Raw genomic sequence first — 230,686 nt, forward strand, 5'->3', positions numbered from 1 at the left:
GATAATGAAACTCAAGTCTTAAGTGCGATGGTCAAAGAACCCATATTAATGCAACGTCCCATTGTCACTTACAAAAACAAAGCAGTTATTGGTCGCCCTCCTGAGAAAGTCCTGGAATTACTTGATTAATATTTAATCATCAGCCTGAATTTATGCCTGCTCGCTATAAGGAAGGTGCACAACAAGGACTATGAGGAAATTACACTCAACTCCCAAGTGGGTCCCGTTATAGCCTGGAAGAATAAGAATATTGTCACACTGGATGTCATTGCTGCTAAGGCAGCAATGACATCCAGTTTTTCAAAAGCATCACCAATGAGCTAGGCGATTATTGATGAGGGTCAGTGTTTTGAGCATCCTGCTAATTGGAAGTCAATTGATTAGGGCAGCCCGATTGATGGTAAGAAACTAATGCACTATATATTCCCTGATAATCTGCAAATGCATTCCTATTCTCTTTAACATCGTCAAAAACTGAATTGGTTCGCCCACAAGAGCCGAATTCGGTGAGATTTAAATGATCACCATTTGCTTTTTTGTAGGCAATAAAGGTTTCACCGCAATGTAAATGGGGTCGTTTGTTCCCTGCATTCCCTACATATTCCACATTACCACAATAGGTTTTCTTAAAGTTAATCTTGAAATTGGGTATCTGTGCAAAAGAGTTGATAGAAATAAACGCGATAACGCTGGCTGTTGCAATTGAAATTTTATTCATCATAGAGCATTATAAAAAGTGTTAAAAAGCAAATTTAGCACACTCCATTCCAACAACCAAGACCTGTTTGCAAGTTTTTGATGTGACTTTATTTTTGCAGCACATAAGTTCCTGGTGCGGAGGGCAACGAAGAATCAAGTTCAGGAGGTGAAACAAGCCTTTTCGAACTGTTGTTAACCAACCATTGATGCCATGCAATCCACCAAGAACCCTCTCTTCTTTTTGCTTTACTGAGCCATTTTTTTGGTCCTATATAAGGCATTTTCTTTTTGCTTTCCAGAATAGAATAATAACGTCCCGGATGATTGGGTTCACTGACAATTCCTGCGTTGTGACCGCCGCTGGTCAATACAAAGGTAATATCCGAATGCATCATCAGGTGGATTTTGTATACCGATTCCCAAGGAGCAATATGGTCATGTTCTGTGCTTACTGCAAAAATAGGTAAATGAACATTTTTGGGCGCTACTACTTCATCTTCGACCTTAAAATGTCCCTCAGCAAAATCATTTTGCAGAAATAATTTTTCAAGATATTCCGTATGCATTTTATAGGGCATTCGAGTTGAATCGGCATTCCAGGCAAGTAAATCAATCATACCCCGTTTTTTGCCCGTCATGTAATCATCAATCATTTTTGACCAAATGAGATCATAAGTCCTTAACATTTGAAAAGAACCGGCCATATGTTTGGGATCTAGATAACCTTTTTCCCACATCATATTTTTGAGAAATGCTATTTCACTCTCGGTAATGAACAGCATCAACTCGCCTGCTTTGGTAAAATCCCTTGGGCAGCCAAAAGCGAAAGGGTTTTAAGGCGATAATCTTTATTTCGTGCCATCGCGGCAGCAGTAATCATCGCTAAAGTTCCTCCCAGGCAATATCCCATTAAATGAATTTTAGTATTAGGTAAAATAGTACTCACTGCATCGATTGCTGCCATTGCACCTAGACGATAATAATCATCCATTCCTAAATCCCGATCCTTCTCATCTGGATTACGCCATGAAACGATAAATACCGTATGTCCTTGCTTCACAAGCCATTTAACTAAAGAATTTCCTGGAGATAAATCTAAAATATAATATTTCATTATCCATGCTGGTAATATCAGTATTGGCTCTTTAAAAACCGTTTCTGTTGTGGTTCATATTGAATTAATTCAATCAAATGGTTAGTAAACACGATTTTACCAGGGGTAATTGCAACATTTTTTCCGGGTTTGAACTTCCCTGCCCCCGGGGGAGGCAAACCGGCTAATCTTCTTAAACTATGTTCAATCGCAAGCTCTGTACCCTGAATCAAATTGGCACCACCGGAGCGAATCGTTTCATAAAAAAGATCCGGATTGGTCATTACAAAATTGGAAGGCGATAAGGCATCATGTAACTGACGAATATAAAATGAAACGGTGCGCTCTGCTCGACCTGAAAGACCAGGAACTTTTCGCGTTGCAAATCGCCACCACTCCTCACTCTGAAGAAAAACTTCTGCATAAAATCGCCAAGGCATCAATTGCCAATTCTCTTTATGAAAACGAACGTCAGTTCCTTGTGCTGGTTGCTTATCACACAGCAGATGCGTAAGAAATTCATCGGAATGGATGATGTGAAAAAAAGCCAGTGCCAACAAATGCCCAGGTGATTGGGCTAATTGTAAAAGCCAAGCACAATGAGAAGTTCCGATTACTGCGGGACTCATTCCCATAGTAAACTTGCCAAGATTCGCCTGATATAATTTATTAATATAATAAAAAAAATCATCCAACTGATTCTTAAATATTTCGTACTGAGGTTTAGCCCCACTCTCGGCTGGAGAAGTAGATTGAATCTTTAGGTGTCGAGTCGAAGCGTTTGTTTTCTCAGTTCCTTTCATAGTCAATATCCTTGGGGACTTTCCAGCATTGATTGGGTGAAAAATAAGGTTTTGATATAAATTATAGTATTATTTTAAAATAGCGTGCGTGAATTACAAAAATAGAAAAAGGAAACAAGGAAATCTTGAGTAGTTGCGATATTAGAGTATGCTTTAAGGAATGAACCAAATAAGGAAAAAAATGAAAAAACTATGGATTATTTTATTGTATGCCATTCATACTGCGTCATTTGCTGAAGATTTGGGTAAAACAACTTATCAGATATCATGTCAAAATTGTCATGCAGCTCAATTTGCAGTTGGAATGAAAGCCCCTGCCGCCTTTGATAAAAAAGCATGGAGTGTACGTTTTAAAAACGCAGAGCTGGAAGCGAAACAAAATCCTACAGAATATAAAACCGCTATGGATTATTTATTATACAGCATGAAGCGGGGTAAAGGGCTAATGCCTCATAGTGGTTTATGTAAGGAAGTGGATGCACCCCAGAAAAATTGTTCTGATGAAGCATTCATTCAGGCCATTCAGTATATGTCACAAAACAAAATATAGATTCTAAAAATGCCAGGGATCTGTCTACAATTCGCTAGATTGAGCTAAGGGGCATGATTTTATAACGTATTCAATTATGACAAATGACGCACATAATAAAGGCATTAGTTTGCTGTTTCTGATTTTATTTACCGTAATGGGTGGAGCCGTCCTCGTACTTTCAGGAGGTGGAGTGGGATTTATGCTAGCTCCTATGGCTTGCGATACTCCATCTTCGTGTAATGGCATACTAAGCTCTCTAGCCGTATTGATGCTCATGCTGTTTCCAATTGAACTGATAGTCAGTTTAATTGCCGGATGGGTATGTTTCTTTACTCAAAGATATAATCGATCCATGTGGTTAACTTGGGGTTGTACTCTTGCATGGGTGTCATTTCTTTTCATTAATATCTAATCGTCGATCTGACTCTAATTCCAACTGAACTATCCTTAAAACCATCCCCGATCAACACATTAACAAGTTGGGTCTTCCCGCTCCCTACCTCCCCAAAAAATCCAACTGTAACTTCTTTCTTTTGTTGTAATCTTTGTGTAGTCATAATTATTCTCACCATTATTTCGCTCTATGTGATTTGATATATATTGGTCTTTTTGTGCGTACAATGAATTTATTGACTTGATATTAAACTAATAAATTGAGATGAAAAATCTCTCTTCTGTAACTATAACCTAGGAGTGATATGCAAAGATTGCCGAATAGGGTGTGTTGGTCAGGACTACAAAAACACCTAGGTTACAATTGGAAGTTCATTTTTAACAGCCATGATCATGGCTTATCATGATATAAAACAATCAACTCCTTACTGGAAGAACAACCTAATAATTCCATTGTCTTAGCTAAAGTCCCTTCTACAGTTCGGTAAGAGATATTCATATCCCGGGCGATTTCTTTGGAGCTTTTTCCCTGAGCCAGTAATCGAAGACAGACTGCTTGTTGTTCAGATAACCGAATAGGTAAATGGGACGATTTATGAAACAGCACCATATCCTTTTCATTTAATGAGACCGGTTTGGCTTTTTCTGTTTCGTTTTCAGCAACACACTTAAGAGTATTAAATACATGTTCTTCCAAGGCATTATCATCCGTATCAAGAGAGATACTCGCTACATTTTCGAATAGGTGATCACGCTCGCTATGCAGCGAATCAAAAAAAGTTTTGAGGTCAGTCGTTAATAATGGCATAGGATTTCGTGAAATTCGTCCTATTTGTACGGCAGTACTGACTTGCAAAAATACGACAAACTCTGAGGACAACAATTCTCGAATTGCATCATCACAAATAATGCTGGCATCTGTGGTTGCTACTATATTTTCTTTAGCGTGTAACCCCATCAGTACTTCTTTTTGGCATTGGTAAAAATTTTTTTGTCCCTCTGCGCCCAAAATCTCATGCAAAGTACGCCCCACATGATATTCGATTCCAAGATCCGCATCGATAAACTCCCAGCCCAGTTTTTCAGCCAGAAGCTTTGCGAATAAGCTTTTGCCAGCACCAGGTAGACCGACAATAAAAATACGTTTAGGTTGATTCATCATTTTTCTCCTATGCGTGGCTTCCAATAAGCTTTGAATCTACTCATAGTATAAAAACGTATTCAAATTACATCAATACGTAAAAATACGTACCAAATATTGAATTTTTTATACAAATTATTTTAACCCTGCTGTTTTATTAACAGGTGTTTTACAGTTAATAAATCAAGATATGCTTTTTTCTTATCGGCTGGATTTCGTAAAAGATAAGCAGGATGATAGCTGACGATAAAAGGAATATTATTGTAATGATGGAGTGTATTTCGCAATTGTTTCAGCGGCAGTGATTGATTAAGTAAAAATTGACCAGCAAAGCGTCCTAAAGCCAAGATCAAATGCGGCTGAATCAGCTCAATTTGCTGTGCGAGATAAGAACTGCATTGAGTAATTTCCTCCATCTGAGGATCTCTATTATTAGGTGGCCTACATTTCAAAACATTGGCGATGTACACATCTTGTTCTTGCATTTCAATGCTCTGTAACATTTGATTCAATAAACTTCCTGCTTTACCTACAAAAGGTAATCCTTGCTGATCCTCATAAAAGCCTGGAGCTTCACCAATAATCATTAATTTTGCGTTCGGACTGCCACGGAAAAAAACAGTTTGCGTGCGAGTTTTATGTAAAGGACATCGAGTGCATGCAGCCACTTCTTTAGCCAAGGTAGATAATCCTTGTTCACAGGAAGGATGCGAGCTACGTAGCTCCCAGAGATCGATTCCCATAGCCTGTAGATAATAACGATTTAAAGGGTCTGACATAGAAGACTCATTTCACACAATAATTGCTCGAGAAAAGTTGGATGGTTATTTTCGTTTTTAATTTTTGATAAATCAATGCTTCCATAATTAAAAAAATCCCCTCATTCCGAGCCTGGCGAGGGATCTTCATATCGTAGAAGAGTGCTATTGGATGGGAGATCCCTTGCTACGCTCGGGATGACGTTGGAAATAATTTAGCCGATTCTATAAGTATCATTTTGCGAGTATTTATAAATTGCGTCTCATTCCAAATGTTTTCTACGAGTAATGTTCCCTTATCGAGACCTTCTTGATAAGCAGCTAATCCAATTAATAAATGGGAGAATTTAATTTTTCTAAATTTGCTCAACGCCTCAAATAAAGTCAATCGCTCAATTTCAGATCCAGATAGATCATCCCCGCATTCTCCATCAAAGCCTTTAAATTTTGCCGCAAACCAATCCTCTAAAGGCTTTCCTCTCAGAATAAAGCTATGGGAGATTTGTGAACCGCCAAGTACTCGAGTATCTAAATATTGCTGAATATCAACACAAATTGAGTTTTTCTTTATGTATTCCAATGCTTCAGTAAATAATGGACTTAATTCGAAAGTTTTCACCTGAACCATAGCACGTAATTCCATCAATGATTTAAGTCTATTTTGTTGTTTTACTTGATTTTCTGCAGTCTTATTTCGCGAAGTATGTGCCTCTTTTTTCATCGCCTCCATTTGATTATCGAGTTCAACTACAATGTTGTGCAGACGAACAGAATTTTTTCCTTTCGTAACCATTTGATCTTGCAACCAACTGCATAACTCTGGAGATAAAGATTGAGTTTGTTTGCTCGAAAATACTTTGGTTAATGCAGCATTGAAATCATCTGGGGTTAATCGATCATAGAGTTCAGCTGCTTTTAAATAAAGATTCGCATGCTCTTCCTCCAGATGCTCCTCCAACATTTTTTGCTCCCAATCATCCATTTTGGCGGCGTTGCTTAATTCAATCATCCCGCCCCCAGGTAAAAGATAATAACCGTGATGTTTTGCAAAACGAATTCGCCCCTGTGCATCGACATGAATTCTATCCACCGCTTCATTTTTAAGCGAACTACCCATTTGAATCTGAATTGGATAGAGTTGATTCGCGGGGGGATGAGCAATATTAAGCTGATCCAAATTAAAAAGATGAGCTTTATTCGTTTTCCTTAAGTGGGCTTTTTGAGCTTCACGAAATTTTTCCCAAATTTCTGGCGTATACTCAGGGATTGGTAGTTTCAATCTCATCTGCCCCGGGGTACTACCAAACTCAAACCAGGCGTTTAATTCGTCATCCATCTCCATATTATAAAAATCGAATAAAATTTCAAAATAGTTCTGATTTTCCATGCGTTGCAAAACATCAGCATAATTAATGAATGTTGCAGCATATGCTAACTCTTTATAATGTGCCTTCACTTGGCTCTTATCAGTCACTTTACCCACAAGTTTTTTGATGTCTGCCATTTTATCCAACATTATGGCTTGTCGACTTTGGATGTTCGCTTCTTTATATCGAATCAACATGGGGACAATATCAGTAAATAACTGCACGATGACTTTTCCTTATCAGATGTTCATCCAAGTCAATTTATAATAAAAATGAAAAATCTTAATACATCTTGTAAGAATTAAATTATAATACAATCTGGACATATTTATTCCTTTATTATGCCTCTTGTTATCGATTTGCAAAATATTGCACAAAATAAATGGATTTGGGATTTTCTGGAAAACCAACGTCTCCACGGGAAGGAGGTTTGGAAGCCGAATGAAGTATATACCTATAACGGCTCTTCTTTTACATTTCAGCAACCTGTTTTTGCAAGAAAAAGAAAAAATCCTGCTCAGGGGTACGCTTATGAAATGCCATCCTCAAAACGTCTCGGCTTAGGAAAATATGGAGCAGTATACCGCATTTCCTGCACAATCAGTCGGGGTAAAACAGATACCTTCCAGGTTCAAGACAAACATCGAGTTGTAAAGTTTCTAGATCCTAATGATGCCTTGCGCGAGTATAACGTCGGACATTATACCGAACATTTACATATGAAAGCGCCAACCCAGTCTTACCTGGTAATGAGGGAAATGCAGGGGCAAACGTTCACAAGTTTTTTACATCAATATTATCGAACTCTAAGCCGAAAGAAAAAATTAGAATTAACTAAAGCAATAATCCATGCAATCAAAGAACAGCTTATTGATAGAAAACTCATTCATAAGGATCTTCATGGAAGAAACATTTTAATACATTATGATCCCTTGTCATCACAAAACCATTTTACCGTAAATGTTATTGACTACGGTATGGCATATTATTCCCCGGGATTAAATATCGGTTTGCTCAATTCTGATGTTGGGTCATTGTGGAATTTCCTCTACGCGATATGGTCGAATGAACCGGATAGACCTGAAGTCATCAATGCATTAATCAATATGCGATCTTTTCGTTTCAGCGATTACTTACTGCTTGATGAAGTAGTTATGGCCCCCACACTAAAATCCCAAAAACCATTGGATCGCATGCTTGCCTACCTAAGGCAATTGGCAGAAACACACGACGGATTAGCAAAAGAATTGCGACATGATTTATTGCGTGCAGTAAAACAATCTGATGCGAGTAATTTGACGCCAATGAAACTGGCTGTCGAACAATGCAAAGAGTCTCTAATCAAACACAATATTGATCTTTGCAGTTTTCCTTATCCAGTTTTTACGGAAAACGCAGAGAAACAAAAACAGTTAAATGAAATTTATGCCTATCTCAGGCATCTCGAAAATAAAGGAAAATTCCTGATATTCTATGACCAGGAAAATGAAGGAAATGAACTTTGTGAGCTGGCACACAACTTAAGACAAAAAACGTATCAAGCGGCTATGATGTCTCCTCTACAACAAAGAGACGCTTTCGCTGCATGCAGCATACAGTGCAAGGAAATCTTAGACAAAAATCGAGAATTACTTAATATTCATCGAGACTCCAATTACATTTGGGCTGAAATTGGGGTAGTCCTGTGTTCTCTTATTGTTTTCTACCCCATAGTCGGCTTTATTCATTATCTTGCAACGGATCGGTTTAGATTTTTTAATCAAACAGAATCAGCTGCAGGAGCCTCCAAAATGGAAAAGAATTTTAATCAATTATGTGATATTTAATGCCTAGTGACAGTTTTTTTACAATTTACTTTAATCTCAATGTCTTAAACCAATACCTATAAATTTTTTCTCATAATAGTTAATGATTCAAAATTATTTTGCTAATATAGCTGCCGTTGTCATTATAAGAAGAATAATTTATGACATTAGCAAAAAATTCAAATCCCTATTCAGCAGATACTGCATTTCAAGATGGCCGATTACGCCAAGCGCAGCTAAAAATGCTTACTATGCTGGAAGTCGTAGACTCTATCTGCAGAAAACATGGTTTGGATTATTGGCTTGATGCGGGTACTCTTTTAGGTGCTGTCCGCCATCAAGGATTTATTCCCTGGGATGATGATGTGGATATTGCCATGCCCCGCTCCAGCTATGAACAATTTCTACGTGTTGCTCCATCAGAAATTCCAAACTGGATGTGGTTGCAAACAATCCATAGTGACCCAGGCTATTTTAATATGGCTACTCCCTTAAAAATCAGAGATCGTGCCAGTCGTTTTATTGAAAAACACGAAAAAGGGAATGAGCCGTACGTTCAAGGTATCTTTATTGATGTATTTGTCTATGACAGGATGCCCGTAGACCCAAAACAACGAAAGCGTTACAAATTCTATGCTAAAAAGCTCTCCCGTTTATTATGCACTAAATACAGTAAAGTAAAAATAGGACACTATCCTACCTTCTATAAATTGATCGCCTCATTTTTTCCTAAACCTCTACTTGAATGGGGTTTGCAAAAAATCATCCATCAAGCAAATGCCAGTCATAGCCCATATATAGGACGAGGATATAATTGCGTAGGCAAAAATTTAATTAAAAATGAAGAAATTTATCCTTTGCAACGCGTCTCTTTTGAAACCAAAGAATTTAATATCCCTCGTAACGCAGAAGCCTTCCTGATTCAACAATATGGTGATTATTTGCAGTTACCTCCAGAAGAACAACGAGTCATGAGACATTGTAAGGAACTGATTCCCCATCTGGAAGAAACAATATAGCCTCCTTCTCCTGAGGATTGACAGATAATCATGCAATCGGATACAATTGTACCCAATATCTAAAAAGCACATCTCTAAGAGGCTTAAACTATCATGGACATTATTTCTTAAGTACGCCCTTTATTTCGGGCGATGACGGAAGCAGTAAAAATCACTGCCCATTTAGAATACTTAAGAGAGTTACATGATGCATAAGCCTATTCGATTTCAAGATCTTAGTCTTTCTTTCCCCCACAAAACATGTTTTGTGGACTTCAGTGGCCAAGTTTCCAACGGCAGTCGAATTGCAATTATTGGACGCAATGGCACTGGAAAATCAACCCTGCTCAAAATACTTGCAGGAGTACTTCAACCAACCGAGGGTGACATCCATTTTCCTCAAGCATTGAATAGAGGTTATGTCCCCCAAGTCATTGAAGAATATAACTCATTAAGTGGAGGACAACGTTTTCAAAAATTATTGACGCAGGCATTGGCTTCGGATCCAAATCTTTTAATGCTCGATGAGCCTAGTAATCACCTGGATCGTAAAAATCGACATTCTTTAATGAGAATGCTTTCTGATTATCGAGGAACCTTAATTATGGTGACCCATGATATCGAATTATTGCAATCCACTGTGGATACGATTTGGCATATTGATCAAGGTAAGGTCAATGTTTTTACTGGATGTTATGAGGATTACTTGCGAGAAATCACGATTCAGCGCCATGCGATTGAAGGTGAACTTGCGGAACTGATACGTCAGAAAAAGCAACTTCATGTCGACATGATGAAAGAACAAGTACGAGCCAAGAGCAGTAGAGCTCAAGGTGAAAAACACATTCAGCAGCGGAAGTGGCCAACCATTGTTTCACAGAGTAAAGCGAGGAATGCACAAGAGACTTCTGGACGTAGAAAAAGCGCAATCTGTCATAAGAAACAAGAGTTAAGCCAACGTTTATCAGAACTCTACTTGCCCGAAACGATTCAACCCAAATTTGCTGTTCCTGGGGTTGTAACAAGCCAGACCTTAGTAACAATCAGCGAAGGAACTGTTGGTTATGTGGAAAATAAGTCTATTTTGCGTGAGTTGAGCTTTTCAATAAAAGCACGAGATCGGATTGCGATTTGTGGCGATAACGGTTCAGGTAAATCCACTTTACTCAGAGCCATTTTAGGTAGTCCGTCTGTAATAAAAACAGGAAATTGGACTGTCCCGCAAGCGTATGAGATTGGCTACCTTGATCAACATTATACGACGCTGCCAGCAGAGAAAACCGTATGGGAGGCGATAAGCTGTTGCTTAATCTATAAATCCTATACCGAAATTAGGGAGCATCTAAATGATTTTTTATTTCGAAAAAATGAAGAAGTTAATGCCTTGGTTTCAACCTTATCTGGTGGAGAAAAGGCTAGACTCTCTTTGGCACAAATTGCGGCGATTACACCCAAAATGCTGATTTTGGATGAAATGACAAACAACTTGGATAGAGAAACACGTGCTCACGTAATTCAGGTACTCAAAGTTTATCCTGGGGCCATGATTGTTATTTCCCATGATGCTGATTTTTTGAATGCTATCCAAGTAACTGATCGGTATGAAATTAAGGATGGGCTATTAAGCGCCTTATAGTTGTACCCAAAACTGAGTAAAGATTATGAATAAAAAAAATAGTTCGCTAAACAATTTTTTCCTGAATCTGATAAAACCATACAGTTGGTATGTTATTGGATTGTTGCTCACTGCTGCTTATTGGGGGATTAATAATGCCCTTTCTCCTTATGTGTTAAAACTCATTATTGATAAGGTTGCAGCATTTTCGGGCAATAAATCAGCCCTATTTGATGCAATAAAACCCTATATCATCGTATACATTACGTTGTGGGTGTTAATTGCTATGGATATGCGTTTTTCAGATTGGCTCCGGTTGAAGTTATTTCCCTACTTACGATATGACCTGGTTAATAACATGTTTGCCTATTTGAATCAGCATTCACATCGTTATTTCCAAAATAACTTTGCAGGCAGTTTATCCAATAAAATCTCTGATATGACCGCGGGCACCATCTCCATTTTTACAACAATCGATGATGCTGCCGCGCAAATTGTCGGTATTATTATTGCGATTATCAGCATGCTGCTTGTGCAGCCGATATTTGCTTTGATTTTATTTGTTTGGGCCATTACTTTTTTGGGAGTCGCAATCGTTTATTTCAAGCCGGTGCAAGATCTTTCTAATATTTTTGCGACCAGTAAAACCACTTTAGTTGGAAAAATTGTTGATAGCATAAGCAATATCACGAACCTGCGCTTGTTTTCCAGAGCAGACTTTGAGAATCAAGTGATTCGAAATGCAACCCAGGATACTACAGATAAGGATCAGACCATGCAATGGACTATCTTGAAAATGCGTATCTATTGGGATGTGAGTATTATCGTTTTGATTGCTGCTAATTTATCTATGCTGGTCGTAATGTACAGTAAGGGTCAAGTATCAATAGGTGATTTTAGTTTCGTTATCTCATTGTCACTCAGTATTTTCTATAATTTATGGTACCTGGCGAGCCAATTCGTACATTTTGCTGAAGAACTGGGAAAGTGCAGACAAGCCCTAACCTTGATTTCAGAACCCCATGAGATCACGGATCAACCCGATGCTCAGCCACTTACAGTCTCTCAAGGTCGTATTGAATTTCAAAACGTGAGCTTTCACTATGATGAAGGAGCCCACCTTTTTAAAAATAAATCCGTTGTGATTGAACCCGGACAAAAAATTGGTCTGGTAGGTTTATCTGGCTCTGGAAAAAGTACTTTTGTCAATTTGATTCTTCGCCTGTTTGATGTGGAGTCAGGTAAGATTTTGATTGATGGACAAAATATTCGCGAGGTAACTCAAGAATCACTACGAGAAAATATTGCAATGATTCCTCAGGATGTAACCTTATTTCATCGCACTTTAATCGAAAACATTCGTTATGGCCGTATTGATGCAACAGATGCAGAAGTAGTTGCTGCATCAAAGAAAGCACATTGCCATGAATTCATTTCCAAACTTCCTGAGCAATATGATGCGTTAGTTGGTGAGCGTGGAATTAAATTATCGGGTGGACAACGACAAAGAATTGCCATCGCACGAGCTATGTTGAAAAATGCACCGATTCTAATCCTAGATGAAGCAACCTCAGCCCTGGATTCGTTGACTGAAAAATTGATTCAGGATGGCTTACATGTGTTAATGCAAAACAGAACAACCATTGTAATTGCGCACCGACTCTCCACCTTATCTGAAATGGATCGCATCTTGGTTTTTGAAAAAGGCCGTATCATTGAAGATGGTTCTCACGAGGAACTGCTCAAAATACCGAGTCATTACAGTCGTATGTGGAAAATGCAAGCCGGGGGATTTTTACCTGATGCGTTGTAACGATCATTAGTGCGGCGAAAATTGGGATTTTTTGTAACTATACCCTCACCCTATCCCTCTCCCCAAAGGGGCGAGGGATAAAAAACAGTCCATAAAAAAACCTCTCGCGCTTCAGGAGAGGGTAAGAGTGTTACAATAGCTTTTTCCTTAGATCAGATACTTTTTCACCCTGAGATATACACAAACCGATTACGCTATGCTCATCAGAACCACTGAAACAATGAAACAACTATTGTGTTAATTCAGTGGCCGCTTTTTTACTCTGCTCATACTGAATGATCATTTCAGAAAGTGCTTCTGGTGAGGCGTCCATTTTGGGGTCAATTGCTTGCTCACTCCATTTAGGAATTCGTACTGGCTTAAAATAATGACCTTCGGCTGGTTCAGAGCGTTTATCATAGTCAACTGTATAAAGCGTTCCAAATCCTGTGATTTTTCCCTCATCATCTGCCTCTAATTCTACAATAGCCTTTTGGATTGCAGTTTTGGCATCTATTTTTTTACCCTTTATTCCATCCTCCAGGATTTTCTTAGCATCTTCTATCGTTTCATAAAACAAGACTTCATGGCCTAATGAATACCCACAAACTTGCTCAAAGGCTAATGTATAAAGAGGGGAAACGAAATAAGAAGCCAAATCAGAAAAACTATCACCAATTTTGGTATATGGAGGTTTCACTATTGCGTATATTTTTTTCATTTTATTCCCTAAAAATTTAAAATATATAAAAAGACAGTTCTTGAATAGGAACTAATCACAAGTCTCCGTTGCGCTTTAACCTAAAAAAAGCAGTGAATCAACCTATAAGTGTTTCTTATATCCAGTACAGTAAACACGTGCAGTAGCATTGCAACCATTTTTTTCAGGTTAAATATTATCACACTTGTTCTATTTGTATATAAGTTTCTGCCCCCACTTTTTATGATGAATCCATGGCATTTATTTTGCGCCAGAGTAAAAAAGTTCGGTAAAAATTTCGGTACAGATTTGATGCAAACTCCTTTAGACAATCTCCTCTGAATATAAATGAACAAGGAGAATAATTTTCACCCACTCAACTATACTCAAAATAACCCAGTCGAAAAATTGAGAACTTGCAAGATGCAATACTGGGCTGACTAAAAAGGAGTTTTTTTATGAAAGTTAATTATTTGCTCGCCCCTTTTATTTTAATGCCGCTATGTGTTTTCAGTCAGACTCATGATGATGTGACCACCTTAACGATTTCACAAAACCCGGAGAATAAAAACAGCCAAACCCTCACTTATTCAAATGAAATGGATAACTTAAAAAAAAACAAATCACTTAACCGCAATCTTGATTATCCAACTCAAATCATTCGTATGGATCAAAAAATAGAAAGTCAACAACTCACCTGTGATGAGGTAAATAACCAAATTGATAAAATCTTAGTGCAAAAAATAGTGAATGAACAATTTACTTATGCAATCTATATTAGTTGTATCTATAACCCAGAAACTAAATTAGCAACTCAATTTATTATTAGCAGTTATTTTGATCCTTTAAGCGATGAAGCAGTGACCTACTTGGAATCCTATCTCAGCGAATACAATGGCACTGATTTATTTGGAACGAAATATAAAATTGAGTCTGCCAAAGGTCTCATCATTTCATTAGAAGTTGCTGCGGGAATGAAAAAAAAGCCGAATAGACCTCCTTTTGTCGAGTATCACAAAGACCGTAGTAATTTCTACTTCAAAAGCAACTATGAAATGAAAAATAAGTTATTCACTGATATCTATCAAAATTTCTTTACTCCTGATCCTAATAAAATACTCCCCTTCCTCGATAAATGGGTTTCATCTCATGCAAGCTCCATTTATAAAGCGGTCTTAAGAGATTCTAATTATGTTGAGTTACAGCCGGAAAAAATTTTTCTTATGGAGAATGAAGAACTATTTGTATCTAACTTTAAACAGTATTTTGCGCATTATTGCGAGCCTTATGAAAACCATCGATGCTTGAATCCTGGTGGCAAAATAGATAATGAAGAAAATCTTTCGAAAGTAGCTTTGTAATTTATGAAATGAGTCATGCAACAAAACTCCCCCTCATCCCTCTTTATACACAGGATGAAGGGGATTCTATTTAACCCAATTCGGCTTCATAGGAAGGTATTTTTGTCGGTTTTAATTCGCCTTGCTCCTCGGCAATTGCTTTATCATTGACGATCTTAGTGACACAAGCATCAGACCATACATTTAAAGCAGTTTCTAACATATCAATTAAACCATAGAAAGGTAAAATAACCCCCATGAGCACGATAGGAACGTTCATACTGGATAATAGGCTAATGCTCAGGAAGAAACATCCCATAGGTACCCCAGCATTGCCAATAGCAGCAACTGTAGCAACGAATATCCACAAAACCATGGTACCGTAGGAAATGGGCATGCCATGATTCTGCATTAAATAAATTACCGTAGCAAAAATAAAGGCGGCACAACCATTCATGTTAATGCTGGTGCATAAAGGTAAAACAAAACGGCTTACTGCTGGCTTTACCTGCAAATTCTTTTCTATAGTATTCATGGTGACCGGTAAAGTCCCTACGGAAGACTTAGAAAAAAAAGCGACTGATAAAGCAGGAAGCATAGAACGCATTGCGGCAAAGGGTTGAATATTATTCTTTTTTAGCCATAAAGGTAAGACGACAAAACCTTGGACTAAATTGGCTAAAACAACGATCAGTAAATACTCACCAATCCCTTTGATATCCATACCGGAACGCAACTGAACTACTGTTGAGGTAATAAAGCCGAACAAGCCTAAAGGAATTACTGCGATAATCCAACGCGTCATCACTAAAAACATACCGTGCGCGCCTCGGAAAAAGCGCGTGATGGTATCACGTGCTTCTTCATCAGGTATTTGACGCACCGCAATACCGATAATAATACTTAAGAACAATACCCCCATAACTTGTTGTTCAAGAAAAGGAGATAATAGATTAGTGGGTATAATATTCGCCAGATATCCCAAATAACCTAAACTGCTCGTTGATGTGGTTGTTTGCGCATCCAAATTGACTTGCACCGAACTGGGTTGAATGATGAGATAAAGCAAACAACTGATCACCGCAGCCACTACCGTAGTAGAAAAAGTATACTTTATTGTACGTTGCCATATTTTTTTCATATACCCATCAGTTTTGTAGTTTGCTAAAGTGACGATGATGGATAAAGAAATAATGGGTAAACTGATGCACTTAAAAAGTTTAATAAATAAATCAGAAATCAATAGACCTGTTTCTTTCAAAACAGCAACATTAGACATTCCACTGGCAATACCCAAACCAATCATTAAAGCATAAATCACAGGGGTGCTGAAAATGAGTTTTTTCTGTTGTTGATGTGCTGCACACATGTTGGGGATCCTTAAAAAATCAAAAAAATGAACATAAAGAGATTAAGTTAGCAGCAACAACAAGAAACAAGTTTAAAATGAGCGAGGGTTGAACGGTGCATTGTTTGGTTCGAGTGAGTTAACATAAAAACCTTATACTCTGTCTGATTAAAATATGTACAATGAGAAATATTCTAACACATCTAGCCTGTTCGTCAAGAGATTTTAAAACCTTAACCCCTATAATTTATCAATAAATCTGGGTCAAAAAACTGTAATCTCTTTAGGTGAACGTATGCGTACCAGGAGAAGTGTTATGAGTTCTTAATCAACTAACTCAATGGATTTGATTTGGTGCTTTAAACGCATGATTCGACGGTAGGCATCTTCGATACGTTGTTGCTCTATTTTTTGCTCAAAAACAAGTCGCTCAATCACTTCAATCACTTCTGGAGCGGTAATTTTTGCTAATTGATTCGCGAAAATGAGCATATCAGCCCCTGCGTTGATTGTCATACATAGGGCATCCTCAAGTGAGTAATGATCGGTAATTGCCTGCATTTGTAAATCATCAGCGATGATGACTCCATCATAGCCAATAGTCTCACGCAATAAGCCTGTTAAGATAGCATGGGATAAAGTGGCAGGTAAGCCTTGCTTATCCAACTGTTTATTCACCACATGCGCGGTCATAATCAAAGTAGGTTTATAAGCCTCTTTTGCTAATTGATAATAAGGAATCAACTCTTCCTTATGAAATGTATTCGTAACATCCACAAATCCTTTATGAGTATCACCCAATGCACTACCATGACCTGGGAAATGTTTATAACAACACGCGATACCATAATGAGAAAAGACATCAACAAATTTTCTGGCCAAATGAACTACATCATCAGGATTGGTTGAAAAACTACGTTGTAAACTGCCAATAATTCCTTGCTCTTCTTGGAGATGCAAATCAACAACTGGGCTGAAATTAAGATTAAACCCTAAAGACTTTAGGGTAAATGCCATTTGTGTCAGTTCAGCCTGTAACGCTTCAGGAGATAATTGTGCCATAGTGTAGGCACTCATAGTGGGCATACATCCTTCAATTCGTGACAAACGATCTATGGCTCCCCCTTCATAATCTAGCGCAATTAATAAAGGCAATTCATTGTTTTTATAATTTATTTCAGAAGAATAATAATTAAGTTGATGTGTTAAGCGTTTGATTTGTGCCTGATTTTTTAAATTTCTACCATATAAATCTGTAGAAATATCGTAATCGAATAACAGAACGCCACCTAATCCATCTGACGATAGCCATTCAGCAACAGGGCTTTTGTTGTGAATATCACAGCCATCAAACCCCATGACTAACATCTGACCAATTTTATTTCTAAGAGTAATCATCAGTCGCTCCGTCAACAAATTAGGAAAAAATCCTTCCTAAAAAATTAGTTTATGTTGTGACGAGAATCATACACAAAGATAAAAATTAATGCCATTTATATCTTTTTTGGTGGTATCGCCGGGATATCATTAAAACTGCAACTGCAATTTCCTGATGCATCGGGAGGCAGCGGGACCAGTGAAAAATCACTCGGATAACAAACAGTGACATTCCAAGCTGAATCTCCAGGATTTACGCTATTGGGCAAAGACCAATAATTTTTAGCAATATAAGTTTTCCCTTTATCACTTTCCCAAAAAACTGGTGAAAACTGAGCTCGATACATGAGTTTTTGCCCAGGTTCGCAAGGGAAAGTCTGACGCATCCAAGATTTTCCAGAAGGGACTGCTACCGTTGTTAGAGTTTTACCTGATGCAGCATCCATGATTTCGACAGATACATCATATTTAGTCCAACAATTATCCTTAACTAAAGTGTAATAACAGGTAATAGCCGCCCAAAGAGAACTTGATGAAATAAGGCTTAAAATAATAATAAAAATTCTTGCTAACATAATTTAATCCTTTTTAAAGGGTGCGTGTTAACAATTTGCTTGGTCTAAAAAAAAAACAATTAAAATGAATTGTTAACAGGCTTTAGAGCCATTATTTATAGTATATACAATATCAATTATAAATTATGTAGATAAGTTATCAATTTAGGCCCGTACAGGGTTGATTTTATTATCCGACCTGTATAAGCTTGCCCGAATTGGAGAGATGGCCGAGCGGTCGAAGGCGCACGCCTGGAAAGTGTGTATACGGCAACGTATCGAGGGTTCGAATCCCTCTCTCTCCGCCAAATTCAATAAAAAAGCGGTTGTATTATGCTCAAAGTGCCTACCGTTTTTTTATGTTTACTATTCCCATAGGTACTTTTGCAGTGATGGAACTAGGGGCTAAAAAATTCAAATTATTGGCATGCAAAAGTATGATTATGAACAATTCATTTAGGGATATGGCATATGAAATTAACTATAATAGGAATTTTATTATCATTTAATGCAATCGCTGGTGATTATTTCCCTAAACTAACATCACAAGATCAACCATGGTCTGTTTCTGCGAGTGCAGGTACAGGCAATTACCAAATCGCTTCCAGAGACAAAAATGCTCCAATAGGACGATTAGCCCTCGCTAATGAAATGATGCTTGCAGGAAATATTGCATTAGGCTTGGAATTAGGACTGCAAACTGGGACTCGGATAAAATTAAACATGACCCGAGAAACACTCCATGCACTTAAAAAATGGATACCCATGCAAACTACTCTTGCTCCTACGCTGGATTTATTAATTACCACCAAAAGCGATCCCCTGGGAAATAGTTCTTTTTTTGCTCAATTAAAAGGGGGGCTGGCTTATCGGCATTGGCGTGATGATCGTGTTCCTCTTAATGACATCTCTCAATTAGCAGGCGAAATACAAGCAGGTTTTGGCTATCCAATTACTGCCTTGGCTAGCCTAAATTTATTGTATCAAGGAATATTTAGTGGCAATGGGCCAAATTTTCATTTGGAAACTTATTCTAAAAAAGAGCAGTTATCTAACATTCCTACATTACACGCTGTGCTCCTAGGTTTATCGGTTAACCTTTAAAAATCCCCGTCATCCCGGGAGATCTCTCGATGCGTTCGGGTTGACGGCAAAAAATTACCGATAAAAGTCAGATGGTGTGCAGATTGAGAGTCCTTTTCACGCAAGATGGGCCAAATGTGGCTTTTCGTAGACTATAATGTAAGCAAATAGGTCCTCTTCTCCATTGATTTTCAGGGAGTATTATCATGAAAGAACAACATTATGCCTATAAAATAACGCACGGCGCATCAGGTCTTAATTGCCCACATTCTGCATTGGAAAATGATAAAATGGTGGACTTGCTAAAAGAAATAGAAAACCAGCATAGCGATGGAGTATTTTGGGTATTTAAACAATTTGGCGATCAACCCCAAGAACCACTTTGCATCATAGACTGTTCAAAAAAACGTATTTACTTTCATTATTCCGGTGAGGTTGAAGATTTAAAGGATGCAATAGCCAATTTAAGCCATTAACTTTATGTTCTCAAATAATTGCTTTTTTAAATCAAAATGAATTTTATTTTTTTATTTTGACTTTATTTAGCCCACACCAAGTCTAGACAAATGGATTTTTTTTAGTCACCATTCCCTTCCTTTATTCCAGTTGAAGAGAATACCTATGTCTTTAAAAACCAAAATAATGATTTTAAGCGCGCTTTTTTTTAATTTATTTACTTGTGCTTATGCAACCTCTGCAGCAAAGCCTGTCGAAAATGATACCGCCATTCAAAACGCTGTTTTATTCTATATTAACCAATACCGGCAGCAACACGGCTTATCTAAGCTTACAATGGATAATAAGATTGTAATCCAAGCCAAACAACACTCTCAGGATATGGCCAACCATCGTATGCCTTTTGGCCATCAGGACTTTGGAAAGCGTATTGCCAAACTGCGTTCACAAATTAAAAATACTGGCGGCGGCGCCGAGAATGTCGCATACAACTACAAAACGGCTCAAATCGTAGTCAGCCAATGGGTTCGTAGCCCAGGACATCGAAGAAATATCATGGGTAATTATAACATCACTGGGGTCGGTGTTGCTCGTGACAAACAAGGCAAACTTTATTATACCCAAATTTTTCTACAAACCAGCAAGAATCCACCGCAAAGACACGCAGCAAGAAGAACTTACGTTGGTGTCCCCTTTTTTGGTATTCAGCGTCGTAGTTAAAGATTGGGTAGCCTGGGTGCAGCGCAGCGAAAATCCAGGCTAAATTTTCTTCATTAATTCAACACATTAACAAATACCTGTTCAATTTTAACGAAATCTTTGCAAAAAACCAGCAAAATCAAGTGGCAATAGAACTTATATTGGCCTATCATAGAATCATAGACAGTACACATTGTTCAGCCAACATTATTACTTTGGGAGCCAGAGTGAGAGTGTGGTGTGCAAGCTTAGCATGTACTAAGAAGCCTGAAACACTCCAGAGGAGTCCACCTTGGTAAAAAGGACTGTACTCAATCTTACTGTCTATCCCAAATTTCATAAAAGGGCGTTTTAAAATACGCCCTTTTTTATTTCTATGTCCTTGTGTCCATTATGATTATGAATTTTGGTGCAGTCCAGCAGCTTCCTATTATCCCTCGCTGCGCGGGTCATAAAGAGGTTCTGAGGGTACTACACCCAGAATATTAGACCACTCATTGTGTTCGATTGTTTTTTTTAATGTATAACCACTATAATCAAACAGTTAAAACCTGAGTTAGAATTATAATTAAATACATACTTTCTATTATGGACACTCGAGCAAATGGATATTTTATTAATTTTTCTTATCCTATTCTTTTTTAGTTTATCCTTTGGGCTAATCCGATTCTTTGATTATCTAGCAAGGAGTGAATCATGAGTTTGTATTTAAGCTGCGGAATAATTGCTTTATGTTTGTTAATTTATTTGCTAATTGTGTTATTCAAACCTGAGTTATTCTAGGCTAACCGATTTAATTTAAAATGGGAATGGACCCCTTATGACAAAAGTTGGTTTTCTGCAAATTGCATTTTATTTGATCTTCCTATTACTGCTAGTAAAACCATTAGGTTGGTATATGGCCCAAGTCTATCAAGGACGTCGCTGTTTACTCGATGCTGTTTTAAGACCGTTTGAACAATTCATCTACAGGATTTGTGGAATTCATACTCAAGAAGAAATGGGATGGAAAACCTATTTATCAACCATGCTCTTCGTTAATTTGGTTGGATTACTGTTCGTTTACCTCATACAACGTATTCAATTTTATCTTCCACTGAATCCTCAGGAGTTTACTGCTCCATCGCCTGATCTTGCATTTAATACTGCGGCAAGCTTTGCCACCAATTCCAATTGGCAAGCCTATAGTGGTGAAACCACGATGAGTTATTTTACACAAATGGTTGCACTAACCGTACAAAATTTTATCTCGGCAGCGACAGGCATGTCGTTACTCATTGCACTAATACGAGGTATCGTAAAAAATGAAAGGAACACCCTGGGAAATTTCTGGGTAGATACAGTACGTGGAATACTTTATATCTTATTGCCGTTATCTTTGATTTTTGCACTTATTCTGTGTTCTCAGGGAGTCATTCAGAATTTTAAACCCTATCAAAAAATCAGCTTACCGTACGCCTTTACCTACAAACAGCCAATAACAGATGCGACAGGTACAACGGTATTAGATAACCAGGGCAACCCTGAAACAACACCCGTAAAAATAACCGAACAAATCATTCCCATGGGGCCGGTAGCGTCACAAGTTGCCATTAAACAACTGGGTACAAATGGTGGTGGTTTTTTTAATACTAACTCTGCTCACCCATTTGAAAATCCTACTCCGTTGACCAATTTTCTGGAAATGGTAGCAATCTTGCTCATTCCTGCCGCTTTTTGTTTTACGTTTGGCGCTATGGCTCGCGATAAAAGGCAAGGCTGGGCGATATTAATTGCCATGTCCATTCTTTTTGTACCATGGGTGATATTCGAAGTTGCAGTCGAGCAAGCAGGAAATCCCTCATTTCAACAAATGGGGATCGACCCTATCGTCCAATCTGAAGTTTATCCTGCCGGTAATATGGAGGGTAAGGAAACACGTTTTGGTATTGTCAACTCAGCAATTTGGACAACAGCTACAACAGCAGCCTCTAACGGTTCAGTAAACTCCATGCTCGATTCATTTACTCCTCTCGGAGGATTAGTTCCTTTATGGATGATGCATTTAGGAGAAGTCAGCTTTGGCGGCGTTGGTTCCGGGCTATATGGAATGTTAATGCTGGTTATTCTCACTGTATTTATTGCAGGACTTATGGTTGGCAGAACCCCTGAGTATCTAGGTAAAAAAATTGAGCCTTTTGAGATGAAAATGGCCTCCATCGCTGTTTTAATTATGCCTTTAATTGTCCTCATTACAACAGCCTATGCTTCAGTAACCTCTGCTGGAAAAAGCTCCATCGCAAATCCTGGGGCACATGGCTTTACAGAAATACTTTATGCATTTACATCTATGGGAAATAATAATGGGAGTGCTTTTGCGGGTTTGGATGCCAATACCCCTTTTTATAATATTATCGGTGGCATGCTGATGTTGATCAGTCGATATTGGCTCGCTATTCCTGCACTCGCAATTGCAGGTTCGCTCGTTAGAAAGAAAAGAATTCCTAGCAGTTTGGGCACTTTAGCCACTCATACCCCCCTTTTTGTTACTTTACTGGTTTGTATTGTCATTGTTATTGGCGCATTGTCCTTTTTACCAGCGCTTGCTCTTGGTCCTATTGTGGAGCATTTGATGCTTTGGGGGAAATATGGCTACTAAATCACATTCTATTTGGGATTTTAGTATTATTAGAGGCGCCCTACTGGATTCATTTTTAAAATTAGCCCCTCACAACCAAATAAAAAACCCGGTCATGTTTACCGTTTACGTGAGTTCAATTATCACCACTTTTCTTTTTATACAAGCACTGATAGGGCATGGAGAAGCTGCGCCGTGGTTTATTCTAGCTATTAGTTTATGGCTTTGGTTTACACTCCTGTTTGCTAATTTTGCAGAGGCTATGGCAGAGGGTCGAGGTAAGGCGCAGGCAGAAGAGTTACGTCGCGCACGACAAGAAATTCAAGCTAAAAAATTAGCAAAAGCATCTAAAAGTGCAAAGTTCACGATAATTCCGTCTGTGCAATTACGTTCAGGGGATTTGGTTTTGGTTGAAGCAGGTGATTTTATTCCCAGTGACGGAGAGATTATTGAAGGAATTGCTTCAGTTAATGAGAGTGCCATCACCGGTGAGAGCGCCCCGGTAATTCGTGAAAGCGGCGGGGATCGCAGTGCTGTAACTGGAGGTACTCAAATTATCTCAGATTGGCTTATCATCCGCATTACATCCAATCCGGGTGAAACCTTCTTGGATCGAATGATAGTTCTAGTAGAAGGCGCTAAAAGGCAAAAAACACCGAATGAACTGGCATTAACGATCTTACTGGCTGCATTAACTATCGTGTTCTTGGTCGTTTGTAGTACCCTGCTCTCTTTTTCAATGTTTAGTGTGTCTGTCACTAAAGCAGGTTCAGCAATTTCAATCACAGTGCTTGTTGCCCTCTTTGTTTGTTTGGCACCAACAACGATTGGCGGGCTCCTCTCAGCAATTGGTATTTCCGGCATGGATCGCATGATTCAAGCCAATGTCATTGCCCTATCTGGACGCGCGGTTGAAGCGGCTGGAGATATTGACGTTTTATTGCTGGATAAAACCGGAACGATTACTTTAGGGAACCGACAGGCAACGGAATTTATTCCCGCAGAAGGCGTTGATGTCAAGGATTTAGCTGACGCGGCTCAACTCGCTTCTCTTGCGGATGAAACACCCGAAGGTCGAAGTATTGTTATTCTTGCCAAAAGAAAATATAAGTTACGCGGGAGAGCACTTTCCCAACTGGATGCAACGTTTATTCCCTTTACAGCACAAACCCGTATGAGTGGCGCGAATCTTGGATCCCGGCAAATTCGTAAAGGTTCCTCCGAAGCCATCGAAGAATACATCAAGGAGCTGGGAGGTAACGTTCCTGAGAATGTGAAAACTAATGTGGAAATTATTTCACGCCAAGGAGGCACAGCGCTGGTTGTCGCAGAAGGAAAAAACGTCTTAGGAATTGTTCGCCTTAAAGACATCATTAAGGGGGGAATTCATGAACGATTTGCCCAACTAAGACAAATGGGGATTAAAACCATCATGGTAACCGGCGATAATCCTCTAACGGCTGCCTCAATCGCCGGTGAAGCGGGCGTAGATGATTTTCTAGCCAATGCAAAACCCGAAGATAAACTTAAATTGATTCGTGACTTACAAGCTCAAGGCCATTTAGTGGCAATGACCGGTGATGGGACCAACGATGCACCAGCACTGGCACAAGCTGACGTTGCGGTAGCCATGAATTCAGGAACACAAGCCGCAAAAGAAGCCGGTAATTTGGTTGATCTGGATTCAAATCCTACCAAGTTAATTGAGGTAGTTGAAATAGGTAAGCAGTTACTCATGACCCGCGGCGCCCTAACGACTTTTAGCATTGCGAATGACATTGCCAAATATTTTGCCATCTTACCCGCTGCATTTGCCAGTACTTATCCCGCACTGAGTGTACTTAATATCATGCATCTTGAAACACCACAAACTGCAGTGCTTTCCACAGTAATTTTTAATGCGCTTATCATTATTTTCCTCATCCCTTTAGCTTTACATGGAGTAAAATACCGTCGACTTCCTGCGGCACAACTCCTTAGAAATAATGTCATTATCTATGGGTTAGGTGGATTAATCGTCCCTTTTATCGGTATTAAATTGATTGATTTGCTCTTAACAGTGTTGGGTTTAACAGGATAAAAAAATGGTTCTAGAAGCTCTAAAACGAATAAAAACTGCCTTAATATTTCTACTTCTCTTTTCAATTCTGACTGGCTTAATTTACCCAGCACTGGTTACCGCATTAGCTCAGCTATTTTTCCCTTATCAAGCAAATGGCAGTTTGTTATGGAACAATGGCCATCCGATTGGTTCGGCACTCATTGGACAATATTTTGATGCACCCCATTATTTTTGGGGACACCCTTCCGCCACTACCCCATTTCCCTATAATGCAACGAATTCTTCCGGTTCAAATATGGGACCTTCTAACCCCGAATTTTTGGATACGGTAAAAAAACGAATCGCTGCACTTCGGCAATATACTTTGACAGATCAAAATGAGACCAGACAATTAGTGCCAGTAGATTTAGTTACTGCATCTGCTAGTGGATTGGATCCTGAAATTAGTCCGCTTGCAGCCTTATACCAGATTCCTCGTATTGCCAAAGCACGCCATATTTCAGAACAAGAAATTCAAAAATTAGTAAATCAGTTAATAAAAAAACGTACCCTGCATCTTTTAGGAGAGCCACGAATCAATGTATTGGAGCTTAATTTAGCTCTGGATCATCTAAGGACAACAAAATGACCGACAAACGCCCTGATCCTAATGCATTACTACAACAAGTATTAGAAGAAGAACAACAAAAACAACGTGGTAAACTCAAAATTTATCTTGGTGCCGCACCAGGAGTTGGAAAAACACATTCCATGCTTCATGAAGCAATGCAAGAACAAGCTAAGGGTTTAGATATCGTAGTCGGTATTGTCGAATCTCATGGACGGATTGAAATTGAGGAAATACTTAAAAATTTCGTCATCTTACCTAAAGTAACCATTGATTATCACGGAAAAAGATTACAAGAATTTGATTTGGATGCCGCCCTGAAAAGAAATCCAGGATTAATTCTCATGGATGAAATGGCACATACCAATGTTAGTGGGGTACGGCATAAAAAACGTTGGCAAGATATTAAAGAACTTTTAGACCGTGGAATTGATGTGTGTACTACCCTCAATGTTCAACACATAGAAAGCCTCAATGATGATGTCTCGCAAATCATTCATGCCCCTGTTCAAGAGACAGTCCCGGACGCAATGATAGAAAGGGCGAATACGATTGAGTTAGTTGACTTAGCCCCAGAAGATTTATTAAAACGCCTGTCCGAAGGTAAAGTCTACGTCCCCAAACAAGCCCGTCTCGCTGCAGAGTTTTATTTTCGCAAAGGTAATCTAATGGCTTTACGCGAATTGGCATTACGTACTCTGGCAAAGCGGGTGAATACGCAGGTGCTTTTATACAGACAAGGTCAAGGTATTAAACACATTTGGCCCATTATGGAAAAAATACTCGTTTGCGTGGGACCAGGTCCTGAGTCACATAAATTGATTCGAGCAGCCAAAAGAATGGCGACCAGTCTGCAAGCAGATTGGATTGCCGTATATGTAGATTCCACGCGAATTCAATTATCTAGAACACAACGTAATCAAGCCATAAAGAATTTATTTTTTGCAGAACAATTAGGTGCTGAAACGCATATTTTAATGGCTTATGACCTTGTTAAAGAAGTCATCAATTTTTCCCGTGATCAAAATGTCACCCTCATTATGATCTGCAAACAAATTCGTACTCGATGGAGAAATTTTTTCTTTCGCAGTTTGGCCGATGAAATTTTACGCTATAGTGGTGAAATTGATGTCTATACCATGACCATAGCATCAAAGAAATCAAAGGGAAAAAACCTTCTCAAACCAAAGACTCCATGGTTCTATTACCTTTTATCCACCAGCATTGTCGCAGTCACGACACTGATTAATTATTTAATTTATCCTCTGGTCAACGAAACCAGTTTAACTCTAGTTTATTTAATAGGAATGATTTGCATTGCCTTATTAGGACGTACAGGACCTGCGATTTCAGGAATTATTCTCAGCATTTTAATCTATGATTATGTGTTTATCCCACCCTATTACAGCTTTTCCATCGCACAATCTGATTATTTCTTCACTTTGATTATGATGTTCATTATGGCGCTCATTATTTGCCAGTTAACTTTAGTCACCCGCCGTCAAACAGAAATTGCACGGCTTGCAGAATACCAAACCTCTGCCTTATATACCCTAAGTCGGCGATTATCGAGAACACGGGGGATAGTCAGATTACTGAGAACCGGGGTTAATTATATTTCAGAAATTTTTCATTGCGAGATTATCGCGTTGTTACCAAAAAATGGAAAACTCGTTATTCAGGCGAGAGCCAAATCACATCAAGAATTGGATGAAAAAGAGTACAGCATTGCTCAATGGGTGTTTGAATTAGGACAAAAAGCAGGATGGGGAACTGATACCCTCTCCTTTTCTAATGCCTTATTTATTCCGTTACTTGGTGCACGCGGTACCATGGGAGTTCTAAGAGTCCAACCCACCAAGAATAATGATTGTACAACACCTGAAAAAATACAGCTTCTGGAATCATGCGCCAATCAAATTGCACTGGCTATAGAAGTAGATAGTTTGCAAGAAGAACCCAATAAGTCAGGTCATACTTCTGTTTAACTACTTAGATTGCCTAGCCTGCTGAACACACCGTCATCCCGACCGTAACGAGTGAACTCCATGATCTGGCACAATGTTGCGATTGGGAGATCCCTCGTTACGGTCGGGATGCCCCAATCTCCTCTTATCAGATTTTGCCAAATTCTGATCCTTACTATGGAAAATTATTCTAAATTACAATAGGATAATTAATATTTAGGTAAAAAGGATTTACCCATGATGATCGCAACCTTACTAGCACCAGGTAATGAAACCCGAGTTGCCATTACCCCTAACTCAGCGAAGCACTTTATTAAATCAGGCTTTGAAGTCGCTATAGAAAAAAATGCTGGAGTCGCCTCACGTTTTAGAGATCAGGATTACGAACAAGTTGGCGTATCGATTCAGAGTAAAAAAAGCATATTAGAAAAAACCAACATTCTTCTTTGCATTAATGAACCAGATCCCAAAGAGCTGGAGGGTTTATCCGCAGGCGCCCTAATCATCGGACATATCGATAATGAACCAGAAAGTAAATTAATCACCTGGTGCAAGGAAAAACAAATTACCTTATTTTCAATGAACCTGATACCACGCATCAGTCGCGCCCAAAGCATGGATAGTCTCTCCTCACAAGCAAATTTAGCAGGCTATAGGGCGGTCTTAGAGGCATGTACCCAGTTTCATCGTGCAATTCCCATGATGATGACGGCTGCAGGAATGATTCAGCCGGCTAAAGTACTCATTCTGGGCGCAGGAGTCGCAGGCTTACAGGCAATAGCAACAGCCAAACGTTTGGGTGCGGTAGTTTATGCGTTTGACGTTCGGCGTGCAGCAAAGGAACAAGTTGAAAGTTTAGGCGCAGAATTTATTGAAGTAAGCCAGGATCAAGACAGTGAAACCAAGGGAGGATATGCTTCCGAAATGAGTGAAGAATATAAAAAACTTCAAGCAGAACTGATTGATCAATACGCGAAATTAGCAGATATCATTATTTCCACAGCCTTAATCCCCGGTAGAAAAGCGCCTATTTTATTGTATAAAAAAACGATAGAACAGATGAAACCCGGTTCGGTTGTCGTTGATCTTGCAACCTCACGAGGTGGTAATTGTGAGGTGAGTGTTCCTGATAAAACAATAAAGCATGGAGAAGTAACTGTCATTGGTTTAAGTAACATGGCCGGCTTGGTTCCAGCCACTGCAAGTGAGCTTTATGCCAATAATCTGGTACATTTAATCAACCTCCTAGCACAAAACCCACCCGAAATTACGTTAAATCCTAATGATGAAATCATTCAGCAAGCAGTACTTTGTCATCAGAATCAATATCTACCCTTCCAGGTAACCAAGGAGACACAAAATGCATGAGATGAACTCCCTAGGAAATCCATACATTGCCATACTGACCATTTTTGTTTTGGCCTGCTTTGTCGGATATTATGTGGTTTGGAAAGTCACCCCAGCCCTTCATACACCATTAATGTCAGTAACCAACGCCATATCCAGTATTATTGTTTTAGGAGCTCTCATTGCTGCAGGTACTCAGCTAACAGGGAAAATCACATGGATAGGCGGCCTAGCAATATTTATCACCTCAATTAACATTTTTGGTGGATTTGTTGTAACCCAACGCATGTTGCGTATGTATAAAAAATAATGACATGCATTAAAACCATTCACCACTCGTTTAAAACCGTGGGGAAAAGTCATATTTTAATCCTAGATGGAACCCATATGGCTTTTCGATGAACCGTAGTGAATCGTTACAAAAATAAGGATGATTTCTCATGACAACCCTGGTCCCGTTATTTTATCTATTATCTGCCGTGTGTTTTATATTGGCGCTAAAAGGCTTAGCCAGTCCCGCCTCGGCAAGAAGAGGAAATCTTTTGGGTATTGCCGGCATGATCCTTGCGGTAGGTTCTACCTTGATGATGCCAACAACATTCCATCAACCCCTACTCATTAGTTTAATCATCGCAGGCGGCATAATAGGTACTTTCATTGCCTTCAAAATCAATATGACGGCTATACCGCAGCTCGTCGCAGCATTCCACTCATTGGTAGGTATGGCCGCCGTTTTAGTTGCTTTCTGCGCTTTCTTATCCCCTACCTCTTTTCATATTGGCGTTCCAGGAGCAATTGCCAAAGCAAGCCTTATCGAAATGAGTCTTGGTTTAATTATAGGTGCCATCACTTTTTCAGGTTCAGTCATTGCTTTTCTCAAATTGCAGGGCATTATGTCGGGTGTCCCGATTAAACTCTCAGGTCATAACACGATTAATCTGATTACCGCGCTAGTCATCCTTGTTTTATTTGCCTTGTTTTTAATTAATCAAACACTGACGCTGTTTAGTGTCATGGCAGGACTCGCATTTTTACTGGGCGTATTACTCATCATCCCTATTGGTGGTGCAGACATGCCCGTCGTCATTTCTATGCTTAACTCTTACTCAGGATGGGCAGCCGCAGGTATTGGATTTACACTAAGCAACCATTTGCTTGTCATTACTGGAGCTTTGGTCGGTGCGAGCGGAGCCATTCTCAGCTATATCATGTGTGTTGGCATGAACCGATCCATTTTTAATGTCATTTTTGGAGGTATCCAGTCATCCGGGAGTCACTCACAAGCGAATGCAACAAATGAATCACGCACAGTACGTCAAGGTAATGGCGAAGATGCAGCATTTCTATTAAGTAATGCTAAAGATGTAATTATTGTTCCTGGATATGGTATGGCCGTAGCGCATGCGCAACATGCAGTGAAAGAATTAGTTGATGCCCTAGAACGTCGCAATATCAAAGTTCGCTTTGCAATCCACCCGGTTGCTGGTCGTATGCCTGGGCATATGAATGTATTACTTGCTGAAGCCAATATTCCTTATGATAGAGTATTTGAACAAAGTGAAATTAACCGTGATTTTACAAGTTGTGATGTAGCTTATGTTATTGGAGCAAATGACATCACCAATCCGGCAGCAAAAACAGATCCGGGCTCGCCAATTTATGGCATGCCAGTCTTGGAAGTGGAGAAAGCTAGAAATGTATTATTTGTCAAAAGAAGTTTGGCCCCAGGCTATGCCGGTGTCGAAAACGATTTATTTTATCATGATAATACCTACATGCTTTTTGGAGATGCTAAAGCGATGACTGAGTCGATTGCTAAGGCTTTGGAAGCATTATAAAAAAGCCCACAAAATCTTCTGCACATCGCCTGAAAAGCCCCGAGAAATTCTCAAAAATTACAATCAATTTTCCTACGTACCGCGCTTGATGCGCGGTATCCATGAGACTTTGTAGCGCTTTTACAATTTTTATCCTTTATGGAGCTATGGATACTGCGTAGGTATTTTTGAAAAAAATTTTAGCAGTTAGTTGTCAATAATTTATCCAACGTTTGCCATGCATACAAAATACGGGTATCTTAGGTCGTTTACAATTATGGAGTTATATAATGCTACAAAAATTTGGACTTGGCTTACTGTGTGTCGCCGCGTCTTTAAGTACAAGCGCGAATGCAGTGGAAAGTTTGCCGGCTAAGACTATGGGAGCCACAATTGAATACATATTGCAAAGCAATGTTCCCGAACCAGTGGCTAATTTTTTTATGTGGACGATAGAAGCTGAATGTAAAATTGTGTCTGAAGATCCAAGTAATGATATTTTATTTGTAGCTCTAGCAAAAAAAGGAAAAGTTAATAACATGGATTTAATTGCTGGACAATCTTTACGGATTACTGTTCACCCGAATGACATTGTGAAATTAAGCGCAGACTCAGGTGCGCGAGTTGATATCACTAATTTTGGGCCACATACAGTTAAAGCAATTTGTACTGCTTAATAGAAATTTTTAATTCTAATACAGAGTCGCAACGCTCGGGATGGCGAGGGAAGCGCCCTTCCCTAATGTTCCCGAGTTGCATGAAATTTAATTTTAGGATACCGTTCCTCAGCCATTGTTAAATTAACACGGGTTGGAGCAAGATACATCAATGCATCGCTTCCGTCCAAAGCCAAATAATCATGCGCTTTTGTTCGAAATTCACTCATTGCTTTATCATCATCAGAATAAACCCAGCGAGCGCAGGCAACATTCACAGTTTCATAAATACAATCTACTTTATATTCATGTTTTAAACGATGCGCTACTACGTCAAACTGCAACACCCCCACAGCTCCCAGAATTAACTGATTACTATTTAATGGTCGAAATACTTGGGTTGCACCCTCTTCCGATAACTCGATTAAACCTTTTAATAAAGCCTTACTCTTTAAAGGGTCTTTTAAACGCACTAACCGAAACAATTCAGGAGCAAAATTGGGAATACCAGTGAATTTGAGTTGCTCCCCTTGAGTAAAGGTATCACCTATGCGAATTGTTCCATGATTATGCAGACCAATAATATCACCAGGCAAAGCAACTTCTGTGTGTGAACGATCACCTGCCATAAAAGTTAAAGCATTAGCAATTTGCACTTCTTTGCCAATACGCAGGTGATTGATTTTCATTCCTTTTCGATAAGCTCCAGAGCAAATTCGTAAAAAAGCAATTCTATCCCGATGTTTTGGATCCATATTAGCCTGGATTTTAAACACAAATCCGGTAAAAGCATCTTCATTAGCAGATACAATACGCTCTTGGGCTGTCCGAGGTTGTGGACCTGGAGCATAACGTACGTAATCATCCAATAACTCTTTGATACCAAAATTATTAATTGCAGAACCAAAATAAACTGGCGTCATTTTACCCGCTAAATAATCCTCCAAATTGAATTCATGTGAAGCCCCCTTCACTAAATCAATTTCCTCACGTAATTCCTGGGCGCTTTCCCCCAAGAGCTCATCCAGTTGAGGGTTGTCCAAACCTTTAATTTGCATTGCCTCTTGCTTTTGGGCGTTCTTACCGGGTTGATAGAGATAAACAATGTCTTCATAACGATGATAGATGCCTTTAAATCGTTTACCCATACCTACAGGCCAGGTCACTGGTGCACATTGAATACCTAAAACAGATTCAACTTCATCCAACAAATCAATAGGATCACGACCCTCGCGATCCAGTTTATTAATAAATGTCATAATCGGTGTATCACGCAAACGACACACTTCCATTAATTTAACCGTTCGCTCCTCGACCCCTTTAGCGACGTCAATAACCATCAGCGCTGAATCTACTGCGGTCAGAGTACGGTAGGTATCTTCAGAAAAGTCCTCATGCCCTGGGGTATCTAACAAGTTCATGACATGCTGATTATGTACAAACTGCATCACTGAGGTAGTAATAGAAATACCACGCTCTTTTTCCATCTCCATCCAATCTGAGGTCGCATGCCGATCGGCTTTACGTCCTTTTACAGTTCCTGCCAATTGAATTGCACCTCCGAACAACAGTAATTTCTCGGTTACTGTTGTTTTACCTGCATCAGGGTGAGAGATAATTGCAAAGGTTCGTCGTGTATTAAAATCCTGATAAAAATCGGACATGAAGTTCTCTAAATAAATATAATGTTAACGTATGTAGTGAATTTTAAGACATTCCTGAACAAATACAAGACGAAGCCGTTGTTTCTAGGTAAACACCGCTCGAAAAAGGGAGATTACACTGATAAAACGGGATTTGAATAGTCTTTAGCTCATAAAAACGCTATGATTAAAAAGGATTATGAAATCGGTGAACTGTATATCTGCTTTCACTCATCAATGCAGCACAGAACTACATCATCCCGAGCGCTGTGCCCTGAATGACGGCACAATAGCCACCTAAAATCACTCAATAAAATTTATAGGAGATAAGTGTTCATTATGAAACGTTGCCCTTGGGTTGGTACTGGCAAACCTTATTATGAAGAGTACCATGATAAGGAATGGGGTGTTCCCGTACATGATGATCAAAAACACTTTGAAATGCTTATTCTTGAAGGAGCACAGGCAGGTTTGAGCTGGGAAACAATACTCAAACGGCGGGAAGCATACCGAAAAGCATTCAAACAGTTTGACCCTCATGCTGTAGCAAAGATGAGCGATGAGGAATTAAATAACTTGCTTGATGATTCGGGGATTATCCGTAATCGTCTTAAAATTTTTTCGGCGCGCAAAAATGCGATCGTGTTTCTTAAGATCGCGCAAGAATTTAGATCTTTTGACAACTATATTTGGCAATTTGTGAATGGAAGTCCCAAAATAAATTACCCCAAAACACTTCAAGAAGTCCCTGCCCGTACTGCTGAATCTGACGCGTTATCCAAAGATTTGAAAAAAAGAGGCATGAGTTTTGTCGGTTCAACGATTATGTATGCCCACATGCAAGCAGTAGGCCTGGTGGATGATCATCTTGTCGATTGTTTTTGCAAAAATCGAAACCATGGTGCATAGAATCTGTTATTTTAAGCCTAAATGAAAGGTAGAAAACCCGGGTTTCAATGCTTTTTGAGCGAGCGATTTCAAAATTTAACCAGTAACGATTCAGTAGTGACTGTAACCCTTCGGCCCGAGGAGGGGACAAAAGCCCCTTCTTGAAGGCTCTGCGCCAAGAATTCGAGGACAGCGCCGCGCTTTTTGACCACGGGTTGAAAAGAATTTTGAAATATGCCTCAGCACTTCATTTCACCCAGATTAAGATGCAATTTTTTTCAAAATTTCCTCAATAGGTAAACCCATGACATTATAATAAGAACCTTTTATTTCTTTAACAAACGTGTCATAAACATTTTGAATACCATACCCTCCCGCTTTATCAAAGGGATCCCCTGAATCAACATAATTTTGAATTTGTTGCTCTGTAAGCGAGTGGAATGTAATGCGGGTTGTTACGCAATCAACCCACCACTTTTGTTCGGGTAGAAAAATTAGCGCATAACCGGTATAGACCTCATGGGAGCTGCCGCTGAGCATACGCAGCATTCTATAAGCATCTTCAGGGTCGCGAGGTTTTTCTAAAATATGGTTCTGATAAGCCACGGTAGTATCGGCCGCCAGAATGAAATCTGCTGCACCTACTTCAACCTGAGACAAAATTGTTTGCGCTTTTTCTCTGGCCAGTCGAGTCACATATATTTTGGCTTGCTCATCTTTTTGCAGAACTTCTTCAATATTGGCAGGCATAACAACAGCAGCCAATCCGTGCTCTTGCAATATTTGCAATCGTCTTGGAGAGGCGCTGGCCAAGATGAGTTTTAATGGATGCTTAGGATTCATGAGTTTTGTTTCTGAAAATAGGATTAGATGAATTATCCGCCCCTATTTAATTCCATGCAATATTGACGCGTGATACATTAAATGATCTTCGATAAAACTAGTGATAAAATAATAGCTGTGATCATAATCCTCATGCATTCGTAGTTTTAGTTCGACTCCAGCCTTCAAGCATGCTGCCTGAAATAATTCGGGTTTGAGTTGCTCCTTTAAATAAGGATCCTGTGAACCCTGATCAATGAGAATGTGTTGATGTGGCCATCCTTTAGCTAAGATGAGTTCGCAAGCATCATATTCTTTCCACTGCTCTTTATCGTCCCCCAGATATCCTGTGAATGCTTTTTGACCCCATGGACATTGTGATGGGGCACAAATGGGTGCGAATGCAGAAACCGAACGATACTGCTTGGGATAAGTCAATGCCAAAATAAGCGCACCATGCCCTCCCATTGAATGGCCAAAGATACCACATGCTTGATGATCAAGCGGGAAATGGTATTGCAGTAGATGGGGTAATTCTTCATGGACATAAGTGAACATTTTATAATATTTTGACCACGGAGATTGTTTGGCATCCACATATAATCCGGCACCCATACCAAAATCATAACTCTCCTGAGCGCCTGGCAAATTATCTCCGCGAGGACTTGTATCCGGAACAACTAATGCTAAACCTAATTGGGCAGCAATCCGTTGCGCCCCCGCTTTCGTAATAAAATTTTGCTCCGTACAGGTTAGTCCGGAAAGCCAATACACTAGAGGTACGCTCTGTTTCCTTGCCTGAGGTGGTAAAAAAAGACCAAAGCGCATAGTACAATGGGTTGAATCGGCTTGATGGGCATAAACCCGTTGAATCCCTCCAAAACAGTAATGTTCTTCAATGAGTTCGATGACCATTTAAATTCACTCCCTGAAACAGGCTTTTAAAAAGTGAGCACCGTGCGGATTGATTGACCAAGGTGCATTAAATCAAAGGCTTGATTAATCTGCTCAACCGGGAGAACTTGGGTAATTAAATCATCCACATTGATTTTACCATCCATGTACCAATCAACAATTTTAGGTACATCAGAACGTCCACGTGCACCTCCAAATGCAGATCCCTTCCATACTCTGCCCGTGATCAACTGGAAAGGTCTAGCAGAAATCTCTTGACCTGCTCCTGCAACCCCAACCACAGTACAAACGCCCCACCCTTTATGGCAACACTCCAATGCCTGACGCATCAGTTTTACATTCCCTACGCACTCAAAACTGTAATCAGCGCCCCCCTTAGTCAGCTCTACAAGATAGGCAACCAGATCGTCACTGATTTCCGAAGGATTAACAAAATCGGTCATTCCCATTTTTTCTGCCAAAACCCTCCGTTGAGGATTAATGTCCACCCCGACAATCTGTTCGGCACCCACCATACGAGCACCCTGGATCACATTAAGCCCGATACCTCCTAAACCAAAGACAACAACTCGAGATCCTGGCGTCACTTTTGCAGTATAAATCACGGCTCCCAGGCCTGTAGTTACGCCACAACCGATGTAACAGACTTTGTCAAAAGGTGCATCTTTACGAATTGCCGCAACAGCGATTTCAGGCAATACAATATAATTAGCAAACGTGGATGTCCCCATGTAATGGAATATTTTTTTTCCATTAAGGCTGAAACGACTTGTCCCATCAGGCATAACCCCTTGACCTTGCGTTGTTCGAATGGCCTGACACAGGTTGGTTTTTTGGGAAAGACAGTATTCACATTGACGGCATTCAGGGGTATATAAGGGGATCACATGATCGCCTGGCTTAACGGAAGTCACTCCCGCGCCTACATCCACAATAATACCGGCACCCTCATGTCCTAAAATGACTGGGAAAAGGCCTTCAGGATCATCACCAGATAAAGTAAATGCATCCGTATGGCAAACACCTGTAGCCTTAATTTCAACAAGCACCTCCCCCTTTTTGGGGCCTTCCAATTCAACCGTTTCAATGACTAATGGCTTCCCAGCCTCATAAGCTACTGCTGCCTTTACTTGCATCAAACCTCCGGTAATGAAAAAAACATCAACTTAAGCAATCCCTTCATTTAATTGAAAAAAGATCTATCTAAATAGGATAATGTAAATGCAGATGATCGCTTTAGCAATGAAAAGTGTAGCTTAACTACAACTTATCAATTCGCATTTTTTTCTATTTAGTATTATTTTATACTTAGAGACTAAAGTAGCACTAAAAAGCTTAAATAAATCTCAATTCATGGGGTACTAGAGTATGATCATTCATAGCGAATTTAAGCCTGCCTGGTGGTTAACCAATGCGCATGGACAAACTCTGTATCGAACGTTAACTCATCGCATGAATGTCTTTGTTGACTCTTATGAGCGGCTTGAATTGCCTGATGGCGATTTTATAGATTTAGCCTGGAGAGTGAATGGATTAAACGAGGATGCTCCTTTAATTATTTTGTTGCATGGATTGGGGGGCAATGAGAATTCAGCTTATGTTTCGACCTTATTCAATGCATTCAATCAATCAGGTTATCGAGCGGTTTTGATGAACTTCCGGGGTGCAAGTGGCCAACCAAACCGTTTACCCCGCTTTTATCATGGTGGCGATACTGCAGACTTGGCCTTTTTGCTCCAGGTAATAAAACTGCGAGAGCCCACAACAAAAATAGGGGTAGTGGGTATTTCCTTAGGTGGCAATGTGCTCCTTAAATGGTTAGGAGAAACAGGGTCCCAATCTCTAATTGATGTTGCTGTTGCAGTTTCTGTACCCTTTCAATCGCAAAACGTGGTTGAAAAAATAAATAAAGGATTTTCTCGTGTGTATCAGAAACATTTGTTAAAAAAATTGCGTAGGGTTTTCCTCCAAAAATTGGATATTATTAATGACCAATTGCCGCTGTCTCAACAAAAACTTTATTCAATAAAATCTCTCTATGAATTTGATGAACAAATAACTGCTCCATTACACGGATTTACTAGTGCAAGTGAATATTATCAAAAATCCAGTTCGCGGCAGTATCTATCTCAAATCAAAACCCCTACTTTAATTATTCATGCTTTAGATGATCCTTTTATGACATCAGACATTCTTCCAACCTCCAGGGAGTTATCTTCCGATATTCTCTTGGAATTAAGTCAACATGGAGGCCATGTAGGATTTATCGCTGCGAGAGGACACCATTGGTTGGAGCAACGCATCCCTAATTTTTTAAAGGATTACTTTCCGCACCCTTCTTATCTACATGAATTTGCAAAGATTAATTAATTACGCACTGATTACAAAGCGAACACCCAGCACTCTCGACTCAAAACCAACACGCTTTGTTCCGCATATTTATTTGATGAAGTTGACACTTATCCAGTTCGACTTTAGATTAAATGGCTAAAATTAAACCATTATGTTCTATAATTAAAAATAGAGTTTTTTTAGAGCCTAGATAATGATTAGAACAAAAATAATTAGGAGTGAGAGCTTACTTAAAATCTATGCAAGCAATTACTCGTCTTTGGCCCATAATCGCGCTGATCTGGAATACTTTAAAGAATCTAAAGTGCGAATATTTTTTAGAGAATCAGAGGAAAAAATGCTGGCAGGTTTTTGCATCAATTCAGGTCCTAACTATCGTACATTTCTTCCTTTAAATCCATCTCAATTACAGAAACTATATCATGATCATCGCTTTGATCGAAAGAAACCTCATGAAATTACATGCCTTTGGATTGAAAAAAAGTCACAGCATGCCACATGGATCATATTTCTTTATTTTATATTATTTCTAGATGTGCTGTGCCTGCATCCAGGCCCCCTTATTTTTGGAACGCATGGAAAAAATATTAGTACCTTTTTTTCCATACCGTTTCCTAAAACTATTTTCAATGAAAAGTTATTTGTACCTACAAAAGGAGAGGAATGCGATTTTTGGATTAGAAAAGGTTCAAAATTGCAATTTCTAAAAGGTTTTATGGTCCTTGCAACCATCAGATTTTTTGGGGGGAATAAAACTTTAGCTCGCTTTCGCTTGTGGCTTGATAAAAAAAAGGCAAGTTAAACTAAATTCCTGAGCAATAGCATGGAGAGTTGTATGAGTAGTATGAAAAGAGAATATTCTTCTTTGAGTCAATTGGCGTTATATGGAGGGTCTCCCATTCGCCAAAAACCATGGCCTACCTATGACAAAGGAAATGTGATCATTGATGAGGAGGACACTGAACTTATCTTGGATGTAATTAAAAGTAAACGATTGTTTCGCTATGATAATCGTGAAATCAAAGATACTAAAGTAGGACAATTCGAGGAAGGACTGAAGGAATACTTTAAGTGTGAATTTGCACTGGCTGTAAGTTCAGGTACTGCCGCAATTTCACTACCCCTTATGGCTCTTGATCTACCTGACGATTCATTAGTGGGATGTCCGGCCTATTCATTTACAGCAACACCGAGTGCCATTATTCAAGCAAAATTAAAACCATTCCTTATCGAAGTCGATCGCGATCTTCATATGGATCTTGGGGATCTTGATAAAAAAATTAGTCGCCTGAAAGCATTAGTGGTGGTTCATATGAGAGGATTTCCCGCCCCGCTCCCCCAAATTATGGCAATCGCCAATAAACATGGCGTGCCTATTATTGAAGATGCGGTTCCTAGTCTTGGCTGTAAATTAAAAAATAAATATTTGGGTACCTATGGTTTAGCTGGGGCATTTAGCACTCAATCAGATAAATCATTGAACACTGGAGAAGGGGGCTTTATCTTAACCAACAACAAAGACCTCTATCTAAAATGTGTGATTTTATCAGGAGCTTATGAGCGTCTTTATGAAAAGCATTTTTCCGACCAACCTTGTACCATTGATTTCACCAGGTTGCCGTTATTTAATTTTCGCTTGGATGAAATCCGTGGTGCACTTGGAGTATCCCAATTAAAAAAATTAAATAAGCGACTTGACTTGTTGTCACAAAATTATGCTTACGTCATTCAAGGCATTAGCCCTTTAAAATATTTACGCCCACGTGCTAGCTGGGATAAAACCGCATTGCCTCTGGGTGATAATCTGCTTTTGGAGTTAGAGGGATCGAGCGAAGACTGTTGTTGGTTTGCCGAAGCACTTACTGCAGAGGGGATCGACACGAAAGCGCTTGGTGATCTCAATAAAATCAATGTGCGAAGATTTTGGGACTGGGCCTATTTATTCAAGGATGTATCGAAACAAAAAATTCCCAAGCTTTATCCTAACAGTTTTAGATACATTAGTTCTTATATTGATATTGCGCTATCACCCACATTGGGAAAAGAAGATCTGGATGAACTTATAACTGCTATCAAAAAGGTGCATGACCATTATGAACTCAAAAAATGATTTGAATCATTGTGTTGCTTTAGTAACAGGGGGAAATGGAGGATTAGGACTAGCCATGGCATGTGCTTTGCAACAAGCAGGCGCACAAGTTATCATTTGTGGCCGAGATCAGGAAAAATTAAAACAAGCCCAAAAACACCACTTAATTCCTCTAACAATGGATGTGAGTTCGGAGGAAAGCATTCATGCTGGCTTTAAATCCATTGAAGACCAATTTAAAAGATTGGATATCCTGATTAACAATGCAGGTATCTATGAGGACCAGCATCTTTCAGCTCTTTCACTGAAACATTGGGAACATCTCATCCGTACCAATCTTACTTCAGTATTTCTTTGTTCTCAAAGTGCAGCTCGTTTCATGAAACCACACCATCGTGGAAAAATTATTAATGTGGGTTCTATGTATTCACTATTTGGACATCCTAATTCGATTGGATATGCCACAACAAAAACAGGAATTTTAGGTCTCACTCGATCGCTTGCATTGGAACTTGGTCCCTGGAATATTCAGGTAAATGCTATTTTGCCGGGTTGGTTTGAAACTGCAATTAATGGCTCCTTGCCGCAAACAACTCGCGGCGAAGAAATTAGGAAGAAAACACCACTCGGTAAATGGGGAAAACCCCAGGATATTGGGCCTTTGGCCGTTTTTCTCTCTTCAAGCGGCTCAGATTTTATCACCGGAGCCATGATCCCCATTGATGGTGGATACTCGGTTTCTGATCGAACAATTTGGTGATGCAGTCACGGAGGTGCGTCAATCCCGAACGCCGTGAAGATCTCCAATACCATCAATATTTGAGCTCAAATCAGGAGATCCTTCGCGTACACCACTCTGAATAATAAGTAAGACATTACCTTGATAAATTACTTGGAGTTGGCTTAGAGTCTAATTCAGAAATTGTTGCAATCACTGAGTCCATTAACTTTTGTTCACTCATCCTTGTTTTTTCTGGCTTAAAGTTCACATACGTATTATCTATCACTACGTCATAGTGGCCGTCTTCACAGCACTTTATCTTAATATGGATTGATGAGTAGTTCTCTGGGAGTTGTATTCCAGCATTTTTGATAAATTTTTCCACATTCTGTTTTGATTTATTAATCTTATTAAAACATTTAATAAAAAAAAGCTCCTTATTCTTTGATGCAAGCAATTCATGAAGTTCTATAGGTAACTTTTCGCTAAACTTTTCTCTATTTACTTCCCATATAAAATGCTTCATTACTGCAGTAGCACTGATGTTCTTTAATGAGGTTGGTTGATCTGGCATAAGTATCTTCTCTATCTATTTTTTGACCAAAATAAAAAAGCAATTATTCCATAAAATTACATTCTGTTAATAAATAACGCACATTGTCATGAAAAATGTGTGCCGACAGGTTCATCGGGTAATTTATTTATTATTATTATTAATCACTTACATGGAGAATATAACAATTCAGGCTCCAGTATAGGCTGCTCATGTTTATCTTGATGATAAGAAAATAACCTTGGTGAATTCTTACTATCAGTAGATGGTGATTCTTGAAATAAATAATCAAATCGTTGATGTGAAAAATCAATGCCTCTCACATTGGTCTTTAATGATTTGAAAATATTGAGATCAGCTACATCACTTTCTGTTTTTCTCTTTGGAAGTAGTGCATTGTATTTCTCCAATAATGCCAAAACAATTTCGTTCTCCGTAGCATGTTCCATCTTTAATTTTTCGCATCGATACCTGCCATTACCCTTATAAATGCATTCTACACTTGCCCATTCGCGCTCGGGACAATCAATATGTCCACATATCACTACGCTATCCCCAGGGGCTATATCTTGCTCATTAGCATCAAGTCCCATTGTTTCACTATCTATGCTTTCCTCTTTAAGATCTATAGGCTCAGCAAGAAAGTCTTCATTGTAAACTTCTAAAAACTCATGTTTTATTTCACTTTCTGTCATTGCTTTAGGTAAACCAAAGCCTCGATATTTATGATCCCCCATCACCATAGAGTGCAGTCCACTTCCATTTTTAGATGCATCAAATAAGGTAGCCGTCCTATATTCAGGGAAATTGTTGAGATAGAGCCAATCCCCGGGAATTAACTCCTCTTGCGTTAAATCAAATTTATAAGGAAGTATTTCTTTTAAATCGTCTGCAAAATTTCTGGATAAAAACAGACCATCTGCAATGATGAGTGGCTTTCGTGCAAAAAGAAGATCAAAATTCTTCGCACCCACGGTGTCTAATAACGCTTTATATTGAATAGAGAGCATCCAACTATGACATTCAAGTACCACAAGATGAGAACCAGCAAAAATTGAGTTGATAGCTTCAGAGGGACGCTGTCCATTTTTTAATATAAAAAAACCATTTTGCTTATTCGGCATATGCCAATAATGTTCATTGAGCTGCAAATAATTTTCTTTTTGTGTTGGATATCTATAATGTTCTGCTTCTAAATGAAATTTATCCGTATCCATGAGCTTTATTGCATTATATCGAAACAATAATTCCGCATTAAATCGTTTATACGATTTAAAATAACGAAGACTATTAACCATTTTTAAGAGGATCTCTCTTTTTAAAGGATCCCCCTCTTCCCTTGTTAAAGCTAATCTTCTGATTTCCAATTCTGAGGCCATTTTTTCAGGGGAAGACCCAAATTTTGTGAGATTGGTTACACACAGTTGCGTTAGAAAACTACTGTCGTTAAAAAACTTTTCATAGCTTTGAATTATCTGGAATCGTTTAAAATCCTCAATGAGTTCCTGAAGATTACTAAAAACAATTTTCTTCTTATGGTTCAATATCATATCAAATCGACGTTCATTGCCTGCGATTGCAGATCTTAATTCGTCAGATTTAAAATCGTGAGTGATCTCAACATACTTTTTATTTTGGTAAAAAAGGAACACGAGCATGAGTTAAAAGCATATCGTTGCTAGGTCACATATTGTTACACTTACCCCCTAAGTTGTAAATATTAGTTACACCAGGGATTATTAATTCACTATTTGAGAAGAGTAAGAACAACTTTTTTAAACGAATTAAGCAAAGCGAATGTCCCGACATCAACAAGTTGTTGCCCTATTTTGCCACTCCAATGCTTTCGTTCCAGTTTCCAACCTATAAAAAAAGCAGAAACAAGCAGTAACAAAGTAGGTACATGAAAACGAGTTAGTTTACTTTGGGCAAAATACTCTTGATGTTCAGCTACTTTGTTGCTCTGGAATCGCAACTTCTTGTCCATCAGTGCAATTTGTGCCCGAATCTGTCTTCTCGAGTTGCTCATGCTCTTCGCTCTTTTGAGAAAAATATGCTCTTGTTTTAGGAAAACTCATACTTTTTAAGTTATAGGATAAATACTGAAGCAATCCAAGTAAGAATCCCACATTCAACAGTAAAACAAGGGAGATAGATAACAGAAAACGATTAGATGCCAAAAATAAAAAATACCCTATTAAAAACATGGCACTTAGCCACACCGTAATCAGCACCACAAACAGCATGCATATATTCAGTAACAAAGGAAAAACGCTAAGCCCCGCCAACTTTGCTTCAAGACGAATTAAAGACCATACTGTTTTAATAACGGATATTTTTGCAGTAACTAGAGCTTCTAACTGTTTAAAAACTTCCATTACTTTTTCATTAACCGAGATAATAAAAAGCCAATTCCTCCTGCGATTAAAACAGAAGTTAATGGATTGTCTTGTACTTTCTTTATTAAATGATCAGAATATTCTTTGACATTTTCTTCCACTTCATTAGCCTTGGATAATCCTTCTTCATACAGTTGATTTACCTTTTTTTTCCCTTCATTTAATAATTGGCTTGCAGCTGCCTCAAGATGGTCTTTAGGAGTATATGTCGGTTTCTCACTGGAACTTTTCATGTTATTACTCTCCTTAGTTAACAACGTTTTCTTCATGCATTTCGTGAAACATAATATATAAATATAGTTATTGCTGGAGATAAATCAATAAATACTTTCCTTTTTTATTGAGCGTTTGACTCTTTTTGGGACGTCTAGGAGTCAATTAAATCGTGCGTCATTCCAGCCCCTTTGGAAAAATCAAAAAAGATAAAAATCTATTTTCTTATGATGGGGGTTTTAAAAATATCTCAAAAATCATTTTTATCATTAATGATTATTAATTAAGTGTCATCTCCTAATCGTATCTATAAGTGAGCTGAAGCATGGAAAATTACACAACTTGATTAAATTAAAAAATTATGTACGATACATGGGCATTATAAACGGAGTAAACATTATGCCCTACCCCTTTCTTCTAAGGAATTTACAGCAACTCGAAGAGGATGTAACCTTTTATTCTCGCAGCAAAACCCAATATTTTACCCCAAAAGTTACTTTTAACTTTTCTTTTTTTACAGAAGTTTATCACTCGATTCAATCCATGCCGTTAGACTACGATAAAATTGAGTTGATGGAACGCCTTCAACAAAAAGTAATTGCACCAATCACTGGTTTTCATCCTAAAATTTTTTACACTTTTAATTTTGCTCCTTATATTGCTCAATATAAGCCTTTGCTTGAGCAATTAAACGCATTACAAACACAAGCATCACATCTCTTCAAACATTATTTTGATGCAGAAAGACCCAGTTTTGATTGGCAAAAATTTCATGATGTTCGAAGCCGAATCGAAAATTTGCCTAACTCTGCAGATAAAATACAACTCATGCAGTTATTCGAGTTTAATGTATTAAATACAATCTCGTTAGTAGAGCCGAAAGCGTTCACCAACTTTACTTTCTCATCCCAATTAACACCAAAGGAATTGCCTCTATCCAACCATTCTTTTCACTGAATAAAATGATTATGGGGAGCTTGTTGTGTCAGTACAATCAAAATAGGATTCAGTGTTCTCAGAAAATAAGGATTTGCACAATAAGTAAAAATAACAAGCTTGTGGATCGCGGGTAATAAACTATATTTTAGTTAAGCTATTATTATTGTATTGGAAAGCATATTAAATAAGGAGATAAATATGTTGAATCTCGATACAGAAACAATTCGTGATCTTCTGGATAAAGCGCGACAATTTCAGGTTAAGGAAGAAGTTAGTTTTCCAGAGGTCACTGAGGACATGGATGCCTTCTATGTATTAGCTGATTATCAAAATGATCCAGTTTATCAAGAAACCGTTGAATACATAGATAATTTACGTCCTGATCAGCAAGCAACCTTAGTGGCGCTCATGTATTTAGGCCGGGGCGATTATACTCGAGAGGAATGGAAAGATGCGCTACAGTTTGCCCAAGAAGAAATAACCGACCATACCGGTGAGTATTTACTATCCAGACCAACAGTAGCTGATGATGTTGAACGTGGTTTAAACATGCTTGGTATTTCCTATCAAGAATAGCGTCTAAGGAATAGGACTATGCCATTCGTCAATATCGGTACCTCTGGATGGGTCTATAAAGGTTGGAAAGAAATTTTTTACCCGAAGTCTGTTGCAGAGAAAGATGAATTGGCGTATTACGCGAACGTCTTTAACACAGTAGAGCTCAATAGTAGTTTTTATCACGTTCCCTCTCCAAAATCCATTGCAAAGTGGAGAGAAACTACTCCAGAACAGTTTATTTTTTCGTGTAAAGCCAGTCGCTATTTAACCCATGTAAAAATGCTGAAAGACGTTCAAGAGAGCGTTCTGTATTTGCTTCAGGTCATCGAAGGATTGGAAGACAAACTCGGGCCGGTTTTATTTCAACTCCCACCTTATTGGCCTTTTAATCTAGAGCGTTTGGAGCAGTTTGTTAAAGCATTACCTGAATCATTTCATTACACATTTGAATTTAGAAATAAAACCTGGTTACGTCAGGAAGTTTATGATTTGCTCGCTAAATACAATATAGCGCTTTGTTTTTATGATTTTAAGGGATATCAGTGTCCAGAAATTATAACCAGTGATTTCATCTACTTACGATTGCATGGACCGCATCTCGATCCTTATTTGGGTCATTATGAGCAAAAAACGCTTTTAAGTTATGCCCATAAATTTGCCAAATGGCAGCAGGAAGTGAAACAAATTTTTTGTTATTTAGATAACGATCAAAAAGCAGTTGCACCCTCCGATGCTCAAGAATTGCAACGATTAGTACAATTGACATTTAATAGCCCTGATCAATAATTTAAAGTTGATATGGAACTCTTTTGATTTATTAGGATGATGAATGAACTTTGATAAGCAATATCAACATAAATTATGTTCTGCAGATGAAGCAGTCAATCGGATTCCTCCATCTGCAGTGATTTCTATAGGCATGCGTGCCGCTACTCCTCCAGCCTTATGCCATGCACTTGCTGCGCGCGCTAAAGCAGGTGATCTAAAAGAATTAAAGGTTTACTATCTTCGTTGTGGTCCCATCGCTCTGGAAACTATTTTTCAAGAAGAATTATTGCATATTATTCGACCCTACACTTCTATGATGTCCAAAGGAGAAGTTGAATTAGCGGAACGCGGGTATCGTCTAGGTAAAAAATACATCAATTTTGTCCCCATAAGCTTTAGTCGTTATCCTGGCACCATTATGTCCATTACCCAACTGGATGCGTTCATGGTTACAGTCTCCCCTATGGACCAGTTTGGTTTTTTTAATTTAGGCACTAACGGCGATTATGCTATTGAATTAGGGCGTTATGCGAATCAATTAATCGTTGAAGTCAATGAGAACATGCCCAGAACTTCGGGCTCTACATTAATTCATATCAGTGAAGTGGATGCCATAGTCGAAAATACCACCGCTTTGATTGAGGAACATTCAAAGCCTGCTAGTGACTTGGATCGTCAAATTGGCCAATACATCACCTCCCTTATCCCCAATGGAGCAACCATTCAAATGGGAATAGGTGGTGTACCTAACGCAGTATGCGAACAATTAATCGATCATAAAAATCTTGGCATACACACTGAGGTGATTACGTCAGGAATGGTGGAGCTTATCAAGAAAGGAGTAATTACAAATACCAATAAAAAATTAAATCCTTACGTCAATGTATTTACCTTTGCAATCGGTGATCGACCTTTATATGATTTTATAAATAATAATCCTTCTATGTTTTGTCTTCCGGTCTCCTATGTCAATGAACCTAAAGTGATTGGGAAAAATAACCTAATGACCTCTGTTAATGCCTTCATCGAGATTGATTTTAGTGGCCAAGTCAATGCCGAGTTTATTGGTCATCAATTTTCAGGTGTAGGCGGACAATTGGATTTTATTCGTGGCGTTCAGTATTCTGAAGGTGGAAAGACTATTATTGCCAGTAGTTCTACAGCAAAAAATGGAACTCTATCCCGGATAGTTCCCCGGCTCTCCTCAATCGCTACAGATACCCGACTTGATATTGATTATGTGGTTACTGAATACGGGGTAGCCCAATTAAAGGGACGCTCTACCACTGAAAGAACGCACCAATTAATTCAAATTGCCCATCCAGACTTTCGTGAGCAATTAAAACAACAAGCAAAAACACAAGGATTTATTTAGAATGGATTTATCACGATCACCCGCCCTGCTCTTTACACCCGGCAATAAACCGGAGCTTTTCACAAAAGCACTGACTTCAGGTGCAAATGGCGTTATTTTAGAACTGGAAGACGCTATCTCAGCAGCAGAGAAAGACAAAGCTCGAAATCATGTGGTTCAATTTTTAAAGAAAAAACATCCAGAACTGCTCACTATAGTTCGCATCAACCATATCACTACTGATGCAGGTCTTCCTGATTTGCTCGCCTTAAGACAAGATGATATTTATTGTGATGCCATTTTATACCCCAAAACAGAAAGTGCTGAAGAGTTAAATATTGTTTATAAAATACTCCATTTAGAAGCGCGAAATATTAAACTTTTAGCATTGATTGAAACAGCAAAAGGGTTGCTGAACTTACATTCAATTGTTACTCATTCCCCAGTCGCCGGTTTAGTCTTCGGGGCTGCAGATTTTGCCATCGATATAGGGTGCCAGATGAACTGGGATGTTCTTTTGAATGCACGCCATCACATTGTCCAGGCAGCTGCACTTACTCACATTCCAGCAATTGATTCTCCTTTTTTCGATTTTACAAATGAGGAGCAATTAATTTCTGAAGTGATTCGGGCCAAGGAACTTGGTTTTAAAGGAAAATTAGCCATTCATCCAAGACAAATCATTCCCATAAAACAAAATTTTGCACCAAATCAAGCAGAGGTAAAACGAGCAAAAGAAATTGTAGCGCTTTTCGAACAATCTGGAGGCAAGGCATGTCAATACAAGGGACAAATGATAGATGTCCCCATATACCAACAAGCTCAAGAAGTACTTAAATTATCAAACAATTAAAAGGTAATGAATATGTCACATCAAAGCTATAAATCTATAGGAAACAAGCGCTTGCGGGAAGATTTTGGTTTTTACTTTGAAGATTTTGAAGTGGGACAAATTATTGAACATAGGCCCGGAAGAACCATTACCCAAAATGATAATATATGGTTTACCTTGCTGACAATGAATACCGCTCAATTACATTTTGATGCACATTATGCTGAACACACCGAGTGGAAAAAACCTTTAGTTGATAGCACATTTACGCTGGCGATTATTACAGGAATGACCGTTAATACGATCTCCAAGAAGGTAGTCGCGAATCTGGAGTGGGATAAAGTTAAATTATTAAAACCTGTATTTGAAGGAGATACGATTTACGCTGAAAGCGAAATAAAAGCGAAACGAGAATCAAAATCAAGACCAAATCAAGGAATAGTTACTGTAGAAACGCGGGGAATTAACCAACATAAAGAACTATTTATGTCTTTTGAGCGAACTGTTTTGGTATATAAGAAAGGAGGTGCGCCAGAATATAACATTTAAATTATTTTATTTGTAACCTGTGAGCTTGCAACCGCCCATCTACTCTGCTTTGTATGCTTTTAGACATGGCCCGGGTGTCTCGAGGTACCGCAGCTTGTCTGCAGAATTTAGGGAAAAAAGCAAACGATAAAATTTGGTGGCTCCCCTAATGGGGTACGCCGTATTCAGATATTTATTAAAAAAATACTCAAGTACTGCAAATTAGAGTGAGTAGATTCAGGGGAAACCTTAGCTGAAAAAAATGAATAAGCTCTAGCAAAGTCTTAAGAAGATAAACTAAAATGGAGCAGTTTAACTGCTGATAAATAATAATTTTTTACACAGGCGTCCATTACATGAACATTCATACTGTTGTCAAAGAGCAGAGACTTTTTTCAGCTGGTGGAGCGGCGAAAGCTATCGATTTTCGTAAACAGCAACTGCAGAAATTAAAAACTGTTCTCAAACAAAATGAGCAACTGCTCTCGGAAGCCCTCTACGCAGATATAAAAAAATCACAATTCGAAACGTATTTAACTGAACTTGCCTTAATTTATCATGAACTCGATAAAGCGATTAAATTCGTGAACAAATGGGCTAAACCCAAAGCAACACGAACTGAACTGGTGAACCAACCAGGAAAAAGTTTTATCTTGCCCGAACCTTATGGGACAACCTTGATTATTGGAGCATGGAATTACCCTTATCAGCTTACATTAATTCCTTTAATTGCCGCTATAGCGGCAGGGAATACCAGTATCATTAAGCCAAGTGAATTGCCGCAAAATACCTCCTCTGCGCTCGCCAAAATAATCAATCAAAATTTTGATCCAGCTTATCTTTATGTTGCAGAGGGCGGAGCTGATGTCACGCAAGAGCTTCTGAGTATGCGTTTTGATAAACTTTTCTTTACGGGCAGTACCACAATAGGCAAAATCGTGGCTAAGGCTGCTGCAGAACACTTAACACCCATTACTCTGGAATTAGGGGGCAAAAGCCCTTGCCTTGTTTTTGCCGATGCCGATCTGAAAATTTCAGCACAACGAATTGTATGGGGTAAGTTTTTAAATGCCGGACAGACCTGCATTGCCCCCGATTATCTTTTAGTTGAAGAACAGATTTATCAACCCTTATTGGAAGAGCTCAAAAACCAAATCGGCAAAGTAATTGGCCCCAATCCCCTTGAAAGCGAAAGTTACACCCGTATTATTAATCAACACCACGTACAACGCTTAAAAAAGCTCATTGATCCGCAAAAACTATTCACGGGTGGACAAGTCATTGAGACTGAAAACTATATTGAGCCAACCATTCTTAAGGATGTACGCTTTACAGATGAAATCATGAAAGAGGAAATTTTCGGTCCCATTTTACCCGTTATTCCTTTTAACGATCTAGAACCTGTCCTCCAAGAAATCAAATCACGCCCACGACCTTTGTCTCTCTATATTTTTGGGAAAAATTCAAAAGTGCACACCCGAATTTTAAATGAGATTTCTTTTGGTGGTGGATGTATTAATGATGTGATCATGCATATTTGCAATTCCCACCTTCCATTTGGCGGTGTAGGCGACAGTGGCATGGGAAGTTACCATGGTGAAGCCGGTTTTAAAGCATTCAGCCATTTCAAAAGCATTTTAAAAAAACCATTTTGGTTTGAACTTCCCTTGAAATACCTGCCCTATACCCAATTGAAATTAAAAATAATTCGGGCAATTTTAGGGTAAATCAGCATACATAAACCTTAAGGGCGCACGTTCATCTGGAATCGATTAAGAGTTTTTTTGCTGAAAACCGATTCTTTTTGGGCATAGAACGACACATTTCAAAAGCTGCATCATTTTGATTTTGGGTATATAGAGCAAACGAAATTTCAAAGACAAAACCGAAACTTATTATCCCACGGCTTATACATGAAAATTACCATAACTCGATAATTATCCATTCCTGATTAAACTCAAAATCCAGGAGTTTTTATCAATACTAGCCTAACTCAGGTTTTCCCCAAGTCCCAGATTCTTTTTCTGCCATACGTTGCGCTCTTTTAGCAACAGCTTCTTGTAGCTCAAGAAAAAAAAGAGAAGGCCCTAGAGATGTATTGGCTTCTGATTCAAGTTGTTTACCCCATGAGGCATCCAGTTCAGATTGAATATTTAATTCGGCATCCAGCATTGAATCTAAAGCATGGGTCGTTTCTTGAAAGGCGATTAAAAATGATCTGCATTCCTGAGCAAAAGATGGATTTTCCTGCAAAATCAATGCAGAAGAGCTAAGAAAACCAATAAGCCGTTCGTCTTTATGTTCTTTTCTATGCTGGAGCACGAGAAACAAAAACTCTTTTAATAAAGGATAAATTAATAAGTAATCTTTATCTTTCTTTCCATATTGTTCATAGTGATCCACTAATTTTTGCAACAGCTGAATGCATTCTTTACTCACTGGCATTTTGCGCTCCATGCAAATACTATACGTTTGTTTATTAAAGACCTTGATCGCTCATTAAGCAAGAAATGACACTATTTGATTTTCTAGAAACATTTAAACCCACTTTGATGCATTTCATGAAAATATGAATTGTTTCTCTTGTAGGCGTTGAATAATAGGTCTATAACTTTAAAAATAAAGAGAGCAACTTATGTCAGAAAATAAACGTAATAAACCAAAAACCTATCATTGCAAGGAACCCCCTACTTCAGCTTTATCTGCAGAAAACTCATCGCTTACATTAAGCATCATCAAAGCATTACCAGGAAGCATCTATTGGAAAGACAAAAATGGAGTTTATTTAGGTTGCAATGACGCCATGTTGGAAATGACTGGGATGAAATCCATCATTGGAAAAACTGATTTTGAAATGCCTTGGGCTGCATCTGCAACAACGATTCGCAACAACGATTTAAAAGTAATGAACCTGAATTCCTCATTGGAATTGGAAGAAATCGGAACCATAGCAAATGGAGAACAAGTAGTCGTATTAACCCGTAAAACTCCTTTACATGATGAACACGGCAATGTCACCGGAATTATTGGCATCTCCTTAAATATAACCAATCGAAAAAAGCAAGAGGCTGCTCTCTGTTCAAGCCAAGAAAAAACACAATCCACCTTGGAAAATATTTTGGCCAATATGCCAGGACATGTTTATTGGAAAGACAAAAACGGGGTTTATTTAGGATGCAACAATCGCCAAGCTCAAAGTGTAGGGTTTCAATTTGGCTATGAAATCGTAGGAAAAACTGATTTTGACCTACCTTGGGGCAAAAACCAGGCTGAGTTATTTCGACAAAATGACCTTCATATAATGCAAACAGGCGAAACTGAAATCATAGAAGAAAAAGCGCAAGTAGGTGGTAAAGATGCCATTTTTTTAAGCCATAAATCACCAATGCGCAATAAAAAAGGGGAAATTACAGGGGTACTAGGGATTTCCATTGACATCACAGACCGAAAAAAAATTGAAGCAGAGCTCAAAATTGCTAAAGAAAAAGCAGAAGCAGCAAGTCTGGCAAAAACAGAATTTCTGGAAAATATGCGTCACGACATTCGTACCCCCCTTACCGGGATCGTAGGATTTGCAGACCTTATCCAATCTGAAGCAGAAAGTCCTAGAATTAAAGAATATTCAGAGAACCTAGTGGCATCCAGTCATGCTCTGCTTGATTTTATGGATGATGTACTTGAAGCAATTCATGTAAGTTCTGGTGAAATTCCCAAAGTGAGGAAAAAATTCGTATTACAAAAAATAGCCCAACATGTGATTGACCTGAATAGAGCCAAAGCATCTTCTAAACGACTGACATTATCTCTAGAATTTGATCCCGATATTCCCAGATTTCTTATTGGAGATCCGGTTCGTATCCATAGAATTTTACTCGAACTGATATCGAATTCATTGAATTTTACCGATGCCGGGTTTGTGAAAGTAACAGCCAAGCTGGCAAAGCAAGAAAACCGTGAGGTGATCATCCAATTTGTCGTGGAAGATAGTGGCATGGGGATTCCGAAAGACAAGCAACAAGAAATTTTTCTCCAATTCAAACGTTTAACCCCTTCCTATAAAGGAATTTATAAAGGAGCAGGTTTAGGGCTTGCTGTAATCAAACAGTTTATTGATGAGTTAGACGGAGAAATATATGTCGAGAGTACTGTGGCCAAAGGAACAAAATTTACTTGTATCATTCCCTTAAAAACAGCACTTTTGGAAGATGAAACAGGTATTGATAAAGATTTTGACTTCAATATATCAAGTCTTAAACAAGACAATGCCATAAACACTCCCTCTTCAAATCCATCAACTCATTCATTCAAACATCGTATCTTGCTCGTTGAAGACAATACTGTGGCGCAAACCATAGCTAAAGCCATGTTAAATCACTATTACTGCCAAGTAGATATAGCAGTTGATGGACAATCTGCATTACAACTTTGGAAGAAAAATAGGTATGACTTAATTTTTATGGATATCGGTCTGCCTGATATGGATGGTTATCAAGTCACCCACCACATTCGTGTGCAAGAAGTTTCAAAAAAATATCACACCCCCATCATTGCGCTTACCGCCCATGTTGGTGAGGAAAATAAACAGCGATGTATCGAATCGGGCATCAATGCGGTGATCAGTAAGCCATTAACGCAAAAAAAATGTGGTGATATTTTAAGCTCATTTATTCCTTCCATACTAAAAGAAAGGACAAATTCTCCTGAAAATTGTATTTTTGAGAGACCTGCAACACAAGAACAACTCTTTGATCTTTCTAAATTTCCACTACTTGATGTTGAGGAAGGAATTAAAACTACGGGTACAGAAAATACACTTCGCGACATGCTCAACCTAATGCTCGATCACTCTTTTGTCGAAGATATTGCTCTGCTAAAAAAAGCACATGATCAAGGTGATTGGGAACAAACCCAAAAAATCACTCATAAAATTAAGGGAGGGGTAGTATATGTTGGTGCCACTCGAATAAAAATGGCTTGCCAATATTTTGAAGATTATTGGAAATCAGGACAACGTGATTTATTGGAGCAATTGTATCAACAAATTATACTGGTTATTGATAAAACAGCCTCTGAAATTAAAAAATGGATCGCATCAAAAACACCTCTCTAAAATCTCTAGAACCAATCCCCTCTCCCACAAATGAGCATTATTTCATGTCCTTCCTGCCTTCGCAGGAATGGCATAAATTCACTTTGATCATGTTCTTATTCTTCTGTTTATAATGCCCACCCGTGGGAGAATGAGGAGCGTTTCCTCCAGTATTTAAGCGAGGAGATCCCTCGTCTCACTCGGGATGACGGGGGGCGGAGAAAGGGGATTTGCAGGATATTTTTTAAATCGAAGTGCAACAGGTCTTAAATAGTTTGGATAATGAGGTTTGATTAAATAATCATAGGTAGCAGCCATCGCTTTGTTTCTGCCACTGGGATAAACTTCGAAATCGTATGCCTTTTCTGTCCACAGACACATTACAGAACATTCTTCAATCAAATAATCAAGACATAGTCGAAACGCCCTTTCAGAGTCAACGTTTTCAGTAGAAAATCGACTCAGGTATCGGCTTAAAAATTCATCGATATTGGCATGAATTGCCTGACGGAATGATTCATTAAGCTCATATTCTTTTTGGACGCGCAGATGACTGCTAATGAAATTCTGACTGTTGTACCAATCATCCCAGCGCATGATCTCATAAGGGATGGTTAGCTGATTGTAAGCCATTTCATTTCGCTTTAGCCAATCATCGCCTTCTTTCACCGCAAGTTGATATAATTCATCCGCAGTTGCATGATTCATAATACCCATTGTATGACGTTGCACACTATCATCAACAAGGATGGTACATTGTTTAAAAGAGGCATTAATCAATTTAATAACTGCCGCAAATTTTTCGCCTTCATGAATAGGTTGTCCTACACTAATGGGCATAAGGCACGAGGATTGAGGAAACAGTTTTCTTTCCTCTACTGGGTTTTCTCTAAAGGAGGCTTTCACTATCCTGTTATCAACTAAGCTCATCGTCCTAACCTCCTTCTGTCTAAATCACCACTATTTTTGCGTAAAAAGAGATCATATTTTATTTTATTAAAATCATCCTGTCTATTAATAAATCATTGACATAATAATTAATTAAGGTTTTTATTATATAATGTAAGTAATAGAACCAATACGAGTGTGAAATGCCTTATAGAATCAATAATCCTGGCGGTGGCGATTGTGGATTTTTTGCGTTTGCAATTGGCGCCATAAAAGACATTCAAGATGAATACGCACTCTATGGAAAAAGCGCAACCTATGACCAGTGGATCAGAAAAGGCCTTCTTGGCGTTAGCTTGCAAGAGCTCATCGACTTTGATTTAAATCGGTTGTATGAGTCTCCTTATCATTATAAAAATGAGCTTTTGTCTACATTACAAATGTCTTTAAGAAACATTGCCGCTGATGCTTACACGATCGATCTTTTAAATAGAATACGAACTGAAGCAGTGTCGAAAGATGAGGAAACCTTGATTGAAGGTTCACCTGTTTATCACAAATTTATGGAATTGGTACGCTTTTATTTAGGTAAGGAAAAGAATAATCTCGCTGAGATAAGTAAATTTAATGAGCTCGCTTTATCTCCCCAAGTCACGACCCTAGCAGAAAATACGGCACGATCACTGCAACCCAAGCTTACAGCGAAACCCCTTTCTGAAGCAGAAACAAATACAATAGAAAATGCCCATGTCAAAGAAGCATTATTAAAAGACGTCATGCAGGGTGATCGAGTCAATCCAGGTTCTGTTATTTTAAAAGGCGTTGAAAAGATTAAGGAACAAGGACGATGGGCAACACACGGTGATTTGAAAGAAATTGCCGTGCAACTGAATAAAAATCTCTACGTGGAAGGCCAACTTAACGGAGACCCTGATCCTCGTTTGCGTACTATAGTCTTAAATAACGAAGATAATGCGCATTGGACAACCCAAATAGAGCAATTACCTCCTAAACGTCAAGAATTAAAGAAAGAGGAAGCTCCCTCAGTAGCAAAAGAAGAGGAAGTGATTTCTGCATCCGTAAGCAAACCAATTAATGCAGAAAAAGCAGACGGTTATCAGCAGCATGTAAATGATTTGATTCATGCTGTATCAACCCAAGGCTTGTTTTCTCAAGTTAAAAATAAGATTAATGTTGAGGATATTGACACAGCTGAAGCATTAAAAGGCGAATCGGATGAAGATTTTGCGAAACGCTTGCAAGAAGCGGAATACAGACGTGCTTTTAAATAAAAAACTAAGATAGAAAAATGAAAGTATTCGGGGAAAAACGGCTCTTTACTTTTTAAACTAATTCACAGCATCTCCGTGGTCCACTGGCTGTACCTTAACTCTTTATAATGCTATAAAAATCTTAAGGAGTCTAAATTTAGGTACTTACTAATGAGCACCATTCATCGCTTTATCGAAGCCCAACAAGGCCAAAATTCATCGGCCTCATTCGAACAAGCTTATAATGAACTCAAAGCAGGCGGCAAACAAAGCCATTGGATATGGTATGTCTTCCCTCAGCTCAAACAACTTGGATTCAGTTCAACAGCCCAATATTTCGGGATTGTTGATTTCAATGAGGCCTGTGCCTATTTACAAAAACGGGGAGCTTTTTCAAAATTATCTCAAAGTCACCCAATTAGTAGAGCAACAACTAAAAAGCAAGATTCCTGTTTTGACCCTTATGAATGGAGAAATTGATACTCAGAAGCTGGTCTCAAGTCTCACCTTATTTCGTGCTGCGGCTTCATTTCTTTTGCATCAAGGAGATACTTCTCAGGATTTTGCCGCACTGGTAAAGTGCTGTGATCAGATTCTTGCAGAGACTTCGAAACAAGGTTATTTTCCCTGTACGAGAACCCTTGAAGCGTTGACTTCAAAAAAATGAATGCATTAATGTTTTCTCTTGTTTAAAGCAGTGTATGATTGCTTTCATGACAATAAAGTGAATATTGGAAAAAAAATGAGAAAGCTTGTCTGTGTATTTTTTCTCTGCTTCTATCAAATGGCAAATGCAGATAACCTCACTACAGTAGAAAAACATATCGCTCAGTACATTACTGCCAATTCCCAAAAGCAACTTTCATTATTGGAACAATTAGTGAATAGAAACAGTGGGACTACCCACATTGAGGGGGTTCAGCGGGTAGGAAACATGGTACGCAAACAATTAGATCAACTTGGATTTAAGACTTATTGGGTCAATGAACCACCTGCACAGCATCGCGCAGGCTCTTTGGTTGCTGAACACTATGGAAATAAAGGCAAAAAACTGCTTTTAATTGGACATCTTGATACGGTGTTTCCTGAAAATAGCCCGTTTCAACATTTTGAACAGAAAGGAGATGTTGCAACTGGACCAGGAGTCATTGATGATAAAGGTGGAGTAGTTGTCATCCTTTATGCCCTAAAAGCGCTGCAAGAAGCAAAAGCGCTTGAGAATGCAAATATCACGGTTATCTTAACCGGTGATGAAGAAGACTCCGGGAAACCCATCTCGATTTCCAGAAAACCTTTAATCGACGCTGCAAAAAAGTCCGATATTGCCTTGGATTTTGAATGGGCGATTACCCCAGATACGGCAACCGTTGCTCGTAGAGGAATAACACACTGGACATTGGAGGCTCATGGCAATGAAGCACACTCGTCAGAAATTTTTCAAAAAAAAGCAGGTTATGGTGCTGTTTTTGAGTTAGCACGAATCTTAAATACGATGCGTACCCAGCTGAGTAGAGAACGCTTTTTATCATTTAGCCCCGGCCTTATTTTAGGGGGCACAACGACGAACAATAAAAATAATTTTCAGGGGGACGCCTTTGGCAAAGGAAATGTAATCGCAAAAATTGCTTTAGCAAATGGGGACTTACGCTTTATCTCTGAAGATCAAAAGAACGATGCAGAGAAAAGAATAACCGATATTGTTGCCGATCATCTGCCTGGAACTACAGCCTCCATTAAGTTTCAAGATGGGATTCCCAGCATGCCACCTACTGCTGCTAATGAAGCTTTATTAAGACAATACAGCCAAGTGAGTGAAGATTTAGGGCAAGGGATGATACTTCCTCTTGATCCAGGAACACGAGGTGCAGGTGATATTTCACACATTTCATCCCTGGTGGATGGTGCATTAGCAGGTTTAGGCCCTGTAGGTACCGGAGCACATTCTGCCGAAGAAACTTTAAACATTCCTTCTCTTACCACACAAACTCAACGCGCCGCTTTATTGCTTTATCGGTTAAGCAATTAATTAAAATGAAGTCATCTTGTCAAGCCCTAAAATGATTCCTGATGATATATACTTATAAAAATAACACTCCCTCTTGGAGTACTTTATGAAATCAAAGATAGAAGAAGAAAAAGAGGCTGCAAAACAACGGTACCAAGAACTGTTAGAGGCATTGGCTGTGACGAATAGAGCACACCAAAACGTGTTATTTGAAATTCGACCCAATCAGACTTTTTTTGAGGAAATGTATGATAAGGGTAAGGTGACTCCGCTCCATGTTGATTTTGTATCTAAAAACTCAGGCGCCAAATTTACCATAGAGAATAAATTTTATCCGAATAGCTGGGTCATTAAAATACCAGATAATGCAACCAAGGAAGAAAAAGAATGTATCAGGGATATAACTCTTGAAGTCATTGCTCATCCTAAAAATGCGGCTCCAGGTTATCAACCTAAAATGATAGCGTTTTTTCCTGATAATACTCCAGAAGAAGAAATTGTTGATTTTGTTAAAGCAGCTAAAGAAAAAGGAATAGAAGTTAATCTATTTATTGGAAAAAAAGAAGAATATGACAAAATCCAAGAGGTTCATGAAAAAAAGACAAAAGAGATTATTGCATCAGAAAACTTGGATAGACTTCCAGGTTGGGATGGTTTTGTAAAATCCGTTCAGCGAAGTGAGGGAGGAAGAAAAGGTGAAGAATTTCTCAGCAAGTTTAACTCGGAACATACTAGCTCCTTAACTCATAATTAAAATTTATTTTTTTTATTCCTTCAATTTTAGCAATGGTTGCTTACAGAAACGTTATAATATTATTAAGAGGCTCCCTTTAATTTAGTAATGGCTCTCCACCAAAGGAAAACAAGCGATTTAATTTGTTTCAAGTTATAGCTATTTAAATCAAGGGATTTTATTAAACATTCAAGAATATAATTTTTATGGATTGTCCCAATTTGATTCCATCTATTTATCGCAGTTCTTACTTAAAGCTGCCTTCTAATTTTTATGAGGTGATCGCTCCAACACCGATTGAACATCCTTATTTCGTTAAATACAACCATGAATTAGCTGCGTACCTTTGTACCCCGAATTCCACCTCAGCTGATGAACAGGAGCTCTTATCTTTTTATGCTGGGAACTCAGTCCCCTCGCACCTTACAAGTATTGCCTTAGCTTATGCAGGCCATCAATTTGGGTACTATGTTCCTCTTTTGGGAGATGGTCGCGCGGTATTGCTTGGCGAAATACGAAGTCATGATGGAAAACTATGGGACATTCAGCTTAAAGGTTCTGGAAAAACAATGTTTTCACGAATGGGTGATGGTAGAGCACCGCTTTCTGCGGTATTAAGGGAATATCTGATCAGCGAAGCAATGCATGGGTTAAACATTCCAACCACCCGTTGTTTGGCGGCCATTGCAAGCAAAGAAAAAATTCATCGTCAAAACGGCCCCGTCCCTTCAGGTGTATTAACTCGCGTTGCCTCCAGTAGTTTACGCGTTGGTTCTTTTGAATATGCTGCAGCTCAAAAAGATAACCACTTGCTAAAAGCCCTCGCGAATTATGCCCTTGAAAGGCACTATCCTGAGATTTTATCCTGTGAAAGCCCTTATCTCGAATTATTTAAAAAGGTTGTAGATCGCCAGGCACATCTTATTGCTGAATGGATGGGGGTAGGCTTTATTCATGGCGTCATGAATACGGATAATATGACGATTTCCGGCGAAACAATTGATTATGGACCTTGTGCATTTATGGATGAATTTGACTTTGGTACCGTATTCAGCTCCATTGATGTTACTGGTCGTTATGCATTTGGAAATCAAGCCACCATAGCAAAATGGAATTTAGCACAGTTTGGTAAAACCTTATTGCCTTTATTTGAAGCAGATAATGCACCACAACAAGTGCAAGAAGTTCTCGATTCGTTTAATACGCTTTTTTCTCAATATTGGAATAAAAAAATAAGAGAAAAATTGGGTTTGTCCGATGATAATACGAATCCCGCAGATCTTATTAAAAATTTCTTAGGATTATTACAAGAATATAAACCTGATTTTACCAATACCTTTCGTCTCCTCAATCAAGCAATTGAGAGTGAAAGCCATCAGAACGAGTTAATCAAGGCTTTAGGAAATCAGCCGCATAGTAAGCAGTGGGTTTCTGACTGGTTAAATTGTATTAAACAGCAACATGTTGATCTTGCGGCAATAAAAACTAAGATGCATCAGGTAAATCCAGCATATATCCCAAGAAATCATTTAGTTGAAAATGCAATTAATGCGTTTATTGAAGACAATGACAGTACTTTAATGGATACGCTGTTAGGGGTATTGAAAAATCCTTTTCAACAACAAGAAAATACCGAAAACCTGCAGTGTTTGCCTTCGCCACATGAACGAGTATATCAAACGTTTTGCGGAACCTAAAAAATAATGAACCCTGTGGCCTGGCTGAAGCGCAGCGGAACCCGGGGTTTCTGGATTAAACCTCTAAACCCTGTTCTACTGCGCTTCACCCAGGTTACGAATAAACAACTTAAATTACTTTCTGATACAAAACCTCTTTTAATAAAGCTCCGCCCTCATAAAACTCTTCTAATTTAGTTGCGCTTGTGGCTTCAAAACCTAAAGCATCATAAAATTTACGTGCTTGAATATTGTCTTCAAATACCCATAAAAGTATCTTTTTATATCCTTGATTCGCAAGTTCAGAAATTGCAGCCGTACATAATTTAGTGCCCAATCCTATTCGCCAATAGTCTGGGTGCAAATAAATCGCACTGATTTCTCCCATGGTGTTGTCTGCTCTAAAATCACGAAAAGGACAAATACTTGCAAAGCCTATGAGTTGATTGTTTATTTCCATGACTAATATTTTAACATCCTGTTTTATCAAATCATGCCATTGTTGAGTTCGCTCTTTTAAGGATAAGTTTTGTAATATAATTTCTGGGATAAAATCTCGATACATCTTTTGCCAGGAGGAGATATGAATCTGTGCTATCGCTTCAGCATCCTCTAATGTAGCGGTTCTGATATTAGGCGTTGAATAATTTTTAATCATAATAAAAAGCCTTCAAGACGCAATTAATTTTTAGTAGCCAAAAATTATTCACGTTTTTAAATTCAATATTTAAGTAATGTATTGGTAATATGCTATGTTAGAATAGAAAAATTGTCACTAAAAAGGATTTATCCATGAAGAAAAACAAACAAAAAGAACAAATGATCATGGGGGCTTTGCTCTTATTTATTGCGTCCATAGCTACTGCAGATACTGTAACGAGTGATATTGCTAACACCGATGGAACTGCAATAGGAACAGTGGTTTTTGAAGACAGTCAATACGGTTTGCTGATTAAACCTCAATTGACTGGACTTCCCGCAGGCACTCATGGTTTTCACATCCATCAACATCCTGACTGTGGAGATCATGCTAAAAATGCTGGCGCCCATTTAGACCCATCGAACACCAATAAACATCTTGGCCCATATGGCGAGGGGCATTTAGGTGATTTGCCAGTGTTAATTGTTGATAATAATGGAACAGCTAATACACCCACATTGGCACCGCGTTTAAAAACCAAAGATATTAAGGGACATGCCATTATGGTCCATGCAGGTGGGGATAACTATAGTGATAATCCTCCCTTGGGTGGCGGTGGCGATCGTATTGCTTGTGGAAAAATTGCAGGCTAAAAACTGAAGCGAAGCGTTTAGATAAGTGCCTGTCATTCCCGCCCGCGCGGGAATGACACAATAAATAATGGGTCCTTTATCCTATATAAAGACCGATAAATGACTCAAAAAAATGATATTCAGTACTTGCGTCATCCACATGATTCCCATCTCATCTAAAAGCCAACTAATTTTTAAAACAAAGTATTTTCTTTTTTTTTATTACTTGGCATCATACGCCCCTCAAAAATAATAAAGAGGGATAAAGTATCATGGCTGGTTTTTTTTCAAAGTGGAATGAATATTCTAGTCTAAGAAATAAATATGCTGAATTAATTCCTATTCCAAATCCATCCTATTTTAAACCGATTCATCATCTTGATGAATTTACTGACCTTCTTGTTCGCCCAATCCATTGTCCTATCTGGTTAGGAGTGAACGCCTTATTGTTCTTTTTGAAAAGTTTTATTTACTTGGCAGCGACTATGCTATTAGTTATACCTGCTTTGTTATTGGCAATTTTTGCTCCGAGAGAGAAGATGAGCGCCAATGCATGTTCTTCATTTAAATCGTGTTTAGCACAAACATTTGTTGATGCAGCCATGGGGATTATCGCAACCTGTGCAGCGATTGCTTCTCTTATTTTTAATCCTATCTATCTTCTTACCCGATGTCTGGGTACCGTTGTTGAACATCTCAATGATGTAACCGAAGGATGTTGCAATTTACAGATTGCCCGATTTTGATTTCTTGTAGGCTGAGATAGGGGTGAAGATCTTAATTTGCGATTAAACACCCTAATCCGACTTGGCGGGCACCTTCTCCCTATGGGGGGAAGGGATTCACTCCAAACCCTCACTTTCATTTTAAGGGGATTGACTGTATCTCCCAATTAATTCAGTCTGCTCTATAATATGATTTTGCATGGCTGTTTCTATCTCTTTTTTCGTCGCATGCTCACCTAAATTTAAAAAGGTATCTAAAGCATACAGCTTGAAAAAATAACGATGAGTACCACTTGGTGGACAAGGCCCACCATAGCCTGTTTTTCCCCAACTATTTCGTGCACTAATTGTTTGTGATGGAATGCCAGCTCCTGTTTTAAGTTCATGACATTCAGCAGGTAGATTAAATAAAATCCAATGGACCCATAGTCCCATTGGGGCATCAGGATCATCCATAATCAAAACAAAAGATTGGGTATTCTTTGGTGCATCATTCCACACTAATGGAGGTGAATGATTGACGCCATTACAGGTATATTCTTGAGGAATAAGGGCATTATGGGTAAATGCAGGACTCTCAAGTATCATAGCACACTCCTTATGCGAAAGCTTTATTTGCAATTTAGACTAATTTTGCTCAAAAATACAGGGAGGAAATTTTGTCCTCCTGAATTAAAATTTTAATTTCCCACTCAAAATCTGCCAGAGCATGACAAAATCGCCCATTAAACTGTATAGAGGATAATGAAATGTTGCCGGTTTATTTTTTTCATAGACATAATGTCCAATCCAAGCAAATCCATAGCCTGTCACTAGCATCAGAATAAGCCATAGCCAATACCAGGAAATAAGAAAAAAAAGGAAACACAAGCAGGCCAAAGAAGTTCCAATAACATGCAAACGTCGGCACATCATTGTTTTATGTTCATTGAGATAAAAAGGATAGAACTCATTAAAATTCACAAATTTCTTTTCGTTCATCACCGTATATAAAATAACCCTAATTTTATAAAGTATAGTTTAAAATCTCATTCCGATGTTATGATTAAATAAAGATGCTTTTTTATTCATCAACGTGGCGCATTGCAAATAATGAACGAAATTAACCCAGAGCAATTAAAAAATTTACTTAACGAAGCAACTCAAAGTATTGAGTCATCCAAAAATCTTCTTCAGGAAATACTCAACTCTCCTAAAGAAGAAGACTCTTCCATGGAAGATACAATTTGCTCAATCCAATTAGTTCTTCAATATCGTTTAAATAGTCAGGATGCTCTTGCTATTCTGTTAAGCATTGATCAAAACGTGCTTTTTCTCCTAGGCATTCAACCTCGACATTCCCCTAAAATGAACCTTGATCGCCTTGCCTATGCTTTGGGGAATGAAGATTTGAAGCAACTACTCCATGCGCTTTCTCTACTCGTTAATTCCTTATTAAAGATCGCAAACCGATATCAAAAAAATCATTTAAGTTTTGAATTAAGTCATCAAAGAAAACCCAGCCGACAGAATATGCTAATTAAAGGGATGCAAAAACTGATTTCACAACAAAATCATTTTTTAAATTTGATTAAGAAACTTGAAGAAAACGTCACTCTGCTTTTAGAGTATCAGTCCGTCGGGCCACTTTTTGATCATATAGCTGCACTTAGAGGACCAATTTCACAATATTACCAGGCCATATTAAATGGTCTTGATGAAACAAAACAACTTTACGAAAAAATAAATAAGCCCGAATTGTTGGAGCACAAAGTAGAGCTTCTTTTAAAACAAGCAGAAGAAGTACTCAACATCATGCCGTCCCTATACAAACCTCGCCCCTCGTACAGCCCCCAACCAAGCAAGCTGTCTTCGGAACAACTGGAACAACGTGCGACTGCAAAACGTTTACGCCCTTTTTTCTAGAATATATCTTTCTTTCATTAAGCTATCTGTCGATCACATTTTCTATCGTCCTCGCAAAGGATCATACCTCCGCTAGGAAGAAAGTGTATGGAAGCTTCCGAAGAGTTCATTCAGTAAGATCTGCCAAATTCAGCTGCTCAGGGAGTAAAGTGGAAAGCCAGATTTGAGCTCAGGTCGAGCCAAACAAGGCTTTCCAGTGAACGCTTATAAATAACAACCCACCCCATCATAACCGATCACATGGCATGACTTGTAAGCACTTTGATCCAATCGATAACTTACAGAACCATAATAAGCAATAATGTTTCCGTTTTTATCTTGTTCTATATAAGGCTTTTGGAAACTCTCCGCAATATCACAATTCGTATGATTTTGTATCCAAACCCCATCTCCTGAAACAATGCGCTTTTTGCTAGGAGTTAAGGCGTTCTTTCCACAATCCTTCATTGCTAAATGCTCTGCTTTAGGAGCAGAAAAGATAAGATCATAACCTGCCGCAGCTGCTTTAACTGCATTTTCAGCATCTAGAATGCCATGTCCGCAAGGCTTTTTACCCACACACGATTTATTGGGGTCAGTACTTACCCCAAAATCATGGGTTGTGGTATACAGTAGTTGTTCCACTTGTTCTGGGCTCAGTCCCTTTTCACTCGCAGCTAAAATCAATCCAGCAACACCAGCGACATGTGGCGTAGCCATGCTCGTTCCTTGATAAAAATCAAACCCTGATCCATTATAACCACCACCTGGGTTCACTGTAGATAAAATTCCTCCCCAAATGCCATAACGCTTGTCTCCGCCTGGAGCAGCTAAGGTGACACTTGGACCATAGTTGGAAAAATAGGATCTAAGGCCTTCAGGGCCGGTAGAAGCGACTTTAATGGTTCCATTACAAATTGCCGGCGCATTAAAATGCTCCCAAACATTGTCATTTCCCGCTGCAACAGCCAATACCGCACCCTTCTTGCGTGCAAAAAAGACTGCTTCTTGTAAGGCTTGGTCACAATAATCAATTTCGTCTTTAGGGCCTCTATCCACACCAAAGCTCATATTCAATATCTTTGCTGGATGAATATTAGTCGGAACTCCAGGAACCTCGCCACCTACAGCCCAATAAATCGCGTTAATCACTGAACTTTCATAAAACATGCCATTAGCAGCAGGGATTTTCAAAGGAAGAATTTTTAAATCCTCACCCATACCGCTCATGATACTCCCATAGCCTGCAATGGTTCCTGCAACATGAGTACCATGATAAGAGCGGGTTTCATCGATCAAGTTATTATTATTTCCTGCAAAATTCCAACCCCATAAATTACCGACACTGTCCTTGACCAAGTTGTTGATCAGACTATCATTTAAAGCAATTCCCGTATCGAGGACGGCAACTACTATTGGCTTTTTAGAAAGCCCTGTCGTATAGGCCCAAGCACCATCTCTAAATCCAGGTTTCGATTCCAACATAATTCCGGCAGGACGAGTAAACTCATCCCATTGGCTTTCATGAGATAATAAATCTCCAGTGCCTAGAATTTCAGGATCAGGAACCGGTTTAAAGTAACTTATTCTGTCTTTAACCGCATATAAAACTTGAGGGTTTTTACGCAAACGCTCCAAAATCGAAGAAGTTTCATCCTGATCGTTTCCTTTAGCCAAAGGACTGTTTGTGGTGTCTAAAATCAATAAAAAAGCACCATTCGCCATAGGATTAAATTCTTTTACAGGCAGTTGGGTTACTTGTTTTATCTGTGACTTTAAAGAAGAAACGCTGGTTATTTGTTCTTTATATTTGATAATTACTCGAACTGCATTTTGCTCCGGTGCAGCGAAAACGCCATGAGCTATTGATAAAAGACCTAGACCTAAAATCCCTGATTTAAACATGCAAAAATCTCCTTATAATATACATCGCAATTCAGTATGCTATAAGACACAGGGCAAAACAAGGGCAAACTTGTCCAAAAATGTTACTCTGCTATGCCTCATGTATTAAAATAAAAACCGCATTGAAATTCCTGGGATGCTCGATATACTGTATTTATCTCCTTGTTTGTATTAAAGAATGTCATGGGCTTGCGATCGCTTTTTTTTAAATCAGCCACACGCTTGATAAGAAAATTACAATCATGGTTTGGCTTCATAACCCTTGGTTCGCGGGCTATTATTTTAAATCGTGATCATCAGATCCTTTTAGTAAAACACACCTATCAACCGCATTGGTATTTACCTGGTGGTGGCGTCAAAAGAGGCGAGTCGGCTCAAGAAGCTCTAATACGTGAATTAAAAGAAGAAGTCGGAATAATTCCTACCGAGGAACCGCAATTATTTGGTATTTATTTCCATACGTACATGGGGGTCAACGACTATCCGGTCATCTTTATCGTTAATAACTTTACCTCTGTAAACGCCAATTCTCACGAAATTGAACAGATGGCATGGTATGATTACGACCATTTACCTGAGATGGTAAGCCCAGGAACGAAACGTAGGCTTGATGAATATTTTGCTAAAAACGCACGTTGCGACAGGTGGTGACTCACTGTATTTGTAATAGGTTGGGCTAACGCCCAACCCTCAACTAATATCGATATTGCTCAGGTTTATAAGGACCATCAATCGCCACACCTAGATAGTCTGCTTGTTCCCTAGTGAGTTGAGTCAATTTTGCTCCGATTCTTCCCAAATGCAAACGAGCTACTTTTTCATCTAATAATTTGGGAAGGACATAAACATCTCGGCCATATTGAGCCGCATTTTTAAATAATTCGATTTGCGCCAAAATTTGGTTGGAAAAAGAGGCCGACATCACAAAGCTTGGATGACCTGTAGCACATCCTAAATTAACCAAGCGTCCCTCAGCCAAAACAATTAATCGCTTACCGTCAGGAAATATTACATGATCAACCTGTGGTTTAATATTTTCCCATTGGTATTTCTTTAAACTCTGAACATCAATTTCAGAATCAAAATGACCGATGTTGCATAAAATAGCCTGATTACGCATCCGCTTCATATGCTCATGAGTCACCACATGGTAATTACCGGTAGCGGTAACAACGATATCTACCTGCTCGGCAACATCATCCAGAGTCACAACGCGATACCCTTCCATTGCCGCTTGAAGCGCACAAATAGGATCAATTTCGGCGATTAAAACAATCGCACCCTGGCCACGTAATGCCTGCGCACAACCCTTACCTACATCTCCATAACCTAAAATTAGAGCAACCTTGCCGGCAATCATCACATCAGTGGCTCGCTTTATTCCATCCAATAAAGATTCACGACAACCGTACATGTTATCAAATTTGGATTTGGTAACTGAATCATTCACATTAATTGCAGGAATTTTTAAGGTACCGTTTCTGGCCATTTCATACAATCGGGCGACACCAGTGGTTGTTTCTTCAGAAACTCCTTTAATTCCCGATAATAACTGCGGAAATTTTTGGTGTACGATTTGAGTCAAATCACCCCCATCATCCAGCAATAAATTAGGAGTCCAATGATTCGGCCCAGCAAGAGTTTGCTCAACACACCACCAATACTCTTCCTCAGTTTCACCTTTCCAAGCAAAGACCGGGATACCCTTGGCTGCTATAGCTGCGGCAGCATGATCTTGAGTAGAAAATATATTACAAGACGACCAACGAACCTCAGCACCTAAAGCAATTAATGTTTCGATCAGTACGGCTGTTTGAATTGTCATATGCAAACAACCTGCTATACGGGCGCCTTTCAAAGGCATTTTTGCAGCAAATTCCTCACGCAAAGCCATTAATCCGGGCATTTCAGTTTCAGCAATCGCTATTTCCTTACGCCCCCAAGAAGCCAGCGACATATCTGCTACTTTATAATCGTTTACCATAGTGCTTCCTGCTCCTGCTTTATTGGCTAATTCCATTAGAGTCTCCTTTATAGGGCTTTACGTAACTCCGTCACTTTATCCAATCGTTCCCATGGAAAATTTTCACGTCCATAATGGCCGTAAGTTGCGGTTTGTTTGTAGATTGGGCGAAGTAAATCGTGATGTTCAATAATGCCTTGTGGCGTTAAATCAAAATGGGTATGTATTAATTCAATGATTTCACTGTCTTTTAAACGACCTGTACCAAAAGTTTCAACAAAAATAGAGGTAGGTTCAGCCACACCAATTGCATAAGAAATCTGTAACTCGCACTTATCAGCCAATCCTGCTGCAACGATGTTTTTTGCCACATGTCGTGCTGCATAAGCTGCAGATCGGTCGACTTTAGAAGGATCCTTACCCGAAAAACATCCGCCTCCATGTCGCGCCATACCGCCATACGTATCTACAATGATTTTGCGGCCAGTAAGTCCACAGTCTCCCAAAGGACCACCTATAACAAAACGGCCTGTTGGGTTGATAAAATAGCGGGTCTTATGAGTTAACCATTCGGCGGGTAACGTTGTTTTAATAATTTCCTCTCGTACCGCCTCGATTAAATCACTGTATCCAATTTCAGCCGCATGTTGTGTGGAAAATACTACCGTATCCACTTCAACAGGTATTCCCCTTTCATATTTTAAAGTTAATTGACATTTCGCATCAGGCCGTAACCAGGGTAATGCGCCTGATTTACGTAAATGAGCTTGTTTTTCCATCAAACGATGTGCGTAAGCAATAGGAGCAGGCATGTAGACATCAGTTTCACGACTGGCATAACCAAACATTAAACCTTGATCCCCAGCGCCAAGAATTCGTGTTTCTTTATTATCCACACCCTGGGCAATATCAGGAGATTGTTTACCTATAGCAGAAAGTACGGCACAAGATTCCCAGTCAAACCCCATTTGTGAGCTGTTATAACCTATGTCTTTGACTACTTGCCGCGTTACTGCTTCCACGTCCACCCAAGCTTTGGTAGTAATTTCTCCACCAACTAACACCATTCCTGTTTTAACGAACACCTCACAAGCGACACGCGCAGCGGGGTCTTGCATTAAAATAGCATCTAGAATTGCATCAGAAATCTGATCCGCGATTTTGTCAGGATGCCCTTCAGAAACTGACTCTGAAGTAAAAACGTGACTGTCATTCATTAGTTAATCCTCTTTAAATTTTTATATATCCTATTTCATCAACTGTATAAATTCATTAAATATTATTTCTATATCATGGGGTCCAGGGCTGGCCTCAGGATGTCCTTGAAAGCCGAATGCTGGCTTTTCCTTATGTTTGATACCTTGCAGGGTATTATCAAATAACGAACGATGCGTAATCGCGAGGCAGTCAGGCAAACTCTCTTCATCCACTGCAAATCCATGGTTTTGGCTGGTTATAAAAACACGTTTTTGCCCTTCAGTTTCAATGACAGGATGATTTGCTCCGTGATGACCAAATTTCATTTTTTTTGTCACTCCCCCACAGGCTAAAGCCAAAATCTGAAAACCCAAGCAAATGCCAAATAAAGGAATATCACGAGCCAAAAATTCTTGAGTTGCACGAATGGCATAATCACAAGCTTGTGGATCTCCTGGGCCATTTGATAAAAATACCCCATCAGGATTCATTGCTAAAACTTCTGCGGCAGGGGTTTTTGCTGGAACTAAAGTTAAATGACACCCTTTGTCATGCAAAATACGTAAAATATTGTGCTTTACTCCAAAATCATAAGCAACCACGTGGAATTGTTGAGGCTGAGAGCCTTTACCCCATTCGCCTTGTCCCTCATGCCAGCGCTCTATGGTTTTTCTAGAAACTTCTAAAGCCAAATCAACTCCCTGTAGACCAGCGAAGGAACGTGCTTTTGCCAAGACCAACTCGGGATTTTCTACATGAGTACTGATGCATGCACCGACCGCACCATGCTCTCGTAAACGAAGAGTCAAATCGCGAGTATCGATGCCTGCAATGGCAACTACATTATTTTTTTTGAGCCAATCAGGAAGAGATAGTTCGGCACGATAGTTACTATGGATTATAGACGAATTACGAATCACCAAGCCCGCAGCCCAAATTTTATTAGATTCCATATCCTCATGAGTGCATCCTGTATTGCCTACATGGGCTGTAGTCAAAGTAATGATTTGGCGTGCATAGGAAGGATCCGTAAGCATTTCCTGATAACCGGTTAGAGACGTATTAAAAACCAACTCTCCGACAGAATCGCCTGTTGCTCCTATCGAAATTCCTTCGTAAATGGTGCCATCGGCTAACACTAAAATTGCTGGTTGGTTCATCATGGTCTACTCTGTTAGTTATTCAAAGTGTCTTTGAGCGGCCTTGGCGAATCCGTAGCTTAGGTAATCGAAGCGCAACTCCTGTCATCCCTCATTGCATGTGGCATGAGGTCTAAAAGATTCCGATTTCGTTTCGCTTCAACCTGGACCACAATCAATTACGATTAAAAATCCCGCAGCCAGAAAGCTCAAAAAATACACATTTAGACAAATGTGTGCAATTGTAACTTACTTGCTTCAAAATTTCATGTCTTCAAAGAATTTTTTCACACCTGCGAACCAAGAATTAGAACGTGGAGAGTGTTTTCCTTTAGCATTTTCCAGTGATTCTTGAAATTGAGTTAATAAATCTTTTTGCTCGCGTGATAAATTCACTGGGGTTTCTACAACTACCTTACATAATAAATCGCCTTGACCATGCCCGCGTACGGATTTCATCCCCTTTCCTCTTAAACGAAACACTTTACCGGTTTGTGTTTCTTCAGGAATCTTTAAAGTAACGCGTCCTTCAAGGGTTGGTACTTCTATAGAGCCACCCATGGCAGCGATAATGAAACTTATGGGTACTTCGCAATGCAAATCATTTTCGTGACGTTCGAATATAGTGTGTTTTTTACACTGACTTGTACATAAAGATCGCCTGGCCCTCCTCCATGCATACCGGCTTCGCCCTCTCCGCTTAAACGAACGCGGTCTCCATTATCCACCCCGGCGGGAATTTTAACCGTAAGCTTTTTGCTTTCACGGATTCGACCCTGACCATGACAATCGGAACAAGGATCAGAAATAATGGTTCCTTCACCATGACAGCTTGGACAGGTTTGCTGAATGGAGAAAAAGCCTTGCTGAATTCTGACTTGCCCCATACCATTACAGGTTTCACAGGTCTTTGGCTGGGTGCCTTTTTTAGCACCACTTCCACTGCACGTAGTACAAGTACCATGTCGAGGAACAGTAATTTGCACTTCTTTACCCAGCGCAGCCTCTTCAAGGGTTAATTGGACGTTGAATTGTAAATCAGCACCTCGTTGGCCACGAGATTGTCGTCCTCCACTGCGTCCGCCTGAAAAGATATTTTCAAAAATATCCTCAAAGACATCGCCAAAACCACCAAAACCGCCAAAACCTCCAGGACCACCTCTCATGGAAGGATCAACACCCGCATGACCGTATTGATCATAGGCTGCACGCTTTTGTGGATCAGAAAGAATGCTGTAAGCGTATTGGATTTCTTTAAATTTTTCTTCAGCAGCAGAATCGTCAGGATTACGATCTGGGTGATACTTCATTGCCAATCTACGATATGCCTTTTTAATTTCGGCATCACTTGCAGTTCGACTTACCTCTAAAAGTTCATAATAATCCCGCTGTTCCATAACTACTCACATATTAAAAATTAAAATGGACAATGTAGCAGGGTACGTACAATGTCACTGCCTTAAACTAAGAATCCCTTCTCCCAGCGGGGAGAAGGGAAATTCATTAACTTAATGGCAGTGACATTATGGGCACCCAGGCTACATTCCTAGACGACTAAGACACGATATAACAGATTATTTCTTATCGTCTTTAACTTCCTCGAACTCAGCATCAACAACCCCTTCATCCGCCTTGGTTGATTCTTGAGCTGATGCTTGCTCTTGCTGTGCTTGACCTTGTCCTGCCTGACCTTCAGATGCCTTTTTAGCATAAACTCGTTCAGCCATTTTTGCAGAAGCATCGCTTAACACTTTTAATTTATCTTCAATTTGTGGTTTATCGCTGCCTTGGATTGCTTCTTTTAATTCAGCAATGGCTTTTTCTATACCTTGTTTCTCATCCTCAGAGAGCTCAGCAGCCAAATCTTTCATGGATTTTTCACAGCTGTGAATCAAACTATCAGCCTGATTGCGTAGCTCTGCCATTTCCTTAAATTTCTTGTCCTCTTCAGCATGAGACTTGGCATCTTTAATCATTGCTTCTACTTCTTCATCACTCAAACCACTAGATGCTTTAATCACAATCGATTGTGCCTTGCCAGTAGCTTTATCTTTAGCAGAAACATTAAGGATACCATTCGCATCAATATCAAAAGTCACTTCAATTTGTGGTACACCACGTGGTGCGGGAGGAATATCACCTAAGTCAAATCGACCCAACGATTTATTTGCTGATGCTTGCTCTCTTTCACCTTGCAATACATGTACAGTCACTGCTGTTTGATTATCATCAGCAGTCGAAAATACTTGATTGGCTTTGGTAGGAATTGTGGTATTTTTCTCGATGAGCTTTGTCATCACCCCACCCATAGTTTCGATACCTAAAGATAAAGGAGTTACGTCAAGAAGCAGAATATCTTTGACTTCTCCAGATAAAACTGCTGCTTGAATCGCAGCACCCACAGCAACTGCTTCATCAGGGTTAACGTCTTTGCGTGGTTCTTTACCAAAAAATTCTTCTACTGTTTTTTGTACCAAAGGCATACGGGTTTGACCGCCTACCAAAATCACTTCGTTAATTTGGGATACATTCAATCCAGCATCTTTCAATGCGATTTTACAAGGCTCAACAGTACGCTCAACCAATTTCTCAACCAAAGACTCCAACTTAGCGCGAGTCAATTTGATGTTTAAGTGTTTTGGTCCTGTAGCATCAGCCGTAATGTAAGGCAAGTTAACATCTGTTTGTTGGGCTGAAGAAAGTTCAATTTTCGCTTTTTCAGCTGCATCTTTCAGACGTTGTAATGCCAATGGATCATTATGTAAATCAATGCCAGTATCTTTTTTGAATTCAGAAGCAAGATAATCAATTAAAGCCAAGTCAAAGTCTTCACCTCCCAAGAAGGTATCACCATTCGTTGCGAGTACTTCAAATTGGTGTTCTCCATCAACTTCTGCAATTTCAATAATTGAAATATCAAAAGTACCACCACCAAGGTCATATACAGCAATGATTGAATCACCACGTTTTTTGTCCATACCGTAGGCAAGAGCTGCCGCAGTAGGTTCGTTAATAATACGTTTGACTTCAAGACCAGCAATCCGTCCTGCATCTTTGGTGGCCTGACGTTGGGAGTCATTGAAATAAGCAGGTACGGTAATTACCGCTTCTTTCACTTCTTCGCCGAGATAATCTTCTGCGGTTTTTTTCATCTTACGCAATACTTCAGCTGAAATTTGTGGTGGCGCTTTGTCTTGGCTTTTCACACGAACCCAAGCATCACCATTATCCGCTTTAATGATTTTGTAAGGTACCATTTTGATATCTTTTTGCACTACTGCATCTTCAAAACGACGACCGATCAATCGCTTAATTGCAAATAAAGTATTATCAGGGTTGGTTACAGCTTGGCGTTTTGCAGATTGCCCAACCAATACCTCACCATCATCAGTATAAGCCACGATGGAAGGAGTGGTGCGGTGGCCTTCACTGTTTTCAATTACCTTAGGTTTATCACCTTCCATTACCGCAACACATGAGTTGGTGGTACCTAAGTCGATTCCTATAATTTTAGCCATTCTATTCATGCTCCAAATAAAGTAATTTCTATTGCGATGAATCTTATATGGGGCATAACCTGTCGATTTCAACCCATATAATTCACATTTTTATTTTTTTGCTACGACAACACGCGCCGGTCTAATCACTCGGTCGCTCAATTTATATCCTTTTTGGAATACCGCGAGGACTGTATTGGGTTCAGCGCCAGGTGCATCTTGCATCGACATCGCTTCGTGAAGCTGTGGATCAAAAGGCATACCTACAGGATCGATTTGTTGCACCTCAAATTTCTTCAATACATCCGTAAAAAGCTTTAAAGTTAATTCTAAACCTTCCTTCATTGATGAGTCTTCCGCTTTAACAGCCAATTGTAACGCCTGCTCTAGACTGTCAATTACAGGTAACAAATCAGAGATCAACTTTTCAACGCCATAGCGATGCGCATTAGCTACTTCACGCTCGGCACGGCGACGGACATTATCGAGCTCAGCTTGAGCACGCACTGCTTTTTCCCAATTTTCATGAGCCTGTTGTTCAGCAAGCGTCAGTTTTTCACTCAACTCGATATAGCTTGGATGATCTAACGAAGGTTCAGGATGTGTTATTTCTTCGGTTAATTCCAAAGTATCCTCATGATCACTGTGTTCCGATTCTTTAGATTGATGTTCTTCATTTTGATGTTGTTCTTTAAATTGATGCCAATTTTTTTTGTCTTGTTTACTCATGCAAATTACTCCTCTCCACAGCCTAGCAACGTGAAAACCACAGATGGGGGCAGCCAATAAGATTTCAAGCCCTTAATCATTTTTATTTTATCGTAGCCTGGTGAAACGCTAAGCCATAACCCTGTTTTTTTTTTCGTCATCCCGAATGCTACGAGGGATGAGGAGAACCTAAGCAGCTGGGTCCAAGCTACCAATCTTAGAGAATAATCACCAGAATAATAATCCGTTCGCTTGCAGTATGTGTTCATTTATTCCATACTTAGACTCAAAAAAGTTACATGGGTTTTTTATGCTAAAATGGTCGCCTAACTCTTGGCTCCAATATTCTTATTTACAAGCTGCAAATTACGCGGATGAAGAACAGTTAAATAAAATTGTAGAGCAACTGAGCCTTTTACCTCCACTAGTTACCAGTAGTGAAGTAAGAAATTTGAAAAAAGAAATTGCACGCGCCGGGCGTGGAGAGGCGTTTATTCTTCAAGGTGGCGACTGTGCTGAATCGTTTAATGATTGCCGCTCAGAAATCATCAGCAATAAATTAAAAATCATCTTACAAATGAGTTTGATTCTATTGCATGGCTTACGAAAACCTATTATTCGTGTTGGACGAATCGCAGGCCAATATGCAAAACCTCGGTCTTCAGATTATGAAACAATTGAGGGTATTACTTTGCCTAGCTACCGGGGTGATCTCGTAAACTCCCCGGAATTCTCTCAAGAAGCACGTGAGCCTAACCCTAAACTATTGTTGCAAGCCTACAGCTGTTCGGCCATTACTTTAAACTTTATTCGTGGCCTACTCGACAGTGGTTTTGCCAGCCTCAATCATCCTCAACAATGGAACTTAGGCTTTGTGGAACATTCCAAACAAAAAGAAGAGTACCAAACGCTGGTTAAATCAATCGCTGATGCTTTAGATTTTTTGGATACCATTGATGGAATACAGTCCAGTAATTTATCCAAGGTGGATTTTTATACTTCTCATGAGGCTCTGCATTTGCACTATGAGCAGGCATTGACGCGTCAGATGGAAGATGGCTTATGGTATAACCTCTCTACACACCTGCCATGGATTGGGATGCGTACAGCACAGATCGATAGCGCCCATTTGGAATTTTTACGTGGTGTAGAGAACCCTATTGGGATCAAGGTTGGACCAGGAGCAACTCCAGAATGGTTGGAAGAAGTATTGCAAAGAGCTAATCCTAAACGTGAAGAAGGACGTCTTTTGTTATTCACTCGTCTAGGAGCAAAGCACATAGATAGGTTGCTGCCCCCTCTTATCGAAACAGTAAGGAAAACAGGAGTTCCAGTTACCTGGTCTTGTGATCCTATGCATGGCAATACAGAGACTACATTGGATGGCATTAAAACCCGTCACTTTGACAACATTCTTTTAGAGCTGAAACAAGCTCTGGAAATTCATCGCAATATGGGCAGTTATCTTGGTGGCGTTCATTTTGAACTAACAGGCGATAACGTCACAGAGTGTATTGGCGGCGCTCGCGGGTTAGCCGCTGACGATCTAAAAAAGGCATATCATAGCCTCGTTGATCCTCGGTTAAACTATGAACAATCAATAGAAATGGCCATTCAATTGAGTCGACAATTTAGGAACGAATAGCTCTCTATGAGTCGTAGAACCTTTCGTTCCTAAATATGACATCGTTATTGTCACTAATTATAATTTGGTTTAGCCCACTCATCTTCATCACAAGTAGTGCTTACTTTAGTCCTATAAATATAAGAAGTATCAATCGCTTTCGTATAAAGATGTTCTTCAAATAAGTTCTCAGACGCACTTAGAATAAGATCATTTAGCACATCTGCTTGTGATGTTATATGATTTGAATTTAAAAAATTTGCTGCAAATTCCGGGTAAAGAGTACAGAGCTCCGATAGGCTTTTATTAAAAGGGTTTTCACTACCACCGAATTGATTATAAAACGCTAAATACGCTTCAGTATAAGCGCGTAAGGCACGCTTCTCTTCTTTCTTATCTACATCCTGAGTGTATTTTTTTCTTAACAGTGACACTAATTGGCAATAAAGTGAATCAAACGCGATTATTGCTTCCTGATTATCGGCAGATAGGTTGAGATAAAAAGGGTTAAGAAACTCTTTATTGTGAATCGTTATTTTCTTTATACTACAAAACGGTACAGCTAAGGCGATATGCTCCTTTTCTCGTTCCATTCGAGCAGGTAAAGTGCGGTTATTTTCACGATAACTTGCATGGACATCAACGATATAATCAGAGAATAAAGTAGGGTCGATAGTAATAACGCTTTCCCTTCCCCACTTCGATGCAATCTGAACATCTTCTGACATACTCACCATATGAAAATCATTAGATAAGTTAGTTAATTTATGCAGTCTTATTTGCTCCATATCAATTACTTCAGGGAAACATTGACAAAAAACCCCGGTAATTAGGGTAGGCATGAGAAAAATTATTTCGGGAAGATGCTCATCACCTCGATATAATGTTTTGATTGCAGGAGAAGTTTTTTCAACATGTGAAAACTCCACACATGAAAAAGATTTCATCTTGTTACTAGGAAAAAATGCTGGATATTTACTTTGCATAAGCTCTTTAATGGCAGGATAGAATTGCGCAATAATATATCATATTGATCACAATAGTTAAATAATGTCAGCGCACAATACTCTTGGTACATAGATATGTTGGACACCGAACCTTAAAGGACTTCTGTATGTATCTGTAAATGATGCATTGTACACTTTTTTTAAGCCCATCATTTTTTCCCTAGCATTATTTTTATTTCTCATAGAAAATCATTCCACCATTCACGCGCCCTTCCTTGACATGTAACCATTTGGTTACATATAATATGAATATGGACAACGATCTTATTTTTAAAGCACTGGCAGATAAAAGTCGACGTACCTTGCTTGACGCATTATGTGCTCGCAATGGCCAAAACCTTAATGAGCTGTGCGAACATTTGAGCATGAGCCGGCAGGCGGTTATGAAACATCTTCATATTCTGGAAGATGCGAACTTGGTTGTTGTTCATTGGGAAGGCCGAGAAAAGTTGCACTATCTCAATCCAGTACCATTGCAAGAAACGTTTGGGCGCTGGATCGCAAAGTACGAACGTAATCGACTACTCGCTTTAGATAACTTGAAAAATATTTTAGAACACGACAAGTCATCATCGTCACCTAAAAAAAGGAAATGAAAATGAACATGAGCAAACCACAATTCGTTTATACAACTTACATTCAAACTACCGCTGAAAAACTGTGGGAAGCCTTAACGAAGGGCGAATTTACTAAAGAATACTGGGGTGGTTTTCGCATAGAAAGTGATTGGACTGTAGGATCATCTATGAAGTTTTATGCACCCGACGGCAGTCTGATCCATTCAGATAAGGTACTACGTGCAGATAAACCGAGGGTACTTTCATACAGTTGGAAGCCGTTAATGGAATCGATGCCTGACGAACCCGCATCTACTGTTATTTTTGAACTTGAACCCGAAGGTAATCTGGTGAAATTAACCGTCACACACAGCGGCTTCCCAGAACAGTCTGAGATATTACCCAAAATCAGTTACGGCTGGCCACTTGTTCTTAGCAGTCTTAAGAGCTTCTTGGAAACAGGCACAGCGTTGGCTTATTCGTTTAAGTCTGATTGCAGCAAGAAATAAAGTGACAAAGGCGCAATACCCAAGATCTTGCGCACTATAACTCTTGAACCGCACTGGGTCAGGTGAAGGAAAAAGCTAATTTAACCTCCTCACCCTAGCCCTCTCCCGAAATCGGGAGAGGGGATGATAGTAAATTTTAGTTTTTTATCGACTCACCCCTCTGGCAAAAGGTGATTTAGTAAATCTTCTTTTTTCTATCCCATTACCCCTCTGAGGAGAGGGTTAGGGTGAGGGGTATTGAGCCCTCTCCTCAAATTCATCAGCTGTCGTAGCTCTTTCGCGAATAAGTTGAACATTCACAATACGGCCCACTGCAACAGAAGCACCTTCACCGACTGATTCCCAGGGATTCCCATGAATTAAACTCCCTCAAGTAACACATCGAGGTTCAGTGATGAACTTTTTCCAAGGTTTTTCCCATGCTCAGTGAGAAACGCTTCAGCAGCACGGCGTCCTTCATCTCGCAACATGAGCAAAAAGTCCCATTCGGCATTGAGCTTGGAGGAATAACTGAGTTCGAGCATCATGTCACTGCTTACTCGGTGTATTCGCATGCCCGCCCATTTAGCCCCTTCGGAATTACCTGGATGGGCCAATTGCCGTAATAAAGCAATCATGCGAAGCTCTTTAAGTAATACCGTGTTAAATGACACTTCATTCAGGCGGTTTAGGATATCTCGTGCGGACCGAGGAAAACCTGGTCGTGTTACGGGATTAATTTGTACTAAAATCGTATCTTGTGATTTACATTCTCGAACAAGCGGTGTAATGGTAGGATTTCCTGAATATCCTCCATCCCAGTAATGCTCCCCATCGATCTCTACAGCCTTGAAAATAGTGGGTAGGCATGCCGAGGCAAGAAGCACATCAGGGGTAATTTCGTTGTTGCGAAATACTCTCCCTCTACCGGTACTCACGTTGGTTGCAGTCACAAATAATTTGATTGAGCTTTGTGATAACCTATTGAAATCAATGAGTTCTGCTAAAATATTGTGGAGTGGATTAACCCCAAATGGGTCCAGATCATATGGAGAAAACAGTCGAGACAATACATCCATGGTGATGAAAAAAGGAGAATGATCCAAAGACCATTGCCCCAGCATCATATCAAGAGGACTGCGTTGTAGGGGACTAAAGCGCGCGGCATCAGAAACATTCTTCCAGAACAATTCGAGCGCATCGCGTGCCCCTTGAGGACCATCTTTGAGATATCCGTCAGCAAGAACCACCGCATTCATGGCTCCTGCAGATGTACCCGAAATACCATCAATTCGGAGCTTCTTTTCTTGTAATAAACGATCCAGTACGCCCCAGGTAAACGCACCATGAGCGCCACCGCCTTGTAGCGCTAAATCAATAAGAATTTCATCAGCTATTTTTTGAGAGTGAGCCATAATGTAAGACATCCATTTCTTTGATTATATTATTGAAGAATCCATCTCTTCATAAGCAACAATTTATTGCCCTAAATGAAATTTCCCTTTCCCCCTTGGGGAGAAGGTGTTCCATGGGGCGGATGAGGGTTTTGATGATGGCTAAAGAACCCTATCCGATCCTGCCCTCTCCTACAAGCGGGAGAGGAATTTCTTCATTGGATTGTATCAAGTATTGCAATCCATCATCACATAATCTATTCGATTTAACCTAGACAAAGGCCCAAAAAATCCAGCTCAAAAAAGAGCTACCGCATCGCCATTAGTCCACCCCATGTTTCTTTGATTATAGCCTGATTACCGCAAAAAGCAGGCTATAAACGATCTTAATTTTGGTGATAATAAGGACTCAATTCTTGAACTGCTTCGATCATAGCGGCAACATGTTCAGGAGGGACGTCAGGAGTAACCCCATGGCCTAGATTAAACACATGTCCTGAGCCCGCTCCGTAAGATGCTAAAACCTTTTTTACTTGCTCTCGAATACATTGCTTTGAGGTTAATAATACCGAAGGGTCAAGGTTCCCTTGTAATGCAACGCGATCCCCAACTCTGCGTCGTGCTTCACCTAGATCACACGTCCAATCGAGTCCTAGTGCATCACATCCGGTAACAAGCATTTTTTCTAACCATTGCCCTCCCCCTTTAGTAAATAAAATAACGGGGATGTCAGGGAAATTGGTTTTAATTTGGTGTACGATTTTCTGCATGTACTGAAGAGAAAAATTTTGATAATTCTCTGGGGTCAAAATCCCCCCCCAAGTATCAAAAAGCATGACTGAATTAACTCCCGCTTTGATTTGCTCCATCAGATAATCTGCAACTGATGCTGCCAATTTACTTAGTAAAATATGGGCAGCCTCACTTTCAGTGTAGATCAGAGGTAAAATGCGTTTAAACTCTCTCGTGCTTTTCCCTTCAACCATATAACATGCTAAAGTCCATGGACTGCCTGCAAAACCGATTAGCGGAAGCTCTTTAGGCATTTCTTTGCGGATCAAACGCACCGCATTCATCACGTACGCCAAAGAATCAGGCTCCGGGATTCGTAAGTTGGCGATTGCTTGGGTATCTCGTATCGGATGTTGAAAACACGGTCCTTCGCCTTCAACGAAATATAAACCGAGCCCCATCGCATCAGGAATAGTCAAAATATCAGAAAATAAAATGGCTGCATCCAGTGCGTAACGACGCAACGGCTGTAAGGTGACCTCACAAGCCAGTTCAGGATTCTTACAAAGACTTAAAAAATCACCGGCCTGTTCTCTGGTCTTGCGGTATTCAGGTAAATAACGCCCTGCTTGACGCATCATCCATACTGGAGTTCGCTCTACCGGTTGTCGTCTTAAAGCACGTAGGAACAAAGAGTGATCCAAATCATACATCATAGTATCTCAACAGAATCAAAAGGCCTTAATGCTATCATAAATAATGCCAGAATTGTTTCTGAATTTGACTCGGATCAGACTTGCACACATAATCAGTAACTATTTATCAGTTAGGGTTTATTATGGGATTAATTAAAAATTCTTCGCAATCGATTGGAGCAGGATACCCTAAGAACACTGGCAGATTAAAACACGTGGTGGGAAGTTCTGAAAAACTCCCCAAAAGAGTTGCTTTAACAGGCGATTCTACAATAGACAACGGAAACTGGGTAAATAAAAAACAATCTTATGCAGATAAATCAGATACAGTCACCCATCAAACTGCAGTAGCACTTTCTCATGCTTCAGATTCTTACGATATAGGAAATTTTGCCGTTGATGGCGCAACTACCGATGATTTATTGTCTTATTGTGCGTTGGATAAAGTACTCCCCAGAGATGAAGATCATAACGGCTCTAAAGTACACCAACTGAATGCAGTTACGGCATGGAAACCTGATGTTGTGGTGATAAGCGTAGGGGGGAATAATTATCGAGAAGCCCTGGCAAACACATTAATGGAGGAAATGACTTATCCCCAACTCCTTTTAAGAATCACTCCTGAGCATGCAAAACCAACCATTCACTTAGCGTTTGAACAAGTCAAAGCAAAAATATTAAAAGATTATAAAAAAATAATTGATGAATTAATTGAGAATAATCCACAAATGAACCGTATTGTTCTATTGTCTCAATATTATCCTTCAATTACGCAATTAACTCCTTATTTTATTTATACTGGATTTTCGCATTTGGCACGTGCTGAAGGAAAAGGACGCGCTCCTTTTACTGTAGTTGAAGAAACTATGAATGAACTCTATAGGCAAATCCTAGACTATGCAGCGACTAAAGATAAAGAGATTGTTTTTGTTGATACAACTTCTTCATTAAACCCTTTAGGCGGAAAGCATACGCTGCAGATTGAGCCAAATGAACAAGGTTCTGAGATCATGGGGCGATTAATTGCCGGCGCGATTGAATATAAATTTCCAGAAAGTCTAATGGAACACGATGAAAAATCCATCCCTAGAATTTATTTGAGTGCTGATGAACGACAGATTCAAACACAGGTTTTAAATAAAAAAGAGATAGAAACCTTTAGTGTCAAAAGTATAGGACAATTCATCAGTGAAAACCGATATCGCCATTTAGGTTTATTATTTTCCCCCAAATCCAGTTTAGCTGTGCGTCTTGAAAGCGCTTATCACACGATTACAGGCAAGCAATTTGATGATGAGTATACCGGCTTGCCTGCTTTTGGTTTATTGGATATAACTTTAGTGCCCATAATAGCTTCTTATTTATGGCGGGTTGCAGTTAATGAACACGTTCATTTCTCCTTAAGAGTAATCGCAGGTAGCGTTGCTTCCCCAATTCTATTAGGGAAAACGGTTCTTGGTCTATCATCCATGCTCACACTTTCCCTACCCATACTTGGATACGATAAAGCAGCGCACGTGCTTGCAAACCCGAATACGGATCAAAAAGAGGACTCAGAGACTAAAGGACTGCAAGTATAGGTAATTCGTTGTCCTGAAATGCATCAGGGTACATTGTCTCTCTATACAGCATGCTAACTATTTAGATAAAATTACCCGTAAATCAACTTTTGGATCAGCAGGAATCAGATTGGATACCTTAAATATCAAAGCCCTTAATGTGAGCACCAAAATTGGTGTTTATGCATGGGAACAACGTATTCTTCAACAATTATTAATTGATATCAGTATTGATACCGATTTCAGTGACTGTCAGGAAGATTTAGGTAAGACCGTAGACTACGAAGCACTTTGTAAGAATGTCACTCTTTATGTAGAATCAAAATCCTTTCAACTCATTGAAACAGTGGCCAATGAAGTCGCAGAGTTAATTAAAAAACAATTCAATGTTTCTCAAGTTACAGTGGGAGTCAGCAAACCTCATGCAATCAAAAATGCAGGAACCATTCAGGTCGTTGTACGGCGCTGAAATATCTTGGGCTCCTTCATGTGTAGCCTGGGTTAGTCGAAGTCGCAACCCAGGTTTCAGATAAAATCATGCCTCCGGAAACCGGTTACCGCTTTTCCTACCCCAGGCAATGTACTTTATGCACCTCGTGTAACCATACCGTTTAGACGTTCATTTCTAGCCAAAGTCACCTGAGCTTGTTGTGCAAGAGCTCGATTAGAATATGGACCTACCACTACACGGAACCAATTCCCTTTTACAGGATGGCTTACAGGAATTATGTATGCGCCAAAACCCTTAAGAATCAGAGAGCCCTTCATTTGCTCCGCATCTTTACGTGCTTTAAAAGAGGCCACTTGAACTAAAAACTTTCCTTTCTCAGTTGAAGAAGCATTTGATTGCACTGGTGCTTTAGCCACATTCTGTTTCTCTGCTGGGGTTACTGAGGGTGTTGTATTTGAAATACTAGCGGATACAGTTTTTTGGGTTGCTGGAGATACTGAAGCTGTCGCCGTTACGGTAGTAGTAGGGGTATTTGTTGCCGTAGGCTGAGCCGAAGCTGTTGGGTTAGCATTGGGTTGTGAGCTAGGGACTTTTTCATTTGTGAGGAGCGTGTAAAACTCAAATTTTGGTTTAGGCGGAATCGCAGCGTGTTGCGCTTCTGGTTTGGATGCTTCTTTTTTCATTTCATGATGAGCTAAAACCTGAGTATTTACCCAATTGCTTAGCATTTCAAAATCAAAAAAAGAAGCGGTCAAATAACCTAATAAAAAGGTAAAAGTAATCACTAGAAGCTGGTGCGGTGCATTACCGCGCGAGCGTGAAGAACGCCTATTACCATATTCTCTTGTCATCACATACTCTCAGGAGCTGATACGCCCAATAAGTCCAAACCATTTTTTAATACCTGACGCACTGCCTCGAGCAAACAAAGACGAGCGCATCGTAATTGCTCATGCTCACACAAAAGTGGAACAGCATTATAATAACTATGCAAGCCATTGGCTACTTCACGTAAATAATAAGCTACTTGATGTGGTTCACAATGTACAGCTGCTAATTCTACAATCTCGGGATAACGGCCAATTAAAGAAATCAAATGAGTTTCATGCGATTGTTCTAACAAATCGATATGTTTTAGACCAAGTGCCTTATCCCAAGATAAGCCTCGTTCCTTCAATTGTCTTAACACAGAGCATATTCTTGCGTGAGCATACTGAATATAATAAACCGGATTATCACTGGACTCTGACTTAGCTAAATCCAAATCGAAATCCATATGTTGTTCTGACTTACGCGCCACATAAAAGAAACGCGCTGCATCATTGCCCACCTCATGACGCAACTCTCTTAAAGTGACAAAAGAACCACTACGTGTGGACATTTGTACCCGCTCAGAACCACGATATAAAATAGCGAATTGCACCAGTAATACATCCAGTGCACTTTCATCATGTCCTAAAGCCTTAACCACGGCACGTAAGCGAGTGATATACCCATGATGATCTGCACCAAAAATATCAATTACCCGATCATAACCTCTATCATATTTATTCCAATGGTACGCTACATCAGAGGCAAAATAAGTAGTGTGACCATTAGCACGCACCAGTACGCGATCTTTTTCATCGCCAAAATCAGTTGCTCTAAACCAAAGAGCACCTTCCTTTTCAAAAGTATGACCACTGTCCTTAAGCGCTTGAATCCCTTTTTGGATGGAACCATCTTCAAAAAGAGACTGTTCGGAAAACCAACTATTATAGTTCACACCAAATTCGGCGAGATCATCTTTGATATCATCAAGAACCGTATTTAATGCATGTTGATGAAACAGAGCAAAAACATCCGTACCTAATAATTGTTTTGCACGGACTACCAAAGCATCGATATAAACTTCTTTGTCTCCACCATGAGGTTCATCAAGAGGCAAGCCTTCAATGACAGTAGCCCATGGATGCACATATTCCTTACCGTGCTCGGCTAAAAATTCCTGTGCTATTTCAGAAACATAATCCCCTTTATACGCATTGGCAGGAATAACCACAGGTTCGCCAGCAAGTTCCAGGTAGCGCAACCACACACTGGCAGCAAGAATGTTCATTTGCCGTCCAGCATCATTCACATAGTATTCTAAAGTAACATCATAACCGGCTGCCTTTAAAACATTTCCTAAAGTAGCGCCAAAAGCGGCCCCCCGTCCATGTCCTACATGCAAGGGACCTGTTGGATTCGCGGAAACAAATTCAACCAATACTTTTTGGTTTTGACCAATAGTACTTCGTCCAAAATGCTCCCCCTTTTCCAATATTTCACCAATAATTTGGGAACGAGAACTATTACGTATGAAAAAATTGATAAACCCTGCCCCAGCAATTTCTACTTTTTCCACGGCAGAGTCAGCAGGCAAAGCTTGAACTAAAAGCTCGGCTATTTTGCGTGGTGCCTGGCGACATGGCTTTGCTAATATTAAAGCCAAATTACTGGCAAAATCACCATGAGCAGAATCTTTTGTACGGTCAACCTTAATCTCAATATCTAAATCAGCAGGTATTTCACCCGATTTTTGTAAGGACATTAAAGCGTGTTTTAAAAGCTGCTCTACAGTATGTTTCATGCTACTCAGTTATCCATCAAAAAATGATGCTATTATGCGCTTTTTTGCACCATATGAAAAGGCTTAATATCTTCTCATCGTGGTACCCTGTGCTATCGAGCTAAAAAGCATCAAATTGTTACTGTACAGACGAAATAGGACGCAATAAATAACGATGCGATTATTCGCAAAGATGATGTACAGATTTTAATTTTGTGATTGAGTCAAGTGGTGCGCGTGTTCATTTCAAGGTAAGCATTTTTTGATGGAACAAAAATCAAAAGGTGGGTGTAAAACAGGATGAAGAAATTTCTAGATATTTATTGAGTCCTGCTTCTGAGTTACACTTAAAACATTAACTCTTTCAATATTAATAATAGCGTGTTATCTAACCCATGTGAATCGCTAACCGGAATCGGACCAACGCTTGCAGCAAAACTTGCTAAATGCGGTATCCATATTGTGCGTGATTTGCTGTTCCACCTACCTTATCGCTATCAAGACAGAACTCGAGTAACACCCATTCAAGATTTAAGACCCAATGATTGGAGTGTCATTGCAGGACGTGTGTGTAAAACAGAAATTAAACCCGGTAAGCGGGCAATGCTGCATTGTTATGTGGAGGATAAAACAGGAATAATAAAGCTTCAGTTTTTTCATTTTAATAAAACTCAAATCAATAACCTAAAGAACAGCACAATGATTCACGCCTTTGGTGAAGTACGTGAATTCAATAATACCCTGACAATGACCCACCCTGAATATCAATTACTTGATCATGAAGAAGAATGCCAGGTCAATGAAACGCTGACTCCAATTTATCCAAGCACACAAGGGTTAACACAAACACGATTAAGACAACTGGTGAATGTCGCCTTGAAACGTTGTGAACAGGAACTTCAGCAATTGGAATGGATGAGTGAAGAACAATTGCGAACTTATAATTTTTTCTCGGTGGGAGAGTCAATTCAATTACTGCATAATCCCCCCCCAGATATCTCCATACAAGCTCTTGAACAAGGGCAACATCCTGCACTGAAACGATTAGTTTTTGATGAGTTGCTAGCACAACGCCTTAGCATGCAGTTTGCGAGGAAATCACGAAATGCACTCCGTGCTGTCGCGTTGCCTGCTGATCAAAACTTAAAGCAACGTTTTTTAAACTCGCTTCCGTTTAAACTCACCAATGCTCAGCAAAGAGTTGCTGAGGAAATCAGCCAAGATTTAATACAAACAAAACCCATGCTGCGCTTAGTACAGGGCGATGTGGGCGCCGGGAAAACTGTCATTGCTGCTCTTGCAGCTTTACAAGCGATTGCAAATGGACAACAAGTTGCATTTATGGCACCAACAGATTTACTGAGTGAACAACACACCAACAATCTAATCCATTGGTTAGAACCTTTAGGTATAAGAATATTAAGATTAAGTGGAAAAATGAAGCTGAGCGAGCGTCGCATGGCCTTTGCTGCACTTGCAGATCACAGTTGCCAACTGATTATTGGGACCCATGCCTTATTTCAGGAAGCCGTTAATTTTGCTCGTTTAGGGTTAGTGATTATCGATGAACAGCATCGATTTGGTGTAGAACAAAGATTGCTTTTGCAACAAAAAGGGCAACAAGAACAACTTATTCCTCATCAGTTGTTAATGACCGCTACCCCTATCCCAAGAACCTTATCTATGACCCACTTAGCCCATTTGGATATCTCGATTATTGATGAGTTACCTCCTGGACGAATACCCATTGCCACAGCCGTATTGAACCAAAATAAACGAGAATCAGTTATTGAGCGATTGGAGGTTGCTATAGCGAGTGGACGACAAATCTATTGGGTTTGTACCCTTATTGAAGAATCAGAAAAATTGCAATGTATGGCAGCTACTGAAACAGCACGGGCGTTACAAGAGCAACTGCCTGCTGCTCGGGTAGGCCTGGTCCATGGTCGAATGAAACCCATAGAAAAAGAAGCAACTATGGCCGCATTTAAAAGTGGTGAAATTAACTTACTAGTGGCTACAACAGTAATCGAAGTTGGCGTAGATGTCCCCAATGCCAGCCTAATGATTATAGAAAATGCCGAACGTTTGGGATTATCGCAACTGCATCAATTACGTGGTCGTGTGGGAAGAGGCAGTGCACAATCTCATTGCATTTTGCTCTACCAATCCCCTCTCTCGCAACACGGTGCGGAACGATTAAAAATTATGCGTGCAACCAATGATGGATTTATTATTGCAGAGAAAGACATGGAGTTAAGAGGTGCCGGCGAAGTACTGGGAATCCGGCAAACAGGCTATCGCCAATTTAAAATTGCTGACCTACAGCGCGATCGCGACCTGCTCCCTCTTTTGCCCTCGATAGCAAAACAACTCATAGAGGACTCACCTCAAACTGCTTACGATTTGACCCAACGATGGTTGGGTGATTTTGAACAATTTTTGCAAGGATAAAAATATTTTTAAAAATACTCAAGTCAAGACTGTTTTTTATTTTTTTCTTTGTTAATATGTTCGGGCAGATTATCTAATACTCCAAAACACCAATTGTGGATAACTTCATTTAATCCAATTTACACTCCCAATCAACTTCTTATATCAGATTCCTAAAAATCCTTATTTTAAAAGACTTATCGACAATTCTATATCCTTTTGTCAATAAATTATTTATCCACAAAATCTGTGGATAATCCTGTGAACATGATGTAAAACACCATATAAAATCAGTCTAATTGAAGCGTGATTCAGAACTTTCCAAATTGCTTCTAAAATTTGACCTTTAAAAATTCTTATCATTTCTCGTTGCAACCGGGATAATGAATGACTTAGCCAACTGTTCAAAATCAAGTCATCACCAATTGAAATGAGCAGCACAATTTTTTTTAAAAATACTCCAAGTCAAGACTGTTTTTTATTTTTTTCTTTGTTAAGATAGCCGGGTAGTTTCCTTATTCTTTCAAAGCACATCCTGTGGATAACTTTCCTGGTCATATCGGTTAATAACAACTCAAATTTCCTTCTGGCGCCAAAAAACCCTTATTCCATAAGGATTAGCACTTATTTACTCTTTTATTGTCCAAAATGCATTTATCCACAAAATCTGTGGATAATCCTGTGAACATGATGTAAAACACCATATAAAATCAGCCTGTTTTGCCTCTGCTTCTGAACTTTCCAAAGTGCTTCTAAAATTTTGCATAGATAAAAACTTTTAATTTTTTATTCTTCTTTAGTTTTTTATTCAGTAATTTTTTTAAATATCATAAAGAATCAATTTTATTGAGAATAAAATTTTTTAAAAAATACCAAGTCAAGACTGTTTTTAATTTTTTTCTTTGTTAAGATAGCCGGGTAGTTTCCTTATTCTTTCAAAGCACATCCTGTGGATAACTTTCCTGGTCATATCGGTTAATAACAACTCAAATTTCCTTCTGGCGCCAAAAAAACCCTTATTCCATAAGGATTAGCACTTATTTACTCTTTTATTGTCCAAAATGCATTTATCCACAAAATCTGTGGATAATCCTGTGAACATGATGTAAAACACCATATAAAATCAGCCTGTTTCGTACCGAGCATAAAATGTACTAGATAATTATCCTTTTCATCATTGGACCTTGGCCTAACCTATGCTCTCAAGAGCCAAACAACTCAATATAATCTAAGTATTAATCTATAAAAAAATTCATAACCATGTTTAAATAGAGCCGATAGACAAAATGGACTTGGAATGTTCACTATAAAACTCAAATTCATATTTTGTCTTACCTGATTCCATTAATTAAAAACAACATGACCCAACACGACAGATATTGGCAGGCAAAAAAAGTAACCCTTTTGGGAGCTGTTTCAAATGCACTTTTAGGCATTATAAAACTGATTGGCGGCTACTTTTTTCATTCTCATGCACTTGTCGCAGACGGAGTTCACTCCCTCTCTGATCTCATAACAGACGCCATGGTATTATTTGCTTCTAAATACGGAAGCCTTGATGCTGATGCCAGTCATCCTTATGGACATCAGCGTATCGAAACGGCAGCAACCTTATTATTGTCGCTTTTACTCATTTTTGCAGGTGTTGGTATCGCGTGGGATTCAATCTATGACTTGCTCCACTCTAATTATCTCATGCCAAATTGGTTAACCCTGCCAATCATTTGCATTTCCATCTTGAGCAATGAGGTTTTATTTCACTACACCCTATATATTGGAAAACGAATTAGTTCTAAATTGATTACTGCCAACGCATGGCATCATCGCTCAGATGCAGCCTCTTCGCTTGTTGTATTCGTCGGTTTAATTGGCAGTATCGCTGGTTACAGTTATCTTGATGCTGCTGCTGCAATTATAGTTGGATTGATGATTGTTAAGATGGGTTGGGATTATGCATGGAATAGTGTTAAAGAATTGGTAGACACTGCGGTCAGTCCAGAACTATTAACACGTATTGAAGAAGTAATCCAAAATGTGGACGGGGTTGAAAAAATTCATCAATTACGAACTCGTTCCATGGGAGAAAATGTATTAATCGATGTACATATTTTAGTTTCGCCTAAAATATCGGTGTCTGAAGGCCATTACATTGCGCAACACGTACACCATGCGCTCACGGATCAAATAGAAAGCGTCAATGATGTGATTGTACATGTTGACCCCGAAGATGATGAGAGCTCCTGTCCCTCATTACACCTACCCAACCGCAAGGTCTTACAAGAACTGCTATCCAATGAAGTCCGTATTGATTTCCCTCAGATTTTATTTTGGAATTTACATTACCTGGATGGAACAATAGGGATTGATATAGTCTGTGATGAACGATTTAACCAATGGCAAGAATTGCATGAACGAGTGATTTTAGCATTGAAGCTACAGTCGGATATTGTAGAAGTTCGCTTATTTAGCTTGCATGAGACCATGCATCACAACTAAACTATGTGGTTTGGGTTAGACCGAAGCTACCTTTAAGTTATAAAAATCTAGAATAAATAACAGGATAAACAATGGTATCAGCTACCAGTTTAAAAATATTTTTTGCAATTTCTATTTTTATTGTCATTTTAATCGCGGGCTGGTATCCCTTTAGAAAACGTATTAAAGACGATCAACATATTGATTTTCCTGTCGGTGAAACCCTGGCAACGGGTGTCTTTTTGGGAGCAGGCCTTTTGCATATGCTTCCAGAGGCAAATTCTTTATTTAAAAAAATGGGCTACAACTACCCTTTTGCCTTTATTATTACTGGTGCAGTATTCCTGATTTTTCTCTGGTTTGAACATTTGGGTAAGGAACTGTATCACCATCATAATACAAAACATCCTGCTTTTGCCCTTTTAGCTTGGGGAATGCTCTCTGTTCACTCGATAATGCTGGGTGCCGCCTTAGGGTTGGCGCACTATAACTCAATGATTATTATGATTTTTCTTGCCATTATCACCCATAAATGGGCAGAAAGTTTTGCCATTGCAGTTCAATTAAATAAAAGTACGATGAGTATGAACAGCAGTCTGTTCTTTTTCATTTTATTCAGCTTTATGACCCCACTTGGAATCTACTTAGGCTGGTATTTTGGTCATAGTGTAGAAACAAAATCTCTTTTTGATCCCATTTTAATGTCCGCCTCCGCAGGAACATTCCTTTATTTGGGAACCCTTCATGGTTTAGAACGCTGCGTTATGGTGGAGCGTTGTTGCAATCTCAAAGATTTTAGTTTTGTCATAATAGGTTTTTCACTTATGGCTTTGGTCGCGGCGTATGTCTAAGTTTTTACAACAAAAACCTATCATTCTTGCTTCAAGCTCGGCCATAAGATTACAATTGCTCCAATCGCTTGGGATTGAATTTTCCGTAGTTCCTTCACAGTGTGATGAAGACGCAATTAAAGCCTCCTTCAAATCAGAGAGCACTCTTGACTTAGGTTACGCACTTGCTGCCAGCAAGGCTTTAGAGGTGAGCCAACATCATCCAGACCATTTTATTATCGCTGCAGATCAACTGTGCTTGTTTGGCCAAACAGTGTTGAATAAGCCCTTGAACCATCCAACTGCCGTAGAACAGTTAAGTTTACTAAGTGGCAAAGAACACCTGCAAATTGCCTGCATTTGCATTGCCAAAAATAATGAAGTACTTTGGCAACATCATGAAACAGCCTACTTAACGCTGCATCATTTAAGTAAGAAAACAATCGAAGCCTATTTGCAAAGTGAAAAACCCTATCAGAGTTGCGGTAGTTACCAATATGAACACCAGGGAAAATGGTTATTTAAAGAAGTTCAAGGAAATGAAGATACCATTTGGGTTTGCCTTTGTTTTCTTTAACCCAAGCCTTAATGAAGCTTGGCGCGGTTAGTTTCTAATTATTTTCTGTATTTAGACAGTTCCCGTCCCCAAAATAGGTTCCGTTTCGCTACTACCAGGCTACCCGTCCATCAGAAAACCAAACATCTGCTGAATGATTTTTTTTATTTATTACGGGCATTTTGTTATGATTCTTTACCCAATCCATTGAGGAAATGAAATGGAAGCTAAAACAGAACACCCTATAGTCCCAACGCAGAATGCACTAAGTTTGTTTGAATTTAAAACTAAATTCGCAAACACCATGAAAGAATGTGCCATTTCAAAATTAACTTTTTCAATGCAAATTGACTCATCAGAATTAAAAAATAATCATGGTGCTCTTATCAAGCTACATGAACAGATGATTGAAACGATTAAAAAATATGTTGCAGTTTATCAAGGGCTATATAAAGATGCAGAGCATTATGATGAATATGAAAAGGAAGGATTACAGTCCCGCATTAGTGGAGAAATTGCTCGACAAACCAGCTACCAGGAAAAACTACAATTACAATTACCTCGGCTAAATTCCTTAAAATTTTTATTCTCTTTACCTCCAAATGAATTATTTCAAGAAGCAGTTAAAAATAAGTCTTCTGCTTTGCTCATTACTCAAACCCCTGAATTAATTGCTCAGATTGCTCATGATCAACTAGAACATATTACCCATGAAGACAGTGAAATTGTTCAATCTCTAGCATCTATTGTAGCGACTCGCGAGTACACTTTTGAAACACCTACTATTTTTGCTGCCTTGAATCAACACGCTCAGGCCGAGTCGGACACACAATTTATTGCAGCAAAGGAAGATGCAGCAACCCGTAATTTGTTACTCAAAATTAATCATTATCTGGATAAAAAAATAGAGCAGGCCTTAAAAGGAAACTCTAATCCCTGGGCTCTGGGATATTTTGGTTCACGTCATAAAATAGACAGTGATGGCAAAAAAGTATCTGTACCCCAAGGGGTCTATGAGCTAAAAACACAATTACTACAACTCGGTACACGTCCTCCAAAGGAAATCTTGACCAAAATGCAGGATATACTGCAGAACAAAAACCTGGAAAGAAAGGATGAGTCGGTATTGATGCAGTTTAAACGTTTGATCAGTTATCTTTTTGGATACTCTCAATCCCAAGAGACTGCTGATGAATATGAATATCTTGAGCAAGTCACCACAGGGAAACAATCTATCCCTTGACAAAGTCGGTGCGGATCAAAAACAATATTCAAATTTTTAAGTGGTGAAAATCCATCGCTTGTTCAGATTGAAAAATTTTAATCGTAATCAGGACCCAACATGCAAATTACAAAAATTCAAGCCCGTGAAATTTTAGACTCTCGCGGTAATCCTACTGTAGAAGCAGACGTTATTTTAAAAAATGGAACGCACGGAAGAGCGAGTGTTCCCTCCGGGGCATCTACCGGGAGTCGTGAAGCGTGTGAATTACGCGATAATGATGCAAACCGTTATAATGGTAAAGGGGTACAACAGGCTGTTGCTCATGTTAATCATGAAATTAATCAAGCACTACACCTTTTTTCTGTTGAAGATCAGGATGCTTTGGATTATCAATTGTGCCAATTAGACGGTACAGAAAATAAATCGCGTCTTGGAGCCAATGCGATTCTTGCTGTCTCGCTTGCCGCTGCTCGAGCTCGGGCAAATGAACATAACTTACCCCTGTATGCCGCATTAAATCAGGGTGAAAAAATGAGCATGCCTGTACCCATGATGAATATCCTAAATGGCGGGGCACATGCTGATAATAATGTTGATATTCAGGAATTCATGATTATGCCTGTAGGTGCTGCTGATTTTCCAACTGCATTGCAAATGGGTGCTGAGATTTTTCATGGATTAAAATCCGTTTTAAAAAAACAAGGATTAAATACTGCAGTGGGAGATGAAGGGGGTTTTGCGCCCAATATTAAATCGAACCGTCAAGCGTTGGATCTCCTCTGTGAGGCAATTGAAAAAGTTGGATATAAGTTGGGTGATGAAATAGTACTTGCCCTAGATGTTGCAGCCTCCGAGTTGTATGATCAAGGCATGTATCATATGGTGTCCGAAAATCAAAAATTCACTGCAATTCAACTTATTGATTATTATGACAATCTTGTTAAAAGTTATCCAATTGTCAGCATCGAAGATGGTTTGGATGAAAAAGATTGGAGTGGATGGAAACAATTGACTACCCAATTAGGAGGGACAATCCAATTGGTAGGTGATGATGTATTCGTTACCAATCCAAAAATTCTGCAAGAAGGCATCACCCAAAAAGTGGCGAATGCCATACTCATTAAAGTCAATCAAATCGGTACCTTAAGTGAAACCCGCCAAACGATTCAGTTAGCCCATCGAAACGGATATCGTTGCGTCATGTCACATCGCTCTGGTGAAACAGAAGATACCTTTATCGCAGACCTTGCAGTGGCTACTGGCTGTGGGCAAATTAAAACCGGTTCGCTATGCCGTACCGATCGCATCGCCAAATACAATCAACTGTTACGAATCAATGAAATGGCCGCATTGCCTTATGCAGGAAAAGCGGTATTGAAAAAGTAAATGTAAAATCATTGGTAGCTGGAATACAGCGTCGAAGCGATCCACTAAAATCCTTCTCTTCTCCCCGTGGGGAGAAGGTATCCGAAGAGAAGAACGGATAAGGGTATTAATAACCCCTCAACCCCAACCCCTCTCCCACAAGTGGGAGAGGGGATTCTTAAGGCAGCGCCGCGTTTGCTGCTTCAATTCGACAATATTTTAATCCTCAGAAAAATGGATATTCGTATTGTACTTGGTGCGATTAAGGCAAAAACTGCTGCGAAATACTTTAATATTTGCTTCATTTGCGAACACTCTACGCGCAAACTCATTGTAATGATTCATATCTGCAACATGAATTATGAGCAAATAATCGGTCTCACCAGAAACAAAATAGCATTGTTTTACTTCTTCTTGTTCGGCCATTTTACGTTCAAAATGAGCGAGTAAGTCCTCTCTTTGTTTTTCCAAAGTAATATTTGCAAAGACAATAAGCCCCCGCCCAGCTTTAAAAGGATCGACCAGGGCAACATCATTCACAATGATGCCTTCATCACGCAATCGTTTAACACGACGAAAACAAGGAGGAGCAGAAATCCCTACTTTTTCAGCAAGAGCCAGATTGGTAATTTGATTGTCTTTTTGCAATAAATTTAAAATTTTTCTATCAATTTTATCTAAATATACTGGTTCTGCTCTATTTTCTTGCGAATATCTGTCTCCGTATTTTTTCATATATTACCCTAAAGTCAAAATTGGGCATTATAAAATGAAATAAAACATCATTAAATTAAAAATTTATTTATTTTTATTTCATGATAGATTCATCACCCCGTTAGTAAAGACCAAAAAGGAAACTATTATGATAAGAACAGCACAGATTGATGAGATTAATATCTTAAACCAACTCATTGAGCATTCAGCACGTGGGTTAAGCCAGGAAGACTATACAAATCTAGAAATTGAAGGTGCGATTCACTCCATATTTGGTGTGGATCAAGAGCTCATTACCGATCAAACCTACTATGTAATAGAAAAGGAAGGGAGCATTGTGGCCTGTGGTGGATGGAGTAAACGGAAAACTCTTTTTGGAGGGGATCAATGCAAAACCAGGGAGGAAGGATTTTTAAATCCACACACAGATTATGCCAAAATTAGAGCTTTTTTTGTCCATCCAAACCATGCCCGACAAGGACATGGAAAAATGCTCCTGCACTATTGTGAACAACAAGCTTTATCCCATGGATTTACAAAAATGGAAATGATGGCAACTTTACCCGGGGTAAAGTTGTATCAGGTATGTGGTTATCAAATGATTAAGGCAAAATATTTTGCTCTCCCAGGCGGTAAAAAATTTAAAATGCTAAAAATGATAAAACATTTCTAACATAGAACAACCTCAGCCCTACCCTGGTAGAGAGCCATGGGATCTTTTATCCTCATCCCGAGCGAAGCGAGGGAGCCCCCTCGCTTCGCTCGGGATGAGGAAAGGTTACGATACACTGCACCCAGCCTACAAATTACCGGGGTTACAATCGATAAAACCAATTACTTCTTAGAGTGATACTCTGGGATTTCCTTTGGATAACACCCTTTTATAGTTCTAAAGAACTCGAGAATTTTGGGCAAATCCTTATCGATGTCGCCCGTAGGTTGGAACTTCTCATGAATTCGGAGTTCCTTAGATGCATAATCGGGTCCGACCATTACTATGGGCAGCCCTGCTTGACACGCAATATGATAAAACCCTTCTTTCCAACGTGTAACAGGACCACGTGTCCCTTCTGGGGTAATGGCCAGTTTAAACTCATCACGAGAACGGAATATTTCTACTACTTGCTCCACAGTCTTACTTTTTTTGGAGCGATCAACGGGGGCCCCTCCTAACGCTTTTAAAAATAGTCCTAGAGGAAAAAAGAACAATTGATTTTTTGCTAAAAAGTTAATTTTAACACCTATCGAAAAACGAGCAAATAAACCCACTGCAAAATCCCAATTGCTTGTATGAGGAGCAACAACAACCAGATATTTTTTATCTTGCGGTAGTTCACCGACAACTTTCCAGCCAAACAGTTTTAAAATAAAGCGTCCAAATTTCTTCATAATCAAAGTCAATAATTATTTGTTTTAGTATATACAAATTATTGGGTTGATTCACCTCCATTGCTGATGAATCTAATTCATTGAGATAGCTCTAAAGTAATAATAATAAAAAAAATGGAGCAATCTCTCTGTAGCCCCATATTTTATACTAAAATGATACATATACAGGTGGAGCTATGGAGTGCCAAATGAATAAACAAGATCCTGCACTTAACTTTTCCAATTCGCGTTTACTTGCAGCCCTTTATTATGGATTACTGTCCGTTGTCGGAACGATACTTATCGATGGTTTTCTCACAACAATTGGCATAGAGGAACTTGTGCCTCTTTATAAAGCAATTATTCTCGGAATGATTGTCGCTTCTATAACTGGAGCTCTTTTTGGAAAAAATATCATCCACTGCCCCAGGCCCTACAAACGTAAAACTTTTTTATTAGGTTTTATTATGGTACTGGTTTCCTTACCATTTTTTGATCTTGGGCTGGTGCTATCGATGGAGACATCAGGCAACCAAGTGCTGCCAGTAAACAATTTCAATGATTTTGTTTATGCGTATCTAATCGTCCTTGGTTACAGCTACATCCTTTTTGGTGTTTGGCTCGCCATTGCATCAGGTTTCGCCTCAATCTTTTTACGTGGCAGATTTGTTTATCAAGTCCTGCGAACCGATAGACGAGATAGTCATAGTTTACCACGCTATGTAGGTGCCTCTGACAGAACCAAACCTAAACCCGCCCGCAAAAAACCAGCAGCCAAACCCCAGGCTTTGCAGCGCAAAAAAACTTAAGTAAAATCCTTATCGCCTAGGTGCAATAAAAAGAACACTGAGATTAAGTTAAGTAATTTTCCTTCTCTCGTAGGGAGAAGAGACCTAATGAACCCTCGCCCCACCCTCCCGCACGACTGGAGAGGATATTTCTAATGACTGCACCTAAGGCTACAATTAATTACCTTTGCTCTGGATTTTTATGCCCATACACACTTTCACGGATAAAGAACACCTTTTTCTTCTTTTGGCACAAAAAGCCACGGTTCTCACCCCCAATAATCGACTCAGCGATATCATACTTCAGCATTACTTTGCCCAGTGTAGGAAACAAACTATAGAGAAACCGATATGCATGCCTTTTCGAGTTGCCCTGATTAAAGCTTATGAACAACTCAATTTTAACAGCGCACATCTTGACCATCCCACCTTATTAAACGACGCTCAATGTCAGTATTTATGGCGTAGAATAATCCAAGCAGAATCTCATATTATTTACAGCGACGGACTTCTTCAGGCAGTTATTAGTGCTTGGGAACGTTGCCAACAGTGGCAAGTTAATTTGGAAGATCCAGCCTTTCATCACACAGCACAAACGCAACAGTTCCAACGCTGGTGGCATTTATTTGATACGCAATTAAAACAACAAAATTTAATTACCGAATATGAACTAATACCCTATTTACTCGATGCAAACAGCTCTTTGTTTTCCCAAAAAGTTGTTTGGGTTTGTTTTGATGATTTCACTCCCCAACAAGCACTCTTGCAGAATATTTTAGCTCAAAAAGGTGTCCTTCAATATCAATACGACTTAAAGGAAAAATCATCAAAAATCGAAGTCTTAGCCGCTCAAGATAATAAAGAAGAATATCAACAGCTCATGGCATGGTTGCATATAAAAATAAAGGAAGGAAAGCAAAACATAGGTGTCGTTGTACCGAATTTAGAACAAGAATTTCATTCATTACAAAGAACCTTAGCCCATCATTTTGAGACTTCAGATTTTAATATTTCCTTAGGACAGCCTTTGATTCATTTCCCGTTGGTGGCCCATGCCTTATGTTGGCTAAACTTGGATGACACCCATCTGAATCCGCATCAAGCAAACTTGCTGCTGCAATCGCCTTACCTAGGGCACTCCAAAGAAGAATTCATCGCACGATCTGACTATTTGCAAGAAGGAACATTACTCGCAAATCATTCGATTCCCTTAAATCATTTAATCGAAGAACTGAGTACTCATGCCCCAAAACTTGCTGATTTATTAAACCATCTTACTCCATATCCTGAAGAGGCTACGGTACAAGAATGGATACACTTATTTCAAAAACGTCTCAATAATATAGGCTTTCCCGGCGATTATACTCTTAACTCCGAAAGTTATCAGTGTCTTAATCGTTTTATCACGGTTTTTGATGAGCTGAGACAATTTGCTTTGATTCGTCCCATTTTCACAAAATCGGAGGTACTTGAAGTAGTGCACCATCTTGTCGCAAACACTATTTTCCAAGCACAAAAAACCAGTGCACCAATTCAAATTTGTGGTTTACTGGAGGCATCAGGATGTGAGTTCGACAGTTTATGGATCACGGGTTTAACGGATCAATGTTTGCCGCAAAAGGTACATTTATCTGCTTTTATTCCGCCCCAGTTACAACGTGATTTATGTATGCCTCATAGCTTGCCAGCTCGCGAACTGCAATTTGCTCGTCAGATTCTGCAACGATTTCAAAAAAGTGCTGATTCCATTGTATTTAGCTATGCACAGCTGCAGGCGGATACGCCCAATTTACCCTGTTCATTAATCACTGATTTACCTGCTTTTGAACGATTACCAACAGATTACCTTTCAAAAACAACACCTGATTTAATGTTTCTGGATGAGTGTTTTAATGTGCCTATACACCCCGATGAGCGCATTTATGGAGGCACAGCAATTCTTTCAAATCAAGCCAAATGTCCCTTCAAAGCATTCGCGGAACATAGACTCCGTGCAAAGGCATCCATACAAACAACTGATGGTTTGGACAATAAAAAAAGAGGACAAATAATTCATAAGGTAATGGAGTTGTTATGGCAAAAATTGGAAACTCAGCATAAGTTACTTCATTTAGCACCTCAAATTTTGGAACAGTACATTGAAGAAGCCATTCATACTGCTTTAAGCCCACTTCAAAAACAGTTTTGCGAATTATTCTTCGATTCCATTCAAGACGTGGAGTACACTCGCTTGAAACGACTGGTGCAAACGTGTCTTGAATGGGAAAAACAACGCCCTCCTTTTGCCGTCGCCGCCCTGGAACAATCTTATACGATTCATTTAGCGGGTCTTGATTTTCAAGTCCGCGTCGATCGCTTGGATCAAGTAGAAGATAAAAAATGGGTTATTGATTATAAAAGCAGCCTTCCCGCCAGCAAACCATGGAATGAAGAACGGCCTAAAGAGTCGCAATTATTACTTTATGCGCTATTAGATGAACAGATTAATACCTTATTACTCCTGCAAGTGAAAGCTGGAAGAATAAACTCAATGGGACTTAGTGAAGAAAAACTAAGTATGAGTGGAATGACCCCTTTAAAAAAAGAAGAGACATGGGCTGGGTATCGGGAAGTTTGGCAAAGACAACTCACTGATTTAGTTAAAGAATTTCAAGAAGGTTATTGTGCACCGCAACCAGCTCATTTAACCATTTGCCAACATTGTGATTTTCAAAATTTATGTCGATTTCAAGTGGAAGAATAACCCTACGTCATCCCCTGGCCATCACGTGAAGGAAAAAATTCCCCCCAATCCCTCACCCCTGCCCTCTCCAGCGATGTACCCTTTATTTTTTTACTCAAATTCCTTGCGCGGGCGAGGGGATTTTCAGTGCTCTCAGAATAGCATTGGATCAGAATCCCCTTACCCCTTAGGGCAGAGGGCCAGGGTGAGGGGGATTTGCACGCTATAGCACCGTGTTACGACAGCAGATCCCTCGCTGCGCTCGGATGACGTGTAGTAGTCTAGCCAAGATAATCGACACGGAAACAGCCCTTAAAAAATAAGGGCACTTATTGATGTCGAACTCAGGTTAATTATGATATAAGACACTAAGACCATTCAACTCAATTGAAATGGTTAAACCATGGTTTCCCGACAATAATAATAAAGAGACGAATCATGCCAGTTAATCATAGTAAATTTGAACCACGTTTAAACACCTGTGACCAAGAGTTACAAGCTCTATTTAATGATGCTGAAATTAGTAAAAAAATGCAGCAAAAAATAGACGCCGTAAAAAATTATTATAACCTTTCTTATACCAAAGCAATTTCGCCCCAAAAAGTCGAAGCGATTGTAAGCAGTTATGAAACCTTTATACAACAATTAGATCAGGTAAAAAAAGGGAATCTGACCCCAAAAAAGGCATTAGAGACAGTGGCAAGTGCCTGTGAATCAAGAAAAATTGGTGTTTTATTTCATAATCTCGCCAAAGCATGTGAGTTAATGTTCTATGCAGCAACCGCATTTTCCTTGTACGCAGGAATTTTTGGGATCGCACTTCCGGTGCTGATTGTCCAACCTGTTTTAGGGGTTGCAGTAGGAATAACCATTGTTGGAGGTATGCTTGCAGCGGCATACAAAGCATTATCGTGCTTTTCCGAATTTAGATCATTTAGCCGCCATGATGCTGAATATACCAATGAGTCAGGTTTAATTCGTTTCTTTAAACCAGAACCACAAATAGATAAACTTAATCCAATTGCAGTGAATGATGATTTAGAACTTTCTTGTTGCTAATCATGTTCTAGCCTAGGTACAGTATGTACCCCGGATTAACTTAGGAGAATCCGGGCTACAAAACCTTTCAAAATATCATTCCATTGTTACAATTCTGAATCCATAGGCTCTAAGTATTAAGTCATTACAATTGCGAAATTTAAGTAGATGTTTAATAATGACAAAACCACTGGACTAGGGAGTGAACATGTCACTCAAACGAACTAAAACACGAATTCTCTGCTTTGGCTTAATCACCTGTTTACTGAGTAGTTGTTTTCATCCGCCTTATAATAATTTTAAACCCGTACATCCCATGCCCAAAAGAGTGGTTACCGGAGCAGTTGTGGGAACTGCCGTAGGTGCAGCGGCAACTGGACATGTGGCTGGCGCACTGGCAGGCACTGTTGTCGGTGGTACTGTGGGTGCCATTGTAGGCCTTAATAAAGCCAGTCGACGCAGTATCATTAAAGAATTAAACAAAGAAAACATTGAATACGTACAGTACGGCGATACGATGACCTTAATCGTACCTGTTGATAAATACTTTATGTTTGAAAGCCCCCGCCTTAATGAAATTTGTTATCCCGGTTTGGAAAATATTATCAGGTTATTGAAGTTTTACCCATTGAGTCCTGTTTATGTTGCGGGATTCACAGATAATGTAGGTTCAGATCACCATAAAAAATTATTGTCCCAAGCACAGGCTGAAACGATGATGACCTTTTTATGGGCTAATAATATTCCAGCTCAACTTCTTAAAGCAGAAGGTTATGGCGATAAAAATGATGTAGGTGATAATAAGTTGATTCATGGCAGCGCATTTAATCGACGCATTGAGATTCAATGGTTCAATAGTTATGGTACTAAGACTTGTGCAAACTGCCCAGCTCCAGTACCATCACCTGTAGTTTATGCAACCAAGTAAGGCAAAATTAATGCGTTCAAGATTTATCGGTGGAATTCTTTTAATCGTTGGTACTTCAATCGGCGGGGGATGCTTGCCCTGCCTGTTGCCAATGCAGCTACTGGGTTTTGGCAATCTTCAATTGTTTTATTTCTATGCTGGGTATTCATGACTTTAGGGGCATTTTTTATTCTTGAAGCAAATCTTTATTTACCTAGAGGCAAGCATATGGTTTCTATGGCTCAAGCTACTTTAGGTAATTATGGTTTGCTTGCTGCCTGGGTAAGCTATCTTTTTTTGCTTTATACCCTCCTGTCTGCCTATATTTCTGGCGGAGCAGATGTCTTAAATAGCCTTCTTTTTAAAATGGGCTTGCATTTGACTGATTGGCAGGCAAGTTTAGTCTTTACGCTTATTTTTGGTATGGTTGTGTATGGCGGGATTCGGTATGTCGATTATGTCAATCGAGGACTGATGTTTGGGAAATTAGCGGTTTATTTTTTGTTAGTAGTCCTTATCGCTCCGCATATAGAAATGCAACATTTGCATCATGGCGATATGCGATATATTGGCAGCGCGATTATGATTTTAATTACCTCTTTTGGATTTGCCATCATTGTACCCAATCTAAGAGACTATTTTGATGATGATGTGAAAAAGCTGAAAAAAGTTATTTTTATTGGCTCGTTAATTCCTTTATTCTGTTATTTAGCTTGGGATGCTGTGATTATGGGTGCCCTTCCTTCTGAAGGAAGTCAAAACCTTGAGAGCCTCATGCATAATCCGCACACCACCAGCGCGTTGGCAAGCATGCTCTCCAATAAAGTACAAAATACAACAATTAGTGCTCTATTTAATTTCTTCACGTCCATTTGTATGCTCACTGCATTCCTGGGTGTTTCATTATGCTTATACAGTTTTCTTGCTGATGGATTAAAACTACGCGAGCGAGGAGGCCATGGTCTTGGGTTGTTTTTACTTACTTTTGCCCCCCCTCTACTTATCGTCGTTTATTATCCAGGTGCATACATCCATGCTTTAGGCTACGCAGGTATCTTTTGTATCATTCTGCTACTACTTTTACCTGCGCTAATGTGTTATTTTGGCAGAAGAAAACATCACTCTGTTTTTATAGTTCCCGGCGGCAAATGGACTCAAGTCGCTGTCATTGCTGTTTCGGTCGGACTATTAATACATGAATTTTGGAATTTGATGTAGGTACCCTTAAGGAAGCGCCCTCATCCGCCCTGACGGGCACCTTCTCCCTAGGAGGGAGAAGGTATATTTTCTTAACTCAGGAGAGAATCCCCTCTCCCACTTGTGGGAAAGGGGTTAGGGTTGAGGGGAAATTTCGTACATCAACTCTAAATGTCAAAGGCCATGATACGATTGACTTAAAATGAATAACAAAGTATCATATTGAATTATTTTTACACTATTTTGGATTATATCTTATGATCAATTCAAAACTAATAGGTGGGATATTACTGATAGTAGGAACTTCAATAGGTGGAGGAATGCTTGCCTTGCCTGTCTCTACAGCGGAAGTAGGCTTTAGCAATTCAATTTTCTTCCTATTTTTTTGCTGGCTGATCATGACTGCAGGAGCATTATTAATGCTAGAGGTCAATTTACGTCTCCCAGCAGGCAGTAATATGATTTCGATGGCAAAATCCACGTTAGGTTTACCAGGACAAATTATTGCTTGGATCACTTATTTGTTTTTACTATACACCCTCCTCTCAGCTTATATTTCAGGGGGTAGCGACGTATTCAATAGCTTATTGCATAAAATGAATATTGATTTACCCAACAGTATCACTGCAATCTTGTTTACCCTTTTATTCAGCTTGATTGTGTATAAAGGAATACGCTCTGTAGATTATGTTAATCGTGGTTTAATGTTTGGGAAATTAGGGATTTACATTTTATTAGTCGCAATTATTAGCCCCCATGCATCAACACTGGGTTTAACTGATGGTTCTGCACGCGCTTTTACAGGCACTTTAATGATTTTAATCACTTCATTCGGTTATGCATCAATAATACCCAGCTTACGAGACTATTTTGGCGATGATATAAGAAACCTGAGACGAGTTATTTTATTAGGTTCGCTTATCCCTCTTGCTTGCTACATTGTATGGGATGCGGTAATTATGGGTGTTGTCTCTCGTGAAGGAGAAAATGGACTGCTTGCACTCATGAATTCAGACCATGCTACCAGTGGATTAACCGAGGCGTTAAGCCAAGCCGTTCAAAATCAATGGATTAGCGGATTCTTTGGCTTTTTCACTTCCATATGTATGCTCACTGCTTTTTTAGGGGTTTCATTAGGATTATTTGATTTTCTGGCAGATGGATTAAAACTGCAGAAATCGGGTAATCAAGGAAAATATATTTTAGTCTTGACTTTTCTTCCTCCGCTAGCCGTAGTTTTACTCAATCCGGGGATTTATCTGCATGCATTAAGCTATGCCGGCATATGTTGTGTTATTTTATTGTTATTATTGCCTGCGATCATGGCTTGGCGAGGGCGCCGCACCTTAGTCACAACTGAAAGTCACTTGGTTCCTGGAGGTAATTCCAGTCTCGCATTAATTGGTTGTATTGCTACTGGTTTACTCATCATCGCGATCATGTATTAAGCCAATAAAAATCGTGATGCCTGGATACTGCAGCACTGCCATTAAGATATCCCTTTGAGCCGCAGAAGGTGTTAATTGCGGCTCATATACCCTCCCTATCCTATCTTCTTTTCTCTTGAGTGGAATAAGTATTTTTTCAAGTTATCTCATACGGGCTATAATTTAAATGAACAACTTGTTCAATATGCATACAAGGAGGTTATTATGTTATATTGGGCCCTCATATTTTTTATCATTGCAATCATTGCTGCAGCATTTGGATTTGGTGGAATTGCAGTTGCAGCTGCAGGAATTGCAAAAATTTTATTCTTCTTATTTCTTGTTATCTTTGTCGTATTTCTTGTAATGGGGCTACTTGCTCGACGCCCGCCACCCCCATTATAAAATAAGACAACAAACAAGTAATGAGATTTACTATCATCCCGATTGCAACGAGGGAGCTTCCCTCGTTCATCACGACCCCATTGGATTATCTATTCAGTGGACCTACTTGTATCGATATGGATTTGAGCACCAAATGCGCGAACATGCTGTTGATGAAACGTGGCATTCATCAGTATGTGAGGCTTCCTGAGCGTCCTCTTCGCACAAGAGATGCCAAATACTTGTTCGGTACATGGAACGTAAACAGGTACCCAAAGATACCTCGGAATGTCAAAGAGTTTTATTTCATTGCTTCCAAATTAATCAAATAATTTAATTTGCATTGCTTGAGAGGAACTTTGCCAAGCTCTTTTCATGATTTCTGTATTAAAAGAAATTCCAAAATCACCATTTCGATTCAGGGCAATGACTCCCATTTCGCCATTTAACAGCTTATTGCGTTCATGAATCACATGATCGCACGCCTCTTGTAAAGGCATATCAAATTCCATCATCATAGAAATCGTATGAGCAACCACGCCCCGAATTAAATATTCACCTTCCCCTGTTCCAGATACCGCGCAGGTTGCATTATTGGCATAACATCCAGCGCCAATCACGCAACTGTCACCAATTCTCCCTGGAAGGCAATTGCTGATTCCACCTGTTGAAGTTGCTGCTGCAAGATTTCCTTGTACATCTAAAGCCACAGCACCCACGGTTCCTTTCATTTTCTTGTTCTGAATTTCTTCCATGGTTTCTATTTTATTGAGATTTTGATACGCCTCATACTGATTTGGGGTTATAAAATAAGACTCTTCTTCAAGTTCCAGACCATATTTTTTTGCTATTTCCAAAGCGCCATATCCTGAAAGAAAGACATGTCTTGTTTTCTCCATCACCAACCTTGCCAAACGAATTGGATTTTTTACGGTGCGAACCATAGACACAGCCCCGGCTTGTAAATCCTTACCACTCATAATCGAAGCATCCATTTCCACTTCACCCCGAGAATTTAATGCGGAACCTTTTCCTGCATTAAATAGTGGATTATCCTCCAGGATTCGAACTGCCTCTTGCACTGCATCTAAAGCGGAGCCACCTTTATCGAGTACTAAATAACCCATTTCGACCGCTTTAGCCAAACCCTGTTTAAATTCCTTTTGATGTTCTTGTAAAAAGGAATAGTTTTCACTAGCACCACCGTGTACTGCGATTGCAATTTTTTTCATCACGTTATTCCATCATTTAGATTGTTTATTGATAGGGATTGCAGGGTTCGCTAGAGTTCTATCCGCAATTGAAAATTGACAGCCTTTTACCAAAAGGTGAACAATTAAATTTTCAACGAATACGGGCTCCCCCTCTTCAACATCAGTGATATTCGTTTGATCAATATTCCTGCCGTCAATAATAACTACCATACCTGATCCATAACACTCGGCCTCAGATCCATTGCGAATGACAAGAGCAGTATCCTCGCCTAAACCAATACCCAATTGTTCTGGGTTCATAATAATTGCGTGTGCAAGACGACTAAATCGTCCTCTTTTGATGAAATGAGTATCAATAATACAAGACAGTAAAATTCCTAATCCGGAGGAAGTTAACAAGTTTCGATACCTTAAAGCTTCGGATAAACCGCCGCCAGTAATCATCACTGTACCCATAACCATGGCTCCAGCGCTGGTTCCAGCAATAATAAAATCACTGTCTTTCAAATATCGCTCTTTAATAATATCAACAATAGGAGTGCCCCCTAATATTGTTGATAAACGAAATTGATCTCCTCCTGTAAAAAAAATAGCGCCAGCATCTGCTGCTCTTTTTAAATATTCGTTAGTGCGCGCTTCGCTTCTTTTTTTTATAGGAAGAAATCCTATGTTGTTGTAGCCCATATTATGAAAAACTTTTTGATAAATTTTTTTTACTTCATCCTGAATTTCCGAACCTGTGGTAATAATTTCTATTTTCTTATTCGATGGAGGCAATAATTCACTCAAAATTTCATAGCGAGTAAATTCTCTTTTTTGCTCCGAAATATCCATTGGTTCATCGTGCCCTTTATCCTCGGCACCACCGATAATCAATAACTTAGCTTTGGGTGTCATTATAAACCTCATTCACCATCATCAATTGTTTTTCCCTTTTCTTGAGAAAATTAGTTGTTTCAAATACATCTTCAACGGCACAAAAGATAAAAGTATTGGGTTCTGCTATTCCCATCATATGTTCAATCGCCTCAATCTCGTCTGAAATAATATTGATAGTGGGCTTAAAATCAGAACGAAGAATTCCGGCAACCAGAAGACGGTTAATTTCATGATGAGTTCGCCCTCGCCCGTCCTTATCATGGCGAATAACAATTTCATCAAACATAGAGGCAGCATGATAGCCCAACTTTTCTATGTCCTCATCACGTCGATCACCTGCTACGCCTATAATTCCGATTTTTTTGGCGCAATGAATCGAACCAAGATAATTTTTTAGCTCACAAAATGCACCCTCGTTATGCGCATAATCAACCATAATTTGGCAATGAGGAAATTGAAAAAGATTCATTCTGCCTGGAAGATTTTCAACTGTGGGATAGAAAATTTGGAGTGCTTCTTTTATTTTCTCTAAGGAGAACTGACTAATCACTCCAGCTAATGTTGCCGCTAAGATATTTTGGATCATGCTGGTTGCAGTACCTTGAAAACTGAGCGGAATCGATTTTATATCGGCCAGAACGATTCGTTCAGACCCTCTTTGAACGACAATATTCCCTTGATCAAGAAAAGCTGCTAATCCGCCTAAGCTGCAATGTTTTCTAATCCGCGGACCATCAAACATACTAAACAAAGCAATATTGCACTGCAAATCATTCCTTAAATTATAAGTTAGCGAGTCATCTGCATTTAAAATGCTATATCCGGTTTTTTTGGTGCTTCGCGCAACAACTGCTTTGACCTGTGCCATGTCCTCAAGCGTATGAATATCATTTAACCCCAGATGATCCCCAGTAATATTCGTTATCACACTAATATCACATTCATCAAATCCTAAGCCTGAACGCAGAATGCCACCTCGAGCACATTCTAATACAGCATAATCGACCTCAGGATCATACAAAACAGCTTGTGCACTTGCAGGGCCGCTGCAATCGCCGCTGTAGATTAATTTATTATTGATATAAATACCTTCTGTGGTTGTATAACCCGTATAATGATTTGCAAAACGTGCAAGATGGGCAATCAACCTAACTACAGTTGTTTTTCCATTAGTGCCTGTAACGGCGACTATTGGAATTCTTGAAGTTAAATGTTCAGGATAAAGCATTTTTAAAATAGGTTCAGCTACATTACGAGGCGTACCTTCATTGGGCGATAGATGCATTCTTAATCCTGGCCCAGCATTTACCTCAATAATAGCGCCATGGTTCTCATTCAGAGGGCAACTAATGTCTTTTGAAATCACATCAATTCCACAAATATCCAAATTCACCAGTCTTGCTACACGTTCTGCAAGAATGATATTAAAAGGATGAACTGCATCTGTGACGTCTTTAGCTGTCCCACCAGAACTTAAATTTGCCGTTTCTTTTAAATTTAGGATATGACCTTTGGGTAAAATACTCTCCAGCGTCAGATTATTGTGTCTTAAAATAGAGAAAGTGGATTCATCTACGTTGATCTTGGTCAGTATCTTTTCATGGGATTCACCTCGGTTGGGATCCTCATTTGCCTGTTTGATTAATTGATTAATTGTACGTTCTCCATCCCCTACAATTTGAGCCGGAGTACGTTTAGCTACCGCAACCACCTTATAGTTAACGACTAAAAATCGATAGTCATTCCCGGGTATGGAGCGCTCTATAATCAATTCATTGGAAATTTTTTTTGCGAACTCATAACCGAATCTTGCTTTATTAAGATCGGTGATATTCGTCGTTACTCCCTTTCCATGATTGGCATTAAGTGGCTTAATCACTAAAGGGAATCCTAACTGTTCTACCGCCGCTTTCAGTTCTTCCTCAGAAGTAATAATCAATCCTGATGGCGTTGGAATAAAATTTGAATTAAGAATACTCTTGGTCAGCTCTTTATTAGAAGCGATATCAACACCAATTGAACTTGTTTTCGAAGACACTGAGGCCCATATTTTTTTTTGATTTCGACCGTATCCTAAGGTAATTAGGGAACTGTGATCATGGCGTTTCCAAGGAATATTTCTTTTTTTGGCTTCATCCACTAGAGCCTGAGTGCTTGGACCCAAACCCTGTTTTTTAAAAATCTCTTTTAAATGATTGATTGCTTCATCAAGAGGATATTTGTTGCCTTCAGCTATGGAATTTATAAAATCGACAGCTGTCTTTCCGGCATACAAACCAGCTTCTTCAATCTGATAGGCAAAGATGACATCATAGACCCCATAGTCCTTAGTTCCATAAGTTCTACCAAAACCACAATCCATCCCTGCGAGATACTGCAACTCCAAAGCCACATGTTCAATCACATGACCTAACCAAGTGCCTTCTTCTATTCTTTTTAAAAATCCACCTTCGATGCCTAAAGAACAACGATGACTCTGTAAACTGGGTAACTCCTGAATCAACCTCTCTTTGAATCCAGCTAAATGGCTTGTAGGAAGCTCTTCATATTTCCCTATATCGAGCTTGATGACAATGAGTTCCCTTCTGAAATTTGACCAATAATTAGGCCCATTCAAGACTTGGGTTTTTAAAATGTTCATTCGCATTCCTTGGCATAAAATGAATTACTAAAAACTCCTTTTAGCATAGGAAGAATTATTAAATTCTTCAAACGTAAATTTAAAAATAATTGATTCATGAGCCATGGTGAACTGTGGAAAATACTTAATTGTTAAAAAAAAATGTTTTTTAAGGAAAGTTACCTGTATTCCTGATCAGGGAACACAGGTAGTTTGATTATTTTTTAACACTGCATGTGATTTGTGTGCAGTCTCGACAATGCTTTTGTGCAAAAGCAAATGATTTGGCAGCAGAAGCAGCCTTTTCTGACATTATTTTATCGGCATCCTGATCCGCTCTTTTTTCACTAGAACTTGCATTAGTTGTACAAACCCAATTTGATCCCATTGATGTCTTACTATTAGCATTTGAACTGGAGCTCATAGTGCTATTAGAAGAACCACTTGGATTTGAACTCATAGAATCATCATGAGCAAATGAGGTTGCAGAGATCAAAACGAAACCGCTGAATAATATACTTGATAAAATATTCATAATTTTTTACCTCCAGTATAAAATCCGGTTATTGTCGTTTTGAATTCAGGTGCTGAAAAATTTGGCCAATGATTTTTGTCAAAGCCAGGGGCATCTTTCAAATTTTGCTTTTCAACATTGAGAATAAAGCAATCATCTTTATTATCATACAAAAAAAGATTCCAGGGCACTGCAAAATATTTATTTCCGAATCCCAGAAAACCACCAAAATCTAATACTAGATAGTTTACTTTTCCGGATTGTTTATCGATAACAACTTCTGCAATCTCACCTAGATTTTCATGTGCTGTATTCATGACCTTGGAGCCTGTCAGCTCTCCAGATTTAACAATTCCTCTGTTTTCCATAATTAAACTCCCTTTATTAAAACAAATACCTTTTAATTAATGATGTATTTTTCTTTGGAAATCATGCACTGCTTTTTTAGCTTGTTCTTCGGTGTAACCATAATACTTTTGGAGTTTTCCAAAAATTTCTTGTTGATTCCCTTCTATTTGTTTGAGGTCATCATCTGTGAGTTTTCCCCAAAATTGCTTCATTTCACCTTTGATTTCCATCCATTTGCCTTGAAAAATATTTCGATTCATTATTTTCTCCCTAAAATGATAAACCTATATAGAATTTTTATAGGCAAATAAATCCTAGACAAGAATTTTTAAAAATGCAAAATAATTGAACTAAATATTTAAAATATGGGCAAAATTATAAGGGCAGGTGAGGTAATTACTTTGGAATGATTCGGTTTTTTTATATTATAATTTCCATTACGGTAACAGGATGTCCTTTGAAATGGTCTGTATCTATGATTTTCCACCCTAAGGATTGGTAGTAATTGGGTATCGTGCGATCAAAAGCAAAAAGATAAAGTATTTCATACCCCATTCTTTTGGCTTGTTCTTTAGTTACTTCCACAAGTCGTTTGCCAAGTCCTTGGTTTTGATATTCGGGTGTTACAGTTAAAGAACCTAACCAGGGCATCAAGTCAGGACGAATTCCATCATTTTCACGTAAACTGCACATACCTATCGGTTTTTCTTTATCGAAAGCGACAAACGTGAGAGGCATCGTGTCGTGGTTTGCATGGTTACGAAAACGTTGTTCTACAACTTCAAGCGGCACATCAGGTAACCAAATTTTTCCAAGACCTTCTCGCCACATGCGGGCAAGTTCAGGAATCACATTAAGATTATTTTTCAATAGATCAATTTTAATATTCATGCCGTGTTCGAGCCTTTAGAACAAGATTTACCCCACTTTATATTTCATCTGCTGCAGAATGTAAACAACACCACTTCAAATAAGAATTTATTTGCATTATTTTATCTGTTTATCTAAAAATTATCATTTATTTTGCTAAAATATCTCCTTTAAAAACAATTAATTAAATAGATTTTTAAAATAATGAAAAAATGGTTAAACAGTTTATTGATACCTCGCGCACGTTTGAATCCCTATCAATTAGCAGGATGGACGCCTCATCGGGTTGCTGAATCAGGTCTTGGTTGTAAGCTTTTTGCAGATGTAATGATTCCGATGCCCGATGGAGTGCATCTTTCTGCCGATGTATACGTACCTAAAAAATCGGGAAGATATCCAGTCATTCTCCAATTTTCTGCCTACAATCGCGATTTGCATACCACAGGACTTCCAACTGGAAATAATGAAATTGGCTCCCCACCTGTCATTACTGATAGAGGTTATGTGCAGGTAATTGTCACTGCAAGAGCTATTGGACGTTCTGAAGGTGATTTTCAATCTTGGCAAAATGAGCAAGAAACACAAGATCATTATCATTGTATCGAATGGGCAGCACAGCAATCATGGTCCAATGGGGATGTCTGTTTATTTGGCACTTCGTACTACGGTATGAATCAAGCCAGCGTGGCAGTACTTAACCCGCCTTCCTTACGTGCTTTTTTTGCTAATGAAATTTGTACTGATTTTTACAGACATGTTTTCCATTATGGGGGTGTTTTTAATGCTGATTTTTTAAATTTATGGTTGGGGGCTAATTTTAATCCGCCTACAGTCCGTCGTTACCTGGCGCCCTGGAAAAGAGCTTTACTCAGCTATGCCATCAGTTACCCTTGGTTATGGAAAAAGCTCATAAAGCCCAACTTAGATAAAATTATTAGTGGATTTAAAAAAAATCAGGTAATTCCTGAGGCACTCCGCTGGTACATTCATCTTATGGTGGATAGTAATTCAAGAGAAGAGACTCAAATTGCACAAGGACCATTTCAAAAATTAAACCAGATTCATGTTCCTTTTGTTGTTGTGCAAAATTTAGGCAATATCGCATTACACCAATTTGGCTGTTACGACCTGTTTGAACATGCTAGTACCTCGACAAATAAAAAATGGATGATTCTTGGTCCGGCTGAATATGAGTTACCCGTTTATTCATGGCAATTAGAGGCTCTTGCTTTTTTTGATCATATTGTCAAAGGGGTTGATAATGGTTATGCCAGTTTGCCTCCCGTACGATATTGGGTTGAAGGGAAAAATCAGTTTGAATCAGCCACAAATTTCCCTAGTCCAGAGACCCAGGTATGCAAGCTTTATCTTCAAAAGAAATCCAAGGAATCAGAGCTTAGGGTTTTGCAACATCAAATACCCGATGAAAAACATGATTCCTGGATCTCTACACCTCCAGGAATTGAAGTATTACCTGGAATAGAGCAATTCGAAAAACAAAAACTGGCTTATGAATTACTGTTTCAGCAAGAAACAACAATTGCTGGCCCAATTACCATCCAGCTTCGATACAGTTGTAATGAAATTGACTCCTATGTAATCGCCAGATTAGGGAAAATCGATAGTGAGGGAATCTACCATCCTTTGTCTATGGGACACCTTCGACCGGCTACACGTACCATAGACCAAACCAGTGGTTCTCAATGTGAATTAGCAATTAATACCTCTATAGTAACTCCTCTTGAACCTAATATTGCTGTTTTATTGCGCTTTAGTATGACACCAGTGGCTGCATCCTATAAAAAGGGGGAACGTTTAGTTTTAGAAATTGCCAGCCGCTGTGATCAATTGTATGTCAGCATGAAAGAAGGTTTCATTGTTCCATATACAGCAGTTCCACCTTATTTTTGTCGTAACACGATTCACTATGGAGCAGATTCATTTATAGAACTCTACTGCACGCAGGAAATGCAAACGGATTAACAAGAGGAATCAAGGGATTGGCAATAGGATTCTCTGGTTCCATTTCATCTCACACCAAAGGCAATCCATCCATACTCATCTATACTAAAAATAGTTGTTTGTGAGCAATATAAGGAATAATAATGAGCATTCATTCGGGTAGCGGTCGTGGCGATTTCCATACTCTTTATCGAGGACAATCTGTAGATGACCTGATTATTGAGTACATGGAAGAAAATCATATTCCTGGAATGTCGCTGGCAATTGTTCAAGCGCCCTATATCACCCGGGTAGTCGGTTATGGATTTGCTGATACAGCAAAAAAACTTTTGGTTTCGACACGCACGCTCTTCCACGTGGGGCAATTAACCCATGCCTATACCGCAGTAGCCATAATGCAGTTACACGAAGAGGGAAAACTGCAGTTAGATAACTCTGTTTCGGATTATTTATACTTACTCCCGCAAACATGGGAAAAAATTACCATTCGACAATTATTAACCCACTGTTCAGGAATACCCGATTATACCAAATGTGATAATTTTTCGTTCCACCAAGACTATAAACCTGAGGAGATTTTTAGCTTATTTAAGAATCCAAACTTAGATTTTCCTGCAGGTACCCAAATGCAAGTCAGTGCCACAAACTATTACTTATTGGGCCTTCTTATTGAAAAAATCAGTGGCATGAGTTATGAGAACTACGTAACAAAAAATCAAATTAATCGAGTGGGTTTAAAACGAACTTTTTTTGTCAAAAATAAATCTTCGATTGATAATGAATTGAACAAAGACATCCTACCCTTTAAACACAGCGATTTTTTGCATAATCCCAGCTACATAGACCCTATAGAAGTGGCTCAAGGTTACAATGCCGAGCATGAGGCAGTCCCGGACGTCACCTGGACAACTACCTTTTCACACGGTGGTGTTATTGCTTCTGCGGAGGATATTAGCCTATGGGATATCAGCCTGGCTGGTTCTATCTTAGTCAAAGAAAAGGAGAACAGAGATTTTCTTTATCAATGCATTACCTTAGATAATAAAACAATCATTCCTGGGAATGCGGGATGGCTATTCCCTGGACATCCCGGATTAATGGAAATCAAAGGAAATATTCCAGGATTTTCGGCATTCCTAAGTCGCTTTACCGCAGCAAACGAACTCTTATGTGTCACCCTGTTGGCCAACAAAGAAAATTTAACTGATTTAGATATACTTGCCCGAAAAATCGCTGCGGCATTTGACATGAAGCTAGGCGCTCCTGAAGGCTCGGGATCACAAACACTACAAAGTCCTTATCCTGTCTCAAAAACGATAGAACGTCTGGTTAATATAATTACTCAACAAGGTGGAAAAATATTTGCTCATATTGATCACAGTAGTGAAGCGCAAAAGGTGAATCAAAAACTACTTCCAACTGAGGTTCTTATCATCGGTAATCCCGCGAAAGGAACTCCATTAATGCAAGAAAATGCCGCAATCGCACTTGATTTACCTTTGCGGATAATGGCTACAGAAGACACCAATGGCCAGGTATGGTTAAGTTTCACCGATCCAATTCAATTGGGTAAGGAATATCATTTACACAATAAAGAATTAAAACAAATCGCAACCGCTTTGCGCATGCTTTGTGAGAAGGCAGTATCGGCACAAAGTATCATTTAAGATTCGTACATGATTCTATTTAGCCTGGGTAAAGCGAAGCGTACCCAGGTTTATTTCTAAGGCACTCCTCTACGCAAACCCCTGCTGCCCGGTAAAGTTTTGTCTCGCAGCCAAGGTCCATAGTGGTTTTCAGCTAAAGATAAAATCAAAAAATAAAATCCAAAGTAGCAACTGCCTTGAAAAAGACAGTTGCTACTTTGGAAGAGGCAAAACAACAATGTCAACGGGACTAAACTTTTTCTTCTATTTCATAATCCTGAATTAATGCAGGATTTTCGGGTGATAAAGTAAAACTCACTTTAAGATTCGCTTTTTCACCTTTAAGAATAAAATATCCTCGTAATTGATTCTGTGGAATTACCGTACCAACATTGAGAATTTTTCCTGCCTTCGCAAAAAGTTCTTGGGTTTTCTTTTGCAACGATGCAATGGATGAATCCAAAAAGAAATTCTCTGCAAATACGCCACTGGCTTTTGCATCCTTCCATGCAGGCAGTAATTTCACCAATGCTTTTTGTCGCTCATTCAATATTTGTGAAGGTGGTAACTCTCTTGCTTTAAGATGTGCCTCATTAATAAGCTTATTAACCACTTGAACGTTAATTGTCTCTGCAGAAGCGTAGGTCACGTTGGTTAATAAAACCACGCCCATACCGTATTCGGGCAATAGAAGCCAATTACTTCCAAAACCTGGTAATCCACCGCTATGTCCCACTGCTACCTTAGCATTACAGTCCCTTGACCATCTTAATCCATAGCCGTAAGCACTTATTGTTGGGCACGCTCTGCCATATACTTCATCTTTTGAATCTAATGCATAAAATCGCCAAGGTTGATGCATTTCACGTATAGAACTTCTTTTTATTGGTCCTGTTTCTGCATCATCTCGCGCAGGCCAGGCAGCCTGATGCAGTGTAACGTAATGACTAAACGATTCGATGGAAGCAATCATTCCCCCCATGGAAGCATAACTACCATCATGTAAGATAGGCTCTTCCTGCCAATATCCATTCACCCACTGATAACCATGTGCTAACTGATTGGGTGGAACCCGAGCATACTCCCAAGCCACCTGTTTCATATTCAGAGGCTGCCAAATGTTTGCCGCAATATATTCTTGGTAGGGAACTCCTGATACCCTTTTAACAATCAATCCCAGGAGGGCAAATCCCAAGTTACTGTATTCAAATGATGTCCCAGGAACATTGGATAGTGAAATTCCTTGCTTAACCAAAGCGATAAGTTCTTCATCAGTTTTATTCAGATTTCTATCTCCCCAGGGATTATCTTCCGGGAATCCTGCGGAATGAGTTAATAAATCACGAATTGTAATCTCTGGTGCGTCTTGAGTTAATTTTTGATCCTTTAATTCAGGAATATAAAGAGAGGCAGGATCATCTAACCTTAATTTACCCTCATCACGAAGTTTTAAAATTGCCATGGCGGTGAAACTTTTAGTCATCGATGCGATACGAAACATCGACTGCGGGGTAGCAGGAATTTTTTTTGCAATATTCGTGTAACCACCACTTCCTGTATGGACCAAACGACCATCTATAATAATCCCGAATGCATAACCAGGGACATGATTTTTTTCCGCATACTGCTGATACATCTTATCAATGATTGGGAATGTTGCCTGAATTGCTGCAAGTCGATTATTCTGAGTAAAAACGGGAGGAAGATAGGAGTTGTTTTCACTGTTGGCAATCAGGGGAAATAGAGTAGCGAGAACAAAAAATTTTCTTGCGATAAAATGATGCATCATGGAACCTAATTAATCGGTTAGGAAAAGCGAAGAGTATATAATATTTGTTGACTGAAATAGACTTAAAATGAAAAATAAGATCTGTAAATAGCTACCATGCTACTGGGATAATCGAATGAAATTCTCAACATTATTAAGAATGATGCGCTTTTGGCCACCGTTTTGGGGCGCTGGAATTAGTGTAAAAAACTTTCATCCTGATGGTACTCATATTGTTGTTCAGATGAAAATGCGCTTTTGGAATAAAAATTATGTGGGAACGCATTATGGTGGTTCTATGTACTCCATGACCGATCCATTTTATATGTTGATGCTCATGCATTTATTAGGAAAAGGATACATTGTTTGGGATAAATCAGCTTCTATACGTTATAAAATACCTGCTAAGGGAACTATTTATGCACGATTTGAATTATCCCGAGAACAAGTCGAAAAAATTCGACTTGAAGTAAACGAAAGGAAAAAAATTGAGTCAGAATTTATTGTTCCTATAACCGACAAAGAAGGAAAAGTCGTTGCAGAAGTAAAAAAGATTCTCTCGATTATCAAAAAATAAATGGTTATGTTATGAAATAATCATTGCTTAAAAGGAAATAACATGCCAATTGACTCTTTTTCAGAAGAAGAACAGACCCCGCTATTAAAAATCTATAACGAGACTCAAACGGAGAAAAATAAAATACCTGGGTTATTACGCAATTACCACTCTGGCTGGCCCCTTTTGCAAGTAAGCCTCTTCAGTGTAACTAAAGATATGGCCGATCCTATAAAGTATATACCTGTATTAGGCGGGGGAAATTGTCATTTTTTTTATATTGGTGCATTTAATTTTGCAAGCCTTTTAACAAAAATCCCGGGAAGTATGGAAATAAGTATCCCTTTTCCTCCAAACCCCAAAAGAGAATTCGTTAAAGCGGATAATATCCATTCATTTTTAAAATCCTACACTATTCGCCACAAAAAATGGGGAATTACAATTTCCAGTAATTCAGGATTTTACGGTAAAAATTTAAATGTTGTACTTCCTGAGGGAAATGCAAAAGAATTTCGCGATGCATTGACTCATAGCTTCTCATTTGCATTAAAAAAAGGGGCTTTGCTCAAAGCGATTGATGGATGGTCTGATTCCGAATATACACAAAAGGAAATTGAAGAAGCAATTAACCCTGAGGTTGCTGTTTTTCACAATGGTCAAATTTTTATTGATTTAGGAATGTTTTTAGAACAAAAAGTAAAAGATGCAGAAGTAATCGCATTATTTAAAAATCTATTCAAAATTGAACCTTTTTTGGAGCTGCGAAAGCAATACCCGGAACTCAAACCTAATGCGCTCGCAGCGGTAGAAGTAATTCAAGAGGCCCCTGCAAAAACCCCTGAACTCACCAGGTTCAAAACAACCTCTTTCTTCCAGGAGAAAAAAAAGGAACCCTCCCTCATTGATGGCCAAGCCGCTCGTGAGTCTTGTCTGAGATAAAAACGAATGTGTTCATAGAAAACTGATGGTCTGGAAATCAAAGATCAACTTCCAAAGGTAAAAGTGTATACTTTGACTCCAGGCTCATTCGCAATAATCTGTAGATATCCGCTGGTGAATTTCTCCTGGGAAACCAGCTCATAAAGGGAGTATTTATCGATTAGTATCCTTTTTTCTTGGAGCTTTTTACCGGACTGTCCATCAGTTAAAATGACTCTAACCTTAATAGGTTTTGCAGAACTATTTCCCATAACGGCATAGACTTTGCGTGCATTAAACTGTATTTTTATCGCTGCATTGACGTCTTCTGCGAGAAGATACTCTGCATTGACTTGCCATAATCCCTCTAAGCCCCATGCATTAGTCGATAATTTATCAGCAAAATGATATTGAGTCGTCTTATCTTTAATCAGTTCTGGACTGTAATTAGAGTCAGCCTTTGCATATCCTAAATAGGTTTCTGGTGTTTGGGTGAGATTGAAAGAGGCGTTTTGCAAAGATTTTAAGGTGCTTAAGTCCTTAATTCCCAATAAAAAGCGAATATTGTTCTCCATAACATCGTAATCACCTTCACCAAAATGTCTGTAAACCACTTCGCCTTTTTTATTTATTAAATAATGTGCAGGCCAATAATGATTCTGATAGTTGCGCCAGGTAACGAACTGACTATCAAGTGCTACAGGATATAAAATCCCATATCGACTCACTGCCGCTTTGACGTTATCCAGATTTTTTTCGAAATCAAATTCTGGGGTGTGAATTCCAATAATAACCAATCCTTTATCATGATAGCGAGTATACCAGTCTTTAATATAGGGCAAAGTGCGCAAACAGTTAATACACGAATAAGTCCAGAAATCGATTAAAACGACTTTTCCATGCAAATCGACTAAACGTAATGGAGGTGAATTAATCCAAGCATCAATACCTTGTATCGATGGTGCCGGATAAGGAATCCATAAACCATTAATGAGGGAGTTGGACGTTTTAATTCCTGTTTGAGGAGTAACGGAAGAAGAAACAACCTCTTCTTCAAAGTAGATCATATAAACAACACTGGCAATAATCACCCCGCCTAAAAATTTACGGAAAAGGGTGGCGCGTTTTTTAAAAAAGTCGAACGTATTTATTAGTTTTTTCCCATAAAGGGAAATAATAAACATAGGAATGGCAGCTCCTAAGGCAAAAGCCATTAAAGTAAAGAAACTGAAAAGGGTTGTTTTTTGTAATGCGGTTTGTACGATAATTGCAGCCAAAATCGGTCCTGCGCAAGGAGTCCAAATAATAGCAATGATTCCTCCTAATAAAAGGCCATTCCAAAACCCTCCTTCCGATTTATTGGCTACTGAAAAAAAATTGCCTATGCGGGTAAACCCTTGAGTTAGTTTGCCAAATTGCTCTGTTAAATAATTGGAGAGCATAGTGGCCCCTAAAAGAAGCAAAATGCCATAACCGATATGACGCACTAAATTAAAATCAATATTTAAGTAATGGACCAATTGATGCGAAAAAAATACAAAAAAAGAAAAAAACAAAGTAAAACCAATAATGATTCCAATAGGTCTTTTTTTGGATCCACTCAGTGAGCTCGCTAAAAAAATGGGTAAAATGGGTAGAATACAAGGAGAAATAATAAGGCCAAATCCTTCAATAAATCCCAAAATAATATTAAGAAAATTTGCTTCCATTTACATTTCCGGAAATCAATACTCTCTGTCATTAATTTAGAAATTTTCCCCTCTCCCCTAGCCCCGGATCAAGGTTAGAGTGAGGGGAAAATTTATCATATGTCTACCTAATGAACTATGTACTTATAAACGTACATGTGCCCCACTTTCTTGTAACCGTTTCGCAACAACTAATTGAATATTGTCTCTGGCTCGCGCAGGAAAGTATTGATAAACCGCTAAAAAATCTCGAGCGTTAATCGTAAGGAATTGACAAGCAGTTATTGTACTAATGCGCGCTGTTCTGCGAATATTGCGTAAAATAGCAATTTCCCCGAACACATCGCCTGGGCCTAAAGTGTTAATACGCTTCCAACCCATAGATTGCGTTTTTATGGAAACTTGCACAGTGCCTCGAATAATAATATAAAGCATATCACCTATTTCACCTTGCTCTATAACGATTTCTTCAGGCCTATAGTTTGCAATAACACATTTATCGGCTAGCATTTTTTGTTCAATAAGACCAATACCTGTAAAAATAGTCGCGCGAGAAAGTATGGGAATTATATCTGCTTGAGGTAGATTATGACTCAGTTCCATAGTACTTTCTCCTTTGTATGTTCTATAAGACTCTAATTACAGTATAGATTGATTTATCTCAAATTATTAAACTTTAAAGGAATTAAGTAAGGGGGACTGAATGCATTAAGTGTTACAATTCGTATTAATTTGCCTGATTTCTGGATAATCAAATTTCGTCGCTACAAAAAATTTGACTTACGACGGAGATAATCCGAGTTGAGTTAATTGCTTACCCATTGTTTTTTAACGGCTCTTTTCGGTGATGGTGAATCCTTTGCAGCAAAATAATTGTTTAAATTAAGCACAGATCCAGTCAACTTTTTTATCTAATTGATGGCGCGGGTAATAATTTCTCAGCTGTTGGCAAAATAATTGACTAAGAAACAATAAAAGACCAATCAAATCGGCTACCCCGCCTGGACTAATCCCAGACTCGGAAAAAAGTCGATGGATTTCCAAGGCCTTCTGTCGCTGTGCTGGCAAACTATCGATAACTGATAGCTCTCTGATTTTGGATTTTGCATAATCTAAGCCAGGTTTTCCTTTTTTATAAAGAATATTTGTATCATCCATATTCTGTAAAAGTGCTACATAAGCAAATAAGCACGCAGTATCCAGAGATTGAGTATCAACAAAAAGTGCAATGAAATCAGGAAGTAAATGAAAAATTAAATCATAACCACGTATTGCCATTTGCCTGGCATCAATCACTTTGTATTGTCGACGTACAATAGCCCCATGACTTTCTGGATTTCCTTCATGATTTTGTAAATGCTTTGGCCAATCATTCAGTAACTGTTGGTGCACATCAGCCGGTGTAAAACATTTCTTTTCTTGAGCTAAACGAATCACTGAGACACAGGTAATACCCAAAGCAAAAATAGCACCACGATGTGTGTTCACTCCCCAAGTTTTTTTGAGCATGCGCTCTTCTGCTTCAATCGCAATGTGTTTTAATTCTTCAAAAGAACGGGTGACTAATCCCTTTTTTGTAATGTGATAAAAATAATGACGCAAGGTAAAAAGACTGCGATAAAACGTATCGCCGTTCATATCGTGATGAGCACCGGCATCCACAAAACTGACTAATCCTGGTTTTGGATATGCTTTCACTTCAAAATAAAGTGCTCTAACCGCCATTTTGGCGAGTGCTCTTTCACAGCATGGTGTAGTATTCATAAAGTTCGGTTCTTGATAATAAGGCAACTTGGTCCTTACTCTTACACAACAGTTTTTTTGCAGATAAATCGAGTAGTTCTTTAATTGGAATATCACCAAAATGAGGAAAACGTACCTCGCCATCTATCGTTCGATTAAATTTTTTGGTTAATGCCTGAATTGTTTCATGTAAATCAGTCCAAGAATATCCTTGATAATAGATAAGTAAATCAAGATCTGAAGTCTGGTTAACAAAAGAGTATCCAGACAAATAATGAAATAAAAATGAGCCATAAACAGCAATATCTGAAACGGGATATAAATTAGTAATACGCTGTAAATCCGTAATCTGATAACACCGTGAGAAAAATTCATGCATCTCGATAAGTTGAGGAAGGAACTTTTGTGTTTGCACAAACGATGGGGCAACTTGCAAACCAACCCGATGCTTTTGATTATCATGCAACAGAGTTAATCCCAAATTAATTGTTTCTTGACCGGCAAATTGTTTGGCATAAATACAAGGCAGCCCTTGTGCAAGCCAAAGAGCAGTTTTTTCGGCAATCATTTTCTGATCCTCATGACAAGAGGTAATCACAAAATCAGCATGAGGCTTAAGATAAATTAAATGATGCCGCTGTGCATTCATAAATGATTAGCCACTTTATTGATAATCGAGAAAGCAAGTTTTCTGCCCCCCCGCTCACTACCCAAGAGTGCCCGCTCGTCCTTTGTATTATTTTTTTGGATCGCTAAATTAATTTTTTCAGCCAATTCAGATGGATTTACTATCTCATGTATCCCACCCAATTCATAAAAATTTTGCACTCCTGGAGCGAAAACGGGGAATGTTTTACTGAGCTCCTTGAGAGTACCCAATTCTATTTTGGTTACTTTTGCAATGCCTTCCAACCACATCACCGCTAAGGCTGCATCCGGTAAGGCTAAAATGGTATCTGCAGTCAAACCATACGCAATAAAAGCTCCTCCTAATGCCTGGTTATAAACCAGAGATATCAACGCATTTCCTTGCTGGCGTAGACACTCCAAACATGCAAGTAAATGACCAAAATATTGTTGCATGCCCAGCCATTCATCGCGCATGGTTAACTCCTGTCCAGCAACATCAACTAAAAGCAAAACAGGATCTTTTGATTGACTCTCAAGAATATCAATGACATGCTGAGCCATAATCAAGGCTTGCTCTGCACCCAAAAATGTTGATTCCTTGACTCCAAGAATATGAAGCGGCTGATTCTTCAACGTCGCATGCCCATAAATAACGGATTGGTTTTCTGTCAACTTAATATCCTGAGAAAATATCTGTTTGAGAAGGCCGTTTAATGCGATCATTTCTTTTTCCTTTTGTATTATCGCAGACTAAATACCCTTGCAGCTAATCCGGGCGACAAGTCATCTGACTACGATTTTATATCTTTTGCTGCCTGTAAAAAGGTTTGCTCGTCCATATCAAAAAGCGTTGCAGCATACTTTGGCGCAACGTGGCTCAGATAAGCCCCCTCTTCTTGATATCCTTGCGTTTCTTGAAAGCGTTTTTTTAACAGAGCCTGTTTTTGTTTCAGAGAGTTAAGATTCAGCGGCACTTGCTTATCAAGAGCAGCAAGCAATTGAGCCCGTATCGCTGCAACATCTGAACCTACATAGCTTTGAGCAATATCCTGTAAATAGCGGGTTTTTCCACCGTATACACGCCAAACCAAAGCTCTATCCTGTGAATTAAAGGCATTGACACCTGCTACAGCTTGAATCACCTCGGGGCCAGATACGCCAATCCGCCCTATTTCATTTGTAATGAGATAATCCAGACAGGCAGAAATAATTCCCATGCCGCCAAAGGCACCGTTTCTACCACAAATAACCCCTATTGTGGTTATTCCATGAAGTCTTGCCTCAAAAATAGAGCGAATTGTTTCTGAAATTGCAATTTCCCCAGCATTCGCTTCGTGCAATCGTACACCACCACTATCAATGAGCAGGATCACAGCCTTAGTCTCAGTTGCAATTGCTGCTTTGAATAAACCAGTAAGCTTCGCCCCATGAATTACGCCCACAGCACCGCCCATAAAATCTTTTTGTTGGGCAGCAACAAGCACTTTATTTTTTTGTAACAGAGCAGATCCTATAACGATGCCGTCGTCTGATTCACCAGGTAAATTAAAAGCGGCCAAATAGGGACTGTATAGCTTTTCATCAGCAAGCCACTCCGTGAACGAATCTTCATCAAATAGAACCTGGATTCGTTCTCGAGCATCGAGCTCTTCATAATTTGTTCCTATTTTGTAATTGCCTTGAAACTCTTCCAACGCTTGCCCTAAACGTAATAAAACAACAGCTGGAGTTGCTCCATTATCATTGATGGTAAATTGCAAACCAACAGGCTGGTATTGATTCACAAAATCCCCAATAACCATTTTCCAAACGGGTTTATAATGTTCAATTGCCGTCTGGATAGTAAAAATTGTTTCTGACGTCGTATTGGTTTCAATGATAACTTCTAAATTACCTGAGCCAACTACGCCACAAACTGTTTTTTTACCTTGAAGACGTTCACCCGAAAGTGTAAAACGAAATTCCATCTGTTCCATATCTTTGCCCTACCAGTTTCTAAATTTTACAGGCGGCTCATATAAACCTTTAGAGCAAACAACAAGCTCACGAATTGATTTGGCAGCCAATAAATCTCGAGTTGCATCGGAAACTTTAATCCCCAAATCTTCCGGGCGTTTTATTACTCCTCGATGTCGTAATTCTTCGACTTTCATCCGATCGCGCATTACTCCAACTTCGGTATATCCGGCAATACCGCGAATGGCCTGTTCGCGCTCCTCAAGAGTTTGGCACATCAGGAGATTAGCAATTCCCTCTTCCGTCACTACATGACTTACATCGTCCCCATAAATCATTACTGCAGGCAAATCAGCATTCATCGATTTTTGTAAAGCCCAAGCATCCAATTTTTCCACAAAGGTGGGTTGTGTTGCACTCTGAAACGTTTCTACCATTTGAACCACCAATTTTCTTCCTCGAGGCATTTTAGTTCCCAGTGCTTGGCTGCGTTCTTGCCCTGCCTTCAACCAAGCATATGAAGAGTGGCGCCGACCAGGAGCATCACAGCCCATATTAGGCGCGCCACCAAAACCTGCTATACGCCCCTCAACTGCTGTAGAACTATTTCCCTCAAGATCCATCTGCAATGTTGCACCGATAAAAACATCACACGCATAATGCCCAGCTAACTGGCCTAACATCCGATTCGAACGGAGCTCCCCTTCTTTACCGGTGAAAAAAATATCGGGGCGAGCCGCAGCATAGCGGTTCATGCCGACTTCTCCTCCAAACGGATAGATTGTTTTCACAAATCCCGCTTCAATGGCAGGGATCAAAGTGGGTAAAGGATTAACCACCCAGTGCTGGCATATTTTTCCCTTTAAGCCCAAGGATTCACCATAGGTGGGTAAAAGCAATTCAATAGCACAGGTATTAAATCCTACCCCATGATTTAAGATATTCACTTGATAAGGAGCGTATATTCCTTTGATGACCATCATCGCCATCAATATTTTGACTTCATCAATTTGCGCAGGATCACGGGTAAACAGTGGTTCGATATAAGCTATTTCCGGACCTTGAACAATCACATCAACCCAATCTCCAGGGATATCGACGCGGGGTAGGTGCTCAACAAGTTCATTGACTTGCACCACAACCACACCGTTTTTAAAATTAGTCGCTTCAATAAGCGCTGGTGTTTCCTCGGTATTCGCCCCGGTAAATAAATTCCCCTGTCTGTCTGCCTTATCAGCCATCAACAAACACACATTAGGTGTCAAATCTGCAACTAATCGCCCAAACAGTTCATTGTAGGTATGAATATTACCTATCTCAATTTTTTTATCGTACACCATTTTAGCAAGTCGCACCGATTGTGGACCTGAATAAGAAAAATCAATTCGATTGGCGATCCCTTTTTCAAAAACATCAAGGTGTTCTGGCAAGGCAATTGCTGATTGGATCATATGTAAGTGATTGATTTCTTGAGGATTTAGCTGAGCCATTGCCGTAGCCAAAAAACTCGCTTGTTTTTGGTTATCACCTTCAATGCATACTCGGTCACCTGAGCGTATGAGCAAAGAAAGCACGGAGACTAAATCATGCGCCTCAACAAATTTGTTGTTTTTAAGATAAGATTTAATCTTTGACAGACGCTTTATGTATTCTTTTTTATTCTGGTCCCACATTGTTGCTTCCTGCGTTATTATACTTTGAATAGATGCCTTAGGAACTTCTAAAGGTTAGGTTTCAGAGGCTCTTGGGTATAGTTAGTGCAACTTGAGTCGCGGCTTCACTCTGCGACTTAACAAATTCGAAAAGGTCAGCAAAAAAACTCGCCACCCGCCATATAATGCCATTTGATGTTGCTTATATAAAGATAAATAAAATAAGCGTGCTAACTTGCCTTCTATCATGAATCGCTTAGTTATTTTACCCATTAAATTACCAATAACATGATGGCTTAAAGTCACTAAAGAACCATGATCACGATAATGATAAACAGGTAAAGGCTTCCCTTCTAAATATTTATCCAAAATTTTATATAAAAATAATGCTTGTTGATGGGCTGCCTGCGCACGTGGTGGAACCGTTTTATCTAAATTGGTTTGAGGGCAGCTCGCACAATCACCAAGAACAAAAATAGAATCATCTAGGGTGGTTTGTAAGGTTTGCTTCACTAAAAGCTGATTCATATGATTGACCTCCAAACCATCCATGTGCTGCAAAAAATCCGGGGCTTTAATACCAGCAGTCCAAACCACCAGATCGGCGGGAATAAATTGAGTTGACTTAGTATGCAAACCACGTTCTGTCACTTTATCAACTTGTTCGTTGACACAAATTTTTACTCCCATGCGCGTTAATTCCGCAGATACTTTTTCTGAGAGTTCTTCTGGAAGCGCGGTCAATAATCTGCTTGCCGCCTCAATTAGGGTAAACGAAACAACGTCAGGCTGAATGCCGATGCCATAATTTATAATTTCATGGATTGTGTTATTTAATTCTGCGATTAGTTCAATTCCAGTAGCACCACCGCCCACCACCACAAGATGAAATGGACCTTGATTTGGCTGCTGGGAAAGACGCATGAAACGGTTTAATAATTCGCGATGAAAATAGGCTGCCTGGTCTATGTTATCTAAAAACAAACAATGTTCGCGAACCCCAGGAATATTGAAATCATTAGCGACACTTCCCACCGCAATAAATAAAATATCGTATGAAACAGCTCGTTTAGGCAGAACTTCTTGCTCGTGACTGTAAAAAGGGGACAAATAAATCTCTTTTTTGCTTCGATTTAGACCCTCAAGAGCTCCTAAAACAAAATGAAAATGATGAGTCGCTGCATAAGCAAGATAATCAATTTCGTTTTCATTGGTAAACAAGCTACCTGCGGCAACCTCATGCAATAACGGTTTCCAAATATGAGTGGGTGAGCAATCAACTAAAGTAATGGACGCGTTACCTGCTTTTCCGAATTTATTCCCCAATAAAGCAGCTAATTCCATACCTCCTGCACCACCACCAACAATAACAATGTTTGGTATTTTATTTGCCATAAGAATTCTTCCATGAAATAAATTATTATTATAGTAAGCTTTAAACAACTCCTCTTTCAATTTCCGTAAACGTATGTGTTCCTGGAGCAAGCTGTTGCCAACCTACGTCAATCACTTGTATCACCGAGCATGACCATTTTTCCTGTTTACTCACAGTGAAACTGACACTCATGCAAAGGGATGATTTTAGTTTTTTTAATCCATTTATGTCCAATCCAGATCATGATAAAAAGTGGCAAACCAATGTAAGAAATAAGCAAACCATACCAATCAATAGGGGTCGCCATTAACGCAGTATAATTCTGTCCGCCAATCACAATGAGGCATACGCCAAAAGCAAACAAGGGCCCAAAAGGATATCCCTTGGCTAAATAAGGAAGCTGGGCAGGATCTTTGCCTTGATGCAAATAAGCTTTGCGAAAGCGATAATGACTTATTGCTATTCCCATCCACGCAATAAAACCGGAAAGGCTTGTTGCATTGAGTAGCCAAAAATAAACGGTGCCATTACCAAAAATGGAAGATAAAAAAGCCAACATGGCTACCGCGCTTGTTAAGGCTAAAGCATAAATCGGTATTCCTCTTCGGTTGACCACAGAAAAAACTCGGGGAACATGTCCCTCCTTGGCTAAATACCAAAGCATTCGACTACCCACATACATACTTGAATTAGCGGTCGATATAATGGCAAGAAGAATCACCGCATTCATAATCATTGCTGCAAATGCTTTATTGTATTGTTGGAACACTAGGGTAAAAGGGCTCATTACCACATCAGAACTGATCAACTGTGAGGAAGTGTAGGGAATTAAAAGACTAATCACAAAAAGTGATAAAACGAAGAAAATCAGTATCCGCCAAAAGACCATTTTTATCGCTTTGGGAATCGTTTTGTCAGGATCTACACTCTCCCCTGCAGCGACCCCGATAAGTTCCGTTCCTTGAAAAGAAAAACCCGCTGCCACAAAAGCACCAAGAATACCGATCCATCCGCTATGAAATGGGGCATCACCAATGCGCCAATTTTGAAAACCACCTGCTTGATACTCTGTAAAACCGAAAACCAGGAAAAATCCAGTGATGATGAACAAGATAACGACTGAAATTTTAATCAATGAAAGCCAATATTCCATCTCGCCGAATGCTTTAGTTGAGATTGCATTAAATCCCATAATCAATAAGAGAAAAATAGAACACCAAAGCAAAGATGAACTCTCAGGAAACCAAAAATGCATGATTAATGCGGAAGCAGAAATTTCTGATGCAATATAAACAGCGCAGCTATACCAATAATTCCATCCCAGTGCATACCCTAAAGAAGGATCAAAAAAACGGGCTGCATACACATAAAATGATCCACTAGTAGGTATAAATGCTGCCATTTCACCGAGGCTGGTCATCAGGAAATAGACCATAACCCCCATAATCAAATAGGCAAGCAAGGTACCACCAGGCCCCGCCAAGGATAAAGCATTACCACTCGCTAAGAAAATACCCGTTCCGATAGAACCACCCAAGGTGATCATTCCCAATACACGCGCATTGAGCTTTCGCTGGAGCGACGGTTCGGAAGTTAAATCATGCATCATTCAATCCTTGAATCTGGAAAAAGAGAAGGTTCTCACGCTACCATTAATTCGCTTTACGTCCTGCGAAACATTTATACTTAATGGTTTTATTCATCAATCATTAAGAAACTCACAAAGTAAACGTTGAAAATGGTGGGTTCCTTGTTCTTTTGTGGGTGAGAATCGACCGGATTCGTAAAAACGCGAACGGATCCCTTGTTGCACCGACTCGACGACGGCTTCATCTTCACGTTCCACTTTATCCAAATCGCCCCCTGCTCCTTTACCTAACTTGGATTCATCAAGAACGTACGTTAAGAATGACACCTTAGTGAGTTCAGGTCCTAAGGGCTTTACTACATTTACAGAGCATCCCCATGGATAGAAGTTAAGCATCGTATTTGGGAAAATCCAATAATAATAAGCCGCTACTTGTTTCCCGTAATCAGGGGAATCTTTAGGCAAATCAAAACTTTCTTCACCGTGACTGGCTAGGGCCAATTGCAAGTTGCAGTAACGATAAAGCTCTGTGGTATAAGTAGTGCAATCAATCACTTTTCTTAATGAATGATGGACAAAGGGGATATGTAGTGCTTCAAGATAATTCTCGCAATACAAAGCCCAATGCGCTTTAACCAGATAATCACGGGAACGATTGCTATCGAGACGCATTTTTTCCATGGGTAACCAAAAAAGACGTTCTTTAATCTCTGCAAATACATCCCTAAACGACATGTGTGGCGCCAATGAAGCAAAAAGAAAGGGCTCAAGACAATCCAATGGAATTTGCGGCAAATTGTCCTTTTGAGTTGGAAAGTTGCAGGTCTTCTCAAACTCAGGCATATGCAAAAGGTCACCACTAAGGTTAAACCTGCGGCCATGATAGGAGCATTTAATTTTCTCGGCAGAACAGGGCGCCTCAATCAGGATATTACCTCTATGAGTACATACATTACTCAAACAACGGAACCGGTCTTGTTCATCATGTACCAATAACAAAGGCTCATCCAACAATCCTGGCAATAAAGTAAAAGGTAGCAGCTGTCCCTCTAATCGCAAATTTTCAGTGCTGCAACAAAACTGCCAAGTCCTGGCAAATATTTTTTCTTTTGCTTGTTCGAAACAGTCTAAAGACGTATAAAAATGTGCAGGTAAAGTAGAGGCTTGTGCAATATCAGGATCGACGTAAAACTTATTCATGATCAAACTTCCTTATAAATATTCCTATCTTGATACTTATTATTGAAAAATGGTTTGGATCGATACGATAAGTACAAACAGCCTCTTTCTCATTCCCGTACCGATACGAGATAACCTATGATTTTCAATAAAGCCTTACTGATTGGCAAGGCACTTTGGCGATATTAAAACACCAATCACTTTGGTTATCCATATCTTGCATTATCGCAACCAATCACTGCTGACAAAAACTGTCAGCACTATCTTTTAAACTCATTTCTCCGTTAAATCAAAAGGAGTTTATTATGCATCTTGATCCCAATTTGGTAATTTTTTACGTCGATAATCCTTTAGTCAGTGCACCTTTTTATGAGAGGATCCTTAGGAGTCAACCGATTCAATCATCCCCTACTTTTGTCATGTTTGTATTGAAAGCAGGCATGCGTTTTGGCTTATGGTCGAAACACGCGGTTGAACCCCATGCCACCCTTTTTGGAGGTGGAAATGAGCTTTCACTGCAAGTGGACGATGATGGTGCAATTGATGCGCTTTATTCAGTCTGGAAAACGCAAGGAATCCAGATTGCTCAAACCCCAACAATGATGGATTTCGGTTATACTTTCGTAGCACTTGATCCAGATAATCATCGGATTCGGATTGTCTCTTTGAAACCTCAGCTCAAAGCTGCTTAATTACTAAAATCTTTTCTCCCCCACGGGGAGAAGGGAAATTTACTTCCCCGTCCAATCATGCTCCAGCTGAAAAAAAACCTCAAATAAATTATGATTAGGTTATTTAATAAAGAACTGAGGGCCTACAATGAATGTATTGGTTACTGGTGCATCGGGTTTTATTGCCTCTCACATTGTAACGGATCTCATTGCGGCTGGACATGCAGTCACGTGTTGTGTACGCGATGTGGCGTTCACCCAAAAATTGTTTCCCACGGCACGGGTCATAGCTTGTGATTTTATCCATGATCAATCCATCAGTCTCTGGGTCGAACGTTTGCAGCAAATTGATCTCGTGATTAATTGTGTAGGAATTCTCTACCATCCAAATAACAAAATAATATGGTCAATTCATTATGAGACACCGAAAATCTTATTTGATGCATGCGTCCAGGTCGGAGTCAAAAAGATTATTCAAATCTCTGCTCTTGGCATTGAGACATCTGACGTCTCCTATGCTCAAAGTAAAAAAGCAGCTGATGACTATTTACTCTCTCTTCCTATTCCATCAATTATTCTACGTCCATCCTTAGTTTATGGACGTGGTTCTTATGGCGGCTCCTCTTTATTCCGTGGTCTTTGCGGATTACCTTGGATTACCCCTGTGCCCGGACAAGGAAGGCAGGAGTTTCAACCCATTCATGTTGAAGACTTATCTAAAGCCACCATCAAACTCATAGAGCTCCCTGCAGGACCAAATTTGCTATTACACGCTGTAAGCACAAAACGGATTAGCTTAAGTAATATTCTGTATCACCTGCGTGCATGGCTAGGTTTTGCAACATCAAAATTGTTTTTTGTCCCTGAAAAATTTATCCAGCTTGGATCATTGATTGGCGATTTAATCCCCTATTCCATTTTAAATACTAACTCTTATAAGCTTCTTGTGCAAAATAGCATCACAAGCCCTGAAGAGGCCCAAACATTTCAAGATAAAATTGGTTTTACTCCTCAAGAATTCCCTGAGGGAATGTATCGCCATCCTAGTTCTATTCAAGATCGTTGGCATGCACGACTTTATTTTCTTAAACCAATATTACGGTTGAGTATTGCGTTTATTTGGTTATTTACTGCCATTAGTTGCCTTTTTTTCTACCCCAAAGCGGCTTCGTATGGACTTTTGGCCCAAATTGGAGTGAAGCCGTTCTGGCAACCTATTTTATTTTATGGTGCCTGCATCCTGGATGCAGTTATCGGCTTGGCTGTATTGAGTAGCAATCGCTTAAAAAAAATCACTCTGGTACAAATGGTAATTATTTTAGGTTATAGTGCTTTATTAACTTGGAAACTTCCTAATCTATGGTTTGAACCGTTTGCGCCTTTAGCGAAAAATATTCCACTTTTGGCTGCGATCTTGGTTTATTTAGCCCTGGAGTCTGATCGATAATGCTCTATTTTTGGCTCAAATTTATTCATGTTATTAGCTCGACTATTCTTTTTGGAACGGGTATCGGAACTGCCTGTACTATGTTGTATGGACATCAAACAGGAAAAACCGAAGTGATTGCTGCTACAACCCGCTATGTCGTGCTTGCAGATTGGATTTTTACTGGAACCTCTGGTTTTATTCAACCGCTTACTGGGTTTTGGATGGTCTATTTAGCAGGTTATGCATGGACCTCATTATGGGTGATGGGATCAATTATTGGTTATTTAGTTGCTGCTTTTTGTTGGTTTCCTGTAGTCTATCTTCAGATTAAGATGCGCGATTTTGCTAGGGAGTCGGCACAAAACAAGATGCCTTTACCTGCTATCTACTTCCGTTATTTTAAATATTGGTTTTGCTTAGGTTGGCCAGCCTTTATTAGTTTGATTATTGTTTTTTACCTGATGACCAACAAACCTGCCAGTTTTTAATAGGTATTCTATCATCCCGAGTGCTCCAGGAATCTCCCTGGTTACAGCGTGCTACAAAATTGGAGATCCCACATGGAACTCGGAATGACAGTAAATGACACTGCGTTAACTGGCTCTATAAAGTTAAAGATGAACCTGGATGCAGCGAAGCCTAACTCGGATTTCGCTTTCACCCAGACTACAATTACAATGCTCCGGGCTTTGTCGCCTCATTACTCCTCTACAGTAATATCAATTTTTTTCTCAACCGCCATTTCCTTTTTAGGAATTGAAATTTCCAAAACGCCTTGTTTGTATTTAGCACTTATTTTTGCGTCATCAGCAGTTTGCGGTAAGCTAAAGCGACGGTAAAAATGACCTTGAGAACGCTCCATACGTGTATAGTCATCTTTGTTTTCTGTTTTCTCAAAGTAACGCTCTCCACGGAGGGTTAAGATATTATGCTCTAAAGATATTTGTATGTCCTCTTTATTCACTCCAGGAATGTCTGCAAGTACTAAGAACCGATCTTTTTCTTCTTTAATATCTACAGGAGGCGCCCATGTACTGGTATCAACAATTGAAGAGTCTGATTGGTGCCCTCTGAAAAAATTGTCTAATAAGGAGCCAATTTCATTGTATACAGGAAAATAATCACGTCTTACGATACTCATCACTTTCTCCTAATTGTTATTTGACATATCCAAAAAATTGAGGCGTTTTATCAAATTTCAAGGGGTATTGAATGGTTATTTTTACAAACACGTGTACTCGATGCGAGATTAAGTTTATTATCCATAAAAGGACGATTTCTAATTAAAAACGGAGGATGACGATGCAGTATCTGATACGAATTTTAATACTGGGTTTTATTGGTGTTTCCACAAGCTTTGCCAATTCATCAGAAACACCTATTTTAGGTAAAACAATAACTCAAGCAAAACAACAACAGATGACACCGAAACAAGCCCTGCAACGCTTGAAAGACGGAAACCAACGCTTTTTAACCAACACCCAAGTAACGAGAGATTATTTAAAGCAAGCACATCAATCCTCTTATGGTCAATACCCATTTGCAGTAGTGCTCAATTGCATGGATTCACGCAGTGTTCCCGAATTATTTTTTGATCAAGGATTGGCTGATTTATTTACTTTACGCGTCGCTGGAAACGTACTCAATGACGATATTCTTGGCAGTATGGAGTTTGCAACTAAAGTAACGGGTTCTCGCCTCATTGTAGTCTTGGCGCATACTTCATGTGGCGCGGTGGCTGGTGCATGTAGTGGAGTGCAACTAGGACATCTCACTGATGTTTTAGACAAAATTAAGCCCGTTGTGCAAGAAAGTATGGACGAACAAAAAACAAAAAATTGTGCTGATCCCAAATTAATCGATGCAATCGCGAAAGCCAATGCTTTAAGGATCGTTAGGGAAATTCAAAATAGAAGTCCAATAATCAACGATTTAATTAGTAAAAAACAAATTGGAATTGTAGCTGGTGTGCATGATATCAAGACAGGTAAAGTAGAATTTTTTGAAGAAGAACGTTCTGTTCCTCATTAAGAACTGTTTTGTAACCGGGGTGAAGCTTAGCAAGCCCTGGATTTTTTACTGTCATTCCGAGGCCACGAGGGATCTCCTCTCTTGACTCTGTGTCAGGTCATGGAGATCCTCGCGATGCCCGGATCATGGAGTTACGCTGCACACCACATTAGGACATTTTCTTCTTTAATGTATCCATTAAAATATCTTCAAAGAGTTGTTGATTGATTGAAGTACAGACTCGCACCGTATTACCCTTTTTATCCACTACAGTAGTCCCCGAGCGCTCCTCTGGACTTAATACCACACGCAATTTTTTATAATGGGATTGAACGATTGAATTATCATAGGCTACTACTGCAGAAAGTACATCCCAAAAATACCACTTATGCTCAAAGATTTCCGCTTCATTATGATGAAAAAGTTCATAGAAAAAATGATTGGCCAGATTCGTTTGGTTTTGTTTCAATTTTTCATAAAAAGCCTTTGTCACAGGAACCTGATTAGTCACATCCAGGCCAACCAGGGTAATAGGGATGCCTGACCGAAATACTTTATCTGCAGCATAAGGATCAATATAAATATTCCATTCTGCAGTGGTATTTTTAATTGAGTGATCCACTTCCACCAAATTGCCTGGACTATCTACTGCTCCCCCCATAATATAAATCATTTTAATTTTATTTTTTAATTCTGGCTTTTTGGCCACAAGCTCGCCCAGATTGGTTAACGGACCAATTGCTAAAATCTCAACAGGCTCTTTTGCGTTTTTTAAAGTAGTTTCCAGCAATTGTATTGCATTCTGCGTGGGCATCACCTTAACTTTAGGCAGTAAATCTGCAGCACCTACTAAATTATCAGCGAGTTTCCGTAACCAATCTGGAAATTGATGCGTTCCAGTCATTGGGTTATTACGCCCACAGGCTAGTGGAATTTTTTCATGATGCATTAAGGCAAGCAATCCAGCAACATTGCTTAATCCTGCCGCACAATGAGCCTCGCCAGTGCCCACTACGGTTATCGCCTTAATATCGATATCTTTTTGTGCTAACAAATAAAGAATTGCCAATTCATCATCCACCCCCACATCCGTATCAATAATAAAAGGCCTCATTGCATTTGCTAAAGGCAACAAACAAAATAAACTGAAAAAGACAAACGCTTTTACTGCCAAATTCACAATGAAACCTCCGTTTCTGCATCAAGTTTTTTAATAGTTAATAGGGCGATACAACACAGAATTGCACTCACCATCAAATAAAAGCTGGGGGCAAGATTCGTGTTCAATTTTTCGATTAAATAAGTAGCAATAAACGGGGTTAAACCTCCGAAAAAAGCAAATGCAAGATTATAAGAAATAGCAATCCCGGTATATCGAATAGAGACTGGGAATAATTCAACCAGCAAGCTGGGATAAACCATAATAGAACTACTCAAAATAGCAAAAATAGCTAAAGCAATGGTCAGTGATAAAGTGGTTTGCTTGGCTAAAATAATAAATAAGAGATGACTTAATAAAATAAAACCTATCGCACCAACTAAAAGAACTAACTTACGCCCCACTCGAGCACTATACCAGCAAAAAAATACCAGTAGCAAAGAAAAGAAACCCAAGTTAATCGTATTAAATAAGGTCGCTTGCTGTTTCTGATAAGCAAGGATTGTTGAAAGATATGTGGGCATATATAAGAATAATAAATTAATCATTACGGAACCCAAGCAGGTTAAACCGATACCTTGTAAAATCTTTCGCCAGTATAAGGTAATTGCTTCAATAAAAGGAATTCGCTTATTCTCTGTTGAATTCTTAAATGCGAGGAATAAGGGACTTTCGGCCAACCGTTTACGAATGAAGAAACTGAATATGCCAAGCAGGCCTCCCAATATAAATGGGAGGCGCCAACCGAAGTTTAGCAATTGGTCATTTGAAAGTTGATTCGTGAGGATTAAACTAATCAGAGCCCCTAGAAAAATACCTAAATTAAGAAAAGAAAAAATCACACCGCAGGCCAGTGCTCGAGAACGAGGATTCACATGTTCACAAGCAAAAGTTAATGCCCCAGGAATTTCACCTCCAATTGATAATCCTTGCAATAAACGCAAAAAAATCAAAAGAATACTCGAAAATATTCCTATGTGCTGATAAGTGGGTAAAAAGCCAATAAGGACCGTTGGGACAGCCATCAGGATAACTGAGAAAATAAAAGTTTTCTTACGACCGTATTTGTCTCCAAAATGGCTAAAGGCAATTCCTCCTAGGGGACGGATTAAATAACCAATTGCAAAAACGGCATACACACTCATCAGAGAAGCCAATGGGTCGGTTTCTGGGAAAAAAATTTGGCTGATTATTGGTGCAAAAATAACGTAAATGACGAAGTCATAAAATTCCAAAGCACCACCCAAAGAAGCAAGGAAAATAATTTTTCGTTCACTGGAACTTAATCTCAACTGAGGCACTTACAAATCCTTTTTTTTAGCAAAGCTGTAAAATATCATAACTTTGCATTACGCTCATGAATTATTTAAATTAAGTAGTTGTTCCCATTTTATTTTTCTGCAGCTTTGTTGAAAAAAACATGTATAGCTTAGGAAGTTTGCCCCCTTATAGTAAATTCCTCTAGAAATAGTTCTTTTTCGTAAAGTTTAGTATTATCAATGCAAGTAGCACATTTTTGCTGATTACCCATGAAAAACCATTCCATTTCTCAACAAGTTATCCAGCGTGTTGAGGCGGCTGTTACTCAGGCGCAGATTGATGCTTATCAAAAGGATGGGGCCGTTTGCATTCGCCAAATTTTAAGCTCTGAAGAAATAGAATTACTTCGTGAAGGTATTGAACTCAACCTAAAATCACCTAGCCCTAGGGTTAAAATTGCAAGTAACAGTGATGATCCAGGACTATTCATTGAGGATTTTTGCACTTGGCAAACCAATCCTCATTACCAGCAATTTATTTTTGCATCACCGATTAGTCTTATTGCAAAGAAACTCATGGGGAGTAAACAAGCTCGACTTTATCATGACCATCTTTTAGTCAAAGAACCAGGTACTCGGCAAAGAACTCCCTGGCACCAAGATCAGCCTTATTACAACATTGAAGGAAGACAAAATTGCAGTTTATGGATACCTGTTGATCCAGTGCCACACACTTCCACTTTAGAGTTCGTTGCGGGTTCTCATTTGGGACCTTGGCTTATGCCTCGCTCTTTTATGGATAATCAAGCAAAATGGTTTCCTGAGGGAAGCCTCGCTGAGCTGCCTGATATTGATGCAACACGTGAAGATTACCCTATTATCGGTTGGGCAATAAGTCCTGGTGATGTGGTTTGCTTCCATATGCTCACGCTTCATTCTGCGAATGGAGTGAATTATAATCAACGACGAAGAGTATTTTCGGTACGTTTTCTCGGTGATGATATAACGCATGACCCAAGAAAATGGGTTACCTCGCCTGATTTCCCAGGTTTATTCGAACAACTTCCAGCAGGAGCCCCCATGGATCACCCTTTATTTCCTATAATTTTGGAATAGTGATCAGCGATCATGGAAACAGTTCCTAATCTTTCAACAAAAAAAAATTCTGTTTTTTTTCTTAAAAATAAGCAATACTTCTTTCTGAATAAATCGTGGTAAAACCTATGGTGAAAATAAGACCTTTTCTTAAATGGGCAGGTAGTAAATACAACTGCCTGGAAAAGATTATTCCCTTTCTTCCTCAGGGTAAACGTTTAATTGAGCCCTTTGCTGGTTCAGGCGTTGTTTTTATGAATGCGAATTATTCGTCCTATCTGTTGGCAGAAAGTAATCCTGATTTAATTCATCTTTATACCACTTTGCAACAACAAGGAGATGCGTTTATTCAGTTCTGCGAAACCTATTTCACACCTGAATTCAATCAGAAAGAAAAATATTATCAAATCAGAGCTGATTTTAATGACTCAGCTCATTCACCACAAAAATCCGCACTTTTTCTTTACCTGAACCGGCATGGTTATAATGGATTATGTCGCTATAATTCCAAGGGCTTTTATAATGTACCATTTGGGCTGTACAGTAAACCTTATTTCCCACATAAGGAAATGCAGCTTTTTCACCGAAAAAGCCAACACGCCGAATTCATCCATAATGACTTTAGAAAAACATTCGAATATGCAGAGCGGGGTGATGTTATCTATTGCGACCCTCCTTACGTACTCCTTTCAGAGAAATCACACCATTTACCCTACACTAAAAAACTATTTACCACAGAAGATCAAATAGAACTAACTGAGTTGGCTAAAGAAACAGCAGCAAAAGGTATCCCAGTTATTTTGTCCAATCACGACACCGAATTTACTCGATACCACTATAGGAAAGCAGAAATCAAGAGTTTTCCCGTATCACGTTTTATTAATTGTCAGGGTGCATTACGCCGACCGGTAAAAGAATTAATCGCTATATTTAATTAATCTCTAGATGATATAAAGCCTGGTCGCAAGCAACCAGGCGATGTAAATTTCACGCTAATTATTAATTGGATGGTCTTTATGATCTTTGATAAAGAAAGCAAGGATAGTAACGAGCAATAATGAAAGAGGCAATATGGATAAAGCGACCTGATAGTCTACTACCGTGTAAATATGCTCTCCTTCCACAATACCACTGTCACCAAAAGTATCCAGTAATTTACCAACTAGGGGTTGGAAAATTACCCCACCAAGCGTTACGATCATATTTGTTGCGGCAAATACCGTACCGGATAATAAAGCACCACTGCATTCTTTAGCCATGATAAATACAATAATTTCTGTGGCACTAAATACGCCATACAAGAACAATAAAACATTCAAACTGACGTAGGATAGACCTGGCCAGTACAATACAATGCTAATACAAATCAAGGCTAAAATTGCGCCTAAAACCAAAGGCAACAAACGTCTTCCTGTATGATCCGATAAATAACCAGCTATAGGAGCACCAACTGCCCAACCTAGAAAAACTGCAGAAACCGTTTTAGCAGCCTCAACCTTAGTCAAACCGTGTGCTTGTTCTAAATAAGTTTTTCCCCACAGCTCGCCAAATACAGACAAAGAAGTATACAAACAAGCACCGACAAAACCGATGACCCAAACCTCAGGAGCCATTAATACTTTAAGCACATTTTGAAAGAATTCTGGCAAAGGATGTCGATTAGGATGATGTCCCTCAGGCCCATCACGAACCACAAGCAACATTAATACACTCAATCCAGCACCTACTATTGCGATTAAGAATAATACCTGTTCCCAACCTATACTCTGAGACCATTCAGTAATCTTCACTTCACCATAGACAAGACCTAACATGCCTAAAGTAGTCATCAGACCCGCGACTAAAGAAAAATAACGTCTGGGCAACCAGTGTAAGGCAAGAGACAATACTCCCACAAACGCAAAAGACGAACCAAAGCCCACTAAGAAACGCCCTGCCCCTACCAAAAACATGGACGAAGTCAGGGAAAACATCCAGGAACCCACAGTACAACAGATGCAGGCAAAAGTTAGAAGCCGTCTAGGGCCAAATCGGTCCATAAGCATGCCTACAGGCATTTGCATTGGAGAGTATGCAAAATAGTATAAGGCAGATATCTGACCAAAAGTAGTCGCAGAAATATGCCCCAAAGCAATGCTTAACTCAGTCTGTAAAACACCAGGAATAATGCGTAAGATAAACTCATAGCAATAAAAAACAGCCCCAACAAAGCAGATAAACATACCATAAAGCAATTGTTTTCTTGAAACGATATTATTTAGGTGCATGAGCGTGAGTTTCCCTTAAAAAGAAGGTTAATAAAGCGGCAATTAACATACTGAGCGGTATAAAAGCAAGCGCTATGCGGTAATCAGTCATGTTGTATAACCGATTAACATTTTCAACAACCAATGCTGAAGAGATTGAAGCGCCACTCCGTAAGGAATAGCTGAAATCCAATAAATGTCCTACTAAAGGTTGCAATAACATACCACCGAGCATGACAATCATATTCGTAAACGCCATTGCTGTACCCGCTGCTTCCCCAGGGCTCAACTCTCTTCCGACAGCAAATACGATTGCTTGTGCACTATAAAATAGACCCAGGAAAAACATCAGTATCTGGACATTCGTTTCGGTCAAACCAGGGAAATATAAGATAACCAGCATAAGCACCGTAGCAACACTAGCACCTAAAAACATAGGTAATTTTCTGCGCGCAATTCGGTCAGAAAAATAACCCATTAGAGGAGCACCTACAGTAAAACCTAAGAAGAGCAATGAGTTCGCTAAACCAGCACCATGCGCAGACAACCCATGAGCATTCCTTAAATAAGGAATACCCCATAATTCAGCAAACACTGTTGTAGGGAGATACACCATACAACCATATAATCCATTAATCCATATCTGCTTGTTACTGATTATTATATTTAAATCAACTAAACCTCTTTTCAAATCAGGAACAGTACCACTTTGTCTGTATCGACCTTTTTTATCGTGAATGCCTAACCATAAAAGAAAAGTTAAGACAATCCCGAAGAACGCGGTCATATTTAAGGTTTTAATCCATCCTAATTGATTAACAAATAATTCTAAAAAATTATCGCCCAGCATGGCTCCTACTGTTCCTAACGCCGAAGTAAGACCTGAAACCATAGCAAGTTTATTCTCAGGCAACCAGATTGTTGCCAACTTTAACACCCCGACAAACGCAAACGCAGAACCTAAACCAACTAAAAAACGTCCAGAGGCGGCAACCCAAAAAGAAGTTGTCCCTGTGAATAAAAAAGTTCCAATGACACAGATTAAACAAGCAAAGGTTAATAATCTTCGCGGGCCATATCGGTCCATCATAATCCCTACAGGTAATTGCATAGGGACATAGGCATAATAATATACCGATGAAATGTGTCCAAACCCAGTAGCTGACAAATTAAAATGCTCACGGAGAGCGCTTTCCATCGCACTAGGTGCTATTCGAAGCAAATATTCATAACTGTAAAACAAGGCTCCAAGACCACAAATAAGCCATCCAATTAATGCGTAATTTCTACGGTTTTCAGAAATCAAGGCAATCTCCTTAATATTTGTAAAGCAAGAGCATTTACTGTTTTCAATTCTACAGTGAAAACTCTTATCTTTATAATTCACCTATTGTTATCCTGAATGTTATCAGGCATAGCTCATCCGGCATATGGTTACACCTCGAGATACCTTATTACACGCAGGACTACTTTTATTCTAAATTACAACTCATTTGATTTGCGCCACTTGCTATCGCAGCCTGAGCTACAGCAGCGGGAACTCGTTCTCTTAAACGAGGATCTATGGGCTTGGGAATAATATAGTTAGGGCCAAACTCCCAATGCGTAACACCTGGGTAATTGTCCTTTACTACCTGGGGAACCGGCTCATGCACCAGTTGACGAATAGCCTCAACTGCCGCAATTTGCATTGATTGGTTAATACACTTGGCGCGTACATCCAACGCACCACGAAATATATAAGGAAAACACAACACATTATTAACCTGATTAGGATAATCACTACGCCCAGTCGCAATGACTAAATCATCACGTACCTTAAAAGCTAATTCAGGTCTAATTTCTGGATCAGGGTTAGACAAAGCAAAAATAACAGGGTTAGGTGCCATTAATTTCAATAAATCAGCATCTAATAAATCCGGCTTAGCAACACCAATAAATACATCGGCATCAACCAATGCATCAGCCAAAGTTCGACATTCAGTTGTACGTGCAAAAGCGAATTTATAAGCATTTAGATCAGCACGACCTGAATGGATGACGCCTTTAGTATCTAAAAGCAACATGTTTTCTTTATGAGCACCTAAAGCAACCAGTAATCGCATAGAAGCAATTCCTGCCGCACCTGCGCCAATACACACAATTTTTGCATCAGCTAATTTTTTTTGTTGTAACTCAAGAGCATTAAGCAACGCCGCCGCAACAACAATGGCTGTACCATGCTGGTCATCATGAAATACTGGAATATTCAACTGCTCAATTAAAGCCTGCTCAATTTCAAAACATTCAGGGGCTTTAAGATCTTCCAGATTAATCCCCCCAAAAGTGGGGGCAATACGTTTTGCCGTAGCGATAAAAGCTTGCGAATCATGCGCATCAATTTCTATATCAAATACATCAATGCCAGCAAAACGCTTGAATAATACTGCTTTACCTTCCATAACTGGCTTGCTGGCGAGAGGCCCAAGATCTCCCAAACCCAACACCGCAGTGCCATTGGTCATTACTGCGACTAAATTTCCTTTATTCGTGTAACGATAAGCATCTTCGGGATTTTCTGCTATTGCAATCACTGGAGCGGCAACACCAGGCGTATAAGCCAGAGACAAATCACTCTGAGAGTCAGTTGATTTGGTAATATGAACACCAAGTTTTCCAGGGGTTGGAAACTCGTGATAATCTAATGCGCACTGCTTTAAAACTTCATTATCCAAAATACTCACTCTCTTACATATAAAACAAAACTTAGTAAGGTCTAAAAATCCTACCAAACCCTTATCAATTCATTCCAACCGAAGTGTCATGGACACACACAAACATCTGACTATGAAACTCTTAAGTAATCAAGAGAAACAGCCATAACATGATGAGGATTGAAACAAGAATTGAACGACAAGAACCTACAACCAACGCAAATTAGCACTGCAGGAACAATCTGTCAATAAGCTATACTTCGAGTGAAGTATACATAAATAAGGCGCAAAACCACGCGCCTTATTTCTTTTCGTCTTTCGCTTGCGTAGCACGCTGGCTATAACGATCGCGGAACTTCTGCACACGTCCTCCAGTATCTACGAGTTTTTGCTTACCAGTATAAAAAGGGTGACATTGTGAACATACTTCAATATTCAAATCTTTACATAAAGTTGAACGAGTTTCAAATTGCTCGCCACAACTGCATGTAACCTTAACTGTTTTATATTCAGGATGAATTGATGCCTTCATAATACTACTCTCTATAATAATGAGTATCGCCACCTGAACCCAAGGCCAAGCACCATACTCGACAAATGACGCAAGACAATAGCAGAAAAATATCTGTAAAGCAATTTTTTATATCGAAACAGAGCTGATACCATCTCCCCTATATTTGCCCAAATGAAATGCAAACAAGCAAATATAACTCCATAGTTAATCATAGCACGAAGTGATGAACCATACAGGCTTCACAAATAGAATTATATCAAATTTCTTAGGTTAGCCGCACTTTTTGCAGTAACTTTTTAACCAATATGCATCACAAATTAGCAATGATGGTCTACTCTTATAAAAACATATTCAATTAATAGGAATTAAAATGAAAAAATTGGAATTATATAAGCTTGAAACACCAAATGACCTCGATATCAGAGATCGTCGTAGAATTGCTGAAGCGGTTAATCCACTCCTTGCTGACACATTTGCTTTATTCGTTAAAACAAAAAATTTCCATTGGCATATGACGGGTCCCCACTATCGGGATTATCATCTTTTATTAGATGAACAAAGCGAACAAATTTTCGCAATGGTGGACGTTTTAGCAGAGCGTGTACGCAAATTAGGAGAAAGAACAATCCATTCTATTGGACAAATCAAACAATTACAGACACTTAAGGATGCTAATGAGACCTTGTCTGCAGAGGATATGCTGCAAAATCTATTGGAAGATAACAAGAGTTTTTTAAAAAACATGAGAAAGGTCCATGAAGTGTGCAGTAAAAAAAATGATTTTGCCACCACAAGTATCCTGGAAGTTTATATTGATGAAACAGAACGTCGAATTTGGTTTTTATTTGAAACGTTGCAAAATAAATGATGAACGAGTGGCCGGTGTGGAATTAGCACCCATTAAGTGAATCATCCTTCCCTTCTCCCTACAAGGGAGAAGGTGCCCGTTAGGGCAGATCAGGGATTGACTGCTACCAACGAACTCTCACCCTTGTCTACCCCACATTCAAATCTAACTCAACCCAAACGGGTGCATGATCAGATGGTCTTTCTGCTTTGCGCGGTTCTTTATCAATAACTGATTGCCTGCATAGTGCATTCAGCGGTTTACTCAGCAAAATATGATCAATCCGTAAACCCCGATTACGTCTAAAAGAGGCTGCACGATAATCCCACCAACTGTATGATTGTTCCTCCTGAATAAAATTTCTAAAACTGTCATGAAACCCAAGTTGCAATAATTGCGTGAACGCTTCCCGTTCAGCAGGACTTACCAACACAGACCCCATCCACTCAACAGGGTCATGAACATCGCGATCCTCAGGAGCAATATTAAAATCACCAACTACAGCCATATTCGGGAAAACATTCATTTGCTGTTGAATAAATGCGATAATTTTTTGCAACCAATTCAGCTTATATTGATATTTGTCGGAAGTTAATTCCGAACCATTAGGAACGTATAAATTGATTAGACGGATACCTGCAACAGTAACAGCTATTATGCGGCGTTGGGGATCCACAAAATCAGGGATATCGGTAAGAACATCAGATAAAGGATATCGACTAATGACGGCAACACCGTTGTACGTTTTCTGCCCTGAAAACACTACGTGATAGCCTCTCTCAGTAAACGCTGTTACAGGAAATTTTTCATCAAGCAACTTCGTTTCTTGTATGGCAAGAACATCCACGCCAGTAGACTCAAGCCACTGTAATACTTGCTCCAGTCTTATCTTCAATGAGTTCACATTCCAACTTGCTAATTTAAGCACACCAATCTCCTTTATATTCAATGAGCAAAGGAGCGTGGTCAGAAAAACGGGCTTCCCGAAAAATACGACTGTCAACTACATCCGCAGTAAGGCCAGGAGTAATTACTTGATAATCAATTCTCCACCCCACATTTTTTTCCCATGCACGCCCTCGAAAAGACCACCAGGTATATTGCTCCTCTTCCTGATTGTGCACACGAAACGCATCAACAAACCCCATAGTCCCAAACAATTCATCCATCCAAGCGCGTTCCTCAGGCAAAAATCCTGAGTTCTTTTGATTGCCCCGCCAATTTTTCAAATCAATTTTTTTATGAGCAATATTATAATCACCACATAAAATCAGCTCGCGGCCTTCATTTTTTAGTTTTATTAAATGTTCGGCAAATTGTTTGAGAAAATCATATTTAACCGTCTGACGTTCATCACCACTAGTACCTGAAGGTAAATAAAGTGAGATAATACTGAATTTGGGATAATCAAATTGAATGTATCGTCCCTCATTATCACAATAGTCAAAGCCCATCCCTTTCACGACACGATTAGGTTTGTGACGGGCATAAATTGCCACCCCGCTGTACCCTTTCTTTTGCGCTGAATAATAGTCACAAAAATAATCGCGTGGATAATATAACTCTTCAGGAATTAATTGCTCCGGTTGAGCTTTCGTTTCTTGAATACAGACAAAATCAGCATCTTGAATTGCAAGCCACTCATTAAATCCATTACGTACCGCTGAACGGATTCCATTGGCATTAAAACTAATTACTTTCATTTTTTTCACTTAATATTTATTGTATCCTGGTGAAACACAATGAAACCCAGGATATTATGGTCAAATAATTCTGAGCTGCATCACCCCAGTTAGCGCATTTCTTCATTTAATTTAAGGGCTGCCCGAGCCAAACGCTCGCCCAGATGTTTTGCTAGATTAATTTCATCCTGGCTCAGAGGTCGATCATTTGCCACTCCAGAAACATGGGTCACCCCATAGGGAGTTCCACCGGTAACTGTATCATTTAGAGACGGTTGAGAATAAGGAACTCCTAATAAGACCATGCCATGATGAAACAAAGGCAGCATCATGCTTAACAGAGTAGTTTCCTGACCACCATGCATGCTGGCAGAAGAGGAAAAAACACAAGCAGGCTTATCCACTAAATCGCCGGCCAACCATAAAGATGATGTACTATCCAGAAAATATTTCATAGGAGAAGCCATATTTCCAAAACGAGTTGGGCTTCCTAAAGCAAGTCCGTGACAATGACGTAAATCATCTAAAGTCGCGTAGGGTGCGCCACTATCTGGAATCGCTTTATCTACTGCCTCACACGTAGTAGATACAGGCGGTACCGTTCTTAATCGTGCTTCAATACCCACAACACGCTCTACACCACGCCCTATGTATTGGGCTAACTGGGCTACAGAACCAGTACGCGAGTAATATAAAACCAAAATATAGGGATCAGACATCAAAACAGCTCCATTACCTTAAAATTAAAAAAACAGTTATTGTTCAGGCCAATACCATGAGCTTACTCACTATAAACTCAACTGTTTCTTCAATGTGTGAATTTAAAATCATACTTTAGTTGTTCTTCTAATTTCATTTCAATAAATTTGATTCGATAATACAAAGATCCTCCCTTTTCAGGTTTTAATATTTTCAAGTCAGAGACAATTTCATCCGCAGACTCATAATAATCCTTAACTGATATATTCGCGATAATTTTACTTACCGCTTCAACATGATGTCTATTCCAATGGCCAAAAATAATACGCCCAATAAAAGAACCAAAGATGCAACTTTCTTTGGTATAGTCTATAAGCAATGCTTTAATTCTTCTGTAATTAGAATCTCCACCTATTTTATTCCAAATCTTGCTATAAGAATCAGGAAAAACTAAAGTAAATTTTGATCGATTAAAAAAAGAATATGCTCTTAGCCCAACACACGAAAAAAAAGAATGAGGTTTAGAAGGTAACAAACAAGCCTCAGAACCTTTTTCTGTAAAATCAGAATCGTCACTTATTATTGTAGCAATTGAACGCGAATCATAGGACATTTTTTTCTCCTCCGTGAGAACAGCAGTTTATAATCACTTCTTAAAATTCCAGATGAATCTTGTGTCTGCTGACCATTCGTCTATCCTGGCCAAAAATGACTTGATCTAATGCAATCGATACTCACCTACTTCCTGTATTTGCGTTTCGGTATCTGAAATCTAGTCGTTTTGGCTCAGCCTAGTCAATTGTCAACGGCCCCTAGTCCTTTAAAAATTAAATAAGCAAGGGGGAATCTTCTGTCTACTTTACTTAATTTTTGACAATTTTTAGTAGAAAAAGCAAATAAAGGCATACCATAATTTAGAATGGGGGTAGCAAGTTGAATTATGGACTTATTTTTTAATGAGATAAAATCGTGGGGTCAGCGATTATTTAGACTAGGGTCAGCACAGCGTAACCCGAGATTTTCAACCACAATCTTCTCGGGTTACGGCTTAACGCTTCATGTCAAAGAATATAACGAGCCAAATCCTCATCCGCTACAATCTGTCCGAGATTTTTTTCTACATAGGCCTTGTCAACATGGACTGATTCACCTGATTTATCAGTCGCTTCAAACGAAACAACCTCCAATAATCGCTCCATCACCGTGTAAAGTCTACGCGCACCAATATTTTCTGTACGCTCATTGACTTGCCATGCCACTTCAGCAATACGTCTAATTCCTGTTTCATCAAAAGTTAACGTTAATCCTTCCGTCGCCATCAAAGCGCTGTATTGCAATGTCAATGAAGCTGTAGGCTCAGTAAGAATTCGAACAAAATCATCCACAGAAAGAGCAGACAACTCAACACGGATAGGTAATCGCCCTTGCAATTCAGCAATCAAATCAGAGGGCTTGGCTACATGGAATGCCCCAGATGCGATAAATAAAATATGATCGGAACGAATCATACCGTATTTTGTCGTCACTGTTGTTCCCTCAACGAGAGGTAATAAATCGCGTTGTACCCCTTCACGCGACACATCCCCGCCGCCTCCATTTTCAGCACGTCGTGCAACTTTGTCCAACTCATCAATAAAGACAATACCATTTTGTTCTACATTTTCTATAGCACGAATCTTTATGTCATCTTCATTAATTAATTTAGCAGCCTCCTCTTCACGTAAAATTTGCATTGCCTTAGCAATAGTCATTTTACGTGTTTTTGTTCTATGAGTTCCTACTTGTTGGAACATCGATTGCAATTGGCTTGTCATTTCTTCCATACCAGGAGGAGCCATAATTTCGATGCCTATTGGTGTTGCTGAAATTTCTATTTCAATTTCATTTTCGTCAAGAATTCCCTCACGCAATTGTTTACGGAAAACCTGTCTGGCCGTGCTATCCTTTTCACTTGGAGTTAAACTGCCACGTGCTGGAGGAAGTAATACATCGAGAACTCGCTCTTCAGCGGCATCTTCAGCCAAATGTTCCACCTTCTTCATGGCAAATTCACGCTCTTGTTTTACCGCAATATCTGCTAAATCACGGATAATGGAGTCTACATCACGTCCGACATAACCCACTTCGGTAAATTTTGTTGCCTCTACCTTGATAAATGGAGCACGAGCCAACTTCGCCAAGCGTCGAGCAATTTCGGTTTTTCCCACACCAGTTGGTCCAATCATGAGAATATTTTTTGGCATAATTTCATTGCGCAAAGCAGGATCTTTAATGTTCATGCGCCGCCAACGATTACGTAATGCAATTGCTACGGATCTTTTTGCATCATCCTGGCCAATAATATATTTATCTAATTCCTGGACAATCTCACGAGGGGTCATCACCTCTCGGATACTCTCATGAAGAGTCATCATTTTACTGTTTTTCGTTGCCATTATTTAATTCTTCTATAGTTAAATTGTTATTGGTATAAATACAAATATCCCCAGCAATAGTTAACGCTTTACGCACTATTTCCATAGCGGATAGGTTTGTATTTTCCATTAATGCTCGTGCAGCTGCTTGCGCAAAAGGTCCGCCTGAACCAATAGCAATTAAGCTATGTTCAGGCTCAATCACATCGCCATTACCTGTAATAATTAAGGAGGATTTTTTATCTGCTACGGCAAGAACCGCTTCGAGGCGGCGCAACATTCTGTCCGTTCTCCAATCTTTCGCAAGCTCGACTGCAGCACGAACTAAATGGCCTTGATGCATTTCCAGCTTACTCTCAAAACGTTCAAAAAGAGTAAACGCATCCGCCGTACCGCCAGCAAAACCCGCAATAATTTGATCTTTGTAGAGGCGCCGCACCTTACGTGCATTACCTTTCATCACGGTATTACCTAAAGTTACCTGACCATCTCCGCCGATAACTACCTGATTTCCGCGTCGTACTGAAAGTATTGTTGTCCCACGAAATTGTTCCAAAATTAAATCCTCAAATGAAACCGGAATAGCGTACATGGGGATGATAAACAAAAAAACAAGGGGTTCAAAATGATAAATTCTAACTGCAAATAATACCACATCACCGTTGTTGCTGAGTAAGCAGCCCTATCTTATGCATAATTCGTTATTGGATTTATCCTAAGTTGGCCCATAATTAGATATTGTCTCACTGAAGAGATTTGCTGAATTTTAGGTTGGGCCTCGGCCGAACATTTCTTTAAAAGCAAATGGACCGTTATTTTGTTGGGCCAAGGCCCAAGCTAGAGCTTATATAGATTCCTGGTCACAATCAATTTTGTGAATGCCAGGGATTAGATTAAAAAAGATACACCATTAGGTAAATTCTCTAATCCTAGATGTTGTGCAATACTTTGCCCTACATCTGCAAAGGTATCTCGACGTCCAATAAAACGGCTCTTAAGGCTTGGTCCATAGACTAAAACTGGAATATGCTCTCTGGTATGATCTGAACCAGGAAAAGTAGGATCGCACCCATGGTCTGCCGCAATCACAATAAGGTCGTCAGGCCTTAATAAAGCCTCAAGCTCTGGAAGTCGCGCATCAAACTCCTCAAGGGCATGCGCATAACCGATTACATCACGTCGATGCCCGAATGAAGAGTCAAAATCTACAAAATTAGTAAAAACCAAACTTCCTTCGGGAGCAGTGTTCATCGCAGTCAAAGTGGCGTCAAATAAGGCCATATTACCATCAGCCTTAATGGTTTGTGTTATTCCCTGATGCGCATAAATATCAGCAATTTTTCCTAGAGCGATTACTTCACGGCCGGCTTCCTTTAAATAATCAAGTAATGTTTTTGCTGGAGGCAAAGTAGCATAATCCTTGCGATTCGCAGTACGTTTGAATGCGCCTGGTTGTCCTATAAATGGGCGCGCAATCACACGTCCAATCTGATATTCATCGACTAAAGTGCGGGCAATTTCACAAATATCATATAAGCGCTGCAAACCAAAACTATCTTCATGAGCCGCAATTTGAAAAACACTGTCAGCAGAAGTATAAACTATGGGTTTACCACTTCGCATATGCTCCTCACCTAATTCTTCAAGAATTGTAGTTCCAGATGCATGCTTCTCACCAAGTACTCCTGGTAAACCAGCTCGTTGAATCAAGGTATCAATTAATTCTTTGGGAAAACAAAACGGTTGTTCGGGAAAGTAACCCCATTCAAACGTCACTGGAACTCCAGCTAACTCCCAATGTCCACTCGGAGTATCTTTGCCTAAACTCTGCTCTACTGCATAGCCATAATATCCTACAGGTTCAGGAAAAGCAGATAATTCAACAAAGCGCAATCCACTACTGGCTAAGGCAGCATGATATAGTCCTAATTTGGCCAGATTTGGCAAAGCTAATGGTCCTTGACGTACCCCGGCTTTGTCGCCCTCACCGCGCTCACACACTTGATGGATATGAACAAAAGTATTGGCACCTGCATCACCATAGCGAGACGCATCCAAACTAGCGCCTATCCCAAAAGAATCCATGAGTAATATACAAACTCGCCCTGTCATCTTAGTCCTTATTATGTTGGCAGTGTGTTTCTTTTAAACCAAAAAGCATGAAAAAGGCAACTAATAAGCCCACTGGTAAAATAATTGCTGCATATTGGTAGGCACTCAGTAGATAAACAGGTGTCCCATTAACCAATTGCATTCCACTATGATTCGTCAATAAATAACTAAACAGATTTTGATACACAATGTAACCACCCTGAGTCAATATCGAAATCACACTGACTGCTGTTGCGGTCATTGCAGGTGGGCTACTCTCAGCGACCAACGCATAACTAATCACTTGTGCTGAGGTAAAAAACCCAAGCAAGAAAAATAAAATTGCCATGACGTTATAAGAAACGGGCAGATAAAGTACCGCCAGCAAAGTTAATAAGGAAGCAAGCACGCCTATCTTCATGGGCATAATACGTAAACCCATCTTATCAGATATCCAACCAACCAGCGGCGAACCAATGATCGCTCCTAAAAATAACATGCCATTCACCATTGATGCTTGCGCAGAGCTTATATCCAATCGTTGTACCAAATACAAAGTACCCATCATCGCGCCAAATACTGCAATGGCCATATTCATTAAACTGGCATAAAACGCTGCCCGTATGTATTGAGTATTAAAATAGGCTTTTTTAGCAGCTGATAGGACGTTAATAGGTTGAGCGACTTGTTTTACTATGTATTGAGGTCTTTCCTTTATCCAAAAAAACATTAAGACCAACATAGCAAAACCAAGAATTCCCACATTTTGTACTGCTTGGCGCCATCCAACCAGAATAACTAATTTAGTCAAAGGATATTGAGCCAACATACCACCGGCCATTGCCATCGTGACTATAGCTCCAGTGACCAAAGCCATCCGCTTTGGAGGAAACCAATGAGATGCCAAACGTACAGGGCCTAGAAAACAGAATGCACTTCCAATGCCGGTGATAAATCGACAAAACAAAGCTAAATAAAAGGAATGAGAGTAAGCCAAAAGAAAAGTACTGGCTACACACAAAAACATCGCGACTAATAAGGTATTTTTAATTGAAAAACGGTCAAGGACCATTCCAGCAACAAAAAGAAACAATACATTTGAAAGATAATAGATGCTTGATAACCAAGCCATTTTATCCGCTTGGATCTTAAAATCCTGCATGATGTTTGCAGCGATGGACGCAAACATATTCCCCTGTATAAATTCATAAAAAAAGAATAAGGTTGCAGCAAAACACACCATCCAGGGCAGTAGTGACGACTTTAGATCACTATATTCTTGAAACTCATCCACCACTTGCATTTTTACTCCTCACTTATCGCTTGCAATATGTTTCGCGGGTCAATAACACTGCAATTAAAGCTGCGATCGTAGTTATTGGGAATATCCACATAGCATATTGAAAATCAGCCACAGAATACGTTGTCACTGCCGCACCGGCATGATGCGCTATTAACCAACCAAAAAGCACTTGTCCTACGCCGCCGCCGCCCATAATAATCACTGAGGCAATACCTGTCGCAGCACCTGTATTTTCAGTGGAATTACTTTCAGCCACCAAAGGATAGGAAATTACTTGTGTGCTTGTAAAAAAACCTAAAGCAAAAAAGATAATACTCAGAGTCGTTTGTGATAAAGCGATGTCCAAGAACAAAGGAATAACCGTGATAAGCGTAGCAATAGCTCCCACGATCATTAAAGGTTTGCGACTTCCTTGGGAATCAGACAACCATCCAGCCAATGGACAACCAATGACACTCCCCATAAAAATGAGACTAATAACATTACTGGCGGCCATTTCAGGTAGTTGATGCACCACTTGCAAATAGCTAGCACCCCATAAAGCACATAAAACCATAATAGGTAGATTAAGAAAAGAAGTATAAAATCCCGCTAGCCAGTTTTGAGAGTTAGATAATGCTTGAATAAATCCGGAAAGTACTTGTCCTTGATTGCTATTAATCTTGATTGGTGAATCTTGAGGTTTATCGCTTACGATCCAATAAATCCAAAGAAGCAAAACAGCGCCGACTGCACCATCGATTAACAAAGCCTTACGCCATCCAAATAATTCATAGAGATAAGCAAAAGGAGTATGAGCCATCATTCCACCAACAAAAGCCATCGTAACCAAAGAGCCTATGACAAGCGCTTGCCTTCTTGGTGGAAACCAATGCGATACCAATACCACACAGGATAAAAAACAAAACGCATTCCCTATTCCAGACAGAAAATGACAAAAAGAGGCTAAAATAAATGAGTGAGTTAGCGCAAATCCTACAGTACCCAGGACACAAATAAACATAGCACTTAGAATAACGGTTCGCGTAGAAAAACGATCCAGGATAACTCCTGCTGGAAGGAGAAATAGAATATCTGCCCACAGATAAGCGCTGGACATCCAGCTTAATTGAGTTGCATCAATACCAAAATCATCCCGTAAAGGCTGATTGATTACATCGAAAATATTGAGCTGAAAAAATTCATATAAAAAAAATAAGCCCGCTGACAGACACACAGCCCAGGCCATTAAGTCACCACGAGGCACAAAAGTGCTTGAATTCACTGTAATAGATTGCGACACAGTTACTCCTTATGGCTTAAAAATTGCGCCCGATTATATCAAAACTCTAAATGAATTGGTATCTTTATTGAACAAACTTAGCCTTAACCCAAGCGCAACAAGGCCAAACGCTTAGATCACTGCCTTGAATTTCAGTGAAAATATCCTTTATCTCCTACTCTTGAGTGCAACGAGGAATCTCCTATCGTAACAGTGTGGCAACCATGAAGATCCCTGGCTGATCTCGAGATTACGGGAGTAGGAGAAAGTGGCCGTTAGGACGAATAAGAGACTTAATTGTGAGAAAAAAACCATCAGCCCTATCCCCTCTCCCAGGAGCGGGAGAGGGGATTCCTTTTTAACACAGGGCAGTACCCTCTTTAGGTAATCTACTGTTTATCAATTTCCAGCTTTCTCTGCACAGGATTCTTTTGCTGAAGCCGGAATACGCATCAAGAATAAAGGTTTATCTCCTGCATAAACACGTTGCACTAGAACCATCTTTGAAAATAAGTCAGGAGAAATATTGTGGGTCTCGAGAGGCTCAACTGCCAAATAATTTTCTCGACCATTGCTCAATAAGCCGCAAAGTCTTTTATCACTCAAAGCAAATTTCGCTCTGCCGCCTGAGTAAAATTGTGCTGAGAAATCTGCTTTGTAATCCCAAAATATCAGATAGCTTCCTGCGACTGGATTTTCTTTTAACCAGGCAGCAACTACGAATTTTTGTGTTTTGGAAACGCCTTGTGGCATTGCATTAAATGCAAGAGTTGCCACCAAAAAAATTACCCCGATAACCACAGAAAGTCTAATAAAAAGCTGCTGGGCTTTTACTACAACACCCACTCGATCCCAATATTCTACAAAGAACAACGAAAAAGCTGGAATACTGGGAAAAACATAGGTGTAAATGATATTACTGGAAAATGTAAAAAAGAATAAAGGAACTACGGTGCAAAGAAAGAAATAACTCAACCATCCATCTTTATCGATGAATACTTTACGTAGATTATGTCGGTATTTAACAAACCAAGCAGCACCTAAAAGACACCAGGGGAAAATACCACTTGCAGCATAAATCCAAATCATACCCCAAGGTTGCTTATGTGCATAACCATATTTATCGCCACTCCATCCCGGTTTTAAAAATCGGTTAAAATTCTCACCCACAATAAAATAATTTAAAAACCCAGGTGTACGTATCTCCGCCCAAATATACCAGGGAAGAGCAATAGCAAACATCAATAAGATGCCTTTTATCCAAGGTAGTCTGTGCCACAAATTACGCCATTCATTTCTTAATAAAACCCAAAAAAAGATGGGCAAGCCTGATAAAACAACAGCAACTGGACCTTTTGCCAGCAATCCCAGCCCAAGACCTATAAAAAAAACATAAGACCAAGATGTGCTGCTATCAACCACCGCACGCCAAAATGCAACTAAGACAAGAGTAATGCAAAAGACCAAAGACGGATCAGTCATCACCGTTCCGGCATCAAGGAAAAAATCTAATGTTCCAGCTAGAACTAAAGTGGTGATCATTGCAATAAAAGGCCCACTATGTCTTTTAGCCAAATCCCACACAAGCCATAAGGTCGCCAAAGATAAGAGTAACCCAGGTAAACGAACAGCAAACTCATTAATTCCAAAAAGCTTCATTGAAAAAGCTGAAAGCCAGGTCGACAAGGGGGGTTTTGCCCAAAAGGGTACTCCATAATCATGTAGTGGGGTGACCCAATTTCCCGTTTCCAACATCTTACGAGCAATCTCCGCATAACGCGATTCAGAAACATCGTTCAAAGGAATAAAGCACATCGAAATGATTCGACAGACAAGCAGAAAGAGTAATGCAAATACAGCATTATTATAAAATTGTTGTTGCAACTGTTTATCGTGTTCGATATTCAAAACGGACCTCATTAAAAAAGCTTCCTGTCACCGGCAAGCAATGTGTATTAAATAGATACAAACTCAGGTTCGATGTCTTTCATCAAGATGGCATGAATAAATGCACTTAATAAAAATGACTGAAATATTACTCATTATTTAAATTAATACAAATTTTTTATATTTTACGATGAAAAATAGCTCAACTATTTGGCCAAATAAAGGGGTTAACGTACTGAATTTAATAATTTTTTCATATAAAGGATAAATTGTATAATGAAAATACATGACGAGCGGATTACTTTAGTTTACACTGAGACCTTGTAAGAAGATCTTACATTATTTATCCATTGGACATTTGGAGACTAACATGACGTTTGTACTAAAGGAACTAAGTGAATTAAGAAAACATTTCGATGATACCGTAGACATCATATTAAAACGCGAAAGTAAGGGAAAAATTGAAGATCTTACTAACCCCAACAGAAAATATGAACTTCAATTTCTCACCTCAATACTTCTTAAGCTCGAAGAGCAAGCCAAAGAAAAATCTCCTAATTTAGCATATCTCTCAACCGTCTTTTATGGGGCAATGCTGACGGTAATGCAAGATATCGAAAATAATCGGGGAGTAATGGAATCATCTGGCTTACTCAACGATCGCTTAAAGGATGCTGTAGGAATTGGTGATGAAGTCAAAGCCGAAGACAAACCTGACTTATATCAAAATGCTAAATTCCATACCGCATTAAATACATTTCTAAATCAGATTTTTATAGAACATGATTCTCGTAAAGGCTTTGCAAAAGATCACATGTTGACTGCAGTACCAACAGATAATTTAAGCAAGCTGATTCAAACCTCTTATAAGCTGGAAAAAGATGCTCAGCGTGCAATTGTTGCCTCTTTTACTACGGATGGAGAAACCATTTCTGAGCTCGTTAAATTCAAAGCAGCTAAAAAATCACCAATCTCTGCAACTAATCGATTTGGCGGCTGGGAAAAACTCAATGCTGATCTTGATGAATTGATCAAAGAAGAACTTGCTGATAAAAATGTTGCAAAAATTGAAAAGTTAAAGTCAAAAGAGCGTATCTGTCAGCTTCATTTTCTAAATGCAATTAGAGAATCATTAAAAACTGCGCCAATTGATGAAGCTGAAAAAACTGCTATTCTGGCTGGTTCAATGCATCTGGTGCGTCAACAAATTAAGAATGAATATGCCTCTTCATACGTGTCACATGAAGAAAACTCGGTTATTTTGACAGGCAAGAAGAAAAAGAAAGGATTAAATCAAATTCTTGCTGTTGATGAGGTCAATCCACAGGATGTTGAAGCACTGGTTACATCGGCAACTCAATACATTCAATTTATGACCGTAGCACCGAAAATTAATAATAAAAAAGCGATTCGTGCTGCCCATATTTTTTCAGCAATCACTGAATTCAATCCAGAGTTCAATTTACAATCTATTTTTAATTTACTTATAGACATGATCCATGCTTGTCGTGCGGATGCATTAAAAGTGGTCGTTGAAGAATTTAAGAAGGAAACTAAAGCACCTGAAAAACCTGCTAAAGGATACTTAGGCGGTCTCTCTTCTGCTTTAGGTTCTTTAAGCTTCTATAACAGAAGTAAGAAAGAAGATGATGAAGAAGAAGAGGATGAACTGGAACATAAGAGTAACATGACTAACGGCTAACTCGTTGTACTCTTAGAGCCTTTTTTATTTTAATCATCAAAATAGGGTGACTGAATTATTCTTATTGAGTCGCCTTATTTTAAATATTTTAATCGCTGCCTCACTTCAGATAAGCCATTTAGGTTAATTTTTTGATACAATGCCATCTTTCTCGAATTTGTTTGTGCCGTACTCTAATGAAAATTAAATTTATTATTAAAAAAATGTTATTCTCCCTAATGTTTTTAGTGGTGAGTCAAAATCTCAGTTTTGCATTGGGAGACAATTTTTCCGAAGATGCTGACAATCAAAATAATTACCTCACCCATTCAGTAAAGCAATCCCAGGAAGACCGCGAGCAACAAAAAGACCTTTCAAAAAAATTACCTCCAGTATCCAAAAAAACAGTATCCATCACCATTGATGATCTCCCTTTTGTTGGTGAATATCGAAATTTTCATTTGAACATGATGATCGAGACCATGGCCAAGGAACAAGTTCCTGCTACCGGATTTATTATAGCGAGAGAAGTGCGCAAAGACAGCTGGGAAATACTCCGCAAATTTCGCGATGCTGGCTTTGGATTAGGCAACCACACTTTCTCGCATGCGAATCTCAATAAGATGAGCACTCAGGAGTATATTCAAGAAATTAAAGGAGCAGACCATATTTTGCATCCTGTTTTGACTGAACCTAAATATTTTCGTTACCCCTATTTAGCAATGAGCTCTGGACAAAAAAAAGAAGACATCCTGTGTTATCTTGCCAAAAAAAATTACCATGTTGCTCCCATTACCATAGATTCCAAAGATTTCGTCTTTAATCAACGTTTGTTATCTGTACCTGAGCTCAATAGACGCGCTTATCTCGAAGAATTGAAACCCTTTTATATCGATTTTATTTGGCAACAAACGCTTCGTGCCGAAGAGCACAGCCAATTTCATCACGATAATGAGCGGTCACAAATTTTACTGATTCATGCGAATTTACTTAATGCTTATGTTTTGCCTGATATTATCAATTTGTATAAACAAAAGGGCTATGAGTTTGTCACTTTAGAAGATGCATTAAAAACCTTTAAAAAACCAATCCAATGCAGTAAACAGCCTATTTTTGCTCAAAACAAAAAAAAACATCTACCACAAAAGACCGAACAGGATATGGGAACATTTGTTGAATGGAATTAGGAAAAAAGCATATTTGAACCACACAAATTTCGTTTCTGGTTATTAGAGTCTGCTTATAATTTGCTCGTTCGAGCCCAAATGCTGCGAATTAGATGCCGCTACAATTCACGTCATCCCGAGCATTGGCGAAGGATCTCCTGTTCTAATACTGTGCTACAGCGAGGGCATCCCTCGCTGTACTCAGGATGACGTGGGTTATAAGTTAGGAAGTATTGCAGGAACTACTCCACACGTATTGCACCTTTTATTCATTTTAAACGTGCTAATTCTTGGTAAAAAATTTAGCTTTCACCTAAACTAATAGATAGTGGACATGCTTTAGTTACAAGGGACGGATACCCATGTTAGTTAAGAAGGCAGCTTTTACCTTAATTGAGCTTCTGATAACCTTATTGGTACTCTGCGTTGCGTTAGTTATAGCGCTTCCGGCGTTAAGTAATATGCTCATGAACAATCGTTTAACCGCTTACACCGATATGTTTGTGAATGCATTGAATTATGCGCGCAACAATGCCCTTAATAAATCAATGAATGTGATCGTTTGCCCGTTCGGAGCAGCGCAATCTACTACGTGTGGCGGAAATTGGGGATCTGGATGGATAGTAGTAACCCAGCCTACAGCAGGTGCAGGTACCTTATTGCAAAGCCAACAATTTTTTCCCTCAGATCCTACACTTTCAGGTACTGTGGCGAGCGTAACTTTTGATCCTCATGGATTAACCTCCACGCCGAGTAATTTCAAATTTTGTGACAGTCGAGGTGGAACATTTGCACGCTCTATAGAGGTGTTGGCAACTGGATTTGTCCAATCTGGTTCAACACCCGGGCAAGCTGTCTGGGACAACAGCGCACTTGCATGCCCTTAATGGAGACTATTTATGAATGGTTCAGGAAGAGACAACACGCAACAAAGAGGAATGTCCTTAATTGAAGTCCTTATTGCTTTTGTCATCTTGGCAGTGGGCATGTTAGGGATAGCGGGCATGTTAATCCTTTCGAGCAAAGCCAATAATTCGAGTTACGCCAAACAACAGGCAGTACAATGTATTTATGACATATTTGATAAAATTCGCGCAAATACTCAGGCAGCGATTAATGGTAATTACAATATCAGTAATATCAACAGCAGTGGTTCACCTACTCTTCCAGCAGCTCCTGGGGTGATGTGCAATCAATCGCCTTGTTCGAATGCTCAATTAGCTTCATATGATACCTGGTATTGGTTAAGCTTTGATGTGAGCAGGCTGCCTAATGGCAGCGGTTCGATTACTTCTGCTCCTGCACCAGGGACGGGAGGAAATACAATCATTACGGTAACTGTGCAATGGGACGACAGCTTGGCACAAAATCAAGTTGGGGCAAGCAGTACTCCAGCGCCAACTAACCCTAACTATGTTCAACTAAGCGTACAAAGTCAATTATGAATACATATACTAAATATCAACAAGGTTTTTCGTTAGTCGAATTAATGATTGCCACTGCTATAGGCCTCCTACTCAGTTATGCAGTTATGGAAGTATATGTCACTCAAACTCAAGTCTATAGAACAACAAATTCACAAGCGCTTATTCAAAGTACAGAAAATGCGATTGCTAACTTAGTCATTCCGATTATTCGCTCAACTGGATTTGTAGGGTGTGGTTCAGACAGTACGGCAATGTCTAATTTAAATGGCGGCGGTTCCAGTCCCCTTGGGACACTGAATGCGAACCCAACACTAATCGCTGGGTATAATCGGAATGGCACAACCATTTCCATTACTCAGGATAACCCTAGCAACGACGCTAATGCCGGTGATTGGACACCTTCTCTGGATCCCTCTTTGGCAGGAAGCGTAGAAAATACCAGTGATGTTGTGGTTGTCCTAGGCGCAGCTTCCGGGAGTTTTCCTGTTTCGATAACGGCTATTGACTCAAGCAGTAGCTCCTTTACAGTGCAAAGTACAACGGGTCTTAGCCTTGCTGCAGGTCAATTTGCTGCGGTCTCTGATTGTGTTAAATCCTCGGTATTTGTCATTACTGGAGTAGCAGGAACATCCATTTCCCATGCCGCAGGCTCAGGACAATATGACAATTCTACGTCGACGTTTATTGTTAATTATCAGATTGGATCTCAGTTCATTCCCTTACAACAAACTGCATTTTTTGTAGGACAAGGACAAGGCGGACAAAGCTCATTAATGCGGGGAACCCTGACTGAGACAGGCTGGACTATTCAACCGCTGGTTCCTGGTGTTGACGTAATGAAAGTCCAGTATGGCATAGGTGGCAATGGGACAATCTCTCAGTATGTTACTGCTGACGCAGTTCCAAACTGGGCTCAAGTTTATGCAATTCGTCTGGGTTTTTTAATTGAAGGGCAGGCTGCCTCAGGTAATCAAAATACCACTCAATATAGGGTGTTAGATACGTTAGTTACTGTACCAAACGATAATCGTCTTCGTCATGTTTATGAAGTCAATATTGCGTTAAGGAATGCGGGATCATGAAACTTATTTCGCCAAATAAAAAATCTATTGACAGATACGGTGATCAGAAAGGTCCAATGGATAAACATGCCTCAATACACGAACTGTCTTGGAAGAATGTCGCGGCAAATGAAAAAGGATATATCCTTCTAATCACTATGATCTTGCTGATTATGCTTACTGTTTTGGCGCTTACGGATGTGTCACTCAATACCACACAGACACGAATTGCAGCGAATGCTACTGATAGCGAAATTTGTTTGGAAAAAACTGAAGGCGCATTAAACCAGGCAATTAATAATTTACTGAATGGAACTTACAATGCAAACAATTTTTTAAATAACAACAGCGGACTGTACCTATTAAATCCCAATAATCCACCATTATGGACAACCGTTAATTGGTCCAGTTCTACATCAGTAATTCCCAGTTTTCAAGGATACTCCAATTCCCAAGCAAGCTATATCATAGAGCAACTGCCTTCAGTTATTAAGCCGGGGCAAAATATGAAAATGCCGACTTACATATATCGAATTACAGCACGGTCTTTAGGAGCTAATGGAAACACATCGGTAATGTTACAAACGACGGTACAAATTCAACCATAGGTACGATTGATTATGAACGATGCACGAAGCAGATATTTTGGTAAAGGACTCAGGATTTTCTTATTAATCTTGCTGTCAACTTTTGCCATTGCAGCGAGCCAACCTACCTTGAATATCCCCCAAGTCCCTCTGATCTTAGCCAGTCCAATTCATCCACAGATATTAATTGCCATTGGAAATTCCGAATCAATGGATGGGAACCTGGCCGGTGCCATCATGACGGGATCCGGCTCTCTTACTGGCGGTTTAACTTCATTGAGTAATTCCAGCTCCCCTATCAATTATACCGTGCCTACAGGGTTTACCCCTCCAATTCAAGCAGCAAATAGTAGTGGGCAAGCACCCTATACCGTCAGTCAAAGTGGTGTGTTGGTCGATAATAGCCCCAGCCGCTTAAATGTGGCAAAAGCGGGCATTCAAGCCATTATCAACACCTACATGGAATCCACAGACTTTGCTTTGGAAACCTACAGTATCAGTGGTGTCGGTGTTTATAACACCTGGGTTTATTATATGTCTCCTCAAAGCAGTAATTTTTCATTCACCAACACACAGGTTGCAGGGAATACTTACGTACAAAACCCCTGTTACAACTATTCTACTGCATCCTCAACGGTTCAAAGTAACTGCAGCTCAATCGCCAGCTTTTATGGTTCTTCAGTAGTATCCTCTAACTTATACATGCAAATTGGTTCATCAAGTGATTTCCCTTCAATTAATGACGTGCTTTATGCAAGCAGTGGACTCCCGGGAGTATTTCTTACATACAATGGACCTTCACCTGCAACCCCCTATCCACCTAACTTTTCGATTAGCAATTACAATAGTGGCAATGTGCTAATTTCTTACTCCAAATCATTACCTAATATTGGTGGTTTTAGTACAAGCCCGACCAACGCGGGATTTGTGCCCTTTTCCCCACAAGTGCTTTATGCTCAACGTGGTTTTGGATATAACGGCAACCAATCTGCTACGACAGGAAACATTGTGGTTCCTATGACTAGTGCAGGAACAACGCCAACCCAGACGAGTATCAACAATGCCATTAGTGTATTTACACCCTACTTACAGCCTGAGACAAATTCCTCGTCAACTAAAGAAATTAAAGCTGCAGCAGTGCAATCACCAATTGCAGGTCTGCTCACAAAAGCTAACTCATACCTCACCTCATTAGGCACAACCAGTGGCAATGGTTGCCCACAGAAAAAATACGTTATTTTGATTTCTGATGGTCTTCCAACTCAAGATCTGAGTGGCAAACTATGGCCTCCCTTGGGCAGTGCCGCTGCGACTGGCTATGGTATTACTGCAACCTTTAATGCAGATGGCTCGCTTAAAAGTACCAATTGCCAAGCCTTAACCGATGCAATAAATACGATTACTACACTAAAACAAAATGGAATTCCAACCTATGTAATAGGCCTTGGGGCTGGAGTAAATCCCTCATTAAACCCCCAAGCAGCGTCTACACTGACGGCAATGGCTGTCGCTGGAGGCACCACCAACTATTACCCTGCTACCAGCTCAACCGATCTGGTTAATGATCTGAACTCCATTATGATTTCGATTCAAAATGGTTCCTATACAACCACTGCAGCATCAGTAAGTTCTACCCAACTGAGTACAAACACTGTGGAATATAAGGCCAGTTTTGTATCCAATGACAGCCCTTATCTCGACTGGACAGGAAGTTTAGTTGCCCTACCTCTTAATCCGACAACAGGGATTCCAACTGGAGCCACCAACTGGAATGCACAGCCTCTACTCGATACTCTAGTTGCTGGTTCAGGATGGTCATCCAACCGATTTATTGCCACCTGGAATCCTACAACTAATACCGGTGTCCCTTTTGAATGGGCCAATATAAGCACCAGCCAACAAACCGCGCTTCAACCTTCAGATTCATTAGGCCAGCAAAGGTTGCAGTATTTGCGTGGTAATACAGCCCTGGAGCTCCACAACGGTGGAAGCTTTAGAAATCGCTCCCATATTCTTGGTGATATCATAGACAGCCAAGTCTTATATGTAGGCCCCCCATCAGCACCTTATACCAGTTCAAGCTATCTTTCCTTTGCCCAAGCACAAGCGAATCGTACGCCAATGGTGTATGTTGGGGCAAACGATGGGATGTTACATGCATTTAATGCCGTGAATGGTCAGGAGGTATTTGCTTTTATTCCTAATGGGGTATTTAATAATCTTGTCTATCTTACTTCTCCTCTTTACAACTTAAGTCATCGTTTTTATGTGGATGGCTCACCTCAATCAGCAGATGTGCAATTTTCCGATACCAGTTGGCATACTGTGCTGGTTAGCAGTGAAAATGGAGGCGGCAACAGTATTTTTGGATTGGATATTACCAATCCTATCAATTTTGTTAATGAAACCAATCTGGCTCAAAAGGTACTTTGGGAATTTACTGACTCGGATATGGGTTTAGGTTATAGCCAACCACAAATCGCTCAAATTGGTTCGAGCAGTGCAACCCCGGCTACTTTTGCGGTCTTTTTTGGGAATGGTTACAACAATCCAAACAATACGGCAATACTGTATGCGATCAATCCACAAACAGGTGCATTGATCAGTAAGATCAATCTTTGTAATGCGGTGCCCGGCACATGCAGCACTTCAACGCCGCAAGGCTTATCCTCAGTTGCAGTGGCCAACCTAAATGGCTTTCAAGGAGTCCCCATAACTAATGTCTATGCAGGAGATTTACAAGGAAATATGTGGTCAGTAAATGTAAGCGATCTGAATCCTGCCAACTGGACTGTGCGCTTGTTGTTTCAAGCAAAAAACTCTTCCGGTACAGCCCAATCCATTACTACCGCACCAGTAGTAACCCTTAATCCCAATTACCCACGCATCCCCGGATTATTCGTTATGTTTGGTACTGGACAACTACTCCAAACCTCTGATCTGCTCAATACCCAAACACAAACAATTTATGGTGTTTTGGATAAACCGCAATCAAGTGTTACTTATACCCGGACTAATCTTCAACAACAAACCCTGAATTTAGTTTCAACGTCAACTTCGGGTTTATCCGTCCCTGTTGTTACAGCATCATCCACACCAGTTAACTGGAATAATCAATTTGGATGGTTTACTGATATGATTACCTCAGGACAGCGTATTGTTACCAATCCCACCATATTCAATGGAGCCTTTATCAGCACGTTAAACACCCCACCGCAATCGTGCGGTACCAGTTTTTCCTCCATGCTGCTTGAACTGAACTTCAAGACAGGTGGGTCATTTCCTAATCCGCAAATTACCGGTGTTAGTGCCAGTGGTTCTCCCACTAATCAATATTTATACTCAGGGGTTGTAGGCATTCAATTATCCAATAACTTTGCAAATGCACCAACTGTTGTATCGAATCAAAATAATTATGTCGTTCTGCTCATTACCCAAGCGAATGGCAGTCAATCAACTATATTGAACCCAAATACTTCTCAAAGAAAAACAGGGTGGTGGCAACTGCAATAAGGATTACAAAAATGAATCGAACACGAAGACAAGGCTTCACCTTAATCGAATTAATGATGGCCGTCCTTATTATGGCCATACTGGCTACAATCGCTTATCCTTATTACGTAAGTTTCTTGCTGAAATCACGCCGTTCTGATGCGATAGCTACCCTAGCACAAGATCAGATCACTCTTGAACGCTGTTATTCTCAAAATTTTTCCTATAATGCGGCTTGCGGTTCATTACCCGCCTTTCCACAAAGATCCGCACAAGGCTTTTACAGTATTACCCTAACGAATTTAGGTCCAACATCCTACACGCTGACAGCAACCCCTATAGGCAGTCAAACTGAAGATACGACCTGTGCCAGTATGACTGTGGATCAGGCCAACACAAAAACTGCTGTAGATTCATCAGGAACTGCACAAACTATTTGTTGGAATCCCACTTAAATTCTTATGATGGGTATGGAGGTAGTTATCCTAATAAAAAGTCACAGCTACATTATCCCGGGCGGAAAAAAAGTTCCAAAAAATTTACTTTACAAAGAAAAACCAATTCTCTACTATCCATCTCAACGGAAAGTCCAACTTAAAATAAAATGGAAATTTTTTGCTTTTTTCTAGGCATTCTCTATCTATACACCTCAAATTACTTTTTACCCCTAATCAACTTACTGATTTTTTACCTCAGCCCAAAATATCGAATAATTGGTCTTTTTATTTTAGGGATCATGTTCGCTTGGCTGCACCAATCTTTGGTTTTACCCAAAGGAATAGCAAATATTAAAACTCTTTCGAAACACGCTGCGGAGAGACAAATACCAGGAGGAACGAAGCACGGAACCGGAGTGCTCGCATCAGTACATGAAGATTTGAGCACCCTACCGACAACGCAGGGGTTCTCTGCAGTAGCGTTTCAAAAGAGATCTATTGCGGTAATACCCAAGGTCACAATAGAAGGAACCATTGCATCCATTCCTACCCAGGATTTTACCAAAACCCAATTTTTATTAGCTCTTGAACAATACGATCATCTTCCTGCACAAGGTTTAATTCAATTATCCTGGTATAAAAATGCCCCCAAGTTACATTCAGGACAACGATGGCGATTCACGGTCAAATTGAAAAGGCCACGCAATTATCTTAATCCTGGAAGCATGGATTACGTGAGCTCACTTGCAGCACGGCATATCTTTTGGATCGGTTATATTCTTCCCCAAGAAAATAAACTGCTTAATGAATCACCTTCTAATTTTAGTTGGCTGCGATTACGTGAGTATTTAAGCAATCAACTCACCCAATTAGCCCCAGATCAATCCACAGCAGGTGTTGTTGAAGCCTTAACTTTAAATTTAACAAGCCATATTAGCCAAGAAAATTGGGATTTATTTAGGCGCACAGGCACAACTCATCTTTTTGGAATCTCTGGGGAGCATATTGCATTGATATCCGGGATGATTTATTGGCTGGTTCGCTGGTTATGGTGTAAAAGTGCGCGCTGCTGCTTATTGATTCCTGCCCCCTACGTAGCCAGCATTATAGGTCTCTTAGCTGCTGTATGTTATGCCTTTTTAGCGGGATTTGCCCCACCGGTACAAAGGGCATTAATCGGTTGTTTCTTTTATACGCTCTATCGCTTAGGAAAATTGCGCTTTTCTACCTGGCAAGCATGGCGTTATGCTTTGTTTGGGGTTTTATGTATTGAGCCTCATGCAGTGTTCATGCAAGGATTTTATTTTTCATTCATCGCAGTTGCTTGTTTGCTTTTGACACAACAACGCTGGAGATTAAAAGGTTATAAAGGAAATTTAGCCATACAATTGAGTTGTTTAATTGGACTGATGCCTTTAACCCTGCACTGGTATGCTTATGGTTCCATAAATGGATTTATTGCGAACTTATTTGCTATTCCTTTGGTTGGTCTACTGATTGTCCCTTTAGCATTAATCACCATGACGTTCTGTTCTTGGAGTTTTGCTGGTTTATTGATGAAACTTTTGGCCTTACTGATTGCCTTATTATTTAAAGGATTAAATTTAATTGAGCATTTGGCACACATTAATATCAATGGATCCATTCAAGGTATGGAATGGGTTATTGTTCTAATGGGAGTACTTTTGATGTGGGTTTTATTGCCAATTAAGCCCTTTCAATGGATTGCACCACTGTGGGTTCTACTCGCCGTTTTTCCTCATCAAACGATACGCTCCCCAGGAGAAGCAGTGATTGATATTTTAGATGTTGGCCAAGGATTGGCAGTAGTCGTAAGGACTCAAAATCATGTTCTGATCTACGATACCGGAGATCGATTTTTCCAAGGGAATGATTTAGGAAAAATGGTGATCTTGCCTTATCTTAAAACGTTAAGAGTCAATAAAATTGATGCTGTAGTTATTAGCCATCCAGATAAAGATCACCGGGGCGGACTTAACTCGCTGGAGAATGGGGTACTCGTAGCGAAACGATTAGTAAACGAGCCTTTTTATTATAATAATCATGGGGTGCGATGTCATGATTACCCGCCATGGAGATGGGATAAGGTGTATTTTCGTTTTTTGCCTATCACCACTCATTTTAAAAATAAAAATAACAATTCGTGTATTTTACAAATAAGTACAGAAGCTGGAAAAGTACTCTTAACCGGCGACATCGAAAAGACAGCCGAAGATTATTTGATAAGAACGTATGGAGACGAACTCGCATCTGATGTTTTAATTGTTCCCCATCATGGGAGTAAAACCTCGTCTTCTTATCGATTTTTACTGGAGGTTGCTCCCCGTTATGCAATAGCTTCTTTAGGTTTTGACAATCGCTTTCATTTTCCACATGCTAAAACATTAGCACGTATGAAATCCTTGAATATTCCCTTTTATAGAACGGACCATTGTGGGATGACACAAATCACCTTGCCTGTTCAAGGAGAAATTAAAAGCCCGATTTGTTATAGTGGCCTTAAAAAGGTGTAGCAACCCGGTATCTAGGCTTTTGTTGGTCCAAGGCTGAACCCTAAAGCGAATTTGAGCCAAACACTTCCATGACAGAAAAAACCTGTGCTTGCGAACAATCAGTCAATATCATATCGTGGTATCATGTCATTTCCATCTAATTCAATGCCTGAATTTCGGCCGCACTTTTTTTTAAAAAAGCTATAGTAAGAAATGAAACTACTGATTTGAGCGATCCATGTTATCTAATTCGGTAAAGAATGAGTATTACCAAGCACTACTTGCTAAAAACTCCAAATATGAAGGCATATTTTTTGTAGGTGTTAAATCGACTGGAATATTTTGTCGACCAACTTGTCCCGCAAAAAAACCTAAATTTGAAAATTGTGAATTTTTTCATACTGTACAAGAGGCACTTCTTGCTTCATATAGACCCTGTGCGCGCTGCCAACCGTTGTCCTATTCCAATCAGGCTTCGCATTTAATTCAAAAGTTAGTTGCGGCGGTAGAGGCCAATCCTGAAAAGAGATGGAAAGACAAAGACTTTGTAGCGTTAGGAGTTGATACATCAACTGTACGTAGACAATTTAAAAAACGCTTTGGGATAACCTTTGTTGCGTATGCACGTGCAAGAAGAATGGGTATTGCCATGAAACAAATTCGTGAGGGTAAAATAGTGATTGAAGCACAAGTTAATGTGGGATATGAATCCAGTAGTGGTTTCCGCGATGCCTTTTCTAAAATTATGGGTGCAGCCCCTTCACAATTAGACAAGCATCATATTGTTTTAAAAGCTTCCTGGTTTGACTCACCCTTAGGGCCAATGCTTGCAGTAGCGGATCAAGAAGCTTTATATCTTTTGGAATTCGTAGACAGAAGAGGACTAGAGCGAGAAGTGGAACGGCTGAGAAAAAAAATGAACGCAGCCATTATCCCAGGAGAGGCACCCCCACTTCATTCTATTGAAGAAGAGCTTAAAGCGTATTTTGAGGGAAACCTAAAAGAGTTCAATACCCCAATACATATGCTGGGTAGTCCTTTTCAAAAAATGGCCTGGCATGCTTTAACGCTTATTCCCTATGGAGAAACGAGAAGTTATGCGGAACAAGCTCAAGCATTAGATAAACCTACCGCATATAGGGCTGTAGCCAATGCGAATGGTGCAAACTCACTTGCAATTATTGTACCTTGCCATCGAATCATTAATTCCAGTGGCGATCTGGGAGGTTATGGTGGTGGGATCGCACGTAAAAAATGGTTACTTGAGCATGAAAAGAGAAATAAATAATTCAATCACAGAGAAGCTAGATTGCAACTAAGTTTACTATGGCCATTATTTCCCTTCTCCCCAAGGGGAGAAGGTGCCCTTTAAGGCGGATGAGGGAACTGCGTACCTACACTCAGACTAGGAATCCCAACCAAAAAATTTAGTCAATGAAAAAGGAGATGGATTAAATCCACTTACTTCGTCTGATACATATTCCACCCCATTCTCTTCAACTTCTTTTTCTTTCTTATCGTTACGGACCGATGGTGACGGCTTTGTAGTAAAAGGAGTTAAACGAGGGGGCTGATTTTCGAGTTGTTGATTTAGGATATTTGTTTTAGGAAATAAGTTATTACTGATCATTGCCTTAATAAAATTATTGCACACAACAAGTTCATTTTTATTAAGAGTTACCGTGAAATTATCTACTGGTACGCCCTTTGTTTCTAAAGCAATTTTAAATTGTTCGAAAAGCAGTTTTAGAAGCCGCACAATATCCTGGACATCTTTTTCTTGATAGAATAAAAGACTAGGCTTAGGACGGATGGTTAGTGCATTTTGTCCATGGTCCTCGCTAAATAACAAAAACTCCATCATCTCTTCCAAATCAAATAAGTCAATTGCTGTTTTATCTGGCGCAGTTAATTCCTCATTTGATATTACGTCCAATGGTCTGCTTTGGTCAGTACCCTGTTTTTTCATTCCTATACGGTTTGGCTCAAGAGTTAGGGCTTCAATTATGAATTTGCTACTATCTGAGTATTTTAAATAAGGCATATTTCTCCATCGATCATTGTCATAATGATCCAAGTTATTATAATAACAAATCGCTCATCTCTCTTTTGATTCTTGCAACGATTATTTACATTTTCTTAACCATTTATTTGATTAAATTCCACTGATTTTATGAGGAACTATCGCATCCTCTGACAAAATAATTAACGCGATGAGCCTCTCTTGATTTCAAAAATCCGATATAAGTTCAAAGGTAATAATAAAGAATGCAGAACAAAAATCGGATAAAGCGCGCTACCAAGAGCATAAAGAATAAATGCAACATTGGAGCAGATTGCAACAAGACGTAATGTCAAAATCCTTTTGACATAAAAAGTCGCCAAAACCAAACAGCAAGCAATATAGCCAATAATTTCGATCGTTGATTCCATTTCAACTCCCAACTTACAATCCATTCATATTCAACATACACCGAGTATGCGTGACTCGCAAGTGGCTTCGGATTTGTAATCCAGGCAAAATAAAACGACCCCTGATCAAAAAATAATCAAGGAATAAGTGATCTTTATTCCAGTTCGTTTCACTAAACCAAAAAGTCCGTGTTACAGTTCGCCGGTTTAAGTCAAAGTGCTCTGATTTGAGCACAGTGAAACCCGGCATAGATGAAGTATACGGGTATCGGAGCACATAAAATCACAGCATTTTAATTCAATAGAGGTAAATAGATCCTATAAAGGCAGTGGTGTGGATGAAGAAGGAATAGGCGGCATAAAGACTCGTTCGTTCACAAAAGTGATTGCTTCTCGTTCAAATGTGGTTTTAACTGCAGAAAGGACTTCGTCACGCACCATAGCCAAATCGTTTTTTGACCAATACAAGATTTTAAGCTCAACACCGCCCCTATCAATCATCTGCGATAATAAAATTTGAGTCCTGGGTTTAGGTAGAATATAGCTGCATTCTTCACAAATTTTGTAGAGTAATGATTTAATCGTGGTAACATCATGTACTGCATCAATTCGAAGTACTATCTCATCACGTTTTTGGGGATAAATACTTAAATTGGTGATTTCTGATTTAATCAAACCTTCATTAGGTATGCGGATCAATCGATTATCACTGGTTTTGATTTTAGTTGATAGCCAGTCGATTGTTTCTACTGTCCCTTTAATGTCTTTAATAGAAATGACATCCCCTACTTGAAAAGGACGTTCAAACAAAAGAAAAACGCCACTAATGAGGTTGGATGCAGCAGTTTGCGAAGCAAAACTTAAGGCTACAGTAAACAAACCCGCAGTACTTAACAAGATAGTCAGTTTAAATCCAAGTTCATGCAATGCTGAAACTGAAAAAAGCAAAAACAGGCCGTAATAAACCACGCGACTTGATAACATGGCGTGATGCTTTGAAAATCTACTTTCAATTATTTTTTCAATCAAATGACTCATTTTCTTTGCAAGAAAATAGCCAAAAAAGATCAAAAATACAGCAAAAGCAATACGCTCCCAGTCCACATGTTTCAAATATTCTAATGTGTAATCCATAATTGACTCAAAACTAAGCTGCAGAAAAGACAAAATAGTACCAATTTTCAACAATAGATACTATAAGCTTTTTTATCGATTCAGAATTTTTACAGTAAGATTTAATTTAAATGTACTCGGGGAGCATAGAGTGGACAAATCGTAGGGTTGATCAGATAAGGCCTGTTGGCCCTTCGCGAATCAATTTAAAAAAATTAAATACCAGAATCTCCACACGGTACATGAGATCATCATCTCGTGTACCGTCCTGTCTGTTGGTTAAAAATCACTCTCGTAAATTAATAACAGGATTCTTGTAACCAACAATGTCCGTATCTATTGCATACCCGAACAGTTTGGCAAGAATCGTTATAGTAGTAATCATTATTGTAGTAAGGAACCCCTATAACAACACCAGGTCCCCACCAGCCGCCTCCCCAGCCGCCATAATAACCACCATGCCAACCGCCACCATGGTAATAGCCCCCATGGTAGTAGCCCCCGTTCCAACCACCACCATGCCAGCCACCGCCACCATGCCAACCACCGTGGGCAAAACTTGCCCCAGCAGTAAATAGGCCGAGAGCAAAAACCGTAGCGCATATGATTTTACTCATAATATTTCTGCTCATGTTAATTCCCTATTTTCTAATGACCATATTTAATTATAGCTTAAATATGCTTCAAAAATAATAGGGGTGTCAATTTTTTGCCGCCTGAAATATGTATTTGAAATACATCTAATTAAAGGAAATAATAGGACTTTTTTAGTGTTAGGGTGAATCATGCAACTGACTCAATTTACTGATTATTCATTACGCGCTTTGATTTATATCGCGATAAAACAAAATACGTGCACTATTGATGATATCGCCTGTGTGTATGATATTTCACGCAATCATTTAATAAAAATAATCCATAATTTGTCTAAACTAGGAATTATTAAAACAATTAGAGGAAAAAATGGTGGCCTTATGATGGCTAAAAATCCTGCCGACATTAATTTGAAAGCTCTGGTTTTGCAACTTGAACCGCACTTTGATCTCGTGCCGTGTTTCAACAAAGATAAAGCAAATTGTTGCATCGCCCCCACATGTAAATTACGAAAGCTGCTCCTTGATGCACAAAATGCATTTTTTACCGTTTTAGAACAATTCAGTTTAGAAGATATCATTCAAAACAAAGTCGAACTTTATCCATTACTCAAAATAACTCAAGGAGAATTCGATGAACAAAATAAAAATCAAACGTATTTATGAACAAGCCGAGCCTTCAGATGGATGTAGGATCTTGGTTGATAGATTATGGCCTCGTGGAGTTAAAAAAGAAGACGCAAAGGTGGACTTATGGTTAAAAGATACGGCTCCAAGTAAGGAATTAAGGCGATGGTTTAATCATCAACCTGAAAAATGGGAAGAGTTTCAAAAACGTTATGCAAAAGAACTTGAAAATAAAGAAGAATCACTCCAAACAATTATTGATAAAGCCAAAACTCAAACCATCACTTTGTTATACAGTGCTAAAGATGAAAAACACAATAATGCACTGGCCTTGCTTGAGTTCATGACGGCAAGAAAAAAATAATCAAATTTGGTACTATTTTAAAGTTGTATTTAAAATGGAACTTAAGTATGATTACTCTATTTATATCAGCGGATAGTAGTATGACTGAGCTGAATAAAACTCATATTGAAAAGCTCGTAACCCATTTTTACAAAAAAGTACAAAGAGACGAAATCCTCGCTCCTATTTTTAATGATGTGGCACAAGTTGATTGGGATAAACATATCCCTCTGTTGTGTCAATTTTGGAATAGCATTATGTTGAAAACCAATGAGTATCACGGTAATGCCTATCAAAAACATATCCTCTTAAAACAATTTACCGATATTGGAGAAACACACTTTATCCGTTGGCTAAATTTATTTCAGGAAGAGGCGGTAAATCAATTGCCTACAGAGATTGCTGAGGAACTAGTTCAAAAAGCCACATTAATTGCAGAATCTTTAAAATTTGGAATGCTGAGTCAAGAAAAGAGGGTTAAAGCACATGATTAAGCCACTCACTCGTGATATTCTAATCACTTTAATTATTAAATTTAGCTTATTGATTTTATTATGGATTGTTTGCTTTAAGGGTGTGGAAAAACCACATCAAAGCAATGAACAGTGGCTTTTGGGTTCGGTACAAACAAAAGAATATCTTTCTTCTAAAAAAGAATAAATTAGGAAAATCCTCAATATTTTCTTAAACAAATTGGGGATTTAAAGATTTTTATTAATAACCAATGTGAGGTGAGCAATGATTCCTGGCACTGACCTGGTCGATCTTTCCCGTTTACAGTTTGCTCTAACTGCGCTTTATCATTTTCTTTTTGTCCCACTCACGTTGGGCTTGTCGTTAATTTTAGCGATCATGGAAACCATTTATGTAATGACCGGTCGCGATATTTGGCGACAGATGGTCAAATATTGGGGGGTTCTCTTTGGCATTAATTTTGTTTTAGGCGTAGCTACCGGGTTAACCATGGAGTTTCAATTCGGTACCAATTGGGCTTATTACTCTCATTATGTCGGCGATGTTTTTGGTGCCCCATTAGCAATTGAAGGACTTATGGCGTTCTTCCTGGAAGCTACTTTTGTGGGTTTGTTTTTCTTTGGCTGGGATAGATTAAGTCGCGTGCAGCATATGTTTTGTACCTGGTTATTGGCTTTAGGTACAAATCTTTCTGCGCTGTGGATTTTGATTGCCAATGGCTGGATGCAAAATCCCGTTGGCGCTGAATTTAATTTCCAAACCATGCGTATGGAGGTAACTGATTTTGCTGCAGTAATGTTTAATCCAGTGGCACAAGCCAAATTCGTTCATACCATAAGTGCTGGTTATGTTACTGGCTCAATTTTTGTTTTATCCATTAGCGCTTACTTTTTATTACGAGGTAGAAATATCAATTTCGCCAAACGTTCAATGACAGTTGCTGCAAGCTTTGGACTTGCATCAGCTTTAGCGGTGGTCGTATTAGGTGATGAAAGTGGCCGTCTAGATAATGAAAATCAAAAAATGAAATTCGCAGCAATAGAAGCGATGTGGCATACAGGAGCAGCTCCTGCCCCTCTCACCGTCTTTGGTATTCCCGATGAACAAGCTATGAAAACCAATTATGCATTGGATATTCCCTTCGTATTGGGAGTCATCGCAACGCGTTCTTTCTCAGAACCCCTGGAAGGAATTTCTGAATTGATCGAACAGGGGAAACAACGAATCAAAGAAGGTATGCTCGCCTATGAAGCGTTGACCCGATTACAAAAAAATCCTAATGATGTGCAAGCAAAAACAGATTTTACTGCACACAGTAAATATTTAGGTTACGGCCTGCTCTTAAAGAAATATACAGAAAAAGTAGTTGACGCAACTGAAGCGCAAATTAATCAAGCAGCACAGGATTTGAAACCTCGAGTAACGCCTTTATTTTTCTCTTTCCGAATTATGGTTGCTTGTGGCTTCTTCTTCATCCTCTTATTCGCAACAGGTTTTTACTTATCCATGAAGCGTAAATTACATACTACCCGCTGGTACTTGCGTGCCGCTTTCTTTTCACTTCCATTACCTTGGATTGCTGCAGAGTTGGGATGGGTAGTCGCAGAATACGGACGGCAACCTTGGGTAGTTCAGGATATCTTACCCACGGCAATGGGTACCTCTAGTTTGAGTGCGACTCAAGTATTAACCTCAATAACCGGTTTTATTCTCTTCTACACAATTCTCGCTGTAGTTGAAATTTTCTTGATGGTGAAGTACATCCGTCTTGGCCCAGATAATATGGCTCATTAGGAGATTCAAAATGCCATTGGATTATGAAACATTACGAATTATATGGTGGATTCTGCTCGGTGTATTACTCATTGGTTTTGCAATCATGGATGGTTTTGATCTAGGTGTTGCCATATGGCTGCCATGGCTTGCTAAAACAGATATCGAGAGGCGTGTATTAATTAATAGCATCGGTCCAACCTGGGAAGGAAATCAAGTCTGGTTTATTCTAGGTGGTGGTGCAATTTTTGCTGCCTGGCCAGCTTTATATGCCCTCTCTTTCTCGGGTTTTTATTTTGCCATGCTCCTGGTTTTGTTGGCACTCATTTTACGTCCGGTTGGATTTAAATACCGTTCAAAATTAACCAATTATCGATGGCGTACTTTTTGGGATTATGCGTTATTTGTCGGTGGTTTCGTACCCTCACTAATATTTGGTGTTGCTATAGGAAATGTATTGCAAGGCGTTCCTTTTCATTATGATGAATATTTACGACCTTTTTATACTGGCAGCTTTTTTGGGTTGTTGAACCCTTTTGCCCTGTTATGTGGTATCTTGTCGGTATTGATGCTTTCTATGCACGGTGCTTTTTTCCTTAACTTGAGGACGGAAGGACACATACAGCAACGTGCCATGAGTGCAGGGAAAATAGCTGCACTATTGACGTTATTGGTCTTTATTGGTGCTGGTTTTTGGCTTCATTATGGTATTGATGGTTACAGTGTGACTGGAACTCTGGTTCATGATGGTCCATCCAATCCGCTTTACAAAACGGTTATCCGTCAAGCAACGGCTTGGTTTTCCAATTACCAAATCCTACCCATCACTTTATTGGTGCCGGCAGTTGGAATTATTGGCGCTTTGTTAGCCTTTCTTGCAGCAAAACATGTTAAAACTGCTTTTATATGTAGTGCCTTTTCTGTTGCTGGAATTATTGGTACTGTGGGTGTGAGTATGTTTCCCTTCATACTGCCCTCTTCATCAAATCCAGAACAAAGTTTGCTGGTGTGGGATAGCTCCTCAAGCCATTTAACTTTATTTATTATGTTGGTAGCAACTGTTATCTTTTTACCTGTGGTACTGCTTTATACGACTTGGGTCTATCGAGTTTTGCGAGGAAAAATAACAGAAGATACCGTTAATAAAAATCGAGATACAGCCTATTAGGAGGTTATTATGTGGTATTTTTCCTGGATTTTGGGTACTGGTCTAGCGTGTTGTTTTGCAATTTTAAATGCAATGTGGCTTGAACTGGATGATTCGGATAAAAAGTAAATAGAATAAACACCCGTTACAACCATCCCACGTCATCTCGAGATAGCAAGGGATCTCTATCGAATAGCACGGTAGTAAAGCTTGGAGATCCCTTCTACGCTCGAGATGACGTGAGCAGTTTGGTTAAGACAGTAAAACTTATAGTCCTACCCAGCGAATAAATGCATCAGACGCATTTAGATTTACTGCAGGTTTCCCCTCAAAATAAATTGTAATATTTTCCCTGGCTGAATCACCATTTACTTTAACTTGTTTGATTTTACCTAAATCAACAATTTCCATTTGCGTTTCATAATATCCCCCTCGGACGACCTTAAGAGTGGGTATTACAAAACGGATAGCACGAATACCGTCATCTTGAGCAGCATCGTTTGGATTATTGTGGTTCGCCAAATAATTAAACTCTCCAGCATTTAATGCCACATATTCTGCATTATTGATTTGCCGACGCAGCATGCGTGATAACGGCGCTGTAGTATGAAATACACGTTGATAAGTATCTGCGGAAATGACTGCGACAGGATTTGTTTCAGTACGTTTGCCTTTATACCCACTCCCTACAAAAAAAATGGCATCACGATGTTCATCAGGAGCAGATGTAGGTACCTGTATTGTCGGATTACTCGTATATTGCGGGGAGGAATTTTTATCACAATTTAGAAATTTTGATTTAGCGAACCAGGCATCACTAGGATAATATACAACCAATAAAGACTTATCTTTTATGGTATTAATGATTGCTTGAGAATTTTCTAAAGGAAGTGCGGGACAGCCCCAACTCCGCCCCGGTCTTCCATATTTTTTGATAAAGCGTTCTTCTACATACCACCCAGAATGCATTACAACAGAGCGACCTGATGCATTATCATTAAAATTACGGTCTAAGCCGTCTAAACGCAATGAAAGACCATCGCGGCCATAATACGCTTGTTGAGTTTGATAAACTCCTATACTACTTGCTTTGCTATTGAATTTGTTTGAAAAATAATTGGTAAGTAAGGTACCGGATTTAATGCCATGGGATACATAGGTATGAAACAATAATTTTTTGGCACTTAAGTCAAATACCCACAGCCGTTTTTCGTTGGAAGGTAATGAATAATCAATAATGGTTAAAATATTATTGTGATCCACATTATATTCAATAGCACACTTTAAAGAAGTAAGTACTTTATTGATCACGAGTGGATTTAAGTGAGGTGCTTCATGAGCGAGCATCAAGCGAATGTCATTTAATGATTGATCGTTAATTTGCACCGAAAACCGCGCTGTTTCGCTAATTAAACGAACATCATCCTTTACTATGGCTTGCGCCTGTGGAAACGCCAACGGCAGTTGCGGAAAATAGGTAAAAGTTACTGCTAAACCTAATAGCAGAAGAGAGCCCATGATTTGTCCTTATTTGTTTTTGTTCAAATCCTGTATTTTTAATATAGCTCAAAATTTTCATTACAACTGACTTTTTTATGGAGAATATGATTTATTTGTAAGCGGATTGATTTTTCTTGATTTTCAGTCAATCGCCATAAGAGTTTTAGAAAAAGTGGTTTAGGGCTACCCCCTATGGAGAGGAGGTGAGAGGAAATCACTCCCTCCATATCTTCCTTAGCAATCGCTTGGGGCTTTTCAGCCCCACCTATTTCGATTACATGGTTTTTGTGGGAGTTGCTGAAGCAGCGTCTTGATTTGGATCATATTGATAACAAATACTCGTGACGGCATTGCTCAAACTTAATACTGCCTTGCCCACATTGACTATCGTCGGATTCGCAGTACAACCCGAAGTAATCCCTGCATAAACAGTACCCAAACTTGTAAAATTAAGCGCAGAATTTCCTATACTGGTCAACGCGTTATCATTGCTGCTAAAAGTAACTACGTTAAGCGCACACATAGCTATGTCAAAACCATTTTCCCAAGCAGTATCCGGGTTAGAGAATAAATTATAAGCAGCCATCATAAGAGCAAGCCCATTTGCTACTTGCATGGTTGCACGCCATTTATTTTCCGTATTAAAAAAACCGAACATTTTATCCTCCTTAATGCAGATAGTCTGTACGAACTTTAAACATAGAGCTCTTAAAAATCAAGCCCTTTATTTATTGGTTAAATTTCATATGGGAGGAAACTTCCGAAATTAAATTTCCGATCTCATCTGAAGGAGTCGACTCTGAAGAATTCTGGATTGAATTTAATAGCTTATTAAGTGACGAATCCTCCTTTAAAGGGAAACAATTGTTTCTACTATAATTATCAAGAGCAGTCAAAGCCTGGCGTAAAAAGTCAATTTGGGTTGCGTTCTGGTGCCCTTGTTGTTGCATTTCTTTGATGTCCTTAACGATTCTAAGCATAATCTGATAAACCTGAACCGATACCGAATGTTTGTAACACTCCATAATACCTGTTGCAATTAATGCCTCATTTTTAGGATAAGCTCGAATGAATCCAATGGTGTTATGAATATACTCATTTACTCTATCTACATAATCTTGGGTAGCTTGAGGATTTAAATCAGATGAGGCCTTACCATATGCAAAAACTCCTGACTTAATTTGCCCCTTATTTTGCAAAAATAAATTGATATAAAAATCCAATGTCGTTCTAGGTTTAATATTTACTGAATTATAAGCAATATCGACATGGATAGCATGAGCAACATTGTCCAATTCACAAAAGTAAAAGGTTTGACCGTTATCATTAAAACATTTTGACGAATCATCATGTTGTTCCATCATTAGTTTTTGGTTTTGCAGATCATCAAAAACCAACTTATCGTCTATTTGGAGGCGCTCTCTTACAAACCTTCTAATCTTCATTTTTACATCTAAAGCAATCTCATAGTTCGTTGTATCACACAAATCAGCTAATTGTCGCAATAACAAGGTCCTATAAAGTAAAAACTCAGGTGAAACTACAGTTTGTTGTTCTAATGGATTAAGGGCGTTTCCTGGATAAATTCTTGGATTAAGACGAAATAGAAATTCATAGGAATTATTCAAATATTCGTCGATGGTAGAACTGGTTACGTCGGTACATTGCAAATCATTAATACGACCAGGAAGTCCAAGCATTTCGCGAAGTGCAGCATCCCCTTTAAACCATTTTTTCCCTTCAAAAACTGGTTCTTTCTCTTTATAGATTTTTTTGGCAGACTTTAAAAGCCCTTCATAACATTTCGTAGGCTCAGCAGATACAGGAATTGGGGCAATTTTAACTGCTTCACTGAGATCGGACTTAAACCCACCAAGACCGCCTTGATTTATAGGTAACTCATAGAATGCTAATAATTGCTCCGGTACGGTTCCAACTGACGACACAATGTGGATGACTTGCTCCTTTATTTTCTGGATAAGTTCAAATTCCTCAATCGTTTTTTTATTGTCAGTGACTAACAAATAGTCTTTTGTATCTTTGATAAATTTCTCTAAAAGTTTCGTCTGACCCGTTGATAATTCCTTCACTATATCCTGAGTTTGTTTTTCACTTTCATTAATCAATTCAATAAATGAATCACCTAGATCAATCTCAACTGCTTTACTATGACGATATCGAGTAGCATACTCCCGTAGCCATCCCTCCATAGACCCTCTAGCAATTTGTTTTTCCCCTATCCCCCAAAACCGATGAGTGGCCTTATCAAAATCTTTGCTCTGTTTAATATTGAGTTCGGAGGTTTCCTGGCTCTCAATTATTTCTCTATTTAGTCGAAGAAATTCATTTTCGACTTGATCGACAGTTTGTTGAATCTCCTCTCTGTTCGCAGAAGATCGTTTAAAATGAAGCTTATCAATATGCGTTACCATCAAGTAGGTAGAAACCGCTGCAACAGCAAATGCAACTAATGCAATCGCCAGGATACCCCACGTAACAGGCCCACCCAATGCCAATGCCAAGGTGCCCAATACCAATGCTCCAACAAGTATTCCACTTAGGGTGGCAGTAGTCTTAGGATATTGGGCAAAAAAACCAGGCTCATTCATTTCCCTTAATAAATAATCACGGCAAAGCTCCATGAATTTTAGTTGGATTTGTTGGCTTGAACTTTGTCTTGCAGCAGTAGAGTCGAAATGTTGATGAAACCATTTTCTGAAGGGTGATGCGGTTTCAAGATCAATTTCTTTTGTATGAGCATCATAAAGTTCTTTAAAGCTTAGATTAAATAGGTTATTTAATTCTTTTAAAAAATAAGCTTCTATGGCCGCATTAATTGCCTCATCACTTTTATTTTTGAGATCAGCTATTTCAATAAATTTTTTTCGAGCATCGATTTCATTGGGGTTGTCGCTCATTTTTCCTAATAGCAACATTTCACGAAAGTGAAAAAGCTGAATCATTTGTATGGAAAGATTTTCTGCTTTATCTTTAATCAGTCTTGAAAAACCATCTTGTTTCTGGAATTCACGTTCAAATTCTTCTTTGGCTTTTAATTTATCCCCTGAGTAGGAACTAATAAATGAATCGTACAGTATTTTAGTTGTTAATGCTGCCAAAGCAGCTGAAAATACACCACTTGCGGTTTGTTGCACTATGGAGCGAGAGTCCCCTGAGCCTAAACCCATTACCCCTTTGACCCATCCAATTGGGCTGGTACTCAATACTTTCATTGCTAAAAATACAGCGGCGCCAAGCCCTCCTCCTGCCAGTGCAGCCAGAGCTCCACTACCAATTTTTTCTGCGATATTAGGAGAGTTAGTCACCTCATTGAGATAACTGTTTTCTAATGTTCTTACTTCCGCAATTTTTTCGAGCCATGCCCCGATTATTTCTGGGTCTTCTAATAATTTATTTTTTAAACGAAGGTGAGCTACCATCTTCGATTGCAATAACTCTTTGTGATTTTTTTGTATCAAAGTAATTATTTTTTTTGCTTTCTCAGGTTCTAAAGACATACCAATACCAAGGAAAGAGCATAATTATGTTTAATTTTAGAGCATGACTATTAAGTAAACATTAAAGAACAAAGAAACTCACGTTGATTTTAATTTAAACAATTTATTTACGAAAACCGCATAGATCGCTATGGAATGCTAAGCGCAGAAATAATGGACTATCTATAAAGAGTTAGGATTACAAAAATTCTTTATGATATTCAATCCGAGAGGAAACTACTCTAATGGACAAATTCAGGAAAAAAGCACACATAGATATAATCCTGGTTGTGAACAACCAGGATTTCAACTTGATTCTCATACACTAAATTCAAATATAGTGACTCCACAACTCGATTTTTCCATAGTAGGTTTTCGTACAAATCTATGAAAACTAGAGGAGCAATTTATTACTTTCTTACTAATTCAAGCATCGAGGAATCAAACAGCCTCTATCCGGCTAAGGTTGTTAGCATTCTTACCCAATGATCCACATTATCATTTAACGCTTGTACCGGTAGGCGCTCATCTCGGCCATGAGCACGTAAATCTTCAGGACTGATCACCCAAGTACCATTTACGCCATAAACAGGAGTACCCACAATACGAAAGGGTCGCGCATCAGTTGCTCCTGTACTCATACTCGGAATGATAGGTGCATCTGGAAAACGAGTATGAATGGATTGTTTATAGGCATTCAGGACATCGCGTCGCAATGGAGAATCTAGAGATGCCACATGATCATCCAATCGAGTCACTAAAACATTAGGATCAGCAACAATTTGTTCAAGCTCCTTCTTTATCGTGTCAGGTGAAACACCGGGCATAAGGCGGCAATTTATAGTTGCTTGTGCTAGCTGTGGTAAAGCATTATTGGCGTGTCCAGCAAATAATCTGGTTGCAACACAACGAGTACGCGTTAGCCCTACCTCACCAGGATCCGCTTCAATGATATCAGCTGCTTTGCTATCAGATGGGTTTTTCAACCAGGCTCTCATCGCATCGCCTAAGGCATTCGCTTCTGATTTTTCTCTCGCCGCAAAATAAGCTCGTGTGGTTTCAGTCATCATCGGCTGAAAGCGATAAGCCTCCAGACGTTTTAAAGCATCAGCCAGTTGATAAATAGCATTATCGGCCCTGGGTTTTGAAGAATGTCCACCAGAATTGCGGACTGTAAACATATAATCAGTGTATGTTTTTTCAGCAGTTTGAATCTTAAATCCAAGCGGATGATTATTGGTATCAAATGATCCGCCACCAGCATCTGCATTTAATCCATATTCGGCATTCAGCAAATCGTTCCATTCAGTGGCTCCTTTTTGTGCACCAACACCACCTGTTTCTTCATCTCCTGTAAAAAAAACGATGATATCGCGTTTATTTTGAAAACCCTGTGCCTTGAGCTTCATGATGGCTACTGTAGTTGCTACCAGACCGTCTTTCATATCGATTGTTCCACGGCCGTAATAATAACCATTTTTTTTAACTAAGGTGAAGGGATCCATGGACCAATCGTCTTTTTTTGCTTCAACAACATCCATATGCCCCATAACCATAATGGGTTTCTCAGAAGTAGGAATCGCGGCTCGCCAACGCACAATCAATGCTGCAGTTTGATTGTAGGGTATAATATGGATGTCTTTATCAGGAATACCTGCAGCACGAAATTGATTAGCAAAATATTGTGCTAACTCCGGTACATGATTTTGTCCAACTACAGTTGGAACCTTTACTGCGTACTCCAGCATTTGTTCGGCTTTGGCATACCAAGAATCAGTATCCGATTGATTGGACGCATACGAACTTGTGATACACGATAAGGCAAACGTAACTCCCAAAAACTGGCGGGTAAAAATCTTCATAACTCTCTCCATTAAAATATCTTCTGTCTTTATATAACTGGAGAGGATAACATATAAACCCTGATACTGAGCGTCGCAGGATTGCCTATACGGGAATGACTCGATATATAAGAACAACTTGAATCTTAAAAAACCGGATTAAATTTTTTAAGAGGTAACACTGCAGACCAAAACTGATTCTTCTTCATGGAGTTCGTTTTTATTTGGTTCTTGCTTAAGGGGTTGAGACTTTTCAACAAATAACCTTGATAGATTGATCATCATTAAACGTACTGTACGCTTGTTGGGGTTCAAGTTGTTCTTTTTTTCTTGGATGATTTCCTGTATATCTCCAGTAAACTGACTTTTTATATGACTTTTAACAGGAGCATCCAGATTTGGAGTATATTCGATTTGTCGTACTCCTTGCTCTACAGCACGTTGATATTCACCAGCTAATCCATCTACTTTAGCCTTCAGGACAATAGCATCGTCAATCATTTTTGCTGTCTCTGTTTTAAAAAAAGCAAAGTACTGAGCTAAAAAATTGCAAATTTTTACGAAGAATCCATCATGCAACTGAACAAACTCGTCCAAGGTTTGACTTGATTGCCTAAGCTTATTAAGAAAAAGTGCATTTTGTTTTATGCTGGTAAGTAAATTACAACTGGCTTGCACAGCATCTTTCATCAAATCATTTGCTTTTTGTAATGCCTCAAGTTGCTCGAAGCTTTCACTTGCTAACCATAGCCTTAGTGATGCATCCCGATTAAAAAAACGATTGTTTATTGCAGCAATTTGACTCTCTTTCTTTTTCAACTTGTTTTGCAAATCCAGCAAACATGCGTTTGCCAAAGCCTTAAGCTCCCTTTTGCACGCACCATCCAAGGTAGCCGGCAGTGTGGAGCCAATTGCTTCTTGCACTGCTTGGGGTGTAGTAGTTCGGTAAACAACCGTGAGCGGCGTAGCCATCCAGCTTATTCCCTGAATAGCCCCTGAAGATAAATTGGGCGACTCAAGAGAAGCGTTCAGTTGCGATATTTTGTCAAGAAGTTGTTGTTTTTGGGAATCTTCTGTATTTTCTAAAAGGAACTGATATAACTTCTCATGTTCTTCAATAAAATCTAAAAAATCTTTTCTTCCAATAATTTTCTTATCATTTTCATCTAATGCTACAAGTAATTGACTCACCTTTTCTATTTTTTCATCAAGCTCGACTTTTTTCTTTCGTGACTCATAGATGCTGAAAATTCCTGAAGAAACTTTTTCTATCTCTGCTTCAAGCTCAATAAGACTCTTAAAAATATTTTGATTTTCTTGCTTTACCTCTGCTGGCAGCAACCTAGTTGTCTCCGGTCCACGGCGTTGATGTAGGGCACCTGTTCTTGTGGGCTTCGCATTGATTAAAGGACTAATACCTAATACTTTAAGATAACGTTCCTTCAAGAGCTCTTTGACTGGCTTTAAGGAATCGGCGACATTGGCTTTTTTGACTGCCTGCTCTGGATGATTTAGCCGCTCCATTTTTTCTTCAATTTGGTACAAAAAAAGGTCTATTTTAGACTCGATTTCACTTAAGTCAAAAAAAGTTGAAATCACAAGTTTCGCTTTCCAATCAATATGCGCAATTGCTACCTTGATGAGGTGACATAACAAATATGAAGAAAACATAAATGTTTTGTAGTGATTTTTATCAGTAAAAGGCTGAGTGTCTAAACTCAGTAATTTTTCAATATTTCTAATTAAAGTAAGAACATTTTCTTTAGTATTATTTTTCCAGTTTTCGAACAAGGTCGATACAATCATACTGGAATTAGTAAGTATTTTTCTTTCTTTACTTGCTGTTTCAGGTAGTTGATCTATAGCTTCATCAATAAATAATTTGACAAAAGCAATTATCCCCCAGGAGCGCATTTTATACTGATTAAAATCTTGGTATTTTTTCTCTGCATTGGTTTTGATCACCTCTAGATTATCTACTGAACTGGCATAGTCGCTAATCAGCATTGCAGAGTCGAGGATGTTTTGCTCTTTTTCGAATTGGCTTCCACGCCATTGTTTAAAACGTTCACTTTTACTTAGCATAGCGCCTCAATGGATTCGTCGAATGGCCCTAAAATTCATTCTACAAAAACGCAGATTAAAATTAAACCATAATATCTATCAATTGCTCCCAAAAGCCCAATCCCCAAAAAAATGAATGATAACATAGAAACGAATGCAAGTACGTTTCAAATCAGCTATTCTAAATTCATACGCCTAAGGAGAAACAAATATGTCATCAAAAAAAGGAATCTATCTCTTTACCCTAATTGGTTTACTCCTTGGATTGGCTCTTGATGGGTTAATTCGAAATGAAATTAGCAAAATATTTGATTATTCCTTAATCGGTCTCTTTGCCCTTTTGTATGCATTGGCTTATAACAATAAAAATTGCGTACGCCTGGTTGCAAGCAGCTTCTTGATCGCCTTATTCTTGTCTTTGCCCTTACTCCCTATGGAGGCGCGCTTTACCTCTATACCTCTGGAGCATTGGTTTACATTCTTATGCGCCTTTCCAATATTTGTTTATGTAGGCCATTCATTTCACTATGCCTACCATCATGACAATACCTGGCGTATCAGCTATGACAGTTTATTTGCTGCGGTATGGAATACCATTCTTTTACTCTTTGTTGCTTCGGTGTTTTCTGCTTTAGCGAATGTGCTTATTTTGTTGGGCGCCTTTATATTTAGAACTGTAGGAAGTGATTACTTATGGAATTTGTACTCCGATAATCTACATTTTCGTTTGATTTCTCATGTGACCTTGTTTTTTATAGGGTTAGGAGTTGGGCAACAAAATATCCAAATCATATACAACTTACGCTTTTTATTGTTAAGAATGATGTATTATCTATTCCCTTTTCTAGCCTTAATCAGTATCGTGTATTTTGTTCTTTATTTAGGACATTCGATAAATGGTGGTGAAGAATACATCAATCCCCTCGCTATTTTAATCCCCCTTACATCTTTGGGGATTATATTTTTCAATGCATATTTCCAAGATGGAAGCTTAGAATCAGGAGCCCCTTCCTGGCTGAAGTTAGTATTACGAGTTTATCGTATTATTTTATTTCTTTTGGTTTTAATGATGACTCATAAAATTTTCCAATCCTATTCCTTGGATATTAATATTGTTATTTGTATCACCACAGTGATCTTATTTAGCCTGACTTATGCCATTACCGCCTGCTTTCCTGAAAGCATGGAACAAAAATGGGTACGAATAGGCAATATTTGCTCTGCATTATTTCTTATAATTGTGCTCTTTCTATTCAATCTCCCATATATGCCCATAGTATTTCAGGTAGGGACCCAACCCACTGTATTGTCGCTAACATCTCAGTAAGAACCCTAGTTCGATAAAACTGCATGTCCCTATCAGGGGCATGTGTGCATCTTGGGGAGCAGTTGGATTTTAAATCAGAAGCGCCAAATACAGCCGTTCAGTGAATAAGAGCAAGAATACTTACTCCATATCAGGGGTAGGTCTGACATTTCCTAATCGGGTATTTTCCTCAACTACCTGATTAACAAATGTGTTTCCATAACCGATCCAACTCCCTTTTTTAATGGTTGTTCCTGGGCCAATCGCGGTGGACATACCGATAAAAACATTATCTTCAATGACGACAGGAGCAAGAAAAAGTAAGTTGCCAACATCAGAGTGACAACAAATTGACACTCCACCACCAAGAGTGACATTTTTTCCTATGGTAATTAAAGGGCAATCAACAAAATCGATGTCAAAAGAATTGACTATTTGAAAGGAAACTTTAGCACCCAGTGCCCGCCAGTAACAAAACTTCACCACGTTGAAGGTTTGCAGTAAAGGGGTCAGCCCGATTACTTTAGCGGAACGAGTCAGTGCAAAATGACAAAACCAAGCAAAAGTCATTTGATTCATTTCCCGTTTGTATCGACCTGGTTTTAAATCAGGCAAACACAGTCTAATCGCTGCAATAATCAGAATAAACGAGGCAAATAAAACAAAGGGAGCCAAAGGTAGAACAAACCACGTATGTACATAGCCATGATAAATAAATAAACCGGTTATGCTAAAGGCAGCTACACCAGGCATCAAGCTAAACAAGACGGATACCAAGTCAATAAGAATCAGCATGGATGATGATAATTCGGTCTTTCCTGGTGCTTTTTTTGCCTTGGTTTTATTTTTATCGGTCATAGCATGAGTTCCTTTTATAATGGCCGGGGAGATAACCCCACGGAGTCACTTTTTCATTATCATTAGTAAGCAAGTAACCTATTTATTTTTCGGTAATGACTTGCTGAGAAATTAACTTAGGTTTTGTCTGTGCATGATTATCCGCCAATAATTCATCTTTCGACAATTGCAATAAAACCATGGGTAATACTTCTTTAGTCATCACACTATGTGCATAGGACTCATTGATTTGCATTAAGCATTCGTGCATACGCGCTAATATCGCATCGGATATTTGAATTGCATCGTCAGTGACAAAAACAATTCTATTCCCGACACGATTACGTGCAAAATACCAATGCGGTTCGATTTCAAAAGAAATATCGCTCAGCATGTTCTGCAATTCGGAACCAGAGACAGAACAACTTTCCAACTTTATCATTTGGGTTTTATAACAAAACTCAAGTCTTGGTGCTTTATTTAAGAAACCAGTACATTTCACTACATCTTTTAACTGATAACGAACAAAGCCCATTGCTGTAGTTAAGAATATTTCATATTTTTTACCTTGCTCTAACTCCCAAGATTGCAAAAGATTTTCTTTCTTAATACTCTTGCCCTCTTCAATAAACTCGACGATATGTGCACCGGGATGCAAAAAACCACCTGGTTGATTGTCTATAGGGACAGTAAGCCATCCTTCAGTAGCAGAAAAAGTGCCATCAACCATGCCAACTCCTGGTCCTAACAAATTTTGCAATTGATGCGCAGGATATTCACAAAGACTGGAAATCCAGCATCCAACAATACTTAATGAGGGCCAAAATTCTTTAAAGGAGCTGGGCTCCTGTTTTAGCAACTGCTGTAAATAATGTTGACGTTTTCTTGTAATTTGAATTGGAGGCAAAAAATCAGGAACCGGTTTTTCCCCTAATAAATAGGGTAAAAAATACTTAAAGTCGTTACGACACCGCTTGAACAAAGCATCAATAACCATAGGAGTTACAGCAAACAGTGCACTGAGATCCGTTGCTAAAGCATATAAGGCAGACCATTGCTCATAGACTTCAGCATTATCGAATACTTCATCAGGCAACGCATAAAAGCGTTTAATAAAAGAAGGCAAATGACGATAGTTAAAATTGCTAATCCAACCTGAAGGAGTACCCGCTGGAGACGTTCTATGCGAATCGACTGCGGCCAAATACACTATTTTTTCTTTAAACAAACCAGGAACGCGTTGAGTCAAGGTATAAATATAAGGGGGCATCGTACGCTGAAACTGCGCCTGGAATGACGCAGTGATTGGGAAAAACTTTCGAGCGCCGGAAGTTCCCGAAGTCTCTGACCAAAACATCAATTTTTCCCCATTAAAAGGCTGAATATGACTGTGTTGAGCAGCCAGAAGCGCTGCCTCATAATCTTCATAATTCGTAATTGGAAAATCATTGAGACTTAAAGTTTGGCTATTTGGTAACAGAGCCTGCCAATAGGAGGATTTTTTTAATAAAGGAACGATTTCTTGATTCCATAAACGTTCACGACAACGCTCAGGATATTGGGTATCCTTAATAAAAGCCTGATATTTTTTTCGGGTAATTGCTGCAATAAGTATTCTTTTCCAATTCATTCCTATTACTGGCCAAAATGAATGCGATGCGAAATGATACCCTCAAAAATTCAAGTTGGCGAGGCACTTTTCCAGGTTAGGCAGGTATGGTTATCGGAATCACCGAAAATAATTTATGTTGCTCGTAAAATTGCGATAAACTGCCCGCCATAGATTCTTGCAATCTGTTATCAATACTTGGGTATGAATTTAATTTGTTAAGAATTAATTGAATTGCCAACTGAATCCAGTCTATGCCCAGTAATTCTTTAGCCATCAATTCCTGATTAAAATGCCAAAAGTGAAGGCAACAACTTGCTGCAAAAATCCAGCAATATTGTTCTGCTAAGCGAAATGCGGCCAAGCTGCGTGGGTCAAATTGTTTTTGTTCATGCAAAGAAACAATTTCGCGATCCAATCGAGTAAGCTCAGCACGAATCGCATGAATTAAAGGATTGATATGTTCCGATTTTAATACAGATAAACCCGCTAAAATATCGTCTTCTGCATGCGTAAAAAGGCCTAGGCGATCTAGAGAAAATGGCGAGCAAACACCATTGAGATTAAAAATAGACTCCAGTTGGTGTAACTGACTTGGAAGGCAACTTCCCCTCATCCTTGCTTGTGGTAATAAACTTCCTGCAATCACGGATAAATTAACCTGACTACTCCCATCAAATAAACCAATTACTGAGATATCGCGTCTGATTTTCTGAAACATGGCCCACTCGGTTGTACGTAAATAAGCCCGAGCACCCATTACTATGCCACATTCTTCGACAATTTCTTCAGTTATTTTGGGAATGAGAAATTTAATAATAGCCGACCAAAAAGAGAGTTGTTGAGGCATTACCGAACTTGCACGAGCGACAGCTAAAGCGGTGCCAATCGGCAATGAGTAATTGCGCAAAACTGTTCTCCCAGTCGTTGTTTTACCGCCGGAATTTCATATGCAGCCTTACCATATATATGTCTTTGCAGGCTAAAAGAAAGGGCCAAGCGTAATGCTGTATCTGCACCGCCAACAGCAAAAGAAGCACATAAAGTTCGTGAAACCTGCAATGTTTTTATAGATAATTTCCAACCCGCGTTGTTTATCACCAACTAATGCTTCTTGGGGCAAAAAAAAACTGTTCCAAAGAAAAACCACTAATATCCAACCCTCTCACCCCATGCGTAGGAAGCTTAGGGGTTGGCATGAAACCGGATTGTATTTTTAGATTTATTCAGAAAAAAAACAGAGAAGCCTAAAGGCCCTCCCCGTTCATGAGTTCGACACAGAAGGGTAATATTTTCCCCCTGAGTAGCAAAATTAATGCACCATTTCCTTCCGGATAACACCCACCCATTCTGAGAAGGTTGGGCTACGACTTCATTTGCCATGATATCAGAACCATGTTCTTCCTCCGTCAACGCACATGCCGTAATTTCACCACGTCGAAAAGATGCCACCAGCTCTTTTTTCTGCTTTTGATTTCCTGCTATCCAAAGGGGTAAAGCACCTAGGAATGGCAATCCTAGGGCTATACCTGTGGTTAAATCGCGTCTACATATTGATTTAACCAAAAAAATATCCCACATCAAGCGAATGAAACTTCCCACCAAGATTCTGAGGAATGAGATAATCCATAAAACCCCATTGCTGAATCCGCTTGATTTGCTTCCAGGCAAGCTGTTCTTGTTCATCGTGGCGCAAGCTTTCTTGAAAATTGATCGGGCTATCTTGTTGTTCAGGATTACCTAAATAGGTCTCAAAGGAATGAATTAATTGCAGTAAATCGTGGTAAGAAGACATGATAATCCTTACTAAATTGTAGCGCGTGCTCCCCTCACCCCCGCCCCTCTCCCGAAACGGGAGAGGGCTTTTCGTTGTTCCCTTCGCCCCTTTGGGGAGAAGGTGCCCGCCAGGGAGGATGAGGGGTTCCACTTATCTATTCTTGCTCAAAAAAAGAGAGTGCTTTTACACAATAGAATGTCGTGCAATGGGCAGATCATCCATCTTGCGATATAAGTATTCCAAATGTTGCGCCAAACGACCACGTATTTGTTCGGGAGCAATCAGTTCATCAATCAAACCCGACACATAGGCATCCCTTAACGAAGGATCGAGGTGCAGCCCATCCGTTTCACTCGATTGTATTTCGGCAGAGGCCTGTCCATCCGTACTTTGTACTTTTTTTGTGGTCTCTTTACCCATAACACCAAGAGTCGCCGTCTCTAAAGCCAAAACCAGATCACCTTGTTGCGATGCGGTTTGCATCATGAGAAAAGCAGCTGCCCCATAGCATTTACGAACAATCACACTCATTCTAGGCACCCGAGTTTGCATGGCCGCACATAATCTGGCCCCATGTTGCAATAAGCCTTTTTGCTCTTCACGTTTTCCCGGCATAAAACCTGGAACATCAATTAATGTAAGTATGGGAATTCGATAAGCATCGCATATCCGGATAAATTTAGCTGCTTTTTGCGCGGCATCAGAATCAATTGCTCCACTAAAACGAATGCTTTGATTGGCAACAATCCCTACCGCATACCCATGGACCCGTACAAAAGCACAAATCATGGCTTGTCCATACATGCTTTTGTATTGGCATACTTCTGAATTATCCACAATTGCTTGAACCAAATCGAGCATATTAAAGGGTACTCTGGGGTCATTTGGGATATTGGGCAAAGCATGCATGGGTTCTAGGACTGCATGCCTCGGAGGACTTTCCCCATTATGTGATGGAAGAAAGTGGAGCATGTTTTTTACCTGGTTTATTTGTGCAGTGATACTGTCATCAACAAAATCCGCGATGCCAGTAATACTTGCATGCATAGCTGTACCACCCAGTTCACCCATACTGACTTTTTCACCGATTGCTTGTTGAACAACCATAGGACTGGTAACCATTAAATAGCTACGATGCTTATTAAAAAAAAGCAAATCCATCAACACAGCCGAATAAGCCGGTGCACCTAAGGTTGGAGCAACAAGCACTGCAAACTGAGGAACAATACCGGATAAATTAATATTGCGTGCAATAATTTGAGTGTACTCATCACCACTTAACAAATTCTCTTCCAAAGAAATACCAGGGGAAGCTAAAAAGGCGATGATAGGGATGCGTAAGTCTTTGGCTCTATCCATAAGGCGTATAATCTTTTTCGCCCCTTGGCTGGTAATATATCCTCGATTCACTGAATGATTATGAGCATATATTGCAACAGGCCTATGGTTTACTTTAGCTAAACCGGTAATCACTTCAGCCCCAAATTGTAAGTGGACTTGATCATTAGGGGCATAATCGGCAAGCAATGGAAGAAAACTATGCTCATCAATGAGACTTTCTATCCATTTCATCGTGGTTTTATCAACAGACGATGAGGGCATATTTCACTCAGCTTTAAGTTAAATTTGTGCAAAATAATACACTTCGTAATTAATAGGGTCAAATTATCTAAAAAAACGGTTATAATGAGTCGCATTATATTCTTACAGGTACTCTATGGAAATTCTGTCCCCCAATATTCGTTTTGATATTACCGCAGCATCCCGTGTTCTCCCAAATTCTCCTCCAGTCACTAATCTGGATATTTTAAAAAACTTCCCAAGAACCTCGAGCCACTCATTATCTTTTTTAGAAAAATTTGCTGAAAAAATTGGTGAGGAGTTTGGTTTTTATTCTCGTTATTGGTGCCATAAACCTTGGGAGTCTCTAGACAAATCCAGAGCGTTAACTTCTGAATCATTAGCCACTGAAGCAGTACAAAAACTGTTTGCACAGTTCACCCCCTCCAAAATACATGCTTTTTTGTTGGGGTCTACCACCAATAAACGATTTACGGGCTCACAAGCTGCAGCGGTCCTCGGAAGCTTGGGATTAGATGCCCCTGCTTATGATTTGAAAACGGGTTGCTCCACTTCCTTATCTACACTTCATCTTGCCTATGCTTTAATGGCTTTAGGGTACAGTAATATCTTGGTCAGTTGTGCCGAGACATTATCCAAAGTAATCGACCCTGAAAATGAAAAAACCTGGATAGGTTTAGCTGATGGTGCTGCTGCCTTGTTTATGGAAAAAAAGGAGACTGGTGCCTTCACCATTGAAAAAACTTTTTTTTCTACGGAGGGAAAATACGTTGAAGCGTTTACTACCCAGGGTGTTTTTCCGCCGACCCAAGAACAAATTGATACCATAGGTTATCATTTAATTGGCGATGAATCCCTGATGAAAGAACTGGCCTATGTTAAGTACAAGCAGATGTTGGCCCATTTACTCCCTACAGAAGAGGACAGAGAAGCGATCACCTGGATCATTCCACATCAAGTGAATCGCAAACTAATCACCCACCTTCTTGAAGAAAATCAAATAATCAATAAATCCATAATTTGGGATTCCGATACGATTGGTAATCTTGGTGGTGCATCGGTTCTTTACTCTTTAGCAAGAGCGGTCGAGGAAAAGATTTTTGACCGCCCTGGAAAAATACTCATGATGAGTGTTGGAGGCGGACTCTCCTACGCAGCACAGGTTCTCCAATTTCATAAGCCATGAGGTTTTCTGCGATGAATAAAGAGATTTTTAATTGTATCTCACTGGTAGATGCAATTCAGTACCGAGCCCTTCATACTCCGGAAAAGGTGAGCTGCACTTTTGTAAATAGAGATTTAGAAGAAAAAATAACTTATGCTGAGCTGGACGAACGAGCAAAAGCCATTGCCGCACGCTTACAAGCTCAAGGAGCAAAACCTGGGGACAGGATCTTATTATTATTTTCCCCTGGTTTGCCTCTGATTCAAGCTTTTTTTGGTTGTCTTTACGCAGGATGTATTGCGGTACCCATTTATCCCCCTGCGCAAGCAAAATTATTAGATAAGGCACATCGCATCATTCACAATGCAAAGCCTGTATGTGTCATTATGACGGCAGATCATTTAGTAAAATTTGCCGCACTCGATAAACAAGGAAAACCATATTTGGATGACGTTCCGTGTCTAGCCATAGACACCATAGAATTACAAATGAGTGGGCAGTGGCAGCCACCGCTGATTCGAAAACATGACATTGCTTTTCTGCAGTACACCTCAGGCTCAACGATGCATCCTAAAGGAGTGATTATTACTCATGACAATTTGTTGGATAATATTCACAAAATTTACCATGCTTTTCAGTTAAATGAAGAAACCATCTCCTTCAGCTGGCTCCCACCTCATCATGATATGGGATTAATAGGGTATATTTTGACTCCCCTTTATGCAGGTGTTCCAACTTATCTGATGTCCCCTTTTTCTTTTTTACAAAATCCGCTTTCCTGGTTACAAAACATTAGCAAATACAGAGTAACCATTAGTGGCAGTCCTAATTTTGCATACGATTATTGTGTGAAACGCATTAAAGAAGAAAAAAAAGAGGGTTTGGATTTAAGTTCCTGGACCATTGCCTCTAATGGTGCTGAACCCATTAGAAAAGAAACTTTAGAACATTTTTATCATGCCTTTAAAGACTATGGGTTTCGCAAAGAAACCTTCTATCCTTGTTATGGATTGGCTGAAGCGACTTTATTAGTAACAGGTCATGTCACTGGTACACCCTATCGCACAGTCACCCTAGCTAAAGAACAGTATCAGGATCATCGCGTCCATTTTGCTGAAGAAGAAAATCCACATAGCCACAGCCTAGTCAGTTGCGGCCAATTGCTGCAAACAGTAAAAATTGTTGATTCAGAAACACGCACCCTCTGTGATAATGATCAAATCGGGGAAATTTGGGTACAAAGCGCCAGTGTTGCTCAAGGTTATTGGCAACAAGAAGAAGAAACACAGCACGCATTTCAAGGCAAAATTCATGATGATCCCTGTAATCAAATATATTTAAGGACGGGCGATTTAGGTTTTGTACATGAAGGAGAGCTATATGTGACTGGCCGCATCAAAGATTTGATTATCCTCTATGGAAAAAATCATTATCCACAAGACATAGAATACTCCATCTTACATGCGCCAGCGCATGAATCTCTCGGTAAATGTGCTGCCTTTGTCATGCAAACCGGACATGAATACGAACTGACCGTCATGTGTGAGGTAAAAAATCGTTTTATGACACCTGAGGAACAAGAAACCTTGTTTCATACCATTTTTGAACTGGTTTATCAGACTCATCAACTTGAAGTTCATCACATTATTCTTATTCCACTTAAGGCAATGCCTCATACTACCAGTGGTAAAATTCGTCGAAATTTCTGTCGCAAACACTTATTGGATAGTACACTGCCTATCATCTCTAGCTGGCGATTGAATAAGGTTGAGGGTTAATATATGCAATTTTTGGCTCAAGATTCTCCAAATAAAGTTGCGCTAAGTTTTGAGAAGCACCGTTTAAGTTTTGCGGAGCTAGAAACAGCAATCAAGACCATGTCCTTACAATTCGACAAACTTCCACCTGGAATACTGATTTTACAAGCAACGCCTCACCCCCTATTTGTGATTCAATTATTAGCTGCTTTAACTATCGGAAAACCCGTAGCACTTTTCCCCCCTCAAGAATTGGAAGCGCAAAAACGAGCTATTTTAAGCACGAGCATGACCGTTAATGAACATGGGGAACTTTTAGAAATACAGGAAAACAATCGCATCAAACATCATCCTGATTTAGCGTTAGTACTCTTTACTTCAGGGAGTACTGGACAAATGAAAGCAGTACAACTTTCTCTAAAAAATATCAGCGCCAATTGTCGAGCAGTTATAAGCGCCCTTGAGTTTTCTCAAGTTGAGGATCAATTGTTATTTTTACCTTTGTCCTATTCTTTTGGCTTGTTAGGCCAATTACTCCCAGGGTTAATTGCGGGCATAACGACTGAATTGATCTCCCAATTTACTGACATCAAAACAGTGTTAGAAAGCGGTAAAGTCCCTGAAATGTGGAGCGGGGTCCCCTCTCATTGGGTTGCAATAAGTAAAATGGCTGCGTTGTTTCCTGAAAGTGCTGCAAAAATAAAGGCGGTTGTCTCTGCAGGAGCCCCTTTGAGCATTGCATTACGGGACAACTTGGTGCGTACCTTTCCCAAAGCAATAATTTACAATAATTACGGGTTAACAGAGGCATCCCCTCGCGTACTGACTTATTCCAGTAAAGACCCTTTATTTCTCGAAGATTTTGCCGGTTACCCCATTGGTGATTGGCAAATACGTTTGTCAGAAGACAATGAATTGCTCATTAAAGGCAGTCAATTGATGTTAGGGTATCTAGGGGAAGAACAACAATCCCGTATCGAAGAGGACTGGTTTTCTACTGGAGATTTAGCCGAGCAATTGCCTTCGGGTTTAATCGCAATTAAAGGACGCAGAGATCACATCGTGAATATAGGCGGTGAAAAGGTCAATTTAATTGAGATAGAGCATAAAATTTGCCAAATTAATGGGATTAAAGAAGTGATTGTCTTACCTTTGGCTGATGAATTGTATGGTATCCGCTTACTTGCCTGTATGGAACAAGGTTGTTTTGCCCCCAACATCACAGAGCAAATGCTTGCCGAACAATTAAAACAACAATTTTTACCCCAAAAGCTTCCGATTAGTGTGCAATTACTTGAAAAATTGCCGCGTAATCAACACGGAAAACTGGATAGAAAAAACCTACTTTTAAGTCAGAAGGATAAAATCCATGCTCACTGAACGCATTCGCAATACTTTGATAAAGATTGGGCTTACCCCTCTTCCCCAAGATACATCCGCCTCATTGGAACAAGGCGGTCTGGATAGTTTAATGTTGGCCCTGCTTATTATCGAGTTGGAGCGTGAGTTTAAACTAAAAATCCCGGTTATGCCTTTAGTAAAAGAACATTATGTATCGATAGACAGTATCGCAAAACACTTACTTGAATTGGGGGCACAATGAATCTCTTGCTTACTGGAGGCTCCTCAGATATTGCCCAGGCTATAGCCAAAAGAAGGCTGCAATTCGGTGACCGCATCATCATCACTTGTTCCACTAAAGAAAGCCTGGATAGGACCTTGGAACACTATAAACAGCAGGAGATGCACGTAAGCGGCTTGGTATACAATTTTTCCAATCCTGAACACAGTAAAGAAGATCTGCAGCATCTGCTGCAAGAGCCTTTAGATGGTGTCATCCTGAATGCCTTTACACGTGTAAACCAACTCCGTAAATTACATGCTTCATCCTATCCTGCGTTACGTACTTATATTGATGATAATCTGCATGGCAATATTTGGTTGATTCATCAGTTATTACCCGCTTTTTTGGCTCATAAATTTGGTCGATTGATTCTGATTTCCAGCCTTTCGGCAATTACAGGAACCAGTCGTTATGGCGCTTATTGTGCAACCAAAGCCGCATTAGAAGGATTGTTTTTAAACCTGGCCGTTGATTACAGCGCCAACAATATTTTATCCAACATCGTACGTGTTGGTTTGATTAAGACCTCAAGAACCGAAGCATTTTGGCAGCGACCTGCTTATCAAGAAAAAATGGCCCAAATTATTCCGCAAGGCATGATGGGAGAACCCGCTCAAGTGGCAGAGGCAATGGATCCCTTATTATCCAGCACCTCATTTATGACAGGCTCTGTAATAACAGTCAGTGGGGGGTTGCCTTTAATGCGTTCCGAAGGAGTATTGTCTTCATGAACCACCACATTTTGTATGCTTTAGGAGAAAAGTCCAATACTGTCATCCCGCCTGCGACAGGCGATGACGGGATTCCGCTATGCTGCACTAGGCTTTTTGGTGAACATGACATGAGGTTATTATGAATTTATTACGTGCTGAAAAAAATATATACCTTAAAGGTCCATTCGCTGCATTGCCCGAAAAGATTATGAGCAATCAAGAGGTGCTTCAATGGATGAATAGCACACAAAACCCAGCACTAGTCAGTTTTTCAACAGGTATACGCAACAGACGTTGGGTCAGTGACGATCAGGCATGTAGCGATTTGGCTGTATTGGCTGCAGAGAAGCTATTTGCGACGAAGCCCACAGAAAAAAATAAGATCAACCAAATTATCTTAGCCACGATTTCAGGAGACTATCTCGCACCACCTACTAGCCCGCTCGTGCAACACCGCCTTGGATTAACAAATACCGGTGCTTTTGACATTGGAGCAGCCTGTGCAGGCTTTGTAGTTGGTTTACATACAAGTGCCGCGATTGCTCAAGCGAGCATGGGATCCGTTTTATTAATAGCCAGTGAAATTCGTTCCAAATTTTTAAATAAAAATAATTTTGCTACGGGAGTTCTCTTTGGCGATGGTGCCGCCGCTTGTGTGGTATCCACCGATAAAGAAGATGCAGAATTCCGTTTTATTGCTTCTGCGTTATTTGCCGATGGAGAAGTGAGCGATACCGTATCCACTCCAGCAGGAGGCTCAAAACTGCCCGCCGCACAGTGTACAAACCCTGAACTTTTTTATATTACGATCAAAGAAAATACGGCATTATTTGTCAAAGCAGTACACGGAATGGTTGATGGGGCTGAAGAGTTTCTCAAGGCATTAAATCTGACTACTGCTGATATTCAGTGGCTGGTACCTCATCAAGGTAATAAAAATTTAGTTTTATCGGTTGCCAAGCAATTAGGTTTTCCAGAAGAGCGTATTGTCAAAACCGTGGAAGAAACCGGCAATACGTCCGGTTCAAGTGTAGGCATTGCTTTGGATTACCTTCGCGAACATGCAGAGATTAAAGCAAAAGATAAAGTATTATTAGTTGCTGCGGGTGGAGGAGGCATTGCCGCTTGCGCCCTTTTAGAGGTGATTTAATTTAGCCCTGGGTTAGGCGAAGCCGAAACCCATGCTACTATTTTATTAAAATTTAAACTTCGAACTAAACCAAAACTCAGCCAAAGGAGTTCCCTTATAATGTGCTAAATGAAAATGGAAAAACTCTTGTGCCGCCTTCAGCTTATTGCTTTGTGCTAAACAAATAAAATACGTCTGGGCAATGATTTCTGATTGCGCATCGCTGCCACCGATTTCCGTGCGTCTTGAAATACAAGGTGCCATCAAATCACAGGCTGTTTGAAAATCGTTGTTTACAAAAGCATGAATCCCTTTGCTTAAGGGCAATACCACAGACAGCCAAAGCGTTTGATTATATCCCTTTGCCAGAGTTTTAGCATAATTTTCAATTGAGGCTAGAGATTTCTGCACTGCATCTTCCTGACCTAAACGAGAAAGACAATAGATGTAATGAACGGTATTAAAACCGCTATAGTGCATCAACGGATTTTCATTCAGATATGAGGCAAGTACATTAAATCGATCCAAATGCGGTAATCCTGCCATATCCAAACGCCATAATAATGAAATGGCATCGATTTGCTCGGTTATAATTTCCGGGGAAAGACCAAAAATCAGAGGATAAAGATCCATCACTTTATCTGCTTGACGTAATGCAATATAGAATAACGCTAAATGCCAACTGTTGTGCCCACGAAGAAGGGATGAGATTTCGTCCCAACTCCCTCGGAATCTTTCCAAAGCCACAATTCCTTTGGCTATATTATTTGTATTCAGATAGGCGTGTGCCAAGGTATGATGAGCCCAAGGAGTAATCGGCTCCATTTTAAGCGCATGCTCAGCCAAATGTTGGGCTTCTGTCACATGTCCTGACAACTCAGCAGCAAAAGAATGCATGGCTATAAAGTGAGATTCATCCTGATTATGTGCGGCAATTCGTTCACAAAAAGCTAAATAGTTGTGGCTGTTATAAGCTTGTCCCGCGCAATAAAATAACCATTCAGCAAATTTTGCCGCCAAAGTATCACGAGGATATAAAGCCGTTAAACTTGCTAAAATGGTTAAAGCACTTTCATACTCCAAATTCATCCAAGCTTTAACCGCTTGATAGGTTAATTTTTCTCTTAAATTGGCTGTAGGCAATAGTTTTTCAGCATGTAATAAATGTTCTTTTGCCAAAGCAGTAGTGGAATCAGTCTGACCATAAAGATAAAAAGCAGCGGCATAGGCTTGAAGGAGTAAATTATCAGGATTATTTTTAACTGCATCTAAAATAAAATGAGGCTCCTTCCCTGCTCCCAAGATTTGATGATGAAAGTGATTAATACTTTCTATAACCTGCAATGACTTTGTCGTCACCGCTAGGCCGCGATTCGTTTCCATATTGTTCCTAAATTCTTCCTCCTTCTTTTTATTATATATGTCTTTAAGAAAAACGGAGAGAAAATAAATACCTCAGAAAAATAAACTCAAGTGTGGATTTGATTGCATCAATTAAGGCCATCAGATAAGCTAGCTGCCCAAATAAAGCGGGATAAAATAACGATGAAGAGTCAAAAAGAATTATTCGAATTTTTATGTGAATTGATTGATATTCAAATAAAAAAATATGTCGCCTTACCCAAAATAGGTATAGGCCCAGATGCACGCCTCAATGGGCAACTTGTTTTTGAAGAAGTGAATGAGTTGTTAGGGTTTGCTGAACAATTGATGGCTGAGATGGAAAGCAAATCGGTTTCTTCCGAACTCTTCTCCTCAATTTTTGAGCAAGTTAAATTTTATCTTGAACAAGAGCATTTAAGAGGGTATGCGGGTTGGCTTCTTGATGAAAACAATATTCATACACCACTGATGGCACGAGTAAATGAGCAAATTAGACGATTAAATGGAATCGCTAGTTCAGCAAATATCCCGTGTTTTTCCTCATCAAGACCCATAACAGAAACACAGAAACAGACCGAATATGATAGTGTTGCCATTGCTTTTTACATTTTGGACCTCGCTATAAAAATCGCTGAAAATCCTGAGATGGAATTAGATGATAAGAGTCTAAAGCATGCGCTCCCAATATTAAAACGTAATGCGACCACCCGATATTGCAAAGAGGAATTTGCACACCCAATTCGGGAATTACATAAAAAATGCAGTAGCTTTTTGCAGCAATCTGATTCTCAAAAAAGCAATACTCTGCTCGACAAAGCAGATGCCAACGCATATGAAAAAAAACACAGAGAGCAATGGAGTAATTTACTTAAGCGCTATAAAAAAATTGCGCCAGATTCTTTATTATTCGCTCCCGAACATGAGTGGTATAAAATTGGTAAATTAGCAGATGAAAAAACAAAACCAAAATCAACCTATTCTACTCAAAATCTTACATTATTTGGCGGAGTCACTTTAGGTGTAGTACTTGTTTGCATGTTGATTTCATATTTTATGAAACAACAGAATGATGAAAACCTCTTTAATTCAACTTTGAACCCCTAAAAGTAGCCTGGGTTAGGCGCAGCCGTAACCCGGGTTAACAATACCTTCTCTGTGAAAATAAAATTGCCAAATCCCTGTGCGCCACGACATTCAAAAAATAAAACAATTACTCCTGAGTAAAATCAAATAAATCCTTATAAGTATGAAAATTCATGGCATCTTCCTCAGTCACGGTTAGATTATAATCTTCACTGAGAATGGCCAATAATTCAACGATTTTCAAAGAGTCTAAATGCAGGTCTTCGATCAGTACCGTATCATCATGAATTTCGTCTGCTTTTGCTCCTGATAACCTGGATATAATTTTTTTTAATTCACTGTCAGTGATTTTCATACAACACCTATTAATTATCTTTTGAGGCTAAATAATACCATGAAGCGAAAGAACATAACCCTAAAATAAGCAATATTATCGCTAAAGAGAATTGGCCATACCATTGCCCCAAGGCGATAATACCAGTAGATAACGCCGAACTTAAATCTTGCATACAGGCGTATAAAGCCCCAACTGTACCTGCCATCTGAGGAAATGGATGAAAAGCGCCGGCAAATGCATTGATAAAAGTAAACCCAACACCCATGCTAAATAATGCTACGGGAATCATGATGGAAAGCACATTTTGGAATCCTAACATAGCAAGGGCCAGCATGGTAAAACCACCGATGATCATGAATACAATTCCTATAAATACCATATAGGAGACCCCTTTGCTCATCACCAATTGGCTATTAATTATCCCACTCACACAAATAGCTCCAGCAATAAAAATGGTTAATTGACCAAATTCTATAGGACTAAGTCCTAGTACATCCTGAAAAAGAAACGGTGCAATCGCCAGATAACCAATTAAACCCGCAGACGCAAGACAAGCGCACAATGCATAACCTACAAAGACTTTAGATTTTAATAAAGTAAAATAATTTGCACGCATTACTTTAAATTGAGTTGCATCAGGATTAAGGTTTTTATTGGTTTCTGGAAGAAAGGACAGGGCCAAAATCCATATGGCAATGCCGAAGACTAATAAAAATAAAAAATTCATTCGCCATCCAAAATGCTCCTGGATATATCCACCTAGAACTGGAGAGGCGACCATAATAAATACACTTACAATGCCTACATAAGATCCGATTTTGGATAACACTCTGTCAGTAAAAAGATCTCGCACTAAAGAACGCCCCACTGAGCCGCAACATCCAATACCAAATCCTTGAATAAATCGACCAAAAATCAATACTAAAACTGAAGGGGCAACAAAACAGATTAAACTACCCAAAATGCTCAAACCAACACCAAACATCAGTGGCGGTTTACGACCGATTTTATCCGATAAAGGACCATAAAATACGTGGGAAATGCTTAAGCCCAACATGAAAAGAGATAACGTTAATTGAATCGATGCCTCATTGCTGTTAAAAATCTTGGTAATTGCAGGCAATGAGGGAACATATTGATCTGTAGTCATCTGCATTAATACCATGAGCATTAATACAACAAAAACCAATAAAGGTTGAAGTGAAACCTGCTGAACATCATTTTTTTTGTGCATCAAAAAACCCTTTTAACCTCTTATTAACAGCGCCTTCCACATAAACTCATGTACCAATCACACCATACATAGCCCCAATATAATCAAACAACTAACAAAACCAACAAACCACACGGCTGATCTCAATGAAGCCTTATCCATTAAATAAAAAAAGCAATAAATAATTCGGGAAATAATATAAACAATCGCCAAAACTTGAATTGAAATACCTATATGTTTCGTAGCCATCGCAGTTAATGCAGCGGTTGCAAAAACAAGCAACGATTCAAAACTGTTTTGATGTGCGGCAACTGCCCGCGCTCCCATTCCCTGCAATCTTGCCTGTTGTGCTCTTGGATAATGATTGTCGTAACGGCCTTCTTTTTGCATAAAATAAGCAACAACCATCTTGAGAAGGTAGGGTAATAGTATCGCAATGAACAAACATAGTATCAAAGTAGTCATGATTGGCAAATTTCCTCAATAAACGTTCTTGCTTTAAAAAATTTGTAAATTGTAGTTCGGATCTCTTAACTCCTTCAAAAAGAGATGGCGACTCATTCCTGAATAATGCATAAAAAGCGAATCATAATAGCGAGAATATTCACTTAGCACAATGACTTATGACTCCCTATCCATAAAGGGAAAATAGTACTTTATACCAATTAAATTCTTCTGTTATGATAAATTGATGTGGTCATCATTTAAAGGATTAGTACTATGGTTCAAGATGAGTCAAAAAAAAAAATCCAAAGGACATATTGTTTTATCATCACATCCATCCGGACATACTGCTGCTCCATTAAAAATTAAATGGGGAGCAGAAAACCCCAAAGAACGTGGTCCTGTTATCGCTTCGCTTACTAATATCAAAAATCGCAATGCAGTCGGCACCCACTCAGGCTCATATTCAGTTTACCGTGCTCTTGCTGTTGCTGCCGGTGTATTGGATCCGGAGCATGTACCCGATCTAACAGATACGACTCCACCAGTCACTATAGGGCCTCATCCTCAATGGAATGATACCCAGAAGATTGTTTCACTTGATCCTTGGGGACATCTCGTGGCAAGCGTATTCGCTGATGAAATTCAAGCAGGATATGATATTCGTCCCACAATAGCAGTGACTAAAGCGCATATTAATATTCCTGAATTGCATACAGCAATTCAAAAAGGTCGTCTCATACCCGACGGAAAAATATTAAAAGAGTCAGGGGATGTTGCAGTGACTAAAGCGGCTCTTGAGCCAGTCTGGTATTTACCTGGAATTGCTGAGCGCTTTAAAATTTCCGAATCACATTTACGTCGGACCTTATTTGAACAAACAGCAGGCATGTTTCCCGAACTGGTAACACGCTCTGATCTTGATGTTTTTTTACCTCCCATAGGCGGATTAACTGCTTATTTTTTTGGCGATGTAACCACCATCCACGATCCCAAAATTGAATTGACTTGTCGTATTCATGACGAATGTAATGGCTCTGATGTGTTCGGTTCTGATATTTGTACGTGTCGGCCCTATTTAGTGCATGGAATTGAATTATCCATTGAATCAGCCCAGAAAGGTGGAGCTGGCTTGATTGTTTATAATCGCAAAGAAGGAAGAGCTCTCGGAGAAGTAACCAATTTCTCGTTTATAACGCCCGCAAACGACAAAAAGGTGGCGATACCGCCGCAAAATACTTTGAACGAACAGAGTGTGTGGCAGGAGTTCAAGACATGAGATTCCAAGAGCTCATGTCGGATGTCTTACATTGGCTTGGTATTACCAAGATTCATCGCTTTGTTTCTATGTCCAATATGAAATATGAGGCATTACTCAAATCAGGAATTCAGGTCGTGGAACGAGTATCCATTCCTGATGAACTGGTTCCCCCTGATGCCCAAGTTGAAATGAATGCCAAACGTGCAGCGGGTTACTACTCACCTGATCGTATTGTTGATATCAATGAACTAGCCAGAACTAAAGGACGTGATCTTAATGAGTAAAGAACAACAAGAAATTGCCCACGTATTGGCTACACTAAAAGATCCTCGCACCATACGCTTACGATCCCAAGCTATTTTGGAACGAGTGAAACACGATCAGTCAGCCTACTTTTGCATAGATCCAGAAAAGATGACCCGCACTGCTTCTTTTGTTATTGAGGTCATTCAAAATAATTATCCGGAGCTGGATATTCCTTATCATAGTCGCTGGCGTCATTTTGAAGCCGGAGGGATTAATCGAATAAAAAAAAATGCTGGACCATTTGAGTGGTTTATCTACAGATGAGCAAGGAAAAATACTTTATGAGCTCGTTATTATCAGTGTATTCCTCGATGCCGGCGCAGGCCAATACTGGCGCTATACCGAACCTGAGACAGGAAGAGAATATTCCCGTTCGGAAGGCCTTGCTTTAGCAAGTTTATCTCTTTATCAAGAAGGGATGTTGAGTGCCTCTCCCAATGAGCCCCTAAGAGTGGATGCTGAACGTTTATTGAATTTCAATGAAGATGACTTACGGCGCGGATTCCAAGTTACTATCAACAATCCTTTAGAAGGTCTTTCTGGACGTGTTACTCTGCTCAATCGACTTGGTGCATTAATACAACAGGATAAAGAACATTTTGGAGAAGAAAACCGCTTGGGTAATTTTTATACCTACATCAGCTCTTTAGCAAGAAATCACACGCTAACAGCCGCACAAATTTTTCATGAAGTCCTTAATGCATTTAATGGGATATGGCCAGCCAGACTTTTATTTCATGGAATCCCTCTTGGCGATGTGTGGCAATATAATGCATTAAAAACGAATGAACCCGGATCAGAATATATTCCCTTTCATAAATTATCACAGTGGCTCACTTATTCCCTAATTGAACCCTTAGAACAAGCAGGAATTTCCGTGACGCACCTCGAAGAGCTCACTGGTTTACCAGAATATCGAAACGGAGGATTATTCATTGATTGTGGAGTGCTACATATTAAAAATAAAAAAATTCTGGAAACAGCACTTCCTCCTGATTCAGAAATGATTGTGGAGTGGCGTGCATTAACCATTGCTCTCTTGGATGAATTAGCCGACCTAATCAGAAAGAAATTACAAAAAAATGCCAAAGAACTCCCTTTAGCCAAAATTTTACAAGGAGGTACCTGGGAAGCTGGGCGACGGATTGCGAAACAGAAACGTCCTGAAGGTATTCCCCCCATACAGATTATTAGTGATGGCACCGTTTTTTAAGTTAAGACAAATACAGCGGGGCTACAAGAAGCCCAAGTTACCATTTAAAATCGCAGTTTGGAGTTAAAATGAACAATCAACAGGTTGTAGTAGTGAAACATCCGTTAATTCAGCATAAATTAACGATTATGCGTCGAAGAGACACCAGCACAGTCAAATTCCGCACCTTGATGCATGAAATAAGCATGTTGCTTGCTTATGAAATCACTCGTGATTTGGAAATGGAATATGAAGAGATCGAAACACCTTTGGCCTTGATGCAATCACCTGTTTTAAAAGGAAAAAAAATGGTTTTTGTTTCAATTTTACGTGCCGGAAATGGTTTGGTTGATGGCATGTTACAACTTGTGCCGACAGCACGAATTGGCCATATTGGTTTGTATCGAGATCCTAAAACTCTTGAGGCGATTGAGTACTATATTAAGCTTCCAGAACATACTCGCGATCGAGATGTTATTGTGGTTGATCCTATGTTAGCCACTGGAAATTCGGCAATTGCGGCAGTAAAAGAAATTAAAGCCATCAGTCCTAAATCCATTAAATTTCTCTGTCTGCTTGCCTCGCCGGAAGGAATAGCTGCTTTCCATGAAGAGCATCCCGAGATTACTATTTTCACAGCAGCAATAGACCAACAGCTCAATGAAAAAGGGTATATTATCCCTGGCTTAGGTGATGCTGGAGACAGGCTTTATGGAACAAAACTGGAATACTAGCTGCTAAACATTAAATAAATTACTCGAGCGCATGAGCAGCACAAGCGAGGTCTGTTGAAATATTAGCTTCACAGTGTTAATATTGAACACAGTGCGCGGTATTACAAAAGGAAAGGATATTTTAATGTCATCAAATGAATCTACAGCAATACTTTCATCTCTTGCAGTGAATAAAAAATATTCTTGGACAAAACACGATACCGTCTGGATGCTTAGCCTTTACGGTACTGCAGTAGGCGCGGGAACCTTATTTCTTCCAATCGATGCCGGATTAAATGGAATCTGGCCTCTAATTATAATGGCTGTACTTGCCTTCCCTATGACCTACTTCTCCCATCGTGCACTATGCCGTTTCGTTTTATCCGGATCTTCGAACCAAAATGACATCACCGATGTAGTTGAAGAGCATTTTGGTATTTTTGCAGGAAGAATACTCACGGGTTTATATTTCTTTGCCATTTACCCGATCTTATTAATGTACAGCGTAGCCATTACCAATACCACTGAAAGCTTTCTTGTAAATCAGTTGGGCATGTCAGCTCCACCTAGAGCACTTTTGGCCATAATACTCATCCTTGCGCTCATGGCTATAGTCCGTTTCGGACAGGAAATTATCGTTAAATCAATGTCCTTAATGGTGTATCCTTTTGCAACGATATTATTATTTTTATCACTTTATTTAATTCCCAACTGGAACAACGCTATTCTACAACAAAGCAATTCATTACATGCGAACGGTGGACATGGCCTTTTAATGACGCTATGGTTAGTCATTCCAGTTATGGTATTTTCCTTTAATCATTCACCCATTATTTCATCTTTTGCCGTCAATCAAAAAGAACGATATGGTAGCGATGCGGATAAACGTAGCACATCAATTATGCGCTACAGCCATTTACTTATGGTCTTTTCGGTTATGTTTTTTGTATTTAGCTGTGTTTTTAGTCTTTCACCTCAAGACCTTATGCAGGCAAAACAACAAAACATTTCCATCTTGTCTTATTTAGCGAATCATTTTAAAACACCACTCATTGCGTGCATTGCACCGATCATTGCCTTTATTGCGATTTCCAAATCATTTCTAGGTCATTATTTGGGCGCTAAAGAGGGTCTAAGCAGCATTATCGTAAACATGTTAAAACCCACTGGAAAAACAATAAGTCAGTGCAAGCTTCAGCGAATTATTGAAATTTTTATGGTAATAACATGCTGGATTGTAGCGACCATAAACCCCAATATCTTAAAAATGATAGAAACATTAGGTGGGCCGGTCATTGCTGCTTTATTGTTTATCATGCCTATGTTTGCAATTGCCAAAATTCCGGCAATGAAAAAATATCAGTCAAATACAGTAAGCAATCTATTTACCACAGCTATAGGCGTCATCGCTATTTCAGCAATAGTATATGGTCTGTTTTAAAATAAGATTAGGTCGCCCCTTGGGCTGAGGGATTTCACTTTTTTGTACAATCATATTAAGTTTCCCCCAGCCAAGTTCTTTATTTCATTAAGATCTAAAAGGAAATAACTTTTTTTTCTTTGTCTCGACAACCTGATAAACTATGTCCCTGATCCAAGATTGTTAACACTGTATTTCAGCAAGCGTAGCTTATCGCAGTCAAATTATTTTACCCCCAATAGTTTTTTCAAATGGTCCTCTTCTCCATTCCAGGTACCCATTTTGTCCTCCTGGATAAATTTGATTGCTTCTTTAAAAAGTAGATTGGCCCTTCGCAAATTTTTCGGATTCCTTACCCCTGGAAGTCCCTGGTGAATTGAGGATCGTATTGATTGTTGGTACTCATTGAGCCCACTATCGTCTTTTGGCATCAAAATCTCCGCTAATTGATCAACTTGTTTGCGAAGTTTATTGCCTATTCCCTTATCAAGATTTTTTGATAACAGAAATGACTGCGCTTCAACACGATAAGACTCCATATCTTGGGTCAGCTTTTCCTTTCTCTCAGAGTCAACCACACCTGTCATTATATAATTTTGCATTAAATTGGCTAACTGAGCGTAAAAATATCTTGATTGCAGCGTTAAAGATCTATTTTCTTCTAGCGCTGGACGTAATGGATGTTGTGGCGTTGAAAGAATAGTATAAGCGAGAGGCATTCCATTTGTCCCTTTCACTAAAATGGAGGCTCCATGGCGAAGCAAAGTAGATAAACAAGAGGCCATCGACTTTTTCTGACACGTACTAAAACAGTAGTGCACTGCCGATTTGAACGTTTGATCTTCTATTCTTATGGGTTGATTGTCGAGAGTATATTCTCCGTGATCCAATAAAAAATCCAAGAATTCTCCATCCGCCTGTTCTAAAGCCTGGATAAGGAATTTCTCATCTAACTGATAATGGAAAGGCGTAAATGTCTTTGCTAAGTCAAATTTTCTTTGTGCTATCAAGCGATGCAGTAATGTCGTAGCCTTAAGATTGATTTGCAATTGCAAAGTATTAATTTTATCCATAAAGTCTTTAGGAAGAGCATCATCATCCTCACTTAATAATAAAATAGAATTGACTTCGGTATATAGATTACAAATTTCGTTAACCGCTCTTGCATCATCATTTTCTAGACTATTGAATTTTACAATTGCGGCTTCTAAATCAGCTTCAACATGAGAAGTTGAAGAAGATTTGGGGGCTTGGGATTGAGGAGATTTTTGCGCTGATCTCGAAGCAGATTTAGGTTTTCCTCCCAGCGATTCAGCTTTCTTAGAATCGGCTTTAGGGGCTTGTTTTTTTGTCTGCTGACTCGTAATTTTTTTTTGCTGACTTACTGCTTTTGGTTGCTGAATAAATAACTCAAGCGATTTTGCAATTCTTATGTAGGAATCATGTTTGAATAATGGATTTAAAGCCTTAAGTGTCTTTATCATGCGTTGAACAACAACCTCATGCTCTAATTTCTTTGCTATGAGATCTTTTGATAACTCGGATGCCTGATGTTCATCTTTCTCGTATTGAATTTGCAAATTCCTGATTTTTTCACTCTTTCTTCGCTGAACTTCAGAGATAATCGGATCGACTTTTTCTCTTGCTAATGTAATGAATTGATCGCATAAATACTCCTCAATTTCTAGATGCGTTTTTTTATCATCACCAGTTATCAAGGAAAGTACCGGCAATTGAGATAACTGGTTACGCTCGTTAAAAAACACATGCAATACGTACTCCTGGTTCTTTTTATCCACAAAATACGCAGAATAATGAAATTGACTTAGCGATGGATTCTCTGAATTTTCACCTTCATAAACACTAATATGATGTTTCGAGAGATTCAGTTCCAAGTCCTTAAATTTAAAGGAAATGGGCTGTTCGATGGGCAAATCAAAGCGAAAATAGGGACAATTTGTCTTGTCTTGTGTTTTAATCAGATAAACATCATTACCGAGATGCAGTTTTTTATTTTTATAAACACAGAGATCAAGAAAGTTATAAAGCGTATTTTTAGCCATTAAAAAACCATAAAGATCACAAATTTAGCAATGCTATTGTTCTACGCACCTCTTGTCAAGAAACAAATAGACCAGTTAAACTGAATTAACTGCAAAAGCAAAGACAGGAAATATTTTATTTAAACCTGTCATGTAGAAGTTCTAGTTTGCTCATTTCCATTTACTGCTCAACAAGGCCAGCTATTTGGTTCTTGAATCCATCTTTTGCAAAAAGAGATTGCGGAATAAAGTCCGGTATAAGTTTGAGCTAGGACTATTTTAAAGATTGATGTTTCATTCTAAATCCATCATTATACGCTCCCAATATATTTAGTGGTCTTTATTTGTCCATTAGCTTAATTTTTAAAAGATGGAATTTTTATGAGCGATGATTCTCCCAAACTAAAAAAACAATCTGCTTCCCCGGATTATCTAAAACGTACTGGTGGCGTTCTCCTTACTTTTGTAAGTACTATCGGACTAATCTTTACCTCACCTCTCCTCCTTTTGGGAGGACTTACAGGCTGGTTAACCGGGCTATTTACAAAAAGTAATCCTTTAGAAACCAGTCTTCAAGGTGCCAAAATCGGTTCCTTAGGAACTATCAATGCACTGCTTTTCGGATTGAAGCTCACTCAAGCTACGATTGAGATGAGTGATATTTCTGAACAAGAGTTACTATTAAATGAACGCTCAGAAAAGCAAGATTCATATACAGATGAAGCATCTATCGAGGAACAAACAGAAACTCTTACTGCCCAGCCAAAAGAAGAGCTCAAAGGCATCAAACCTCAGGAACAACTGATTGTCGATCAATACCAAGGTTCAGCAAATGCCCCTCAAATTATCAGAGCAAGCACTGTTCCTAATATTTTTTTCTCAAAGACCGGAGAAAAACCAGAAACGTCTAAAACATCTGCAAGCCATTACTTCGACCGCCCCGAACACATTCAAGCATTTATGGCTGAAGTAAACGCTTTGATCGCTCAAAATGAAGCACAAGCTGAATTAAAAGAAGAAGAGGATTTATCTAAGGTAGCGGAACAAGAGATCACCGCACTCGTTGAAATAATCAAAAATTCAACTCGAGCTCAGAATGAATTCTGGAATAAATTAGAGAAGTTATCTAATCACGATATTAAATTATTTGTAAAGAGATTAAGTCCAATAAAAGCCAAAAGATTCAGCTCCAGCGAGCTTGATGATTTATGGCGCTGTTTTACAGGTTTTGAATCTGAGCCCTCCAAAAGAGAATTTCAAAGCAAAAAATTTGCAGTGATGCTTGAAGCACTTTCTGAAGAACAGCTAAAAGCCTCTTTTGAATCACCTGATTTTTTAAAAATATTAAATAAAGACCATTACGTTACGGCTGCAGCCAATACCTTAAGTCGTAAGCAATTAGAGCTGTTTGCTTCGAATAGCAAAGGACATGATATCCTCAATGCCATAATAAAGAAATTGAAACCAAGCCCCTACACATTAGGCAAACTTGTTTCTATCCTGCCTTTTGCTACTGAAAAGGTGAAAGCCGCTCTAATCGATCAGCTCGCCCATTTAGCCTGTCCTGCTTCATTTAATATCAGGTTGACCCAATTAGCGGATCATTATATTAAAGTAAATAATCAAATTGCCTTAAAACAAGCTGAAGCCTTAAAGTCGAGCACTACGACGTCGAGCACTACGACGTCAAGCACCACGACTCATTTAACGAGAAGTAACACCGCCCCGTCCAAATGGACTGTCCATCTTCCCGCTAAGCCTGTTTATACTCATCTTCTTGTACAAAAAAAAGAGTGGACTGCTGAGGCATTAGATGCATTTATTTCCGAATTAAATGCAGAAGATTACCTTATAAAGATAGAAAAGCTATTTGAAGAGTTAACGAGTGTACCGGATCACCAAATTAAAATCATAGTGGAACGAGCCTCTTCACCTGATTTTACAAGACTACTGCCACATCTTTGGCAAATCGATTCAAAAACCACCAACCATCTGTCTTACAGAGAAAACAGAAGCAACCGCTTAAAGGTTGTGCTGGAAACCTTATCGGAAGAACAATTAAAAAGTTCTCTGAAAGAAAATAAATTTTGGGAAATTTTTAGAAATACCCAAGAACCTTACGGTAAGATGGCGGCTGAAGTATTATCTCCCCAACAATTTGCAACAATTATTGCTCATGCCTCGATTGACAGACATACAGATATTGCGGTGCTCATCACTCAAATTAGTAAAGACAGTCCGGCAGAAAAACGAAGACTGCATCAAATCCTGGAAGCAGTTATACCTCATACAACCCCATGGGTGGTATTAGCGTTAGAACGACAAATAAAAAATTTATTATCCTATGATCAGAATGTTTATCATCGTCTTAACCATGATCTAAAAAAATATCTTAAGGAATCATTAGAAAGACCAGAGGTTAATTTGAACTATAAAAGAGATGGCAGTTTAGACAAAAAATCCATTTCACTACTCCTTAACGAAGTTGAGTCCTCTCATTCTCATTCTTTAGCTATGTAGACCACAATGAAAAATGGTAAAGAGTCTAATGAATTAGACTCTTTATTTTTAGTTTCAGCAATGCCAATAAGCAGCCCTGATTAATATAGGTTATTAAATAAAGCGTCCTTTATAATACAGGAAATGCAGCCTGTGAGTGATATCGTGTGCCGAGGGCACATCCTATATTCCCTATTTCCATTCCCATCAAAATATGAAACAATTCTCAAAAATCCCATCCAATACTTTGTTTCATGCACGTTGAATTTCATCAGATACCTATAGAAAACATTCAAGCAGGACAGTATCAACCCAGAGAAGATTTTAATGACGCTGCTTTGAAAGAACTCGCGCAATCGATTGTATCCCAGGGACTAATTGAACCTTTAATCGTGAGAACAATAGCGAAACAACGTTATGAAATTATTGCTGGAGAGCGAAGATGGCGCGCAGCAAAAATGGCAGGATTACACACAGTACCTTGCCTCATCGGAAACTATACTGATAAACAGGCTTGTGCCCTCACTTTAATTGAAAATATTCAACGAGAAGATTTAAATTTGATTGAAGAGGCAAGCGCTTATCGGCGTTTGATTGATGAGTTTCATTATCATCAAGATGAAATTGCCACTTTAGTAGGAAAATCACGAAGCCATATTGCCAATATCATACGGTTACTGAATTTGAGTGAAAAAATAAAAGATTTAATTCGAGATAAAAGCTTATCATTTGGTCATGCGCGAGTTCTCGTGGGGCTAAATCCCGCCCAGCAGGAATACTTAGCGGCACAAACTATAGAACAACAATGGTCTGTAAGACAGTTAGAACAGGCTGTTCGAACACAAAAGAACAAAGATTTTGCCCTCCCCAAAAATGCGAAAAAAGATCGGGATGTCGAACGACTCCAAGCCGTATTATCAGAACAAGTAGGTGCGCCCGTGCAAATAATAAACGATAATGAGCATGGTGGATGGCTGCAAGTGAAATTTTTTGATAATGATACCCTTGCGGGACTTTTGGAGCGTTTAGGCTTAAGATATGATTAATGTTTACCAACTCTATATTCTGCATAGGGTACAACAAAAGGAACGACATCGATGAGAAAGACATTGACTGGCGTGTTTTTATTGGCCTTATCCGCATTCGCATATAGTGCCAGTATCCAAACTGAAGTAGATCGCTTAATTAATCGCGTTAACCCCAATGTCAATCTTGGAATTGTCGTCCTTGACCTCACTTCCGGTAAAGTTTTATATCGTCGCAATGCACAACGATTATATATCCCTGCGAGTAATTTAAAACTTTTTTCTGAAGCAGCAGCATTAATGGTACTTGGGCCAGACTATCGTTTTAAAAACCAATTAAGTCTGAGCGCAGGAACAATACAACAAGGGGTGCTACAGGGGAACGTTTATGTGCGGCTGAGTGGGGATCCTTCTTTTAGTCGTGATGATTTAAATACCCTGCTTTCTTCATTGAAAGAATGGAACATCCATGCCATTCAAGGTAATGTGTACATTGACAGTAGCCTGGCTAATGTAGATCCTTATCCACCCGGATGGCTAACTACTGATTTATCTTACAGCTATGGTGCACCCAACGCGCCAGTTATGGTTGACTCCAATCGCTTGACCGTCACCGTAAATCCTGGAGCGCAAGCTGGCGATCCTGCTGTGGTTGAAGTAGATGATGGCGGTGGCGCCATTGCCCTAAACAATCAGACAACCACCAAAGTGGATAGCAAAGGCTGTGGTGTAGGTTTTAGTCTGGATCAAGAGAATCATTTAACTGTTCGTGGTTGCGTTGGGGTTGGACAGTGGGCAGTGCAACAACGACTGGCAATAAAAAATCCTCTAATGTATGCCCAAGCCATGATCAAGAGTCAATTAGCAAAGTCGAATATCCAACTCAATGGCCAGGTCCAATTGGGTAAAACTCCAGCAGGCTCTTTATTAATCGCGACACAGCACTCCAAACAGTTATCACAATTGATGGCAGATACATTAAAGCCTTCAGATAACCTCTATGCAGACAGCTTGTACTTGCATGCTGCGGAAAAACTCAATAATGGAATACCCGTCAACTGGCGAGATGCTCAATCCTTGGTTAAGAACTTTTTACAGTCACAAACAGGCATTGATTTCAGTAATGCAATTTTTACTGATGGTTCAGGTTTATCAAGGTACAGTTTAGTAACCCCAGAACAAACCATATCCCTATTAAAATTTCTATACCAACGTTTTCCATTATCTTATGAATACATCGCCGCATTACCAATATCTGGACGTGATGGAACATTGCAAAAAAGATTTAAAATTCCAACTCAACAAGGATTTGTGCGCGCTAAAACAGGGACTATGACTGGAATAAACAGTCTTTCAGGGTATTTATATACTGCCAACGGCCATACTTTAGCTTTTGCAATGTATGTTAACCGACAACCAGGTAAAGCTTCTGGCCCTGGCCGACCCGTGTTGGATGCCATATGCACTTATTTCTTACAAAATAGTCCGGGAAGCAGTCGCTTGAGTCGAATTTTTTCACCGCATCAACGTATTAGTTTTCAATTGAATCCGACGCAAGCAGAAAGACAAAAAGCACATCAGGCAAAATGGCGACGATTGGAGTCAGCACTCCGAACTGCTCTCCGGGGCCAATCGGTTAATGTCATCTATCGAGGCAATGAACTGATAGTGAATGACAACCAGGCTGATCCTGGAAAAGTATGGTCAACATTGCAAGCGGTGGTCAAAAAATATCCTTTTGCGGTCATGTTGTCGGCTAAGACGCTATCCATTAATCCTTCTGGTAACCCCGCGCTACTCTGGGTAGAAGCCGTCGATTTACCCAATCAGGTACAAAGAACCTGGAGTATTCGCGAAGCTGCTTAGGGATATGGTGAATCATCCCTTCCCCTATGTGGAGAAGAGGCTCATCGGGCCGATGGCATATTGCAGTTAATGCCCTCCCCCCGGTCCCTCACCCAACAGTTGGAGAGGGGATTCTCTTAATAGCATTTGGCCTGGGTGCAGCCACTGCGCCATAAGTTGATATCATTGGATTGGCTCATAAACATAATTAATCATCGATGGAGATGCAATTGAACCCACTTAAAGTTGTTTTATTGATTTTTTGTTTTCTTCATTCCGTTCATGCAGCACCTAATTTTTTAACCATTAGTGATATTCATTACGGCAGTAGTAACTCATCAAATGATGGAGAAGACACGGGGCCGGAATTTCTAAATATTGCTATGAAACAATATGAAAAATTAAGCGAAAAAGTAGATTTTATTCTTTGCTTAGGTGATTTACCCACTCACTCTTTATTCAATTCATCGAAAAAGGGGGAGTTTGAAAAAACCGTATTTGAAGAGTTATATAAAAACGACAAAGGGCAGAAACCTATTTTTTATATTACAGGGAATAACGATTCCTTACTTGGTAATTATCAACCTTTTGAAGCGAATGGAGTTTCTCCATTAAGTTTTGCTGCAGGCTGGAATGGAGCCTGTGCTCATTGTAAAGAACTGATTATCGATGACAGTCATATGAGCCACGATGGATATTATTCCAGTTATGTGATCCCTGGAAACAAACAAATTATCTTGATTGCCCTAAATGCAACTCAATGGACAAAAACACCCGTACTTTCTCAATACCCCAATCAAGAACACGATGCCGCCATCCAACTTTCATGGCTCAATCAACAATTAAAAACACATCATGCCAAACAACTATTAATTGCTATGCATGAACCCCCTGGGAATTCATACCAGGGAACACCTATTTGGCATAAAAAGTACGTCAATGAATTTATAAAAATATTAAATGACAATAAAAAATCATATGGAGAAATTACGCTGCTTTCTTCACATACGCATATGGATGAACTCAGAAAAATCACTTTAGATCATGGCACCAATATATATGCTTATTCTACGCCAAGTGTTAGTCGCGTCCATCATAATTACCCGGGGATGAAAATATTTAACCTGGATAATCATCTTAAAATTAAAAATTATACTACCTATTACACGAGCGATATAAACAGCTGGGGTGATCAATATTATCAAGCGATAAGTAAAACGGATGCAATTTTTCCACATTGCCAGCACAAGACCTTATCCCAATGCCTTAATTCATTAAATACAAATCAGGTATGTAATTATTTAGATAAAGGTTTGTTTTACGGAGTAAAAAGCCCTAATGTGCCAATTCATGAATGCAATATAATATATAAAGTTACTTCTGATTGACAAATTCATCAATCAACTCTAACTTTGTTATTCTTTATAATTAAAGGACTAAAAAAATGAAAGCACTTTATACCGCAACAGCGCGCACACATGGTGGTCGAGAGGGTCACATAGAAACATCAGACGGCTTATTAAGACTGGACCTTGCGAAACCTAAAGAACTTGGTGGCCAAAGTGACGGTACCAATCCCGAAGAATTATTTGCTGCCGGTTATGCTGCATGTTTCGAAAGTGCCATGCGTCATGTCGCTCGTTTACAGAACATTCCTTTAAAAGATGCCTCTATTCTTTCTAAAGTCTCCCTGTATTCCACACCAGAACACGGATTTAAACTTGGAGTTGAAATGCATGCTCATGTCGTGGGCCTAAATCAAAAAGATGCAGAAGATTTAGTAGCCAAAGCTCATGAAGTGTGTCCCTATTCTAGAGCAATTCACGGCAATGTGGATGTGGCATTTAAAGTAAGTGCAGAATAAAACGACTTCTACTCATTCCGTGAAAGGTCGGTCATTCCGGGCTTAGCCTGGGATCTCCATGCGGTAGCACATTATTTTAAGAGATTCCTCATGGCACCAGGGATGACCACCTACCGGCAGGGCAATTTCTTTCATCACATGCTTAGTTGTTCCGGAACATTAAGATGTGCTTCAAGCGCTCGGCTTAGTTCACCAATATGATCTTCTGAGCGGGTCGTTTTTTTACCCGCAAAAAAATCAAATATGGGGTTATTGTGTTTTTTGATTATTTTCATATTTTCTGGATCGCGCATAAATGATTTTATAAAACCATCAATCTCTCGTAAATTACCACTTTGACACTTCAGTTCAAAAATAAATTGTTTCAATAACTCCCCTTTTTCACGACGTGATGAGCTAAATGACTTAGCCATATTGATTGCATTGCTATGCATAGTACTTATTATTTGTAATAAATCTTGCGGCAAATGGGCGTAAGAGGCAGGTAAAAAATGCCCCATTGCATCTTCTGCTTCCCTACGGCATTTTCTTGATGATTCAGGAGGAGTAAATTTAAAAATTTTATTGTATACCTCTTTAAATTTTACTGCTAACCAAGAATGCATATTCATAGTAGGATGTAAGACGTCCCAAAACATGTAGCCTTTGGCTGGCGAAATATGTTCTTCTTGATCGACAGGATTTTTTTGATTTTGCTTAAATTCATCCGACTCAATATATGGAGATGTTAATTTATCCTCATCAAAACCATAATCTTTACAATGATCATAAATTTCTTTAAATGGTTTACTGACATCGAAAATTGAAAGATTCAAAGGGATGTTTAGACCATGATACTTTTCGAGGATTTGTTGTACTTTAATTGCCAACTGCTCATTAAAATGTGCCGAGCATTCAGCGGCTTTATTTTGTTCTGTTTTACTTTTAGCCTTGTATTTTGGCGTTAAGGATAGATCGGGTAAATTCAATAAAACAAAATTCCTGTACCCTTGTTGAATCAAGGTTTCAAGATTGGCGATTCGCGCATTGATTGCATTATCTGCTTCAAGAAAAGTAGGTTCAGAATTTACCGTAACTAAATCATTCGCCCCAGACCATTCAATAACTAAAGTTTCAGCTTTTTCCTGAGCGCTAATATGATATTTTTTATCATCCGCACTGAGTAACTTTTGTTTCTCTTCTAAATAGCTTAAGACCAGTCGAGCTGCTTCATCCATGGGATTGAGCGTGAGTTGTGTCTTATAATCGTATGAGGTTAATCCCGCTTCGCAATAGAAACGAGCAAAGCGTTCTCCTTTGTATAAAATATGTTTATCACTATTGAGACTAAATGCCCTCTCATTTTTGCTCAATAAATGATGATCATTAGCTAAAATCGCATCGGCCACGTCTGCATTCCCTCGCGCATCCCGCATGACTTTCAGTTTTTTACGAGCATGTTCTATTTCAAATTGTTCAATAATCGCTGTGACAAAATAATCTCCCCAGACAAATCCATTGGTAAATCGCCCTCTAGGTGCATCAAAACCTACTTCATAAATATCCCCCAAGGGAATAAAACCAAAAAGCATCCGTTTATTAAAAGTACCCCTATCCGATAAACTATCTCCCAAAACCACCAAACGACTAATCTTAATCTCAGATGCTGGCATATTAATCTCCTTATTAAAGATCATTGACCAAGATCTCCGTCCTCTTGCAGAAAAGAACTAGGATAAGTCTAAAATGCAACCCAAAATCTCCTAGACCTAATCCTTGATAAGCCTCAAGAAAGAGATCCGAAAAAAATGATTACAAATTATTTAAAAAGATAATTCAGTTTTGAAATCAGCTGCTTTTGTACGACGTAACAATACAAATTAGAGCGATATAATTTTGCTTTCATCACCTACAGATATTCTGGTTAGAATCTAAGTTATAAAAGCAGGACCACTGGAAAAGCATCCCATTACTCACACTTCATTTATTGGGATTTTATATTGGTTGCTTGCACAGTTCCTGATAATATAGACTTATTTTTCAAAAATTGTCTATGAAAAACAACCATTTTGATCTTATTGTATTAGGTGGAGGCAGTGGTGGCATCGCCAGTGCTGTTCGAGCTGCAAAACATGGTGCTAAAGTAGCAGTGGTAGAACCCAATCACTTGGGTGGTACTTGCGTTAATTTAGGCTGTGTGCCAAAAAAAATTATGTTCAATGCATCCATGATTTGTGACATCATGCACCATGCATCCGACTATGGGTTTTCTACTACCTCAACCCAACTTGACTGGAATACCCTCGTTACTAGACGTAATGCATATATAGACCGACTCAGGGAAAACTATGCACGACGTTTTGCTCAATTTAATATCACCCTGATTCAAGGTTCAGGGGCATTTCACGATAAACACTCGATCAAAGTGAATGATTCTTTTTATCAGGCACCCCATATCATCATTGCAACGGGTGGCAAGCCTTCACTACCAATAATTCATGGGATTCAGCATGCAATTGACTCGGACGGCTTCTTTGCATTAAGCAAACAACCTGAAAAAGTTGCAATTATTGGAAGCGGCTATATCGGAGTGGAACTAGCCGGCGTATTAAACAGCCTAGGTAGTGAAACCCATCTTTTAATGCGAGGTTCTCGACCTTTATCTCGTTTTGATAAAGTTTTGGGAGAAACATTAATGGATATGATGCAACAACAAGGTATTCAGGTTCATGCAAATCATAAAGCACAAGAAATCAATTTACATAGTGATGGCAGAAAATCTATAGTATGCGCCACGAGCGGTTCCATTATTCAGGATATAGACGTAATTATTGTCGCCGTGGGAAGAACACCCAGAACATCGGGCTTAAATCTAGAAAAGGTAAACGTTGCAACTGATGAGCAAGGTTTAGTTTTAGTCGATGCCTTTCAAAATACGAGCGCGCAGGGAATCTATGCTTTAGGTGATGTAACGAATGCACCTGCACTTACCCCTGTAGCAATTGCTGCGGGTCGACGTTTGGCTGATCGTATATTTGGCCAGCAACCTGAGGCGTGTTTAAACTATGATAATATTTGTACTGTAATCTTTAGTCATCCTCCTGTGGGAACAGTTGGGCTTAGTGAAGAAGAGGCCATTGAGCAATACGGTAAAGATCAGATTAAAATATATCAAACTCGTTTCACCCCTATGTTTGATGCATTTGCAGAAATAAAAACACCTACAGTGATGAAATTAGTCACCTTAGGCAAAGAAGAAAAAATTATTGGCTTGCACGTTATTGGATTAGCAGCGGATGAAATGCTCCAGGGTTTTGGTGTGGCAATAAAAATGGGCGCTTGTAAAAAAGATTTCGATAATACGGTTGCGATTCATCCCACGAGCGCTGAAGAATTTGTAACTATGGTTTAATCACATGAATAATGCAATTCGTAGTTTTCAAGGTAAATCACCTTCAATAGGCCAAAGAGTTTTCATAGATCCTACATCAGTAGTCATTGGTGATGTTTTTCTGGGCGACGATGTATCTGTTTGGCCTATGGCCGTGATACGCGGAGATGTGAACTCCATTAAAATAGGCAATGCCTGTAGTGTACAAGATGGGGCTGTTTTGCATGTTACCCATGATGGCCCTTATACAGCTGGGGGACAACCATTAATTTTAGGCCAAGGGATTACAATTGGACATCAAGCCGTATTGCATGGCTGCAGGGTGGATGATTTCTGTCTCATTGGTATGGGCGCTTTAATTTTAGATGCCGTACACATTGAGCATCATGTAATGGTTGCTGCTGGTTCTGTAGTCACTCCTGGAAAAAAATTGGAGAGTGGTTATTTATATCTTGGTAACCCAGCTAAAGCAATTAGAAAATTAACTGATCAAGAAATCGAAAGGTTAGAATATTCAGCACAACATTATGTGCGGCTGAAAGATAAACATTTGGTATCGATTTAGGTATGTATCAAAATTGCAGCCTGTATAGGGCACAACAGCCCCATTCTATACGATAGCACCAGGTTAGGATGTGAAGGCCTGCCTTGCAAGGTATTGACGGAACATGTCCTCGGTTCAGGGGAACTGAATTCAAGCCAATAATTGTTATTTATAATTTTAATCTAAAATAAAAGAAATGGACTTCATGGGTTAGTGTAAATGACTCAATCTCATTTGGAATTGGAAATATTAAAAACTGAGAAGTTAAGAACAACCATTTTATCTATTATTTTTATTCTAATGGCTCTCATTTGGACAATATTTTTTATTCATTCTCCCGAAGTATACTATCGACAAGCGCAAGTATCCCCGATGGTTATGCCGAGTTCTTTAGTGGCGATCGCGTTTTATTTTTTATTAATGCGACTTGTTGTTTCTCAATACATGCTCCATCAGAAAAATATACCCCTCGTAATACAATATATTAAAGCGTTCATCGAAATAAATATCCCAACACTAGGAATAATCGTTCTAATGAATTATCACACCCCAATATATGTTCTTTTAATGCCACCTGTTTTACTTTATTTTATTTTCATTATTCTGTCTTCACTCACCTTAAATGAATGGTTATGTGGGTTTTCAGGAATGGTTGCCGCCATTGAATATTGGCTTTTTTCCTATTACGTACTGCATTACACTCCAATCAAAGGAATTGATTACTATTTAATCGCATGGTATGCCTTTGCCAATCGAGGAGGAATGTTATTAGTTGCTGGGGTCGCTACCGCTTTTGTCACATCACAAATTAAAAAGCAATTGTTTGTAGCCTTTGAGGCACAAAAAGAACGGGACAGAATTGAAGGTATTTTTGGACAGCATGTTTCACCTGAAGTGGTCTCCAAATTATTATCTAAGGATGGTAATTTGAGTGAATACATACCGGTTTGTGTTATGTTTTTGGACGTGCGAAATTTCACTCATTTTACCGAAGTAAGCGAACCATCAATTGCAGTTAATTATCTCAATAATATTTTTAAATTTATGGTCAAAATCATTCATGACAATAAAGGGATTATCAATAAATTTTTAGGTGATGGTTTTATGGCTGTATTTGGTGCACCTATATCGAGTGGTAATGATGTGGTTAATGCCGTAAACGCCGCGCTTGAGATTATGAAACGCACTGAAGAGGAAGTAAAAAAAGGCCATTTACCCGATCTCAAATTAGGAATAGGACTCCATTTTGGTCATGCGGTAACAGGTACGATTGGGACTAAAAAAAGACAGGAATATACCATTATTGGTGATGTAGTCAATTCAGCAGCCCATATAGAGCAGTTAAATAAAACCTATAATTCTCATATTCTTATTTCTGAAGATGCCATGAAGGAATTACCTGAAATGAAGGGCGAATTTGTTGGTAATGCCATGCTTAAACATCGCGATCATCCAATCAAATTATACAGATTAGCTTGATTGCTTTTACAATGAGTTCAGAATGTGCAATCCATTTAGCTGATGAAGCAATCAAGAAATCTGAAAACTTAACGTAAATCACAGCAGCTTCTACGGTCCTAAAATTAAGGGGCCTATTGCCGTAATTCAAGGACGACAGGGCTCCAATGTGGTTGTTAACGACTCTTGCTGGCTTGGTGGTTTCATAATGCCATACTTATTTAGTAACTCTCCATTACTCAATTTTATTTGTTGTGCTGCATTTAGAGCATTCTCATATTGATTGAGTTGCTCCTCCATTTGCTCAATAAGGGCTTGCAAACGATCATTGTTTTATTCAACTCCAAATTCATTAATTTTACTTCTTCAATACCAGTTTCCAGGCCATTAAGTCCTTTTTCTATTTTTTCAATGGTCATCTCATTTCCTTATGCATTTTTAAAATCTATATAAACGTAAATTATAATGGGTTATAAAAATATTTTCTCCGAATTGAAAACGAAATGGATGTTAACACGGATTAACCAAAACTCGCGTGACTTCAGGTAGTTCCATGATTAAATTTTCTGTATATGCACTGGAGGGGGTTTGAAAACCAATCGGAGCATCTCCTGATAAAATTTTTTGAATTATCAATAACGTTGATAAGGCAGTTAATGTATAACCATTAGGTGTCGTCATTACTGCAGCAACTTTTTTGCCCGCTTCATTGGTTACCTCAGCATATATTTTTACAACTGAGTTTTGTCTTTGATCCTCAGTAGGTCCAGCGGGTAATTGATTAATTTTATGCATTAGATAGCTTTTAATTGGAGTCCAACTTAAAAACCATTTAAAGAAGTTAATAAAAGTTTTAAGCTTTATTATTTTTTTCGGTAATGCCATATACGTTTCTATATGTGGAATCTGTGTAGACCACCAAGCAGATGACAAATCTCCCCATGAAATAGTGGCACACAACAATTTCTTGTCGGCTCCAAAATCAAAAAAATGGGTTTTTCCACAAAACGGAATTGTCTTTAAAATTCCTTCATTTCGTATTTTAGTTCCTTCAGGGATATCTTCCAGCATCGTTTTAGCAGTACCATGAGAAATACTTAAATGCGCACTTTGAGTAAATGTACCAATGGCAAGAATCAATCGATTTGCATCAGGTAAAGAATGCTTTAAAAAAGCAGCCAAACAATCACTAGGGACTACATCAAATCCAGAACCAGGTAAGAGCATGATACCATTTTTTTTTGCCTGCTCATTCATCGCCATAAGCTGTTCTATTACCATCACTTCACCGGTAATATCCAAATAATGGGTTTTTGTGGCAAGACAGGCCAGCGCCATGTTTCTGTAGGTATACTTAAATGGACCCGCACAATGAATTACCGCTATAAGGTCGCGAAGAGCATTTTTAGCTTGCTCCAAATCGTTCACATCAAATACTCGATACTCCAAATTCAAAGCCGCTGCTTGCTGTTTTAACTTCTTTTCATCTCTTCCGGCTAATATCGGCTTTAATCCTTGCTGTAGACTTAACTGAGCAATTAAATTACCGGTATATCCATAAGAACCATAAATAAGGAAATTTTTTTTCATTCAATCTACCTGAATAATTTTTAATTCAGTGTATCTCGATAATTAGCTTTTATCGAGATAAGGTTAAATTAATCGTACTACATCACAAGATAGAAAAAAATTAAGGAGAAATCTTATTATGGAGATGGAGTAACTTAGGGTGTTTATTATCTCGAGAAAAATTAGGGAAGTCAGCGGTCACCTTGTTTAGAAATATGATATATCTTGAATGTAACGCCACAAATAATCCTTTTTTTTAAGTCAATTTTTTTCACGTTTTGCAAAAAATACAGCAAATGAAAAAGTCAGTGGTTTTGGAAATAAGAGCCCTTCACGGTGATTTTGAAAAATTTTAAAATCAATATCAGTATAACCTTGTTGTTGTAACCAAATAGCAGCTTTTTTTATACAAGGAAAAGATTTACTTTGTTGAACAGAATAAGTATTTTGTCCTAAAAAGCAGTAAATAACCCCTCTTCCTTTATTCCAATCACGAACAGCGTTGTATGAGGCGGGGGGATCTGATGGAAAACTAGGATAAACTTTGACTCTAGCCCAACTTTTATTGTAAAAAGATAATGTAGCTGCTTTTTTCTCGGCAACAATCCATGAAGGCTTCTCTGAAGGGTATAATTCTTGCCAATGTTTAAAAATATCTGCTGCTGCTTCTTTCTGTGGCAAATAATAGTGCGAGTCTTGTGTATGCGCAGCATGTGTAGCGACAATTAAAATTGCGTTTTTTCGGAAGCAAAAATACCCCCTTAAAATTCCCTTTTCTGCTGGTTAGTCAAAAGTTCTATTAGTCACCTATTATTAGTTGATTAGATTGTCTTTTTTAAAAATCGACAAAGGGACTTCTTGGCGAATGACAATAACCAATCAGCAGGTAAAATTACTCATGAAAAAACTAAAAAAACATAACCAGGAAGTATCTGCCGCAAAATCAGGAATGTCAGCTAATACAGCAAGGAAATATATTAAGAGTGGTCAACTGCCGTCAGAGATGAGCAAGCCACATACTTGGAAAACCCGAGTTGATGCGTTCTCTGATGTTTGGGATGAGCTTGCAAAAATGCTGGAGGGTGCACCAGGGCTAGAAGCCAAGACACTGCTTAATTATCTTATGGCACGTGCCCCAGAACAATATAATCAAAGCCATTTACGTACATTGCAACGACGGGTTCGCGATTGGCGGGCTGCCTTTGGAGCCGAACAAGCGGTTATTTTCAGGCAACATATTCAACCAGGTAAGCAAAGCCAGTCTGATTTTACGTGCATGAACTCACTTAACATCACCATTAATGGCCAACCATTTAAGCACCTCCTTTTTCATTTTATCCTGACGTATTCACGCTGGGAGTCGATTAAAGTATGTTTCAGCGAAAGCTTTGAAAGTTTAGTCAGTGGTTTTGAAAAGGCAGTATGGGAACTAGGTTATGTCGCCGGTGAGCATCGTACAGATAACCTCACTGCAGCAACTAAAGCGATGGGGAGTAGGCGCGAGTTCACCGAGCGTTGGCAAATGGTTATGGCTCATTACCAAATCAAACCAACTACTAATAATCCTGGAGTAAGCCATGAAAATGGCTCTATAGAAAAAAGCCATGATTTGTTGAAAAACGCGATTGACCAGACCTTGATGGTGCGTGGCTCTCGTGATTTCCTAACTCAAAAAGATTATATTGAGTTTTTGCAGAAAATAGTTGATGGGCGCAACAAATACCGGATGGCTCAGTTTGAGCAAGAAGAGGAGCTACTGCAAGAGCTTCCTGATAGAAAATGGAATTCACCTGAAATTGTTACTGCACGCGTGAGCTCAGGCAGCATTATCCAGCTTCTGGATAAGCCTTATAGCGTCCCCAGCAGGCTAATTCACTATACATTAAAAGCTTATATTTATCCTGAAGAAATCATCTTGTTCTATGGCAACAAACAACTGCAGGTCATGCCAAGAAACTATGGTGATGGGCTTGAAGGGATTAACTACAGACACCTTATTGATGCTTTAGTTCGAAAGCCATCTGCTTTTGCTAATTATCGTTACCAAGGAGCCTTTTTCCCCAGGAGCTGCTTTCGTAAGGCTTATGATGAGCTTTGCAACAAGCGGCCAGCTAGTGCTGATAGAGTCTATTTAAAGATTCTGCAGTTAGCAAAAATTCAATCAGAACAGCAAGTTGCTCTTGCCCTTGAGTTATTGCTTGAGGCACGCGAAATCCCTCTTCTGGAACGGGTTAAGGAGTTAATCGATGTCTACCAAAAAGAGAAAAGAGCTGTTCACGTCATGGAGCCAAACCTGGCTGATTATGACAACTTATTGACCTCCTACAGGAGTCACTAAGCATGAACATCAATTTGAATTTAACTCATAATTTAAATCAACTGCTGTCCAATTTAAAATTACCTATTTGCCTTAAAGATTATCTGGAGGTGGCACAGCGTTGTGAGAAAGAAAAACTGTCTCATGTTGAATTCTTTTATGAAATTCTGCAAAGAGAAAGCGATTATCGCATGCAAAAAAAGATAGATAAGCTCGTCAAATCAGCTCAATTACCGCGCGACAAGTTACTGTCTGATTTTGATATGACTCGTATTCCTGGGCTTGCGCCAAGCCAAATTATTCAATTGGCCGAAGGGGAGTTTATTGACCGATACGGCAATGTATTAATTTTTGGAAACCCAGGTACTGGAAAAACCCACTTAAGTATAGGGCTTGCACGTGAATGGTGTTTGTCCGGAAGACGAGTTTGTTTTTACACTGCAGCGAGTCTTGTCCAGCAACTGCTGCAAGCGAAGCAGGTATTGAAGTTAGAGCAGTTCATCAAAAAGTTAGACCGATTTGAGTTGCTCATTATTGATGATATCTCTTATGTCCCTTTTGAGCGTCATGAAACCGATGTACTATTCACGCTGATGGCCGCACGTTATGAGATGCGCAGTTTATTGATTACCAGTAATTTGCCATTCTCAAAATGGAACTCCATCTTTAAAGATGAAATGACTACGAATGCCGCCATTGATAGGCTTGTGCATCATGCAGTGATCCTTGAACTCAATACATCGAGTTACCGTAGTGAGTGCGCCAAGAGGAATAAAGTAGAGCCCATCAACGCCGACTGACGCGCCTTCTGTGAAGGCTTGTCAACCTAAGGCCAACTCTTCCCTATAGATCAGGAAAGAGTTGGCCTTAGGTCCTATAAAATTAAATCCTGAAAATCCCCAATTATTACTCCCCATCACTAATAAATTAATAACGAAAAATAGAGACAAATTTAGTTTAATTGATGTACACTTCTGTTCCTGCAGAAAGGCTTATTTTAGCTTAATTTATTGCTGTCCTCTAAACGCAAAAATAATTGTCGCTACACACAGCATAAATGCGTATGCTCACAGCAATCAAAATTATGATATAAAAATACATTAATCCAATCATTTTTAACTGTATTGGCTGAAAAAAAAATTTTTTTTCTACCCTACTTAGAATAAGTGAGTTGCGAAGCCATAGTAATGGAAAACCAAAACCCAAAGGAATAGCCCAAGGATAAGTCAATTTAACAAAACCCAAAAAACCTGCCAGAACAGTTAAGATAAAAGGCAAAATAGCGATCCACCATAAAGCATCATCCCCCAAATGAATCGCGCGCCAGCTATTCAACATACGCTGATACCATGGCCCTTCAAAAAATTTTAGTAGAACCCAATACCAGGGTATGCACCAATATAATAAAGGTGCGAACAAAAATTTTAGACATAAAATCCAATATATTTTTCCATCTCCCTTTGTTTGCAAGTACACTAACGTAGGATAATCATTCTGAGTCAACCAATAAAAATGAGGTGCTAAGCAGATACAAAAAATCAATAAAGAAAGATAAGGAGAAAAACTGCGATACCAATTACGATACAATGGTAATAAACTAACAAAAAATAAAGTAAGCAAAAGTATCCCTGAAAAATATTTTCCAAGCATTGACAAAGCAGCCATAAAACCAAGGAAAAGGCTATTCAATAAACCCCCTAATAACCTTTGAGACTTGTGTGTCGCCCTTAAAAAAAAATAGATTGTCCATGGCCAAAGCATAAGCAAGATACTATTTGCGTTATATTTTGCAGCTAAAGTGGTATAGGGAAAGGAGAGTAAAAGCAAAGCCACACTCAAGAACCCTAATTTTTTGCAGCACTTTAGATATGCATCGCTAGAAAAAGCCGAATCAAAAACATTTCTCAAAAAAAGAGGAGTCAAGCAGAAGACACCTAATAAACCTAAAGCAACTACTGCATAGGACAAAAGGTAAAAAAACATATTGTCATGTGGAAAAATTTGAAACCAAGCAGCAGCAATCCAACCAAACAGTGGAGGATGCTTATCATGTCCCCATGACCACAGACTGCCCCATGAATAGGCTTCTAACATATCATCATATTTATCTAAATTCGAATCACTAATGACATGGGCAAGCCACCAGATTAATAGGGTATATAGAAGTAAAGAAAAAATAGAAGAACAAGAGATGTTCTCCATTCCGTATGATAGGCTATTTTTTTTTATAGGAAATAACACATGGGTTCCTACTTAAAAATTTTAATTGGAATATTTCATTTAGTAGGCATTTGAGCTATATCAGTAAAATCAATAGTTCGTGAATTAGAAAAATCTATATGCTTATTTAAATTACATATATTAAAAAATACTGGTTTCGAAGATTATAAATAAAAAAAGCGGCTTTATTAGCCGCTTTTCAGAATAAAACCCTGGCGATGACCTACTTTCACATGAGGAAACCTCACACTATCATTGGCGCGGGTTCGTTTCACTTCTGAGTTCGAGATGGAGTCAGGTGGTTCCAAACCGCTATGGTCGCCAGGAAAACTGGTTTCACATGATTAATGGGCGCATTATACCCGAATCATGCGTTAGGTAAATAAAGAGTACACATTTTTTTTGCTGATTGGGCGTTAGCCCAACCGGCTTTTCTTGTATTTGCATTCAGTTAATCTGAAGTAATTCAGATTATATGGTCAAGACAATCAGCCAATTAGTACAAGTTAGCTGCACACATTACTGCGCTTCCACACCTTGCCTATCAACGTCGTAGTCTTCAACGGGCTTCATGGGAAAACTCATCTTGAGGGAGGCTTCCCGCTTAGATGCTTTCAGCGGTTATCCCGTCCGAACTTAGCTACCCGGCGATGCGACTGGCGTCACAACCGGTACACCAGAGGTTCGTCCACTCCGGTCCTCTCGTACTAGGAGCAGCTCCTCTCAATTTTCCTACGCCCACGGCAGATAGGGACCGAACTGTCTCACGACGTTCTAAACCCAGCTCGCGTACCACTTTAAATGGCGAACAGCCATACCCTTGGGACCTGCTTCAGCCCCAGGATGTGATGAGCCGACATCGAGGTGCCAAACACCGCCGTCGATATGAACTCTTGGGCGGTATCAGCCTGTTATCCCCGGAGTACCTTTTATCCGTTGAGCGATGGCCCTTCCATTCAGAACCACCGGATCACTAAGACCAACTTTCGTTCCTGCTCGAGCCGTCGCTCTCGCAGTCAAGCACCCTTATGCCTTTACACTCTTGGTACGATGTCCGACCGTACCGAGGGTACCTTTGTGCTCCTCCGTTACTCTTTGGGAGGAGACCGCCCCAGTCAAACTACCCATCATACACTGTCCTCATCCCGGATTACGGGACCAAGTTAGAACCTCAATAACAACAGGGTGGTATTTCAAGGTTGGCTCCATGAGAACTAGCGTCCTCACTTCATAGCCTCCCACCTATCCTACACAGTTATCATCAAAGTCCAGTGCAAAACTATAGTAAAGG

The 230,686-nt window shown here is 39.3% G+C and carries 204 protein-coding genes, 1 tRNA gene, 2 rRNA genes, 1 other RNA gene and 6 pseudogenes (2 of these 214 running past the window's edge); 114 read left to right on the forward strand and 100 right to left on the reverse strand.

Going from position 1 to position 230,686, the window contains the following annotated elements; translation table 11 throughout:
• Window positions 1–129: the 3' portion of an arsenate reductase (glutaredoxin) gene (gene arsC / locus EL022_RS14270; protein ID WP_028379936.1), read on the forward strand. The gene continues 213 nt to the left of window position 1, outside the view; 129 of the gene's 342 nt are visible here — the last part of the coding sequence; its start codon lies off the left edge, out of view; its stop codon occupies window positions 127–129.
• A 232-nt stretch (window positions 130–361) separates the two neighbouring features.
• Here arsC and EL022_RS14275 read toward each other — a convergent pair whose 3' ends face one another.
• Both EL022_RS14275 and EL022_RS14280 read right to left on the reverse strand, forming a co-directional pair.
• Window positions 362–721 (reverse strand): hypothetical protein, encoded by a 360-nt coding sequence (locus EL022_RS14275; protein WP_241972198.1) that lies wholly within the window; start codon window positions 719–721, stop codon window positions 362–364.
• Window positions 722–806: 85 nt separating this feature from the next.
• A pseudogene (locus EL022_RS14280) lies at window positions 807–2,595 on the reverse strand (PHA/PHB synthase family protein).
• Between the two features lie 181 nt (window positions 2,596–2,776).
• Here EL022_RS14280 and EL022_RS14285 point away from each other — a divergent pair.
• Window positions 2,777–3,145 (forward strand): c-type cytochrome, encoded by a 369-nt coding sequence (locus tag EL022_RS14285; protein ID WP_028379933.1) that lies wholly within the window; start codon window positions 2,777–2,779, stop codon window positions 3,143–3,145.
• A 76-nt stretch (window positions 3,146–3,221) separates the two neighbouring features.
• Window positions 3,222–3,539 (forward strand): hypothetical protein, encoded by a 318-nt coding sequence (locus EL022_RS14290; RefSeq protein WP_028379932.1) that lies wholly within the window; start codon window positions 3,222–3,224, stop codon window positions 3,537–3,539.
• A gap of 372 nt (window positions 3,540–3,911) precedes the next feature.
• On the opposite strand, the gene EL022_RS14295 is transcribed toward EL022_RS14290, so the two are convergent.
• The 3 genes from EL022_RS14295 to EL022_RS14305 form a co-directional block, all read right to left on the reverse strand.
• On the reverse strand, window positions 3,912–4,679 hold the full coding sequence (locus tag EL022_RS14295; RefSeq protein WP_028379931.1) for a shikimate kinase: 768 nt from the start codon (window positions 4,677–4,679) through the stop codon (window positions 3,912–3,914).
• A gap of 122 nt (window positions 4,680–4,801) precedes the next feature.
• Window positions 4,802–5,440, reverse strand: a complete 639-nt coding sequence (locus EL022_RS14300) for a uracil-DNA glycosylase (RefSeq protein WP_028379930.1) — start codon at window positions 5,438–5,440, stop codon at window positions 4,802–4,804.
• Window positions 5,441–5,606: 166 nt separating this feature from the next.
• A complete protein-coding gene (locus EL022_RS14305; protein ID WP_241972199.1) occupies window positions 5,607–7,010 on the reverse strand; it encodes a hypothetical protein in 1,404 nt (467 codons plus the stop codon).
• Between the two features lie 117 nt (window positions 7,011–7,127).
• Between EL022_RS14305 and EL022_RS14310 the strand changes: the two genes are divergently transcribed.
• The 4 genes from EL022_RS14310 (at window position 7,128) to EL022_RS14325 (ending at window position 13,017) form a co-directional block, all read left to right on the forward strand.
• On the forward strand, window positions 7,128–8,612 hold the full coding sequence (locus tag EL022_RS14310; protein WP_028379928.1) for a protein kinase: 1,485 nt from the start codon (window positions 7,128–7,130) through the stop codon (window positions 8,610–8,612).
• Window positions 8,613–8,752: 140 nt separating this feature from the next.
• Window positions 8,753–9,610: a LicD family protein gene (locus tag EL022_RS14315; RefSeq protein ID WP_028379927.1), complete on the forward strand. Its 858-nt coding sequence runs from the start codon at window positions 8,753–8,755 to the stop codon at window positions 9,608–9,610.
• 184 nt (window positions 9,611–9,794) lie between these two features.
• A complete protein-coding gene (locus EL022_RS14320; RefSeq protein WP_028379926.1) occupies window positions 9,795–11,225 on the forward strand; it encodes an ABC-F family ATP-binding cassette domain-containing protein in 1,431 nt (476 codons plus the stop codon).
• Between the two features lie 25 nt (window positions 11,226–11,250).
• Complete coding sequence (locus EL022_RS14325) at window positions 11,251–13,017, forward strand: ABC transporter ATP-binding protein (protein ID WP_028379925.1); 1,767 nt, start codon at window positions 11,251–11,253, stop codon at window positions 13,015–13,017.
• Between the two features lie 229 nt (window positions 13,018–13,246).
• On the opposite strand, the gene EL022_RS14330 is transcribed toward EL022_RS14325, so the two are convergent.
• Entirely contained in the window at window positions 13,247–13,717 is a 471-nt protein-coding gene (locus EL022_RS14330) for a hypothetical protein (protein ID WP_028379924.1), read from the reverse strand.
• A gap of 437 nt (window positions 13,718–14,154) precedes the next feature.
• On the opposite strand from EL022_RS14330, the gene EL022_RS14335 reads away from it, so the two are divergent.
• Window positions 14,155–15,057: an Lpg0189 family type II secretion system effector gene (locus EL022_RS14335; protein ID WP_028379923.1), complete on the forward strand. Its 903-nt coding sequence runs from the start codon at window positions 14,155–14,157 to the stop codon at window positions 15,055–15,057.
• 70 nt (window positions 15,058–15,127) lie between these two features.
• Here EL022_RS14335 and EL022_RS14340 read toward each other — a convergent pair whose 3' ends face one another.
• From EL022_RS14340 to EL022_RS14350, 3 genes are all read right to left on the reverse strand, one after another.
• Window positions 15,128–16,405 (reverse strand): dicarboxylate/amino acid:cation symporter, encoded by a 1,278-nt coding sequence (locus EL022_RS14340; RefSeq protein ID WP_028379922.1) that lies wholly within the window; start codon window positions 16,403–16,405, stop codon window positions 15,128–15,130.
• Window positions 16,406–16,708: 303 nt separating this feature from the next.
• Window positions 16,709–17,782, reverse strand: a complete 1,074-nt coding sequence (locus tag EL022_RS14345) for a glycoside hydrolase family 3 N-terminal domain-containing protein (RefSeq protein ID WP_028379921.1) — start codon at window positions 17,780–17,782, stop codon at window positions 16,709–16,711.
• Between the two features lie 95 nt (window positions 17,783–17,877).
• Complete coding sequence (locus EL022_RS14350; RefSeq protein WP_028379920.1) at window positions 17,878–18,336, reverse strand: hypothetical protein; 459 nt, start codon at window positions 18,334–18,336, stop codon at window positions 17,878–17,880.
• A 199-nt stretch (window positions 18,337–18,535) separates the two neighbouring features.
• Here EL022_RS14350 and EL022_RS14355 point away from each other — a divergent pair.
• From EL022_RS14355 to EL022_RS14420, 14 genes are all read left to right on the forward strand, one after another.
• Window positions 18,536–18,623 (forward strand) — tRNA-Ser (locus tag EL022_RS14355).
• A gap of 163 nt (window positions 18,624–18,786) precedes the next feature.
• The gene (locus EL022_RS14360; protein ID WP_028379919.1) at window positions 18,787–19,419 is read left to right on the forward strand and encodes a hypothetical protein; all 633 of its coding nucleotides are present in this window, start codon (window positions 18,787–18,789) and stop codon (window positions 19,417–19,419) included.
• Window positions 19,420–19,604: 185 nt separating this feature from the next.
• The gene (locus EL022_RS14365) at window positions 19,605–19,874 is read left to right on the forward strand and encodes a hypothetical protein (RefSeq protein WP_028379918.1); all 270 of its coding nucleotides are present in this window, start codon (window positions 19,605–19,607) and stop codon (window positions 19,872–19,874) included.
• 145 nt (window positions 19,875–20,019) lie between these two features.
• On the forward strand, window positions 20,020–20,574 hold the full coding sequence (locus tag EL022_RS14370; RefSeq protein ID WP_028379917.1) for a CAP domain-containing protein: 555 nt from the start codon (window positions 20,020–20,022) through the stop codon (window positions 20,572–20,574).
• 157 nt (window positions 20,575–20,731) lie between these two features.
• Window positions 20,732–20,883: non-coding RNA, 6S RNA (gene ssrS / locus EL022_RS14375), on the forward strand.
• Between the two features lie 366 nt (window positions 20,884–21,249).
• Window positions 21,250–21,336 carry a potassium-transporting ATPase subunit F gene (locus EL022_RS16810; protein WP_081776841.1) on the forward strand — a complete coding sequence of 29 codons (87 nt, stop codon included), beginning with the start codon at window positions 21,250–21,252 and terminating at the stop codon, window positions 21,334–21,336.
• A gap of 37 nt (window positions 21,337–21,373) precedes the next feature.
• Window positions 21,374–23,191 (forward strand): potassium-transporting ATPase subunit KdpA, encoded by a 1,818-nt coding sequence (gene kdpA / locus EL022_RS14385; RefSeq protein WP_028379916.1) that lies wholly within the window; start codon window positions 21,374–21,376, stop codon window positions 23,189–23,191.
• Window positions 23,181–25,250, forward strand: a complete 2,070-nt coding sequence (kdpB, locus tag EL022_RS14390) for a potassium-transporting ATPase subunit KdpB (RefSeq protein WP_028379915.1) — start codon at window positions 23,181–23,183, stop codon at window positions 25,248–25,250. Before kdpA ends, kdpB begins: the two co-directional genes overlap by 11 nt.
• A 4-nt stretch (window positions 25,251–25,254) precedes the next feature.
• Complete coding sequence (kdpC, locus tag EL022_RS14395; RefSeq protein ID WP_028379914.1) at window positions 25,255–25,860, forward strand: potassium-transporting ATPase subunit KdpC; 606 nt, start codon at window positions 25,255–25,257, stop codon at window positions 25,858–25,860.
• A complete protein-coding gene (locus EL022_RS14400; RefSeq protein ID WP_028379913.1) occupies window positions 25,857–27,827 on the forward strand; it encodes a DUF4118 domain-containing protein in 1,971 nt (656 codons plus the stop codon). The genes kdpC and EL022_RS14400 overlap by 4 nt, the downstream gene beginning before the upstream one ends.
• Window positions 27,828–28,043: 216 nt before the next feature.
• Window positions 28,044–29,174 carry a Re/Si-specific NAD(P)(+) transhydrogenase subunit alpha gene (locus tag EL022_RS14405; RefSeq protein WP_028379912.1) on the forward strand — a complete coding sequence of 377 codons (1,131 nt, stop codon included), beginning with the start codon at window positions 28,044–28,046 and terminating at the stop codon, window positions 29,172–29,174.
• Window positions 29,167–29,463 carry a proton-translocating transhydrogenase family protein gene (locus EL022_RS14410; RefSeq protein ID WP_028379911.1) on the forward strand — a complete coding sequence of 99 codons (297 nt, stop codon included), beginning with the start codon at window positions 29,167–29,169 and terminating at the stop codon, window positions 29,461–29,463. Before EL022_RS14405 ends, EL022_RS14410 begins: the two co-directional genes overlap by 8 nt.
• Window positions 29,464–29,593: 130 nt before the next feature.
• Window positions 29,594–30,991, forward strand: a complete 1,398-nt coding sequence (locus EL022_RS14415) for an NAD(P)(+) transhydrogenase (Re/Si-specific) subunit beta (RefSeq protein WP_028379910.1) — start codon at window positions 29,594–29,596, stop codon at window positions 30,989–30,991.
• A gap of 269 nt (window positions 30,992–31,260) precedes the next feature.
• Window positions 31,261–31,647 carry a hypothetical protein gene (locus EL022_RS14420; protein WP_028379909.1) on the forward strand — a complete coding sequence of 129 codons (387 nt, stop codon included), beginning with the start codon at window positions 31,261–31,263 and terminating at the stop codon, window positions 31,645–31,647.
• A 62-nt stretch (window positions 31,648–31,709) separates the two neighbouring features.
• On the opposite strand, the gene EL022_RS14425 is transcribed toward EL022_RS14420, so the two are convergent.
• Window positions 31,710–33,290, reverse strand: a complete 1,581-nt coding sequence (locus tag EL022_RS14425; RefSeq protein ID WP_028379908.1) for a peptide chain release factor 3 — start codon at window positions 33,288–33,290, stop codon at window positions 31,710–31,712.
• Between the two features lie 318 nt (window positions 33,291–33,608).
• On the opposite strand from EL022_RS14425, the gene EL022_RS14430 reads away from it, so the two are divergent.
• Window positions 33,609–34,178, forward strand: a complete 570-nt coding sequence (locus EL022_RS14430; protein WP_028379907.1) for a DNA-3-methyladenine glycosylase I — start codon at window positions 33,609–33,611, stop codon at window positions 34,176–34,178.
• A gap of 240 nt (window positions 34,179–34,418) precedes the next feature.
• On the opposite strand, the gene EL022_RS14435 is transcribed toward EL022_RS14430, so the two are convergent.
• From EL022_RS14435 to EL022_RS14445, 3 genes are read right to left on the reverse strand one after another with little or no spacing between them, the layout of a single operon-like run.
• Window positions 34,419–35,000 (reverse strand): Maf family protein, encoded by a 582-nt coding sequence (locus tag EL022_RS14435; protein WP_028379906.1) that lies wholly within the window; start codon window positions 34,998–35,000, stop codon window positions 34,419–34,421.
• Between the two features lie 42 nt (window positions 35,001–35,042).
• Window positions 35,043–35,894 (reverse strand): S-formylglutathione hydrolase, encoded by an 852-nt coding sequence (gene fghA / locus EL022_RS14440; protein WP_028379905.1) that lies wholly within the window; start codon window positions 35,892–35,894, stop codon window positions 35,043–35,045.
• 26 nt (window positions 35,895–35,920) lie between these two features.
• A complete protein-coding gene (locus tag EL022_RS14445) occupies window positions 35,921–37,030 on the reverse strand; it encodes an S-(hydroxymethyl)glutathione dehydrogenase/class III alcohol dehydrogenase (protein WP_028379904.1) in 1,110 nt (369 codons plus the stop codon).
• 232 nt (window positions 37,031–37,262) lie between these two features.
• Here EL022_RS14445 and EL022_RS14450 point away from each other — a divergent pair, with 232 nt between their 5' ends.
• From EL022_RS14450 to EL022_RS14465, 4 genes are all read left to right on the forward strand, one after another.
• Window positions 37,263–38,264 carry a hydrolase gene (locus EL022_RS14450; RefSeq protein ID WP_028379903.1) on the forward strand — a complete coding sequence of 334 codons (1,002 nt, stop codon included), beginning with the start codon at window positions 37,263–37,265 and terminating at the stop codon, window positions 38,262–38,264.
• A gap of 286 nt (window positions 38,265–38,550) precedes the next feature.
• Entirely contained in the window at window positions 38,551–39,048 is a 498-nt protein-coding gene (locus EL022_RS14455) for a hypothetical protein (protein WP_126325231.1), read from the forward strand.
• Between the two features lie 33 nt (window positions 39,049–39,081).
• Entirely contained in the window at window positions 39,082–40,356 is a 1,275-nt protein-coding gene (locus EL022_RS14460; protein WP_051544386.1) for a DegT/DnrJ/EryC1/StrS family aminotransferase, read from the forward strand.
• Window positions 40,340–41,095, forward strand: a complete 756-nt coding sequence (locus EL022_RS14465) for an SDR family NAD(P)-dependent oxidoreductase (RefSeq protein WP_035900403.1) — start codon at window positions 40,340–40,342, stop codon at window positions 41,093–41,095. Before EL022_RS14460 ends, EL022_RS14465 begins: the two co-directional genes overlap by 17 nt.
• A 115-nt stretch (window positions 41,096–41,210) precedes the next feature.
• On the opposite strand, the gene EL022_RS14470 is transcribed toward EL022_RS14465, so the two are convergent.
• The 5 genes from EL022_RS14470 to EL022_RS14490 all read right to left on the reverse strand — a co-directional run bounded on the left by EL022_RS14470 (window position 41,211) and on the right by EL022_RS14490 (window position 44,241).
• Window positions 41,211–41,630, reverse strand: coding sequence for a hypothetical protein (locus tag EL022_RS14470; RefSeq protein ID WP_028379899.1), 420 nt, complete (start codon window positions 41,628–41,630; stop codon window positions 41,211–41,213).
• A 143-nt stretch (window positions 41,631–41,773) separates the two neighbouring features.
• Complete coding sequence (locus EL022_RS14475; RefSeq protein ID WP_051544385.1) at window positions 41,774–43,267, reverse strand: transglutaminase; 1,494 nt, start codon at window positions 43,265–43,267, stop codon at window positions 41,774–41,776.
• An 89-nt stretch (window positions 43,268–43,356) separates the two neighbouring features.
• Window positions 43,357–43,584 carry a hypothetical protein gene (locus tag EL022_RS14480; protein ID WP_237761332.1) on the reverse strand — a complete coding sequence of 76 codons (228 nt, stop codon included), beginning with the start codon at window positions 43,582–43,584 and terminating at the stop codon, window positions 43,357–43,359.
• Window positions 43,556–43,987 (reverse strand): hypothetical protein, encoded by a 432-nt coding sequence (locus tag EL022_RS14485; protein WP_028379897.1) that lies wholly within the window; start codon window positions 43,985–43,987, stop codon window positions 43,556–43,558. The genes EL022_RS14480 and EL022_RS14485 overlap by 29 nt, the downstream gene beginning before the upstream one ends.
• Entirely contained in the window at window positions 43,987–44,241 is a 255-nt protein-coding gene (locus tag EL022_RS14490; protein WP_028379896.1) for an ElaB/YgaM/YqjD family protein, read from the reverse strand. The genes EL022_RS14485 and EL022_RS14490 overlap by 1 nt, the downstream gene beginning before the upstream one ends.
• A gap of 379 nt (window positions 44,242–44,620) precedes the next feature.
• Here EL022_RS14490 and EL022_RS14495 point away from each other — a divergent pair, with 379 nt between their 5' ends.
• The 7 genes from EL022_RS14495 (at window position 44,621) to EL022_RS14525 (ending at window position 50,927) form a co-directional block, all read left to right on the forward strand.
• Window positions 44,621–45,178, forward strand: coding sequence for a hypothetical protein (locus tag EL022_RS14495; protein ID WP_051544384.1), 558 nt, complete (start codon window positions 44,621–44,623; stop codon window positions 45,176–45,178).
• A gap of 180 nt (window positions 45,179–45,358) precedes the next feature.
• Complete coding sequence (locus tag EL022_RS14500; RefSeq protein ID WP_028379895.1) at window positions 45,359–45,736, forward strand: DUF3775 domain-containing protein; 378 nt, start codon at window positions 45,359–45,361, stop codon at window positions 45,734–45,736.
• Window positions 45,737–45,754: 18 nt separating this feature from the next.
• Complete coding sequence (locus EL022_RS14505) at window positions 45,755–46,504, forward strand: DUF72 domain-containing protein (protein ID WP_028379894.1); 750 nt, start codon at window positions 45,755–45,757, stop codon at window positions 46,502–46,504.
• Between the two features lie 43 nt (window positions 46,505–46,547).
• A complete protein-coding gene (locus tag EL022_RS14510) occupies window positions 46,548–47,861 on the forward strand; it encodes an acetyl-CoA hydrolase/transferase family protein (RefSeq protein ID WP_028379893.1) in 1,314 nt (437 codons plus the stop codon).
• Window position 47,862: 1 nt separating this feature from the next.
• Window positions 47,863–48,693: an HpcH/HpaI aldolase/citrate lyase family protein gene (locus tag EL022_RS14515; protein WP_028379892.1), complete on the forward strand. Its 831-nt coding sequence runs from the start codon at window positions 47,863–47,865 to the stop codon at window positions 48,691–48,693.
• A 12-nt stretch (window positions 48,694–48,705) separates the two neighbouring features.
• Window positions 48,706–49,221 carry a MaoC/PaaZ C-terminal domain-containing protein gene (locus EL022_RS14520; protein WP_035900402.1) on the forward strand — a complete coding sequence of 172 codons (516 nt, stop codon included), beginning with the start codon at window positions 48,706–48,708 and terminating at the stop codon, window positions 49,219–49,221.
• 335 nt (window positions 49,222–49,556) lie between these two features.
• A complete protein-coding gene (locus EL022_RS14525; RefSeq protein WP_028379890.1) occupies window positions 49,557–50,927 on the forward strand; it encodes an aldehyde dehydrogenase in 1,371 nt (456 codons plus the stop codon).
• A gap of 256 nt (window positions 50,928–51,183) precedes the next feature.
• On the opposite strand, the gene EL022_RS14530 is transcribed toward EL022_RS14525, so the two are convergent.
• Window positions 51,184–51,645 carry a hypothetical protein gene (locus EL022_RS14530; RefSeq protein WP_051544383.1) on the reverse strand — a complete coding sequence of 154 codons (462 nt, stop codon included), beginning with the start codon at window positions 51,643–51,645 and terminating at the stop codon, window positions 51,184–51,186.
• Between the two features lie 190 nt (window positions 51,646–51,835).
• On the opposite strand from EL022_RS14530, the gene EL022_RS14535 reads away from it, so the two are divergent.
• Entirely contained in the window at window positions 51,836–54,310 is a 2,475-nt protein-coding gene (locus EL022_RS14535) for a PAS domain-containing sensor histidine kinase (protein ID WP_028379889.1), read from the forward strand.
• Between the two features lie 153 nt (window positions 54,311–54,463).
• On the opposite strand, the gene EL022_RS14540 is transcribed toward EL022_RS14535, so the two are convergent.
• Window positions 54,464–55,219 (reverse strand): hypothetical protein, encoded by a 756-nt coding sequence (locus EL022_RS14540; protein ID WP_051544382.1) that lies wholly within the window; start codon window positions 55,217–55,219, stop codon window positions 54,464–54,466.
• Window positions 55,220–55,380: 161 nt separating this feature from the next.
• Between EL022_RS14540 and EL022_RS14545 the strand changes: the two genes are divergently transcribed.
• The 6 genes from EL022_RS14545 to EL022_RS14565 all read left to right on the forward strand — a co-directional run bounded on the left by EL022_RS14545 (window position 55,381) and on the right by EL022_RS14565 (window position 60,883).
• Window positions 55,381–56,469 (forward strand): hypothetical protein, encoded by a 1,089-nt coding sequence (locus tag EL022_RS14545; protein ID WP_028379888.1) that lies wholly within the window; start codon window positions 55,381–55,383, stop codon window positions 56,467–56,469.
• Between the two features lie 150 nt (window positions 56,470–56,619).
• On the forward strand, window positions 56,620–56,928 hold the full coding sequence (locus EL022_RS16515) for a DUF1810 family protein (protein ID WP_241972200.1): 309 nt from the start codon (window positions 56,620–56,622) through the stop codon (window positions 56,926–56,928).
• Window positions 56,912–57,115 carry a hypothetical protein gene (locus EL022_RS16520; protein ID WP_241972201.1) on the forward strand — a complete coding sequence of 68 codons (204 nt, stop codon included), beginning with the start codon at window positions 56,912–56,914 and terminating at the stop codon, window positions 57,113–57,115. Before EL022_RS16515 ends, EL022_RS16520 begins: the two co-directional genes overlap by 17 nt.
• A gap of 75 nt (window positions 57,116–57,190) precedes the next feature.
• On the forward strand, window positions 57,191–58,474 hold the full coding sequence (locus tag EL022_RS14555) for a M20/M25/M40 family metallo-hydrolase (protein ID WP_028379886.1): 1,284 nt from the start codon (window positions 57,191–57,193) through the stop codon (window positions 58,472–58,474).
• 85 nt (window positions 58,475–58,559) lie between these two features.
• Window positions 58,560–59,207 (forward strand): hypothetical protein, encoded by a 648-nt coding sequence (locus EL022_RS14560; RefSeq protein WP_028379885.1) that lies wholly within the window; start codon window positions 58,560–58,562, stop codon window positions 59,205–59,207.
• Between the two features lie 200 nt (window positions 59,208–59,407).
• Entirely contained in the window at window positions 59,408–60,883 is a 1,476-nt protein-coding gene (locus EL022_RS14565) for a protein adenylyltransferase SelO (RefSeq protein WP_241972202.1), read from the forward strand.
• A gap of 109 nt (window positions 60,884–60,992) precedes the next feature.
• Here EL022_RS14565 and EL022_RS14570 read toward each other — a convergent pair whose 3' ends face one another.
• Complete coding sequence (locus tag EL022_RS14570) at window positions 60,993–61,520, reverse strand: GNAT family N-acetyltransferase (RefSeq protein ID WP_028379883.1); 528 nt, start codon at window positions 61,518–61,520, stop codon at window positions 60,993–60,995.
• Between the two features lie 134 nt (window positions 61,521–61,654).
• Here EL022_RS14570 and EL022_RS14575 point away from each other — a divergent pair, with 134 nt between their 5' ends.
• Window positions 61,655–62,155, forward strand: a complete 501-nt coding sequence (locus EL022_RS14575; RefSeq protein WP_028379882.1) for a superoxide dismutase family protein — start codon at window positions 61,655–61,657, stop codon at window positions 62,153–62,155.
• A gap of 251 nt (window positions 62,156–62,406) precedes the next feature.
• Window positions 62,407–62,880: a hypothetical protein gene (locus EL022_RS14580; RefSeq protein ID WP_028379881.1), complete on the forward strand. Its 474-nt coding sequence runs from the start codon at window positions 62,407–62,409 to the stop codon at window positions 62,878–62,880.
• Between the two features lie 120 nt (window positions 62,881–63,000).
• Here EL022_RS14580 and EL022_RS14585 read toward each other — a convergent pair whose 3' ends face one another.
• Together EL022_RS14585 and EL022_RS14590 are read right to left on the reverse strand one after the other, a co-directional pair.
• Entirely contained in the window at window positions 63,001–63,447 is a 447-nt protein-coding gene (locus EL022_RS14585; RefSeq protein ID WP_028379880.1) for a YbhB/YbcL family Raf kinase inhibitor-like protein, read from the reverse strand.
• A gap of 84 nt (window positions 63,448–63,531) precedes the next feature.
• A complete protein-coding gene (locus tag EL022_RS14590; protein ID WP_035900399.1) occupies window positions 63,532–63,840 on the reverse strand; it encodes an Mpo1-like protein in 309 nt (102 codons plus the stop codon).
• Window positions 63,841–63,951: 111 nt separating this feature from the next.
• Between EL022_RS14590 and EL022_RS14595 the strand changes: the two genes are divergently transcribed.
• Complete coding sequence (locus EL022_RS14595) at window positions 63,952–64,764, forward strand: hypothetical protein (protein ID WP_028379878.1); 813 nt, start codon at window positions 63,952–63,954, stop codon at window positions 64,762–64,764.
• 204 nt (window positions 64,765–64,968) lie between these two features.
• Here EL022_RS14595 and EL022_RS14600 read toward each other — a convergent pair whose 3' ends face one another.
• Window positions 64,969–66,648: a S8 family serine peptidase gene (locus tag EL022_RS14600; RefSeq protein ID WP_028379877.1), complete on the reverse strand. Its 1,680-nt coding sequence runs from the start codon at window positions 66,646–66,648 to the stop codon at window positions 64,969–64,971.
• A gap of 183 nt (window positions 66,649–66,831) precedes the next feature.
• On the opposite strand from EL022_RS14600, the gene EL022_RS14605 reads away from it, so the two are divergent.
• Window positions 66,832–67,299, forward strand: coding sequence for an NUDIX domain-containing protein (locus EL022_RS14605; RefSeq protein ID WP_028379876.1), 468 nt, complete (start codon window positions 66,832–66,834; stop codon window positions 67,297–67,299).
• A 43-nt stretch (window positions 67,300–67,342) separates the two neighbouring features.
• Here EL022_RS14605 and ahcY read toward each other — a convergent pair whose 3' ends face one another.
• The 6 genes and pseudogenes from ahcY to grpE all read right to left on the reverse strand — a co-directional run bounded on the left by ahcY (window position 67,343) and on the right by grpE (window position 75,173).
• Window positions 67,343–68,668, reverse strand: a complete 1,326-nt coding sequence (gene ahcY / locus EL022_RS14610; RefSeq protein ID WP_028379875.1) for an adenosylhomocysteinase — start codon at window positions 68,666–68,668, stop codon at window positions 67,343–67,345.
• Between the two features lie 11 nt (window positions 68,669–68,679).
• A complete protein-coding gene (gene metK, locus EL022_RS14615) occupies window positions 68,680–69,828 on the reverse strand; it encodes a methionine adenosyltransferase (protein WP_028379874.1) in 1,149 nt (382 codons plus the stop codon).
• A 30-nt stretch (window positions 69,829–69,858) separates the two neighbouring features.
• The gene (gene carA, locus EL022_RS14620) at window positions 69,859–70,971 is read right to left on the reverse strand and encodes a glutamine-hydrolyzing carbamoyl-phosphate synthase small subunit (RefSeq protein WP_028379873.1); all 1,113 of its coding nucleotides are present in this window, start codon (window positions 70,969–70,971) and stop codon (window positions 69,859–69,861) included.
• 234 nt (window positions 70,972–71,205) lie between these two features.
• Window positions 71,206–72,344 (reverse strand): annotated as a pseudogene (gene dnaJ / locus EL022_RS14625) (molecular chaperone DnaJ).
• 177 nt (window positions 72,345–72,521) lie between these two features.
• Window positions 72,522–74,465, reverse strand: coding sequence for a molecular chaperone DnaK (gene dnaK, locus EL022_RS14630; RefSeq protein ID WP_028379871.1), 1,944 nt, complete (start codon window positions 74,463–74,465; stop codon window positions 72,522–72,524).
• A 90-nt stretch (window positions 74,466–74,555) separates the two neighbouring features.
• Window positions 74,556–75,173 (reverse strand): nucleotide exchange factor GrpE, encoded by a 618-nt coding sequence (gene grpE / locus EL022_RS14635; RefSeq protein WP_028379870.1) that lies wholly within the window; start codon window positions 75,171–75,173, stop codon window positions 74,556–74,558.
• Window positions 75,174–75,462: 289 nt separating this feature from the next.
• On the opposite strand from grpE, the gene EL022_RS14640 reads away from it, so the two are divergent.
• Window positions 75,463–76,797: a 3-deoxy-7-phosphoheptulonate synthase class II gene (locus tag EL022_RS14640; protein ID WP_028379869.1), complete on the forward strand. Its 1,335-nt coding sequence runs from the start codon at window positions 75,463–75,465 to the stop codon at window positions 76,795–76,797.
• Window positions 76,798–76,850: 53 nt separating this feature from the next.
• Here EL022_RS14640 and lart1 read toward each other — a convergent pair whose 3' ends face one another.
• Window positions 76,851–77,762 (reverse strand): NAD(+)--arginine ADP-ribosyltransferase Lart1, encoded by a 912-nt coding sequence (lart1, locus tag EL022_RS14645; RefSeq protein WP_028379868.1) that lies wholly within the window; start codon window positions 77,760–77,762, stop codon window positions 76,851–76,853.
• A 266-nt stretch (window positions 77,763–78,028) separates the two neighbouring features.
• On the opposite strand from lart1, the gene EL022_RS14650 reads away from it, so the two are divergent.
• Both EL022_RS14650 and EL022_RS14655 read left to right on the forward strand, forming a co-directional pair.
• Complete coding sequence (locus EL022_RS14650) at window positions 78,029–78,379, forward strand: ArsR/SmtB family transcription factor (RefSeq protein ID WP_028379867.1); 351 nt, start codon at window positions 78,029–78,031, stop codon at window positions 78,377–78,379.
• Window positions 78,380–78,381: 2 nt separating this feature from the next.
• On the forward strand, window positions 78,382–78,849 hold the full coding sequence (locus tag EL022_RS14655; protein ID WP_197718067.1) for an SRPBCC family protein: 468 nt from the start codon (window positions 78,382–78,384) through the stop codon (window positions 78,847–78,849).
• A gap of 359 nt (window positions 78,850–79,208) precedes the next feature.
• On the opposite strand, the gene EL022_RS14660 is transcribed toward EL022_RS14655, so the two are convergent.
• Both EL022_RS14660 and hemE read right to left on the reverse strand, forming a co-directional pair.
• Entirely contained in the window at window positions 79,209–80,243 is a 1,035-nt protein-coding gene (locus EL022_RS14660) for a patatin-like phospholipase family protein (RefSeq protein ID WP_028379865.1), read from the reverse strand.
• A gap of 365 nt (window positions 80,244–80,608) precedes the next feature.
• A complete protein-coding gene (gene hemE, locus EL022_RS14665; protein ID WP_028379864.1) occupies window positions 80,609–81,667 on the reverse strand; it encodes a uroporphyrinogen decarboxylase in 1,059 nt (352 codons plus the stop codon).
• Between the two features lie 125 nt (window positions 81,668–81,792).
• On the opposite strand from hemE, the gene EL022_RS14670 reads away from it, so the two are divergent.
• Together EL022_RS14670 and folB are read left to right on the forward strand one after the other, a co-directional pair.
• On the forward strand, window positions 81,793–83,229 hold the full coding sequence (locus EL022_RS14670; protein ID WP_028379863.1) for an SGNH/GDSL hydrolase family protein: 1,437 nt from the start codon (window positions 81,793–81,795) through the stop codon (window positions 83,227–83,229).
• A gap of 109 nt (window positions 83,230–83,338) precedes the next feature.
• Window positions 83,339–83,677, forward strand: coding sequence for a dihydroneopterin aldolase (gene folB / locus EL022_RS14675; RefSeq protein ID WP_028379862.1), 339 nt, complete (start codon window positions 83,339–83,341; stop codon window positions 83,675–83,677).
• Window positions 83,678–83,793: 116 nt separating this feature from the next.
• Here the strand turns inward: folB and EL022_RS14680 are convergent, their stop codons facing one another.
• Together EL022_RS14680 and argS are read right to left on the reverse strand one after the other, a co-directional pair.
• Window positions 83,794–84,510, reverse strand: a complete 717-nt coding sequence (locus EL022_RS14680; RefSeq protein ID WP_028379861.1) for an SPOR domain-containing protein — start codon at window positions 84,508–84,510, stop codon at window positions 83,794–83,796.
• The gene (argS, locus tag EL022_RS14685; RefSeq protein ID WP_028379860.1) at window positions 84,510–86,270 is read right to left on the reverse strand and encodes an arginine--tRNA ligase; all 1,761 of its coding nucleotides are present in this window, start codon (window positions 86,268–86,270) and stop codon (window positions 84,510–84,512) included. The genes EL022_RS14680 and argS overlap by 1 nt, the downstream gene beginning before the upstream one ends.
• Before the next feature lie 360 nt (window positions 86,271–86,630).
• On the opposite strand from argS, the gene recG reads away from it, so the two are divergent.
• From recG to eno, 6 genes and pseudogenes are all read left to right on the forward strand, one after another.
• On the forward strand, window positions 86,631–88,703 hold the full coding sequence (gene recG, locus EL022_RS14690) for an ATP-dependent DNA helicase RecG (protein ID WP_028379859.1): 2,073 nt from the start codon (window positions 86,631–86,633) through the stop codon (window positions 88,701–88,703).
• Between the two features lie 1,338 nt (window positions 88,704–90,041).
• Complete coding sequence (locus EL022_RS14695) at window positions 90,042–91,178, forward strand: cation diffusion facilitator family transporter (RefSeq protein ID WP_028379858.1); 1,137 nt, start codon at window positions 90,042–90,044, stop codon at window positions 91,176–91,178.
• Between the two features lie 71 nt (window positions 91,179–91,249).
• The gene (locus EL022_RS14700) at window positions 91,250–92,008 is read left to right on the forward strand and encodes a ZIP family metal transporter (RefSeq protein ID WP_028379857.1); all 759 of its coding nucleotides are present in this window, start codon (window positions 91,250–91,252) and stop codon (window positions 92,006–92,008) included.
• Window positions 92,001–92,602 (forward strand): annotated as a pseudogene (locus tag EL022_RS14705) (Maf family protein). Before EL022_RS14700 ends, EL022_RS14705 begins: the two are co-directional and overlap by 8 nt.
• Window positions 92,603–92,763: 161 nt before the next feature.
• Entirely contained in the window at window positions 92,764–93,786 is a 1,023-nt protein-coding gene (locus EL022_RS14710) for a hypothetical protein (RefSeq protein ID WP_051544380.1), read from the forward strand.
• A gap of 99 nt (window positions 93,787–93,885) precedes the next feature.
• The gene (gene eno, locus EL022_RS14715) at window positions 93,886–95,154 is read left to right on the forward strand and encodes a phosphopyruvate hydratase (RefSeq protein ID WP_028379854.1); all 1,269 of its coding nucleotides are present in this window, start codon (window positions 93,886–93,888) and stop codon (window positions 95,152–95,154) included.
• 198 nt (window positions 95,155–95,352) lie between these two features.
• Here the strand turns inward: eno and EL022_RS14720 are convergent, their stop codons facing one another.
• Window positions 95,353–95,868 carry an Lrp/AsnC family transcriptional regulator gene (locus EL022_RS14720; RefSeq protein ID WP_028379853.1) on the reverse strand — a complete coding sequence of 172 codons (516 nt, stop codon included), beginning with the start codon at window positions 95,866–95,868 and terminating at the stop codon, window positions 95,353–95,355.
• A gap of 127 nt (window positions 95,869–95,995) precedes the next feature.
• Between EL022_RS14720 and EL022_RS14725 the strand changes: the two genes are divergently transcribed.
• Window positions 95,996–96,520: a GNAT family N-acetyltransferase gene (locus EL022_RS14725; protein ID WP_028379852.1), complete on the forward strand. Its 525-nt coding sequence runs from the start codon at window positions 95,996–95,998 to the stop codon at window positions 96,518–96,520.
• Window positions 96,521–96,681: 161 nt separating this feature from the next.
• On the opposite strand, the gene EL022_RS14730 is transcribed toward EL022_RS14725, so the two are convergent.
• Window positions 96,682–97,236: a lysophospholipid acyltransferase family protein gene (locus EL022_RS14730; RefSeq protein WP_028379851.1), complete on the reverse strand. Its 555-nt coding sequence runs from the start codon at window positions 97,234–97,236 to the stop codon at window positions 96,682–96,684.
• Window positions 97,237–97,424: 188 nt separating this feature from the next.
• Here EL022_RS14730 and EL022_RS14735 point away from each other — a divergent pair, with 188 nt between their 5' ends.
• From EL022_RS14735 to EL022_RS14765, 7 genes and pseudogenes are all read left to right on the forward strand, one after another.
• Window positions 97,425–98,024, forward strand: a complete 600-nt coding sequence (locus tag EL022_RS14735; RefSeq protein WP_028379850.1) for a hypothetical protein — start codon at window positions 97,425–97,427, stop codon at window positions 98,022–98,024.
• Window positions 98,025–98,205: 181 nt separating this feature from the next.
• On the forward strand, window positions 98,206–100,746 hold the full coding sequence (locus EL022_RS14740) for a PD-(D/E)XK nuclease family protein (RefSeq protein ID WP_028379849.1): 2,541 nt from the start codon (window positions 98,206–98,208) through the stop codon (window positions 100,744–100,746).
• Between the two features lie 417 nt (window positions 100,747–101,163).
• Window positions 101,164–101,784 carry a DUF5638 domain-containing protein gene (locus EL022_RS14745; protein WP_028379848.1) on the forward strand — a complete coding sequence of 207 codons (621 nt, stop codon included), beginning with the start codon at window positions 101,164–101,166 and terminating at the stop codon, window positions 101,782–101,784.
• Window positions 101,785–101,971: 187 nt separating this feature from the next.
• Complete coding sequence (cmpA, locus tag EL022_RS14750; RefSeq protein ID WP_028379847.1) at window positions 101,972–102,691, forward strand: C-OmpA-like family protein CmpA; 720 nt, start codon at window positions 101,972–101,974, stop codon at window positions 102,689–102,691.
• 10 nt (window positions 102,692–102,701) lie between these two features.
• Window positions 102,702–103,888: pseudogene (locus EL022_RS14755) on the forward strand (amino acid permease).
• A gap of 236 nt (window positions 103,889–104,124) precedes the next feature.
• On the forward strand, window positions 104,125–105,315 hold the full coding sequence (locus tag EL022_RS14760; protein ID WP_028379845.1) for an amino acid permease: 1,191 nt from the start codon (window positions 104,125–104,127) through the stop codon (window positions 105,313–105,315).
• Window positions 105,316–105,519: 204 nt separating this feature from the next.
• Window positions 105,520–105,699 carry a DUF1328 family protein gene (locus EL022_RS14765; protein WP_028379844.1) on the forward strand — a complete coding sequence of 60 codons (180 nt, stop codon included), beginning with the start codon at window positions 105,520–105,522 and terminating at the stop codon, window positions 105,697–105,699.
• Window positions 105,700–105,998: 299 nt separating this feature from the next.
• On the opposite strand, the gene EL022_RS14770 is transcribed toward EL022_RS14765, so the two are convergent.
• The 7 genes from EL022_RS14770 to EL022_RS14800 form a co-directional block, all read right to left on the reverse strand.
• Entirely contained in the window at window positions 105,999–106,910 is a 912-nt protein-coding gene (locus EL022_RS14770; RefSeq protein WP_028379843.1) for an isoaspartyl peptidase/L-asparaginase family protein, read from the reverse strand.
• 12 nt (window positions 106,911–106,922) lie between these two features.
• On the reverse strand, window positions 106,923–107,789 hold the full coding sequence (locus EL022_RS14775) for a cyanophycinase (protein WP_028379842.1): 867 nt from the start codon (window positions 107,787–107,789) through the stop codon (window positions 106,923–106,925).
• Window positions 107,773–110,412, reverse strand: a complete 2,640-nt coding sequence (cphA, locus tag EL022_RS14780) for a cyanophycin synthetase (RefSeq protein ID WP_028379841.1) — start codon at window positions 110,410–110,412, stop codon at window positions 107,773–107,775. Before cphA ends, EL022_RS14775 begins: the two co-directional genes overlap by 17 nt.
• Before the next feature lie 196 nt (window positions 110,413–110,608).
• Window positions 110,609–110,926 (reverse strand): hypothetical protein, encoded by a 318-nt coding sequence (locus EL022_RS14785; protein WP_028379840.1) that lies wholly within the window; start codon window positions 110,924–110,926, stop codon window positions 110,609–110,611.
• Complete coding sequence (locus tag EL022_RS14790) at window positions 110,923–111,273, reverse strand: PRC-barrel domain-containing protein (RefSeq protein ID WP_028379839.1); 351 nt, start codon at window positions 111,271–111,273, stop codon at window positions 110,923–110,925. Before EL022_RS14790 ends, EL022_RS14785 begins: the two co-directional genes overlap by 4 nt.
• Window positions 111,274–111,309: 36 nt before the next feature.
• The gene (locus EL022_RS14795; protein ID WP_028379838.1) at window positions 111,310–111,513 is read right to left on the reverse strand and encodes a CsbD family protein; all 204 of its coding nucleotides are present in this window, start codon (window positions 111,511–111,513) and stop codon (window positions 111,310–111,312) included.
• 160 nt (window positions 111,514–111,673) lie between these two features.
• Window positions 111,674–112,144, reverse strand: a complete 471-nt coding sequence (locus EL022_RS14800; protein WP_028379837.1) for a GNAT family N-acetyltransferase — start codon at window positions 112,142–112,144, stop codon at window positions 111,674–111,676.
• A gap of 183 nt (window positions 112,145–112,327) precedes the next feature.
• Between EL022_RS14800 and EL022_RS14805 the strand changes: the two genes are divergently transcribed.
• On the forward strand, window positions 112,328–114,106 hold the full coding sequence (locus EL022_RS14805) for a CocE/NonD family hydrolase (RefSeq protein ID WP_028379836.1): 1,779 nt from the start codon (window positions 112,328–112,330) through the stop codon (window positions 114,104–114,106).
• Window positions 114,107–114,228: 122 nt separating this feature from the next.
• A complete protein-coding gene (locus EL022_RS14810; protein WP_028379835.1) occupies window positions 114,229–115,752 on the forward strand; it encodes a serine hydrolase in 1,524 nt (507 codons plus the stop codon).
• Between the two features lie 229 nt (window positions 115,753–115,981).
• Here the strand turns inward: EL022_RS14810 and EL022_RS14815 are convergent, their stop codons facing one another.
• Complete coding sequence (locus EL022_RS14815) at window positions 115,982–117,520, reverse strand: serine hydrolase domain-containing protein (RefSeq protein ID WP_237761336.1); 1,539 nt, start codon at window positions 117,518–117,520, stop codon at window positions 115,982–115,984.
• 115 nt (window positions 117,521–117,635) lie between these two features.
• Here EL022_RS14815 and EL022_RS14820 point away from each other — a divergent pair, with 115 nt between their 5' ends.
• A complete protein-coding gene (locus EL022_RS14820) occupies window positions 117,636–118,076 on the forward strand; it encodes a DUF4442 domain-containing protein (RefSeq protein ID WP_028379833.1) in 441 nt (146 codons plus the stop codon).
• 42 nt (window positions 118,077–118,118) lie between these two features.
• Window positions 118,119–118,994, forward strand: coding sequence for a hypothetical protein (locus EL022_RS14825; protein ID WP_028379832.1), 876 nt, complete (start codon window positions 118,119–118,121; stop codon window positions 118,992–118,994).
• Between the two features lie 44 nt (window positions 118,995–119,038).
• Here EL022_RS14825 and EL022_RS14830 read toward each other — a convergent pair whose 3' ends face one another.
• The 10 genes from EL022_RS14830 to EL022_RS14875 form a co-directional block, all read right to left on the reverse strand.
• A complete protein-coding gene (locus EL022_RS14830) occupies window positions 119,039–120,682 on the reverse strand; it encodes a cytochrome c biogenesis protein DipZ (RefSeq protein ID WP_028379831.1) in 1,644 nt (547 codons plus the stop codon).
• 123 nt (window positions 120,683–120,805) lie between these two features.
• Window positions 120,806–121,264, reverse strand: coding sequence for a cyclic nucleotide-binding domain-containing protein (locus tag EL022_RS14835; protein WP_028379830.1), 459 nt, complete (start codon window positions 121,262–121,264; stop codon window positions 120,806–120,808).
• Between the two features lie 279 nt (window positions 121,265–121,543).
• Window positions 121,544–122,425 carry a triphosphoribosyl-dephospho-CoA synthase gene (locus EL022_RS14840; RefSeq protein WP_051544379.1) on the reverse strand — a complete coding sequence of 294 codons (882 nt, stop codon included), beginning with the start codon at window positions 122,423–122,425 and terminating at the stop codon, window positions 121,544–121,546.
• Entirely contained in the window at window positions 122,403–123,053 is a 651-nt protein-coding gene (locus EL022_RS14845) for a phosphoribosyl-dephospho-CoA transferase MdcG domain-containing protein (RefSeq protein ID WP_028379829.1), read from the reverse strand. The genes EL022_RS14840 and EL022_RS14845 overlap by 23 nt, the downstream gene beginning before the upstream one ends.
• Complete coding sequence (locus EL022_RS14850; protein WP_028379828.1) at window positions 123,050–123,757, reverse strand: biotin-independent malonate decarboxylase subunit gamma; 708 nt, start codon at window positions 123,755–123,757, stop codon at window positions 123,050–123,052. Before EL022_RS14850 ends, EL022_RS14845 begins: the two co-directional genes overlap by 4 nt.
• A gap of 68 nt (window positions 123,758–123,825) precedes the next feature.
• Window positions 123,826–125,010, reverse strand: a complete 1,185-nt coding sequence (locus EL022_RS14855) for a biotin-independent malonate decarboxylase subunit beta (protein ID WP_028379827.1) — start codon at window positions 125,008–125,010, stop codon at window positions 123,826–123,828.
• Window positions 125,011–125,019: 9 nt separating this feature from the next.
• The gene (gene mdcA / locus EL022_RS14860) at window positions 125,020–126,663 is read right to left on the reverse strand and encodes a malonate decarboxylase subunit alpha (RefSeq protein WP_028379826.1); all 1,644 of its coding nucleotides are present in this window, start codon (window positions 126,661–126,663) and stop codon (window positions 125,020–125,022) included.
• A gap of 81 nt (window positions 126,664–126,744) precedes the next feature.
• On the reverse strand, window positions 126,745–128,037 hold the full coding sequence (locus tag EL022_RS14865) for an NAD(P)/FAD-dependent oxidoreductase (RefSeq protein WP_028379825.1): 1,293 nt from the start codon (window positions 128,035–128,037) through the stop codon (window positions 126,745–126,747).
• Window positions 128,038–128,183: 146 nt separating this feature from the next.
• Window positions 128,184–129,626, reverse strand: a complete 1,443-nt coding sequence (locus EL022_RS14870) for an amino acid permease (RefSeq protein WP_193392425.1) — start codon at window positions 129,624–129,626, stop codon at window positions 128,184–128,186.
• 93 nt (window positions 129,627–129,719) lie between these two features.
• Window positions 129,720–130,805: an SRPBCC family protein gene (locus tag EL022_RS14875; protein ID WP_028379823.1), complete on the reverse strand. Its 1,086-nt coding sequence runs from the start codon at window positions 130,803–130,805 to the stop codon at window positions 129,720–129,722.
• Between the two features lie 284 nt (window positions 130,806–131,089).
• On the opposite strand from EL022_RS14875, the gene EL022_RS14880 reads away from it, so the two are divergent.
• From EL022_RS14880 to EL022_RS14890, 3 genes are all read left to right on the forward strand, one after another.
• Entirely contained in the window at window positions 131,090–131,476 is a 387-nt protein-coding gene (locus tag EL022_RS14880; protein WP_028379822.1) for a VOC family protein, read from the forward strand.
• Between the two features lie 127 nt (window positions 131,477–131,603).
• Window positions 131,604–132,902: an NAD(P)H-binding protein gene (locus EL022_RS14885; protein ID WP_028379821.1), complete on the forward strand. Its 1,299-nt coding sequence runs from the start codon at window positions 131,604–131,606 to the stop codon at window positions 132,900–132,902.
• Complete coding sequence (locus EL022_RS14890) at window positions 132,902–133,372, forward strand: DUF2269 family protein (protein WP_028379820.1); 471 nt, start codon at window positions 132,902–132,904, stop codon at window positions 133,370–133,372. Before EL022_RS14885 ends, EL022_RS14890 begins: the two co-directional genes overlap by 1 nt.
• Window positions 133,373–133,584: 212 nt before the next feature.
• On the opposite strand, the gene EL022_RS14895 is transcribed toward EL022_RS14890, so the two are convergent.
• Complete coding sequence (locus EL022_RS14895; protein WP_028379819.1) at window positions 133,585–134,025, reverse strand: Hsp20/alpha crystallin family protein; 441 nt, start codon at window positions 134,023–134,025, stop codon at window positions 133,585–133,587.
• A 155-nt stretch (window positions 134,026–134,180) separates the two neighbouring features.
• Between EL022_RS14895 and EL022_RS14900 the strand changes: the two genes are divergently transcribed.
• Window positions 134,181–134,915, forward strand: a complete 735-nt coding sequence (locus EL022_RS14900; protein ID WP_028379818.1) for a carbonic anhydrase family protein — start codon at window positions 134,181–134,183, stop codon at window positions 134,913–134,915.
• A gap of 148 nt (window positions 134,916–135,063) precedes the next feature.
• On the opposite strand, the gene EL022_RS14905 is transcribed toward EL022_RS14900, so the two are convergent.
• Together EL022_RS14905 and EL022_RS14910 are read right to left on the reverse strand one after the other, a co-directional pair.
• Complete coding sequence (locus EL022_RS14905; protein WP_051544378.1) at window positions 135,064–136,074, reverse strand: nucleoside hydrolase; 1,011 nt, start codon at window positions 136,072–136,074, stop codon at window positions 135,064–135,066.
• Window positions 136,071–137,354 (reverse strand): MFS transporter, encoded by a 1,284-nt coding sequence (locus EL022_RS14910; RefSeq protein WP_028379816.1) that lies wholly within the window; start codon window positions 137,352–137,354, stop codon window positions 136,071–136,073. Before EL022_RS14910 ends, EL022_RS14905 begins: the two co-directional genes overlap by 4 nt.
• A 228-nt stretch (window positions 137,355–137,582) precedes the next feature.
• Here EL022_RS14910 and EL022_RS14915 point away from each other — a divergent pair, with 228 nt between their 5' ends.
• Both EL022_RS14915 and EL022_RS14920 read left to right on the forward strand, forming a co-directional pair.
• Window positions 137,583–138,428, forward strand: coding sequence for a phytanoyl-CoA dioxygenase family protein (locus EL022_RS14915; protein ID WP_028379815.1), 846 nt, complete (start codon window positions 137,583–137,585; stop codon window positions 138,426–138,428).
• A 107-nt stretch (window positions 138,429–138,535) separates the two neighbouring features.
• Window positions 138,536–139,345 carry a DNA adenine methylase gene (locus EL022_RS14920; protein ID WP_028379814.1) on the forward strand — a complete coding sequence of 270 codons (810 nt, stop codon included), beginning with the start codon at window positions 138,536–138,538 and terminating at the stop codon, window positions 139,343–139,345.
• Window positions 139,346–139,399: 54 nt separating this feature from the next.
• Here EL022_RS14920 and EL022_RS14925 read toward each other — a convergent pair whose 3' ends face one another.
• From EL022_RS14925 to rpmE, 4 genes are all read right to left on the reverse strand, one after another.
• Complete coding sequence (locus tag EL022_RS14925) at window positions 139,400–140,674, reverse strand: MFS transporter (RefSeq protein WP_028379813.1); 1,275 nt, start codon at window positions 140,672–140,674, stop codon at window positions 139,400–139,402.
• The gene (locus tag EL022_RS14930; protein WP_028379812.1) at window positions 140,661–141,959 is read right to left on the reverse strand and encodes an MFS transporter; all 1,299 of its coding nucleotides are present in this window, start codon (window positions 141,957–141,959) and stop codon (window positions 140,661–140,663) included. The genes EL022_RS14925 and EL022_RS14930 overlap by 14 nt, the downstream gene beginning before the upstream one ends.
• Before the next feature lie 166 nt (window positions 141,960–142,125).
• Window positions 142,126–143,367 carry a malic enzyme-like NAD(P)-binding protein gene (locus EL022_RS14935; RefSeq protein WP_028379811.1) on the reverse strand — a complete coding sequence of 414 codons (1,242 nt, stop codon included), beginning with the start codon at window positions 143,365–143,367 and terminating at the stop codon, window positions 142,126–142,128.
• 280 nt (window positions 143,368–143,647) lie between these two features.
• Entirely contained in the window at window positions 143,648–143,878 is a 231-nt protein-coding gene (gene rpmE, locus EL022_RS14940; protein ID WP_028379810.1) for a 50S ribosomal protein L31, read from the reverse strand.
• Window positions 143,879–144,230: 352 nt separating this feature from the next.
• Between rpmE and EL022_RS14945 the strand changes: the two genes are divergently transcribed.
• Window positions 144,231–144,728 carry a Dps family protein gene (locus EL022_RS14945; RefSeq protein WP_028379809.1) on the forward strand — a complete coding sequence of 166 codons (498 nt, stop codon included), beginning with the start codon at window positions 144,231–144,233 and terminating at the stop codon, window positions 144,726–144,728.
• 127 nt (window positions 144,729–144,855) lie between these two features.
• On the opposite strand, the gene xth is transcribed toward EL022_RS14945, so the two are convergent.
• The 10 genes from xth to EL022_RS14995 form a co-directional block, all read right to left on the reverse strand.
• Window positions 144,856–145,635 (reverse strand): exodeoxyribonuclease III, encoded by a 780-nt coding sequence (gene xth, locus EL022_RS14950; RefSeq protein ID WP_028379808.1) that lies wholly within the window; start codon window positions 145,633–145,635, stop codon window positions 144,856–144,858.
• Entirely contained in the window at window positions 145,628–146,410 is a 783-nt protein-coding gene (locus EL022_RS14955) for an exodeoxyribonuclease III (RefSeq protein WP_028379807.1), read from the reverse strand. Before EL022_RS14955 ends, xth begins: the two co-directional genes overlap by 8 nt.
• An 89-nt stretch (window positions 146,411–146,499) precedes the next feature.
• Window positions 146,500–147,108: an NAD(P)H:quinone oxidoreductase gene (gene wrbA, locus EL022_RS14960; RefSeq protein ID WP_028379806.1), complete on the reverse strand. Its 609-nt coding sequence runs from the start codon at window positions 147,106–147,108 to the stop codon at window positions 146,500–146,502.
• A gap of 89 nt (window positions 147,109–147,197) precedes the next feature.
• Window positions 147,198–147,701, reverse strand: a complete 504-nt coding sequence (locus EL022_RS14965; RefSeq protein WP_028379805.1) for a DUF5617 domain-containing protein — start codon at window positions 147,699–147,701, stop codon at window positions 147,198–147,200.
• Window positions 147,702–148,149: 448 nt separating this feature from the next.
• A complete protein-coding gene (hslU, locus tag EL022_RS14970; protein WP_193392426.1) occupies window positions 148,150–149,523 on the reverse strand; it encodes an ATP-dependent protease ATPase subunit HslU in 1,374 nt (457 codons plus the stop codon).
• Complete coding sequence (hslV, locus tag EL022_RS14975; RefSeq protein WP_028379803.1) at window positions 149,504–150,058, reverse strand: ATP-dependent protease subunit HslV; 555 nt, start codon at window positions 150,056–150,058, stop codon at window positions 149,504–149,506. The genes hslU and hslV overlap by 20 nt, the downstream gene beginning before the upstream one ends.
• Window positions 150,059–150,390: 332 nt before the next feature.
• Entirely contained in the window at window positions 150,391–151,614 is a 1,224-nt protein-coding gene (locus EL022_RS14980) for a phosphopentomutase (RefSeq protein WP_028379802.1), read from the reverse strand.
• Window position 151,615: 1 nt separating this feature from the next.
• On the reverse strand, window positions 151,616–152,896 hold the full coding sequence (locus tag EL022_RS14985; protein WP_028379801.1) for an MFS transporter: 1,281 nt from the start codon (window positions 152,894–152,896) through the stop codon (window positions 151,616–151,618).
• A gap of 13 nt (window positions 152,897–152,909) precedes the next feature.
• Window positions 152,910–154,178, reverse strand: coding sequence for an MFS transporter (locus EL022_RS14990; protein WP_028379800.1), 1,269 nt, complete (start codon window positions 154,176–154,178; stop codon window positions 152,910–152,912).
• A 378-nt stretch (window positions 154,179–154,556) separates the two neighbouring features.
• Entirely contained in the window at window positions 154,557–156,077 is a 1,521-nt protein-coding gene (locus tag EL022_RS14995) for an ArnT family glycosyltransferase (protein WP_028379799.1), read from the reverse strand.
• A 337-nt stretch (window positions 156,078–156,414) separates the two neighbouring features.
• Here EL022_RS14995 and EL022_RS15000 point away from each other — a divergent pair, with 337 nt between their 5' ends.
• The 10 genes from EL022_RS15000 to EL022_RS15045 all read left to right on the forward strand — a co-directional run bounded on the left by EL022_RS15000 (window position 156,415) and on the right by EL022_RS15045 (window position 169,696).
• Entirely contained in the window at window positions 156,415–157,746 is a 1,332-nt protein-coding gene (locus EL022_RS15000; protein ID WP_028379798.1) for a hypothetical protein, read from the forward strand.
• 176 nt (window positions 157,747–157,922) lie between these two features.
• Window positions 157,923–158,912 carry a polysaccharide deacetylase family protein gene (locus EL022_RS15005; RefSeq protein WP_028379797.1) on the forward strand — a complete coding sequence of 330 codons (990 nt, stop codon included), beginning with the start codon at window positions 157,923–157,925 and terminating at the stop codon, window positions 158,910–158,912.
• Window positions 158,913–159,253: 341 nt separating this feature from the next.
• A complete protein-coding gene (locus EL022_RS15010; protein ID WP_028379796.1) occupies window positions 159,254–159,778 on the forward strand; it encodes a GspH/FimT family pseudopilin in 525 nt (174 codons plus the stop codon).
• A 12-nt stretch (window positions 159,779–159,790) separates the two neighbouring features.
• Window positions 159,791–160,336, forward strand: a complete 546-nt coding sequence (gene pilV, locus EL022_RS15015) for a type IV pilus modification protein PilV (protein WP_028379795.1) — start codon at window positions 159,791–159,793, stop codon at window positions 160,334–160,336.
• Window positions 160,333–161,400: a PilW family protein gene (locus EL022_RS15020; protein WP_028379794.1), complete on the forward strand. Its 1,068-nt coding sequence runs from the start codon at window positions 160,333–160,335 to the stop codon at window positions 161,398–161,400. The genes pilV and EL022_RS15020 overlap by 4 nt, the downstream gene beginning before the upstream one ends.
• A gap of 56 nt (window positions 161,401–161,456) precedes the next feature.
• The gene (locus tag EL022_RS15025; protein WP_193392440.1) at window positions 161,457–161,987 is read left to right on the forward strand and encodes a pilus assembly PilX family protein; all 531 of its coding nucleotides are present in this window, start codon (window positions 161,457–161,459) and stop codon (window positions 161,985–161,987) included.
• Between the two features lie 12 nt (window positions 161,988–161,999).
• Window positions 162,000–165,479 (forward strand): pilus assembly protein, encoded by a 3,480-nt coding sequence (locus EL022_RS15030; protein ID WP_028379792.1) that lies wholly within the window; start codon window positions 162,000–162,002, stop codon window positions 165,477–165,479.
• Window positions 165,480–165,490: 11 nt separating this feature from the next.
• The gene (locus EL022_RS15035) at window positions 165,491–165,913 is read left to right on the forward strand and encodes a type IV pilin protein (protein WP_028379791.1); all 423 of its coding nucleotides are present in this window, start codon (window positions 165,491–165,493) and stop codon (window positions 165,911–165,913) included.
• 281 nt (window positions 165,914–166,194) lie between these two features.
• Window positions 166,195–168,429, forward strand: coding sequence for a DNA internalization-related competence protein ComEC/Rec2 (locus EL022_RS15040; RefSeq protein ID WP_081776860.1), 2,235 nt, complete (start codon window positions 166,195–166,197; stop codon window positions 168,427–168,429).
• 217 nt (window positions 168,430–168,646) lie between these two features.
• Window positions 168,647–169,696 carry a bifunctional transcriptional activator/DNA repair enzyme AdaA gene (locus EL022_RS15045; RefSeq protein WP_028379789.1) on the forward strand — a complete coding sequence of 350 codons (1,050 nt, stop codon included), beginning with the start codon at window positions 168,647–168,649 and terminating at the stop codon, window positions 169,694–169,696.
• A gap of 117 nt (window positions 169,697–169,813) precedes the next feature.
• Here the strand turns inward: EL022_RS15045 and EL022_RS15050 are convergent, their stop codons facing one another.
• The 4 genes from EL022_RS15050 to EL022_RS15065 all read right to left on the reverse strand — a co-directional run bounded on the left by EL022_RS15050 (window position 169,814) and on the right by EL022_RS15065 (window position 172,565).
• Complete coding sequence (locus EL022_RS15050) at window positions 169,814–170,452, reverse strand: hypothetical protein (RefSeq protein ID WP_028379788.1); 639 nt, start codon at window positions 170,450–170,452, stop codon at window positions 169,814–169,816.
• A gap of 161 nt (window positions 170,453–170,613) precedes the next feature.
• Window positions 170,614–170,841 (reverse strand): hypothetical protein, encoded by a 228-nt coding sequence (locus EL022_RS15055; RefSeq protein ID WP_028379787.1) that lies wholly within the window; start codon window positions 170,839–170,841, stop codon window positions 170,614–170,616.
• A gap of 297 nt (window positions 170,842–171,138) precedes the next feature.
• Window positions 171,139–171,954 (reverse strand): mechanosensitive ion channel family protein, encoded by an 816-nt coding sequence (locus EL022_RS15060; protein WP_028379786.1) that lies wholly within the window; start codon window positions 171,952–171,954, stop codon window positions 171,139–171,141.
• Window positions 171,955–172,232: 278 nt separating this feature from the next.
• Complete coding sequence (locus tag EL022_RS15065) at window positions 172,233–172,565, reverse strand: hypothetical protein (RefSeq protein WP_028379785.1); 333 nt, start codon at window positions 172,563–172,565, stop codon at window positions 172,233–172,235.
• A gap of 153 nt (window positions 172,566–172,718) precedes the next feature.
• On the opposite strand from EL022_RS15065, the gene EL022_RS15070 reads away from it, so the two are divergent.
• The 7 genes from EL022_RS15070 (at window position 172,719) to cydX (ending at window position 177,019) form a co-directional block, all read left to right on the forward strand.
• A complete protein-coding gene (locus EL022_RS15070) occupies window positions 172,719–173,192 on the forward strand; it encodes an Rrf2 family transcriptional regulator (protein WP_028379784.1) in 474 nt (157 codons plus the stop codon).
• Window positions 173,161–173,517, forward strand: a complete 357-nt coding sequence (locus EL022_RS15075; protein ID WP_028379783.1) for a DUF488 domain-containing protein — start codon at window positions 173,161–173,163, stop codon at window positions 173,515–173,517. Before EL022_RS15070 ends, EL022_RS15075 begins: the two co-directional genes overlap by 32 nt.
• 47 nt (window positions 173,518–173,564) lie before the next feature.
• Window positions 173,565–173,990 carry a group III truncated hemoglobin gene (locus tag EL022_RS15080; RefSeq protein WP_237761341.1) on the forward strand — a complete coding sequence of 142 codons (426 nt, stop codon included), beginning with the start codon at window positions 173,565–173,567 and terminating at the stop codon, window positions 173,988–173,990.
• Window positions 173,983–174,156 (forward strand): cytochrome oxidase putative small subunit CydP, encoded by a 174-nt coding sequence (gene cydP / locus EL022_RS16125; protein ID WP_164715642.1) that lies wholly within the window; start codon window positions 173,983–173,985, stop codon window positions 174,154–174,156. The genes EL022_RS15080 and cydP overlap by 8 nt, the downstream gene beginning before the upstream one ends.
• Before the next feature lie 78 nt (window positions 174,157–174,234).
• Entirely contained in the window at window positions 174,235–175,764 is a 1,530-nt protein-coding gene (locus EL022_RS15085; protein ID WP_028379781.1) for a cytochrome ubiquinol oxidase subunit I, read from the forward strand.
• 10 nt (window positions 175,765–175,774) lie between these two features.
• Window positions 175,775–176,911 (forward strand): cytochrome d ubiquinol oxidase subunit II, encoded by a 1,137-nt coding sequence (gene cydB, locus EL022_RS15090; RefSeq protein WP_028379780.1) that lies wholly within the window; start codon window positions 175,775–175,777, stop codon window positions 176,909–176,911.
• A 6-nt stretch (window positions 176,912–176,917) separates the two neighbouring features.
• Window positions 176,918–177,019, forward strand: a complete 102-nt coding sequence (gene cydX, locus EL022_RS15095; protein ID WP_197718091.1) for a cytochrome bd-I oxidase subunit CydX — start codon at window positions 176,918–176,920, stop codon at window positions 177,017–177,019.
• 138 nt (window positions 177,020–177,157) lie between these two features.
• Here cydX and EL022_RS15100 read toward each other — a convergent pair whose 3' ends face one another.
• The 5 genes from EL022_RS15100 to EL022_RS15120 all read right to left on the reverse strand — a co-directional run bounded on the left by EL022_RS15100 (window position 177,158) and on the right by EL022_RS15120 (window position 185,813).
• Complete coding sequence (locus EL022_RS15100; RefSeq protein WP_028379778.1) at window positions 177,158–178,408, reverse strand: murein L,D-transpeptidase catalytic domain family protein; 1,251 nt, start codon at window positions 178,406–178,408, stop codon at window positions 177,158–177,160.
• A 256-nt stretch (window positions 178,409–178,664) separates the two neighbouring features.
• The gene (locus tag EL022_RS15105; RefSeq protein ID WP_028379777.1) at window positions 178,665–179,048 is read right to left on the reverse strand and encodes a hypothetical protein; all 384 of its coding nucleotides are present in this window, start codon (window positions 179,046–179,048) and stop codon (window positions 178,665–178,667) included.
• A 70-nt stretch (window positions 179,049–179,118) separates the two neighbouring features.
• Window positions 179,119–181,908 (reverse strand): hypothetical protein, encoded by a 2,790-nt coding sequence (locus EL022_RS15110; RefSeq protein ID WP_028379776.1) that lies wholly within the window; start codon window positions 181,906–181,908, stop codon window positions 179,119–179,121.
• Window positions 181,909–182,339: 431 nt separating this feature from the next.
• Window positions 182,340–183,749 carry a M20/M25/M40 family metallo-hydrolase gene (locus EL022_RS15115; protein ID WP_051544377.1) on the reverse strand — a complete coding sequence of 470 codons (1,410 nt, stop codon included), beginning with the start codon at window positions 183,747–183,749 and terminating at the stop codon, window positions 182,340–182,342.
• A gap of 147 nt (window positions 183,750–183,896) precedes the next feature.
• A complete protein-coding gene (locus EL022_RS15120; RefSeq protein WP_028379774.1) occupies window positions 183,897–185,813 on the reverse strand; it encodes a hypothetical protein in 1,917 nt (638 codons plus the stop codon).
• 190 nt (window positions 185,814–186,003) lie between these two features.
• On the opposite strand from EL022_RS15120, the gene EL022_RS15125 reads away from it, so the two are divergent.
• Window positions 186,004–187,119: a hypothetical protein gene (locus EL022_RS15125; protein ID WP_028379773.1), complete on the forward strand. Its 1,116-nt coding sequence runs from the start codon at window positions 186,004–186,006 to the stop codon at window positions 187,117–187,119.
• Window positions 187,120–187,239: 120 nt separating this feature from the next.
• Here the strand turns inward: EL022_RS15125 and EL022_RS15130 are convergent, their stop codons facing one another.
• The 7 genes from EL022_RS15130 to EL022_RS15145 form a co-directional block, all read right to left on the reverse strand.
• Window positions 187,240–187,956 (reverse strand): hypothetical protein, encoded by a 717-nt coding sequence (locus EL022_RS15130; RefSeq protein WP_028379772.1) that lies wholly within the window; start codon window positions 187,954–187,956, stop codon window positions 187,240–187,242.
• 82 nt (window positions 187,957–188,038) lie between these two features.
• Window positions 188,039–189,565, reverse strand: coding sequence for a GH3 family acyl-acid amido synthetase (locus EL022_RS15135; protein ID WP_028379771.1), 1,527 nt, complete (start codon window positions 189,563–189,565; stop codon window positions 188,039–188,041).
• A gap of 76 nt (window positions 189,566–189,641) precedes the next feature.
• The gene (locus tag EL022_RS16525; RefSeq protein WP_277873295.1) at window positions 189,642–190,454 is read right to left on the reverse strand and encodes an acyl-CoA dehydrogenase family protein; all 813 of its coding nucleotides are present in this window, start codon (window positions 190,452–190,454) and stop codon (window positions 189,642–189,644) included.
• Complete coding sequence (locus EL022_RS16640) at window positions 190,418–190,645, reverse strand: acyl-CoA dehydrogenase family protein (RefSeq protein WP_277873296.1); 228 nt, start codon at window positions 190,643–190,645, stop codon at window positions 190,418–190,420. Before EL022_RS16640 ends, EL022_RS16525 begins: the two co-directional genes overlap by 37 nt.
• An 84-nt stretch (window positions 190,646–190,729) precedes the next feature.
• Window positions 190,730–191,110, reverse strand: coding sequence for an acyl-CoA dehydrogenase family protein (locus EL022_RS16530; RefSeq protein ID WP_241972203.1), 381 nt, complete (start codon window positions 191,108–191,110; stop codon window positions 190,730–190,732).
• Complete coding sequence (locus EL022_RS16535) at window positions 191,103–191,339, reverse strand: hypothetical protein (RefSeq protein WP_241972204.1); 237 nt, start codon at window positions 191,337–191,339, stop codon at window positions 191,103–191,105. The genes EL022_RS16530 and EL022_RS16535 overlap by 8 nt, the downstream gene beginning before the upstream one ends.
• A gap of 165 nt (window positions 191,340–191,504) precedes the next feature.
• Complete coding sequence (locus EL022_RS15145; protein WP_028379769.1) at window positions 191,505–192,923, reverse strand: acyl-CoA carboxylase subunit beta; 1,419 nt, start codon at window positions 192,921–192,923, stop codon at window positions 191,505–191,507.
• Window positions 192,924–193,038: 115 nt separating this feature from the next.
• On the opposite strand from EL022_RS15145, the gene EL022_RS15150 reads away from it, so the two are divergent.
• The 6 genes from EL022_RS15150 to EL022_RS15175 all read left to right on the forward strand — a co-directional run bounded on the left by EL022_RS15150 (window position 193,039) and on the right by EL022_RS15175 (window position 199,311).
• Window positions 193,039–194,088 carry a 3-oxoacyl-ACP synthase III family protein gene (locus tag EL022_RS15150; protein WP_028379768.1) on the forward strand — a complete coding sequence of 350 codons (1,050 nt, stop codon included), beginning with the start codon at window positions 193,039–193,041 and terminating at the stop codon, window positions 194,086–194,088.
• A gap of 11 nt (window positions 194,089–194,099) precedes the next feature.
• The gene (locus EL022_RS15155; RefSeq protein ID WP_028379767.1) at window positions 194,100–195,845 is read left to right on the forward strand and encodes a fatty acyl-AMP ligase; all 1,746 of its coding nucleotides are present in this window, start codon (window positions 194,100–194,102) and stop codon (window positions 195,843–195,845) included.
• A 3-nt stretch (window positions 195,846–195,848) separates the two neighbouring features.
• Window positions 195,849–197,204, forward strand: coding sequence for a class I adenylate-forming enzyme family protein (locus EL022_RS15160; protein ID WP_028379766.1), 1,356 nt, complete (start codon window positions 195,849–195,851; stop codon window positions 197,202–197,204).
• Complete coding sequence (locus EL022_RS15165) at window positions 197,194–197,427, forward strand: acyl carrier protein (RefSeq protein WP_028379765.1); 234 nt, start codon at window positions 197,194–197,196, stop codon at window positions 197,425–197,427. Before EL022_RS15160 ends, EL022_RS15165 begins: the two co-directional genes overlap by 11 nt.
• Window positions 197,424–198,179, forward strand: a complete 756-nt coding sequence (locus EL022_RS15170) for an SDR family NAD(P)-dependent oxidoreductase (protein WP_028379764.1) — start codon at window positions 197,424–197,426, stop codon at window positions 198,177–198,179. Before EL022_RS15165 ends, EL022_RS15170 begins: the two co-directional genes overlap by 4 nt.
• A gap of 121 nt (window positions 198,180–198,300) precedes the next feature.
• Window positions 198,301–199,311: a 3-oxoacyl-ACP synthase III family protein gene (locus tag EL022_RS15175; protein WP_028379763.1), complete on the forward strand. Its 1,011-nt coding sequence runs from the start codon at window positions 198,301–198,303 to the stop codon at window positions 199,309–199,311.
• A 45-nt stretch (window positions 199,312–199,356) separates the two neighbouring features.
• Here the strand turns inward: EL022_RS15175 and EL022_RS15180 are convergent, their stop codons facing one another.
• Window positions 199,357–200,673, reverse strand: coding sequence for a tetratricopeptide repeat protein (locus tag EL022_RS15180; protein WP_028379762.1), 1,317 nt, complete (start codon window positions 200,671–200,673; stop codon window positions 199,357–199,359).
• Window positions 200,674–200,835: 162 nt separating this feature from the next.
• Here EL022_RS15180 and EL022_RS15185 point away from each other — a divergent pair, with 162 nt between their 5' ends.
• Window positions 200,836–201,777, forward strand: coding sequence for a hypothetical protein (locus tag EL022_RS15185; protein WP_028379761.1), 942 nt, complete (start codon window positions 200,836–200,838; stop codon window positions 201,775–201,777).
• A 106-nt stretch (window positions 201,778–201,883) separates the two neighbouring features.
• On the opposite strand, the gene EL022_RS15190 is transcribed toward EL022_RS15185, so the two are convergent.
• The 3 genes from EL022_RS15190 to EL022_RS15200 are packed head-to-tail and all read right to left on the reverse strand — an operon-like array spanning window position 201,884 to window position 203,771.
• Window positions 201,884–202,111: an acyl carrier protein gene (locus EL022_RS15190; RefSeq protein WP_028379760.1), complete on the reverse strand. Its 228-nt coding sequence runs from the start codon at window positions 202,109–202,111 to the stop codon at window positions 201,884–201,886.
• Window positions 202,112–202,121: 10 nt separating this feature from the next.
• Window positions 202,122–203,327 (reverse strand): multidrug effflux MFS transporter, encoded by a 1,206-nt coding sequence (locus tag EL022_RS15195; protein WP_028379759.1) that lies wholly within the window; start codon window positions 203,325–203,327, stop codon window positions 202,122–202,124.
• 57 nt (window positions 203,328–203,384) lie between these two features.
• Window positions 203,385–203,771 (reverse strand): MAPEG family protein, encoded by a 387-nt coding sequence (locus EL022_RS15200; protein WP_028379758.1) that lies wholly within the window; start codon window positions 203,769–203,771, stop codon window positions 203,385–203,387.
• A 255-nt stretch (window positions 203,772–204,026) separates the two neighbouring features.
• Between EL022_RS15200 and EL022_RS15205 the strand changes: the two are divergent.
• From EL022_RS15205 to EL022_RS15220, 4 genes and pseudogenes are all read left to right on the forward strand, one after another.
• Window positions 204,027–205,295 (forward strand): annotated as a pseudogene (locus tag EL022_RS15205) (GTP cyclohydrolase II).
• A pseudogene (locus tag EL022_RS15210) lies at window positions 205,288–206,530 on the forward strand (URC4/urg3 family protein). Before EL022_RS15205 ends, EL022_RS15210 begins: the two co-directional pseudogenes overlap by 8 nt.
• A gap of 68 nt (window positions 206,531–206,598) precedes the next feature.
• Entirely contained in the window at window positions 206,599–207,243 is a 645-nt protein-coding gene (gene upp / locus EL022_RS15215; RefSeq protein WP_028379755.1) for a uracil phosphoribosyltransferase, read from the forward strand.
• 124 nt (window positions 207,244–207,367) lie between these two features.
• On the forward strand, window positions 207,368–208,663 hold the full coding sequence (locus EL022_RS15220) for an HAAAP family serine/threonine permease (RefSeq protein WP_028379754.1): 1,296 nt from the start codon (window positions 207,368–207,370) through the stop codon (window positions 208,661–208,663).
• Between the two features lie 203 nt (window positions 208,664–208,866).
• On the opposite strand, the gene EL022_RS15225 is transcribed toward EL022_RS15220, so the two are convergent.
• Window positions 208,867–210,705: a hypothetical protein gene (locus EL022_RS15225; protein ID WP_028379753.1), complete on the reverse strand. Its 1,839-nt coding sequence runs from the start codon at window positions 210,703–210,705 to the stop codon at window positions 208,867–208,869.
• Window positions 210,706–211,065: 360 nt separating this feature from the next.
• On the opposite strand from EL022_RS15225, the gene EL022_RS15230 reads away from it, so the two are divergent.
• From EL022_RS15230 to EL022_RS15250, 5 genes are all read left to right on the forward strand, one after another.
• Window positions 211,066–213,204 carry a hypothetical protein gene (locus EL022_RS15230; RefSeq protein WP_028379752.1) on the forward strand — a complete coding sequence of 713 codons (2,139 nt, stop codon included), beginning with the start codon at window positions 211,066–211,068 and terminating at the stop codon, window positions 213,202–213,204.
• A 233-nt stretch (window positions 213,205–213,437) separates the two neighbouring features.
• Complete coding sequence (locus EL022_RS15235; protein ID WP_028379751.1) at window positions 213,438–214,229, forward strand: ParB/RepB/Spo0J family partition protein; 792 nt, start codon at window positions 213,438–213,440, stop codon at window positions 214,227–214,229.
• 51 nt (window positions 214,230–214,280) lie between these two features.
• A complete protein-coding gene (dacB, locus tag EL022_RS15240) occupies window positions 214,281–216,074 on the forward strand; it encodes a D-alanyl-D-alanine carboxypeptidase/D-alanyl-D-alanine endopeptidase (RefSeq protein WP_028379750.1) in 1,794 nt (597 codons plus the stop codon).
• Between the two features lie 203 nt (window positions 216,075–216,277).
• Complete coding sequence (locus tag EL022_RS15245; RefSeq protein ID WP_272947072.1) at window positions 216,278–217,441, forward strand: metallophosphoesterase; 1,164 nt, start codon at window positions 216,278–216,280, stop codon at window positions 217,439–217,441.
• Window positions 217,442–217,497: 56 nt separating this feature from the next.
• Window positions 217,498–217,917 carry an organic hydroperoxide resistance protein gene (locus EL022_RS15250; protein ID WP_028379748.1) on the forward strand — a complete coding sequence of 140 codons (420 nt, stop codon included), beginning with the start codon at window positions 217,498–217,500 and terminating at the stop codon, window positions 217,915–217,917.
• Window positions 217,918–218,051: 134 nt separating this feature from the next.
• Here EL022_RS15250 and EL022_RS15255 read toward each other — a convergent pair whose 3' ends face one another.
• The gene (locus tag EL022_RS15255; RefSeq protein WP_028379747.1) at window positions 218,052–219,569 is read right to left on the reverse strand and encodes an SGNH/GDSL hydrolase family protein; all 1,518 of its coding nucleotides are present in this window, start codon (window positions 219,567–219,569) and stop codon (window positions 218,052–218,054) included.
• Between the two features lie 380 nt (window positions 219,570–219,949).
• On the opposite strand from EL022_RS15255, the gene gorA reads away from it, so the two are divergent.
• The 3 genes from gorA to EL022_RS15270 all read left to right on the forward strand — a co-directional run bounded on the left by gorA (window position 219,950) and on the right by EL022_RS15270 (window position 223,310).
• Window positions 219,950–221,308: a glutathione-disulfide reductase gene (gene gorA / locus EL022_RS15260; protein WP_028379746.1), complete on the forward strand. Its 1,359-nt coding sequence runs from the start codon at window positions 219,950–219,952 to the stop codon at window positions 221,306–221,308.
• Window positions 221,309–221,312: 4 nt separating this feature from the next.
• Window positions 221,313–221,852 carry a gamma carbonic anhydrase family protein gene (locus EL022_RS15265; protein WP_028379745.1) on the forward strand — a complete coding sequence of 180 codons (540 nt, stop codon included), beginning with the start codon at window positions 221,313–221,315 and terminating at the stop codon, window positions 221,850–221,852.
• Between the two features lie 198 nt (window positions 221,853–222,050).
• Window positions 222,051–223,310 (forward strand): adenylate/guanylate cyclase domain-containing protein, encoded by a 1,260-nt coding sequence (locus tag EL022_RS15270; protein WP_028379744.1) that lies wholly within the window; start codon window positions 222,051–222,053, stop codon window positions 223,308–223,310.
• A 242-nt stretch (window positions 223,311–223,552) separates the two neighbouring features.
• On the opposite strand, the gene EL022_RS16540 is transcribed toward EL022_RS15270, so the two are convergent.
• The 3 genes from EL022_RS16540 to EL022_RS15285 form a co-directional block, all read right to left on the reverse strand.
• Window positions 223,553–223,708, reverse strand: a complete 156-nt coding sequence (locus tag EL022_RS16540) for a hypothetical protein (protein ID WP_241972205.1) — start codon at window positions 223,706–223,708, stop codon at window positions 223,553–223,555.
• A gap of 91 nt (window positions 223,709–223,799) precedes the next feature.
• Window positions 223,800–224,879 (reverse strand): saccharopine dehydrogenase family protein, encoded by a 1,080-nt coding sequence (locus EL022_RS15280; RefSeq protein WP_028379743.1) that lies wholly within the window; start codon window positions 224,877–224,879, stop codon window positions 223,800–223,802.
• Between the two features lie 240 nt (window positions 224,880–225,119).
• Complete coding sequence (locus EL022_RS15285) at window positions 225,120–225,539, reverse strand: hypothetical protein (protein WP_028379742.1); 420 nt, start codon at window positions 225,537–225,539, stop codon at window positions 225,120–225,122.
• A 184-nt stretch (window positions 225,540–225,723) separates the two neighbouring features.
• Between EL022_RS15285 and istA the strand changes: the two genes are divergently transcribed.
• Together istA and istB are read left to right on the forward strand one after the other, a co-directional pair.
• Window positions 225,724–227,196: an IS21 family transposase gene (gene istA / locus EL022_RS15290; protein WP_051544491.1), complete on the forward strand. Its 1,473-nt coding sequence runs from the start codon at window positions 225,724–225,726 to the stop codon at window positions 227,194–227,196.
• A 2-nt stretch (window positions 227,197–227,198) separates the two neighbouring features.
• Window positions 227,199–227,975, forward strand: coding sequence for an IS21-like element helper ATPase IstB (istB, locus tag EL022_RS15295; RefSeq protein ID WP_035901146.1), 777 nt, complete (start codon window positions 227,199–227,201; stop codon window positions 227,973–227,975).
• 220 nt (window positions 227,976–228,195) lie between these two features.
• Here istB and EL022_RS15300 read toward each other — a convergent pair whose 3' ends face one another.
• The 3 genes from EL022_RS15300 to EL022_RS15310 form a co-directional block, all read right to left on the reverse strand.
• Window positions 228,196–229,416: a glycosyltransferase family 39 protein gene (locus tag EL022_RS15300; protein ID WP_241972206.1), complete on the reverse strand. Its 1,221-nt coding sequence runs from the start codon at window positions 229,414–229,416 to the stop codon at window positions 228,196–228,198.
• 189 nt (window positions 229,417–229,605) lie between these two features.
• Window positions 229,606–229,721: ribosomal RNA gene (gene rrf / locus EL022_RS15305) — 5S ribosomal RNA — on the reverse strand.
• Between the two features lie 149 nt (window positions 229,722–229,870).
• Window positions 229,871–230,686: ribosomal RNA gene (locus EL022_RS15310) — 23S ribosomal RNA — on the reverse strand (it continues 2,081 nt past the right edge of the window).

The organism is Legionella cherrii, from assembly GCF_900635815.1.
Lineage (GTDB): Bacteria > Pseudomonadota > Gammaproteobacteria > Legionellales > Legionellaceae > Legionella > Legionella cherrii.

Bases quoted from the DNA above. Each gene is read 5' to 3' on its own strand.
- EL022_RS14670 (WP_028379863.1), top strand. From the start codon at position 81,793: ATGGGATTAATTAAAAATTCTTCGCAATCGATTGGAGCAGGATACCCT.
- EL022_RS14485 (WP_028379897.1), bottom strand. From the start codon at position 43,987: ATGGAAGTTTTTAAACAGTTAGAAGCTCTAGTTACTGCAAAAATATCC.
- EL022_RS14595 (WP_028379878.1), top strand. From the start codon at position 63,952: ATGAACGAAATTAACCCAGAGCAATTAAAAAATTTACTTAACGAAGCA.
- EL022_RS14740 (WP_028379849.1), top strand. From the start codon at position 98,206: ATGCCCATACACACTTTCACGGATAAAGAACACCTTTTTCTTCTTTTG.
- EL022_RS14465 (WP_035900403.1), top strand. From the start codon at position 40,340: ATGAACTCAAAAAATGATTTGAATCATTGTGTTGCTTTAGTAACAGGG.
- EL022_RS14295 (WP_028379931.1), bottom strand. From the start codon at position 4,679: ATGAATCAACCTAAACGTATTTTTATTGTCGGTCTACCTGGTGCTGGC.
- EL022_RS14370 (WP_028379917.1), top strand. From the start codon at position 20,020: ATGTCTTTAAAAACCAAAATAATGATTTTAAGCGCGCTTTTTTTTAAT.
- EL022_RS14515 (WP_028379892.1), top strand. From the start codon at position 47,863: ATGGATTTATCACGATCACCCGCCCTGCTCTTTACACCCGGCAATAAA.
- EL022_RS15045 (WP_028379789.1), top strand. From the start codon at position 168,647: ATGTTATCTAATTCGGTAAAGAATGAGTATTACCAAGCACTACTTGCT.
- EL022_RS14915 (WP_028379815.1), top strand. From the start codon at position 137,583: ATGAAAAACCATTCCATTTCTCAACAAGTTATCCAGCGTGTTGAGGCG.
- EL022_RS14725 (WP_028379852.1), top strand. From the start codon at position 95,996: ATGATAAGAACAGCACAGATTGATGAGATTAATATCTTAAACCAACTC.
- EL022_RS15250 (WP_028379748.1), top strand. From the start codon at position 217,498: ATGAAAGCACTTTATACCGCAACAGCGCGCACACATGGTGGTCGAGAG.
- fghA (WP_028379905.1), bottom strand. From the start codon at position 35,894: ATGGTCATCGAACTCATTGAAGAACATTACTGTTTTGGAGGGATTCAA.
- carA (WP_028379873.1), bottom strand. From the start codon at position 70,971: ATGATGAACCAACCAGCAATTTTAGTGTTAGCCGATGGCACCATTTAC.
- EL022_RS14525 (WP_028379890.1), top strand. From the start codon at position 49,557: ATGAACATTCATACTGTTGTCAAAGAGCAGAGACTTTTTTCAGCTGGT.
- EL022_RS14735 (WP_028379850.1), top strand. From the start codon at position 97,425: ATGAATAAACAAGATCCTGCACTTAACTTTTCCAATTCGCGTTTACTT.
- EL022_RS15065 (WP_028379785.1), bottom strand. From the start codon at position 172,565: ATGAGCAGAAATATTATGAGTAAAATCATATGCGCTACGGTTTTTGCT.
- EL022_RS15055 (WP_028379787.1), bottom strand. From the start codon at position 170,841: ATGGAATCAACGATCGAAATTATTGGCTATATTGCTTGCTGTTTGGTT.
- EL022_RS14845 (WP_028379829.1), bottom strand. From the start codon at position 123,053: ATGAATGCACAGCGGCATCATTTAATTTATCTTAAGCCTCATGCTGAT.
- EL022_RS15160 (WP_028379766.1), top strand. From the start codon at position 195,849: ATGCAATTTTTGGCTCAAGATTCTCCAAATAAAGTTGCGCTAAGTTTT.
- EL022_RS14290 (WP_028379932.1), top strand. From the start codon at position 3,222: ATGACAAATGACGCACATAATAAAGGCATTAGTTTGCTGTTTCTGATT.
- EL022_RS15195 (WP_028379759.1), bottom strand. From the start codon at position 203,327: ATGCACAAAAAAAATGATGTTCAGCAGGTTTCACTTCAACCTTTATTG.
- dnaK (WP_028379871.1), bottom strand. From the start codon at position 74,465: ATGGCTAAAATTATAGGAATCGACTTAGGTACCACCAACTCATGTGTT.
- EL022_RS14775 (WP_028379842.1), bottom strand. From the start codon at position 107,789: ATGACACCCAAAGCTAAGTTATTGATTATCGGTGGTGCCGAGGATAAA.
- EL022_RS14555 (WP_028379886.1), top strand. From the start codon at position 57,191: ATGAGAAAGCTTGTCTGTGTATTTTTTCTCTGCTTCTATCAAATGGCA.
- EL022_RS15180 (WP_028379762.1), bottom strand. From the start codon at position 200,673: ATGGAAACGAATCGCGGCCTAGCGGTGACGACAAAGTCATTGCAGGTT.
- EL022_RS15245 (WP_272947072.1), top strand. From the start codon at position 216,278: ATGCAATTGAACCCACTTAAAGTTGTTTTATTGATTTTTTGTTTTCTT.
- EL022_RS14490 (WP_028379896.1), bottom strand. From the start codon at position 44,241: ATGAAAAGTTCCAGTGAGAAACCGACATATACTCCTAAAGACCATCTT.
- EL022_RS14730 (WP_028379851.1), bottom strand. From the start codon at position 97,236: ATGAAGAAATTTGGACGCTTTATTTTAAAACTGTTTGGCTGGAAAGTT.
- EL022_RS15110 (WP_028379776.1), bottom strand. From the start codon at position 181,908: ATGTCTTTAGAACCTGAGAAAGCAAAAAAAATAATTACTTTGATACAA.
- EL022_RS14365 (WP_028379918.1), top strand. From the start codon at position 19,605: ATGAAAGAACAACATTATGCCTATAAAATAACGCACGGCGCATCAGGT.
- dacB (WP_028379750.1), top strand. From the start codon at position 214,281: ATGAGAAAGACATTGACTGGCGTGTTTTTATTGGCCTTATCCGCATTC.
- EL022_RS14315 (WP_028379927.1), top strand. From the start codon at position 8,753: ATGACATTAGCAAAAAATTCAAATCCCTATTCAGCAGATACTGCATTT.
- rpmE (WP_028379810.1), bottom strand. From the start codon at position 143,878: ATGAAGGCATCAATTCATCCTGAATATAAAACAGTTAAGGTTACATGC.
- EL022_RS15120 (WP_028379774.1), bottom strand. From the start codon at position 185,813: ATGCTAAGTAAAAGTGAACGTTTTAAACAATGGCGTGGAAGCCAATTC.
- EL022_RS14885 (WP_028379821.1), top strand. From the start codon at position 131,604: ATGAATGTATTGGTTACTGGTGCATCGGGTTTTATTGCCTCTCACATT.
- EL022_RS14460 (WP_051544386.1), top strand. From the start codon at position 39,082: ATGAGTAGTATGAAAAGAGAATATTCTTCTTTGAGTCAATTGGCGTTA.
- EL022_RS16535 (WP_241972204.1), bottom strand. From the start codon at position 191,339: ATGTCTTCTTACCACGATTTACTGCAATTAATTCATTCCTTTGAGACC.
- EL022_RS15085 (WP_028379781.1), top strand. From the start codon at position 174,235: ATGATTCCTGGCACTGACCTGGTCGATCTTTCCCGTTTACAGTTTGCT.
- EL022_RS15155 (WP_028379767.1), top strand. From the start codon at position 194,100: ATGAATAAAGAGATTTTTAATTGTATCTCACTGGTAGATGCAATTCAG.
- EL022_RS15050 (WP_028379788.1), bottom strand. From the start codon at position 170,452: ATGCCTTATTTAAAATACTCAGATAGTAGCAAATTCATAATTGAAGCC.
- EL022_RS14695 (WP_028379858.1), top strand. From the start codon at position 90,042: ATGACCCAACACGACAGATATTGGCAGGCAAAAAAAGTAACCCTTTTG.
- EL022_RS15060 (WP_028379786.1), bottom strand. From the start codon at position 171,954: ATGGATTACACATTAGAATATTTGAAACATGTGGACTGGGAGCGTATT.
- EL022_RS14920 (WP_028379814.1), top strand. From the start codon at position 138,536: ATGGTGAAAATAAGACCTTTTCTTAAATGGGCAGGTAGTAAATACAAC.
- EL022_RS14535 (WP_028379889.1), top strand. From the start codon at position 51,836: ATGTCAGAAAATAAACGTAATAAACCAAAAACCTATCATTGCAAGGAA.
- hslU (WP_193392426.1), bottom strand. From the start codon at position 149,523: ATGGCAACGAAAAACAGTAAAATGATGACTCTTCATGAGAGTATCCGA.
- EL022_RS14320 (WP_028379926.1), top strand. From the start codon at position 9,795: ATGATGCATAAGCCTATTCGATTTCAAGATCTTAGTCTTTCTTTCCCC.
- EL022_RS14430 (WP_028379907.1), top strand. From the start codon at position 33,609: ATGAAACGTTGCCCTTGGGTTGGTACTGGCAAACCTTATTATGAAGAG.
- EL022_RS14745 (WP_028379848.1), top strand. From the start codon at position 101,164: ATGCCAGTTAATCATAGTAAATTTGAACCACGTTTAAACACCTGTGAC.
- EL022_RS14470 (WP_028379899.1), bottom strand. From the start codon at position 41,630: ATGCCAGATCAACCAACCTCATTAAAGAACATCAGTGCTACTGCAGTA.
- EL022_RS14945 (WP_028379809.1), top strand. From the start codon at position 144,231: ATGAAAAAATTGGAATTATATAAGCTTGAAACACCAAATGACCTCGAT.
- EL022_RS15035 (WP_028379791.1), top strand. From the start codon at position 165,491: ATGAATCGAACACGAAGACAAGGCTTCACCTTAATCGAATTAATGATG.
- EL022_RS14545 (WP_028379888.1), top strand. From the start codon at position 55,381: ATGCCTTATAGAATCAATAATCCTGGCGGTGGCGATTGTGGATTTTTT.
- cmpA (WP_028379847.1), top strand. From the start codon at position 101,972: ATGTCACTCAAACGAACTAAAACACGAATTCTCTGCTTTGGCTTAATC.
- EL022_RS14980 (WP_028379802.1), bottom strand. From the start codon at position 151,614: ATGACAGGGCGAGTTTGTATATTACTCATGGATTCTTTTGGGATAGGC.
- EL022_RS14895 (WP_028379819.1), bottom strand. From the start codon at position 134,025: ATGAGTATCGTAAGACGTGATTATTTTCCTGTATACAATGAAATTGGC.
- kdpB (WP_028379915.1), top strand. From the start codon at position 23,181: ATGGCTACTAAATCACATTCTATTTGGGATTTTAGTATTATTAGAGGC.
- EL022_RS16810 (WP_081776841.1), top strand. From the start codon at position 21,250: ATGAGTTTGTATTTAAGCTGCGGAATAATTGCTTTATGTTTGTTAATT.
- EL022_RS16520 (WP_241972201.1), top strand. From the start codon at position 56,912: ATGAATGGAGAAATTGATACTCAGAAGCTGGTCTCAAGTCTCACCTTA.
- EL022_RS14890 (WP_028379820.1), top strand. From the start codon at position 132,902: ATGCTCTATTTTTGGCTCAAATTTATTCATGTTATTAGCTCGACTATT.
- cphA (WP_028379841.1), bottom strand. From the start codon at position 110,412: ATGAACATTTTAAAAACCCAAGTCTTGAATGGGCCTAATTATTGGTCA.
- EL022_RS15175 (WP_028379763.1), top strand. From the start codon at position 198,301: ATGAATTTATTACGTGCTGAAAAAAATATATACCTTAAAGGTCCATTC.
- EL022_RS14345 (WP_028379921.1), bottom strand. From the start codon at position 17,782: ATGATTACTCTTAGAAATAAAATTGGTCAGATGTTAGTCATGGGGTTT.
- EL022_RS15070 (WP_028379784.1), top strand. From the start codon at position 172,719: ATGCAACTGACTCAATTTACTGATTATTCATTACGCGCTTTGATTTAT.
- EL022_RS15100 (WP_028379778.1), bottom strand. From the start codon at position 178,408: ATGGGCTCTCTTCTGCTATTAGGTTTAGCAGTAACTTTTACCTATTTT.
- ahcY (WP_028379875.1), bottom strand. From the start codon at position 68,668: ATGGAATTAGCCAATAAAGCAGGAGCAGGAAGCACTATGGTAAACGAT.
- EL022_RS14330 (WP_028379924.1), bottom strand. From the start codon at position 13,717: ATGAAAAAAATATACGCAATAGTGAAACCTCCATATACCAAAATTGGT.
- upp (WP_028379755.1), top strand. From the start codon at position 206,599: ATGAACAATCAACAGGTTGTAGTAGTGAAACATCCGTTAATTCAGCAT.
- EL022_RS14785 (WP_028379840.1), bottom strand. From the start codon at position 110,926: ATGAATATTTTATCAAGTATATTATTCAGCGGTTTCGTTTTGATCTCT.
- EL022_RS14655 (WP_197718067.1), top strand. From the start codon at position 78,382: ATGAACATGAGCAAACCACAATTCGTTTATACAACTTACATTCAAACT.
- EL022_RS15280 (WP_028379743.1), bottom strand. From the start codon at position 224,879: ATGAAAAAAAATTTCCTTATTTATGGTTCTTATGGATATACCGGTAAT.
- EL022_RS16515 (WP_241972200.1), top strand. From the start codon at position 56,620: ATGAGCACCATTCATCGCTTTATCGAAGCCCAACAAGGCCAAAATTCA.
- eno (WP_028379854.1), top strand. From the start codon at position 93,886: ATGCAAATTACAAAAATTCAAGCCCGTGAAATTTTAGACTCTCGCGGT.
- EL022_RS14585 (WP_028379880.1), bottom strand. From the start codon at position 63,447: ATGATACTTGAGAGTCCTGCATTTACCCATAATGCCCTTATTCCTCAA.
- EL022_RS15200 (WP_028379758.1), bottom strand. From the start codon at position 203,771: ATGACTACTTTGATACTATGTTTGTTCATTGCGATACTATTACCCTAC.
- mdcA (WP_028379826.1), bottom strand. From the start codon at position 126,663: ATGTGGGACCAGAATAAAAAAGAATACATAAAGCGTCTGTCAAAGATT.
- EL022_RS14640 (WP_028379869.1), top strand. From the start codon at position 75,463: ATGCTAAAATGGTCGCCTAACTCTTGGCTCCAATATTCTTATTTACAA.
- EL022_RS15265 (WP_028379745.1), top strand. From the start codon at position 221,313: ATGAATAATGCAATTCGTAGTTTTCAAGGTAAATCACCTTCAATAGGC.
- EL022_RS15230 (WP_028379752.1), top strand. From the start codon at position 211,066: ATGAGCGATGATTCTCCCAAACTAAAAAAACAATCTGCTTCCCCGGAT.
- EL022_RS14820 (WP_028379833.1), top strand. From the start codon at position 117,636: ATGAAATTCTCAACATTATTAAGAATGATGCGCTTTTGGCCACCGTTT.
- EL022_RS14770 (WP_028379843.1), bottom strand. From the start codon at position 106,910: ATGAAAAAAATTGCAATCGCAGTACACGGTGGTGCTAGTGAAAACTAT.
- EL022_RS15170 (WP_028379764.1), top strand. From the start codon at position 197,424: ATGAATCTCTTGCTTACTGGAGGCTCCTCAGATATTGCCCAGGCTATA.
- EL022_RS14560 (WP_028379885.1), top strand. From the start codon at position 58,560: ATGAAATCAAAGATAGAAGAAGAAAAAGAGGCTGCAAAACAACGGTAC.
- EL022_RS15005 (WP_028379797.1), top strand. From the start codon at position 157,923: ATGAAAATTAAATTTATTATTAAAAAAATGTTATTCTCCCTAATGTTT.
- EL022_RS14335 (WP_028379923.1), top strand. From the start codon at position 14,155: ATGAAAGTTAATTATTTGCTCGCCCCTTTTATTTTAATGCCGCTATGT.
- EL022_RS14415 (WP_028379910.1), top strand. From the start codon at position 29,594: ATGACAACCCTGGTCCCGTTATTTTATCTATTATCTGCCGTGTGTTTT.
- EL022_RS14760 (WP_028379845.1), top strand. From the start codon at position 104,125: ATGATCAATTCAAAACTAATAGGTGGGATATTACTGATAGTAGGAACT.
- EL022_RS14995 (WP_028379799.1), bottom strand. From the start codon at position 156,077: ATGAGGTCCGTTTTGAATATCGAACACGATAAACAGTTGCAACAACAA.
- EL022_RS15270 (WP_028379744.1), top strand. From the start codon at position 222,051: ATGACTCAATCTCATTTGGAATTGGAAATATTAAAAACTGAGAAGTTA.
- EL022_RS14420 (WP_028379909.1), top strand. From the start codon at position 31,261: ATGCTACAAAAATTTGGACTTGGCTTACTGTGTGTCGCCGCGTCTTTA.
- gorA (WP_028379746.1), top strand. From the start codon at position 219,950: ATGAAAAACAACCATTTTGATCTTATTGTATTAGGTGGAGGCAGTGGT.
- EL022_RS14500 (WP_028379895.1), top strand. From the start codon at position 45,359: ATGTTGAATCTCGATACAGAAACAATTCGTGATCTTCTGGATAAAGCG.
- EL022_RS14450 (WP_028379903.1), top strand. From the start codon at position 37,263: ATGATCATTCATAGCGAATTTAAGCCTGCCTGGTGGTTAACCAATGCG.
- EL022_RS15220 (WP_028379754.1), top strand. From the start codon at position 207,368: ATGTCATCAAATGAATCTACAGCAATACTTTCATCTCTTGCAGTGAAT.
- EL022_RS14505 (WP_028379894.1), top strand. From the start codon at position 45,755: ATGCCATTCGTCAATATCGGTACCTCTGGATGGGTCTATAAAGGTTGG.
- kdpC (WP_028379914.1), top strand. From the start codon at position 25,255: ATGGTTCTAGAAGCTCTAAAACGAATAAAAACTGCCTTAATATTTCTA.
- EL022_RS14650 (WP_028379867.1), top strand. From the start codon at position 78,029: ATGAATATGGACAACGATCTTATTTTTAAAGCACTGGCAGATAAAAGT.
- EL022_RS14765 (WP_028379844.1), top strand. From the start codon at position 105,520: ATGTTATATTGGGCCCTCATATTTTTTATCATTGCAATCATTGCTGCA.
- EL022_RS14540 (WP_051544382.1), bottom strand. From the start codon at position 55,219: ATGAGCTTAGTTGATAACAGGATAGTGAAAGCCTCCTTTAGAGAAAAC.
- EL022_RS14790 (WP_028379839.1), bottom strand. From the start codon at position 111,273: ATGGAAAACAGAGGAATTGTTAAATCTGGAGAGCTGACAGGCTCCAAG.
- EL022_RS14360 (WP_028379919.1), top strand. From the start codon at position 18,787: ATGAAATTAACTATAATAGGAATTTTATTATCATTTAATGCAATCGCT.
- EL022_RS14985 (WP_028379801.1), bottom strand. From the start codon at position 152,896: ATGCAAGTGGTGGATGAGTTTCAAGAATATAGTGATCTAAAGTCGTCA.
- EL022_RS14495 (WP_051544384.1), top strand. From the start codon at position 44,621: ATGCCCTACCCCTTTCTTCTAAGGAATTTACAGCAACTCGAAGAGGAT.
- EL022_RS14825 (WP_028379832.1), top strand. From the start codon at position 118,119: ATGCCAATTGACTCTTTTTCAGAAGAAGAACAGACCCCGCTATTAAAA.
- EL022_RS14850 (WP_028379828.1), bottom strand. From the start codon at position 123,757: ATGATCGCATTAAACGGCCTTCTCAAACAGATATTTTCTCAGGATATT.
- EL022_RS14445 (WP_028379904.1), bottom strand. From the start codon at position 37,030: ATGCAAGTAAAGGCAGCAGTAGCTTATGAGGCTGGGAAGCCATTAGTC.
- EL022_RS16540 (WP_241972205.1), bottom strand. From the start codon at position 223,708: ATGACCATTGAAAAAATAGAAAAAGGACTTAATGGCCTGGAAACTGGT.
- EL022_RS14855 (WP_028379827.1), bottom strand. From the start codon at position 125,010: ATGGAACAGATGGAATTTCGTTTTACACTTTCGGGTGAACGTCTTCAA.
- EL022_RS14795 (WP_028379838.1), bottom strand. From the start codon at position 111,513: ATGAATCGAAATATTTTTCAAGGCAAATGGATGGAAATCAAAGGTGAA.
- EL022_RS15185 (WP_028379761.1), top strand. From the start codon at position 200,836: ATGAAGAGTCAAAAAGAATTATTCGAATTTTTATGTGAATTGATTGAT.
- EL022_RS14520 (WP_035900402.1), top strand. From the start codon at position 48,706: ATGTCACATCAAAGCTATAAATCTATAGGAAACAAGCGCTTGCGGGAA.
- EL022_RS14350 (WP_028379920.1), bottom strand. From the start codon at position 18,336: ATGTTAGCAAGAATTTTTATTATTATTTTAAGCCTTATTTCATCAAGT.
- EL022_RS14590 (WP_035900399.1), bottom strand. From the start codon at position 63,840: ATGAACGAAAAGAAATTTGTGAATTTTAATGAGTTCTATCCTTTTTAT.
- metK (WP_028379874.1), bottom strand. From the start codon at position 69,828: ATGAATGACAGTCACGTTTTTACTTCAGAGTCAGTTTCTGAAGGGCAT.
- EL022_RS15030 (WP_028379792.1), top strand. From the start codon at position 162,000: ATGAACGATGCACGAAGCAGATATTTTGGTAAAGGACTCAGGATTTTC.
- EL022_RS14965 (WP_028379805.1), bottom strand. From the start codon at position 147,701: ATGTCCTATGATTCGCGTTCAATTGCTACAATAATAAGTGACGATTCT.
- EL022_RS15130 (WP_028379772.1), bottom strand. From the start codon at position 187,956: ATGACCGATAAAAATAAAACCAAGGCAAAAAAAGCACCAGGAAAGACC.
- EL022_RS14325 (WP_028379925.1), top strand. From the start codon at position 11,251: ATGAATAAAAAAAATAGTTCGCTAAACAATTTTTTCCTGAATCTGATA.
- EL022_RS15040 (WP_081776860.1), top strand. From the start codon at position 166,195: ATGTTCGCTTGGCTGCACCAATCTTTGGTTTTACCCAAAGGAATAGCA.
- EL022_RS15010 (WP_028379796.1), top strand. From the start codon at position 159,254: ATGTTAGTTAAGAAGGCAGCTTTTACCTTAATTGAGCTTCTGATAACC.
- EL022_RS14900 (WP_028379818.1), top strand. From the start codon at position 134,181: ATGACGATGCAGTATCTGATACGAATTTTAATACTGGGTTTTATTGGT.
- EL022_RS14405 (WP_028379912.1), top strand. From the start codon at position 28,044: ATGATGATCGCAACCTTACTAGCACCAGGTAATGAAACCCGAGTTGCC.
- EL022_RS14830 (WP_028379831.1), bottom strand. From the start codon at position 120,682: ATGGAAGCAAATTTTCTTAATATTATTTTGGGATTTATTGAAGGATTT.
- EL022_RS15190 (WP_028379760.1), bottom strand. From the start codon at position 202,111: ATGAAAATCACTGACAGTGAATTAAAAAAAATTATATCCAGGTTATCA.
- EL022_RS14700 (WP_028379857.1), top strand. From the start codon at position 91,250: ATGGTATCAGCTACCAGTTTAAAAATATTTTTTGCAATTTCTATTTTT.
- EL022_RS14925 (WP_028379813.1), bottom strand. From the start codon at position 140,674: ATGCACCTAAATAATATCGTTTCAAGAAAACAATTGCTTTATGGTATG.
- EL022_RS14955 (WP_028379807.1), bottom strand. From the start codon at position 146,410: ATGAAAGTAATTAGTTTTAATGCCAATGGAATCCGTTCAGCGGTACGT.
- EL022_RS14805 (WP_028379836.1), top strand. From the start codon at position 112,328: ATGAAAAAATGGTTAAACAGTTTATTGATACCTCGCGCACGTTTGAAT.
- EL022_RS14815 (WP_237761336.1), bottom strand. From the start codon at position 117,520: ATGATGCATCATTTTATCGCAAGAAAATTTTTTGTTCTCGCTACTCTA.
- EL022_RS15080 (WP_237761341.1), top strand. From the start codon at position 173,565: ATGATTACTCTATTTATATCAGCGGATAGTAGTATGACTGAGCTGAAT.
- EL022_RS14680 (WP_028379861.1), bottom strand. From the start codon at position 84,510: ATGACAAGAGAATATGGTAATAGGCGTTCTTCACGCTCGCGCGGTAAT.
- wrbA (WP_028379806.1), bottom strand. From the start codon at position 147,108: ATGTCTGATCCCTATATTTTGGTTTTATATTACTCGCGTACTGGTTCT.
- EL022_RS14710 (WP_051544380.1), top strand. From the start codon at position 92,764: ATGGAAGCTAAAACAGAACACCCTATAGTCCCAACGCAGAATGCACTA.
- EL022_RS14530 (WP_051544383.1), bottom strand. From the start codon at position 51,645: ATGCCAGTGAGTAAAGAATGCATTCAGCTGTTGCAAAAATTAGTGGAT.
- EL022_RS14800 (WP_028379837.1), bottom strand. From the start codon at position 112,144: ATGAATATTAAAATTGATCTATTGAAAAATAATCTTAATGTGATTCCT.
- EL022_RS14570 (WP_028379883.1), bottom strand. From the start codon at position 61,520: ATGATTAAAAATTATTCAACGCCTAATATCAGAACCGCTACATTAGAG.
- EL022_RS14600 (WP_028379877.1), bottom strand. From the start codon at position 66,648: ATGTTTAAATCAGGGATTTTAGGTCTAGGTCTTTTATCAATAGCTCAT.
- EL022_RS14840 (WP_051544379.1), bottom strand. From the start codon at position 122,425: ATGAATACTACACCATGCTGTGAAAGAGCACTCGCCAAAATGGCGGTT.
- EL022_RS15150 (WP_028379768.1), top strand. From the start codon at position 193,039: ATGGAAATTCTGTCCCCCAATATTCGTTTTGATATTACCGCAGCATCC.
- cydB (WP_028379780.1), top strand. From the start codon at position 175,775: ATGCCATTGGATTATGAAACATTACGAATTATATGGTGGATTCTGCTC.
- EL022_RS14435 (WP_028379906.1), bottom strand. From the start codon at position 35,000: ATGAATCCTAAGCATCCATTAAAACTCATCTTGGCCAGCGCCTCTCCA.
- EL022_RS15145 (WP_028379769.1), bottom strand. From the start codon at position 192,923: ATGCCCTCATCGTCTGTTGATAAAACCACGATGAAATGGATAGAAAGT.
- EL022_RS15235 (WP_028379751.1), top strand. From the start codon at position 213,438: ATGCACGTTGAATTTCATCAGATACCTATAGAAAACATTCAAGCAGGA.
- istB (WP_035901146.1), top strand. From the start codon at position 227,199: ATGAACATCAATTTGAATTTAACTCATAATTTAAATCAACTGCTGTCC.
- EL022_RS14310 (WP_028379928.1), top strand. From the start codon at position 7,128: ATGCCTCTTGTTATCGATTTGCAAAATATTGCACAAAATAAATGGATT.
- EL022_RS14400 (WP_028379913.1), top strand. From the start codon at position 25,857: ATGACCGACAAACGCCCTGATCCTAATGCATTACTACAACAAGTATTA.
- EL022_RS14720 (WP_028379853.1), bottom strand. From the start codon at position 95,868: ATGAAAAAATACGGAGACAGATATTCGCAAGAAAATAGAGCAGAACCA.
- cydP (WP_164715642.1), top strand. From the start codon at position 173,983: ATGATTAAGCCACTCACTCGTGATATTCTAATCACTTTAATTATTAAA.
- EL022_RS15125 (WP_028379773.1), top strand. From the start codon at position 186,004: ATGTCATCAAAAAAAGGAATCTATCTCTTTACCCTAATTGGTTTACTC.
- EL022_RS15225 (WP_028379753.1), bottom strand. From the start codon at position 210,705: ATGGCTAAAAATACGCTTTATAACTTTCTTGATCTCTGTGTTTATAAA.
- EL022_RS14875 (WP_028379823.1), bottom strand. From the start codon at position 130,805: ATGAATAAGTTTTACGTCGATCCTGATATTGCACAAGCCTCTACTTTA.
- EL022_RS14580 (WP_028379881.1), top strand. From the start codon at position 62,407: ATGGCTGGTTTTTTTTCAAAGTGGAATGAATATTCTAGTCTAAGAAAT.
- EL022_RS14285 (WP_028379933.1), top strand. From the start codon at position 2,777: ATGAAAAAACTATGGATTATTTTATTGTATGCCATTCATACTGCGTCA.
- EL022_RS14475 (WP_051544385.1), bottom strand. From the start codon at position 43,267: ATGCTCGTGTTCCTTTTTTACCAAAATAAAAAGTATGTTGAGATCACT.
- EL022_RS15115 (WP_051544377.1), bottom strand. From the start codon at position 183,749: ATGAAGATTTTTACCCGCCAGTTTTTGGGAGTTACGTTTGCCTTATCG.
- EL022_RS14300 (WP_028379930.1), bottom strand. From the start codon at position 5,440: ATGTCAGACCCTTTAAATCGTTATTATCTACAGGCTATGGGAATCGAT.
- EL022_RS14340 (WP_028379922.1), bottom strand. From the start codon at position 16,405: ATGTGTGCAGCACATCAACAACAGAAAAAACTCATTTTCAGCACCCCT.
- EL022_RS15020 (WP_028379794.1), top strand. From the start codon at position 160,333: ATGAATACATATACTAAATATCAACAAGGTTTTTCGTTAGTCGAATTA.
- EL022_RS14870 (WP_193392425.1), bottom strand. From the start codon at position 129,626: ATGATGCATGATTTAACTTCCGAACCGTCGCTCCAGCGAAAGCTCAAT.
- pilV (WP_028379795.1), top strand. From the start codon at position 159,791: ATGAATGGTTCAGGAAGAGACAACACGCAACAAAGAGGAATGTCCTTA.
- EL022_RS14660 (WP_028379865.1), bottom strand. From the start codon at position 80,243: ATGGCTCACTCTCAAAAAATAGCTGATGAAATTCTTATTGATTTAGCG.
- EL022_RS14575 (WP_028379882.1), top strand. From the start codon at position 61,655: ATGAAGAAAAACAAACAAAAAGAACAAATGATCATGGGGGCTTTGCTC.
- EL022_RS14510 (WP_028379893.1), top strand. From the start codon at position 46,548: ATGAACTTTGATAAGCAATATCAACATAAATTATGTTCTGCAGATGAA.
- EL022_RS15025 (WP_193392440.1), top strand. From the start codon at position 161,457: ATGGATAAACATGCCTCAATACACGAACTGTCTTGGAAGAATGTCGCG.
- EL022_RS14865 (WP_028379825.1), bottom strand. From the start codon at position 128,037: ATGGCAAATAAAATACCAAACATTGTTATTGTTGGTGGTGGTGCAGGA.
- argS (WP_028379860.1), bottom strand. From the start codon at position 86,270: ATGAAACATACTGTAGAGCAGCTTTTAAAACACGCTTTAATGTCCTTA.
- kdpA (WP_028379916.1), top strand. From the start codon at position 21,374: ATGACAAAAGTTGGTTTTCTGCAAATTGCATTTTATTTGATCTTCCTA.
- EL022_RS15135 (WP_028379771.1), bottom strand. From the start codon at position 189,565: ATGAATTGGAAAAGAATACTTATTGCAGCAATTACCCGAAAAAAATAT.
- lart1 (WP_028379868.1), bottom strand. From the start codon at position 77,762: ATGCAAAGTAAATATCCAGCATTTTTTCCTAGTAACAAGATGAAATCT.
- EL022_RS14410 (WP_028379911.1), top strand. From the start codon at position 29,167: ATGCATGAGATGAACTCCCTAGGAAATCCATACATTGCCATACTGACC.
- istA (WP_051544491.1), top strand. From the start codon at position 225,724: ATGACAATAACCAATCAGCAGGTAAAATTACTCATGAAAAAACTAAAA.
- EL022_RS15255 (WP_028379747.1), bottom strand. From the start codon at position 219,569: ATGCCAGCATCTGAGATTAAGATTAGTCGTTTGGTGGTTTTGGGAGAT.
- EL022_RS14835 (WP_028379830.1), bottom strand. From the start codon at position 121,264: ATGGAACTGAGTCATAATCTACCTCAAGCAGATATAATTCCCATACTT.
- EL022_RS15000 (WP_028379798.1), top strand. From the start codon at position 156,415: ATGACGTTTGTACTAAAGGAACTAAGTGAATTAAGAAAACATTTCGAT.
- EL022_RS14810 (WP_028379835.1), top strand. From the start codon at position 114,229: ATGAGCATTCATTCGGGTAGCGGTCGTGGCGATTTCCATACTCTTTAT.
- EL022_RS14880 (WP_028379822.1), top strand. From the start codon at position 131,090: ATGCATCTTGATCCCAATTTGGTAATTTTTTACGTCGATAATCCTTTA.
- hemE (WP_028379864.1), bottom strand. From the start codon at position 81,667: ATGTATGATTTGGATCACTCTTTGTTCCTACGTGCTTTAAGACGACAA.
- EL022_RS14605 (WP_028379876.1), top strand. From the start codon at position 66,832: ATGGGCTTGCGATCGCTTTTTTTTAAATCAGCCACACGCTTGATAAGA.
- EL022_RS14425 (WP_028379908.1), bottom strand. From the start codon at position 33,290: ATGTCCGATTTTTATCAGGATTTTAATACACGACGAACCTTTGCAATT.
- EL022_RS15105 (WP_028379777.1), bottom strand. From the start codon at position 179,048: ATGTTCGGTTTTTTTAATACGGAAAATAAATGGCGTGCAACCATGCAA.
- EL022_RS14275 (WP_241972198.1), bottom strand. From the start codon at position 721: ATGATGAATAAAATTTCAATTGCAACAGCCAGCGTTATCGCGTTTATT.
- EL022_RS15075 (WP_028379783.1), top strand. From the start codon at position 173,161: ATGAACAAAATAAAAATCAAACGTATTTATGAACAAGCCGAGCCTTCA.
- EL022_RS15165 (WP_028379765.1), top strand. From the start codon at position 197,194: ATGCTCACTGAACGCATTCGCAATACTTTGATAAAGATTGGGCTTACC.
- grpE (WP_028379870.1), bottom strand. From the start codon at position 75,173: ATGAGTAAACAAGACAAAAAAAATTGGCATCAATTTAAAGAACAACAT.